Raw genomic sequence first — 230686 nt, forward strand, 5'->3', positions numbered from 1 at the left:
TTCTAAAGCAGTGATTTTTGATGACAATAAAACTTTTGTGGTGATCTACAACTCCCCGGCAGATGTAAAGGTGAGAGAAATAAAGGTCTTAAAGCAAGTGGGAGATACCACCTACATTGAAGATGGTTTGTCTGAAGGCGAGCAAGTGATTACCAATAACCAATTATTGATCTATCGTTCTTTGAATAGTTAAAATTTTATTTAAACCATAAAGATTTTGATTAAGAAGTTAAACATTCAAATCTTATAACATTCGTTTACGAATTCCTTTAATTCTTAACTCTTTAAATATCCTTAATGGTTCAAAAATGAGAATTCTTTGTTAAGTGAAACGCCTTTGTGAACTTAAAAGCATAAAGTTTGTTAAAAAAAATCTTTGTGCCCTTTGCGTTAAAAAACAATAGAAAAAACAAATTCAACGGCTTTTTTAGGTCATCAAAAAATCTATCATGAATAAATTCATTAAAAATATAATTGCTTTCTCGTTAAAAAACAAAGCATTTACCTTTATTTGGGTGGCGATTTTGGCGGTTGTAGGATTTATTAGCTTCAAAAATATGCCTATTGAAGCTTTTCCCGACGTTACCAATACCCAGATTGTCATCATTACCCAATGGAACGGGCGAAGCGCTGAAGAAGTAGAGCGTTTCGTGACCACGCCCATTGAGTTAGCTATGAGTCCGGTTCAGAAGAAAACCAGTGTGCGAAGTACCACGATGTTTGGGCTTTCCATTGTTAAAATTCTTTTTGATGATGGGGTGGACGACACTTTTGCCAGAAATCAGGTCAATAACCAATTACGAACTGTCAGCCTTCCTGATGAAGTAGATCCCGAAGTGCAGCCACCCTACGGACCCACCGGAGAGATCTTCCGATATACTTTGCAGAGTAAAACAAAAGATTCCAGAGAATTATTAACCCTGCAGAACTGGGTGGTCGATCGTGCGTTGAGAGGCGTTCCTGGAGTTGCCGATATCAACGTTTTCGGAGGTCAGGATAAAGTTTTTGAATTAAGTATCGATCCGAGAGCGTTGGATAAATACAATTTAACGCCGCTTCAGGTGTACGATGCAGTCGGAAAAAGTAACTTAAATGTTGGTGGGGATGTTATCGAGAAAAACGGACAGGCGTACGTGGTTCGTGGTATTGGCTTGGTAAAATCCATCAGCGATATTGAAAATATTACGATTCATAACGATAACGGAAACCCAATCTTAGTAAAAAATGTGGCTCAGGTACACGAAGGTGAAAGACCAAGAGTAGGGCAGGCGGGATTAAACAATCAGGATGATACCGTTGAAGGTATTGTCGTGATGAGAAAAGGCGAAAACCCTCGTGAAGTTTTGGTAAATGTTAAGGCTAAAATTAAAGAGCTTAACGAAAAGATTCTTCCGAAAGATGTAAAAATGGTTACTTTCTATGATCGTGATAATTTAATGGATTTCACGACGGAGACCGTAATGCATAATTTATTAGAAGGAATTATCTTAGTTACGGTAATCGTTTTGATCTTCATGGCAGACTGGCGAACAACGCTGATTGTTTCCATCATCATTCCGCTATCCTTATTATTTGCATTTTTATGTTTGAAAATGGCAGGGATGAGTGCCAATTTATTGTCTCTGGGAGCGGTAGACTTTGGTATCATCATCGATGGCGCCGTCGTAATGGTGGAAGGGCTCTTTGTAATGCTCGACCACAAAGCGATTAAGTACGGACAGGAAAAGTTCAACAAAATGGCAAAAGGAGGCTGGATCAAGCAAACGGGAACTGGTCTTGGTAAAGCGATTTTCTTTTCAAAATTAATTATCATTACTTCGTTAATTCCGATTTTCTCGTTCCAAAAAGTAGAAGGGAAAATGTTCTCACCATTGGCATTTACCTTAGGATTTGCATTAATGGGCGCGTTGATCTTTACTTTAACTTTGGTTCCGGTGCTTTCGCACATCCTATTAAATAAGAATGTTAAAGAAAAAAATAATCCTTTCGTTAATTTCTGGGACAGAATTGTGTTGAAAGGTTTCAATTTTACATTCAAACATAAAAGATTAAGCTTAATAGTTTCTTTGGCTTTCCTTGGAGTGACTTTATTTTCAGGAAAATTCTTAGGAACGGAATTTTTACCACAATTAAATGAAGGTTCACTTTGGATTACCGCAGAAATGCCGATGAGTTCTTCATTAAAAGAATCTTTGAAAACGGCAAATCTTCTTAAAAAAGATATTATGAGCTTTTCAGAAGTTACCGATGTGTTAGCTCAAACCGGTCGAAGTAATGACGGAACCGACCCGAACGGATTTGGATTTGTTCAGTTTGCGGTAAATCTTCAGCCTAAAGATCAATGGAAACGAAAGATTACTTATGAAGAATTGATTGAAGAAATTGATAAAAAACTGAGAACCTATCAGGGAATCACATTCAATTATTCTCAGCCGATTTCCGATAATGTAGCGGAAGCAGTAGCAGGTTTCAAGGCAGAAAACGGAATTAAAATTTATGGAGATAATCTCCAGACTTTAGATATTCTTGCTGAAAAAGTTTTGAAAGAAGTAAAAGATGTTAAAGGTGTAAAAGATGCAGGAATCATTAAAAATATCGGTCAGCCGGAGGTAAATGTAGTTTGGGATAGAGATAAAATGGCGGCTTATGGGGTGATGCCGGAAGATGCACAAACGGTTCTTGAAATGGCTTTCGGAGGAAAAACTGCTTCTGAAATGTATGATGGAGAAAGAAAATTCCCGATTAGACTTCGTTATTCTCAGGAGTATAGAAAAGATGAGAACGATATTGCTTCATTGATGGTTCCTACGCAAGATGGCACGCAAATTCCTTTGAGAGAGATCGGAAGCATTGTAAAAGATAACGGAGCGGCGTTTATTTATCGTGATGATATTAAAAGGTATATCGGAATTAAATTCTCAATTCGTGACCGAGATTTAGGAAGTACGATTGCGGATGCTCAAAAAGCAGTTTCAAAATTAGATCTTCCGGATGGGTACTCTATCGGATGGACGGGTCAGTTTGAAAATCAGCAGAGAGCTTCAAAACGTTTGGCACAAGTTGTTCCCATCAGTATTTTAGGAATTTTCTTCCTTTTATTTATCCTTTTCGGAAACATGAAAGACTCTCTTTTGGTTTTGGCGAATGTGCCGTTTGCTTTAATTGGAGGAATCATCGCTTTACACGTTACCGGAATTAACTTCGGAATTTCTGCCGGAGTGGGAATGATCGCCCTTCTCGGAATTTGTATTCAGAACGGGGTAATTCTTATTACGGAGTTCCATCAAAACGTCAAGAACGGACAAAGTTTAGATGAAGCGATATTGCATGGAGTGAAATCAAGAACGCGTCCTGTTATTATGACTGCATTAATGGCTTCCATTGGTCTGATGCCGGCGGCGTTGTCTACAGGTATCGGTTCTGAATCTCAAAAGCCATTGGCTATTGTGATTATCGGAGGATTAATTACTGCAACGGTACTTACATTATTAATTTTTCCGATTATCTTCTGGATCTTCAACAGAACCAAGAAATCGCAGCAAATTTAATTATTCTTTCATTTTATATATTAAAGAATCGCGGAAAACTCTGTTTTCCGCGATTCTCCATTATTGAATAAAATACTATGAGTTTAAAATCCTAATCCCACGGCAAAAGCTTTTACATTATTGGGGTAGTCAGAAACCGAAGTTGCAGTTCCTGTTGTTGTATTAATGGTATAAAGTTTTGTGGCTGAGCCTACAGAAGCTATCAAATAGGCTTTCTGGCTCATACTTCCGATATCAAAACCATTCGCAGAAGTAATATTGATACCTAAAGAGCCTGTCTCTACCAAAGTTCCATTGTTAGGAGGGTTTTGTTGATACAATTTATCGGAATTATGATCAATCACAAATAATGTTGTGCTTGTTGTTCCTGCAAAATTATTGGTGTAAGCTGCTGCACTTAGCATAGCTCCCACAGGATTTATTGCTGAGTCTACTGCTGTAATTCCTCCTGTAATAGGATCTAAACGAAGATTTTGTCCGCTATTGCTTACAATGCGTATCTTATCAACCGAGGGATTAAAATCAAACCCAAAATCTGTTCCGGAAAGCAATGTCGAGAAAGGAGAGGATCCCACGGCAGTCGCGACTCCCGTTCCTAAATTGATGGTGTATAGTCTGCTGGAACTTCCCAAAGCATATAACTGTCCGTTCACAGGACGGAAATCTATTCCTAATATATTCTCACCGCTCTGTAATCCTGCTACTGTTTTAGAAATGGGCATTGGATTATTTGGATTAAATATTTGAAGATTATTAGAATTATCAATAGCGTATGCCACAGGTTCTGTAGGAATCGCCAGATCGATAATTGCTTGTTGAAGAGATCCGATGTGGGTTGTTTTTCCATTATTTAAATCTAATAAATGCAGTTTATCATTTAATGCTAATAAAGCTACACTGTTGTCGTGTTTAATATCAAAAGCAGCTTGCCCGCTAAAATTAGCTCCAAGGTTTCCCACTTCTACCAAAATTCCGTTGTTTGGAGGATCTTGTTTAAATAATTTTCCTAATGCAGGATCTATATCATACAATATTGTTGTGGAAGCCCCTGCTTTGCTATTGGTATAAGCAACTCCGGTAATGGATGGACTTCCTGTTCCGTTTATATTGGTATCAGTTCCTGCAATTGCTCCTGTTTCGGGGTGCAAACGAAGATTTTGCCCGGTATTACTTACCATACGTATTCTATCAACCGTAGGGTTGAAGTCGATAGATGCTATCGTTCCCGAAATCGAAGGTGAAAATGCTGTGGAACTTACTGCTCTTGCCGAAGCATTAGAGGTATTAATTATATAAAGCTTACTCGCATTTGATAGTGCATATAGCTCTCCGGTAGCAGGCCTGAAATCAATACTTAATAATTTTTCTCCAGAAGAGACTCCCGTAACTGCTGTTTTAGTAGCAAACATTTTTGGATTGTTCGAGTTGAAATACACCAGCTCATTCATTGAAGTTAGTCCGTAAACCATGAGATCTGGCCCCTGAATCATATTATCTGGCATATTATAATCATCAGAATCATTGCACGAAAGAAATGCGGTAAAGACAAATAATCCCATACAGATGTGTAATAGTTTTCTCATAATATTTATTTTATTGGTTGTTCATATATGTACGAGATCAGAATTGTTTTGGATTTCTAACAGTTAATAATTATTCAGAAATCTTTTAACTGGCTATTGTATTAACAGCTAATGACATAGTTTGTATTTTTCATAAAAGGTTTTACAAAGATTTTCTTAATCAAGAAATTTGTGTAAATTTGCAGTCTCAATACTTGAAATATGCGGTTTGTACTTCATGGAATATAAATATTGAAACTTTTTTTTAATAAAAAGGTTTTGGTATGTAAAAATTCATTATATTTGCACACCGAAAATTTGAAAAACAATAAATAAATAATTTATAAATCATGGCAAAGGAAACGTTTAATCGTAACAAACCACACTTGAACATTGGTACTATTGGTCACGTTGACCATGGTAAAACTACTCTTACAGCTGCTATTTCTGCTGTATTAGCTAGCAAAGGTCTTGCTGAGAAAAAAGACTTCTCTGCAATTGACTCTGCTCCAGAAGAAAAAGAAAGAGGTATCACTATCAATACTGCTCACATCGAATACGAAACTGAAAAGAGACATTATGCTCACGTTGACTGTCCAGGTCACGCCGACTATGTTAAGAACATGGTAACTGGTGCTGCTCAGATGGATGGAGCTATCGTAGTATGTGCTGCAACTGATGGACCAATGCCTCAAACAAGAGAACACATTCTACTTTGCCGTCAGGTAAACGTACCTAGAATCGTTGTTTTCATGAATAAAGTTGACATGGTAGATGATGCTGAGTTATTAGAGCTTGTTGAAATGGAGCTTAGAGACTTATTATCTACTTACGAATTTGACGGAGATAACTCTCCAGTAATCCAAGGTTCAGCTCTTGGTGCACTTACTGCTGCTACAGAAGGTAATTCTGATGACAAGTGGTTCAAAACTGTTGAAGAATTGATGGATGCTGTTGATACTTGGATCGAAGAGCCAGTAAGAGATACAGATAAGCCATTCTTGATGCCAATCGAAGACGTATTCTCTATTACAGGTAGAGGTACTGTAGCAACTGGTAGAATCGAAGCTGGTGTTATCAACACTGGAGATCCAGTAGATATCGTTGGTATGGGTGAAGAAAAATTAACTTCTACTATTACAGGGGTTGAAATGTTCAGAAAAATCCTAGACAGAGGTGAAGCTGGTGATAACGTAGGTCTATTGTTGAGAGGTATTGAAAAAACTGACATCAAGAGAGGTATGGTAATCGCTAAGAAAGATTCTGTGAAGCCACACAAAAAATTCAAAGCATCTGTTTATATCCTTTCTAAAGAAGAAGGTGGACGTCACACTCCATTCCACAACAAGTACCGTCCTCAGTTCTACGTAAGAACTACTGACGTTACAGGTGAGATCTTCTTACCAGAAGGTGTAGAAATGGTAATGCCTGGTGATAACTTAGAGATCACTGTAGAATTGTTACAACCAATCGCTCTTAACGAGGGTCTTAGATTCGCGATCAGAGAAGGAGGTAGAACAGTTGGTTCAGGTCAGGTAACTGAAATCTTAGACTAATCATCTTAAAATAAATAAGCTTCCGAAAGGAAACTCTCGGAAGCTTTTAACTACGGGCATCGTCCAATGGTAGGATACCGGTCTCCAAAACCGTTGATCAGGGTTCGAATCCTTGTGCCCGTGCAAATAACAATTATGAGTTCATTTATCGATTTTTTAAAAGGTTCTTATAACGAATTCAGACATAAAGTTGAATGGCCGAAGTGGGCTGATTTGCAATCTTCTACAATTGTAGTAACAGTTGCAACAGTTATTTTGGCACTATTTACCTTTGGAGTTGACGAATTGTTTTCAAAAGCAATAAGCAACATAATAGGAATACTAATCAACTTGTTCAATTAATAATAAAAGTATTTTCCCATAATGAGCGAATTGAAATGGTATGTGCTGAAAGCAATCAGCGGACAGGAAAATAAAGTGAAAAACTATATTGAGACAGAAATCAAACGTTTAGGGTTTGAGCAGTACGTTACTCAGGTGGTTATTCCTATGGAAAAGGTAATTCAAATTAGAAACGGAAAAAAAGTTCCTAAAGAAAGACCTTACTATCCTGGATACTTAATGATTGAAGCTGATCTTATGGGGGAGATTCCACACGTTGTTAAGAACATTCCTGGAGTTATATCTTTCTTAAGTTTAACGAAAGGAGGTGATCCTGTTCCAATGAGAAAGTCTGAAGTAAACAGAATGCTTGGAAGAATGGATGAGTTATCAGAATTTGCTAGTGATGTTGAAATCCCTTACGTAGTTGGTGAAAACGTTAAAGTAATTGACGGACCATTCAACGGGTTCAACGGAACTGTCGAGAAAATTCTTGAAGATAAAAAGAAAATTGAAGTATCAGTTCTTATCTTCGGTAGAAAAACTCCTATGGAACTTAGCTATATGCAGGTTGAAAAAGTTTAATAAGTTTAAAACTTAAATATATTAAAGATCGCTTTTTAAGCGGTCTTTTTTTATTTCTATAAGCTAGAACTTTATACTTTCATGCAAAAGCATATAATTGTATCAAATTTTTTTGCTTCGAATGCGCTTAATGATCTTTAATTGTAGTATTTTTTTAGTTAAAATTTATTTTCAGTATAATTATTTATGTTAATGAAAATTTATCTTTAGTTAATTTACTATTAAATAATTTTTTCTTTTTTCTAAGTAATATTTTAATATATCAATTATTTGTGATAATTAACACGATCATAATATCTCTTAAAAGAGATTTAAGTTATTATTTTACATCGTAATACTGGAGCGGCTTAGATTGCTATCAACAAATTGTGAAATAAATATTTGAATATTATTTACCATTCTCTGTAAATTTGTAAAAAATACATGGAATATGGAAAAAAAATTATTGGTAGCCGTTTCAATGGCTTTTTCAAGTTTATTTTGCGCACAAGTTGGGATTTTCACACCAAGCCCACAGGGAGTATTTCACATTGATGGTGGAAAGGATAATCCAACAAAGGATGCTCCTTCGGCAAGTCAACAAGCAAACGATTTTATTTTAACCGCACAGAAAGGGATAGGTACAGGTACAATTAGTATGGGATTAGGAACCACAGCTCCTACACAGAGAATTGATGTGGTAAATGGAACTATCAGATTAAGAACAGTAGCAAGTAGTGTTGGTAATTCTAGCGATAGATTGTTGGTAGCAGATTCAAATGGGGTAATAAAAGTAGCGGGAGGTGATGCGTATTCTGTAGAAAATTCTGGTAACAGAGTATTAGATGCTCAAGGTGGTGCATCAATTAATGCATCTTCAGATTGGAGCGATAATGATTTTACTACATTAACATTAAATGAAGCATATGATCCTACAAACGCTTACAATCCTTCAACCGGAGTTTTTACAGTACAAACAGACGGTCTTTACACAATGTACGGAGTAACAGGTTTTAATACACCAAAAGACGGGTCGGGTGTATTTGACGGAACTTCGGGAACTGCATTTACAGCTTTGTTTGTAGATGGTGCCCGAGTTGCAACCAATCATAACGTTATTTACAGAGGAGCAAAAAATCCTAGTTCAGATCCTACAAGAGCAAATCTTTTCTTCTTAGTAAGTAATGCTACGATCTGGTTGAAGGCAGGGCAGAAGGTGACGCTTCAATTTATGACGTATGGTACTTCTAATATGGTAGGTAATTTAAGTGATCTTCAGATTAGTAAAGACTACTCTCACTTAATTATCAATAAGATATTATAATTTTTTTTCAAAGGTGTGAAATTGTGGCTTCCTTATATCTTCGGATATAAGGAAGTTTTTTTATAATCTTTCTAAAAATCAATTATTTCCGTTTGGTATTTGAAAAATATTTCATACTTTTGCAAACCAAAAAGTAGGTTTATTGTTATGTGAGTGCATAACCTACTGAATAATAAATGCTTCCAAACTCATTAATTATTCAAATTTAAAAAACAAACAATGGCTAAAAAAGTCTTTAAAATGGTAAAGCTTCAGGTGAAAGGTGGCGCAGCTAACCCTTCTCCACCAGTAGGTCCAGCATTGGGTTCTGCGGGTGTGAACATCATGGAGTTTTGTAAGCAATTTAACGGAAGAACTCAAGATAAGCCAGGACAAGTTTTACCTGTAGTAATTACAGTATACGAAGACAAATCTTTTGAATTCGTTATTAAAACTCCTCCTGCAGCAATCCAGTTGATGGATGCGGCTAAGATCAAGGGTGGTTCTGGAGAACCTAATAGAAACAAAGTAGGTGCTGTATCTTGGGCTCAGGTTCAAAAGATCGCTGAAGACAAGATGACTGACCTTAACTGCTTTACATTAGATTCTGCTGTTTCTATGGTAGCAGGTACTGCAAGATCTATGGGATTAAGAGTAACAGGAACTAAACCAACTTTTAACGCTTAATACTTAAAGAAGAAATGGCAAAATTAACTAAAAAGCAAAAGGAAGCTTTAAGCAAAGTAGAAAAAGGAAGAATCTATAACCTTGAAGAAGGTTCAGCTCTTGTAAAAGAAGTAAACACTGCAAAGTTTGATGCTTCTGTAGACATCGCTGTAAGATTAGGGGTAGATCCTAGAAAAGCAAACCAAATGGTAAGAGGTGTTGTATCTCTTCCTCACGGAACTGGTAAAGATGTTAAAGTTTTGGCTTTAGTAACTCCAGATAAAGAAGCAGAAGCTAAAGAAGCTGGTGCTGACTATGTAGGTCTTGACGAATATTTACAAAAAATCAAAGACGGTTGGACGGATGTTGACGTTATCGTTACCATGCCAGCTGTTATGGGTAAATTAGGACCATTAGGTAGAGTATTAGGACCAAGAGGTCTTATGCCAAACCCTAAATCAGGTACTGTAACTATGGAAATTGGTAAAGCAGTAACTGAAGTAAAAGCTGGTAAAATTGACTTTAAAGTAGACAAATACGGTATTATCCACGCTGGTATTGGTAAAGTATCTTTCGATGCTGCTAAAATCAAGGAGAATGCTCAGGAATTGATCTCTACTTTGATCAAAATGAAGCCAACTGCTGCTAAAGGTACTTATGTGAAGTCTATCTATTTATCTTCTACAATGAGTCCTGGTATTGCAATCGATACTAAATCTGTTAACTAATATTAAATCCTTAAGACAATGACAAAAGACCAAAAAGTTGTAGCGATACAAGAGATCAAAGACTTGCTTCAGGATGCTAAAGTAGTATATGTTGCAGATCTAGAAGGATTGAATGCTGGTAAAGCTTCAGACTTCAGAAGACAAGCTTTCAAGCAAAATATCAAAGTAAAAGTTGTAAAAAATACACTTTTACAAAAAGCAATGGAGCAAATCGAAGGAGTAGATTACTCTGAGATGTTCCAGTCTTTCAAAGGAAATTCAGCGATTATGATTTCTGAGACTGCAAACGCTCCTGCTAAATTAATCAAAGATTTCAGAAAGAAAGATGAGAAGCCGGCATTGAAGTCTGCTTTCGTTCAGGAAACTTTCTATATTGGTGACAATAACCTAGAGGCGTTGGCAAACATCAAGTCTAGAGAAGAAATGATCGGTGAAATCATCGGATTACTTCAGTCTCCAATCCAGAGAGTTGTTTCTGCTCTTCAAAACAAGCCTGAGACAGTAGAAGCTAAAGCTGAAGAAGCTGCACCTGCAGTAGAAGAAGCTTCTGCTACTGAAACTCCGGAAACTCCAGCTGCTGAAGGAGAAGCTCCAGCTGCTGAATAATTTACACTCAAAAAATAATCAATAATCAACAAAAACATTACAACAATGTCAGATTTAAAAAATTTAGCTGAAACGCTAGTAAACTTAACAGTAAAAGACGTAAACGAATTAGCAACTATCCTTAAGGATGAGTACGGAATTGAGCCAGCTGCTGCTGCTGTAGTTGTTGCTGCAGGTGGTGGTGAAGCTGCTGAAGAAAAGACTGAATTCGACGTAATTCTTAAGTCTGCAGGTGCTTCTAAATTAGCTATCGTTAAATTAGTAAAAGATTTAACTGGTGCTGGTCTTAAAGAAGCTAAAGATATCGTAGACGGAGCTCCTTCTGCAATTAAAGAAGGTGTTTCTAAAGACGAAGCTGAAGCTCTTAAGAAGCAATTAGAAGAAGCTGGTGCTGAAGTAGAATTGAAATAATTCTAGGTTTACCTAAAATATAAGACCTGAGTATTTTTACTCAGGTTTTTTTGTGCCTTAAAGATGAAAATAGGGACTGTTTTTAATTTTGTAGAACAGAAATAGTTCTTATAGTAATCAAACTTAAACCTCACAGGTTTTTAAAACCTGTGAGGTTTTGATCAGTTTTAAAACTAGAGAAGAGAATTGATAAAATCTCTGTGGTCTTTGATAAGTGGGACGGCTTTGTGCTTTGTGTTAAATTTAAATATGTTACACTTCTTTAAGTATTCTCATTTGTTGAAGGAGAATTTTTTAAAGAGCAAAAATAGTTAATATTCAAAAAAAATATTAAATAGTATTTCTCCGATCAATAAAGACTTTCTTATGATTAGGAAACTGCAAGTCAATATTTTATTACTGCAACTATTGTAAATATGAATAAATTTTTGTAATTTTGCTCCTCTTTTGGCGCGAAAAATTGTATATAAACCTGTAAAATATTAGAAATCAACTCTTTCATCAGAATGAAAGGGCTTTCTTGTATACGGACGTTATTACGATCCTTGCCTCAAAAGTAATAAAAATATTTTGCATTACGCTGTGAAAAGATATACCAGTGTTGCAATATAGGAATAAGATTCTGTGAATCAAGTAGAAAAATTAAAGGCTATTCTTAATAGCGCCAAACATTATAAGGTCTTTAGTTGTTTCTCCGTCGCAGTTTTATTATTTCTGATATTTTTTTAATCAAAATATTTTTTAACCCTTTCTTAAAAGTTTTATGAGTAAAACACCAGCAACAACCAGGGTAAACCAGAGAGTTAACTTCTCTTCGGCGAAAGGAAAAATTATCACTCCAGACTTTTTGGATATCCAAATTGAGTCTTTCAGTGAGTTTTTTCAGCTAGATACCCTTCCGGAAGACAGAACAGACGAAGGTTTGTATAAGACTTTCCAGGAAAATTTCCCGATTACCGATTCTAGAAACCAATTCGTATTGGAATTCTTAGATTATTTGGTAGATTCTCCACGTTATTCAATCGATGAGTGTGTGGAAAGAGGATTGACGTATTCAGTGCCTCTAAAAGCTAGACTTAAATTGTATTGTACAGATCCTGAGCACGAGGATTTCCAAACGGTAGTTCAGGATGTATATTTAGGACCTGTTCCTTACATGACTCCGTCTGGTTCATTTATCATTAATGGAGCAGAGCGTGTTATTGTAACTCAGTTACACAGATCTCCGGGTGTATTCTTCGGACAGACTTACCACGCAAACGGAACTAAACTTTATTATTCAAGAATTATCCCTTTCAAAGGATCTTGGATGGAATTTACGACAGATATCAACAGCGTAATGTACGCGTATATCGATCGTAAGAAAAAATTACCATTAACGACTTTATTAAGAGCGATCGGGTATGAATCTGATAAGGATATCCTTCAGATCTTCGACCTTGCTGAAGAAGTGAAAGTTTCTAAAGCTGCCCTTAAAAAAGTGGAAGGAAGAACATTGGCTGCGAGAGTATTGAACACTTGGTTCGAGGATTTCGTAGACGAAGATACCGGTGAAGTTGTTTCTATCGAAAGAAACGAAATCATCTTGGATAGAGAAACAATTCTTGAAAAAGAACATTTAGATCTAATCTTAGATGCTGGTGTGAAATCTATCTTGATTCACAAAGAAAACAGCAATGAATTCTCTATCATCCAGAATACATTACAGAAAGACCCTACGAACTCTGAGAAAGAAGCAGTAGAGTACATCTATCGTCAGTTAAGAAATGCAGATCCGCCAGATGAGGAAACTGCAAGAGGAATTATCGAAAAATTATTCTTCTCTGAGCAAAGATATTCATTAGGTGAAGTTGGACGTTACAGACTAAACAAAAAGTTAGGTCTTAACATCCCGACTACAACTGAGGTTCTTACAAAAGAAGATATCATTGCAATCGTAAGACACTTGATCGAATTAGTAAACTCTAAAGCAGAGGTTGATGATATCGATCACTTATCAAACAGAAGAATTAAAACTGTTGGTGAGCAATTGGCAGGACAATTCGGTGTAGGTCTTTCAAGAATTGCAAGAACTATTAAGGAGAGAATGAACGTTAGAGATAACGAAATCTTTACTCCGCTTGACCTTGTTAATGCTAAAACTTTAACATCAGTAATCAACTCGTTCTTTGGTACCAACCAGCTTTCTCAGTTCATGGATCAAACCAACCCACTATCAGAGATCACGCACAAGCGTAGACTTTCTGCACTAGGGCCTGGTGGTTTATCGAGAGAAAGAGCAGGTTTCGAGGTTCGTGACGTTCACCATACGCACTACGGAAGAATTTGCCCGATTGAAACTCCGGAAGGACCAAACATCGGTTTGATTTCATCTTTGGGTATTTATGCTAAAATCAACAGACTAGGTTTCATCGAAACTCCGTACAGAAAAGTAGAAGAAGGTAAGATTGATCTTGCTGCAGATCCTATCTACTTAAATGCTGAGGACGAAGAAGATAAAGTAATTGCTCAGGCAAACGTTGAATTGAGCGATAACGGTGATTTCTTAACAGACAGAATTATTGCAAGATTGGATGGTGACTACCCGGTAGTTGAGCCATCTCAGGTTAACCTAATCGACGTTGCACCAAACCAGATTTCTGGTATTTCAGCTTCATTGATTCCTTTCTTGGAGCATGATGATGCGAACCGTGCATTGATGGGATCGAACATGATGCGTCAGGCGGTTCCTCTATTGAAGCCACAAGCTCCAATCGTAGGTACAGGTCTGGAACAGCAGGTTGCAAGAGATTCAAGAATTTTGATCAATGCTGAAGGTACAGGTACTGTAGAGTACGTAGATGCTGACAGAATTGTGATTAAATATGAAAGAAGCGAAGACGAAGATTTAGTACAATTCGAGTCTGCTACTAAAACATATAAATTAACTAAGTTCAGAAAAACTAACCAGAGTACAACAATTACCCTAAGACCAAACGTAAGAGTAGGTGATATAGTGGAAAAAGGACAGGTGCTTTGCGACGGTTATGCTACTGAAAAAGGAGAATTAGCTCTTGGTAGAAACTTAGTGGTTGCGTTCATGCCTTGGAAGGGTTACAACTTCGAGGATGCGATCGTAATCAACGAAAAAGTTGTACGTGAAGACTGGTTTACTTCAATTCACGTAGATGAATATTCTCTTGAAGTTCGTGATACTAAATTAGGTATGGAAGAGCTTACAGCAGATATTCCAAACGTTTCTGAAGAGGCTACTAAAGATCTTGACGAGAACGGTATGATCAGAATCGGTGCTGAAGTGAAGCCTGGAGATATCATGATTGGTAAAATTACTCCAAAAGGTGAATCTGACCCGACTCCTGAAGAAAAACTTCTTAGAGCAATCTTCGGTGACAAAGCTGGTGATGTAAAGGATGCTTCATTGAAAGCAGACTCTTCATTAAGAGGTGTTGTTATCAACAAAAAATTGTTCTCAAGAAATATTAAAGATAAAAAGAAGAGAACTGAAGAAAAACTTAAACTTGAAGAGATTGAAAACACTTACAAGGCTAAGTTTGATGATTTAAGAAATACTTTAATTGAAAAATTAAATATTCTTGTTAGCGGTAAAACTTCTCAGGGAGTTACCAATGACTTAGATGAAGAAATCATCAGCAAAGGTGTGAAATTCACTCACAAATTATTGACTTCAGTTGAAGATTATGTTAACGTAAGCGGCTCTGACTGGACCGTTGACAATGACAAGAATGAATTAATCAAACAATTAATTCACAACTACAAAATCAAATTCAACGATATTCAAGGGGTTAAAAACCGTGAGAAGTTTGCACTTTCAATCGGAGACGAATTACCAGCAGGTATCATGAAGTTGGCTAAAGTTTACATCGCTAAGAAACGTAAACTGAACGTAGGAGATAAAATGGCGGGTCGTCACGGTAACAAAGGTATCGTTTCAAGAATCGTTCGTGAAGAAGATATGCCATTCCTTGAAGACGGAACACCGGTAGATATCGTATTGAATCCACTAGGGGTACCTTCTCGTATGAACATCGGTCAGATCTATGAAACAGTGCTTGGATGGGCTGGTCAGAAATTAGGATTGAAGTTCGCTACACCTATCTTCGACGGAGCTAGCTTAGATCAGATTACTGAATATACTGAAAAAGCAGGAGTTCCTAAATTCGGTCACACTCACCTTTATGATGGTGGTACCGGAGAAAGATTTACTCAGGCTGCAACAGTAGGGGTAATCTATATGTTGAAACTAGGTCACATGGTTGATGACAAAATGCACGCACGTTCTATTGGTCCTTACTCATTGATTACTCAACAGCCGTTAGGAGGTAAAGCTCAGTTCGGAGGTCAGAGATTCGGAGAGATGGAGGTTTGGGCACTTGAAGCATTCGGTGCATCGAATATCCTAAGAGAAATCTTGACTGTGAAGTCGGATGACGTGATTGGTAGAGCGAAAACTTATGAAGCAATTGCTAAAGGTGAATCTATGCCTGAACCAGGTATCCCGGAATCATTCAATGTATTACTTCACGAGTTACAAGGTCTTGGATTAGACGTAAGATTGGAGGAGTAAATTAAGATTTAATTATAAAAATTAAAGTATTAATTAACTCCGAGATATAAGAGCGAAAGTAATTTTAAATCTTTCAATCTTTAATCTTTTAATCAAAAATAAAATTATGTCAAATAAAAATAAATCAAGTAGATTTAATAAAATAACCATCGGTTTAGCTTCACCGGAGTCTATTTTACAAGACTCAAGAGGGGAGGTTCTTAAGCCGGAAACTATTAACTACAGAACGCATAAGCCTGAAAGAGACGGTTTGTTCTGTGAAAAGATCTTCGGTCCTGTAAAGGATTACGAATGTGCTTGTGGTAAATACAAGAGAATTCGTTACAAAGGGATCGTTTGTGACCGTTGTGGTGTAGAAGTTACGGAGAAAAAAGTAAGAAGAGAGAGAATTGGGCACATCAACCTTGTTGTTCCTATCGCTCACATCTGGTATTTCCGTTCTTTACCGAACAAAATCGGTTACCTTTTAGGAATTCCTTCTAAGAAATTAGATATGATCATCTACTACGAAAGATATGTAGTGATTCAACAGGGTATTGCTAAGAAATTAGACGGTTCTGATTTCGAAAACATGGAGTTCTTAACTGAAGAAGAGTACCTAGATATCATGGAAACTCTTCCTATCGAGAACCAATATCTTGACGATTCTGATCCAAACAAATTCATCGCTAAAATGGGTGCTGAAGCTGTTGAGGAATTATTAAAAAGAATCGACCTTGATGCATTGTCTTTCGATTTAAGACACAAAGCTCACAACGAAGGTTCAAAACAAAGAAGAACTGAAGCTCTAAAAAGATTGAACGTTGTAGAAGCATTGAGAGGTGCTAATACAAGAATGATCAACAGACCGGAGTGGATGATCATGCGTGTACTTCCAGTTATCCCACCAGAACTAAGACCATTGGTTCCGTTGGATGGTGGACGTTTCGCTACTTCCGATTTGAATGACCTTTATAGAAGAGTAATTATAAGAAACAACCGTTTGAAGAGATTATTGGAGATCAAAGCTCCTGAAGTAATCTTGAGAAACGAGAAGCGTATGCTTCAGGAATCAGTAGATTCATTATTCGATAATACAAGAAAATCTTCTGCAGTAAAATCTGAATCAAACAGACCATTGAAATCACTTTCTGATTCATTGAAAGGTAAGCAAGGTCGTTTCCGTCAGAACTTATTAGGTAAAAGGGTAGATTACTCTGCGCGTTCGGTAATTGTTGTAGGTCCAAACTTACAGCTTCACGAGTGTGGTATTCCTAAAGATATGGCTGCGGAACTTTACAAACCATTCATCATTAGAAAACTAATCGAGAGAGGTATTGTAAAAACAGTAAAATCTGCAAAGAGAATTATTGATAGAAAAGAACCTGTAGTATATGATATCCTAGAAAACGTGATGAAAGGTCACCCTGTTCTATTGAACAGAGCACCTACGCTTCACAGACTGGGTATCCAGGCTTTCCAACCTAAGATGATCGAAGGTAAGGCAATCCAGCTACACCCATTAGTAACAACGGCATTCAACGCCGATTTCGACGGTGACCAGATGGCGGTACACTTACCGTTAGGTCCTGAAGCGATCCTTGAAGCTCAGTTATTGATGCTTGGTTCTCAAAACATCTTGAACCCTGCAAACGGTTCTCCAATTACGGTACCTTCTCAGGACATGGTTCTTGGTCTTTATTTCATGACTAAAGAATTGAGCTCTACAGAAGATATGAAAGTAAAAGGTGAAGGTCTTGCATTCTATTCTCCTGAAGAAGCGGAAATCGCTTATGCTGAAGGTAGAGTATCTTTAAATGCTAAAGTAAGATGTAGACTTCCTGTAAAAGAAAACGGAGAAATCGTTACAAGATTGATCGAAACTTCTGTAGGTAGAATTTTGTTCAACCAAATTGTACCTAAACAAGTAGGATATATTAATGAACTTCTTACTAAGAAATCATTAAGAAACGTTATCGGTAAAATCCTTGATGATACAGATTTCCCTACAACTGTGAAGTTCTTGGATGCAATGAAGGATTTAGGTTATTCAAACGCATTCAAAGGAGGTCTTTCTTTCTCATTAGGAGACATCGTGGTTCCTGTTGAGAAAAAGCAAATGATTGCTTCATCTATTGAAACAGTAGACGAAATTAGAGCTAACTATAACATGGGTCTAATTACCGATACTGAACGTTATAACCAGGTAATCGACGTTTGGACGAATACCAACGCTGGATTAACTGAAATGATCATGAGCAGAATGAAAGTTGACCAAGGCGGATTTAACTCTGTATACATGATGCTTGACTCTGGGGCGAGGGGTTCTAAGGAACAGATCCGTCAGTTATCAGGGATGAGAGGTTTGATGGCGAAACCGCAGAAAGCTGGTTCTACCGGTGCGGAGATCATCGAAAACCCGATCCTTGCAAACTTTAAGGAAGGTCTTTCCATCTTAGAATACTTTATCTCTACCCACGGTGCTCGTAAAGGTCTTGCGGATACCGCTCTTAAGACTGCCGATGCTGGTTACTTAACGAGAAGATTGGTAGACGTTGCACAGGACGTTATCGTTACAGAAGATGACTGTGGAACTCTAAGAGGTACTGAAGTTACTGCACTTAAGAAAAATGACGAGATCGTTGAAAAAATCTCTGAAAGAATCTTAGGTAGAGTTTCTCTTCATAATATTTATGATCCGGAAAGTGATGAATTAATCGCTGAGGCTGACCAAGTAATTACTGAGCAATTAGCTAAGAAAATTGAAGCAGCAGGATTAGAAGCTGTGGAAGTACGTTCACCATTGACTTGTGAGGCTAAAAAAGGTATCTGTGCGAAATGTTACGGTAGAAACTTAGCAACAGGTAAGATGATCCACATGGGTGAAGCAGTAGGTGTTATCGGTGCACAGTCAATTGGGGAACCGGGAACTCAGCTTACGTTGAGAACCTTCCACCAAGGGGGTACTGCAGGTAACGTTTCTGAAAACCCATCAATTGTTGCAAGAAGAGATGGTATCGTAGAAATGGACGAAGTAAGAACAATTACTTCTGAAGATGAAAACGGTAATACAGCTGAGGTTGTAGTATCTCGTTCAACAGAATTCAGATTAGTTGCTGATAATGAGTCTAGAACTCCATTAATGGTAGCTAACGTACCTTACGGATCTATATTATCTGTAAAACCAGGTGATAAAGTAAGTAAAGGTGATACAATCTGTAGATGGGATCCGTATAACGCGGTTATCATTGCAGAAACTTCAGGTAAGGTAGAATACGAGGATATTATCCAAGGTATTTCATTCCAACTTGAAATTGACGAACAAACAGGATTCGAAGAGAAAGTAATCTCTGAATCTAGAAATAAGAAAGCCGTACCTACCTTGAAGGTGGTAGATTCTAAAGGTGTTGAGCAGAAAGCATACAACTTACCGGTAGGAGCCCACTTAATGGTAAACGATGGTGAAAAAATTAAAGCTGGTAAAGTTTTAATCAAGATCCCAAGAAAATCTGCAAAAGCAGGGGATATCACCGGAGGTCTTCCGAGAGTTACCGAATTATTCGAAGCAAGAAACCCTTCAAACCCAGCGGTTGTTACTGAAATTGACGGGGTAGTTTCTTACGGAAAAATTAAGAGAGGTAACCGTGAATTGATCGTTGAGGCTAAAACTGGTGAAAGAAAAATTTATTTAGTTAAATTATCAAACCAGATCTTGGTACAGGAGAATGACTTCGTAAGAGCTGGTTCGCCACTTTCTGACGGTTCAATCACTCCAGACGATATCTTAAGAATTAAAGGTCCAACGGCGGTTCAGGAATACTTGGTAAACGAGATTCAGGAAGTTTACCGTCTACAAGGGGTAAAAATCGACGACAAGCACTTCGAAATCATCGTAAGACAGATGATGACAAAAGTATCTATCGTGGATGGAGGTGATACTCAATTCCTTGAAGGAGCTCTTGAGCACAAGTATGACTTCTTAGAAGAAAACAACAGAGTATTTGGTCTTAAAGTAGTTGTAGAAGCTGGTGATTCTAAAATCTTCCAGCCAGGTCAGATGATCACTGCAAGAGAATTAAGAGACGAAAACTCTAAACTGAAGCGTGAAGATCAAACATTAGTTCAAGTAAGAGAAGCTTTACCGGCTACAGCAACACCTGTACTTCAAGGTATTACAAGAGCGGCTCTTCAAACTAAATCATTCATGTCTGCGGCATCGTTCCAGGAAACGACTAAGGTTCTAAACGAAGCGGCTGTTGCAGGTAAGATTGATGATCTGAACGGTCTTAAAGAAAATGTAATTGTAGGACACAGAATCCCTGCAGGTACAGGTCTTAAAGAATATCAGAACGTAATCGTAGGTTCTAAGAAAGAATTCGAAGATCTTAACTAAAATTAATGATTCGGAAATTTGAGGTTTGAATTTATTTTTATATTTTCACAACCTCAAAATTTCGAATAAAAAAAATATTTTATAACAATGGACAACAATCAAAATCCACAAGACGGGAACATCAACATCGAATTGAACGAAATGGTAGCTGCTGGAGTTTATGCTAACCTTGCTTTAGTAAACCACTCTCCATCTGAATTCGTTGTAGACTTCATCCAATTAATGCCGGGTGTACAACAAGCGAAAGTAAGATCAAGAATCATTCTTGCTCCTCTTCACGCTAAGAGAGTACTTACTGCTCTTCAACAAAACATCACTAACTACGAGCAACAATTTGGTGAAATCAAAGAAGTTGAGCCTTTCGTATTAGGAGGAAACAACGTACAAGCTTAAGATTTTCTTAATCATACATAAGAATGCCTCAATTTTATTGGGGCATTTTTTTATTGCCAAATTTCTTATTACCTTTAAATTTCGTCCACAAACTCCCCACATTACCCTAAAAACTCTCAAACTCTACAACCCTCAAACTCTCTATATTCCTCTCACTCAACAATCCTCAAAATCCATATTTATTGTTAAATATCTTTAATAGATTAAAAAAATATACGACGGATTCTTCAATTGTATATATTTGCTTTTGGATATGAATAACGATATGATAAACAACCAATTTATTCTTAATAAATTTGGGTTTTTGGGTAGTGACTTTTCTAGCGAACTCCAAAAGCATGCGATTATAACGAGTATAAAAGCAAAAACTGAAATCATCAGAGAAGGGCAGAAGAACAAATATGTTCCTTTTTTGATCAAAGGTTCCATAAAAGTCTATTCTTTGAATGACGGTCGAGAACTAATCTACTATTACATCAGACCCAATGACAGCTGTCTGATGACTTTTTCTTCCATTTTTACAGATTATACCAGTAGAGTGTACGCCATTGCAGAAGACGAATCTGAAGTGATGTTAATTCCCGTTTCTGTCGTTCATGAATGGTTGATAAAATATCCGGAGATCAATCGTGTTTTCTACAGCGAATACGACAAGCGTTTTTCAGATGTCATGAATATGGTAAATGATGCCGTTTTCCACAGACTGGATAAAAGAGTGTTGAATTATATCAAACAGCAAATTAACATCACCGGAAACAATCCCATTAAGCTTACTCACAAAGAAATTGCCAACAATTTGGGAACTTCAAGGGAAGTTGTGAGCCGAGTTTTAAAAAAAATTGAAAATGAAGGCGAAATTTTACAAAGCAAAGAAGGCATCAGGATCCCTGAAAATGAAAATGTTAGACGCGTATAATTTATATTGTTTTAATTAATTTAATATTATGATTGATAAAAACAATTTCATTGGTGACTTTTATCACACACTTTTGAATTCATAACGCAATAAGTTTGTCATACGAATAATTAAACAAAGATTTGTATGACAAAAACTTTCTTCTTTTTGTCGATGTTCGCTTCAATTCTTGCCTATTCTCAGGAAGATTTGTTGAAGGATATCGATACTATCAAAACACCCGAAATTCAACAGCCTGCCTTTAAGGCGCTGCAGATTGTCACGGGACAATCCACAAAATTAGCTGCCAAAAACGAATGGTACATCGTCGTTGCACACCGTTTTGGAGATGTAAGCAAAGGGTTCAAAGATTTCTTTGGATTAGATGATGCTTCCACAAAACTGGGCGTAATCTATGGCGTTACCGACGGCCTTTCGTTAAGCCTTTCAAGAGAAACTAATATGAAAACTTTTGAGGGTGGCGCAAAGTACAAATTGGTAAAACAAAGCGATAATTTCCCGGTTGACATCGTAGGCTACAACGTAATAGCTGTAAATACAGATCTGGATAAAGACAATTATCCTCATCTGAAGTTTGGTGACAGGCTTTCTTACCTTACACAGGCTTTGATCTCGAGAAGATTTAGCGAGAATTTTTCTTTGCAATTAACGCCGTCTTATGTTCACAAAAATCTTTACGAACCAACTGTTGAAGACAAAAATCAGTTTCTTACGGGGTTGGGAGGCCGTTACAAAATCTCTAAAAGAGTTTCTATCAATGCAGAATATTTCGTGAATTTCGATAACCACAGTTTCTATCAAAATCCTTTGTCTTTGGGCTTGGATATTGAAACGGGAGGTCATGTTTTCCAGCTTTTATTCTCCAATTCCCAGCTGAATTCGGATATAGGATATCTTACGAATGCTACCGGAAAATGGGGAAAAGGACAGATTTTCTTTGGGTTTAACCTTTATAGAGTTTTTTAAAATGAAAAAATTATTCTACATATTATCAGGTTTTGTTTTCCTTATTTCGTGTGAAAGCAGAACCTACGAAGAAATTTCAGATAATACACCAATCACGGAAGTGGTAAAATATAATACCGCAGTAAAGACCATTATTGATAACAATTGTATCGGTTGCCACGGGGCAGGAAGTTTTAAACCATTAACAACCTACAATGATGTAAAAACCAATATCGATGCGATTATCAACAGAATTCAGAGACAGAACGGTGATCCGCTGAAAATGCCTCAGGGCGGCTCTTTATCGGGAAGTCAGATCAATGTTATTGTTCAATGGAAAGCAGATGGGCTTTTGGAAAATTAAATGTAATGAATATGAAAAAATCAGCACTAATTATTGTATCGTTAGTATTGTCAAACCTTGCTTTGGCTCAGAAATACAGCTCGAAAACCGGAAAAGTAACCTTTGAAGCATCGGTTCCTTTGTTTGAAGATATTTTTGCTCAGGATGATAACAATGTTGTCGTTATAAATGCAGATACAGGCGATATCGCTTCAGTTTCGGCGGTGAAAAATTTCCATTTTAAAACGAAATTAATGGAAGAGCATTTCAACGAAAATTATGCAGAAACGGCAAAATATCCGAAATCGACGTTCACTGGAAAGATTGCTAATTTTGATAAATCTAAATTAACGTCAAGTCCGCAGAAATATACCATTCAGGGAAAATTGAATTTTCACGGAGTAGAAAATCCTGTGACATCCAATGCAACGATTTATTCAAAAGACGGGAAAATTTACGTTCAGGGAAGTTTCATGGCGAAAGCAGCAGATTATAAAGTAACCATTCCTAAAATGGTGATGAAAAAAGTAGCTGAAACTGTAAAAGTAGAATACAATTATGTAATGGCAAAACCATGAAAAAATTAATTCTATTATTAAATTTTTTACTGAGTTTTACCTTTATTTCTGCTCAGGAAAAGGCAAGATCAATTTTCGATATTGCCCGAAGCGGAACAGTGGATGAGGTAAAAGAACAGATGAAGCAGAACCCGGATATCATCAATCAAACCAATGAAAATAGCTTTTCGCCGCTTATTCTGGCGTGCTACAGAGGCAATGTGGAAGTGGCTAAATTTTTGATGGATCATGTGAAAGATATCAATTATAAAAGTCAGGAAGGAACGGCATTGGCTGGGCTTTCTGTAAAGTATAATAAGGATTTGGTAACGTATATTTTATCTAAAAATGCGAACCCAAATATCGCGGATGCTACAGGATTTACCCCTTTATTCTGGGCTGTAAAATTCGGAAACAAAGAACTTACGGAATTACTGCTTCAACACAAGGCCGATAAATCGATCAAAGATGCGCAGGGAATGACTCCTTTTGAATATGCGCTGCAAACAAACAATAAAGAAATCATCAACCTCTTAAAAAATTAAAATATGAAAAAAGTTCTACTAACATTAAGTTTGGCTCTTGCTAATTTTGCATGGGCACAGTTTAGCTCAGGAACGGTAAGTTTACCGGCTGCCGGAATGACGGTCAAGTTGGATACCAACGCCACTACAGTAACGATCACATTAATCGGTGACAGTAATTCCATGATGGGAATTGGTTTTGGAAATGTGGGAATGGCATCGGGTTCGGACGGTTTTATTTATAATTCTTCGGCAAATAGAGATTATACATTTAGCGGAATGACCACGCCAACGGCAGATGCTTCCCAAGATTGGACACAGACTTCTAACACGGTTTCAGGAAGTACAAGAACGGTTGTTGCCACGAGATCTCTTAATGGCGGAAGTGGTGATTTTCCTATTTTGAATGCGGCAGGTTCCATCAATATTTTCTATGCAAGAACCGCAGGAAGCCAAAATTTAGGCTACCACAGTGGAAACAGAGGATATGCAACTTTGACGATGGGAGCCACATTGGGAACCAGTGAAACGACTTTGGCTAATAAAAAAGTGATGCTTTATCCAAATCCGGCAAAAGAAACGGTGAGTTTTAAAAATGCCGATAAAATTAAGTCTGTTGATATTTATGAAGCTACAGGAAGAAAAGTGAAAACAGTAATTGTAGACGGAGAAAATATCAGTATTAATGATTTAAAATCCGGAAATTATTATTTTGAAATCACTTTGAAAGACGGAACAACTTCTTATCAACAATTGATTAAAGAATAAACTGAATCTAAATCTTGAATAATCATAATCCTGGAAGTCTAAGCTTTCAGGATTTTTTATGATCTAAATTAAAAGTATTTCAATACATTTATCTGCAATTTATATTTATGAGATTATTTTAAAAAGAAAAATCAACATTACAGAATTATGATAATCGACCATAAAAAATATGACTTATTTGGGAAACCTTTATTGCATAAATTGGTTTTAAAATCACCTTTTACCTTTGATTTTCCCATCACGGATAATGCCTGTTTTTTATATATGCTGGAAGGCGAAATGCAATATAAACTGGATGATGAGAAGAAAAATCTGACGGCAAAACATTCGTTATTCCAGAATTGTATTAAATCTGACAAGCAGATTAGCAGCGAAAACCTAGATAATAAGAATGAAATTCTCATTATCAATTTTCACCCCGAAATACTCAAAAAAATTTATGATAAAGAGTTGCCTCAATTGCTTAAATCTCAGAAAGAGGTAATTTCAAATAAATCAATTGAAGAGATAAACAATGATTTTTTAATTCAGAAATATATTGAAGGATTATTATTTTATTTTGAAAATCCTTCTTTGGTAAATGAAGAACTTCTTATTCTTAAACTGAAAGAAATCATACTTTTACTTTCACAGACCAGGAATATTGAGGCGGTTCAGATAATATTATCGCAGCTTTTTTCGCCAGCGACTTATAATTTTAAACAAATCATAGAAGCTCACCTGTTTTCTGATATTACGATTGAAGAGTTAGCAAAGCATCATAACCTCAGCGTTTCCTCTTTCAAACGCGAATTTGCAAAACATTATAATGATACTCCAGCCAATTATATTAAAACGAAGAAGCTGGAGAAGGCGGCCGAATTACTTTTAGTTTCTGATGAACGTATTTCTGAAATTGCCTTCGATTGCGGGTTCAATGATCTTGCCAATTTTACCAGAAGCTTTACCGAAAAATATAATGTTCCGCCAACAAAATATCGGCTGAACCAAAATGATAAATAATTGAGCCAATTCGCAAAGTACTTTTTTTGAATCTGATGCAATTTTGTAATGTTAATTAAGACATACAATTTTAAAAGAAAACAAATTCAAAAAAATACTAAAATGGGACTATCAAATTTAGGAATTTTCCACACGATTATTGGCGTTGTAGCCATTGTTTCTGCTTTAATATCATTTATCAGATTCGGTAAAATTAATTTGAAAAATATGTCGGGTAAGATTTATTTTTATTTTACGATCATCACTTCGCTTACCGCATTAGGAATTTCCAAGCACGGAGGTTTTAATGCAGGACATATACTATCTTTACTTATTTTGATTCTTGTAACCGCTGCATTTTATCTCCACAGCAAAAAAGAAGGTAATAATAAAGCGCGCTACTTTGAGAATTTTCTCATGTCGTTCAGTTTTCTGTTGTCGATGCTTCCCACTGTCAATGAAACTCTTACAAGAGTTCCGGTTGGGCATCCTTTGGCTAAAGATATCAATGATCCGTTAATCGGTAAGACTTTGCTTGTGATTTTTATACTTTTTATTATGGGATCGGTTTATCAGATTATCAAACAAATGAAAATTAATAAATTACAAAAGAATTCATTTAATATTTAAGCAAAGATGAGTGTTCATTAATCGAATTGATGAACATTTTTTAGTTTTAATCATATTTAAATTTATTTTAATCCATATAATTTTTCATTCAGAAAAACAGGAGGTAACTTTGCTGAAAATTTTTATAATGAAGCGAGGATTACAATTTTTACTGTTGATTTTTTCATTGGCAGTTTTTGCTCAGAAAGAAACGGTGGATACCGCACAGGTCGTTATTCCTAACAGACATAACAGCGTTGATGCACAGACAAAACCTTACGTAATCATGATCTCTACCGATGGTTTCCGTTATGATTATGCTAAAAAATACAATGCCGAAAATTTGTTGAAATTTTCTAGCGAAGGCGTTCAGGCAAAAGCGATGATTCCGAGCTATCCGAGCATCACTTTTCCGAATCACTGGTCTTTAATTACAGGATTATATCCTTCTCATCACGGTTTGATCGATAATTTTTTTTACGATTATAAGAGAAAAGAAACGTATGCAATGAGCAATAAGAAAAATGCGGAAGACGGAAGCTGGTACGGCGGAATTCCGCTTTGGGCATTGGCAGAAAAACAGGTGATGGTTTCAGCTTCTTTAATGTGGGTGGGTTCTGCGAGTGAGGCAGGAGGAAAAAGACCAACGTATTATTATCCTTATCACGAAAAATTCACACCCTCTGAAAAAGTGGATAAAGTAGTGAATTGGCTGAAGTTACCGATGGATCAAAGACCGCATTTTATTTCATTATATTTCCCTGAAGTTGACGGAAGTGGGCATCATTTCGGTCCGGACACAAAAGAAACTGAAACGGCAGTTCATTTAGTCGATCATGCGATTGGTGAATTGGTGCAGAAAGTAAATGCTTTAGGATTGAAGAACGTCAATTTTGTTTTTGTTTCAGACCACGGAATGATAAAAGTTGATGGCGGGGCTCCGTTGGAGATTCCGGCAATGCTTTTTAATAAAGAAAAATTTGATTTTTATAATTCTCAGACTTTATTGAGAGTATATGTAAAAAATCCGGCGGATGTAAAAAGTGCTTATAAAGAATTGAAAGCAAACAAAACGTATGATTATGAAGTATATTTGGATAAAAAATTACCAAAATATCTTCACTTTGGAACAAAAGATGATCAATATAATCGAATCGGGCAAATTTTATTAATTCCAAAAGCTCCAAAGATCTTCCTGGAAAAAGGTAAAAAAACGTCTGTTGGAAAACACGGATACAATCCAAAAGAAGTTCCTGAAATGAAAGCAACATTTTTTGCCTGGGGACCTGAATTTAAAAATAATCTGATAATCGATGAATTTGCTAATATTAATGTTTATCCTTTAGTTGCAGATATTTTAGGATTAAAAATTGATCAACCTATTGATGGTAAATTCAAGGTACTAAAAGAAATTTTGAAAGAGAAAAAATAGAGAGTCACGAAGGGACGACTTATAATAGGATAGGGTTTTAACCCTATCAATTTATCAAAAAATAATTTCGGCGAGCCAAAGGCTCGCCGAAATTATTTTTTAATGACGTTTTCAATGAGTTTTTGTTTCAAGACAAAAGAAATTAAGCATTAAACTTATCCGCAAATTCCTTTGCAAAATTTTCTAATTTAACGTCTCCATTCACAACAGAACCATGTTCAATAAAATCCTTTTGCACCACACCTGTTCTGATTCCTCTTCCCATTTCAGTGTACAATTCAGCCATTTCCTGAGGTAATCCTGCCTGCAGCATTCCGTTTAGAGAATCTTCATCTTTAAACTCAATCCATGGTAGTTCTGGTTTTCCAATAGCATTTCCAAAAACGGTTGCAAAATCAGATGCTGGGCGAACATCACTCACAATATATTTCACATTCTTACCTTCAAAATTGTTAACTAATTCCTTCGCTGCAGCCTTTGCAATATCAGTTGGATGAACCAATGGAACTGTTGCCGTTGAAGGGAAATTAGCCCCAATAATTCCTGCATTTTTAACTAAAGGAATATCATTGAAGAAGTTGATATAAAAATATCCGGCTCTTAAGAAAGTAACAGAAGTATTTTCCAGTTCATTGTAAAATTTTTCGATAAAATGAAGCCCTTTAATCGGTCCGTTTTCAACAGGAGATTCTACACCGATACTGCTAAGCATGACAATTCTTTTAACCCCGGTTTGCTTGATAGCTTCAGCATAATTTTTCCCGGCATTAATGGTGTTTTCAACGATATTCGTTCCACCCATATTCGGAGGAGTCATTAAAAATGCAGCATCAGCATCTTGAAAAGTATTCACTAAGAAGTTTAAATCCGTGATCGAACCAATTGCTGCTTTTGCACCTAAATTTTCAATCTCAACTTTTTTAGCATCATCGCTGCTAATGATAGTGATGTCATGATCTTCTGCAATTAATTGTTGAGCAAGAGGTTTTGCTACATTCCCTAATGAACCTGTGATTACAATTTTCATAATAATTTTATTTTTTGTTGATAATTACTTTTTTATTTCCTGATACAAAGGTATATTTGTACTTACTTTTATGCAAGTACTTACCCTAAAGTATGTTTAATTATGACAGCTATTAAAGAAAGTTCAACCATTCAGCAAAATAAAAAATATGCACTCGATTTATGCCCTGTAACCTATGTGATGGAAAAAATCGGGGGATTTTGGAAACCTATTATTTTATATCATCTTTCGAACGGTGATAAACGATACAGTGAATTGAAGCGCGCCATTCCTGCCGTTACAGAGAAAATGTTGATTCAGCATTTAAAACAGCTCGAAGCCGACGGCTTGGTCATCCGAACGGCAAAGCCTGTGGTTCCTCCCCACGTAACCTACGAATTAAGCGAAGCTGGAAAAGGGTTAATTCCTGTGATTAACTCTATGGCAGAGTGGGCTTTTAAAGATATGGATGGAAAGTATAGTAATTAATGTAGCAAAGTATATTTAAACGCATTTTAAATTTAACAGCAAAAGAGGCAAAAGCCTTTATTGGGTTTATTTAAAGTCTTTCAAAAGTCTGCAAAAAGAAAAAAACTTTGATTTTTTTTTACTTATATGCTCTTTTTTGAATTTAATTATTCAATTTAAAATAGCTAATGTGTAAAAAAATGTAACTTCTATCAACTATCAACTATCAACTATCAACTAAAAAGAAAAAAGACTCTCCAAAAATGAAGAGCCTTTCAGTTAAAATATACGAAGATTTATAGAGATTGCATATCAATCACGAAACGGTATTTCACGTCGCTTTTAAGCATTCTTTCATACGCCTCGTTAATATCCTGCATCTTGATCAATTCAATATCAGAAACAATATTATGCTTTCCGCAGAAATCAAGTAATTCCTGAGTTTCAGCAATTCCTCCGATTAATGATCCTGCTACAGAACGACGTTGGAAAATCATTGGTCTTGTGCTTGGAGATTCATTTTCAAATTCACCTACAAAACCTACTAATACTAAAGTTCCGTTCAGGGCAACTGTGTGCATATAAGGGTTAATATCATGCTCGTAAGGAACCGTATCGATAATGACATCGAATTTTCCTTTTACAGCATCCATCTGATCTTGCTCCGTAGAAATCACCACGTGATCTGCTCCTAATTTTTTAGCATCTTCCGTTTTTCCCGGCGTTCTTGAAAATAAAGTTACTTCAGCGCCCAAACCTTTTGCCAGTTTAATTGCCATGTGTCCCAAGCCTCCTAAACCTACAACCGCAACTTTAGAATTCGGACCAACGTTCCAATGTCTCAAAGGCGACCAAGTTGTGATTCCTGCGCAAAGAAGTGGTGCAACGGCAGCCAGATCTAAGTTTTCAGGTACGCTTAATACAAAACCTTCATCAACAACTACTTTTTGAGAATAACCTCCAAAAGTTTGTCCGCCCAAATGTTTGTCGTGTCCGTTATAAGTTCCTGTGAAACCGTTTTGGCAATATTGCTCAAGATCTTGTTTACAGCTTTCGCATTCTCCACAAGAATCTACCATACAACCTACGGCAGCCAGATCTCCAACTTTAAATTTAGAAACTCCGCTTCCTACGTTGGTAATTCTTCCTACAATTTCGTGTCCCGGAACCGCAGGATACATAGATCCGCCCCAGTCGTTTCTTGCAGTATGAAGATCCGAGTGGCAAACTCCGCAATATAGAATTTCAATTTCTACATCTTGTGGCGTTACCTCTCTTCTTGTAATATTTAATTCCTTTAAATCGGCAGTGCTCGATTCTGCTCCGTAAGCTTTTACTGTGAATGTACTCATTTGTCTTTTCGTTTAGTTTAAATTTTAAAAATTCCTGACTTTTTCCAATACAAAAGTCGAAACTTTTAGATAAATCTTGCTTATACAAATTACAGAAAGATTTACCAATTTTACTGAAACGGTGAAATGTCCGTCGGAAAGTGGTAATTTTGAATAAGAATAAAAGTGTATTTCATGGAAGATCAAAAGGTTGAGGTTTATAACAGCGTTTCGGAATATAATAAGATGGCGAACCATGAAACCATGCATCCGCTGGTGAGTATTATTGATTTTTCGAAGTCGGATCCTATTTGCCAGTTCCGAAGAACATTTGGTTTTTATACGGTTTTTCTGAAAGATATTATGTGTGGAGATATGAATTATGGAAAGCACAGCTACGATTATCAGGAAGGAACGTTGGTTTTTATCGCTCCTGGGCAGATCTATGGAATTAATAATGACGGAAACTACGTTCAGCCGGGAGGTTATGCTTTGATATTTCATCCGGACCTGATTAAAGGAACCAATCTCGGAAAAAATATAAAAGACTATAATTTCTTTTCTTACGAAGTTCACGAGGCATTACATCTTTCTGAAAAGGAACGTGAAATCGTCCTGGAATGTTTTAAAAATATTAAGCTTGAATTAGAACAATCCATCGATAAGCACAGCAAGTCATTAATTGTGAATAATATTGAATTATTTTTGAATTACTGTATGCGCTTTTATGACCGCCAGTTTTTAACCAGAGATCATGTAAATCAGGGTGTTATTGGTAAGTTTGAAAATTCGTTAGATGAATATTTAAAATCTGATAAACCTAAAAGTCTCGGTTTCCCGATGGTTAATTATTTTGCTGAACAGCTTAATCTTTCTGCTAATTATTTCGGAGATCTGATCAAAAAAGAACTGGGAATTTCCGCACAGGAATATATTCATAATAAATTGATAGAAGTTGCCAAAGAACAGATTTTCTTTCCTTCAAAATCGATCAGTGAAATTTCTTACGATCTTGGGTTTAAATATCCACAGCATTTTACACGACTGTTCAAAAGCAAGGTTGGGGTTTCTCCAAGCGAATTTAAAGCATTGAATTAATTTTTTACGCAGGCTGGAAGCCGGAAGCGGGAGGCTAGAAGTTAATGGCTTTTTCAGATAGAATCTTAAACCAGCAACTATCAACCAAAAACCATCAACCCTCAACAAAAAATCGTAAATTGTGATTGAAATAAGCTTATAGCCAAATGTTTACTGTTAAAAGCCTAGATCCTATGACATCACAACAAAAACTCGGAACTCATACTTTTCAGACTCCTTTTGGGAAAATTTTAGCCTTAAAGGAAAATGGAATTATTAAAGCTAAAAGCATTCGCTATGCTCGATCGGAGCGTTATCAAAAGCCTGTTCCGATAGAGAATTCTCCTTCAGAAATTATTTTCCCTGAAAAAACACCGGTTTGTCCACAAACGATCAGTCCGTTGGTTGAAAGAATGATCGGCCCGACGCATATTGAAAGTTTTGAAGTTGATGAATCTCCCCAATATCTTTCTGTTTTTCGTCCGGAGTTTATTAATGAAAATGAAAAATTACCTGTTGTAGTTTGGATTCATGGCGGATCACACGAAATAGGCTGTGGAGATCTTCCGACTTCCAATCCTTCAGTTTGGGTTAAAGAGCAAAAAATAATTGTGGTTACCGTAACTTTCAGATTGGGATTATTTGGATTTCTGGGAGGCAACGGGGATAGAATTCCCAACTTGGGATTATTTGATATTATTGAAGCTTTAAGATGGATTCATCATAATATTCATGGTTTTGGCGGCGATCCAGGAAATGTAACCCTTTTGGGACAGTCTTCCGGTGGCGATGCCATTGCTCATTTAATGATTTCGGATGGTGTAGAAGGGCTTTTTCAGCGGGTAATTATCCAAAGTGCTCCGTTGGGATTACGACATAAACGTCAGAAAATGTCTGAAGAATTTCTCAGAAAAACAGAGCATTTGAAAGATGAAAATGATATTTTAAAAATGATGGATGAATATCGGAATTTTGTTCCGTCAGTAATGAAATACGGCTTGAAAGCAGCCATGCCTTTCGGTGTTCAGTATGGTTTTCCTCCTTTATGTTCAGAAAGAGAATCAGTAGAAAAGTGGAGGCAGAACGCCAAAAAGTATGATGTGCTTATAGGATTTAACAATGATGAAACTTCCTTTTATTTAAAAACTTCGGAAAAGCTTAATAAATATTTTGGAAAAGGGATTGGTTTAAATATTTTAAATAAACTAATCAGGCTAACCACCGACATAATTTATGGAAAACCTGCGAAGATATTTGCTGAAAATTATGTAACATCCGGAGGAAATATTTATTTGTTTAGCATTCATTCTAAACTGAAAACTAATTATTTAGGTGCACCTCATTGTATTGATTTGCCTCTTATTTTTGCAGACAAAGAAGTTTGGAAAACGGCAGATTTACTGAAAGATATTCCTTGGGAAACGGTGGATGAACACGGGAAAAAACTTCGTTTTGCATGGGCAGAATTTGCGCGAACAGGCAAGATTTCCAATACAGATTTACCGGAAATTTTACATCTTCAAAAACTAAGTTTTTCGACAAAATAAAATTGTATTAAATATACTGATATTTAATATTTATAAAATTATATTCATCATTTTGTGATATTTTGTGTATATTTAAAAGAACTAAACATAAAATATATCAATCATGAAAAACAAACAAAATCTAAGAAAGATCGATCGTGAACAACTTAAAACAATAAAAGGCGGAATTGCCATTCGCGACCGATACTGTTGTAATTATAATGAAGATGGCTATTGCTGCGAATGGGCAATGGATATGTGGAGCTGTCAACATATTTTTTGCTAATCATTAATAAAATAAAGCATACACAACCAAATGTGTATGCTTTTTATTTTTAATTTATTCAGATTTAGGTATCCAAACACTTACATTTCCAGCCGGAACAGGGAAATTTCCCCAACCGTTTTCATCAATGGTCACTGTTTCTTCAAATCTTCCCAGGAAATCATAAAATTCTTGTCCGATATATTTTTCGCCCATTTCCATTGGTTTCTCATAGGCTTCTTTATTGCTTAAAACAACCGCACATCCTGAATGTTCTTCATCGCCTTCACGAACCCAACCCAAACAATTGGCATCTTCAAAATAATCTTTTTCTTCGCCATATGCATAATATTTTCTGGCTTTTAGCAGTTCTTCAATCCCGTCAACTTTATCCAAAAATATTTCTTGATCATTGCCTTCTCTGTCTTTATCCACATAATGCGCACCGTATAAATCGGGATAAAATACACATGGATAACCATCTTTTCGCAATAAAATAAGTGCATAAGCCAAAGGTTTAAACCACTTTTCAACAGGAGCTTCCAAATCCTGCAAAGGCTGAGTATCATGGTTATCCACCAGACTCACCGAGTGAAGCGGATCTGCCTGCGTAAGCGTTTCATCAAAAATCCGTCGCAGATCATAAGAACCTCCTTCATGAGAAGCCGTATGAAAATTATTGTGAAGCGAGCTGTCGAAAAGACTCATACATCCTTCGGTTGCTTCAATGTATTTTTGTAGTAAATTTAATTGCCCGGGCGCCCAGTATTCACCAACAGCAAATATATTTTTTCCGGAATTGGATCGTAGCAGTGTCAACCATTCTTTGTAAAAATCAAAAGAAATATGTTTTAACGCATCTAGTCGCACACCGTCGAAATCGGTTTCATCAAAATACCATTTCGCCCAGCTATTCAGCTCTTCCCGAACAAAAGGATTACGATGTTCAATATCATTATACATCAGGTAATCATAGTTTCCTTTTTCATCGTCAATCATTTCCTCCCATTCTGTTCCGTACTCATTTTTTATCTTGAAAATATGAGAATCCATTCCTTCTGCATAGTCTACGCCGCTGAAACAAGTAAAATTCCATTCAAAATCTGAATATTTTTTTTCTCTTCCGGGAAATGTAAATTTGGTATACGACTGAATTTCGATCTCGTCTGAAATTATTTTCTCACGATTTTCTTCGTCTACTTTTACAGCTTTAAAGGTTTCCAGTTCATCACCGCCGCCTTTATGTCCCAAAACAATATCAACAATCACCTGAATGTTTTTTTCTTTTAAGGCTTTAATCGCTTTAATATAATCGTCTTTGGTTCCGTATTTTGTGGGAATTGTTCCTTTCTGATCAAATTCACCAAGATCAAAAAGATCATAAGCATCGTAGCCAATAGAATGACCGCCGTTTGCGCCTTTGTAAGCCGGAGGAAACCACACCGAAGTGATTCCTAATTCAGATAAATAATCTGCGTTTCGTGCTGCTTCTTTCCAAAGCTTTCCATCCCCGTCTGAATACCAGTGGAAGAACTGAATCATCGTTTCATTCATAAATTGTAAAATTTGGTACTAACAATTTAGCGAAAAAAATCGAGATTATCAATCCTCAAATTCTGTAAACGGAATTTTTAGTTGAACGGAAACCTGTTTTTTTTCTTCCGTATTAAGATGAGATAATGAGAAACCCAGCAAACGAACAGGTTTATCGAACGGTCTGAGTTCCCAAAGTTTTTTTCCGGTTTTGAAATACTGTTCAGAAGACGAAAAATATTCTTCTTTGGTAATGCTTCGCGTAAAAAGAGAGAAATCTTTATATTTAATTTTAAGCGTTAATGTTCTTCCGAGAATATTATTTTTTTGTAATCTGTTGTGAAGTTCTTCACTTAAACTTTCCAGTTTTTCATTTACCTGTTGCTGGTCAAATAAATCTTCAAAAAAAGTTCTTTCCACCGCGACACTTTTCTGTATTCGATGAGGTTTTACTTCAGAGTTATGAATTCCGCGAACGACATTATAATAATAGCCACCAGATTTTCCGAACATTCTCGTCAAATCTTCTATTGATCTTTTCTTTAAATCTTTTCCTTTATAGATTCCTAGGCTAAACATTTTATTAGCCGTAACCTTTCCAACACCGTAAAATTTTTCAACGGGTAATTCTTCAAGAAATTCTTCAAGCTTGTCGGGATGAATGGTTTTTTGTCCGTTTGGTTTATTGATGTCTGAAGCAACTTTAGCTAAAAATTTATTAACGGAAATTCCGGCCGAAGCAGTTAATCCTGTGGCTTCAAAAATTTTCTGACGAATTTCTTTAGCAATCTGATTGGCAGATTCTATTCCTTTTTTGTTTTCTGTAACATCCAAATAGGCTTCATCTAAAGAAAGTGGTTCTACCAAATCGGTATATTCGTAAAAAATTTCCCTGATTTTTTTTGAAATTTCTTTATACCGTGCAAAACGCGGCGGAACAAAAATTAAATGCGGACATTTCTCTTTTGCTGTTTTACTGGGCATCGCAGAACGAACTCCGAATTTTCGGGCTTCATAACTAGCTGCAGAAACGACACCTCTGTGCCCGCCACCCACGGCAATAGGTTTTCCTTTTAGTGTAGGATCATCATGCTGCTCTACGGAAGCATAAAATGCGTCCATATCAACGTGAATTATTTTGCGAACGGGAAAAGAAAAATCCATACCGCAAAGATATGGATTAGTATTTTTTAAATTAATTTCTTTTGTCTTGAAACAAAAGAAACAAAAATTCAAGACTTGGAAATTTCAACTAAAAATAAACTCTGTTCTCTAAAAATTCTAAAACTCGCGCGAATTAAAATTTTGTTTTTCACTTCTAAATTCCTCTCGCGCTCAAACAGTAGAATTTTTTTACGCTCACAGATTTTATTTTCTTAACGTCTCAATTTCCTATGTCGATTTATTTGAGTAGTTTATCAATTGTTGATTGGATTTCAGGATCTTCCGGAGAAATAGCATAATATTTTGCAATCGCCGATTTCTGATCGATCACCATATATCTTGGGATCCAGTTTAGGTCAATATAATTATTGAAATCATTTTTCCAGCCTGTTGAAAACCAATAATTTTCTTTGTCTTTCATTTCGAATCGTTCAAGACTTTTTTCAAAACCTTCTCTGGAACGGTCTAGTGAAAGGAATACAAAATCAATATTCTTATTACTTTCTTCCAGTTCTTTAGCTTTCGGAAGCGCTTTTAAACAATCTCTGCACCATCCGGCCCAGAAATCGATCACTAAAACTTTTCCTTTATGCTGATCAAGAATTTGTTGTATTGTTACGGTTTTCCCTTCTTTGTTTTCCAATTTCTGAGCTAAAGCTTCTTTAGAAAAACTGGTTTTTAAAACTTTCGGAACCTCTTGCGCATAGCTTAATCCGAAAATGCTTAGTATTAAAATTAATAGTAACTTTCTCATTTTTTCAATTTCATTTTATGCAAATCTAAACAATGAAACGCAATTGTAAACTGCTTTCGTATTATTTAGTAAAAATTTAAGAGATTGAATTTTTCTATAAATGGCTATAATTTTCGCAGATTAAGTAAAAAAATTAATTAAACATTAAGTGATTAAGATTTTTAAAACTTTATGCTTAAATGGCTTAAACCAAATTAATTTATTGACTTCTTAATTTTAAAACATTGTAAATTACTTAAATCCTTAATGTTTAAAAGAGAAAATAAACAAAGTTTATTTAAATTAAGAAAATTAAGATGTCAAGTTTAAATTTATTTTATTGGTAAGTTCTCACTAAACCTTTCACTACCGCAATTACATTCGGCATTGCTTTATTAGCAGCGTTCAGAACTTCTTCATGAGAAACGGCAAAGGCAATATCAGGACCGCCCAGATCGGTAATCACGGAAATACAGAAACAGTCCATTTCCATATGCTTAGCTACAATGACTTCAGGAACGGTGCTCATCCCAACCATGTCGCCGCCAATCGCTTTTATCATGCCGTATTCTGCAGGAGTCTCGAAAGTGGGACCCTGTAACGCCACATAAACTCCCTGATGAATGTTGATATTATTTTCCTGAGCTGCTTTTTCAGCCACAGAAATCATTTTTTTGTTATATGGTTCGCTCATGTCTACGAAACGAGGTCCCAATTCATCAATGTTTTTGCCACGAAGCGGATGTTCGGGCATCATATTGATATGATCTTTTAAAATCACAATATCAGCGACATTGTAATCAGGATTTACCCCGCCACAAGCATTGGAAAGGATAAGATTCTGGATGCCCAGCAATTTAAAAACACGTATTGGGAAAGTTACGGTTTCCATAGAATGACCTTCATAATAATGAAAACGGCCACTCATCATCAATACTTTTTTACCTTCTAAAATTCCGTAGATTAATTTTCCGCCATGTCCTACGACGGTAGTCTGTGGAAAATTAGGAATGTCTTTGTATTCCAATACATGAAGGGCTTGTACTTCATCCTGAAGTTTCCCTAATCCGGAACCTAAAATAATGGCAAAATCAGGTGTATCCTGAATAATACTTTTAATGAAATCTGCAGTCTCCTTAATTTTTTCTAACATAATCTAAGATGATTTGATCGAATTCTTCTCTTTTATCAATAATGACATTGATAGGCCAGTAGTAAAGAATGTCTCTAAGATAGTCAAAAGATTTTAGACGAACGTAATCTTTCTCGGTGGTTAAGATCAATTTGTATTCACCTAATTTTTTATATTCTGCAACGATTTTTTTAATATCATCTTCAGAAAAATTATGGTGATCTCTGAATTTCAAGTGCTTTACCCTTTGCGAAAATTTAGACAAATGCTGAATAAGCGGTGCCGGGTTGGCAATTCCTGTGATGAGAAGGATATCGTAATAATTCAGATTGTTGTCGGGAAGCATTTTTTCTCTTCCGTACACATTTTCGTCATACCCGATGGATGAAAAGAATACTTTTTGGGTGCGATCGGGTCTTATTCTCGAAATATAATATTGCTTGGTTTCCTCCGTCAGTTCATCAGGGCATTTACTTACCATAATGATATCCGCTCTTTTTACACCTGCTCTGGATTCTCGCAAATCTCCGGCAGGAAGAAGATAATCTTTAAAATAAGGATCATTGAAATCGGTCATCATAATATTGAATCCCGGCTTGATGGCTCTGTGTTGCATGGCATCATCCAATACCAGCACATCAAGATCCATATCGCTGATTACTTTTTTGGCACCCGGAACTCTCTCTTCAGAAACGGCAATGACAAAACGGTTTTTAAAACGTTCAAATAACTGCATCGCTTCATCACCTACGATCTTGTAATTACTCTCGTAATTGGTGACTTCGTAGCCTTTCGTCAGTCTTCCGTAGCCGCGCGAAAGCACTCCCGTTCTGTAATGTTTAGAGAGATACTGAGCAAGGTACATCACCATTGGCGATTTCCCGCTACCGCCCACAGAAAGGTTGCCGACGCAGATTATCGGAGTTTTGAATTTCGTAGATTTAAATATTCCCAGATCATACATTGTGTTTCGGATACCCGTGACCAAATGATAACCGAGGGAAAAAGGATAAAGGTACCATCTTTTCATACGATTGCAAAAATAAGAATTTTCACAGGGAATTACTTCAATATGGTAGCTTCTTTTCAATATTTATTTTAAAGAAGTTATTCCTGATTATTACTAAATTAAAGTATTTTTGTAGAGTTATATTAATTACATTGAGGTATTTTATTGAGTTTTCCTACAACGGTAAAAATTATTTCGGCTATCAGATACAGCCGGATGCTATTTCTGTGCAGGAAGAATTGGAAAAAGCACTTTCCACGATTTTAAGAGAAGAAATAAAAACGACAGGAGCGGGGAGAACAGATACAGGGGTTCATGCCAAGAAAATTTTTGCTCACTTTGACACCGAAAAAGTGTTGGATGAAGGTCTTACGCGAAGGCTGAACAGTTTTCTTCCACCGGATATTTCCATTAAAAGGATCTTTCCGGTAAAAGATGATTTTCATGCACGTTTTGATGCCACGTACAGAACCTATGAGTATTATATTTCTTTGGATAAAAATCCGTTTACACAAGAATCTGCTTGGCAACACTGGCGAAAAGGGTTGGATATTGATAAAATGAACGAAGCCTGTAAGATTTTATTTGAATATGAGGATTTTACAAGTTTCGCTAAACTGAAAACAGACAACAAAACCAATATCTGCAAAATGTACAAAGCAGAGTGGGAACAAAACGGAAGCGAACTGAAATTCACCGTTTCTGCCAACCGATTTTTAAGAAATATGGTAAGAGCGATTGTAGGAACGATGGTGGAAATTGGTTCAGGGAAAATAAAACCTGAAGATCTTCGAAAAGTAATTGAAGACAAACACCGAAATTCTGCGGGAACGTCTGCGCCTGCTCACGGGCTGTATTTGGTGGATGTTGGGTATGATTTTGATTAGGTTATTTCATTCTTCATAATGCAACGGCATCCTTTTTTTTGAGATGGCTTGAAAAAAGCGTTGGCGAAAAAGATATAGTGGAAAGCGGGAAATTACTCCTGAGAAAAAGAGTGATGACTAAAAGCCATCTATACCATAAATAACACCTATCTGTAATTTTCATGAGTATTTCACAAACTTGTAAGCTTGTAAAATTAGAAAGCCTTATTTTTGCAGAGAATTTTTAAATTAATTCTTTCTTCAATTCGAACAATGAAAAAACAAGATACTTGGGATATTATTAAGAGGCTGTTCTTTATTGGGATGAAGTTTCGTTCCTGGTTCATCATCACCCTGATAATCTCCATCATACTTTCAATAGTTTCTACTTACAGACCTTATCTTACGATGCAAGTGGTAGATAATGACATCACAAAGCTGCAGGATAAAGCTTTGATGATGAAACATATTTATCTGCTGGTAGGATTGGTTTTTGCAGAGACCGTGCTGAACTTTTTTTTAGTGTATTTCTCCAATTATATTTCTCAAAATGTAATTCGTGATATCAGACAGAGATTATATGAAAAGCTGATTTACTTTAAAACCTCTTTTTTTGATAAAACACCTATTGGGCAGCTGGTAACAAGAGCAGTTGGTGATGTTGAAACCATTGCAACGGTTTATACAGACGGCTTTTTAATGGTTTTCGGAGATATTCTAAGAATTGTTTTTGTGCTGATTATGATGTTCAGTACCGATGTTCATTTAAGTTATATAACACTGGGGATTTTACCATTAATGGTGGTTATCACAAGATTTTTCCAAAAAAGACTTAAAAAGGCGTTTGGAGATGAAAGAAACTGGACAGCCAATCAAAACTCTTTTGTTCAGGAAAGACTTGCGGGAATGTCGATTATTCAGGTATTTAACAGACAGGATTCTGAGTTTAAAAAGTTTGATGATATTAATATTACCCTGAAAGGAGCTTTGTTGAGAACAGTTTTCATCTTCTCATTATTCTTTCCTGTGGTGGAATTAATTTCTTCACTTTTCATCGGGTTTATCCTTTTTTATGGAGGTTATATCACGATTAGTGCAGGGGTTGTGATTGCATTTATTCAATATATTTCTATGTTGATTCGTCCTTTGAGACAAATCGCTGACCGATTCAACAATATCCAAAGAGGAATTGTAGGAGCAGAAAGAGTGTTGGGATTAATGGACGAAGATTTTGCGATGCCAAATGAGGGAACGGTAAAGAAAGATCATTTCAATGGTAAGATTGAATTTCAGGATGTACGTTTTGCATACGATGAAAAGCAGGAAGTTTTAAAAGGAATTGATTTTAAAGTAAATCCGGGAGAAACTGTTGCAATCGTTGGAGCAACTGGTGCGGGAAAATCTACGATTATCAGCTTGATTACAAGATTATATGATATTAATTCAGGAAATATTTTAATTGATGATGTTAATCTGAAGGATTACGAACTGTACAACCTGAGAAGCCATATCGGAGTGGTTCTACAGGATGTTTTCCTTTTCCACGGAAGTATTTTTGAAAACCTTTCGTTTGGTGATGAAACCATTACTTTAGATAAAATAAAAGCCGGTGCCAAAGAAATTGAAGTAGATCAGTTTATCGAGCAACTTCCGGGCGGTTACGATTATGTGGTGAGCGAAAGGGGTTCGTCGATTTCTCTTGGTCAGAGACAGTTGTTGTCTTTCCTGAGAGCGTATTTATCAGATCCAAAGATTTTAATTTTAGATGAAGCCACTTCTTCCATCGACCACGAAAGTGAAAAATTAATCCAAAGAGCAACGGAAAAAATTACGAAAAACAGAACGTCTATCATTATTGCACACCGACTTTCAACCATTGAAAAAGCCGATAAAATTATCGTAATGGAACACGGTAAAATCGTGGAAGAAGGGAAGCATTTGGAACTTCTGGATAAAAACGGATATTATGCCACTTTATACAAAGCCCAATTGAGACACGAAATAGAACTGGAAGAGGAAAGCAAATTATAACCCGTAAGGAATAATTTCCAGCTCTTTTCTCCAGCTATCACCATATTTTTCAGTCAAGAACTTTGCAATCGCAAGGTTGTTTTCTTTTGCCATTTTGGAAGCTAGCGGACTGATCACACAGTTTTCATATTTTATATCAATTTTATACTTACTTCTGAATGCTTGATGATTTTTAGACATCATTCCAAATTGAATAAAATGCAGAAGGTTTTCCTGTTTCTCTACTGTTTTGGCAACTTTTCCTTTTTCTTTGACAGTGATTGTGACATCGTTCTTTTGAGCGTAACTCATTCCTGAAAATAATAAGATCGGTAAAAGAAATAATTTTGAGTTTTTCATGTTATTGTTTCTCTTTATGATGCTAAATTAAGGCTGAGGTTAAAGTAAGAATTATCAAAAATTACTTTAACAAAATAACTCTTCTTTCATTGATTCATTTTGAATCAATGAAAGAAAGATATACAACTGTTTTTAAAATACTTAAAGAACTTTTTTGTTAAAAATCATAAATTTTAAGCAAAGCCAATATTTTTTAAGTATAGATTATTGCAAAGCCTTTATTCATCGCGGTTGTGATATATTCAGAATAATTTTATTTGCGCGATATTTTTAATAAAACTTTAAATATGTTGCTAAATTGTTTTTAATTTTTGAAAAAGTTTAAATAATTATCAATTTAATATTGTTTTTGTGTTAATAAATTATTAACTTTAGTCAAAATTTCACCCTCACCCCTAAAAATTGGTAGGGTGTTTGATATAAAACACTAATTTTTAACTAAAATCCAAAATCGACAAATGAATAATATCCAAGACGAATTCCAAGTTTTCAAAAGTGAGTTGAAAAAGTTGAATATTGATGTGCAGAAAATCGTGAAGGTAGGAAACGGAAGCATGGATTTCCATGAAGTATACTATAAATCTCCACGATATGATGACGTGAAGACCATCTATGTTCAGCGTCATACGCTAGACACGATGGTTGAAAAGTTCAAACAGGCTTATCACTAAAAAATAAACGCGCGCCTCAGACGAAGTCTGAGGCGCGCTGCTTTTATATACAAAAAAAAGTTTAGTCTTTATCTAAGGTAGACGTTTTCTTGGTGTCCTTCATTCTTGCGTAAACTACAAGCGAAAAGAAGATACACGCAGTAATGTACCAGTAAAAATAGTACTCCATATTAGCCTGTTTAAACCAAAGGGCGATGTATTCCGCGGTTCCCCCAAAAATGGCAACGGTTAACGCGTAAGGTAATCCTACGCCCAACGCTCTTACTTCAGAAGGAAAAAGTTCAGCTTTTACTACGGCATTGATTGAGGTGTAACCGCTTACAATAATTAAAGCAGCCATTATTAAGAAGAAAGCACCCCACATAGAAGAGGTTTCACTTAAAGCCGTTAAAAGCGGATATGTACAAAGCGTTCCCAAGATTCCAAATGATAATAATAAAGGTCTTCTTCCTATTTTGTCAGATAAGGCTCCGAAAACGGGTTGTAAACATGCAAAAATAAACAGAGAAACAAAGGAAACTAAAGTTGATTCTTCTTTGGTTAAGTGAACGGTATTCACCAAAAACTTCTGCATATAAGTGGTGTAGGTATAAAATGCCAACGTTCCACCTAAGGTTAAACCAACAACGGTAATCAGTGCTTTTGGATGTTTTAAAAGTTCGCTGATGCTTCCCTTTTTCTTATCGCTGACTTCTTTTTTATTTTCAAAGGCTTCTGTTTCATGAAGGTTTGATCTAAGATACAATGCGATCACAGAAAGCAGGGCTCCGATTACAAAAGGAATTCTCCATCCCCAATCTTCCAGCTGAGCTTCTGTTAATAATAATTTCTGTAAAATCAACTGTATTCCCAGGGCGATCAATTGGCCACCAATCAAGGTTACATATTGAAAACTTGAATAAAATCCTCTCCGGTTTTCGGTTGCCATTTCGCTGAGGTAGGTTGCCGAAACTCCATATTCGCCGCCCACGCTTAATCCTTGTAAAAGTCTGGCTAATAAAAGTAGGGTAGGAGCCAAAACTCCGATTGTTTTGTAAGTTGGTGTTAAAGCGATTAATAATGAACCAAATGACATTAATAAAACAGAGAAAGTCATTGCTTTTTTTCTTCCGATTTTATCGGCAATACTTCCGAAAACCCAACCTCCGACAGGTCGCATCAGGAAACCGACCGCGAAAATTCCCGCGGTGTTTAGTAATTGAGCTGTAAGATCAGAATCCGGAAAAAATGAATGTGAAAAGTAGATGGCAAATGCGGCATACGCGTACCAGTCGTACCATTCTACCAAATTTCCGATAGAACCGCCTACAATCGCTTTGATTCTTTGTGCGGTGGTGATTTGTGGTGAATTCATGAAGGAAAGATATAAATTTTTTCAACATAGATAAAAATTGAGAAAATATTTAATTAAAAGTCAATTTAAAGGTTCTTAGAATATTTATGAAAAAGAAAACCGCTCAAAATATGAACGGTTTTACAAATATTTATAATAAATTTTAAAATCTATATCCCAAAGAAAGACCGCTTCGTATACCCAGCCAAGGTCCATCAACGTTTACTTTGGCTCCGTTCGCATTGGTTTCCACCGTATAATTCACAAAAGGAATGTCTAGATTTTCAATCTCTTTTTTCAACTGAGCCTGCATATCGGGTGTTAAAATAACATCGCTGGTCATGGTGAAATCTCCTTTTCCGGCGCCATAATGGGCTCCGGCAATCCAAAAATCTAATACTAAATTTTGACTTCGGGTTAAGAAAAATTGTACGCCAACCATCAATCCGCCACTGTTTCCATGCGCGCTTCCGTTTCCTTTTAAAGGAATTTGATAAGTGGTTCCGCTGAAATTATAGTCATAATAAAAATCAAAAGTATTAGACGTAACTTTTGAATAACGATAGTAAGGCGCAATATAAAATCCTTTTCCGTAGCCCGCTCCGAGGTAAAATCTAGGTTCGATGGTGAAATTAAAAGCTTTTACCTCAAGATTTTGAAATCTTTTTTCGTCTTCATCACTTAAAAAAGAATTGATAAAAGGAACTTTCCCTTCAGGCATCACGCCGAATCCCATATTTAATGAAAACCATTCGGTGAAGGCTCTTTCATAAGAGAGGTTAATGTTTCGAAAGGCATACGCTGTAACGTTCGTTTTAATGATATTCAACTTTTCCGAAGGTTCAGCAGTCGTTATTTCCTGTGCAGATATTCCTGAAAAAATAAAGCACGGAAGTATAATGAAATATTTTTTCATGACTTTATATTTTGAAATTTGGTGTTATAAAACTGAAAGCAAAAAACGGGCTGAAATAAAATAAAAATACATTTTGTTTGTAAAATTGAGATTAAATTCCCGTGTAATGTATAATTTCGCGAAAAATATTATTAAGGCAAAATGTAATGGATATCGAATCTAGCTTGTCTTTTATTATAATATGATTCAACTTTTAACCTATGAAAAAAACGATATGTTCTGTGCTTTTTCTTTGCGGAATTTTTGTATTCTCTCAGGAAAATGTAAAGAACGATACGATTGATACAACTAAAACAGCAGAGATTCAGGAAGTTATTTTGAAAGCTCAGCGCAAAAAGCAATTTGCAGACAAGGCGGTTTATACTTTTGATAAAGAAGCATTGGAAAAGGCTCGCTATGCAAAAGATCTCATCCAGACTTTACCCGAATTGCAACTTGATCCTATAGAAAATACGTTAAAAAGCACAAAAGGTGGAAAAACTTTATTTTTAATCAATGGGATTGAAGCCACAGATATGCAGATTCGAAGTGTTGCGCCTTCTGAAGTGGTAAAAGTTGAGTACTATGATATTCCTCCCGCTAGATGGGCTACTAGAGCGGATGTGGTAGTAAATTTAATTACAAGATCTACAGAAACAGGGTATGTTTTCGGGGCAGATGCAAGGTCTGCTTTGAATACGGGCTTCGTGAATGGTTCTGCTTATGCTAACTTTACCAAAGGGAAAAATAATTTCGGACTCGAATATTCGATTAATTTAAGAGATTATGATAACCGAAAAGTTCACAGTATTTACGATTATCAGCTGGATGGAAGCCATTATCGTACCGATGAGAATAAGGTGGATCATTTTGGATATACCTATCAGAATGTGGCGTTGAGATATACAAGAGCAGTGCCTGATGATTATACTTTTCAGGCTAAAATGAATCTGGATATTTACACTACTTTCGTGAAAGGGAATGGAGGTAGCATTTTTACGAAAGACGGTCTTACAGAGGAGCATGGGATGCTGAAAAATAGCTCATCTAATTATACCACGCCTACTCTGGATCTTTATTTTTCTAAAAATTTAAGCAAAAAAGACGAATTGAGTGTGAATGTAGTCGGTTCAAGTTTTACAACGAGTACCACGGAATTTGCCAAAGAATGGATCGTCCCCTCCGGAATTTCAGTTTTTGATAATGATATGAATTTGCAGACCAAGCAAACCGGAATTGTAGGAGAATTAGCTCACGTTCATACTTTTGAAGCCGGAAAATTATCCTCAGGATATAGAATTTCAAATACCAATATTTCGAATGATCTTCAGAATTTAGCGGGTTTTTCAGAATATAGCGTTAATTATCTGGAACAGTATTTTTACACCGAATTTTCCGGAAAAGTGAAGAAATTCAATTACCGAATCGGCGCGGGGCTTACCAATATTCATAATAAAAGTGCAGAAAATACTTTCGACCAGTGGTCGTTCACACCAAAAGTGATTTTAGGATATCAGCTAAAAGATAATCAGAGTCTTCGTTTTGCGAGTAGTTATCGTCCAATAAGTCCGTGGAGTGCGGCGCTGAGTAGCAATATTGTACAAATGGCTCCGAATATTGTGCAGAGAGGAAATCCGTTTTTGAAGTCTCAACAGATGTTTGCGAATAATTTTATTTATTCATTAAATAATAAATATTTCGATTTTAACGCCAATCTTTTCTATCGATATACAGACAAAATCATCAATCAATATTATGTGTTAGATGAAGATTTCGGATATGCGTTAACCTATGAAAATGCCAAAAATTCTCAACAGTTTGGCGTACAGGTGTCGGGTTCTTATAAACCTTTTGGGAATAATTTATTAGTTGCCAAGTTGAATGTAACACCCGCTTCAGAAACTATCAGAACGAGCAATGGAGCTTTAATTAAAAATAATTATCTGGCGAATAATTTCGTTTTATCATCTGAGTATAAATCTTTCAGTTTGCAATATCAGCTGAATATTCCGGTTTATACATTGAGCGGTGCTTTTTTAACGACCAACGAGAATCAGAATCATATTTTCGGAAGCTATAAGCAAAAAGAATGGACTTTTATTGCGGGAATGTACTGGATCGGAATGCCTTCGGAATATAAAACGAAAAGTTTACCTGAAAGTTTAGTCAATTACAGCCGTGTGAATCGAATTATGAATAATAAATCTATGTTTATATTAGGAATCAGCTATGATTTTTCAAAAGGTAAAAAGACCAATTTGGAAAAGAAACTGAATAATTCTACGGCTCCGGCTGCGACTTTCTAAAGTTAGTTCATACGTAAATAAAAAATCCGCCTAGAATAATTTTCTGGACGGATTTTTTATGGTATTTGAAGGTGATTTTAAGGAAAAAAAGTTGATAAAATAATCAATTAAATTTTTAATACGACATGTTCTGTCGCCACGCGTGGATATATTTGTATTAGAAATAAGAAGCAGAATCCCGGGAAGTTATGATCTTATTAAACTAATTTTTAACCTTGAAATTATTATTTTAAATTATGTATAAAAAACAACTAGTAACCATTTTTCTTTTTCTATTTTTCATTTCTTATGCGCAGAATGAATTTATTACGGTTTGGAAACCTAATATTACAGGAACTATTAATAATTCCATATCCTTTGGAGGTACCGGAACGAGCTATACCATTGCCTGGGAAGAAGTAGGATATCCTCAGCATAATGGGGTTCTTACTTCTGTAACATCGAGTAGCGGCAGTCCTGAGGTGATTTCTTTTGGTACTTCTTTAAATGCGAACCCGATTCAGGCAACTTACAGAGTAAAAGCATCCAATGGGAGTGGATTATTTTATGGATTTAGAGGCAGTGCCAATATGCTGGCCGCCGGAAATCCTAAACTCTTCGAAGTGAGCCAATGGGGAGATATTCTTTGGCTTCAGCAATTCGATCAAGGATTTTCGAGCTGTCCAAATCTTGATGTAACTGCTACAGATGTTCCTAACCTGACGCAAATTAATAATTTATCTGAAATGTTCATTCATTGCACCTCTTTAGTTGGCAATAATTCATTTTCTAATTGGGATACGAGTAATGTTACAAACATGAAGGGTATGTTTAGCAGAGCAAAATTGTTTAATCAGCCTATTGGAAATTGGAATACAGCAAAAGTAACAGATTTTCGGGATATGTTTTCTTATGCATCTGCTTTTAATCAAAATATTTCAGCCTGGAATACCTCGTCCGGAACCAATTTCATTTCAATGTTTCAGGATGCGCTAGCGTTCAACCAGCCATTAAATTCATGGAATACGAGCAATGCAACCAATTTCCGTAATATGTTCTCTAATGCTAAATCTTTTAATCAACCTCTTAATAATTGGAATACCAGTAAAGTAATAAGTTTTGGTCAAATGTTCACCAATGCATCATCATTTAATCAGCCTATTGGAAACTGGGATGTTAGTAAAGTTTGGGGTGCTGATAGTTTTAGTATGTTTAATGGTGCGTCGGCGTTTGATCAGGATCTTTCTACCTGGAATATCAGCTTTCAAAATGTTCCTTCAGCCTATGTGTATTTCGGATTTAATAATTCTGGTTTATCATGTATTAACTATAATAAATTCTTAATTGCTCTCAGCAATAATCCTACATTATCAAACTTAGGATCTGCAACTGGAGTGATAGAAGCAGCAGGATTAACTTATTCTACACCACAAGCCATTATGGCAAGAGCTCAATTGGTTAACAACGGTTTTAATATTGTCGGAGATACTTATAATGCAAGTTGTGGCGCGAGTTTATCAACTTCAGAAAATTTAGTAAAATCAAAAACTTTGGCTTATCCTAATCCAACAACAGGAGTGATTAACGTTGAATCTACAGCCAGCGAAACGGCTTATTTATATGATAGCACAGGTAGAATGATTAAAAATGTAACTTTAAATAAAGGAAATAATAAAATTGATCTTACCGAGTATCCATCAGGAACTTACCTGCTAAAGGGGAATTCAACTTCTTCTAAAATAATGAAGAAATAACCAATTTTTAAATTTTAAATAAAACAATCCGTTCAGAATTTCTGGGCGGATTTATTTTTTGATAATATTTGGAATTATTTTAAAGAGAAGTTGAAAAAATTAAGTTATAATTTTAGAATTACTCAAAATCTTAAACTTAGGTAATTAAAATTATTCATTTTAAATTAACAGTTCTTTCTCATTTTTGTGAAAATAACCATTATTTTTGTGAAATTTTTTAAATCATGTATAAAAAACAACTAGTAACCATTTTTCTTTTATTATTTTTCAGTTCTTATGCACAGTCTGAATTTATCACATTGTGGAAACCCAACATCACGGGTACCGTTGATAATGCCATATCTTTTGGAGGTACCGGAACCAGCTACACCATTAGCTGGGAAGAAGTAGGCTTTCCTCAACATAGCGGAGTTCTTAGCTCTGTTACATCCGATAGCAGTACCCCGACGATTATTTCTTTTGGTACTTCTTTAAATTCCAATCCTATTCAGGCAACTTACAGAGTAAAGGTTTCCAATGGAAGCGGATTATTTTATGGATTTAAGGCTACGATAAATAATAGCATTGTAAATGAGGAGCTTTTTGAAATTAGTCAATGGGGAGAAATCAATTGGCTTCAACAATTTGATCGTGGTTTTGCGAACTGTACAAACCTTAACGTAACTGCTACAGATGCGCCTAATCTTACACAAATAAACAGTTTATTTCAAATGTTTTTCAATTGTTCATCTTTGATTGGGCAAAATTCATTTTCTAATTGGAATATAAGTACTATTACAAATTTGGCGGGAATGTTTGGTGGTGCAAAATTGTTTAATCAAAATATTAGCGGGTGGAATACGTCGAATGTAACAGCATTTTACGGTATGTTTGCCTCTGCATCAGCTTTTAATCAAAATATTTCTACATGGAATACTGGATCTGGAATTAATTTCTCTTCAATGTTTGCTCAGGCAAGCGCTTTCAACCAGCCATTAAATTCTTGGAATATGTCAAAAGCGACTAATTTACGTTACATGTTTTCAGGAGCTTCTTCTTTTAATCAGCCACTTAATAATTGGAATACAAGTGAAGTAGAAACTTTTGAAGGAATATTTGAAAATGCGGTATCCTTCAATCAGCCAATTGCGAGTTGGGATATGAGCAAGGTTAATGAATCTGCAAGTTTTATTATGTTTAACGGGGCTTTACTTTTTGATCAGGATATTTCTACATGGAATATCAAGCTTCAAAATTTTGGTGCTCATTATGTGGATTTCGGATTTAAAAATTCTGGTTTATCATGTACCAATTATAATAAATTTCTGATAGCGCTTAGTAATAACCCTACATGGGCGTATCCAGGAGCAGTATTGGGTGGAACCATAAGTGCAACAGGATTAATTTATTCTACACCACAAGCTATTATGGCAAGAGCTCAATTGGTTAACAAAGGTCTTAATATTGTTGGAGATACTTATAACGCAAGTTGTGGCGCGAGTTTATCAACTTCAGAAAATTTAGTAAAATCAAAAACTTTGGCTTATCCTAATCCAACAACGGGAATAATAAACGTTGAATCTACAGCCAGCGAAACTGCTTATTTATATGATAGCACAGGTCGAATGATTAAAAATGTAACTTTAAATAAAGGAAATAATAAAATTGATCTTACCCAATATCCATCAGGAACTTACCTGTTAATAGGGAATTCAACTTCTTCTAAAATAATGAAGAAATAAACAATTTTTAAGTTTTAAATAAAACAATCCGTTCAGAATTTCTGGGCGGATTTATTTTTTACGATATGTTCTTTTGACAATTAAAAAATTCGCTCAGAAAAAATATTCCAAGCGAATCAATTATTAATAATTAAACTTTTATTTTTTGATGAATTTCGTTGTTTCTGCTTTAGCATCTTTTCCTGAAACTTCAATGAAATAAGTTGTTGAAGGTAATTCTGAAACCTGAACTTTCCCTGATTTTACATCAGATGTTTTAATCAGTTTTCCATCTACACTGTAAATTTTCGCCGTTGAATAATCTCCTGTTTCTCCTCTAAATTCTATAAAATCGGTTGCCGGATTAGGATATACTTTTAATTTATCTTTTTTAACAAAACTGTCATTCACACCCAAAACATTTTCAAACAAAGCTTGAGCTGCTGTAGTGGTTTGATTCATATTAAGAGCCGGGACATTGATATTAGCCGTCGTATGGGACAGTAATGGGAATTTGTGAGTACTGTCATAATAAAAATAGGCCGTATTTGTAATGGTTCCCAAAGGAAATCCTGAAAAGGTTAAATTAAAATTCTGAACCGACTTTATTTTTAAAACATTAGGATATGTTTGTGATCCAAGGAGTAAAGTTCCTGTTCCATCAACTGTAATATTAATGGTTCCGGAAAAGTTTCCGGTAACATTTCCATTCGCAGGAGACGAAGTAAATGTTCCTGAAGCAGTATCTGAATCTTGCGTGGAAGCTGAATTTGTAGGATAAGAAATATAAGTTCCGTTATTGGCAGAAAAATTCAAGGTAGCATCAGGGGTTACCAATCCTGTAATTTCCAGTTTTGAAGCCGATTGTTTAAAATAGATGGTGTTTCCGCTTCCCACCATTTTTAAAGTAGAGCCGGGAAAAGTTGAAATTTCGCTTGCACTTGGTACAGAATAGTTCGTAGAAGAGATTGCTCCTTGCGTTACCGAAGAATTATTGAAAGTTGCACTAGTCCCTGTTTGTGAATTATCTACCGTTCCGTTTACCGTAAAATAATTGGGAGAATCTCCCGGATTAGGATCGTTAAATGCTTTGGTAATCGTAGTTTGCGCAGAGCATAAACCAAAGGCTGTCAGTATACAAAATAAAGTTGTTTTCATGTTTTTAATTTTTGTTTAAAGTTAATAAAATAAATAATTGCTAGCTTCTGTAGATGTTAATTATCTTGTTGAATTTGAATAAAATATGTTTTTATTTTCTATGTCATTTTGAATTAACTCTGAATATAGAAATTGTGCGAATTTGTTTGTGCGAAAATATGTGTTTTCAATGAAAAAGTAGTACGTATTTCTACGGGTTCTACAGTTAAAAATCAATTTCTGAAAATAAAAAACCGCTCAAAAATTTGAACGGTTAATCTGTGTATTAAATATCTTTTGCTGTATTTTTAATTCTGACTGATCATCATTTTTCGGTAAGAATAAATATCTTCAATGGTTACCACCGTCATTTCTCTTTGCTCGGCAAAATGTACGATTTCGGGAAGCCTTGCCATGGTTCCGTCTTCGTTGGTAAGTTCACAAAGTACGGCATCATCACCCAAATTGGCGAGTTTAACTAAATCTACACTACCTTCCGTGTGTCCACGTCTTTCAAAAACGCCGTCTTTTCTCGCAATTAAAGGGAAAACGTGTCCCGGACTTGCAATATGTTCCGCCAAAGCATTTTCAGCAACAGCTGTTCTGATGGTAGTTAGACGATCTTTCGCTGAAACTCCCGATTCTACGCCTTCTTTAGCTTCAATAGAAATGGTAAACGCAGTTTGATTTTTAGAATTGTTGGCTTCCACCATAGGGCGAAGATTCAGATGTTTACTTTTCTCCTCAGAAATACATAAGCAGACAATACCGCTGCATTCGCGGATCAAAAGTGCCATGTCTTTTTCTGTGATTGTAGAGGCAGGAAAGATGATATCGCCTTCGTTTTCGCGGTTTTCATCATCTACCAGAAGAATTCCTTTGCCTTGTTGTAGTTTTAAAAGTGCATTTTCTACACGTTCTTTCGGATTGGCTCCGAATTTTTCAATTAATTTTTCCATGTTATTTTTACTTTAAAAGTTAAAATACACTTCGGTACATGGAAATGAAATACGACACAGCGAGTCTATAGCAATAGCCTCACCGATCATTCCATTTTCTTCTCCCATCCAGACTGTAACTGTCGGTTTTGGAATTTCACCAAATCAGTCCTTTCAAAAAGAAAGGAGTCGCGGACTGTAACCGCCGGTAGGGAATTGCACCCCGCCCCGAAGAAAACTTATGCTAAGTTTTACTGTATGTTTTGTTTAAATTTTTTTAATTCATTAATTTTTTTATTTAACGCACAGGCTGCTAATTTCGGGAAGTTTTTCGAGTTGAGAAAAGAGTTTTAATAGGAATTTTAAATAATTGGTCAGAATATTATTTAATTAATAGATGGTTAAAAGCTGAAAGAAATTTTTTTGAAAGACTTCCCGCCTTAAGACTTCCATCTTCCCGCTCTTAACTATCGGTAAAAACGATTGGTTATATCGAAAAAAAGCGTTTTACCAATTATTAAACCTGCTGTAACTTTGTATAAAAATTTAGCAAATGCAGTCTTTAGTTGCGTTAAAATCTCCGAATTTCAGATTATTTTTCATCGGCCAATCCATCTCGGTACTTGGTTCCTGGATACAGAAAACTGCCGTGGCTTGGGTAGTGTATCAATTAACAGGATCCCCTTTTATATTAGGACTTATCGGTTTTGTAAGTTTGGTTCCTACGTTACTTTTGTCTCCGTATGTCGGAAGTTTTGTAGAGCACAGCCACAAATATAAAGTGATGAAAAATACACAATATCTGGCGGCTTTGCAGGCATTTTTACTGGCGTTTCTGTTTTATTTTAAAATGTATAATATCAGCATCATTGTATTGCTGAGTTTGATGCAGGGAATTATCAATGCATTTGATGTAACCTGCCGACAGGCGATGATGATTGAACTGGTTGATACTAAAGAATCTTTACCGAATGCAATTGCACTGAATTCTGCCATGAGTAATCTGGCGAGAGTTGTAGGGCCTGCTTTGGCAGGAATTTTATTGTCGGTTTTTGGCGATGATTTCTGTTTTATCAGTAATTTTTTAAGTTTTATTCCGGTAATTTTCTGTTTGTATCTAATGAATCTGCCTTTTTATGAGAAAAAAGCGCAGCTTTCTAACGTTTGGCAGGAATTGAAAGAGGGATTTGCCTATGTGAAAGGAGAGAAAACTATTTTTTCACAACTTTTGCTGCTTTCTTTTTTCAGTTTAATGCTGATTCCTTTTACCACTTTACTTCCGGTAATTGCTAAAGAAGTATTTTCCGGAACTTCAAAAACGTTTACTCTATTTGAAAGTGCGGTGGGAATAGGTTCTCTGGTGAGTGCTGTTTACATGACTCGACTGAAACAAATCGGGAAATTGTATAAGATTATTTTGGTGTCAAGCATGATCATGAGCGGTGGACTTTTTATTGTTTCATTAAGCGGAAGTATCAATTTTGCAGTTTTAGGCTTAGCTTTAAGCGGTTTAGGAATGATTTCACAATCAGCAGCCATTAATACTTATATTCAGCTTAATGCGCTTCCTCAGATGAGAGCGCGTGTCATCAGTTATTATATTATGGCTTTTATCGGAATGACACCCATCGGCAGTTTATTAATTGGTTTTTTAGCAGAATACATCACTACCCGAAATGTTCTTTTAATTGAAGGTACAATGGGGGTAATTGCGACCATCATTTTTATGATGTATAGTAAAAGAAACGGAAAGCCAATTATTTCGCAGAATTAAAATGCTTTATAATCCAGTTAAGACATTCCTCAGAATCCATAATGCTCCATGAATGCGGATGCCTGAAGCCTTCCGGGCGAATGCCTCTGCCGTTGGTAATGATAAGGTCTGCGTTTTTGTGACCTTTCAATTTTAATAAATTCATCATTGCTGTAATATCTACACAGTTGAGGTCGTAAAGATCTCTTCCTCTGTTTTCCACTTCCCAAATAATGCCGGGTTCTGTATAAATAAGGATTGGAATATTCATTAAATATTTTGCATTGCCACCGTCTTTATCACGATAGGTAAACATAGATTGTTTTAAATATTTATCTCTGTTTTTATCGGGCGTTCCAATGGCAGCTACCAATTCTTTATTGAACATTTTGGCTTCGTTCACGGCAACTTCAGAAAAATTTCTTGTAATGTCCCTTTCCAGTCGGTAATACATATTTTCGTAATCGAGAGGAGGATCGAGGGCAAAAATAGAACTCGGAACAAAATACGTGTTTTTGTCTCTCACCGAACGTTCGGCATAGGTAATGGCAAACATTCCGCCGCCTGAAAGTCCGCCAATTGAGATTTTATTTTTAGGGATATTAAATTTTTTCACATTCTCTTTGGCAATTCGGTCTAACAGTTTCTGATCTGCTTGATAAAAGAAATCGCCGTTTTCTTCCCAATTGGTGAAAATTACCAAAATATTCTTATCGTAGGCAAGCTCATCAAGATAAATCTGATTCATTACCCTTTCTGTAGTTTCGCCACCGCCTGGCAAAACAATAAGCATTCCTTCCGGTTTTCCTTCCGGAACGATTCTGTAATAAAAATTGTTGCTGTCTTTTAAACTCACTTTCTCTGCTTCTTGAGAAAATGCGCTGGTGAAGAATAAAATGAATAATACAGTAAGAGAATGATATTTCATGGTTGAGCTTTTCTTTAATCATGGTAAAGACAAGCCATCTCTATTAATGTATTACATTCGGTTTAATATTTTTACAGATATTGTTATCCTTTTAAGTGAAGTTAAAAAATGATAGTAAGGCATATTTTATATTTATTTGAAGTATTCTTAACTAGTTTAGATATTCCAAATTATCTTAATTTTATTAACATTTTTTTAAGTTATTTTAAGTTTTCATTAAGAGTTGTTTTTTTTCGTATATTTGCAAAAACTAATAATACAAAAATGTATGAAAAACCTCTGTAAGACTTCTTCTTAACAAATCTAATTACTTTTAATTTTATCACTATTTACAACATAATTTAATAAGTTATTATGGTAAAACATTTATGTCGTAAGACAGCAATTTTTATGGCTATGTTATATTCGGCCAGTGCTTTTTCTCAACTGATTGGTTCCGAAGTTCAAGTTTGGGAAAAAGCAAGTGGAAATGCTAGAGAATCAAACTTTTCGAAAGAGATAGCTCTTCTTAATTTCAATTATGGAATAAAAAATAAGTTTCTAAAAAAATATATAAAATACAGTAGAAATAAAAATCATACATTAAGTCTTGTACATCTTTCTAGAGAAGATGAGAATATATGGAAGAATGATAGTAATGGTATTTCTCTTAGTAATAATGCATACAAAAGCGAAAAACAAGGGAAGAGTATTAAGATTAGAAAAAGACCTAGTATTTTTACTTTTACTGGCATAGCTGAAAAAGGTACTTTCAAATCTGATAGTATTAAATTGAAATTTGAAGATAATAATCTGTACGAAATAATATTTTTGCCACGTAAAATGAAAATCATGGATATAAATAAGATACATTCTTATTTATCTATTAAATATGGGATCTCACTTGAGGCAGGAAAATATTATAGAAGCGATGGACAAATTATTTGGGATCCTGAAAAGCATGTAGAGTATAGGTTTAGACCAACTGGATTAGGTAGGGATGATGGAAATGAGCTGTATCAAAAGCAATCGTCAAATCAAGAGGATCAATTTTTAATTATTGGAAAAAATGATATTAAGAATACGAATAATGAAAATTCGGCGGTATTTGATCAAAATAGTTTTGTCATTTGGTCTGACGATAATCAGGAGATGAAGATGAAAACTAACGGAATTTCTGATATTCTTTCTAGAAATTGGGAGATTAATTTTATAGGAAGTAATGTTCCTAAGGAAAATTATAAGGTAAGAGTTAATAAGAATATTCTAAACCCAGAATCATTACCTATAATCTACTGGATGATTTTAAAGGATTCCCAAGGTGAAACTATAAAAATTCAAGGTGTGGAAAATAATGAGTTTGTGGATTTTGATAAAGTTGACTTTCAAAAAGAAAAGGCAGGTAATATTTTTTCAAGATTTACTTTTGCCGTTAGCCCTCTAAAAAATACTGAAAAAAATCAATCTATTGTGTCAGGGTCAAATATTAATCAAGAATTATTATCATTAGATTTAGATAGAACAGTACTTTATCCTAACCCTGTGGGAAAAGGACAAACATTTACTGTAAGATTTCCTGAGATAAAAGATCTCACTATTACAATTTATGATGCTGGAGGAAGATTAATAACAATGGAAAAAATTGATAGTAAAGCTAAATCATATACACATACTCTTTCAATTCAGAGCTCTTACTTAATAAGTCTTACGCAAAGTGGAAAAGTAATTAAAACATTTAAATTAATTGTCGACTAATAATCAAATAATGAAAATAAAAAAAATGAGATTTTCTTTTACAAAGAAATCAATTCTACTAATCTTGTTCTTTTCTTGCATGTTTGTATTTGCAAGTTTCACAAAAGAAGATCGACAAAAGGTTCGAAAGTGGAAAAAAGATCTAGTAGCTAATACAAATAAAGAAGATATAGTTTCTACTACTAATGATTTAGACAAAATTATTTCTACGAAAAGAAATACTGTTGGTGAAAAGGATGGGTTATTAAGTAGTTATCCCCAAAAAAATGAATTCAAAGAACCAGATTTAGAGCATAATTCATTAGAATTGCAGAATTCTTGGACTAATTCAAACTCTTTCTCAGCAAAAGAAAAAGAGGGAACAATTGGTGTGCTTTCAGATAGAGAAGAAGATCAAACCTCTGATAATTTTTTTACAATAGACCTCCCTGGCGTAAATAGTGAAAATACGAGTGCTTACATGGAATATGATTTGTTTGGATTAGCAAATCATCAGTCAGTTTCAAGATCTATTAATCATAATTTAGCTATCGGAGGGGAAATTATTGTTCCACGAGGTGAATGGAGCCATCAAAGAGAAGAACTGAATTCAGGTCTTCTAAAAAATGGTATAAATACAGTTTTATTTACATCTCCATCTCAAGGTATAAAATATAAGGTTAAAAATCTTAAAATAGTTTTTGAAAAAAAGAAAAAAGAACTAGGTAGACTATTTGTGAATTCTATTATTTCGGAAAATCAATTATATGTAAAAGGATTTAGCAGATCAAAGGACCTAAATGTTAACAATATACATATAGATACTAATAATGGAGAGTTTGAAAAATTGATTCAGCTATCAGAAAAAGAAAAATTAAATGGAAATTTTTCTATTGAAGAAGATGGAAAAAGTTTTTTTTATAAAATTCCTGAGAATGCAAAGTCTTATAAAGTAATTAAGAGTGGCTATTTTAATTCTAAAAATATATTAATATCTAATGATAGAGATTTTGATATTAAATATGAAGATATTGCTATAAAAATAGAAAAAGAAACATCGGAATCTGCAAATATTAATATCTTAAAACTAAGAGAGAAAGATATTCCATCGGTTTCGAATGGTCTTAAAAATGTTACACTAAATAATTCTGCATATAGAATCTCTTTGTTGTCGGGTAAGCTTAATAAAAAGATAAAAATATCTATACCTTATGATGAAAAAAGATTAGGACAGATTTCACCAAAAGAAATAAAAGTATTCTCCTTCGATTATAATAAAAAACAATGGAAAGTAGAAACATCAGCTGTTGTAAACGAAGAAAATAAGAGTATAACTTTCGAAGGTGATGGTGACGGAGATTATATTAATGGAATTATATCTACCCCGGAAGCTCCGCAATTAAATGCTTCAAATCCTACAGGAATAAGTGGATTAAAAGCAGTTAATCCCTCTGTTATCCGTAATTTTATAGAACCTCCAACGGCTAACCAAAAAGGTTCAGCAAATATATCGTATCCTATAGTGATTCCCGCTGGACGTAACGGAATGCAACCTAATATATCTATAGGATATGACAGTAACAAAGCAAACGGATGGATGGGAGAAGGATGGGACGTAAATGGATTATCATCTATTAGTTTAGATACTCGTTGGGGGGCACCTCGTTTTGATCCAAATGATGAAACTGAGCTGTATGCTTTAGATGGAACTATGCTAGTTTATGATAATAGCTATCTTCCACACAGGCATAATGATATTAATGAGCATAGTACTGTTTTTACAACAGATAAACAAAAAAGAAGTGATTTTTTATTAGATAATAAAAAGACTTTCTTCTTAAGAAAAAATCATAATTTCAGTAAAATAGAAAGATACGGTTCTTCCCCACTAGATTATAGATGGATTGTAACTACAACTTCTGGAAGAAAAATTTATTATGGAGGTAATGAAAGTTATGTTAATGAGCAGTCTGTAATAAAAGATGAAGCGGGCAATATTATACATTGGGCTGTTTGGCAAGAAATGGATGCCAATAATAATATTATAGAATATCAATATGAAAATTTAACGATCACTGGCCAAAGTGGAGTTAACGAAAACCTTAATGGTGGTAAGTATTTTCATATAAATAAAATAACTTATACAATTGGGAAGAGATTTAGTCCTAATACGGTGTATACTGTGGAGTTTGAAAAAGAGTCTTCTATAATTAGACAAGATATTAGTATAAATGCTAAAAGAGGAGTAAAGGAAATTGAACCTTACAGGCTAAACAAAATATATGTTAAATATGGATATGAATTAATTAGAACCTATTCATTTTCTTATAAAGAAGGTGAATTTTATAAAACTTTATTAACTGGTTTTAAACATACAGATAATTCGCCTGATCAATCTTACAATAATACCACAACAGATGAGTATAGGTTTGATTATTATAATGATATAAAAGATAATCAAACAAATAGTTATACAAATTTTGCTGCAGATACTAATGTTAATGCAAGTATTGCTAATGCCTTTCCTATTTTACCAGACTTTTTAACTCCATCCAAAATTAATGCTAATTCTACCATAGAATGGGGGGTGAATGGAAGAGTAGGTGTTGGATTAAACTTTCTTTTAGCAACACAGGATCCATATGGACATGCTATGATTTCAGGTATGTTAGGATACTCTCAGGCAGAGGCTAAAAATGCACAACAGTTAATTGATTTTAATGGCGATGGAATACAGGATATTATATACAGAAGACCAAATGTTGGGCTATTTGTAAGTACAGGATCTATTTCACAAAATGGTACCCTTACGTTTGCTGATCCAAAACCTATATTAAATCTTAATAGCAACTTTTCTTATACCAAAACCAAAACAGATAATAAAGGATATGATTTCGGCTTAAAAGTTTTTGGTTTGGGATACAACAGATCTTTTGTCTGGTCTACTACCCGTAGTACAACATCAACTTTTCTTACAGATGCAAACTCTGATGGTCTTATAGATGTTGTTAAAGATGGAGAAGTATGGTTCAATAGAGTGAATCAAGATGGAAAGAATGAGATGACTAATTTCAGTGATACTACTGAAAATATGGTACTTGTTGCGGATGATGCACTTCAGAACAATGATAATGAATCTGGTTTGGATGTCGTGAAATTTTGGATCGCTCCAAAAGACGGACAGATAAGATTTAAAGATAATATAAGTATTGAAAATGTTCCTAATGCTAAGGCTGTATACTCTGTAGAGATGTTAAATCCTGGATCTACTACACCCATTAATAGTAGAATATATTTAAAAGTTCTTACTCCTTCAGTGCCTGCTCAAAACATAAATATCACAAGATATAATAGTTATTATAATGATATAAAAGATATTGCTCCCATTGAAGCAAATAATCATTTAGCTACTAATAACCGAGCATATCTGAATGTGAAATCAGGAGATAAGGTTTTTATTAGACTTCACAAAAATAATAACAAAGATTTTAAAGTATATTCAAATCCTCAAATTGATTATGTCACTAGCGTATTTGGAAGTGTGGTAATAAAACCTGTTATAAATACTGAGGCTTACAGCCAGGATGGTTTTTATGAAAATAACGGAAGCTATTCAGATAATTATTTTCTTAATAACGGGCTGAATGATCTAAGTTTTGATAATCCGGGAACTGTTACTATTAACATTCCATCAGTTACTTTTCCTCAATCCAATGATGCAATTTCATTTAAGGTAATAAAGCAGGATGTAAATTCTGGTAGTGAAACTGTAATTTATCCAACTCCCTCAACACCCGCTTTTCCTCAAAATAATGGTTCTTTTGTAACCCCGGCTCATACAATTACTGAAAGCATTATATCGGGACAGCCTGTAAAAATCAAGTTTAAAGTAGAGTCAAACACACACAGATCATTCAAACAGGCTAATTGGAATAACATTTCGGTTAATTATCAAACGAATATTTCGGGAAATAGTAATCCTATTAATGTAAAAGGAATTCCTGAATATCCGTCTTATTTTATAACAGATTTTACAGAAAAACTTTCTTTATCAAATTATTATACAGAAACTTCATCTTCAAACCAGTATTATATTAACTTCAGTAAAAACCTGCCTGTGAGTGGGCTTAAAGGGCGATTTGTTTATATTATAAAAAAAGGTAATACTGTCTTGGCAAAAAGAAGAGTTGAAGTAGATTTCCTATCAAGCCCTTATGTTGTAGAATATGATTTATTATCTAACCAAACACTTCCTAATTTTGCTCCGGTATTAATATATAATGGTACTTTACAACAAGCGATTACAGTAGACGAATTAGTAAGTATTCAAGTATATTGTGATACAGTTTCGGATGAAGGGTTTTATAAAACATATAGAAGCCATTTTCAAAATAAGCCATTTTATATTACACTTAACGATTCTACAGCTAAATCAAATTCATTTGCTGCTACATCGTTAAATTCGTCATCAATGAATCCGTATAGTTTTATTTATAATAATTACGGACAGTTTTTGTATGATCAGTCAAGTGATATGATATTTGATAAGATTGCTAATGAGTATGTGTCAAATCCAAATACACCGGCAGATTATTTTGGAAGAGTTATCAACCCCACACTTGTGCAAGGTATGAATACTCCACCTATTGGTAATTTAGCTAGTTGTGTTAATTTACCTACTCAAGCAGAGGTGGAGCAATGTATTCAACAAAATAGCGGACCTTATAATTCTCCAAATGTGGGAGCTCCACCAATTATATTTCCTTTATATCCTTTTAAAAATAGTAATAATATAGAAAAATGGATGGGTAAAGGGCTTCCTGAGCAATATGCTATGGCAGATTCATTTAAGGATGATGATTCCGTTTCTTCTTTATTTAGTACAGCTGGTATTGATCCGGAAATTATAGATATGCCAGTACAGGGAGATGTAGATACGAAAATGTATGCAATCAACAAAAGATATTATAGCAAATCAAAAACAAAAACGGTTAGCGGATCATTAGTTGTAGTTAATTTATCTAATTCCGAATCCCATTTAGAAGGTGATAAGAGTATTATGACCCAAGACTTTATTGATATGAACGGGGATGGATATCCAGATATTGTATATAAAGATAGCGCTCAACTTACCAATGCTACAGGAGGTTTAGGAAAAGGAGCAGGGGTAAATCCTAATAACCATAGTCCTTACATTAATAATTATCTTTCAAAGTCGGATAATTATCAAAATTCAAATGCTAAAGGATTCTCTATTAGCGGATTTAAAACGGCTGGGCGAATTTTATTTGGGGGTCAGTCTACTACTACAACTCAAGCAGATACATCTACACCTTGGGCAGATCCGGGAGCCAGTATTACAATTTTCAAAGATCCTTCAAAAGATGAAGGTATGGAATATTGGATGGATATCAATGGAGATGGTCTTGTGGATAGATTTAACGGAGCTGGATTTTATTCATTAAATATGGGATATAAGCTAAATGCGGGAGAATCTTATTCGGGACTAGCTTCATATTCTTCAAAACCTGTTGGAGCAGCAGGGATTGATATTAATATGAGCTTAATTTCCGGAGGAATGGATTATAATTCAGGGATGTCAATGGGGTTTGGAGTTTCAGCTAATGTTGGCGTTTCTGCATCAATGGGTACAGCTGAAAGAGTATATGAAGATATTAATTCAGACGGTCTTATTGATATACTTTACGTTGAAGGAAACTCAACTAAGGTAAGTTATAATTTAGGAAACAGATTTGCTCCTGCTGTTGCTTTATTCAAAAATTCATCAGGAAATATTGATTTTAATAATGAAGCAAAAACATATAATGGAGGTTTCTCTTTAAATGGACATTTTTATATCAATATCCCTATTTGCTGTATTTTTGTACCGCTTCTTTATTTAAAAATTGGAGCTCAAGCATCCGGAAATGTAGGGATCTCTATATCAGAGGTTGATAAGGCATTCAAAGATATGAATGGTGATGGCTTCCCAGATTTGGTTGTTTCTCATGATGGAGGATTTACTGTAAATTACTCTAAAATTGGAAAGACAAATAAACTTAAAACAGTGACTAATTACTTCTCAAAAAGTCCAGTAAATATTTTTGAGATAAATTATAGTTTTACAAAACCAACTTATGATGATCCTAATGGGAGGCTCGTAATGACGGAAACTAAAGTGTTGAATCCTGATATTTATTCAAATAATTATATGGCTTCTACACCAGGTAAAGATATTGTAAATACTTTCTCTTATGAAAAATCGAAATATGACAGAAGAGAACGTGATTTCTTTGGTTTTGAAACGGTTACTTCCAATGAAATGGAGGGAAGTAATATTTATAGATCTATAAAAAATACATACTATAATAAAGGATATTTCTTAAATGGAATACTTAAGAAAACAGAATCATTTATAGGGAATTCTCAATTAACTTCTAGTACAGAAAATTTCTATAAGCTATATAAATTTAAAGACAATAATACTAAAATTAATTTGGCTACGGTGTTGCCAGAATCATTTGATACCGGAGGACGAGAGGGGAGGAAAATGGCAACCGTTTTATTAGATCAGACAAAGACAAGAGTATTTGATAATGGTGGAAGCATTGAAACTTTGGTAAATTCCACTTATAATGAAAAAGGACAGCTTATAAAATATCAATACCAAAGCCCTTCATCAGCATATAATTCTGTAATAGAATATCATGACCCCACTGCAAATAATGTTTTAAATATTCCGAAAACTATAAAAGTTTTTCAGGGTACTTCATCTTCAAACCCTATCAGACAAAGGAAGACAGAGATAAGTACCACAGGATTAATCACAAAAGTATCAGTTCAGCTTAATGATACAGAATTTGCAGTAACGGATATGGTTTATGATCTTTATGGCAATCTTAGTAAAATTACTTATCCAAGTAATAAGAATGGTGAGAGATACTCTATAAAATATACATATGATAGTTCGCTTTCTAAATATGTAGTACAAAGTGAGGATTCGTTTGGATATCAATCTATGGCTCAGTATGATAAAAGATTTGATGTTATAACACAGGCTACGGATATTTCTGGAAATGTTACTGATTATGAGTATGATGCTAAAGGAAGGCTTACTAAAATTCTTGCTCCTAAAGAAAAAGAACAAGGCGCTCCTTATACAATAAAATACTCCTATTATATCTATGAAGGTCATCAGAATTATTATAATGTACCTAATAATAAGTTTTTTGGGGTAACACAACACTATAACTATTATGATTCTACAAATCCTATAGAAACTATTGCTATAGCAGATGGCTGGGGGCAGGTTGTGCAAACGAAAAAAGATATTGCATTAAACAACGAAGAAAAAATGTCTATTTCTGGGCCTGCTATTAAGGATATACATGGAAGGGTAATTAAGCAATATCATCCTACATTTGAAGATAAAGTAGCTTCTACAAGTCCTAATAGTAATTTAAAAATAACATTAGATCCATTTTCAAATTATTTCACTACAGCAACATATGATGCTCGAGATAGAGTAGTTTCTACTACAGACGAACTATTACATACAACAAATAATACCTATGAAATAGAGAATAATCTCATTAAGAGTACGGTGACCTTAATGCAGAATAATGCTAATGAAATAAAATCTGAAACATTTGTAAATGCTGAAGGAAAAACTGTAAAAAGTACAAATCATATACCGGGGCAGGCATTAGATACAAGATTTATATATAATAATATTGGTGAACTTCAATCTGTTATTGACCCAGAGGGAATCACAACTACCTATGGATATGATATGGCGGGTAGAAAAATTAGCCAAATACATCCGGACAGAGGTGGCTCTTATTTTACATATGATGAAGCCAGCAATCTTACCAGATCAACAAATGGTAATTTACTTGCAGGTCCTATGCAACAATATATACAGTATAACTATGAATATAATAGATTATCGGAGATCAAGCTTCCCGACACACCTGGGGGGAATCCTAATCCTGCAAATGTACTATATCAGTATGGAGCGGCAGGATCAGGAAATGATGCAGGAAAACTAATTAGTAAAACTGATAATTCAGGAGTTACTGAATATGAATATGGTAATATGGGGGAAGTTATTACAGAAAATAAACAAATATCTGGTTATAATATTCCTGGAATGACATTTACTACAAAATATCTTTATGATAGTTGGAATCGTATTCTCAATATCATTTATCCAGATAATGAAAGTGTAGAGTATGAATATGATTTTGGAGGAAATTTGATGAAAATTTACGCAAAAGAATATGAATATATTAAAGATATTCAGTATGATCATTATGAGCAGCGTACATCTCTTACCAATGGTAATGATATGAAATCTGAGTTTATATATTCTCCTGCAGACAGAAAACTACAGTCACATATACTAAGTGATGGTAATGGAGTGGAGCTACTTAAAAATACCTATGCATATGATTTTGTAGGAAATATTACAGGGTTAGAAAATATAGCATCTGCATATTATGGGATGGGAGGAAAGTATCAGTTTAAATATGGATATGATAGATTAAATAGGCTTACGTCATCCGAAGGTTTATTTAATGGCGATGTTGGAGTATTTTCTATAGATAAAGCAAAGTTTACATTAGGAGTTAATTATAATGAAACTGGAGGGATCATCTATAAAAATCAGGATCATACTCAGAATGGAACGCAGAATGCTCTTAATTCTTATTCAAATGAGTACAATTATATCAATGGAACCCATAAAGTAGGCAGCATCATTAATCCATTTACAAACGAGCAAGAATATTTTGAATATGATCTCAACGGGAACCTTATTGCTGATGATAAGAATGGAGAAGTAGATCATATGCTTTGGGATGATGTAAACAGGTTGAAAACAGTTTATAAAAAATCGGCGGGTGTTTTTCAATATTATGTTTACGATGATCAGGGAGAAAGAATTATAAAGTACAATTTGCAGGAAGTTCCTCAATTATATCAAAACGGTGTCTTGATAGAGGGAGGTAGTATGGCTATTGACAGCTACAAAATATATCCCAATGCATACGTGACCTATGATGCTAACAATATATTAACAAAGCACTATTATGCGGGGTCACAAAGAGTGGCAAGTAGAATTGCTGATGCAGGCTTTACAGCTACTAAACAGCAACAGTCTGATACCTCAAAATCAGCTGATAAAAAAGAGCAAGCAGAACCTGAGAAAGATTTTAAAATATATCTGGAAAAAGCAGGGATCGATTTTGAAAATCTAACAATGGAACTGGCAAAAAATGTAGCTTCTGAGCCCAATGTATATTACCTGCATGGTGATCACTTGGGAACTGCTAATTTTGTAACAGAACAACATGGAAAAGCTACTCAATTTTTCTTAAATTTACCATTCGGTGAAACGATGGCAGAGCAGATGATTGGAATTTATGATAATCCTTATAAATTCAATGCCAAAGAATTAGATAGCGAAACAGGATTGTATTATTATGGGGCTAGATATTATAATCCGAGATTAAGTGTTTGGTATGGGGTGGATCCATTAGCGGAGAAGATGCCGAGCTGGTCGCCGTACGTATATTGCAAAAATGCTCCTGTTACTCATATTGATCCAGATGGTAGAGAGGCATTAAGATGGCCACCACAAAGTTATTGGCAAGCTATGCATTATGGTGATCTTCAACACTTATCTCCATCGAATCCTGAAAGTGGATTTGAGAGAATGTTTGCAAGATATTATAAAGCAAATAGTTTACAGCCGTATGGTTCTTCTTCTCAATTAACCACTAGATTTGGAGATGTATTTAAGCCAGATGGTAAGTCAAAATATCCTCACGGATATGTATTGTTAGGTGGAGATGGGTTATCTGTTAAGTATAAAGACAATGTTAGCCTTTTTGAAGTAACAACTGCTAAAAAGAATGTAGGGTCTCTTTCCTTAGGCGATAAAAATGGACAATTAAAGGCATATATTGATTATTTATATGAAACTCCTGAAAACAGAAGTGTTTCTGGCTATAGAACATTTTTTGATAAACAAGGAAGATTTAACCTAGTTACTTTACCTGAAATTACTGATATATCTCAAATAGAAGCTTATGGAGCAGAGAATAAAGTAGATGTTAGACAATATGTACCTTATTATAGATTGAATGATAACGGAAATGTAGATATTGAATTTAGACAAAGGAAAACAAATATTCTGGGAGAGCAAAAAGATGAACAGTTACCTTGGAAGCCTATTGAAAATACAATTCCTTCAAACCAAATAAAAAAGGATAAGCTATGATAAATAAGATAATAATAGTATTTATTCTTTTATTTTCTCAAGTTATAACAGCTCAACAGACTAAAATGGAGAATTATTTAAATTTACCTCTAAGTAATAAATATTACCAGTATTCTTATTGTATAAATGATGGAGAAATTATTGAAAGAAATAATATAACGGGAGAAATAATTGCCAAATTGGCAAATTATAATTCATTCAGAGACTATTATCAAAGCTTAAACAAGCGTATAATCTTGCCAGATACATTGGATGAGTTATATAGTTCTAAAAAGTTTTTACTTTCAAAAAATTATATTCAGGATAAATCAAGAATAATAAATATAAATGAAAATATTAATTATTATTTAAAAATAATTGATTCTGATATAGAGATAGGAAGACTTAAAGATATAAATTATGTTATTCAATTATTTAATGGTTTAAATGATGAAATTTCATATCAGGGATCTGATAAATTTGAAATTCCTATAATCATTTTAATAGGTGAATATTTTAAGGCATTAAATATTAATGCGAAATGGATTTTCAAGGAAGAGAAAAATATACTCGGAGAAAAATTTTTCTATCCGGAATTATTAGATAATAATGAAGTATACAATTTATATGATGAAGTAAGAAAAGTACTCTACAATGAGAAAGATGATAAAATTTTTAATTTTAGATATTTATTGTCTCGATGATTAGGTCTCACCGAATATAAAAACTCCCGCCTTTTGGCGGGAGTTTCTTTATAAAATACTTTGAATTTTTCTTTTGGCAATAAAAGCGTCGATTACGGAAAAGATGTGGTTACGGTCTTCCGCTTCAAATTTGTAGACTTCCAAAATACGACTGCTTGTATTTCTATCAATCTGAACATCTTCTTTACCGGGAAGGTAGTCCAAAGACACATCTAAAATATCTGCAATTTTACGAGCGATATCAATTGAGGGAAAAACTTCGTTTCTCTCGTATCTTCCCAATACATTTTTATGAATCTCCACTAGCGCGAGTGTCCCGCTCGTGCCAAGATAAAAATGTTAACTTTCGGATTAACATTTTTTGTCATAGCAAGAGGCTGTCCAAACTTTTAGGGCAGCCTCTTTATGTGTTAAAAACAGTTATTCCCTAAGCCGATTTTAAGCTTTATCTGCAAAAAGCAGAGGTCGACTTTAGAAAATCTTACAATGGAACTGGCAAAGAATGCAGCTTCTGAGCCCAATGTATATTACCTGCATGGTGATCACTTGGGAACTGCTAATTTTGTAACAGAACAACATGGAAAAGCTACTCAATTTTTCTTAAATTTACCATTCGGTGAAACGATGGCAGAGCAGATGATCGGAATTTATGATAATCCTTATAAATTCAATGCCAAAGAATTAGATAGCGAAACAGGACTGTATTATTATGGGGCTAGATATTATAATCCGAGATTAAGTATTTGGTATGGGGTGGATCCATTGGCAGTTTATAATCCGGTAATGGAAACACAGTTTTACGGAGATGGACAACATAACGGAGGAGTCTACTTTTGGGGTAACCTTAATCCTTATATTTATACCTACCAAAATCCTGTAAAATATATTGATCCTAATGGAAAGCAAGTAGATGCAGTCAAAAAATATTTAGGAAATCTTTGGAGTGATTGGAGTCCTTGGAGTCGAGCTGTGGAGAGAAAATCTGGAGAAAGTGAAAGTTCACAAAAGAGGCGATTAGGAGAATCAACGATCAGAAACATTAATGGGATAGCAAGAAGTTCTGCTACCTCAGAAGTTGGACATGCTGTTTTAGATGTTGGAGGATTATTACCAGTTATTGGAGAACCATTAGATGGGGCAAATGCTATATGGTATGCTGCCGAAGGTGATTATTTGAATTCTGGTTTATCTGCTGTTGCTATGGTACCTATAGCTGGATATGCTGCCACTGGTACAAAAATAACTATAAAGTCTCTGGTTAAAACAGATAGTAAGATATTAAAATTTGCAAAAGAAACATTTCAAGGAAATGAATTATTATCTAAAGAGGCTACTGGTCTTATTGAACAAGCTATGGGAGGTAATTTAAAAGCAGGAAGGGGAGCTAAAGATATAGGGAATGGAATATTTGAACTCAGAGGACATAATCAAGGTGCAAGGATTTATTATAGAATGAATGAAGGTATAATGGAAATATTGGGTTATTCTAATAAAGGTAATCAACAAAAAGTAATTGATGTTATTAAAAAGAAATATGGAAGCAAGTAATTTAGATTCAAATTATGATTTTTATGTTTTGTTTCCTGGAAAATATAATAACAGGGTAAAAGATATAGAAAAAGATATTATTGATATTTTTGTGATAAAAAAAACTAATTTATCTCTAGTATATACGGCTTCTTTATATACTATTAAAATTCTTAATGAAATGTTTAATAATGGATATATATATATATCAGAAAAAGGAATGGTAGTAATTAGAGATTTGGAGAGGAAAACTATTTATCAATGTATTGATGAAATGATTAATGAGGAGAATTTTCAAAATGTATTTTATGAAATTGGGAGTTATAATACAGTTTTTGGGGTAGACAATTTTAGATATGATTTACTTTGATCCAATAATAGGTATTAACAAACAACTTATAATAGTAAAGCCACTCGCTGAGTAGCACCCGATGTCTCGGATTTGTTATTCGTGAGGAGATAAAAAACAAACCCATCGCTAAACGATGGGTTTATTTTTTTAAGTGACAATATTTTTAGCTTGATTGTTTTTTATAAAAAATAGTTAACTACAACATAATGCAGACTTATGGTCTGTTTATAAAACTCTTTTATTTCCATATTCACTCTACTATTTTTAATAAAACTTGTTTAAAAGAAAATAAAAAAGGCAGTTTATAATTTATTTTTCATTCATGATTTTATCTTTTTCCTTCTGAAATTCGTCTTCAGATAAAACTCCAGAATCTTTCAACTCTTTTATTTTTTTCAGCTTATCATATTTTGTTTCAGAATTTGGTTGTGGAGATTTTTCGGTAGGTAAAAATTCATCGGGAACGATAATTTCACCGAACTTTATCGCGTTTTCCAAATCCACTTCATAGTTCATGATTCCGTTGCCTATTTTAGCATAATAAACAAAACCATTTCGTTTATTGCCTCGGGTCATCATTTTTCTTACTTTAAAAGTCAGTCCTGAATTACTTCTTCTGAAAGAATTTGCCTGATTGGCTAGTCCCTGATAACCTGTTGTAGAATAATAGTTGAACATCGAGGAAGCATTGGTTCTGATAAATTTGAAGTCTCCATCGTTCATGGAACCTGTCCCGATTTTTAAATCTAAACCTTCATATACCTTAAAACCTGTGGAGGTCGTAAGTGTATCATTTTCAAATTTTGGACTGTCTTGAGAATAATACATTCCAAAAATAAGAAAGGTGAAAATTAACAGTACTTTTTTCATTGTTTTATTTTTAATAATCAAAAAATTGAATATCAAAAGTAGAACAAGAGGAGCAGATTACCTTACGGGAATCCTTATCTGTAAAGGATTTTTTTTAAATATTGTTTTCTTTTTTAGTGGCATTTGCATAACGTCTTTTTTACCTTTTCTATTTGGAAAATGCAGATAATTTCCGTCGAGAATTAGAAAGCTATCTTTAATAGTATCATCATAAAGAATATCTTCAATTTGAAATTCAAAAAAATTAGAATCTGTATTTTGCTTTTTGAAGGCAATTTTTTCCTTCAGATTATAAGTTATGAATTGCAGTTTTGAAAAATCTCTTTTAGAAACAGTAATTATATTTTCTTTGTTCAGGATATGTTGTTTTCTAACAATTGGAGCCCAACCACAATTTCTTGTATATGGACTTTTCAGGATATTTACATAATCTCTTTTCTTATCAAAATAAACAGTTGCCATCCTGAATTGTAAACTGTCTGAACTTTTAGCCGGAATATAATTGATCTTAATAGCAATAGAATCAGAATTTATTTTAGATTCTTTCATTGTTACTTTTGCAAACTCTTGTTTAATTTTGGGATTCAACAGAACTTTATCTTCGGAAAGCTCCCAATTTCCGGTGTATTTCTTTCCTAACATATTATAAACAAATGTAGAATCTGCTTTGAGTTCCACATAGGTACCATACGGATTAAATTTTCCGATAAGACCTTCACCATAAATTCCTGTAATATCTTTTTTCTGAGAATACGATAAGGAGATGATAAAACTAAAAATAATCAGAAGGATTTTTTTCATGGCTAAAATTTTCTCCATTCCAGCAAAAACTCCGCCAATAATAGTATTGCGGAGTTTTTAATATCTTAATCTAAAATTTAGATTAATAATTATTTTATTTCCTTCAATTTTTCATCAAACAAACCAATCAACAGGCTATTTCCGTTTTCGTCAATTTTTATTCCGCCGTATTTTGCCTTTTCATATTTTTCGGCTTCACCTTCCTGAAAGAAAAAAGATTCTGCCCCGATATTCACGTTCCAGGAATTGGATGAGGTATATTCAATTAAATATTCGCCCTTTTTTAAAGGAAGCTTTTCTTTTTGAAAACGAACTTTGTTGGCAACTCCATTCTTGTCTAAATGAACCACGCAAAAACCTCTTTTAGGAATATTCTGTGCGCCGATATTTTCTGAAATGCTGTAACGTAAACTCATATAATCACCCTGCATCAGCGAACGTGGATCTACAGGAGCCAACGGAAGCAAAACAAGCTTTCCGTTTTTTAATAGTTCTTCCTTTTTTGATACCGAAAAATTAAAGTAAATCAGTAAAATAATCAGATTGAAGAGAATGATAAGCCATTTATATTTTTTCATCAGATTTCAGTTTTTTGTGGGTTAATAAATAAAGTCCCAAAAACAAAATACCCGAAGAAAATAGTAATATAGATTTGGTAAGTAGGGTAAAATGAAGATCATAATAGTATTGGGAAATAAAATAAATAAAGGCAATAATTCCGATGACCAGACTGGTTTTGTAATTCACCAAAAAACTGAGCAGAATAATTAAGATCGCTCCTGAAATAGCGGGTGATAAAATAGTTGACAAAAGTAAAACTACTGTTAAAATGTAAATTCCTGTTTTATGTTGCCGTTTATGAATTTTTAAAATTTCAAAAAGATGAGAAAGCAAATAAATGATGGAAATAATACAAAATGCAGACGTGATCCAAATATCTTCAAATGATGTTTCAATAAGATCAGCTTTACTCACAATAATCAATCCAGATAAAAATGAAAATACCAACGCAATACGAATAGGATCATATAGCTTTGAAAAGATACTGTTATAAGTAATGAATTTCGCTTCTTTTACATAAAAAACAGCCAACAATATTGCCAAACAAGAAGTATAAAGCTGAACAAATCCAAAAAATTCATTAGAAACAAGCAGTGTAATAATAGCACCGTTAATCATTAAAACCGAGATGAAGGTGAGAATATAAGTTCTCACAATGCACAGCGAAATTAAAGAAATCAATATAAAAATACAGCAAATGATATTTTCATGAACTTCCATTTTTTCGAGTCCGAATCCTAACAATATAAAACCAATGATGTAAGCAGAAATGCTCAATGTATCAATAATAATTTTGTCATGAACTTTGCTGATTCCGATTCCGAAACCAAGTGAAATAACCCCAAAGAATATCAATCCAAAATCTGAATCATACAATCCCGCCAACATCAAAAAGCCGATGAATGCTAAACTTGCTAAAATTCCGCCAAAAATAGAGAGTATTTTTATCGCTAAAGACTGATGATTGTCATTTTTCTGATAATCTGCCAGAATAGCATCTTCGTTAAAAAGAATTTCGCGGTTTTCCTTTGTCTGAAGATAATCTGTGAATGCTTTTATTTCTTCTTTAGTTTTCATTTTTCCACTTTTTTTGAAGGTTAATCAAATTCATAATTACCAAAGTCACGCTGATAATAATAAAAATGCTGACTAATAAAAACATTCCGATATCTTCCGACATCTTGAAAAGCAATGCGGAAATAATAATGATAAAACTTAACGGAATTACCGCGAGATAAAAGCCGTCTTTCGATTTTAAACCAAACCAGATTCCCAATACAAAAACTGCAATCACGATCGTCATTAAAACCGGAAATAATGGTTGATATGTATCTAAAATGCCGATAATAACTGCGAAGGTTCCGAAAACAGCAATTGCCAATCCCAAAACATACGTAAACCAACTCGGAACATTCTCAATTTTTTTATATTTTGATAACAGAATAGAGGCAATCAAAACCAAACTGTTGAATACGAAGAGAACAGCGGTTACAAATATTTCCGGCCATTCTTTCGCCACTTGCAGCGAATACAAGATGAATGTGGTATTGATTAATACTAAATACAGCAGCCACAGCGGCGCAAAGTTGGAAACCAGAACCCATAAAGTAATAAACAGCGTCCATGCCAAAAAGAAGTCGTAAGCATTCGCACCAGTCTGATAAATTTGTCCGAAAACGGCAAATAAAACGCCCACTAAAAATGCAGATCCTGTAAGAATAATATTTCGTGTGCTGCGTTTGAGTTTGGGAAGTAAAGCGATGATGGTGGTTAAAATAATAAGCGCTTCTGTTAATCCTAATTTAGCAAACTTGTGAAGATCTGCCCAATTGTAGGCAAAAAAGAAAATGATGCCCGCGGTGGTAAAACCTATTCCCAACGTCATCAAAAGTAGACGGAGAAATCTTTTCCAGTTTTCCAAATCGTTGTAAATTTTTTCCTTTAAAGCCCTATCAATCGCTTGCTCCGAAATAGTATGATGGCGATTGATGAGATGAATATCTTCCCGTTTAATATCTTTCATGTGTTTGGTGTTTTTCTTTATTTTAATTAAAACTAGACTGTTCTGCAGTTTGCTTATTTTCAATAGTTTTCATCATTGATAACAGCTCTTTTTTCATTACAAAATATTTTTTATGTAGAAAATACGGCAGAAAATTAACAGCACTCATCAGATATTGCAAATGCGTATCCAGATATTGATCATTATTAAAATAAATCAGGTCTTTTTCAATATAATATCTTAAATCTTTGATGGTTTGTTCCTCCAGATCTTCTGTTAATAAAGCATTATTGAGAAAAGGAAGAATTTCAGCTTTCAATTTTTCTTCTAATGGTTTTAATTTTTTAAAGTTGATTGAAATTTGTTCAAAAGGTGTTCTTTCACTGATAAATGCTGTGGCTGCAGCGACTTCTGTATATATTTTAAAACGATCTTCATATTCTTTATCGTAAGCGGCAAAACTATTATAAGCAGTTTCAAATTCTTGCTTTTTGCCAGATTTTTCAGCAGATTTTAAGAAATACGTATAAATATTAGAATCATTTTCAAGGATCTGAAGTTTTAATTCTGAAATTTGATGATCGATCTGTGGAATTAATTTTGTGGCTTCGTTGGCTTTGTATTTTTTTCCGTCGTAATCAAATGTTTTCAAAGGAATTTCTTTACTGATGACAGCTTCAATCGTTTTCTTATCACTTTCGAGTGCCAATAAAGTGTACACCAGTTCTACTTTTTCTTTGCTGAACAATTCTTCAAACGAAATATCACTTGCTGCTAGATTTTCTTTAGCATTAAAATCCGGGTTTTTATTGTCGTAATACCCGTTGAAAATTGTATCAAATGAATCTTTTTTGAATTGCTTTTCAAATTCTGAAGTAAATGTTTCGAAATCAAGATCAATTTTATCTTTTTGATATTTTACGTTGGAGAATAATTTTGTGGTAAGTTTTTCTTCAGTTGTAGCAAAATCTTTAAAAATATTTCGGGCGGGCTCATTTTCTGCTTCTTTTACAATGTTGAGGTTTCGAAGTCTTGCAATACGTTCTTCATGAGAAGGATGCGATGCCCATTGGTTTTCGATGACTAATTTTGATTTGTTGAAAAGGCTGGATTCAGAAAGTTTTACGTTCGGAAGATTGTTTTTGGTTTCCACTTCTCTTTGTTTCGCAAGGAAATTCATTACAAAAAACTGTTCTTTATAAATATTCTTACTTCCCTGATTTTTTGAAATTCTGTTTTCGTAAAAGTTGATTACTTTCTGATAAGATTCTGCGGCAAGCTCGATTCTCAACAAAGATTCTTCCAACGAAATTGATCCTGCAATATTGGCAGCAACTTCATCGGCATGAAACTCCATTTCTCGGGAAAGTGCCATGTGACGGATGTTCACAAATGAATACATCTTTACCAAAACCCACTGGATTTTACTTGTGATAAAAACCGCCAACATAGCAAAAAGTGAAAAATATCCGCTCATATTAGCCCATTGCTGAATAGAATTTCGATAAGACTCATCATCATTTACAAGGTTGAAAATAATTTTATTCACATTATACACATAACTTCCCACTTTCATCGAACGTTGCGAAAAGTGACCAAATTCGTGAGAAAGAACGGCTTTCAGTTCCTGTTTTGTTGAGGTATTGATTAGCCCAACGCCTATGGTAAGATTTTTTTTAATCGGAAAAAACATGCTCCAAAAACTGGAATCGTAGAAAACACTTGCATTAACATCGTATGATAAATATACTTTTTTGGGAAAATCGGTTCCGGCTTCTTTTACGATTTCATCAATCATTTTAAAAAGTTCCGGCTCGTCAGATTTGGTGATTTCTGTGAGATAGCTTCGATCATTAATATGTTTTTTAAACAAAAATTTAATGATGAAATAAAATACGAAAAGTCCGGTTCCCGCAAGTCCTAAGCCGAGCATTATCGTTACAAACATAGGTTTAATAGCAATCAGCCATATTCCTACACCAATACATGCCATCGCCAGCAAAATGGTGAAAAGAAACATGAGAATATAAACGATAATGAAGATGCTGATCGCGAAAATGGCAGATTTGCTTTTCTTCCTGAAATCTTCGGAAACTTGAATGTACATGGAAATAATTTTTTACAATAATAAGAAAAAATGATAAACTGCTTGATTTAGAATTGAAAAAGGTAAGCCCAGAGGTTTGATTTGTTGCTTAAATAACAAAACCTCCGACATTTTTAGCGGAGGTTTGGGATTTTATCATTTGTGTGTATTGGAGGGTTTTGATTCTTTCTCATCATTTGTGTTTAATGAAGAATCAAAAGGTTAATTTTTTAATAGTTGTCTTATTTGTTGTTACAAAGATAGTTTCTGAAATACCTATGAACATAATAAAAGATGTAGATATATTTCGTTTTGGTTGTAGATATTTATCGACAAAATGATATTTAGTTAATAATTTTTACTTCCGGATTGTTTTCTGCTTTTCAATTGAAAAACATTTCCTTCAGGATCTAAGCCATCGCACAACCAAAAATCATAATTTTCAAAAGTTTTTATTTCGCGCATTCTTACGTTCTTTGAAAGTAATTCGTTTCGAGCCGAAAGGATGTCAATATCAATCTCGAATATCAGTTTTGTATTATTATCAAGCTGATGATCTTTTGAAATTTTTTGTAAATATTTTTCGCCAATTTTATGAAATGCAATATGAGACGAACCTGCATTCAACAATGCCCAAGAAGAATCTTCTTCAAGAATTGTGAAATTAAAATGTTCAACATAAAAATTTTTGATTAATTCTACATTTTTTACGTAGAATAAAGTGGTGTCGAGTTTTGCGTTCATTGTGGATAATTTGAGAAAATATTGAGCAAGAATTTATTAAAGTTAAAGAGAATTTTTATTTTGTTCTGTTTAATTCAAGAGCTGTTTGAAATCCTCCAATTGCTTCAAAAACTTCATCTTGATTTCTTTTATCTGTCCAGCCTTTTTTAGCTAATTCGTGTCTAATTTCAGACTCAGATTTCTCTTGTAATGCATGATAATAAGCAAAATCTGTGACTTCAAAAGGCACTCTTTCAATAAAATATTTAGTTAAAACGGAAACCATTCTCAGATAAAGGATAACTCCTGTTAATCCTAATTGTAAAATCCAACTAAGCACCCAACCAAACCATCCCAGATTGATTTTATTTATTGTAAAACCTTGTGTAAATCTTATTTGTAGGAAGTTGCCAAATCCAATTCTTTCTAAATTATTTTCACGCAAAATTATTTCATATTGAAAGTATTGATTTGATAAATATATGAGAATAATCATAGCTGCAAGTAAATACTGAAGCTTATTGAAATCTGTATAATTAGAAAGTTTAATTAAATATTTCATGATAAAAGCTATGGTTATGGCTACTAAGAATTCGAACAAGCCAATAAAATATAAGCCTTTATTTGAAATGAAGGCAATAGCAAAACCAAGAATTAAGGAAAGAATTAATCCGCCAACAACAGGAAGTGTAATGTTAGGCTCTTTTGCCTTGATGGGCTGGGGTAACGTTTCAGGAATGATATAATGTTCCCAGTTTCTTTCCTTTTGTACTTCTTTTTCAAGCTCTTTCAGTGATTGCCTGTCAAAACTTTTTAATGTTTCCTGATAAGCGAAAATAAATAGTTTTACTCTTTTAGAATTTTTTCCAAAATCCCAAAATTCGCTGCCTAATGATTGACTTTTTACAAAAATATTACCATGTTTAAAAGTTGCAATAATAGCCTCTGTGTAGCGTTCATTCATCAAAGTTTGTTCCTTTCGTTGGGCTTCAATACAATTATCATCTTTATAAACAACTTCCCAGCCTAATCTTTCAAATGCTTTCTCTGCGATAGCAATAAATACTATTGCATTTACATCTGTTCTGAATTGTTCTTCATATTTTGGCGTAAAAGCTATACTGTGCTTTCTAGGAATGTTTTTTTCGTAATTTTTAAGAATGTCCTCCATTCGTAGCTTTGAATTATGGTTATTAAATTTATGCTTTTTGAGAGTAAATATAGCTTAAATGTTTCTTTATTAATCAAAACGATAAGGATAGCCAATTTCCTGAAGATCATTTTCCAGTTGTTCCCAATCTTCCAGCTCGTCAACGAGGTTTAAAACCATTTCTTTGGTTACTATTTCTCCGTTATAGATTTTTGTGACCGTTTCTAAAGGAATTCCGGATTCATTATAACTATCTTCAAAATATTCTGTTGCCCAGTCGATGTAAGTTTGTGGATTTCCATCAAATATATTCAACATTTCTTCAGAAGAATCTTCATTATTTTCAATTTCTCCTGTTTGCCAATGGTTTTCATGAGTTGTCCACAAACAAAATGTTGTTCCAATTGAATTGACTGGTTCTCCAAAAATAAATTCATGAAAAACTTGAGGTAAGTTAGCTGTTAATTTATGTTTGTCAGGTTGTTGATATTCGTGGGCAAAACCATTAATCACACAACCATTTTGTGGAAATAAAATAAGCATTTGATCTCCCGAACCGTCCCGCATTTCGAAAAACTCTTCATGATCCGACCATTGGTTGTTGTAAGAATAATAACGATATTCCCATTCCTGCGATAAAATAGCATCTAAAACAGAGATAGCTTTGCAGATGGTTTTTAATTGTTGTGGAGAGGGTAAAAGTGAAGGGTTTTTGGTTGAGATCATGGTTTAAAATAAAAAAACTAATTTAAGTATTAAATCTCAATCTCCACCCAATTCATCCAAACCTGTTCTCTGTCATGATTATTCTCAAAGTTTTTCAACATAAATTCACGATTATACTTTATTTTGTTTTTAAAATATAATTTTCCGTTGACATAAATTTTAATTCTCTTTTTGAGATTAACCATTTCAGGTGAAATATTGATTGATAAAGAAGAAATATTGGACGTTTCTAATTGGAAAGTATTATCATGAAATTCCGCTTTTATTTTTGCCGATTTTCTCGGAAAATCAAAAGCATTTTTGTTCACAATTTTCGTTTGTAAACTGTCTTTTGTATCGTATTCCAGCCATTTGGTGATTTTAAAGTTTAATTCTTTATTTTTTTGATAAGAGTTTACAGTATCTAATTTTATATTTGAAATCCAGTCGATCGCATCATATTTTTCATCATCAAATTCCCATGAAATTTTTTTAGGAAGAGGATTTCTCTTTCGTTGAATTACATCATCAAAAAGAATTTTATAAGCAGGTTCTGATTCATCAAATTGTGGAAACCAATGTGGAAATCCATTATATCGATATTCTTTATAATCTGCGGAAATACTTTTCATCAGTTGCGTAAAATCATCATTCGCATTGGGAGGATAATAATAATCTTCATCCGTAGAAAAGTTGATAAACGAACGGTTTTTAGCATTTTCCACAAAAGTTCCTCCAGTAAAAACTTTGGGATAGGTGTTAAATCCATAAAAGCCAGCAAACGGAGTAGGCTTTTTCATCAGATACGAAAAAGAACCTGTAGCTCCATTGGAATGCCCTGAAATAAAAACTTTATTATCATCAATATTAATGGCTTTTTTTATTTGTTTCAACATTTCGGGAACCATAAAAAATCCATTGTCGGGAGCCATCCAGTTGTATTGCTTACTGCCTTTAGGGAAAACGAGAATCACATTATTTTGGTCTGCATATTGGGTGTAATATCGGTTCCAACCGTCTAAATTTCCGTTGGCGAACTGATAATCTGTCAGCGCATTATTTTTTACGGCACCATGCAGGAAAAAAAGCAACGCATATTTTTTTTCAGGCTGATAATTTTTAGGTAAATGAATGAAATACGATGTGGTGGCTGAATTATTTATTTTAAATGAAATAGAATAGTCCCGATCTTTTTTAACCTGATATGGATTGAAATTCCTAATGGCTTTATAAAGTGCTTCCGGATTTTGAATACCTTTCAAATCATTTGGATTGATGCTATAAAACTCGTTTTCCTTTTCTTTTAAATCATGATAAAAATTTTCTTTATCCTGGAGTGCCTTTTGTTTCAAATCTTTCCATCTCGGGTCTGCCAATAGATTTTTATATTCTCCATCCGAATATTTTCCGGCTAAATAAATCCAGCCCGGATAACCGTCTTCTGTGGTTTTCATCGCGGCCAAAGGTGTTAAATATTGAAAGGCTTTATCATTATTTTTTAATTCAGAAGCCAATACCGAAGCTTTATAGAGACCAGTTCCGTCTATATGATCGGGATATGTTGCAAAGGCATTTTCGTACATGTCTAACGCCTTTTGATAATCCTGTTCCGTTTTGGCTTTCCACATTCTTTCCAATGCTTTTCTCGTTAAGGATGAATAATTTTCCTGTGCTTTTGTAAAAAAACAAGACAAAACCAAAAATACGGTGACGTAAAATCTCATGACTATTAATTAATGAGACAAAACTAAAAATATAAACTCACAAAAACTTGTAAAAATGGAACATGAGAGCTAAGGTTCCAAATGCCAGAATGTATCTTCTTTTCCTAAGATTGTTCCTTTGTTGAAAAATACTGTAGGGGATTTTTGCGTCAGGTTTTTATAAATTTTATTGAAATGTGACTGATCATTAAAATTAAATTCGTGTGCTAGCGTCGTGAAATTTTCATCAGGATTTTCAAACAATTTTTTGTGGATGGTATTTCTGAAAAGTACAATTTCATAGAATTTTTTAACGGAAACGCCTAAATGTAATTGAAAAACACGATTAAGGTGTTGCCTGCTGATTCCTACTTTTTCTGAAACTTGTGCCACCGAAAAATTTTCCTCTGCATTAAAAATAAACTGAAGAGTTTGCTCTATAACTGTATTTTTAAATAAAATAAATTTTTTGGTTAAAATAGAATCTAATGAATTGACCAGAATTTCTGTATCTGTCGTAGAGAAAATTTCATGCAATTCAGCTTCATTAAAAAATTCACCATCAAGAATATAATCAGCGAAATTGAGGTTTCTATAGAACTGCTGAATACCCAACGGATGAAAAACAAGAACGATTCTATACACTTTCCCCGACTGTTTCACATGCAGTACCTTTTCCCGAATCGGGGTGAAAATCTGAAAGGGTTTAGCTTTTTCGTTAAAAATAATTTCTCCGTTTTCTGCCCGAATATGAGATTGATACAGCGAAATTGTGTTGTTGAAATGAGGAAAGCAATCATATTCAGTCACCTTATTATTTGGTTTAATATCCAAATAATAATAATCTACATATTTTTTTATGGTAGAATGTCTTGGCTTGAATGTTTTAAATATTTCCTGCATTTTACACTAGCAAAAATAAATTAATAAATTTTTTTGTACTCAATTCTTTGCTAAAAATTCGAGTATAAAAAGACTCGTTTTCGAGGGAAAATAACTTCTAACCTCAAGCTTCCTTCTTCCGGTCTATTAATCTTATCTCATAACTCTAATCTTCTGTAATTCTCCTTTCTCATTTTTATAGGTAAAAATGTAAGTTCCGCGACGTACTTTTGTTAAATCTATATTTTTGTTGTAATACGCAACGTCTTTCCAGATTTCTTTCCCATCCATTGTATAGACAGTAAATTCAAACTGGTTGCTGTTGTTTTTATTGCTGATCACGAAACCGTCTCTTTGGGCATTGGTATACACTTTTGATTTAAATACATCTTCATCTGTATTTTTAGTAGAAAGTGCTTATTCGCTAATATCGGCAACCTGAATGCTTTTAAGAGCAGATTTGGTTGAAGACGTCGTACTTCCGCCAACGATGTATAATTTATTGTTATAAATTTCTGCAGCAGCATGTCTTCTGGGAATCATATTGGATGATAACTGATGCAATTTATTGGTTTCTGTATCAAAATAGGCCAGAAAAGTTTGATTATTATACCCTCCAGCAATAAAAATCTTATTACCGGATACCGCCAATGAATGACCGGAAATCGGAGCAGGCATCGTATACTGTTCAGTCCATTGATTTTTGTTGAGATCGAAAACATTGACCAAACGGGACGACGTACCGTTAAAACCACCGATGACATACAACTTATCATTCACAATTTTGCCTTTTGTTTCTCTGGCTGTGGGCATATCGGGTAATGGATTCCATGTATCTGAAGCAATGTCATAGTATTGGAATCTATTGGAAAATACAGTGGTTGCAGCATTGTTTAGTCCGCTGCCGCCGAACGTATATATTTTGCCGTTGTGGATGGCGGAACCTGCATTTCCTGTGTAGGCTCGATTAACAGCTCCTTTCGTTATTTTATTGGTTTCAAGGTCTAGAATTTCAAGATGGCTATTTCCCCAACCGTTAAAAATATAAATTTTATTATCGTAAGTCTCCGAATTGGCGAATCTTTTGGGAAACAGCGTAGAGTTGATGATACTCCAGCGGTTGTCTTTAATATTGTATTTCTCGATAAAATTAGCATTACCATCAGTACTTTTATAACCATTGCTCACATATATATTATCATCTACAATGACACTGCTTATCGCTCCTCTGCCGATAGACATATCTGAGAGATGTTTGAAATTTAGGGTTTGTGCATTTGCGAAGAATAAGCCGAAAATTGAAAGGAGGAATGATTTTGTTTTCAATGGTGTTGGGATTTGGTTTTAAAGATAGGGAAAAGTGACGGATTGTGAATTTTCAATATCGAGTTTGTTTTGAAATGGAAAACCATTCTTACAATTGAGCGGCTTTATATTGATTGATATGAGCACCAGCTGGAGATAATATAAAACTACATCGTAGAATAGTAAAATGACATCGCAACAAAGTGAAGTTACATTGCAAGAATGTAAACCTACATCGTAAAAAAGCGAAATGACATCGCAACAAAGTGAAGTTACATTGCAAGAATGTAAAGTTACATCGTAGAAAAGTAAAATGACATCGCAACAAAGTGAAGTTACATTGCAAGAATGTAAACCTACATCGTAAAAAAGCGAAATGACATTACAAAAAAGTGAACTTACATCGCAAGAATGTAAAACTACATCGTAAAAAAGCGAAATGACATCGCAACAAAGTGAAGTTACATTGCAAGAATGTAAAATTACATCGTAAAAAAGTGGAATGACATTGCAACAAAGTGAACTTACATCGCAAGAATGTAAAACTACATTGTAAAAAAGAGGAATGACATTGCAAGAATGTTGTTTTATAACGGAAGAATATTAATCTACACTGCTATAATATAAAATGAGATTTTAAAAAGATAAAGTTTAACTGAAAGAATATTGAATTTCTCTTTTCTTTTATTGCTACTCTTGGATGTTAGATCCTGCGGATTTATAATCTGTTCTTAATATTATCGAGGTTGTTTTAAAATGAAAAACCTCTCTTGGAATTGAGCGGTTTTTAAATTTATTGATACGAGCGAGACGCTGGCAACAGAAGGGGGTATACTTTAGAATTGAAAATAGCTTCTTTATAATTAAATTTTATTCATTATTTATTCTTTCTAAAATCTTAGGAATTTCCTCATAATCTTCATACCATATAATATTAACTTTTAATTCATTCATTATCTCTTCATTTAATTTATGATGCCGTTTTAGAAAAATTTCTGCACTTTTCCTATTTTTAATTTTTTCGATTTTTATTTTCGATTTTTTTCCATTTTCATCAATTTCATCAATTTCCTGATATATAAATTTATCTAAAGATAGACGTCCCATAAATGCATAATGTCGATTTTGTTCAACATTTTTTGCGGAAATGTCAAGAAGTCTTCTTAGGTTTGGGTCTGTCATGGACAAGCCAATCATTAAACAATTATTTTCTTTTAAATTATATAATTGAATGAGATTGGACCAATGGTATGGGTCTGAGTATATATGATGATACCCTTCTTCTGAAAATACTAAAGTAGTTTTATCTAATGCTTGATACGTATTTCTATTTTGAGGTAAAAATCCGTGAACATGGTATATTGGTAATTCATCTGGATTTGGATTTTCATTGTCTGTATAGATGCTATGATATTTTATTGATTTCAGATTTAAGTTTTTTTCTAATAAATCATCAAAATTATATGTAACAACTGATTTTACACGTGCACCATTTTGTCTTGGCATACAAATATTAGTAATATTAGAGAAAAGTTCAGAATTTTCTTCTTTTGTCTTGTCTCTAAGCTCATAAAGACCTTTTGTTATAGTTTTAATAAATGTTTCATCTGTTGTTGATTGTTTTGAGAGTCCTTTTCTTAAATATCTTGCAGACATTAACGCTGATTGCTCATCTATTTCATTTAATCTATCAACAATTTCGTTTATATCATTATCAGATATATTATCAGTACTATTGAATTCCTTAGTGAGATATGATACAAATAAAGAATTTAGTAGTTTACCCCAATTGGGCATTCCTGCGCTACTTGATACACCTGCTCCTAAAAATAAAGAAAACTGTCTATTTTTATACGTATCAATCAGCGCCAAAATAATTTTCTCTCGATCATCTTTCCAATCAATATTTTCATTCTCTATTACTTGCTCAATTCTTAAAGAAAAAATATTATCAACAATTTTTTTAACTTCTGTTCTATGCTTATAAGCAATTTTGTTTAGTTCTTCTGGCCCCCAAATGATAAATTCCAAATTGCTATTAAGTAACTTTAATTCTTCAAGATATTTTTGTTTAATATTTTCACTAATAGGTCTTGCATGGATTATCAAATAATATTTAGGTTCTAAGTTTAACAATTCATCTAAGAATGTGAAATTTTTTCCAAAAAAATACCTTACGGGAAGTTTTCCAAAATTTAATTTTATATCAATAATCGTTGCGCCATTGAATTTATCAAATCCTTCAGTAGCTATTGCATCTATAGGGGTTCTATTATTTTCAATGTACCTTATTTTTTTATTTTCATCATTTAAATGAATTTTTAATAGATTTAATACAAAAGTTTTAAATTCATAAAAATTGTTTTGCCCAGTACCAATTTTAAGAAGAATATCATCAATGAACATATTTTAGTTTAAATGTTAATAGTTTGTCTATCAAAAGTAAACAATTTATACATACTCTACTCATTTCTAACAGTTTTTTGTCTTCAAAAAACTTCACTCTCCAATCTTTACACTTTAAATTATTTTTAAAAGAATAATTCTTTATTGAATCAATGTTGGAAGGGTATGTGTGGTAAAGAGATGTTTTTTTTAGTAATGTTCAGGATTTTTAATATCAAATTCTTATGAATACTTTCAAAATCAATATTCATCACCGCAATAATATAGATTAATATCATTTGTTAATAGAAGTTTAAAAAGTCTCCATGAATTAATAGCTTCTTTTAATATTTCTTTTTCCAATTTTTTATACGTATACATTCATATGTCCTAACTGATTCTTACGAGAAACTATAATCTAAAAAAACCGCCCTACAACGTAGAACGGTTAGTATATTAAATTGTCTTAGCGACACGCTACTACATCATTCCTGGCATTCCACCACCCATTGGCATAGCTGGTTCTGCGCTCTTCACTTCAGTGATTACACATTCAGTTGTAAGAAGCATTCCAGAAACAGAAGCTGCGTTTTCAAGGGCAACTCTTGTTACTTTCGTAGGGTCGATGATTCCTGCTTCAAGCATGTTTACATACTCGTCAGTTTTAGCGTTGTATCCGAAGTCTCCGCTTCCTTCTGCAACTTTAGCAACGATTACAGAACCTTCTCCACCTGCGTTGGCAACGATTTGTCTCAATGGCTCCTCGATTGCTCTTTTTACGATTTTGATCCCTGTATTTTCATCAGCATTAGCACCAGAAAGAGCCTCTAAAGAAGCGATAGCTCTTACTAAAGCAACACCACCACCTGCTACGATACCTTCTTCAACTGCTGCTCTTGTAGCGTGAAGTGCATCATCAACTCTGTCTTTTTTCTCTTTCATTTCAACTTCAGAAGCTGCACCTACGTAAAGAACTGCAACACCACCCGCTAATTTAGCCAGTCTCTCCTGTAGTTTTTCTTTATCGTAATCAGAAGTAGATGTTTCCATCTGAGCTTTGATCTGAGTAACTCTACCTTTGATTTTGCTTTCTTCACCACCACCGTTTACGATCGTTGTGTTGTCTTTATCGATAGATACTTTCTCAGCAGTTCCCAACATATCGATAGTGATATTTTCCATTGTGAAACCTTGCTCTTCAGAAATTACAGTACCACCTGTAAGGATTGCGATATCTTCCAACATTGCTTTTCTTCTGTCTCCAAATCCCGGAGCTTTTACAGCAGCAATTTTAAGAGAACCTCTTAATTTGTTTACCACTAAAGTTGCCAAAGCTTCACCTTCAACTTCTTCAGAGATAATTAATAAAGATTTACCACCTTGAGCGATTGGTTCAAGAACTGGAAGTAATTCTTTCATTGAAGAGATTTTTTTCTCAACTAAAAGGATATATGGATTTTCTAGTTCAGCTAACATTTTCTCAGGGTTAGTCACGAAATATGGTGATTGGTACCCTCTGTCAAACTGCATACCTTCTACAACGTCAACCGTTGTATCGATACCTTTAGCTTCTTCTACCGTGATCACACCTTCTTTACCAACTTTTCCGAAAGCTTCAGCGATCAAAGCACCGATTGTTTCGTCGTTGTTAGCAGAAACTGAAGCAACTTGCTTTACTTTATCTGTAGAATCTCCAACAGCTTGAGACTGAGTTTTTAAGTTTTCAACAACAGCCGTTACTGCTTTGTCGATTCCTCTTTTCAGATCCATTGGGTTTGCACCTGCAGCTACGTTCTTAAGACCTTCTCTTACGATAGCCTGTGCCAAAACAGTAGCGGTAGTAGTACCGTCTCCTGCGATATCATTAGTTTTGGAAGCCACTTCTTTTACCATTTGCGCTCCCATGTTTTCTACTCTGTCTTCAAGTTCGATTTCTTTTGCAACAGAAACACCGTCTTTAGTTACGTGAGGTGCACCGAAAGATTTTTCGATTACCACGTTTCTACCTTTTGGTCCTAAAGTTACTTTTACTGCATTAGCCAATGCATCAACACCTCTTTTTAAAGCGTCTCTTGATTCAATATCGAATTTTATTTCTTTTGCCATTGTTTTAAGCTTTAAGCTTTAGGCGGTAAGCAGTAAGCTTTTCACCTTTAAGCTGTTAATTATTATTTAATAATTTTTTTCTAAGTTGTATAATTTTTTGTCTGATTAAATTCAGTTTAGGATTAAGGCTTGATAATTTATCTTCGGATGTGAAACCCAAATCGCAAGAAAGAAGAAGCAAATATTCAGTTTCGTTTGTTGAACCTAAGCTTATTTCTAAAAATCTTGCAAATTCTTTATCGGTTGATCTTCCACAACCTTCAGCAATATTTGTTGGAATAGAGACAGATGCTCTTCTTATTTGAGAGGTTAAACCAAAAAGCTCAGATTTAGGAAAATTTTCAGAAACAATATAAATTTCTTTTACCAACTCATGGGCGATTTTCCAAGTATCGTATCTTTTGTAGTCTCTCATGCCTATTGCTTATAGCCTAAAGCCTACTGCTTAACCAATAATTCCTAAAAGATCTCCTTCTTTTACAATTAAATAATCCTTTCCTTCTAATTTCAATTCAGAACCTGAATATTTTCCATAAAGAACTTTGTCACCTACTTTTACAGTTGTAGGCTCATCTTTTTTACCTGGACCAACTGCCACTACAGTACCTTCTTGAGGTTTTTCCTTTGCTGTGTCTGGAATAATAATACCTGAAGCTGTTTTAGTTTCTGCAGCGATTGGTTCTACCAAAACTCTGTCTGCCAATGGTTTAAAGTTTACTGACATAATATATTTAATTTTTTAATTATTTCTGTGTTGTAATTCCCTAAATGCGTGCCATCGATTGTTCGTGACGGAAATGGCAGACTTTATTTTCCGGGAGTGGAAATTTTGGCAGAAAAAAAGTCACCTGTTTTTGAGGTGACTTGTATTTTATTTATGACAAGAATCTTTGTAATCGTCGATTAATTTTTTATAAATATCAGTGTATGTTTCTGATTTGTATTTCATATTAATTCTTGATGCTTCGGCTCCTTTTTTTCCTTTCAAGGCTGCTTTTCTTTCATCATCGGTTGCTCTTTTCTTTTCCTTAAAAGTTTTATTCGAGAAATAATCTTTTTGTCTTGCTTCATCCACTTTTTTTAGAAATTCAGGGCAGTCGGCTCCAATCATTTCGTAGGCTGTGTAAAACTTTTTGTATAATGTTTTAAGATTGAATAAATCTAAAGCGCTCAACGAAGGATAATCGACAGGCGCGATAGCAACCGTATCATCGGGCTTACTCAAATAAATCATTACATACATCAACTGACAATTGTCTTCGTTTCCGTTAAAACCTGCCGCGAAATTATTTCCAAAATCTGCCTTACACATCATGCTTCGGTAACCGTAAAGGTTGATGGCTCCTTTTTCCATCAAAGGAAGCATCAAGACTTTTCCTTCAGATTCCAGCTCCTGATCTTTGTTGATTTCTTTTACAAGACGTTTATCCAGTTGAAATTGTTCCTGCGTTTCTTCATTAGTATAAAGCAGACTTTTAATATCCGAAACAGGGATTAATTGTACCTGAGCATCACTTTTAGAAGATTTAAATTTTACTTCTTTTCTGTCCAGATTCGCATATTTTTGACCTTTTCCCATGATGCTGAAAGTTGCTACATCGGGAAGCATAAAATCTTGTGCAAATCCTTTTTTCGTACTTCCGTCTTCCATTAAAATTTCAATAGGAATAAAATCTCTTTTTCCTGTGTAAAATTGTAAAGATTGGGCGAAAAAGTTCTGTGCAGAAAGAATAAACAGCAATAAAAGGCTAAGTTTTTTCATGGATATTTTAAAGTTTTTTATCGGAAGCAAATCTAAAAAAAAAGTATCCAGAATCTGAATACTTTTATTATTGAAATCAATTATTTTTAATTTTTCTTTCCGGCTGCCTGCATCGGGTTTACTCGTCCGTTGGACGCTCCTCTTGCATTTCCGCCTTCTTTTTGTTTAAATAAATCGAATTTAGAAACCTGTGCATTTCCGCCATCTGCACTCCAAAAGTTATTCGAAGTATCAATATCAGCCGTTTCTCTCATGGGATCGAGCTGAATAGATTTTAATTTTTTATCAAAATAGAACGTTTTTGAAACTTTCTGCTCATTTTGTCTCCAGATTTGAGCCGAAGTTTTGTCTTTCAATTTTGTTCCGTCTTCAAAAGTGAATTCAAGAATAATCGGCATTACCAATCCGCCCTTGTTCGTAAAATCAATTTGATAAGCAGTGATATTTTTGAATTGATCTTTATCTTTTGAGCTTAAAGGTTCAGAAGCTTCTGTTTTAACGATATATTCTTTCGCAGCATCTACTTTTTCCTGACCTCTGTCGTATCTGTAATAAAAATCCTGAAGTTCTTTATCTTTATCTACCGCAAAGTTGATGGTTTTATCTTCTTTATTTCTGATTTTAGAAAGGTCTTCAAAACTATTTACAGCAGGTTTATCTACATTGTATCTTACCTCTCCAACGGATTTCGGAGTTGTGGCTAAATCTGGTGTGGCAATCGTTACTTTATCAATCGAAATGTCTACAGGATCTGTTCCGTAAAACCATCCTCTCCAGAACCAATCTAAATCTTCACCACTTGCATCCTCCATCGTTCTGAAAAAATCTGCAGGTTCAGGATGTTTGAAAGCCCATCTTTTAGCATACGTTTTAAATGCTTTATCGAAAAGCTCTCTTCCCATAATGGTTTCACGAAGAATATTCAGTCCTGTTGCAGGTTTTGAATAGGCATTCGGCCCAAATTGAATAATGTTTTCAGAATTACTCATAATCGGTTCCAACTGATCTTTTGGAAGCTTCATATAATCCACAATCGTCCAAGCCGGACCTCTTTTGGAAGGAAATTTATTGTCCCATTTTTCTTCTGTTAAGTATTCTGTAAAGGTGTTCAAGCCTTCATCCATCCAGCTCCATTGTCTTTCGTCGGAATTCACGATCATTGGGAAAAAGTTGTGTCCCACTTCGTGAATAACCACGCCGATCATTCCGTTTTTAGTTCCTTCAGAATAGGTTCCGTCTTTTTCCGTTCTTCCGAAGTTGAAACAGATCATCGGATATTCCATTCCGTTGGCAGCTTCTACAGACTGCGCTACGGGATACGGATAAGGAATTGTAAACTCTGAATACGTTTTGATCGTATGAGCAACCGCTTTTGTTGAATATTTTCTGTATAAATTATAAGCTTCTTTTGGATAGAAACTCATTGCCATTACCTTATTGTTATTTTCAGGAATCGTAACACGCATTCCGTCCCAAACAAATTTTCTTGAGGAAGTCCATGCAAAATCTCTCACGTCATTTGCTTCAAAATTCCATGTTTTTCTTTGTCTTGAATGATTTTTCTCTGCTTTTTTAGCTTCATCCAATGTTACAATTTCAATCGGTTCGTTCGCGTTTTCAGCTTTTCTGTATCTTGCCAATTGGTCTGAACTTAAAACCTGATCATAGTTTTTACATTCGCCTGTTCCTCCCACAACGTGATCTGCAGGAACGTTCATCGAAACTTTAAAATTTCCGAAAACTAAAGCAAATTCGCCTCTTCCTGTAAACTGATGATTCTGCCATCCGTGGAAATCGCTGTAAACACACATTCTAGGATACCATTGCGTCATCGTATAAAGATCGTTTCCGTCTTCGGGGAAGTTTTCGTAACCGCCACGACCGCCTTTTTCCATTCTGTTGGGAATGTTGTAATTCCAATCAACTTTAAAAGTTAGCTGTTCGCCTTTTTTTAAAGTTTTAGGCAAATCAATACGCATCATGGTTTTGTTCACCGTATATTTCAAAGGGTTTCCTGAGGCATCGGTTACTTTTTCCAGATTTACACCGTATCCGTTATCTTTTGCAGGAAGTTCTGTTACCTTTAAATGTTGTGTTGTCGTATTTTTCGGCAGGGTAGAAGAAGATTGGTAATCTGCATTCTTTACATTAGACTGCTGATTTTCATCCAACTGAAGCCAGATATAATCCAGATCATCCGGAGAATTGTTATAATAGGTAATTGTTTCTGAACCTTTCAGATTTCTTTTATCTTCATCCAGATAAGCTGTGATGTTGTAATCTGCCCTGTTTTGCCAATAGCCGTGTCCGGGCGCTCCGGAAGCTGTTCTGTAGATATTGGGCGTGGGAAGAATAGTACCCAGCTGCTCGAATTTATTTCCGTGATTACTTCCCGGATTATTCTGAATATTCTGAGCAGAGGCGCCTGTATATAACAAAACTGAAAGCGCAGTTACTTTTAATTTCATAGCCGATATTTTTTAATTGTTTTTAGGGAAGGCGAGCCACCAGTCTTCCATTGATTTTATGATAGGCAATAGAGCAATGCCCTTTTCTGTTAATTTATATTCTACCCGTGGAGGGATTTCGTTGTAAGCAATTCTCAGAATGATGCCGTCGTTTTCCAGTTCTTTCAAAATGGTACTCAATGTTCCTTGAGATAAATTGTCTAATTCCCTTTTCAGCGTTCCGAATCGTTTCGGACAGTCATTAGCGATTATTTTGATGAGAGAAACCTTCCATTTTCCGTTGATCATCTTCAAAACGTGCTCTGCATGACAATTATTTGCCAGAAAAAGAAAATTTTCTGTGCAGCTAACGGTTTCATTATCAGAATTAGTATTAAAACTCATACCAAGTACGTTTTTTTTACCTACTTGACAGCAGGGTTTTATGTTGATACTTTTGAAGCTGTAAAGTTAAAATTTTATCAATAAATATGAGAAAGTTTCCGGAGTTTAACAAATGGTTGAGTTTAATTGTCATTTCAATGTCAATTTTTTTATGTGTGTTGGATCTTTTTATCGTGAATATTGCCATTCCTTCTATTAAAAATTCTCTTCATGCAACCACAGCAGAAACCCAGTTTATCATTGTTTTTTATATCATCGGATATGGCGCTTTTCTGATTACGGGAAGTAAAATAGGGAATAAATACGGTCCCAAAAAGACCTTTATCACGTCCATGTTCTGCTTTATGCTGTTTTCTTTTTTCTGCGGAAGTTCTGATTCTGCTTTGGGATTGAATCTGAGCAGACTTTTTCAAGGAATTTCTGCGGCGTTTATGGTTCCGCAAGGGGTAGTTTTAATATCAGATATATTTAAAATAGAGGAAGAAAGAGTAAAAGCGTTGGGGATTTATGGTGCTATTGCCGGAATTGCTTCAGTGATCGGACAGGTTTTAGGCGGAATTATTCCTGATTTGAAATTTAGTTTTCCTGCATGGAGACTAGTTTTCTTTATCAATATTCCAATTGCTGTTTTGGTGATTATGTTAGCCTGGAAATATGTGAAAGAAGTTGAAATCAAAACAAAAGAATCTATTCAGGTTTTTCCTCAAGTGATATTAATTGTTTTATTGATTACACTGATCTATGAAATTGTAATTGGCGGCGAAGAAGGATGGACTTTGGTCGGCATCCTCTTGTTAATTTCTTCCTTGACGGGATTGATCATTTTTATTTTAAATCAGAAAAATAAATTTAAAAACGGAAAAGAGGTTTTAATTAATATGCAGCCTTTTATGTATTCCAGTTTCAAAATAGCACTTTTAGCGGCGGTTACTTATTATCTGGTTCAGGATTCATATTTCTTTATCAATGCTAATTTTTTTGAAGATCATCATCATTTTAGTTCTACGAAAACTGGGTTATTGTTTGCCTGTCAGGGAATAGGGTATGTTTTGGCTTCTCTTTTATCAGTTAAATTTTTAAATAAATATCACGAAAAATTTATTGTTTTTGGCTTAATAGTGATGATTTTGGGATTGATGGGGCATATCTATACCGTCAATACGTTAACGGTTAATTTACCACTTGTTATGATTATTCTATTCTTTTACGGCATTGGTTGCGGAATTGTTTTGCCTTCGATGTTTACGAATGCCATGAGAAAACTGCCTGTCTCAATTACTTCAATTGCCACAGGCGTTTATCTTACCATTCAGCAAATTTCTATAGGCTTTGGCGTAAGTATTGTGGGGCGACTGTATTTTTCCTTCGATAACGGATATTTCATCGCGACCGTTATCATGATCGTTTTATTATTAATTACGATCGGTATATTTTCATTTTCGGGATATAAACTAAAAAGGTAGTCTTTCCAGAGTCATTTTCAGTGATAATGCGAAAACGCTTGAGGAGACAAAAAGTATCCAGTCTTTTTTATTGATTTTGAAGATATTTAAAAGAATGAAAAGCAGAATTAATATCGTAAAAACAATCGCAATCTGTCCCAATTCCAGTCCGATATTGAAACCTAAAAGAGGAACGGCAATGCTTTGGCTTTTGGCAATCATCACTCTGGCGGTGTTGGCAAATCCCATTCCGTGGATCAATCCGAAGAATAAAGCTAAATAATACGCCAATTTATTCTGGGATTGCTTTTTGTTTCTCATTACAATATTTGCGAAAGCCGTTATAACAATGGTTAAAGGAATTAAAAACTCAACCCAATCTGATGGAACTCTTACAATATCTAAAATACTCAACGCCAACGTAACGGAATGTCCGATGGTAAAAGCCGTTACAAGTATCAATATTTTTTTCAGATCGCTGAATGAATACACTGCAATTAATGCTAACACAAAAAGTTGATGATCTAATGCGTCTAAAGAGATGATGTGTTCCCAGCCGAGGTTGAGGTAGAAGAGAAAATCTTGCATGATAAAGATAATAGAGATTTAATTTTTTATCTTAAAATTGAATAATTTTTAATGTTATTTATGTTTTTGGACGATTTATTTAATTAACACATTGATTTGTAATAGTATCAAATAAAAATACTATAATTGCTATCATAATAAATGCAAAAATGAAATTAAAAAAACTACTATTTACAAAAGTAAACATTCCATTTGGAGAAACGAAACTTTTACGAAATGCTACAGCGGCTTTTCTTGGGTTATATTCTTATACAGTTTCCGCGCAGGTTCAAAAATTGGATTCACGATTTGAATTTTTACTCAATAATAAAGAAAAAATACAAAGAGGAGGTGTCATTAAGGAGTTGGAACGTTCGGATATGAAACTTGAGAAGCATTTGGTGGTAACTTCCAAAGGTGCTCAAACCATGTACTCATGTATTATATATACGAAAACACCTGAGAAATTGAAGGAAGACGGAATTTTGGTTCAGAGCAAGCTACCCACTTTTGCTACGGCTTTAGCGAGTATTGATGATATTGAGAAATTAAGAAATCTTCCTTATGTAATTTCTGTAATGGCTCCAGCTTATGAAGAACTTCATAATGATGTTGCCAGAGCACAATCTGGAGCAAATTTGTTACAAGATGGAGTTTTTAATAATACTGCTTATAACGGAACAGGAGTGCTTGTAGGGATTTTTGATTCAGGAATCGATTGGAAACATCCGGATTTCAGAAAAGCAGATGATCAAACGAAAAGTAGGATTGTTTCTATTTGGGATCAGACCTTAACGGCACAGGGCGCTGAAGTTCCCCCCACAGGATTTGCGACGGGAGTAGAATATACCAGAGCTCAGATTGAAGATGAGTTAGATGGTACTCCGGCTAATTTTGTCCGTGAAAATGATTCCAATGGTCATGGCTCTCACGTCTCAGGAACAGCTGCCGGAAATGGAATGGCAATAGCTGATAAAAGACATAAAGGGTTTGCTACGAATGCAGATATTGTTTTTGTAAAAGGAGGTAATGGTTCTTTTTCTACAACAAATATCATTAATTCTTTAACTTATTTTCAGAATGTTGCAACAGCTTTGAACAAACCTATTGTGGTAAATATGAGTATCGGAGGCCAGGCGAATGCACATGACGGCACAGGTCCACATGAAGTTGCTGTGAATAATTTTACAAATTCCGGTTCTGGAAGGGTAGTTGTGATTTCGGCAGGAAACGAGTATGGTAAAAATATTCACAGAAAAGTAGATATTGAACCTTCTGCTTCTCAATCTTATGTATTCACCGTATCAAGCAATACAACAGCAGATAGTATCTTCAGTTTTATTATGTTTGCGAATAACGACAGCCCTGTTACTGCTAAACTTACAACTCCTGACGGGCAACAATATATTCAAAATATAAGTACTAACACTTCTCATAATATTCTATCTGGAGGATTGGTGGCTACGATGTATAATTACTGGCATACGGATAATAATAAAAGATATGTTCAACTGGTTGTAACGAGACCTGCGGGATCTACTACGAATGCTCAAGGAACTTATACCTTGGAAATTACAAACAATTCTGCCCAAACTATTAATACAGATGGCTGGCTTTCATCGCAGGGGGTGGCTACCACCTTACAGAATGGAAATAACGAATATATCGTCGGTGCCCCAGGCAATGCATCCAATGCTATAACGGTAGCTGCCTATGCAGGAAGAACAACATATTTAAATAGTTCTACAGGATATTACTATTGGACTAATGATACCGCGGAGGGTATTGCTAGTTTCAGTTCACAAGGACCCCGGGTTGATGGTGTTTTAAAGCCGGAAATTGCTGCTTCAGGAGAGTATGTGATTTCTGCATTATCGTCAAGCAGCAGCCCAGCAACTAATCCTGCCGATACAGGACATGTAGACGGAACTTACTATTATAAAAATCAGGGAACAAGTATGTCTTCTCCGGCTGTAGCGGGAGCAGTAGCCTTATTGCTTCAGGCAAATCCTTCTCTTACAGCATCAGCAGTTAAGAACAGATTAACATCTACAGCAAGAAAGGATGCAATGACGGGAGCAACAGCAAATGCAAGATGGGGGAATGGTAAGCTGGATATTTATAAAGCAGTTACGAGTGAGTTGGGATGTGTGCCGTCCGAATATGAGACAATAAACTATGACACTCAATTTTATCAACAATCTTCTACAGGAAATTATTATTTCGATAATAATATTTTTGCAGTTAGATATACTCCAACTAAGATTGGAAAATTGGGTGGAGTAAGTTTTATGGTAGGAACCTCGGCCACGATGTCGGATGTACCATTTAATATAGAAATAAGAAAGGTAGATGCTAATGGGAATCCCGGAACATTGCTTGCTTCAAAAAGCTTTAGTTCTATTAAAAATACTTTCTATCGTAATGGTTGGAATTATATTGATCTTTCGAGCCTAAATGTTCAAACAACGACCAACCAGGATTTCTATGTTGTTTTGGATACAAGAAACGGAAGAATGAGCTTGTGGAGAGATAATACGGTTGCAGACGGAAGAAGCAAATCTTCTAGTAATGGAACCAGCTGGACGACTTCCTCGGCGGGGAATTTCAGAATCAGAGCTACCGTTTACGAAAATATTGCTGAGGTTAAAAATCTGGCAACATCTAATCAAACGAAAGCTTCTGCAGTGGCTAGCGGATACAACTACTTTACGAATGCATGTCAGCTAATCTCTAGGGTTGAAAAAGAAACAGCAAGTACAGTGTCAGGAAATGTGACTTCAAAAGTTTGGGTAGATAATGCTCAGCCAAATTATGTTTCAAGAAGATTTGAAATTAATCCTGAAACAGCAGCGACTACAGCAACCGGAAAAGTTACATTGTATTTCAAACAAGCAGAATTTGATGCTTATAATTTGACGAATACGGTAAAACTTCCTACTTCAAGTACAGATAATGCCAATAAAGCTAATCTTGTTATTGAAAAATATACAGGTACAAGTGCAAGTAGTACAGGAACAGTCGCTTCTTATGGAAGTGCTGCAACGACTATCACTCCAAATGTGGCAGATATTGTATGGAATAACACTTATCAGTATTGGGAGGTTAGCTTCCAGACGACAGGTTTCGGTGGATATTTTGTGAAAACAAATGCAGCTTCTTTAGGGTTGAATGATCTAAGAAATGAGGCGGGTGTAAATGTTTATCCGAATCCGGCTAAATCTGTTGTAAATGTAGAATTAGGAAAAGCTTCAAAAGCAACCGTAACTATTTTTGATGCTTCAGGAAAGCTGGTGAAAACAGCAAATATAACTTCTAAAGATAATAAAATAGATGTTTCTGGCTTGGTGAAAGGCAATTATGTATTCAATATCATTTTAGATAATGAAACAAAAGTTGTGAAGAAAGTAATTAAAGATTAATCTCTTTATTACATATAATATATGAAGGTGGCGGTTATTAACTGCCACTTTTTTTATATTTGTTTTGAAAAATTTTTTACATGGTTTCTCTTTTTAAAAAATCTGTTATATTTTCTTTACTCTTTCTGTTTTTGGGAGTTCAAAGTTCTTTTACGAAAGTAGATTTTCACCCTTACCACGTAGGTTCCGTAGAAATTAATTACAGTTCCAAATCCAAAACATTTGAAATTACAGGACGTTTTTTTCTTGACGATCTGGAAAACGGATTGGCGAAAAAATATGGAAAACCTTTTCATTTTAATGATCCGAAATATAAAAATCAATTAAATGAAGCGGTAAAAAGTTACGCTGCAGAATATTTTAAGTTAAAATCGAATAACAAATTTCTTAAAATTAACTATATCGGTTATGAAGAAGATAGTGAATCTGTAAATGTATATTTAGAAAGCGAAACCACCGAAAATCCTAAGAAAATAGAGGCTGCAGTTAGCTTTTTATATAACCTTTTTGATGATCATATTAATATCGTTCATATTATTGTGAATGATGTTAGAAAAAGTGAAAAATTATCATATCCTAATCGTTATCTGTTTCAGAGTTTCTAAGCTCATTGTATTTTGTTGAAATTTATATTTTACTTTATTGATGCAGTTTGTTGAGAATTAATTATATTAAGTGTAAAATTTTATTTAGATTTTTAATTATTTTGGCATAAGAATTGTGAAACTTATTAAAAACAACATAGTTATGAAAAAAAATAAAAAACAATTCAAACCGTTGACGGTTGTTCTCAACCGATTATTATAGTCAATATTCCTAAATTTTATCGGATTAAAATGATAGTACTTTTTAACTAAATGGCTACAAAATTCTACAGTTTTATTTAGCTATTCTCTGTAAAAAAATTTCCTAAGCGTCTTTCGAACAAAATTCAAAATTTATTAAACTTCATCATTATTTTACGGACATGTAATTTTGTTTTTAAGCGAAATAAAAACCATTTGTCCTCATATAAAGGTAAGAACAGAATTCTTTAAATAATACAACCGATTTCTTAAGAAAATATCGAAAGTTTATTACCATTTGTTTTAACTATTCAATAACAATATTTAAGCTTGGATCTTAATTTATTTTAAAATTCAATCATTTTTTGTGTGGCGGCAGAATTTTTTGTTCTGCCGTTTTTTTATTGTTTTTGAAAATTTTAGTTAAAAACAGAAGTGTATTTTATTCAGGTTTTAGGTGGAAATTTTAAGTTTTTAAATTTGATGAGCTTAAAACATACTTTTGCGAAATTTTGAATTAATGGAATATTTAATAATTAATTAGAATTACATTGGAATGAATTAAAAATTGATAAATTATAGGTAATAATTAATTTTTGTTAATAATATTTGGTTATTGTTGGTGAATGGATTATATTTGTTTTTAAGACTGAACTACATTTTATATAAGATTTAATAATACTATATAAGTGATAAGATGACGAATGTATCGTAATGATTGTAAAAATCATGAAATATTTTAAAATTCAGTTTGAAAAATGATAACCTAAAAAAACTTAGAATGAAAATAGTAAATCACCCTCTGAAAAAAGTATTAAAATTTCCCATTTAGACTAACTTTTTTTCTTTCCTGATGTTATTTATTATCAGTGAAATACAGACGTTTTTTTTCAATGTAAATTTCTATGTCTGCGTTATTTTTGTTCAAAATATACAATCACAATTAAAAAATAGTAATATGAAACTAAGAAACATTTGTTCTTTGGCTTTATTTTTAAGTTTTAGTTCAATCAGTTTTGCTCAGGTTGGGATTAATACACCTAATCCACAAGGAGCTTACACTATTGATGCTGCTAAGGATAATCCTCCTACGGGAGCTCCTTCTGCGGCGCAGGCTGCTAACGACATTACAGTGACTTCCACTGGAAATATGGGGATCGGACTTACGGTTCCTACTAATAAGCTCCATATAAGTGGTACAAATCCTGTGAGGTTGCAAGGTTTAACAGCCGCAGCCAGTGGCGATAATATCTTGGCAACAGATGGTACCGGCGTTCTAAAATCACTTGGTAGTCTGGAAAGTTTGGCTATTCCTGCTCCGGCTGTATTGGTTTTAAGGACAGCACAAACCAACTTTTTACAATCAGCAGGTGGCGGAGGAACGCAAAGATTACCTTTGGAGGTAGGGCGAAATAATATTCCGGGATTACTTTATGATGAGGCTACAAGTACGGTAACATTTCCCAATGGCGTTTATCAGATTACTTTTGTTTATGAAGCTACGCATAATGCTACAAGCTGTACATTGAGTTCATATTTTATGGATTTTCCGGGGATACATGCAAGGCGTATTCATAGCACGGCGGCTCATAATCAAGGGGGATCTTCCAACCATGGAGGATCAATCACTTTTTCTGCTTTATTTGACGGTACTTCCAGCAATACCTGGGTAATCAATATGGGACGTGGAGTCTCCGGTAACTGTACAGGTGCCGGTATGACTCTTACAGATTATGCCACACAGGTTTTAATCTTTAAGCTGGGAAATTAATTCCATAATAAGTTTTAAAATCTCTCTCTTACTTATTTATAAGACTAGGATTAAAAATCACTTTCTATCAAATTAAACAACACAAATACAATATACATCCAAAGCATTTACCAAGGTAGGTGCTTTTTTTATTGAAAATTAAAATTAACTTTTAAAAATAATACACATTTTGGAGAATAATAAAAGAATGATTTAATGATAAATTACTAAATAGTGAAATAATTTTCAAACAATTATGATTTAATTTTTATTGAATTTAAGGCAGATATTAAAATTTATTAATATTATTTGGTAGGTATTATGGTATTTTATATATTTGGAAAATATTTTAAAAGGATATTAAGGATAAAAAAAGGAATTTCTGTTCAAGTTAATTTTTTTTATAAATTAATTTGAATAGAAAATTAGACTTATTATAAATTTTAAAACAATAAAAACACACAAAAAATGAAAAAAACACAAACACATATTTCAATTTCCGGAATTTTCCAACCGTACCTTTGCTACACTTATAACTAAGCCGATTGTTTAACAATCGTTAGCACACACCTTATCCTTTTAATTAAGGAAATCTTGAAAAATAATTTAACATAAATACACATTGAAATGAATTTTAAACACTTTTACCCATTACTCGCTGTTTTTGCTTTCAGCGGCGCATACGCCCAAGTAGGGATAAACACCCCTCAACCGCAATCTACATTTGATATTGTAGGAAATGCAGCTTCTACCTCTGCAAAAGATGGGGTTACTGCACCAAGAATTACGAGACAGCAGTTGGCAGCTAAAGTTGCCGGAACCTATGCTGCAGCACAAACTGGAGCTTTGGTATATGTTACTGATGCAACGACTCCTACAGGAACTACACCCAGTTTAGCACAGACAACTAATATTTCAAGAGCAGGATATCATTATTTTGATGGTACATCTTGGAAGCAGCTTAATGACCCAGACAACACCTCATTGTCTACAAATATTTACAATTCTGATGGAACATTAACGGCTAATCGTATTGTATCACAGTCAGATAAATCTTTAACGTTTAATGGAACTATTGCTAATGCTTTTTCCATCAATAGAAGCACTTCGGCTAATCCTATTTTATCTGTAGATGCAGCTAATGACAGGGTGGGTATAGGAACTACAGTTCCACGATCAAGATTTGATATTGTAGCAGATAATTTAGGAGGAGGTACACCTAATGACTTTAGCTTCACAGGATATGGTACATCTAAGAATCCAGCATTATTTTTAGCATCAGCTGGTGGTACTGTGGCCGCTCCGGCGAATTTACTTTTAAATGATATTATTGGGAGCGTTCATTTTACCCCTCGTGTTAACGGTGTTTTTCAAACAGGCTCTGCTATTTTCTCAAATTATAGAGGGGATGGAACAAATAATTCTACAGATCTAGGTTTATATACATCTGGAGTAGAGAGAATAAGAATAGACCCTGCAGGTAATCTTGGTATTGGGAATACTACTCCTACTGTTAAGTTAGATATTAATTCAGGCGGAACTTCTACCACACCAGTTACTGCTGTGAAAATTGTAGATGGAAATCAGGCAGTTGGAAAAGTTTTAACCTCGGATGCAAATGGTTTGGCTACTTGGCAAACTCCCTCTGCACAATCTAGTGTAAATATTTATAATACAGATGGAACACTTACAGGTAACAGAGTAGTGACCCAAGGGGCTAATAACCTTACATTTAATGGAACCACGGGTAATTTAATTGTTCAGTCAAATAATAATGGAGCTCAACGTTCTTATTTTTCAAATACCAATACGGGAGCTAATAGCCGCATGGATGTTGCAGTTGCAGCAGGAACTGGAGGTGTATATTTGGGGGTAGATAATGGTTCTGGTATTTTTGGTGCAGGCTCTAAAGGTTACCTGGATAACCGATCTGGAGGAAGATTCGCTTTTGGATCAACAGGAGTTGAGCAGATGACTATAGCTGCTAATGGGAATGTAGGAATCGGAAATTCTTCTCCAAGTGTAAAACTTGATATTAATTCAGGAGGTACTTCTACTACGCCTGTAGCAGCATTTAAAATTGTAGATGGTAATCAAAGTGCAGGGAGAATTTTAACATCCGATGCGAATGGTGTAGCTACATGGCAAGATCCTGCATCTACCAGCAGCGTAAATATTTATAATTCTAATGGTACTTTAACAGGAAATAGAGTGGTAACTCAAGCTGCAAATACGTTAGCATTTACTTCTACTGCAACCAATGGTTTCTCTGTTGATGGAGCTACATTATCAGTAGATGCAGCAAATGACAGAGTGGGGTTTGGAACTACAGCACCGTTAGCAAAAACTGATGCCGTGGGAACTACATTTGGTATGAGAATGGCGGGGGGCAATTGGGATAACCTTTGGTTTAATTTAACAGCAAATGGACCTTCTATTAACGCATCAGGTGCTGAAACTGGGATGAACTTTAATGTAGGAACTAATGCGACAGGAACCTATGGAGACGGGCAAACTTTAACAACAGTTGCTACCATGAGAGCCAACGGAAACATGGGAATCGGCACTACCAATCCTTTACAGAGATTGCATATTACATCTGGCGGAACTTCTACAGCACCAGTAGCGGCAATGAGAATAGAAGATGGTAACCAGGCAGCAGGGAAAATATTAACATCCGATGCGAATGGTGTAGCTACATGGCAAGATCCTGCAGCAACCAGCAGCGTAAATATTTATAATTCTAATGGTACTTTAACAGGAAATAGAATAGTAACTCAAGCTGCTAATACACTAGCATTTAACTCTAGTGTGGCTAGTGGGTTTTCTTTAACCAATACATCAGGAACAGCAGCAGTAATTACTTCACCCGCTAATACCAATGTTATTCCAAGTTTGCGTATCGGGGGGGCATCTTCTACTCCAGCAGTAGGACAAGGTGCTTGGATAGGCTTAAACCCGAACTTTAGTCAAGGTTCTTATCCTATTGCAGTTGGAGCGGTATATTCTACAGCTTCAGCAGGAGAAGGAAGTGCAGATTTTGCGGTGGCAACATCTTCAGGTGGTAATGCTTCTGTAAGAATGACTGTGAAAAATAGTGGAAATGTTGGTATCGGAACTATATCACCAGCATCCACATTGCATGTTGCAACTAATGATGAAGGCTTGATTAATGAAAGATTTGCTTCAGGAGGTGGAAACTGGCCAACTTTGGTATTAAGACGTAGTGGGTCTGCAACACTGGGAACTAATGCGGCGGTGGCATCTGGCAACGGTTTAGGAGCAATCGTTTTTGCAGGAAATACGGGATCAGGCTATAATACAGATTATACAGGAACAAGTAGCAGTATCAGATCTAACAGTACACAGGCTTTTTCTGGAACTACGATGGGATCTAATATGACATTCTTTACGGTAGCAAACGGAACCAATACCGCGGCTCAAAGAATGATTCTTACGCATGACGGAAATGTGGGAATCGGAACATCTACACCTACCTCTTTGCTTTCTGTAAATGGTTCGGCAGATAAACCGGGTGGAGGTTCTTGGGGAACTTTCTCGGATAGAAGAGTGAAAAAAGATATCAATGAGTTTAAAGATGGTTTAAATGTAATCAATCAATTGAAACCTGTGGTGTATAAGTATACAGAAAAATCAGGATATACAGATCTTAATAAAGAATATGTTGGATTTATTGCACAGGAGGTAGAAAAAGCAGCACCTTATATGGTAAATGTGATGGATGATTCTGCTAAAAGCGGCTTGAAAGATAAAAGAGAGCTTGATGAAAGCGCGTTGACTAAAATTTTGGTAAATGCGGTGAAAGAACAACAGAAAGAAATTGAATTATTGAAAACTCAAGTAAAAGAATTGCTAGAGCTTAATAAAAAGAAGTAATAATTTCAATTTTTAAGTTAAAAGTTCCCGCTTTATCTTTATTAGGCAAAAAATTCTAATAACACAAATACAAAACACCTGTTTCGACAGGTGTTTTTTTTGTATAAATATTGAATTTTAAAAAGATATTTTTTTAATAATTTTAAGTTTAATGATTAATTATTTTTAACATTAGTTGGCAGATGTTATTATAATTTATATATTTGAGGGTCTTTGGGTGAATATCAATAATTAAAATATGTCTGTTGCAGGATTTATTTTAATTATACAATTACGGCTTTGCTGGTGTTTTTGAATATTTTAAACGTAGAAAAAAACTTGCCATGAAAATAATATATTCTTCTTAACTGGAACCAAGCAGTTTAGATATTCATATCATTTCAATTTTCACAATTCCTTTTTTCTTCTTTAATTATCATAAAACAGATTTAAGTTTAAATTAAATAACGATTATAATATGAAAAAAATTAAACATTTTTACCCTTTAATTGCAGTCTTTGCTTTTTCAGGTTTATACGCCCAAGTAGGGATAAATACTGCTAATCCCCAATCTACACTTGATGTTGTTGGAAATGTAGCTTCTACATCTTCTAAGGATGGCGTTACTGCGCCTAGGCTTACAAGACAACAGTTAGCAGCAAAAGCAGCCGGTACGTATGCGGCGGCACAGTTGGGTACCTTGGTGTATGTTACTGATGCTACTACGCCAACCGGAACTACACCCAGTTTAGCACAAACTGCTAACATTGCCAAAGCAGGATACCATTATTTTGACGGAACAACCTGGAAGCAGCTTACAGATGTTGATACTGTAACTTCTTCAGTAAATATTTATAATTCAGACGGTACACTTACGAGCAATAGAGTAGTGACGCAAGGAGCCAACACCTTAGCATTTACTTCTACGGCAGTAAATGGGTTTTCTGTAGATGGTTCCACTTTATCTGTAGATGCAGCTAATGACAGAGTAGGATTGGGAACTACCATTCCACGATCAAGATTCGAGATCGTATCGGATAATGTGGGAGGGGGGGCCGCAAATGATTTTAATTTTACAGGCTACGGAACCTCTAAAAATCCGGCTTTATTCTTCGCTTCGGCAAGTGGTACAGCAGCAGCTCCAACCAATTTATTGGTAAACGATATTATTGGAGCATTGTACTTTACACCTCGTGTAAGTGGTGCATTTCCTACGGGATCCAGTATTGTTGCCAATTACAGAGGCGATGGAACAACTAATCTTACTGACTTGGCGTTTGCTACTTCCAATGCAGAACGTGTAAGAATTGATACTAGTGGAAATGTTGGAATAGGAAATACCGCACCCACGGTAAAATTAGATGTCAATTCCGGAGGAACTTCTACTACACCAATTGCAGCGGTAAAAATCGTAGACGGAAATCAGGCGGCAGGTAAAATTTTGACTTCCGATGGTACTGGTGTAGCGACTTGGCAAACCCCTGCCGTACAATCGAGTGTAAATATTTATAATACAGATGGAACACTTACAGGAAACAGAGTTGTAACGCAAGGTGCTAGTAACCTAACTTTTAATGGAACCACGGGTAATTTAATTGTTCAGTCAAATAATAATGGAGCTCAACGTTCATATTTTTCAAATACCAATACTGGAGCTAATAGCCGCATGGATGTTGCGGTTGCAGCAGGAACTGGAGGTGTATATTGGGGGGTAGATAATGGTTCTGGTATTTTTGGTTCTGGCTCTAAAGGCTACCTGGATAACCGCTCTGGAGGAAGATTCGCTTTTGGATCAACAGGAGTTGAGCAGATGACTATAGCGACTAATGGAAATGTGGGGATTGGAACTGCTGCTCCTAATAGTATTCTTGATCTGGGAACGTCCAACGGAGCAGCAAGTGTAACAGCGGCAGCGGGTAAAAAATTAGCAATCTTCAACAATGCAGCAGGTACAGATTTTTATGGCTTGGGGATTAATACCAATTATCTTCAGTTCCATGCAGGATCTGTAGCAACAGCGGCACCGGGAATGGTGTTGGGAACTTCAGGAAATGTAGGAATTGGCTCTACGGCTCCAGCCAGAAAATTGCAGGTAGAAGGAGCGGGATTATTTAATGCTGCAGTCACTACGGCAACTACCAAAGATGCTATTGATATTAATATCGGGCAGGATGGTTTTACCTATGGAAATAGAACAGATAATTTTGGGATCAATATAAGATCAGCTTCTACGGTAGGCACAGGCTCTGTTGCCAGATTCAATTTTGGAGATACCAATACAACTACGGCAGGTACAGGAAAGTATTTATCATTTAGCGTAGGTAATGGACTTAACGAACTGATGTACCTTACAGATACTAACAGTGGCAGAGTGGGAATAGGTACCACTACTCCAAGTGCTAAAGTCTCCATTTCTTCGTCTATTGCAGGCGCAGTATTATCTTTACAAAATACAAGTATTACAGGAAATCCTACCTTAAACATTTATCCCGGCTATACTTCTAATGGGGCAACTATTTCTCCTGGAAACCAATATGCCGTAGTATTTGATCAGGATCCGGGGGTAACTACAGGAACCAATAGAGCACTGTACGACTTCCATGGTGAAGTAAGAGCGGTAAGTACTTCTACACTTTCAGATATCCGATTAAAAAAAGATATTATTAATCTTAACGAATACGGACTAAAAGAAATCATGAAAATACAGCCTAGAAGATATCATTTTAAAGAATACGATACCCCAGATATCGGAGTAATTGCTCAAGAGCTAAAAGCTGTTGTTCCAGAATTAGTTAACGGTAACGAAAATGAAGGATTACTTTCTGTAGATTATTCAAAACTATCTTTGATTCTTATTAACGGGATGAAAGAACAGCAGGCAGAAATTAAAGAACAAAAGAAAGAAATAGATCTTTTGAAACAGCAGGTGAAAGAATTGATAGAACTTAATAAAAAATAAATTTTCAATTTTTTTAGATAAAGGTTCCCATTTATCGCTATTTAGGCAAAAAATTCTAATAACACAAATACAAAAACATCTGCTTGGGCAGGTGTTTTTTCATTATTATATGAATTTGTCTTTTTTAAAATAATTTAAAAGTAAGTGATGAAACAGTAATCTTGAGAGAAGTTGTAATTGGTATTCGTTAATTATTAGTAAAAAGTAGTGAAGATGAATAGTTAAAACTTACCATTTGTTGTTAAAATCTCATCATTTTATTATGTAAGATATGATTTGATAATTTTTTATAGTGTGTTAAAGAAAAAATAAAAATGTAACAACTTTAACAGGTTTTTGTCATGAAAAAGGGATAAATATTTAAGTAGATGCAAAAATAGAATAAAAGGTCAATGATGTTTTTTTTTCTTTATTTAGATAAAATAAATGTTGTAAATAAAACACAATTTGGAGAATAAAAATACAATTTATTTATTTTTAATCAGAATGAAGTGAAATATATTTTAAAATTTATTTCTTTAATTATTCAATATATTGCAGAAATTATTAATTATTTTTAACATTGTTTGGCGTATATTAAGAAAATTTATATATTTGGTACTGTATTGAACGGAAAATTATAGGTAAATCAATGAGCTTTTAAAAGTTTATAATTTACTTAATACATCAGTTAGAGATTTGTATATATTAATTAACATTTTTTACACCAACTAAAAACACTTGCCATGGAAGAAAGAAGACTTTATTTGCCAAAAGAAATTATAAACAGATTTCCTTCTTTAGATATCCTTTTGTGATATATCTTACTGCTTCATTCATTTTTTATAGTCGGAAATCCGAATTTTCTATCACTTTTAATTTTAAATATTAACCTAAATAAACATTGACATGAAATTTAAACACTTTTACCCTTTGCTCGCCGTTTTTGCATTTAGCGGCGCATACGCCCAAGTAGGGATAAATACAGCCAATCCGCAGTCTACACTAGATGTGGTGGGGAATGTTGCCTCTACCTCTACAAAAGATGGTGTTACAGCACCAAGAATTACCAGACAGCAATTGGCGGCTAAAGTTGCCGGAACCTATGCTGCTGCACAATCCGGAACCTTAGTATATGTTACGGATTTTACTACGCCTACGGGAACTACGCCCAGTTTGGCACAAACTACTAATATTACCAAAGTAGGATACTACTATTTTGATGGCACCGTATGGAAACAGATTTCTGATACAGATTCTCCTTCTGTGAATATTTATAATTCTAATGGAAGTTTAACAGGTAACAGAACAGTAACGCAGGCTGCTAATACATTGGCATTTACTTCTACGGCGGTTAATGGCTTTTCGGTTGATGGTACTACTTTTTCGGTAGACGCAGCTAACAATAGAATAGGATTGGGAACAATAGCACCTGCCAGTAAGTTTGATGTTGTTTCAGATAATGAAGGCTCTGCAGCTGGTAATGATTTCAACTTTAGAGGGTTTGGAACTTCTAAAAATCCTGCTCTCTTCTTATCTTCAGCAGGTGGTACACTTGCCGCGCCAACAAATTTGGTAACGGGAGATCTCACAGGAACTTTATTTTTTACCGGAAGAGCCAATAATACTTCCGTAAACTCTAGTATTTCATCAGCCTATCGCGGAGATGGGACAACAGCATTAACAGATTTAATGTTTACTACTTCCAACGCTGAACGAATGAGAATAGATCCTACAGGAAATGTAGGTATAGGAAATACAGCTCCTACCGTAAAATTAGACATTAATTCAGGAGGTACTTCTACAGCACCCGTTACGGCAATAAAAATTGTAGACGGTAATCAGGCAGCAGGAAAAATATTAACTTCTGATGCTAATGGAGAGGGAACCTGGCAAATCCCAGCCGTGCAATCTAGTGTAAATATTTATAATACAGACGGAACTTTAACAGATAATCGTATAGTTTCTCAATCCAACCGTTCATTAGCTTTTAACGGAACTATCGCCAATGCTTTTTCTGTGAATAGAAGTTCATCTGCCAATCCTATCTTGACAGTAGATGCGGCTAATGACAGAGTAGGAATTGGTACCAATATACCAAGATCAAGATTCGAAATCGTATCAGATAATGTTGGAGGTGGTGCTGCAAATGATTTTAATTTTACAGGATATGGCACTTCCAAAAACCCGGGATTATTTTTTGCCGCAGCAAGTGGTACTGCCGCAGCTCCTACGAATCTGCTTGTAAATGATCTTATTGGGGGGATATATTTTACTCCTCGTGCTAATGGTGGTTTTCCAACGGGTTCAAGTGTAGTTTCAGGTTATCGAGGTGATGGAACAACAAATCTTACTGATTTGATGTTCACAACTTCCGGTACAGAAAGAGTAAGAATAGATCCTACAGGAAATGTAGGAATAGGAAATACAGCTCCCACTGTAAAATTAGACATTAATTCAGGAGGAACTTCGGGTACGCCTATTGCAGCAGTGAAAATTGTAGATGGAAATCAGGCAGCAGGAAAAATATTAACTTCTGATGCCAATGGAGAGGGAACTTGGCAAACACCAGCAGTACAATCGAGTGTAAATATTTATAATACGAATGGCTCTCTTACAGGTAATAGAGTAGTAACACAAGGTGCTAATACATTGGCATTTACTTCTACGGCTACTAACGGATTTTCAGTGGATGGATCTACATTGTCTGTAGATGCGGCAAATGACAGAGTGGGTATTGGTACTACTACTCCTGTAGCAAAAATAGATGCAGTTGGCTCTACTTTTGGGATGAGAATGGCAGCCGGTAGCTGGGATAATCTTTGGTTTGACTTAACGGCAAATGGACCTTCTATAAATGCTTCTGGAGCTGAAACGGGGATCAATTTCAATGTAGGTACTAATGCCACAGGAACGTATGGAGATGGGCAAACCTTAACCACGGTTGCCACGATGAGACCTAGCGGAAATATGGGGATTGGAACGACAAATCCAGAAGTAAGATTGCATGTAGTGTCTCCTACTGCGGCTTCAGGTAGATTTAATTTGATTGATGCGCCACAAGGCACAGGAGAAAATCCTATTTTGGCGTTAAGAAATACATCAACTCTAGCAACTAGTAACAAAGCTTATTTAGGTTTCTCTAATGCGGGACCTACAGCAGGAGGAGCAGACTGGCAAATAGGAAGTATTCGTACCTCGGCAACTGCTGGAGGAGTTAATCAGGATTTTTACATAGGAAATGCCACTACAGGAACGTTGAATGAGCGTGTAAGAGTAGCTTCTAATGGTAATGTGGGAATAGGAGTATCTGTACCTACAGAAAAACTTCACGTTGCCGGAAATATCTTAGCTTCTGGAACGGTAACTCCTTCAGATATAAGAATTAAAAAAGATATCGTAAACAACGTGTATGGTTTACATGAAGTGTTAAAATTGAGAACTATTAATTATCGTTATAAAGATGAAAATTTAAGTAAAGATAAAAAAATAGGTTTCGTTGCTCAGGAGATAAAAGCAGCAATGCCAGAATTGGTAGTAACTGCTAATGATGAAATGAAAACCTTAGGAGTTAATTATGCTGAAATGACAGTAGTGCTTACAAAAGCAGTTCAGGAGCAGCAGCAGATTATTAAAAATCAACAGACGCAAATTGACGATTTAAAAGCTAAAGTTGAAAGTCTGCTTCTTAAAAAGTAATATAATCAGCTTTAATAAAAGTTCCCAACATTTTAACAGGTAAAAATTCTAATAACACAAATATCATATACATTCAAAACACTTACTTTGGTAAGTGTTTTTTTTATGAAAATAGGCCTCATTTTTCTACCTAATGACCAGTTCAAAGAATTTTTAAAATGTACATCTTAATAGAAAATTATTTTTATTATCAAAAGGTGTTTTTTAATTTAAATAATACCTATTTTTTTATTAAATAACATATTATATTTTTTATTTATGTTTGAATATAAAATATTTTAAATATATTTTTGGTGTGATTTGATTAGCATAATTTTAAATATAATGAATTATTGATATTTTTTTTGGTTTATGTTGGTTGGTTTTATATCTTTGAATAAATATTTTGATAGTTATACTGAGATAATAATATTTTAAAGCCAATTAAATATATTTTTAGCAGGCAACTGGGGATTCAATCTTAGTTATAATTAAAAAAATAAACACACAAAATGAGAAATCCACATACTTCTCATTTCGATTAACATCAATACTTCCACAAGTTAGAATTTCATATGTACAGTGATATTTGCAATGTCAATGTATATAATGTATGACCTTTTCCTAAAGGGTGCCTTTTTGAGTATTAATGAATTTTAAAAAATTATAATCGAGATGAAATCTAAACACTTTTACCCTCTAATCGCAGCTTTTGCTTTTAATGGTTTGTATGGTCAAGTAGGGATAAACACGACTAATCCACAGTCTACATTAGATATTGTGGGTAACGGAGTTTCTACCTCTACAAAGGATGGCGTTACCGCGCCAAGAATTACGAGACAGCAATTGGCGGCTAAGGTTTCCGGAACCTATGCTGCAGCACAATCCGGAACATTGGTCTATGTTACCGATGCGGGAACGCCAACAGGAACTACGCCTAGTTTAGCGCAAACAGCTAACATTACAAAAGTAGGATATTACTATTTTGATGGCACAGTTTGGAAACAGATTTCCGATACCGATTCTCCTTCTGTGAATATTTATAATGCTGATGGCACACTTACCGGAAACAGAATTGTAACACAGGGAGCGAACACGTTGGCTTTTAACGGCTCTGTTGTTAATGCATTTTCTGTAGATGGTTCTACGCTTTCGGTAAATGCGGCCAATGACAGATTGGGGATAGGAACTTCCGCGCCGGAAACAAAATTACATGTAGTATCTACTACCCCTACTTCTGGAAGATATAATGTAATAGATGCGCCACAATCTACATCAGAAACTCCTATTTTAGTTTTAAGAAATACGTCTGCACTTGCGACAGATAATAAAACCTATTTAGGATTTTCTAATGCGGGACCTACTGCAGGAGGAGCAGATTGGCAGCTGGGAAGCATCAGAACCTCAGCGGCTGCTGGAGGTGTAAATCAGGATTTTTACATAGGAAATGCTACTACAGGAACCTTAAATGAACGTTTTAGAATTGCTTCTAATGGTAATGTAGGTTTAGGAGTTGCTGATCCTGTTGCAAAAATGGATATCGTAGGCTCTGCTTTCGGAATGCGAATGGGTGCTGTAACTGGAAGCTGGGATAATCTTTGGTTTAACCTTACAGCGAGTATTCCTTCTATTAATGCTTCAGGAGCAGAAAATGGATTACAATTTAACGTAGGTACAAATTCTACGGGAACTTATGGTGATGGCCAAACATTAGCTACGGTTGCTACCATGAGAGCCAATGGTAATATGGGAGTGGGAACAACCAATCCTTTGCAAAGACTACATATTGTATCAGATGGAACTTCTACAACGCCTGTTGCTGCAATCAGAATTGAAGACGGTAATCAGGCAGCAGGAAAAATATTAACTTCTGATGCTAATGGTGTAGGAACTTGGCAATCCCCGGCAGCTCAATCCAGTGTAAATATTTATAATACAGACGGAACGCTTACAGGAAATAGAATTGTAACTCAAGGAGCCAATACTTTGGCATTTACTTCCACGGCTACCAATGGATTTTCAGTAGCAGGCACTACATTGTCGGTGGATGGAGCTAATAATAGAGTAGGTGTAGGAACTATTGCTCCACGATCAAGATTTGAAATTGTAGCTGATAATGTAGGAGGCGGTGCGGCTAATGATTTTAATTTAACAGGATATGGTAGCTCTAAAAATCCTGCCTTATTTTTATCATCCTCTAACGGAACAGCAGCAGCACCAACTAACTTAGCAATTAACGATATTGTTGGTGGAATCTACTTCACACCTAGATATAACGGAGGGTTTTCCAATGGTTCTACCATTTTGTCAAACTATAGAGGTGATGGTACAACCAATCTTACAGATTTGATTTTTAGTACTTCTAATGCTGAAAGACTAAGAATAGATCCTACGGGAAATGTGGGGATAGGAAATACAGCGCCCACTGTAAAATTAGATATTAACTCAGGAGGAACTTCCACCACACCTGTTGCAGCAGTTAAAATTGTGGACGGTAATCAGGGAGTTGGAAGAATATTAACTTCTGATGCTAATGGTGTCGGAACTTGGCAATCCCCGGCAGCTCAATCCAGTGTAAATATTTATAATACAGACGGAACGCTTACCGGAAATAGAATTGTAACTCAAGGAGCGAATACTTTGGCGTTTACTTCCACAGCTACCAATGGTTTTTCAGTAGATGGGTCTACATTTTCTGTGGATGCAGCGAATGGCAGAGTAGGTATTGGGACTATTGCTCCCCGATCAAGATTTGAAATAGTGGCAGATAATTTGGGAGGTGGTGCGGCTAATGATTTTAATTTAACAGGATATGGAAATTCTAAAAATCCTGCCTTATTTTTATCATCGTCTAACGGAACAGCAGCAGCACCAACTAATCTGGCAATTAACGATATTGTTGGCGGAATCTATTTCACACCTAGATATAACGGAGGTTTTTCTAATGGTTCTACCATTTTGTCAAACTATAGAGGTGACGGTACAACCAATCTTACAGATTTGATTTTTAGTACTTCTAATGCTGAAAGACTAAGGATAGATCCTACGGGAAATGTGGGGATAGGAAATACAGCGCCCACTGTAAAACTAGATATTAACTCAGGAGGAACTTCCACCACACCTGTAGCTGCGGTGAAAATTGTGGACGGTAATCAGGGAGTAGGAAGAATATTAACTTCTGATGCTAATGGGGTCGGAACTTGGCAAGATGCAAGCGCGGCTTCAGTGAATTTGTATAATTCAAATGGATCTCTTACCGGAAACAGAGTGGTAACACAAGCAGCCAATACCTTAGCATTTACTTCTACGGCTACCAATGGTTTTTCTGTGGATGGATCTACATTTTCTGTAGATGCAGCGAATGATAGATTGGGAGTAGGAACTACAGCACCAAGTAATACACTGGATGTGAATGGTACATTGAGAGTGAGATCTATCAATGGGCCTGCAGGATCCGAAGCACTTACACCATTGTACGCTGATGGTACAGGGATTGTTGTGAGAACATCCAGTTCTACACAATTTGGTATTTTAAGAAATGGAGTAACTTTAGCAGCGGGAGCCACAGGTGCCGTAGTTACGGGTCTTGTAAATGGAGGAGTTTATAAATTATTAATTACCTCGGGAGACGCATGTGGAAATACTATAATATCAGAATTTTATGTAAGTTCAATTTCAACCAATGGTTACTTTACCATTAAAGGCTTGGATGGTTTAATACCATCGGGAACTGATGATGCAACTAAAAAGCCTACTTTCACAGAAAGTGCAAGAGGTACAACTGCTGTTACATGGTCAGGGAAGCCTCTTTGTGCACCTGGTGGCGGTACTTCAGGAGCAAATTTTACTGTGACGGTTAGTAATCCCATTGGTAGTATAAATATTACAAATAATGGGGATGCAAGCAGATCATATGTAGGAACCTTAACCAGACTAAATTAATACGATTCTAAAAACACTTTTCTATACAAAAGACCGCAATTTTGTGGTCTTTTTTCTATTCAGAAAATAACTTAATTTTCCATTTGTAACAAAGCATTCACTCCTTTCGCATGATCCAGAAGATCCGGAAAAAAATCATCATAACATTGCTGTAGAGCATCTTTATGTTGTAAAAAAGCTTCAAAAACAGGAATATCTTTTTCCAGATATTTAGCCTTATTCAAGACATTTTGCATGCTGAATTTTATACCGCGGTCACCACGATAATTATACAGCCAGTCGTCACTTTCCATTTTTCTAAGCATCATTTTAAAGTTTTCGGGAAGATATTGTTGGTGCTCATTCAAAACACGATACACTTTCAGAGAATGTGCCTTCCATTCTGCTAATGAATTTAGGCTTAAATCATTCGCCACAAAATAATCCATCGAAACATCTACAAAAGCGCCCGCATACAATCTTACCAACGGTGAAAAAACTTTCTTGGCTTCATGAATCGCGGGATGAGAATCTGTAAAAGTATCAATCGCACGATGTAGCGTAATACCATCCTGAATATCTTTCGGAAAAGAAAAACGATCTCTGTTTTTAATGAAATCTTCCAGAAACTGACCAACAATTTGTCCGTCGGTGAAAGTCAGAAAAGAATGTGCTAAATAATTCATGTTTTAAAGTTATGAGTTTTGAGTTATACATTATGAGTTGGATCATGGTAATTAATATAAACTATAATAAATCTAACTATTAGCTCACAATTTATAAGTCATATTTTTTTAAAACAATCTTTCATGGAAATCTTCAATTTTACTCACTTCCTCAATTTTTATTCCGAATTTTTTCTTCGGAAGTTTATTTAAATTGGAAATGAAAATTTTCTCATAACCTAATTTTTCAGCTTCTGTAATTCTCTGTTCGGCCTGTGCAATGGGACGAATCTCTCCACTCAATCCAATTTCTCCTGCAAAACAGTAATGCTCGGAAATAGCAATATCTTCATTCGATGAAAGAATAGATGCAACAACCGCAAGATCCAATGCGGGATCATCCGTTTTAATTCCTCCTGTGATATTTAAGAAAACGTCTTTTGCACCCAACTGAAAACCTGCTCTTTTTTCCAGAACGGCAAGAAGCATATTCAGTCTTTTGGCATCAAAACCTGTCGAACTTCTTTGCGGAGTTCCGTACACTGCCGTGCTCACTAATGCCTGAATTTCCAATAACATCGGTCGGTTTCCTTCTAAAGTTACTGCTACAGAGTTTCCGGAAAGTTCTTCAAATTTTTTAGTAATTAAAATTTCAGAAGGATTTCTGATTTCTTTTAAACCTTGTGAGATCATTTCATAAATTCCAATCTCAGAAGTTGATCCGAAACGGTTTTTATTGGCTCTCAATAATCTGAAAAGGTGATTTCTGTCGCCATCAAAATTCAAAACAACGTCTACCATGTGTTCCAATACTTTTGGTCCGGCGATTTGTCCGTCTTTCGTGATGTGACCTACCAAAAATACAGGAACGCTGTTTTCTTTGGCGTATTTAATGATCTCGTTGGAGCATTCTCTGATCTGGGAAACGGTTCCCGGAGAACTTTCAATCAACTGAGATTGCAAGGTCTGAATAGAATCGATAATGACGAAATCGGGTTCCAGCTTTTTTGCTTCGTGAAGAATTTTTTCCAGATTGGTTTCTGTAAAAAGAAAACAGTTTGGATTTTGAATATCCGTCAGTCGATCGGCTCTCATTTTGATTTGCGACGCACTTTCTTCCCCTGAAACATAGAAGATTTTTTTCTTCATTTTCAAGGCTAATTGAAGAAGAAGTGTAGATTTACCGATTCCGGGCTCACCACCGATTAATGTTACAGAACCTAAGACAATTCCGCCGCCTAATACTCGGTTCAGTTCCTCGGAAGGGGTTTTTATTCTTGGTTCTTCATTGGTTTCAACTTCAATAATGTTGATGACATTTTGTTTCGATTTTGAGAAAGGTGGAGTTTTAGACGACGTTTTTTCTACGACTTCTTCCACCAAAGTATTCCATTCGCCACAGTTTTTACATTGCCCCATCCATTGTGGATACTGGGTTCCGCAGTTTTGACAGAAATATGCTGTTTTTAGTTTTGCCATATCGCGAAGTTCAAAATTTTTTTTGAATTTTTCTTACTTTTCAGGCATGAAAAATATTTTTTTGAGTTTGCTCATTTTTGTAGTGATGTCACTTTTGCATGCACAGTTTACAGACTGGGAAGTGAAGCTTCTTTCTCTACCAGGAGGAGATTATGGTATGTTCTCTATATTTATGCTGATTTTTTGTTCTACAATTACAGCAATAGGCTTAGTGACGGTGATTATTTTTAGAAAAAGTTATCATTCAATACTAAGAATTGCTATTTTATTTGAAGTTATTTATTTCTTGTTTTTAATTATTTCAGGGAATAACCCTTTATTATATTTTTTCGATTCAACTAATGAAAATCTTTTAATGATTATGATGTATGTGAATTCATTAATCATTTTATTAATTATGTATTTCGTTCATTTACTTTATTCAAAAATAATTGTAACAAAATCAAAAAAATAACATAGATCAAGATGAAATCCCACGGCTTGTTTTACCTTTGAACCATTCAAACAATAACAATTTAAACAATGAAAAAGATATTTTTAACTTTCGTTTTTGCTTTATTGAGCGTAGTAGGTTTTGCACAGACGGGTTGGGTAGTAGACCCAATGCACTCTTCGGTAAACTTCAATATCAAGCACATGGGAATCAGCTTTGTACAAGGTAGATTCGATACTTTTACAGGAAAAGTAATTACCAAAGGAAACACGCTGGATAATGCCACTTTTGATTTCACGGCAGATGTAAATTCAATCAATACTGGCGTAGAAATGAGAGATAAGCACCTTAAAAGTGCAGACTTTTTCGATGCCGGAACGTATTCTGAGATAAAATTCCAAAGTACTTCTATCGCAAAAGATAAAGGCACAAATGCTTACTTATTGAAAGGGAAATTAACAATTAAAGATGTAACAAAGGATATCACGGTTCCGGTTACTTTTGGTGGAACTACGAAAAACCAACAGGGGAAAGAGGTTTTGGGTTTCCAGACGACATTTAAGGTAAACCGTTTAGATTATAACATCAAATATGATCCAACAGGAGCAGGTGTAGCAAAAGACGTTGACGTTAACTTATATTTTGAGTTAATTAAGCAATAATTTTCATATTAATTTGGTTTAGGAAAGAGGTTTTCATTTTTTGAAAACCTTTTTTGTTTTTTATAGAGACGCTTCGAGAGACTTAGCGTGACAATTCTAATACTAACTGTAATTTTTCAACAGTTAATTTGTAGCGGTGTCACGCTGAGGCTCTCGAAGCGTTTAATTATAAGTTAAAAATACACTCTGCCCGACGAAACTGTAAAAATTCCAAAATCATCGATTAACATGTTTTCTTTTTGAACATTATTAAAAGCAAATAGCCTGTCGAGCTCTTTCTGAGAACGCCTTCTCATAATCCAGTCTTTCTTCTGATGATTATTCAAAACATAAGCAATCATTTTCAATTGCGGATGCCAAGGCTGTCCCGTGTAAACCACAAATGAATTTTTATCCGAAATTGCAGCAATTCCCTGAACGGCTTTACTCGCCATTTCATTGTCGCCAAAAAGTTCAAAAATCCCTGAAACGATGGTAATGTTCGGTTCAAAATTAAGTTTTTGATACGTTGAAGGATCAAAACAATCAAAATTGGTAAAACGGATGTGTTGATAACTTTTTTCTTTAATTACTTTTTCACCGATTTCGATATTTGATTGCACAAATTCGTTGATAACGATCTCAACTTCGGGATATTTTTCTTTGATGTCGAATAAATAATTTCCCGTTCCTCCGGCAATATCAAGAATTTTAATTGCTCTTCCTTCTTTTTTTAATTGTTGAATTTTTTCTTCTAATAGTTGAATTAAATGTTGTTTTCTGATACGAATTCCTCGCCAACCGATCGCTTCAAGATAATTTTTATCCATCATTTTTCCGAAACCAAATTTTCCACTTGGTTGATTATGATACACATAGTCCAAAGAAGCTCCGGAATCAAAACCATATTTTAAACCAATCGCCATTCCGGTACTGATCTTTCCAATATTGTTTAATGAAAACTTTTGAAATTTGAAATTCAGGTTGTTCCCCACATTGTTCTGTAAATCCTGATATTCTTTTATCGAAAATTTGTCAGGCGAAAGTGAAGGCATTTTTTGAATTTTATAGAAACATTTTTCTGCAAAATCTACAATTTTATCGTAAACCATTTCTTTTCCGGTATCAAATAAAATTCCGTGAAAAAAATTTGGAAGAACTTCATAATGTTTTAAATCTGTATCTAATTTATCATGAAAAATTTTCTGATCTTTATTAAATACTACATGGTCTTTTTCTGCCGCTAAAATCAAAGTCGACGTATCAATCGCTTCGGCATCTTCAACCAATCTTTTTCCTGCTTTGGCAAGGTCAATCAGTAATTCTGCATCAATCGATCTTGATATCAACGGATCCGTATCGTACGCTTTTTGCTGTTCAGGATCGTGTGTCAGCATTTTTGATTTCACGTAACTTTTTATGATCAATCCTTTTTTTAGCTTAATTCCCAAAGTAATCATTTCGTTAGCCAAAGGAACAATCAAATTAATTCTAAAAGCCGGTGCCAATAAAGCCATTCCGGCGATTTGAGGTGCAAAATCGTGAGCCCAAGCCGAAGCGACAACACCTCCAATACTGTTGGCAACGACAAAAATATCTGAAATTTTGATTTCGTATTTCGACTGTAAAAACTTAGCAAAAGCATCCAGATCACGAACATAATCCATAAAAATGGAAGACGTTTTTGTCTTGGTGTGACCGTGACCACGAAGGTCAAACGCAAAAATATTAAATTTAGAAAATTGTGGTGATTGAGCTATATCATTCAATCTTTCAGAATGTTCATGACCGCGGTGGATCATGATGATATTTTTCTGTTGAGGCTGAAAATTCCATTCACGGTAAAAAATTTCATTGCCGTCAAAACTTTTAAAAATTCCGCTGTTCATAAAGTTAAATTTTTTTCAAAAAATCCAATACATAAGAATGGATAATCGCATTTTTATTCTTGGTTTTCATGTTGGTTACTGCTTCTTCTAACGATAAAGATAGAATATTTTTCATTACCAAAATCCCAATCACAGAACTTCTCGTAAAGCCCATTGTGCAGTGAATCAGGATTTTTCCGTCTTTCGGAAGATTATGATAATTATTGGTGATTTCAGTTAATAATTTTCTTGTTTCGTCAATGTCAAAACTTCCGATATCTAAAAATGGAGCGGATCGATAGTTTGTTTCTTCTTTTAATTGTTGAGTTTCTTCAATTTCGGCTGATAAATCGTAGACGAAAGTATTTTTATTAACATTAAAATCAATTAAATCTTGCTTATTTGGCTTTGATGAAATATAAATATTAGAAATAATCTCAATAGGCTTTTTATTCTTTCTTAAAAATCTCCAAAAGATCCAGTAAATCAATAAATAAGGAGCATAAAATATCTTTTTTAAAATTGAAATATTTCCGTTTTTATCTTTTAGAAAATGAATATTATTCTTTTGATATTGATAACCGATCAAAGCTATTGAAAAAGTTATCCACAATTTTATCCACAGAGTTATCCACAAAAATGTAGAATCAAATTTTGCTACAAATTGATTGAATAATAAAGTTATGGTTAAGAAAATCCAGCTGAATAAAAAATAATAATTTGCTACCTGAAAATTTCGATATTGAAAGTCATTTTTACGATAAGGAAAAATAATAAAGCTTATGTGTGTAAGAATTCCTCCTGCCAAAACATCGATCAAATGGTGTTGATAAGTGGTGAGTGTAGAAATTCCTAAAAGAATTAACCAAATCATTAAAAATATTCTTTCTCTTTTTAAATTTCTGAAAACCGACCAAAAGATAAAAGCATACGCAATATGCAGTGACGGAGCTTGATTAAAAGGTGAATCAAATATTTTTAAAAACTGAAATGGAATTCCTAAAACAGAACTGTTGATTTCAGGTTTATTTAAAGAAAATTTTAAAGGAAATAAAAGAAAACAAATTCCCGCAATGACCGTTACAAAAAGCATTCTTTTAGTCAGAATAGCTATTTCTTCTTTGGTTTTACAAAAGAAAAATACCAAACAAAAAAATAATCCGCTGGTCATATAAGGAATGATTGTCCATGGAATAAACGGAATATATTTTTCCAAATTAAAAACAAAAGAAGGAACATTTTCCAGCTTCGAAATATGCCACGCTGAATAATTGTAAACCATCATGAATACGAAAGAACACAAGATTAAAGAATTGATTTTCTGCGATATTTTCAGTCGTTTTTCATCCATTTTGCTTTTCTGAACATGATGATATTTAATAATGAAGAAGGTAATAGGGCAAGTGATTTCATCATCCATTTCATCTTTGACGGGAAAATGATGAATTTTTTTCGTTCTTCAATCGCTTGAGAAATCATTTCTGTTGCGGACTTTACATCCATTAAAAACGGTTTTTTGCTTAAATCGTTATGGTTGAGATCTCTCAATTTCTGAGTATCAATATACCCCGGAGCAATCGTTGTTACAGAGATTCCAAACGGCTTCAAAGCTCTTCGGTAAGCATCTGCAATTTGAATCACAGAACGTTTTGTTTTCGTATATAAACTTGAATTTTCGTAATCCAAAATTCCTGAAACCGAAGCAATCACAGCAATTTTTCCTGACTTTTGCTCTTTCATGAAATTTCGGGCTACCTCAAAACAGTTGACGGTTCCTAAAATATTTGTTCTCAACATTTCTTCAGCTTCTTCGTAAGAAATATTTCTGGCAACATCTTCGGCATAACTCCCAGCGCAATTAATAAATAAATCTAAATTTTCCTTGTTTGGAAGAAAATTTTTCACTGCCGAAACTAACGCATCCATATCACAAACGTCTGCTTTGAAAGTTTTTAAATTTTCGAAATGATTTTTTGAAATTTTTGTTAAGTCACGTCCGCAAATTCCCACTTGAAAACCTTTTTCAAGATAATGTTGGGCAAGAGAATAGCCAATTCCTGAGGTTCCGCCTGCAATAAAAACGTTCATGAGGTTTTTGTGATTTTTAATTTTAGGTAAAAATAGATTTTATTTGAAATTTAGCGACAATTTTTTGACGCAAAGTTTTATTTGGAGGAATTCATGATTTGAGTGGACAAAGAGGAATCAACAAGTTGATTTGGTGAAGCGTAATTTTTAAGCTTCGCGAAGCAAATTTTATTTGCCTTTACTTCCTAAAAATATAAAGTGTGAAATAAAAATCTTTGCGTTTAAAATTATCAATATTTAATATCAATAAGACTTCAATTTATTTCCTCAAACTTTTCATCGTTTGATCAAAACCGTATTGCCATTGCTTTTCCATGTCTTTTTTAAATTGTGGATAACTTTTTGGCAATGAAAAATCAATTTTAAATTTTAGCCAATTAATGCTTTTCTTTAAATAATGTCCTTCCAAATCTTGTTTAATATTAATGGTGTCAATCTGAAAATCAGGAGTAAGTTTTTCAATTTCATTTAATCTTTCATTTCCGCTGTATCCTAAAACAGCGCGAACAAATGCTTCTTCGGTTTCATTATAAGATTGTTTTTTTTCAATAATAACTTCGTTTGCCAAATGTTTTGCCAATTCAATCGGAGCAAGATCGATGGCTCCACCTGCAAAATATTTTCCCTGAATAAAAACGGGTTCAACGTAAAACATATCTGAAATTGAAATTCTTGTACTTTCCAACATTGAAAATTGAGTTTCTATTTTTGGAAGATTTTCAACGGCACTGTTTTTATAATTTTCAGAATTAATAATTATCTGATTGGGAGTGATTTTCTTCGCAGTTTCAGGATCGGTGAAAATTGTTTTTTGATATAATTTTCTATTGTTTCGTTTTTGATTGACTTTTTTTGGATCAAAAAGAATTTCTGAACCAATGATTAAAGTCGGAATTTCCTCAGAAAATGTTGTGTTTTTTAATGATGGAAAATCTTCGGATAAATCCTGATTCATTTCAACCAAATATCTGTTGAAAACGTCTTCTATGAAATGCGCATTATTTTTATTGAGTATTTTTTTTAAAGTGAAAAGTCCAATTTTATTGAGCTTTCGATGTTTTGTTAATGTCGTTTTTGAAACAAACTGATAATATTCTTCTGACTGCAAATATTGTTTTCTTGAAAGATTATCCGAAAAAGCATTGATGACTGTTGCAGCAAAAGCTCCACCGCAGGAAGCGATCAGAACATCAGGTTTCATTCCGAGTTCTTCGAGAGCAGAAAACATTCCGAGGTAGATCATTAATCTTGTTCCGCCTCCTGAAAATAATATTGCTTTTTCGAATTTTTGATTCATTTTTTAAATTTTTAAAAGGTAAGGAAGTAGCCAGAAAAATAAAGGGGCATTAAAAATTAAGCTGTCCATTCTGTCTAATAATCCACCGTGTCCGGGAAGAAATTTTCCCGTGTCTTTGATGTTGGCTTTCCGTTTTAAATAAGACATAAAAACGTCTCCGAAAAATCCTGAAATTCCTAATGTTAATCCCAAAATTGAATTAACTAAAATATTAGTTTTCAATAAAAAAAATCCTAAAATATTGCTTAAAATGATTGTCAGAAAAACTCCGCCGAGAAATCCTTCTAATGTTTTATTGGGGCTGATTTGTGGAGTAATTTTATGTTTTCCGAAGAATTTACCCATTAAATATTGAAAAACGTCATTCAATTCTGTGACGACAACAATAAAAATAATGGAATTGATTCCTGAAAAATTTTCTCTGATAAAATATAAATGCGGAAAAGCAAAAAGGCAGACAATCAAGGCAATTCCTATTTTTGAAATCTGTTGCAAAGGAGTTTTTAATAATGAAAAATAAATCAGAACAATTAAACTTAAAACTAAACTGCAAAGAAAATAATTTTCAAGACGGAAAAAAATTAACAATACAAATTGTGAAATTCCGATGAAAATGGACGGAATAATTCGGTTTGAATTGATTTTAAATAATCTCAAAAATTCAAAAAAACTTTGAAAAGCAATCCACGAAACGAAGATTTTCATGGCAAAAGGATGCGAAATTCCGATGGCAAAAACGAGGATGATGTATATCCATGTTTTTACGCGTAAGGGAACGTCGGCAAATTTGTTTTCTTCTTTATTCATGCAGAGATTCCTTTAATCTTGTGAATGTACTGATGATGAGAAGAGCGATAATAATGCCGAAAATATAATTGGAAATTCCTGAAATATTTACCCCGAAAAAAATCAATAATCCATATAATCCTAAGATCAACGCGCGGTCGCTTTTTCCCATCGGTCCGTCATAACGTCGATTTTTGCCAACCACTTTTCCAAGTAATCCTGAGAATTCATTAATAATGCTTAAAATAATGAAAATAATGATGAGATATAAACTTTCGGGTTGAAATTTTAACAAAGGAAAAAAAATAATCACGTCTGAAACAATGTCACCGACTTCATTCAAAACCTCACCTAATTTGCTTGTTTGGTTGAATTTTCTTGCCATCATTCCGTCCAAAGCATTCAGTGCCATCCTTATTAATAAGCCGATAGGTAAGCTTAGGAAAAACCATTTTGAATGATCTGCGTTCCAAAATAATATTCCGATGATGACAGAAAGCAAGATTGAACTTATCGTAATCTGATTCGCTGTAATTTTATTTCGATGAAGAAATAATAGGATAGGAGTGAGGAGTTGCTGGAATTTTGGTTTGAGTTTGTATACGGAAATCATTTATGTCTATTAGTTTTTTGAGTTTTGATGAAAGTCAAATTTAGATAAAAAAATCTATCAAATCTAAAGTTCTTTGTGATTATTCATCTATAAATGAAAAAGACATTTGGATTTAAACTTAAAACAAAATTGCTTTGTATTTCTTTTTCCCCTAACTTTGCACAAACCTAATCTAATGAGTAAAAAGAATACAAAGTACATCTTTGTGACAGGAGGTGTAACTTCATCTTTGGGAAAGGGAATCGTTTCAGCTTCTCTTGGACTTCTACTAAAATCACGTGGCTTCAACGTAACTATTCAAAAGCTTGATCCTTATATTAATATTGATCCGGGAACTTTGAATCCTTACGAGCACGGAGAGTGTTATGTAACCGAAGATGGCGCGGAGACGGATCTGGATTTAGGACACTATGAGCGTTATCTTGATGCTCCGACTTCCCAAAACAACAACGTTACGACAGGAAAAATTTACCAAACTGTAATCGAAAAAGAAAGAAAAGGAGATTTCCTTGGAAAAACAGTGCAGGTAATTCCTCATATTACAAACGAAATTAAACGTAGAATTAAAATTTTATCTAAGCAGAACTACGATATCATTATTACAGAGATCGGTGGAACTGTAGGGGATATTGAATCTTTACCTTACATCGAAACTGTTCGCCAGTTGAAATGGGAATTGGGTGAGAAAAATTCTATGGTGATTCACTTGACATTGTTGCCTTATCTGGCTTCAAGTGGAGAATTAAAAACAAAACCTTCTCAGCATTCTGTTCGTCAGTTGATGGAAAGCGGAATTATGGCGGATGTTTTAGTTTGTAGAACAGAACATAAAATTCCGAAAGATCAGAGAGCGAAATTGGCTCAGTTTTGTAACGTTCCTTTAGATAATGTGATTGAGTGTAAGGATTTGGAAACAATCTATGAAGTTCCAATGTATCTTCAAAAACAAAATTTTGATGATGTAGTTCTTAAAGAATTAGATCTGAAAAGTGATAAAGAAGCAGATCTTAAAGACTGGAAATCTTTCTTAAAGAAATTCCAGAATCCTAAAAAATCGATTGAAATTGCATTAGTTGGGAAATATGTTTCTCTTCAGGATTCGTATATTTCCATTGCTGAGGCTTTCAAACATGCAGGTGCAGATTTGGAAACTGAAGTGAAAATCAGATGGGTTTACAGTGGAGATTTGACGAGTGAAAATATTAAAGAAACTCTAGCTGGTGTTAGCGGAATCCTTGTCGCTCCAGGTTTTGGCGACAGAGGAATTGAAGGTAAAGTTTTGACTGCTCAATATGCAAGAGAAAATAAAGTTCCGATGTTGGGAATTTGTTTGGGAATGCAGATAATGACCGTTGAATTTGCAAGAAATGTTCTTGGTTATACTAAGGCAAACTCAATGGAATTCGATACTTCTACGGAACATCCTGTGATTTCTTTGATGGAAGAACAGAAAAATGTAGTAGATAAAGGTGGAACAATGCGTCTTGGTGCATGGAAATGTACATTGAAAAACGGTTCTAAATTAAACGAAATCTACGGTGCAAAAAATATCACCGAAAGACACCGTCACAGATATGAATTCAACAGTGAATATATTGGAGAATTCGAGAAAAACGGTTTCTTAGCAACAGGTACAAACCCTGAAACAGGATTGGTGGAAGCATTAGAAATGCCGGATCATCCATTCTACGTTGGGGTACAATATCACCCGGAATACAAGAGTACGGTAGCAACACCGCATCCTTTATTCAGAGCTTTTATTAAGGCTTGTACGCAGAAATAAAGTAATTTACAGATTACAAACGTCATATATAAACTCAGACTGATTATTCTCAGCCTGAGTTTATTATATAGTAACGTATTATAGTATAGAGTTTTGATAAAAAAACAGTATTTTTGTCGACTCGAAATACGTACATATGTACGTACAGAAAAAGTTTAAAAATTTAATTAAGATAAAATGCAACAGAACAACGGACTCGATAAAAGTCAAATGATTAGTTTTGCGGTTTTATGCGTGGTTCTTTTTGGTTTCATGTTTTATTTCCAAAACAAGCAATCGAAAGAAGAAGAGGTAAAAGCTCAGCAACAAAAGACCGAACAGGTAAAAAATGCCGTAAAACAGTCTCAGGCAAGCAATATCAATCCAAATGTAACTCCGAACGCTATTCAGACTGCGAATCTTTCTAACAAAGAATTGAAAGTGGAATTTGCAAGTTTGGGCGGACAGGTTTCTAAAGTAGAACTTGCAGAATACAAAGCATATGATCATAAAACGGATAATGCAGATCTTCCGTTGTATCTGATCACGAAAAATAATTCAAACTACGGTTTCCAATTCAAAGATAAGACAGGGAAGGTAATTAATACAAAAGATCTTGTTTTTGCACCAACTGTTAACGGAAATGCGGTAACGATGACGGCTAATTATAACGGGGCTGTTATTCAATTCATTTACACTTTACTCCCAAAATATACCTTAGATTTTAAAGTAAGAACTCAAGGGCTTGCGAAAATTACGGCTGATAATAAAGCAGATTTTATCTGGGATTATAACGTAAGAAACCTTGAAAAAGGTAGAGCTCAGGAGCAGTCTCACTCAGAATTCTCGTATGCTTTCAATAATTATAAAGATTATGATTATGATGGAAGAACAACGATGGAAGAAGAAAAAGAAACCCTGAACTGGATTGGTGTAAAACAGCAGTTCTTTGCTTCTGTAATTGAAGCTAAAAACGGATTTACTCAAAGTAAAGGAAATCAGGAGAACGTAGAAGAAGGTGAATATTTGAAAAAGCTAAACTATGAAGGTTTTGTTCAAATGACTGGAAGTGAATTGAATCAGGATTTTACTTGGTACTTCATGCCTTTGGATTTACCATTGTTAAAATCTTACGATAAAAATTTCGACGAAATTTTACCATTAGGTTGGTCTTTCATCGGATGGATGAACAGAGGATTCTTTATTCCTATTTACAATTTCATTGCATCTTGGGGATTAACTGCTGGTTGGGCAATTTTCTTATTAACAATTTTAGTTAAATTAATCTTATCGCCAATTATGTACAAGCAACATAAGCTAAGTGCGATGATGAGAGTAATTCGTCCGGAAATTGATGAAGCAAATGCTAAATTCAAGGATGCAGATCCAATGAAAAAACAACAGGCGACGATGGAAATCTATCGAAAGGCTGGAGTTAATCAAATGGCGGGATGTTTGCCGGCGTTGGTTCAGATTCCTATTTTCTACGCATTATTCCGTTTCTTCCCGAACTTTATTGATTTGAGAGGTAAAGGATTCTGGTTTGCAAAAGATTTAACAGCGTATGATGATATTATTAAGTTGCCATTCAAAGTACCTTTCTTAGGAGATCACTTGAGTATTTTTGCAATTGCATGTACTGTTGTAATCTTAATTTATACGGTGATGACTTCAGGAAATATGCAGCAGCCACAACAAGAAGGAATGCCAAATATGAAGGTATTAATGTATATCTTCCCGATTACATTCTTATTCTTCTTGAATACTTCTGCATCTGGTCTTTCTTGGTATTACTTCGTTTCAAACGCGATTAACATCTTAATTATCCTTGTGATTAAGTATGTGATTCTCGATGAAAAGAAAATTCATGCACAGATTCAGGCGAATAAAGAAAAGCCAAAAGCTGAAGGTAAGTTCCAAAAACGTATGAGAGAAATGATGGAAAAGGCTCAGGAACAGCAAAAAGTGCAAGAGCAGCAAAGAAAAAAGAAATAGATAAATAATCTTATATAACAGAAAAGAGAAGCGAATATTGCTTCTCTTTTTTTTATTTAGATAGAATTTAAATTTACGTTAGCCCATTATGAAAGTCATAATTTATCGTCTATACTATTTAATCATATTTTAATCTGAAAGATTGACGGTGATATTTCGTCGGACCATGCTTTATCAGGGCTTCCTGATGTTTTTTTGTGGCATACCCGAAGTTGGTATCCCAGCCATAGTCCGGAAACTCTTCATGTAACTCGATCATCAGTTTATCTCTATAATTCTTTGCTAAAATAGATGCCGCAGCAATAGATAAAACTTTTGAATCTCCCTTAATAATACACTGGTGTGGAATGAAATTATAGGGATGAAATTTGTTGCCGTCTACTAAAATAAACTCAGGTCTTGTTGTTAATTTATCGAGTGCCTGATGCATAGCATGTATGCTGGCATTTAGGATATTATGCTCATCAATAAATGCAGGAGGTAATTCTGCAATAGCATAATTTTTTACATTATCCTTTATATATTCATCGAGACTCATTCTCGTCTTAAAATTTAACTTTTTGGAATCATTAACCAAATTTTGCTTAAAATCATCATCCAAAATTACCGCTGCTGCAACCACTGGTCCGCTTAAACATCCTCTTCCGACTTCATCGCACCCTGCTTCGATGTAAAGATTTGTCCAATTTTTTATTAATTCCATAAAAATTAACATTTTTAATCTTGCAAAAATAGCAATAATTTAAAAACTATGATAAAAATAACAATTTTTTAAGTTTTTGTTTTGTTTTATTAGGAAAGTTTTACAAATTTGTACGGTACAAAAATAATTTGATTATGAAGAAACTAACAGCTGGTGTTCTTGCATTGGTGTTATCTTCATCTTTAGCTGTTGCGAATGCTCAGCAAAAGAAGAGTGACACAGTAAGAACTCAGGAAATCGAAGGTGTAGTAGTCACTGCCCTTGGAATTAAAAGAGAGAAAAAAGCTCTTGGATATGCTTCTCAGGAAATTAAAGGAGATATTCTTTCTGACGCAGGACAAAATAATGCAGTAAGTGCATTGTCAGGAAATGTTGCAGGGGTACAGGTTACAGCACCTAGTACAATGGGAGGATCTACCAGAATTACTATGAGAGGGATTAGTTCTATTACTGGAGAAAACAGACCATTGATTATTGTAGATGGAGTTCCTTTAGATAACTCGAATGTAAATGATACTAATACACAAAGAGGTGCAGGTGGTCGAGATTATGGAGACGCCTCTTTCGATATTAACCCAGATGATATTGAAAGTGTAACTGTTCTAAAAGGAGGACCAGCAGCAGCTTTATATGGCTCAAGAGCAGGGAATGGTGCTATTTTGTATACAACAAAATCTGCAAAAAAAGGTAGAACTGATGTTCAATTAAATACAGGAGTTGCTTTCGAAAGTATTTATATTAGACCAAAACTACAAAATATTTATGGAGGAGGTTCTCAATTTACACTTCCAACACAGAGCATAAACGGAACTACATATAATATCCAAGAATATCAAACGGATGCTTCGTGGGGCCCTAGATATGATTCAAATCTAATGTATCTTCCTTGGTATGCCTTTGATCCAGAATATTCAAACGATTATCTAAAGGCGGTTCCATTTGTAGCTCCTAAAAATGATGTAGATTCTTTCTTCAATACTGGTGTTACTTATACAAATAATGTAGCTGTAGCTAAATCATTTGGTGATACAAACGTAAGGTTGTCTTATACAAACACAAATATTAGTGGTATAATTCCTACATCAAAAATTAAAAAAGATAACTTCAGTGTAAATCTAAATTCTAAATTGACAGACAATTTAAAGGCAGAGGCTATTATTAATTATGTTCACACAGAAGGTTTTAACAGACCAGAAGTTGGATATGGTGATAACTCTGTTGCCCAAAAATTTTATCAGTTTGGACAAAGAAATTTAGATTTTGCTAAGCTAAAAGATTATAAATTAGCCGATGGAAGTCAAAGAACATGGAACAGAACATCATGGAGCGATGGAACTCCTAAATATTCTGATAATCCATATTGGACTATTTATGAAAATACATCAAACGATAGCAGACACAGATTTTTTGGAAATGCTGGTTTAACATATAACTTTGATAAGCATTTTTATATCGTTGGCAAAGTATATGGAGATACATATACACAAAACATAAGTACTAGAGTAGCAGTTGGTTCGCAGGCTGTTTCAAATTATACTCTTGAAAAAAGAACGGTTTCAGAATTTAACTACGAAGGTAGAGCTCACTATAACAATACATTTGGAGATCTAAGTGTAAATGCTGTTGGAGGTTTTAACATACGAGATAATAAAATGAGTTGGTTAAGGGGTACAACCGTGGGAGGATTAATTATTCCTAACTTATATAATTTAAATAATGGAATTGAAAACTCATTAGCAACAAATAATAGTTCTCATTCGTCAATCAAGAGTTTGTTTGCCTCAGTTTCTTTGGGATATAAAGATTTATTATTTTTAGAAGCAACAGGAAGAAATGACTGGTTCTCCATGTTAAATGATTCTCAATTTTATCCATCGGTAACAGGAAGTTTTGTATTCTCAAAGGTCCTTAAGGCTGATTGGTTATCATTTGGTAAAGTGAGAGCTGGTTGGGCTAGTATTGCTTTAGGTACAGCTCCTTATAGTAGATTGACATATACTGAAATTGGCTTGCCTTTCAACGGAGCACCTCAGTATTCTAATCCTAATACAAAAAATGATCCAAACATTAAGCCTGAGTTAAAAATTACTCAAGAAATTGGTTTGGAAGCGAGTCTATTTAAAAATAGAGTAAGTCTTGATTTTACATATTATCAGACAAAATCAAAAGACTTAATTATTGCTTTACCGGTAGACCCAGCAACAGGATATTTGTATAAAAATATCAATGCAGGAGAAATGACTAACAAAGGTATCGAAGCTATGGTTACAGTAACTCCTATTAGAAATGAGAACTTCTCATGGGATTTAACTTGGAACTTTGCAAGAAATAGAAATAAACTAGTAAATCTATACCAAGATCTACAAAATTATGTATTGACAAATGCTCCATTTAGAGCACAATTAGTTGCTCAAGTTGGTCAGGCATATGGAACAATTTTAGGTACAGATTATGTTTATGATGCTAACGGTAATAAAGTTATAGATGAGAATGGTTTTTATAAGGCTTCTGAAATTAAATCATTAGGATCTATCCTTCCTGATTATAACATGGGATTCAGAAATACAATTAAATATAAGTCTTTAAGCTTATCATTCTTAATTGATATTCAACAAGGAGGAAAATATTTCTCAACTACAAATATGTGGGGAATGTATTCTGGTATGTCTGAGGAGTCAGCGCTTGGAGGAAATAGAGAAGCTGGTATAATTTTACCAGGGGTTAAAGAAGATGGTACAGCAAATGATATTCTATTAGATGCTCAAACATGGGGTAGTACATATTATAATACTGTTGATGCTCAAAATGTTTTTGATGCAAGCTATATTAAATTAAGAGACATTACTCTTGGTTATGATTTACCAAAATCACTTATTGGCAATGTTTTCCAAGGTGTTAGAATTTCTGCTTTTGCAAGAAACCTATTTGCTTGGAACTTAGCAAATAAAGGAATTGATCCGGAAAATACTTCGTATGGTTCTGGTAATATTCAAGGTATGGAAGGTGGCTCTTTGCCTTCTACAAGAACTTATGGAGTTAATGTTAACTTTAAATTTTAAACTAAAATGAAAAAAATATTTTTAATATTATCTGTCCTATCATTGACGTTAGTGTCAAATAGTTGCTCAGATAAATTCGATGAAATTGATGAGAATCCTAATTCTACTGATAAACCTTTACCTACTGGTATTTTCAATAGCGCTAATAAGGAGCTTATGGATAACACAAGAGATGAATGGCAGTCAGGAAGAATTACGCTACCATGGGTTCAGTATTCAGCTCAAACTGGATATACAGAAGAAGATAGATATCAATATAGATTGTCAACTGGAGTTTCTTTATGGAGCTTTTCTTATAGAGTTGCACAGGATTATAAACAAATTATTGATTTGAATACAGATCCTGCCACAAAATCTCAAATGAGTGTATATGGTCCAAATGAAAATCAAATTGCAGCTGCAAGAGTTATGTTATCGTACGTATTCCTTACATTAGCAGATTCTTTTGGAGATATACCATATTATTCTTATGGTAATAAAGATGCTGATTTTCAGGCATTAAATATTGATGCTACATTACAGCCTAAGTTTGCAAGCCAGCAAAAAGTATATGCCGATATTTTAAAAGAACTTAAAGAAGCATCTGAAATGGTTGAGGTAAATCAGCCTGTATTTACTTCTGGGGATAATTTATTTTCTTACATGGAAAATAATGTAAGAACAAGTAAAGGAATAAAGCTTAAAAAGTTTGCTAATTCTTTAAGATTGCGTGTTGCAACTAGGGTAAAAGGAGTTGTTCCTGGAGCTGAAGCTCACATCACAGATGCTATCGCTTCTGGAGTTATGACATCAAATGATGACAATGTTGGCCTTACTTATGAAAATAATTTGGTAAATCCATCACCGATGTTTGATAATTTCCGTACAAGAACAGATTTTGCAATTTCGAAAACATTCGTTCAATTGTTAAAAGGGCAAACGGGTAGCTATGGATTAGACCCTCGTTTATTCAAATATGCAAGTCCTGTAGGAACTTCACAAAAAGAGATTTTAGATGGAACATCAGCAGAATCCACAGATCCAGCTGATTTTAACGGTATGCCTTATGGAATTCCAAGTTCTTTAACTGCTAGTCAGGCTGCTACCGCTAATTTCTTTAGTAAAAATGTTTTGAAGCCAGGTTATACAGAGGTTTTAATGGAGTATGCTGAAGTACAGTTTTTATTAAGTGAAGCAAATGGATGGTCTCAATCAAACTATACTAATGGAGTTAAAGCTTCAATGGAGAGATGGGGGGTTAATGCTTCAACTATTACAACATTTATTAATGCTTTACCTGCCGCTTCTAAAGAAAATGTTCTTAATCAGAAATATGTTGCTTTATTTATGCAGCCATATGAAGCTTGGGCAGAATATAGAAGAACGGGATATCCGAATACTTTGTTGAAACCAGGGCAAACAGCTAACCTGAATGTTGCAACAACAAGTGGACAAACAACATATACATTTACATCTTTAATAGCAGGATTGTCTGATTTACCTAATAGATTATATTATCCAACATCAGTACAAACATTAAATCCTACTAACTATCAAGCTGCTGCTAGTGCTATTGGTGGGGACCAAATGAATACAAAATTAATTTGGGACACAAATTAATAAGAAAACAAATTTTAATATTTTAACATTCACATGAAAACCGCCTTCGGGCGGTTTTTATTTTGAAAATAGTTAGTATTGAATGCATATTTTTTACTAAATTAGGTTACTAAAATATTTAATATGAAAAATCTAAAAAAATTAAGTGCTGTTGACCTTAAAAAAATTCAAGGAGGTGCTGCTCCACCTTGCTGTATTAATTGGGATCCTATAAAGAGATATTGCTCAGAGTGGGATCTTAATTGCCTTCCTTAGTATAAAGACTTCAGAAATGAAGTCTTTTTTTATTAAATTTGTACGAGCGTAATTATAGAAGATGAATATTAAAGATATAATAGACCAAAAATTATCAGAAGTAATTTTAAACGTCTTTCAGTTAAAAGATATTAACCTTGAAATTCAGGAAAATAAAACTGAGTTTGAAGGTGATTTTACCATTGTTACTTTTCCTTTGGTGAAGCAATTAAAGAAAAATCCAGAAAGTATTGGAGTAGAATTGGGCGAAGCTTTAACAACGCAAACCGAATTATTGGAAAGCTTCAATGTGGTAAAAGGATTTTTGAATGTTAAAGTTAAAAATCAGTTTTTTGTAGATCAATTTCAATCTGTAAATAGTGATTTTGAAAATATAGAAAAGAAAAATTCTACGGTAATGGTAGAATATTCTTCCCCGAATACCAACAAACCTCTTCACTTAGGGCATATCAGAAATAACCTTTTGGGTTTTTCAGTTTCTCAAATTTTGAAAGAGGCTGGATATGATGTGATTAAATCTCAAATCATTAATGATAGAGGAATTCATATCTGTAAATCGATGTTGGCGTGGGAAAAATATGGAAAAGGAGAAACTCCCGATGCTGAAAATATTAAAGGAGATAAATTCGTTGGAAATTATTACGTAAAATTCGATCAGGAATACAAAAAAGAAATTGCTGAACTGATTGAACAAGGCGTTTCTGAAGATCAGGCTAAAAAAGAGGCTCCTTTAATGAAGGAAGCTCAAAAAATGTTGTTGGACTGGGAAAATGGCGATGAAAAAGTAAGAAATCTTTGGAACGAAATGAACTCTTGGGTGTATAAAGGTTTCAATGAAACATATAGCCGATTAGGTGTAAGTTTCGATCAGATTCAATACGAAAGCAATACTTATATTTTAGGAAAAGACCTTATTCAGGAAGGTTTAGATAAAGGAGTTCTGTATCAAAAAGAAGATGGTTCTGTGTGGTGTGATCTTACAGATGAAGGCCTTGATCAAAAATTATTATTACGTTCAGACGGTACTTCGGTGTATATGACTCAGGATTTGGGAACTGCCGTAGAACGTTTTAAACAAAATAATATCCAGAAGTTAATTTATACTGTTGGAAACGAACAGGATTATCATTTCCAGGTTTTGTTTAAGATTTTAGGGAAATTAGGTTATTCTTGGGCAGATCAATTGTATCATTTATCTTACGGAATGGTAGAGCTTCCCAACGGGAAAATGAAATCTCGTGAAGGAACGGTGGTTGATGCAGACGATTTGATGCAGGAAATGCACGATATTGCTAAATCTAAATCGGAAGAGCTAGGCAAATTAGAAAATTTTACCGAAGAAGAAAAGAATGATAACTACGAAAGCGTAGGTATGGGAGCGTTAAAATATTTCATGTTAAAGGTTGATCCTAAGAAAAAAATGCTGTTCAACCCTGAAGAAAGTATTGATTTTAACGGAAATACAGGGCCTTTCATTCAATATACTTATGCACGTATTCAGTCTTTATTAACGAAAGCTTCTTTTGAATTTAAAGAAATTTATTCCATTGATTTAAGCCAATCTGAGAAAGAGTTGATTATGCAATTGGCGAATTATAAAGTAGTAGTTGCGAGAGCGGCAGAAGCTTTAAGTCCGGCTTTGGTAGCAAATTATGTTTATGATTTGGTGAAATCTTACAATTCGTTCTATCAAAGCAGTCCGATTTTGAATCAGGAAGATAAAAATATTACACAATTCCGTTTAAATTTATCTGATCTTACGGCAAAAACAATCAAAAAGTCATTAAGCTTATTAGGAATCGGAACGGTAAACAGAATGTAAATTTTTTTGAATTTTAAAGAATATATAAGCAGCTATGGAAACGTAGCTGTTTTTTTGTTGTGATATTTTTTACAACAAATGATATGTTTTATACAATTTTTAGAGTGAAAAAGGAGGTAAGTTTGTGAATAATAAAAAACAATTATGAACAAATTAAAGAAAATTTATTATTTCGTTGTAGCGTTTGCTTTGGCAACTCCAATGATGTCATGTTCTAATGATAACGATACAGTGGCAGAAGAGCAATTAACTCCTTCTCAAAGGCTGTCTTCCACACCTTGGGAAACTACGGGTGCTAAAGACAATCAGGGAAATGCTGTTGCACTAACTGATGCAAGGGTTTCGGGATTTGTAGGATTTGCTTACTTTAAAACGGATGGCAAATTTGCCATTTATGGTTTGAATGATGCAATAAGATCAATGGGAACCTGGTCTATAGACGCTTCGGGAAAGACCAGAACGATTGTGTCTAAAAGACCTGACGGAACTACAATTTTTACGCGTGATGTCGAAATTCTTGAACTGACGAAGAATGTTTTCACCTATAGAATTCATACAGATTCTTCTAATCCTGCAGTATATTTTGATATTATTCATACCAAGACAACGCATGCAGAACCTGCAAACGGACAGCTGACTTTAGCTTCTACACCTTGGGAAACTACGGGTGCAAAGGATAATCAGGGGAATAATGTTGCTTTGGATAATGCCAATGTATCCAGCTATGTAGGCTATGCTTATTTCAGAGCGAATGGAACGTATGCCATTTATGGTTTAAATAATGTGTTAAGAAATAAAGGCGACTGGTCTATTTCTCCAGACGGAAAAACAAGAACTATTGTGGCTAAAAATGATGATGGATCTGTAATTTTTACAAGAGACGTTCAGATTTTAGAATTGAACAACGGTAAATTCACGTACAGAATTATCCCAAATTCATCTAATCCGAATGTATATTACGATATCATTCATACTCTGGTAACTCACAACGAACCTTTATAGGTTGTTTTTTTGGTAATATGGGAAATCCTACTCAATTTGAGTAGGATTTTATTTTTTTATACGTCAATTAAATTTTGAAAAATTGTATTGAGAAATGTTTGAATTAAAAAAAATTAAGATTGGTTTTCTGCTTTTGCTTCAGCTTCAATTTTTTCTTCATATAATTTAGCTTTACTCCATTTGGCGTGTTTAGAAGGAATAATTTTAAAGCCTCTTTTATAGGCATAAACCTTTGTAAATTCAGCTCCGAAAAATACGAGCATACAGGAATAATTAATCCACATCATAATAAGAATTACGGTTCCTGCTGTTCCAAACGCTGAGGTTGGATTGGCTTTGCTGAAATAAAGACTTAATAAAAATTTACCTAAAGTAAATAAAACGGCTGTAAGAAAAGCGCCTCTCCAAACGGGTTTCCAGCTAATTTGTACATCGGGAAGTACTTTGAACATCATGGCAAAAAGTAGCATGATAAACCCGAATCCAACTCCGAAGTTCACTAATTCCACCAACATATAGGTTTCAAAGCCAAAATATTTAGTGATAATATTATTGAAAACGCTGATTAATGATGATAAAACCATGGTAATCATTAATAAAAATCCTAAAATTAGAATCATACCTAATGAATTGGCTCTGTCTAAAAGAAATTTTACCAACGCTTTTTTAGGAGCAGATTCTACATCCCAAAGGCTGTTTAGGGATTGCTGAAGTTGAAAGAATAGGGTAGTGGAACCAAAAACTAATGATCCTACACCTACTGCTTTCATGATAAAATTTTTCTTATCAATTAAAGCTCCGGCGATCATATTTTCTACACTTTTGGAGGCTTCAGTTCCCATGAATTCGCTGATTTGTGAGCTAATTTGTCCACGAATCGCTTCTTCTCCGAAAAAATATCCTGCCACCCAAATGATAATAATTAACAATCCCGGAATGGAAAAAATAGCGTAATACGCCAAACTTGCAGAGTCTTTAGACGCAGATGAGCTGTTCCATTCAGAAAAAGTTTCTTTTAAAGCTTCCCAGAAAAATTTTATGTTTTGTACCATATTAGAAAGGATATCCGATTGCTATATTCAAAATAAGATTATCTTTTCTCCAGCTAGAATCTCCAAAATTGATTCTGTCGAAAGTCCATCTGTCCCCTTTTTCATAATAAGGAACTCGTAAAGGCATTGCTAGATCTAATCTTAAAATTAATATAGAGAAATCAAGTCTTAGACCAAATCCGGCTCCGACAGCTACTTCGTTTAAAAAATCTTTTGAAAATTTAGCTCCCGGTCTAAAAGGATCATCGTGTAATAACCATATATTTCCTGCATCTACAAAGGCAGCAACGTTTAAGAATTTATATAAATTGGCACGATATTCTGCATTCAATTCCAGCTTAATATCTCCTGACTGATCTAATAATGTCCCCACAGGAATGGTTCTTGGATCAAAGCTTCCGGGACCTAGTGTTCTCGCGCGGAAAGCACGGATACTGTTACTACCCCCTGAAAAGAATTGTTTGGAAAAAGGTATAAATTCTGAATTTCCATATGGATAAGCAATCCCACCTATAAATCTTGTTGCAAAAGAACTTTTTTCCGCCAACTTATGATAGAATCTAAAGTCGTTTTCAATTTTAGCATATTGACTAAATGGAATACCAAAAATTTCCTTTTGTTTATCTTTTTTTGCATTAGCACCTGTTACCAGCCCTGTGATATTTCCTGCCAAATCTACTGTTCCCTTATAATAAATGGTATTGGTTTTTGGAAGCATGGTATTTGTATAAGTATAGGTATACGTAGGCCCAAAAATCAACTGTTTTTCTACAATTCTTTTTAACGCAGGAGTTGTTGCAATAGAATCGTATAATTTGGTCACATTTGCAGGAGAAACCAATGTGATATCTATCACTTTTAGCTCATGTTCTTTTCTTGCATTCTCCTTCCAGTTATATCCAAAAGAACCGGTGAAGTTATTAAGCGTATAATATTCTCTTCGGTTCTGAAATTCATATCCAAGGCTAATATTGGTTCTCGGAACAAAAGCACTGGATGAATTGAAACGGAAAGGCGCCACAATTCTAGGAATCGAAAGTTGAACATTAGTTCCGGCACGGAAGAGATTTTTAGAATTGTCACCACCTCCCATCTGAACATCAAAAGCACCATATACTGAAGCTTTAAATTGTTCTGCTCCTTTAAAGAAGTTTCTGTGTGTCCAGTTTAAGTTGAGCTCACTCCCTGCATAATTTGCGGAGTTTGTTCTTCCTAAAGCTTCCAATCTGAGTGATTGAATTTGCCTTGGTGTTAATAAATAATAGGCATCAAATTTATGATTAAGAGAATCTGAAACTACAAACTCATTTTTAACAAATTTGAAAACGCCTAAACTGATTAAACGGTTTAATGAAAGGTTATGATTGGAACGGTTATATAAATCTCCTTTTTTAAAGTATAACGCTCGGTCGAAAATCTTCGGTTTAAATTTATGCTGAGGATCTATGACATAAATATTATCATAAGCGTATTTCGGAAGAGAATCTGTGGGCATGGGAACCTGATATTTTCCGTCTTTTACATCCTGAATATTATAACTTGGAAAAACCACAACTTTATCAATACTAAATTGCTCTGTCGCCAATTTCGGAGTATCATCTTTTAGTTTAACATTCAGCTCGACTTTATGATTTTTACTCACCGTACTGTCTGCCTGAACAATAATATTGTCTCCACTGAAATAATAAAAACCTCTTTCTTTTAATCCGTTATCAATACGTTCTCTCTCGCTTTTTATAACATCTAAATCAAAAGGGTTTCCTTGTTTTAATAATGTTTTATCGGTTGTCGCCTGAATTTCTTTATTAACAAGCGTTGAATCTTGTTGAAATTTAACATTCCTAATTAAATATCTTGCACCAGGTTTTAATGTATAAATTACCTGAGCTTTTTTATTTTTAGAAACGGTGTCGTACGTTGCTTTTGCATTGAAATATCCTTTGTTTTCAGAATAATTTTCAATAATATCTTTATTGAATTCACGATCTACATCTCCTAATAAAACAGGTTTTTCCCCCATTTTATATTTTAACCAATAATTAAAGCCCTTGTCTTTTTTAGGCTCTTTCGCAATATTATAAAAATAGAGTTTAGGTCTTAATCCTAAAATGGTTGAGTTGGGTTTTGGAACTAAATTAGCTTCTAATGCAGCCTGAAGTTCATTCTTTTCTTTCTTCGAAATGGTATCATTTTCGATTTTCACTTCTCCGCCTGTGTAAAGCATTTGACCTTCCTTCAGGTATTTTACATTGCTACACGAAAGACTGACTGCGGCAAATCCCGAAGCGAACAAATATTTATAATAGATATTAAGTTTACTTTTCATTATTTAAATTCTACCACTTGTTTTTTTTTATTTTGTTTTTTGGTTCTGTCTTTTTTTGTTTTTTGGAAAATCTCACGGAATTTATCGTAATCCAACGTGATGATAAAACCAAGACCCGTTTCTATGATTTGCCCCTGAAGAGCCACCTGATATTCATCTTTACGATAAGCACGAAGCATATATCTTCCATCTTTGGAAAGGCTGTAATCTACTTTTACGTCTCCTGCGATATTGGTTGTGTTTTCATTCTGACGGGCGTCTCCTTCCAAAGCAAAATTACTTCCTACAGAAACTTTCAAACGGTCATTTAATAATTTTTTACTCAAACCTACATTTAAGTCCGTTCTTGTATTTTTTTCTCCAGTGGAATAATCTTCAGACGAGTCAAGACCTAAATCGATATCAACTCCTTTTATTAATCCTGAAGCTAGATTATTTAATTGCTGAGAAAGAAGTTTACTCACACTTTGTCTTGCCATAGCTTCTGCCGACATTCCTGCGCTGGATTCAAATGGATTTTCTCCTATAAATCTACCCAATAACAATAACGCAAAAACCTGTTTATTCATTTCCGATTCTTGAGTTCTCAATTGAGCCAGTTTTGCGTCAACTGTATTTACAACATCGGCAGATACCGCATTATTTTTATCATCAGTGGTAATATCAAAACTAATTTCAGGCTTTAACAATTCGCCTTTCATCTTCAGTAAAGTATTGAAAGCTATTCTTTGTTTATACTGATTCAGTGTCGTCGCTGCTTCACCGCTAAGTTGTTGCTCCACTAAGTCTATCGGTGCAGCCTCGGTTTTGTAAACGGCAGTGATATCCATTGTAGCAGCAGTCGGTTCACCAGTCCAGGTAATTGTACTTCCTTTCTGAATGTCAAACTTACGTTTCAGCAAACTTACCGACATTTCATAAGAACCTTTTTCTACTTCATAAACACCAACTAAAGTGGTTTTTCCTGATGGATCAACACCGCCTGTTAATTCTGCTTCTCCTTGAAGTTTTACAAAATCTCCGTTGGCTTTATCAATAATAATCGACATTTTAGCTTCTTTGCTGACTTCGATATTCACACTCACATCCATTCCTTTAATGCGGCTTTGAGCTTTTAACGAATCTGCTTTTACCGTTTTATTTAAAACAACCTGATCCTGATCGATAAATTCTACAATCCCGTCTCTTTCCTGTAAAGATGGGCTCGATTGTGGCAATACAAAACTGAAATCTGTATTATCTGCAACGGCTAATCTTCCGTCTACTTTTGGTAAGTCAAGATCTCCACGAATATGCAAAGCGGCATCAATCGCTAAAATTCCGTACATCATCGCATCGTTAGATTTTTCAGAATTTACCACTTTGAAATCTTTCGCATTTAAATCAAGATTGAATGCAAAATCTCTATAAGTCTGCGTTAAAACCTGACCGTTAATTTTCAGAGAATTTCCGTCTTTATCGTTAATTTTGAAGTTATCAAACTCAATTCCACGGTTGGTAAAGTCGATTTCATCATTCAGTTTTCTGAAATCACTTCCTGTTTTGGCAATTTCCAATCCAACATCATTGAATTTTACTTTACCTAAAATATTCGGTTTGTCAGCATTTCCTGTAATTTTCAGATTACCAGAAATATAACCTTCCGTGTTGGTAATGGCGTTCATAGAGAAACCTTGTACACTCTTCATCTGAAGCTTGTTGATCGCCATATCCAAATCAAACGTGCTGGAAGATGTGTTGTAATCTCCCAAAAGTTTCACGTCATTATTATTTCCAGAAAGTACCACATCTGCATTGATGATATTGGCCGAAGTGTTGTTTACTTTGGCAACCACATTTCCTACAGGATTTCCATAGACAATTAAATCAGAGATATTTAAATCTGAAGTAAATGTCATGTTTTTGGTTAAATCTCTCAGCTGAGCCGTTCCATTGATGGTTCCTCTTGCTAAAACCGTATCTTTTTTAATTAATTCTGTAATCGTTTCAATTTTAAAATCTTTCAACGAAACATTTAAAGGAGAATTCGGGGTTTGCGTTTCAGATTGCAAAGCAATTTCACTTCCGCCATTCGAAAGTCTGAAATTATCTGCCAAAATTCCTTTGCTGCTGATCTGTATTTTATTGCCTTCACCTACCGTCCAGTCAGTATAATTTAATTTTAAACCATTCGGATTCAATGAAATTTCTGTAATATCGTTCATCGATTTAGCATTACCTGCGATCAGGAACTGCGTTACATCTTTTTCATCTTTTGTCGTTACGTTATAGTTGATGGTATTATCTGCGACATCTCCATTAATGCTGACTTTATTTAAAGCCAGACTTGAACTTTTCAGTGCGGCAACATTCAGTGTATACTGTAAAGCCTGATTTTCGTTGGTGATTTTTAATGAAGCATTTTCAATTGTATTTTCACCATATAGCAATTGCGGAATTTGTCCGTCAACTTCAATTTTTTGTGAATCGGCATCGTAATTTCCGGTGATATTTATGGTTTCAAAACTTTTCAGATCCGGAACAAATTTTCTGATAATATCATCATTTTTAATTTTAGCATTGAAGGTAAAAAACTGTCCTGCTGTAATTTTCTCTGTTTTTCCAGGCTTTTGAAACTGATAATATTGATTGATCGTATTAGATAATGCTCCAAATATCTGAGTTAATTTATATTTTCCTTCCAGTTCTACATCTGCAACCTGAGAATTGAAAACAATTTTCGTGGAATCATTAGTAGAAGAAGCTTTTAAATTCAGTTCCTGAACCGGATATACTTCTTTGGTATCAGAAAAAGCAAAATCTTTTAAGTTTAAATAACCGTTTAAATTATCAGGATCAATGCTTGTAAAATCACCATCAATTTTACCTGCAATAATCATTGGTTTTTCATAGAAACCTAATTTGTTTACATCAAGTTTTATAACTTCCCCATTTACTTTAATCGTAGGATTTTTTTCGTCATAAACGCCCGAAGCTGTTAATTTTAAATTAGCATTCGGATCTTCAGAATCTAGCAAAATGTTATAAGCACCACGATTTATTTTTCCGGTAAGATTCATGTTTTGATAGCGGTAACCTTTGTAAACAGCCGATGCCACGTGACCTTTAAGATCTGCTTTAGCATTTTTGAAATCAAAACTTTCACCTTTCGCATAAATTTGAGCCGAGATAGGTCCGATATCCTTATTCTGAATAATTTTCCCAACCTGTATGGCCTGAAGATTTGCTTTTACATCATACAATTCGTGATTTTTTCTGCGCATATCAACTTTTGCAATCAGCGAAGCATTTCCAAGAGTAGAGTAGAGGTTCAAATTGGTATCGACAACTTTCGTAGTCCCTTTTGCCGTTCCTTTAATACTGAAATTCGACGGTAAAGAAATATTTGACGGAATTGTATTTTTCGGAACTAAATTGAAGATCGTTTTTGCCGATGATGAAAATTCTGCAATTCTCAAATCGTAATACAAATTATCAGGATTCATTGCATTTTTGATGCGTCCAGAAGCGGCAACTCGTAATTGATCCAATCCTGAAACTTTCAGATTATTGATCAAAAGATCATTCACGCTTCCTTTTACATTAGCGTTTACACTAAGGATAGCATTCGGATATTTATTAAATGGAACGGTACTTTTCAAAGTAGGAACCAAATTCAAAATGTCAGCGAAACCTATTTTGGAATCTTTAATATTAGCTGAAATTTTTACAGCACCTAAATTAGACGTTAATTGATCGATAGATTCATAATTTAAAATCACCTCATCACGAATCAACGTTTTTGGCGTTTGCAGGTAAAGATCTTTCAAATAAGCCTCTTTTTCTGCATACACAAAATCTGTGTTGAATTTTTGAATATCAAGACCTCGAGCTTCCTGAATTTCTGCGGAATTTACCGTTCCAGCGAACGTATTGTTGTCCATTTTGAAACTACGAACCTCAACATTCATTTTAGAAAAATTCATGTGATTAAAATCCATACCTTGTTTTGTAGGAGCAATGGCGGTATTGTTGTAGGCTACTTTTACATCATTCAGAACCAGTTTTCCTAAAAGAAGCTGCATGGCTTTTTCTTTATCGGAAGCTTTTGAAACTTCAGGCTCTTTTTTGTCTTTAGGATTGGCATCCTGAGCCGGAAGATAAAGATTCGCATTAACATCTGCCCCGGAAAGTACTACATTACCAATATTGTAAGCATTGTTTTCCAGATCAAGTTTATTGACTTTCGTGCTTAGTTCTTTAAATAAAACTTTAGCAAAAGTTTTGGTATTATCATCACCGTAATCGATATCGAAATTGGTCAGTTTTATTCCTCTTAAACCAATCTGCATAGGCTTTTGATTATTAAGAGAATCTACTTTTTTCTCAACTTTCTTAGAAACTTCTTTTACAAGATCCTTTTTCAGTTTTAGCTTTAATCCGTCAAGATTAATATCATTTACAGCGTATTTGTTATTGGTAAGATCGAATGTTTTTACCCTCGTATCGAAAGATTTAAAGTAAAGTTTAATATCATTTTTAGACTGTTGATCGTTGAAAGTAACGCCAATATCTTTTAAATTTATTTTATCTAAAGAAATAATGAATGGTTTCGACGGACTTTCCTCTTTATCACTCGTAGCAAAAGCATTGATGATATAATCGAAATTGAATTTTCCGTCTGGTTTTCTTACTACATTGGCTCTCGTTCCCTCAAGATCTACCGAAGTAATATCTGCTGTGGAATTGAGAAGTTTAAGCATATTCAAGCCAACATCCAGTTTTTTTACCGCCAAAAGGGTATCAACATCCTGCCCCTTTAAATACAAATTTTCCATAACAAGACTGTTTGGAAACCCAATGTAAACCCTTTCTAAGCTTACTTTTGTTTTTATTTTCTTTTCGAGATAGACGACCAGTTTGTCTTTTATGAAGTTCTGAACTACCGGAAGTCGCAAACTGAAGATAAGCAGGGTAAGAAAAACCAATATAGAAATAATGGTAATTAGTGTTCGCTTAAGGAATTTTTTAGTATTAAATTTTCGTTTCAAATGTGGATGGGTTTAAAACAAAGATAATAAATCATTTGAGAAAAATATGTTAATTATAATTGTTGTGGTACCCTTTTGTTATGCAAAAATCCTGCCTCGGCTGCCTATTATGGAATTTAGTTTAGTTAGTCGTCAAGTGAATTAGTTGATATAAACAACCAAGGCGCGGATTTGTAGTTTTAAAAAAAAGCCCCCTTTTGTGTTGATTTTCTGTTGTATGAAAAGGTTTAGCAAAAATGAAAATTCAAAATGTTAGTGTTAAAAGGGGGCTTGGCATGGTTTATATGTTAGGTAATAAATTTTTTTATTTTTTAATTATTTCCGTTTTCCCACGTTACTTTTTCGCCTTGTGGAGCAGCGCCGCCCTGAGCTTGGGTAATCGGAGCAGTTTCCTGGTTGATATGATAAACATAAGCGGCAATTTTTTCGGCATCTCTTCCTGTAATAGTTCCTTCTTTAATGAATGGTCGCATGGTTGGATTATTCGGCGAACCGTTTTCCAGCATCCAGAATACATTTTTGAAAAGGCTTTTTTCTTTGATATTAATCCAATGTGTATCTGTAAGGTTTGGCCCGATTCCTCCTTTGCCACCGTCTCCGTGGCAGGTTACGCAATTGGTTTTAAATAATTCCTGACCTTCCGCAATGTTGTCTGCGCTGTATTTTGCGGATTCAAGATTGATCTGAGGTGCTGTTTTTTCATAATCTTCAATCGAAGCCAGCATTTTCTTTGTTTCTACCGTTAATTCTGCTTCGGGATGGGCGTAATCTGTGAAGGCAAACGCCGTAAGATAGACTACGCAGAAAATACATCCGAAGTAAAATAAACCAATCCACCATTTTGGAAGGGAGTTGTCAAGCTCTGTAATTCCATCAAATCCATGATCGATCAGAATATCTTTTTCCTCTGTCGCCGACTGTTTTTTGAAAGCAGAATTCCAAAGTTTCAGATAATAAGGCGTATTTTTTTCTTCTAAAAATTTCGCTTTTTCTTCATCTGATAATTTTTTGAAACTTTCGTTTTCAACCAGATCTCCAATGGAGTTCATGATGAATAAAAGAATAATCGTTATCAGAATCAATCCCCAGAAAAAGGGTGATGAAAAGTAGGCGGTATCCTGTGCAAACATTTCGAAGGCAAGAATGGTTAAACCTATCGTTACAGCGATGTAGACTGATATTGGGGTTCTCGTTTTCATTGTATTCAATTTTAATTAACAGCGCTTGCAGTCTGAATCTGAGTGGTTTTAATATCTGTTCCCAGCCTTTGCAGATAGGCGATCATGGCTATAATTTCTCTTTGCTCCAACGGAACGTAAGATGCTCCTTTTGCTGCTCTGTCTTTTTCTACCTGATCTTTTACATCTGAAGCTTCGGAATAAATTCTTTTCACAATGGCTTTCGACTGATTATCTGCCCATGCATTAGCGGAATCAATTTCTGCTTTGGAATACGGAACATCAAAATAGTTTTTCATCAATTTCATTTTGTTGACCATCTGTGTTCTGTCTAGTTTATTGGTAATCAGCCAAGGGAAACGTGGCATAATAGATCCTGCAGAAGTAATTCTAGGGTTATACATGTGCTTGAAGTGCCATGAATCCGGGTTTCTTCCTCCTTCTCGGTGCAAATCGGGTCCGGTTCTTTTAGATCCCCATAAAAATGGTCTGTCGTAAATAAATTCTCCTGCTTTAGAATATTGCCCGTTTTTACCTTCAAATCTTACAATTTCATCACGAAACGGACGGATCATCTGGGAGTGACATGAGTTACAGCCTTCTCTGATGTATAAATCTCTTCCTTCCAATTCTAAAGGTGAATAGGGTTTTACTGCCGTAATGGTCGGAACACTTTGTTTTAAAGTTAATGTCGGAATAATCTCCACAATACCTCCGATAGCAATAGTAACGAACGCTAATATGGCTAATAATTTCGGTGTTCTTTCCAGCCAAAGGTGAACGCCTTCGCCTTCTTTTCTTGCTGTTCCGATGTTTGCCAATGCCGGAGCTTCTGCCGGAACATCTTTTTGGAATGAACCCTGTCTGATGGTTTTAAAGACATTCACCACCATTAAGATGGCTCCCAAAAGATAAAATATACCTCCTAAAAATCTCATTTTAAAGTATGGGATGATAGCAGTTACAGTATCCAGCCAGTTTTTCCATAATAAAGTTCCGTCTGGGTTGAATTGTTTCCACATTAATCCTTGAGTGAAACCTGAAATATACATAGGTACGGCATAAAACATAATTCCTAAAGTTCCCAGCCAGAAATGCCAGTTGGCTAATTTTTTAGACCAAAGTTCGGTTCTCCACATCACCGGAATCAAATAATACACCACTCCGAATGCCATGAAACCATTCCAGCCAAGGGCTCCCAAGTGTACGTGACCGATTACCCAGTCGGTATAGTGCCCGATTTTATTTAAAGATTTTGTCGCTAAAAGTGGTCCTTCGAAAGTTGCCATTCCGTAACAAGTCACAGCGACTACGAAGAATTTTAAGATAGGATTTTCTCTTACTTTATCCCAGGCACCTCTTAGTGTTAAAAGTCCGTTTAGCATTCCTCCCCAAGATGGTGCGATCAGCATGATAGAAAAACCTGTTCCCACAGCCTGAGCCCAAGCCGGAAGCGCCGTATATTGTAAGTGGTGCGGACCAGCCCAAAGGTAAACGAAGATCAATGACCAAAAGTGAATAATGGATAATTTATAGGAAAATACAGGTCTGTTGGCTGCTTTTGGTAAAAAATAATACATCAAACCAAGAACTGGAGTTGTTAATACAAACGCTACTGCATTGTGACCGTACCACCATTGTACCAAGGCGTCTTTCGCACCTGCATAAACCGAATAAGATTTCCAACTTGTAAATGATAATGGAACTTCAAGGTTGTTAAAAATATGAAGCATTGCTACAGCCAGCCACGTTCCGATGTAGAACCAAATGGCAACATAAAGATGTCTTACTCTTCTTTTAGCAATTGTTCCGAACATATTGATCCCGAAAATAACCCACGAAACGGTAATTAAAATATCAATCGGCCATTCATGTTCTGCATATTCTTTTGAGGTGTTGATTCCCATTAAGAACGTAATCACTACAGAAATAATCATAATTTGCCATGTCCAGAAATGAATCCACGAAAGGGTATCGCTGTACATTCTCGTTTTCAGCAATCGCTGCATGCTGTAATACGCGCCACAGAAAAAGGAATTACAGACAAACGCAAAAATCACCGCACTCGTATGCAACATTCTGATCCTTCCGAAACCTAAGGCTCCTTGTGTATTAATCAGTCCCTGAATGTTTCCGGATGCTAAACTCTTAATTGTCGTATCATCCGTTCCGAATAAAAATTCAGGAAGTTCAGGATAAAAAAGCATCAGTGCAGCGGTAAGACCGAGTAAAAAACCGATCAAACCAAATGCGATTGTAGCATAGAGGAATGCTCTGACAATAGTATTGTCATAATTAAATTGTTGCGTCTCCATAATTCCAATTGTATTGTACTGAAGAAATATTTTCCTTTAAAACAGAAGTTTTTGAATAATTTTTAAACTTAAATTTTAATTAAAAATAAATATCATGTAGCGTAATAATGTTTTGCCAAAGGTATTCACTAACTTTGTGTAAGTCTAATAGATATACTTCTAAAATATACCGAAAACTACTAAAATAAACACAATGAAAATATGCAGTCAAAATATTAGGAAAATCAGAAGAAATAAGGATTTTACCCAAGAATATATGGCTTTTGAGATGGGAATTTCGCAAAAAGCATATTCTGATATCGAAAACTCAAAAGTGAAAATCAACCTTGAAATTTTAACTAAAATTTCAAATATTCTGGAAATTAAACCTTCAGAAATTTGCAGCATCTCACACAAATGCGGTGTGAATGATTTTGAGGAAAAATATAATGATTTGCTGAACTATATGAAACAGAATAATATTTCGATTCCGGATCAGTTTGCTTAAAAATATATTGTTGTTTTCACTGTTGTTTGTTGTTTCCTTTTCATTATCCACTTTCAATTAGCTTGCAGAGGGAAAGTTTTTATATATTTAGGGGCAATATTTTAATCTATGAGCAACGAGAAGAAAGAGAACGAAAATGATTCTCTGGTTAGGGGTCTCACCAACCGACACATTCAGTTAATTGCCCTTGGTGGAGCTATCGGTACAGGGCTTTTCTTAGGAATTGGTCCTGCAGCAGTTTTGGCTGGTCCGTCTGTAATTTTAGGCTATGCGCTTGCCGGTATTATTGCCTTTTTTATCATGCGTCAGCTTGGTGAGATGGTAGTTCAGGAGCCGGTTTCGGGGAGTTTTAGTTATTTTGCCTATAAATATTGGGGCAATTTTCCGGGGTTTGCATCGGGTTGGAACTATTGGATTCTTTATATTCTCGTAAGTATGGCGGAGCTCACTGCCATTGGTCACTATATTCACTTTTGGTGGCCGGAAATTCCGCTCTGGGTTTCCAGTTTATTCTTTTTTATTGTAATTAATGCGCTTAATCTTGCTTCGGTGAAAGTATATGGCGAAACCGAATTTTGGTTTTCTATTATCAAGGTTGTGGCAATTATTGCAATGATCGTTTTCGGAATTTATTTATTGATAAGCGGAACGGGAGGTGAAAAAGCAAGTATTTCCAATTTATGGAATGATGGCGGATTTTTCCCAAAAGGTTTGTTCAATAAAGGAGAAGGCGGATATTCGGGATTATTTTCTGCAATGGCCATGATTATGTTCTCATTCGGTGGTTTAGAATTGATTGGAATTACCGCAGCAGAAGCCAAAAATCCTGAAAAAACGATTCCAAAAGCAACCAATCAGGTCATCTACAGAATTTTGATTTTCTATGTGGGAGCATTGGTAATTTTGTTTTCATTGAGCCCTTGGAGAGAAATTACAGAAGGAACAAGCCCGTTTGTAATGGTTTTCCAAAATCTGAACGGATTTCAGTTTACCATGTTTGGAAAAGTGATTCAGTTCAATGTTTTGATCGCGAACATTCTTAATTTAATAGTATTAACAGCGGCTTTATCGGTGTATAACAGCAGTGTTTACAGTAACAGCAGAATGCTTTTCGGATTGGCACAACAGGGAAATGCTCCGAAATTTTTAACGAAATTAAATAAAAGCAGCGTTCCTACGAATGCAATTATTATTTCATCTTGCTTTGCAGGAATTTGTATCATCATTAATAAATTAGTTCCCGAAAAAGCCTTCGAATATTTAATGGCTTTGGTGGTTTCTACGCTAATTATCAATTGGTTGATGATTTGTTATACACATTTGAAATTTAAAAAAGCTAATATTAAAGCAGGAACAGATCTGAAGTTTCCATCAATATTTTATCCTGTTTCTAATTATATCTGTATTGCCTTTTTGGTATTGATTTTAATATTAATGAGTATTACAGGCATGGAAATTCAGGTAATTTTAATTCCGGTATGGTTAGGGTTTTTATTTGTGATGTTTAAGCTTTATAAAAAGAATTAAATTTAACATACAATAGAATGAAAGGGTAGAGGTAATCTACTCTTTTTTATTTTCATAATATTCAAATAATATAACAATAAAAAGCATCCTTTTGCAGGATGCTTACACTAAAACACAATATGAAAACTGATAACTACATCAGTCTATTTTTTTCAGGCTTTTGATTTCTGTTTTTGTAATGATTACTTTCTTTAGATAATATTAGCAATTTTGTCGATATAAAAATGGAAAGATCGAACTTAGTTGATGTATTTGATATTTTATTCTAAACTTTATGATCTTTTGTGTTTAAATATTCTTTATCAGCTTTTAAATGCTGAATATTAGTAATGTGAACTACCTTTGTTTTTGAGGTAATTGTGGATAGATGAATAGAATTTTGCGCTAATTACTTTATTTGTTGAATTGAAAACACAAAAAAACCACCCTTAAAAAGGATGGTTTTTGTAGACTCACAGGGATTCGAACCCCAGATGACTGAACCAAAATCAGTAGTGTTACCGCTACACCATGAGTCTCTGTTTGTTTTAGTGGTGCAAATTTACAGCTTTTTTAATTATTTGCAAGAACTTTTTAAACTTTTTTTTACATTTACTACACTTTTTATTACGACGATCATGCAGATAGACTTCAATAATCTCAATACGAGTAAATTATACTTTGAAACCGACTTCGAAAAAAAAATAGATCAATTTCTTGAGGAATGGTTTTCTACTTCTGAAACTGTAAAAGTTCAGACTTCCGGTTCTACGGGAACACCAAAAATTTTTAATATTGAAAAAAATAAGATGGTAAATTCTGCAGAGATGACCTGTAATTTCCTAGGATTAAAAGAAGGTGACTCTGCGTTGATCTGTCTTCCGGTTGAGTATATTTCCGGAAAAATGATGGTGGTTCGTTCAATTCTGAGAAGATTAAAATTAATTGTTCTAGATCCCTCTTTAAGACCATTAGAGGATATTGAGGAGGAAATTGATTTTTGTGCAATGACGCCGTTACAGGTTGAAAATTCCTTGGAGAAATTATATTTAGTTAAAAATTTAATCATCGGAGGAGCGGCCATTTCAGAAAATTTAAAGAAAAAAATCTCTCAAACTCTCAAACTCTCAAACACTCAGACGCAAATCTTCGAAACCTACGGAATGTCGGAAACTCTTTCTCATATTGGGCTGAAACAAATTTTTCCACAAGCGGAAGATTATTTCACTGTTTTTGAAAATGTAGAAATTTCGAAAGACAAAAGAGGTTGCTTAAGAATTTTTGCACCGAATCTTAATGATGAGGTTTTGCAGACGAACGATTTAGTTGAAATTAATAATGATAAGGAATTTAAATTTTTAGGAAGAATTGATAATGTAATTAATTCCGGTGGGGCGAAAATTTTTCCTGAACAGTTAGAAGCTGTGGTGAAAAAAGAAATTCCGAATGAAGTTGTTTTTTTAGGAATTGATGATGAAAGTTTAGGTCAGAAATTAATTGCTGTTATTGAAGGAAATGAATCTGAATTCATAAACCAGAAATTATCAATAATCAGTTATCAGCAAAAATTCCATAGACCAAAAGAAATTATTTTTGTTGAAAAAATCCCCAGAACGCCCAACGGAAAAGTGAATAGAATAGAATTAAAGAAAATCATCGCGAAAAAATAAACGGCACGAAAAATTCCCTCTGGAGAGGTGGCGAAAATTTCAAAGAAATTTTTGACGGGGTGGTTTAAAAAAGAAAATGATAAAAAAATATGAATAACAAAAAATGAAAGATTTCTCAAAAGAGCTCAGCTTTAAAACTTTCCGCAGCAGTGGAGCAGGAGGGCAGAATGTAAACAAAGTGGAAACTTCGGTAACAGTTCTTTGGAATGTTAATGAATCTGAATTTTTTAATGAAGATCAAAAAGTTTTAATTCAAGATAAACTCAAAAACAGAATTAATGCAGAAGGATTTTTATTTTTAACAGTTTCTGAAAGCAGAACACAATTAATGAATAAAAACAAAGCGATTGAAAAAATTCTCGATATCGTAGATCGATCTTTATTTGTTCATAAAAAAGAATTGCTACAAAACCTTCCAAAGGTCAAAAACAAAAAAGATTAGACAATAAAAAGAAGCTTTCTGACAAAAAGGAAAATAGAAAATTTAAATATTAAATTTATAAAATTATAAACATACTTATTGCTCAATAGCTTTTAACATTAGATAAAAATGTATTTTTGGGCAAAATTTAATGTATGATCAAAAAACTAATAACACTGGGATTATTCTCAGTTTCTGTATTTTCATTCGCTCAGCAAACTGAAGCTAAAACTCAATCTAGATTTACCATTATTCCATCAGTTGGTTACGCCTGGAGAACAGCTGAAACGGCTTCGGGGCTTTCAAAAGAAGAAAAAGATTACGTAAAAGGTCTGAAAAGCGGAATGAATTTCGATATTTCAGCCTATTATCATGTAAATAAAATATTATCAGTCGGATTAAAATATTCTAATTACAGTGCTTCAAGCGATGGATATATTTTAGGATATGTAAATGGTATGCCTGTTTCTGTTCCGGTTACTACCAAAGATCAGATTAATTTTTACGGACCTGCTGTGATGATTTCGAATTTTACGGAAGCTACAAAGCATAAATTGTTTGTAGATATGGGCTTGGGAGTGATTTCGTATACAACCAAAACGGCAGATGTAAAAGGTACGGGATCTAACCTTGGTGCAGAAATTAATGTGGGATACCAATATGAGCTTACCAAAAATATTTTAATAGGTCCGAAACTGGGGCTTACAGCCGGAACATTGAACAAAATGAAGATGAACGGAGTAACCTACGAGTTTGGGGAAGACCAAAAAGAAGGTTTGGCAAGAGTTTCTTTAAGTGCAGCCGCTTCATTCCGTTTTTAAGTTTTATCTTTGCAAAAATTAAAAAAATGAGCAAACCGATAACTGAATTCATAGAAAAGTATTACCTGCACTTCAACGCAGCTGCATTGGTGGATGCTTCTAAAGGATATGTTGCGCATCTTAAGGATGGCGGAAAAATGATGATTACTTTGGCAGGAGCAATGTCTACTGCAGAGTTGGGGAAAATTCTTGCTGAGATGATCCGTCAGGGAAAAGTAGATTTTATCTCTTGTACAGGGGCAAATCTTGAAGAAGATCTAATGAACCTTGTAGCGCATTCTCACTACGAAAGAGTTCCTCATTACAGAGATTTGACGGCTCAGGATGAGTGGGATCTTTTGGAAAGAGGGCTGAACAGAGTTACAGATACTTGTATCCCTGAAGAAGAGGCTTTCAGAAGATTGCAGAAACACATTGTTGAGATCTGGAAAGATGCTGAAGCTAAAGGAGAAAGATATTTCCCTCACGAATTCATGTATAAAATGATCCTTTCTGGAGTATTGGAGCAGTATTACGAAATTCCAAGAGAAAATTCTTGGATGATCGCTGCTGCAGAAGCAAACTTGCCAATCGTGGTTCCGGGATGGGAAGATTCTACAATGGGTAACATCTTCGCTTCTTACTGTATTAAAGGTGAGTTGAAGGCTACTACAATGAAATCAGGGATCGAATATATGACGTATTTGGCAGATTGGTATACTAAAAACTCGGCAGGAAAAGGAGTTGGATTCTTCCAAATTGGTGGAGGTATTGCAGGAGATTTCCCAATCTGTGTTGTACCGATGTTGTATCAGGATATGGAAATGCATGATATTCCTTTCTGGTCTTATTTCTGTCAGATTTCAGATTCTACAACGTCTTACGGTTCTTATTCAGGAGCTGTTCCAAACGAGAAAATCACTTGGGGTAAACTGGATATTACTACACCGAAGTTTATCGTTGAAAGTGATGCAACCATCTGTGCACCATTAATGTTCTCTTACATCTTAGAAAACGCATAATAGGCTCGAAGACGGAGGTCTGAAGCTTTAAGATATACAAACGCTCCAAATTTTGGGGCGTTTTTTTGTTTTTGTTAAACACGAATAGCACTAATCTTTTCACAAATAAGCACAAACATCTGCTTCATCAGAAAAATCTGTGAGAGAAAAATGTGTTATTTATGTTTAAAACTAATCCATAGAATTAATCAACACAAAATATCGATATGCCAAAACTCCCTTTTGAAGTTTAGTCAGGCTATTCGGATCTTTATCACTCAATTTCGGTAATAATGCTTTATTGATTGTATTCAAAAAGCTAAAAAATGACTTTTTCATAATGTATATTTTAGTGATGCTAAATGAAGTTCAAAAATTGTGCGAAATCGAATCAGACGTCAGAAATTAGTTTGCTGATAAACTATTCCTATTTCTAAAAAAGAAAAATTGCCCATCCAAAGACAGACAATTTTTAACACTAACAAAGATTAAAAAATTTATTATTTTCTATTAAGGATTTCCGTACATATTAGATTCTCCACCGTCGATGGCGATTACCTGTCCGGAAACATATCCGTTTTCATCACTTAAAAGATAAGCCACCAAATGACCAACATCCATCGGATCTCCCAACCTTCTTGTCGGATTTCTCGATGCATATTCTTTTTCTGCAGCTTTTGGATCTGCGGGATTTACCTGATTGAAAGCTTCCGCAACCATCGGCGTCAAAATTGCTCCAGGTGCAATTGCATTCGTTAAAATATTATCTTTTCCGTATTCTAAGGCTGCATTTTTCGTCATTCCGGCTACGGCGTGTTTAGTTGCCACGTAGGCTGTTTGATTTAAAACTCCTCTTATTCCTCCAACAGAAGCAACATTCACAATTCTTCCGCCGCCATTTTTCTGTAATTCAGGGATTACGTATTTCATTCCGTAATACACACCCAACAAATTAATATCAATTACCTTTTTGAAAACATTAATGTCATAATCAATCATTGGAGCCTGCTTTCCTTCAATTCCGGCATTGTTGTATAATCCGTCCACTTTCCCGAATTCTTTTACGGTTTCATCCACATAATTTTTTACATTTTCTTCAACAGAAACATCAGCCGTTACCGTTAAAAATTTACTTTCAGGATATTTTGATTGTAGATCGGCCTTTGCCTTATCTAATGCTTCACCATTATAATCTACCAAGGTTAAATCGGCTCCTTTAGAAGCTAATACATCTGCTGCAGCCAAGCCAAGACCCATTGCTGCTCCTGTTACAATAATTACTTTCCCTTTTAAATTTGCCATAATTTTATTTGAATTTGATTTACCTAAAGTTACCGCTTAAAAATTTTTGTGGTATTGATGTATGATAAGAAAATAGGAATTCAATGGCTGGAAGAGGGAAGTTTGAGGATGGAAATTTACAATCTTATGTACATTTAATAAAGAAATATAATGAAGGATCGTGGCTTCCAATTTCTCTCTTCCAGCAATTTTTTTACATTCTAAAAATTATCTCTATCTTTATTCTATTGAGATCGTAGTATGGACGAAATTTTCAAAAAACAGGTCTGGGAAATTACCAAATTGGTTCCCAAAGGTAAAGTCACAAGTTATGGAGCGATTGCCAAAGCCGTTGGTTATCCTAATCATTCGCGTCACGTTGGAAAAGCGATGGGAGGGTGCCCGAAAGATGTTCCGGCGCATCGTGTGATTTCCAGTTCGGGAACTTTGTCGGTGCCCGAATTTCAGAAAAAACTGGAAGCTGAAGGAATTGTGGTGGAAAATTTTAGAATTAAAAATTTCAAAAAACTATTTTGGGATCCTCTTATTGAACTTTGATAGCCTTGCTTTTATCCTTTTTGAATTTGAATTTTCCTCAATTTTTATATCATTTTTTTCGAAAAGCATTTTAATATAGCCAATTAAAGCCGGAATCAAAATGGTGACAAACAAACTGCAGACTCCCAATACCCAAATTGGAGTGTCATCTCTTTTTCCGTCAAAATATTCCCAGATCACCCAAGACATCGCAACGATAAATCCAAGCATGGCTGCGGGAAATAAAATATACATCACAAAACCGATCACGATTTTCCAGATAAAGGAAATATCACGTCCAAAGGCGTAGAGCGTAATTCCGAGTATGGCAAATGAAAAAATGATGAAGAAAATTAAAACTATAAAAGTCGTTGTTTTATCTTCCCAAAAGCTGAGGTTTTTAACTTGCTGATCACCGTTTTTATATGAAACTTTTAAGATCGTTCCAATTGCGATCGGATCACTTGAACCGTAATTTAAAGGTAAAACAAGCGTTTTATTCTGATCATTTTTAAACTCTACCACCGCTTTTTTAGTATCATTAAGTGTTTGGTGAGAAATTACTTTAGCTTCATAATTTTTCTCGAATAAAGAAGCGTACACAGACGATCCTACTAATCCTGAAAGCCAGAAAAAGAATAATGAAATGATCCAAACAATCAATCCGAAAAACAAAAGGTTTTTAAAAGAAAAATTGGGATTTTCTTTTTTTCTGACGTAAAGAACAATCAGAATGAATAAAGTAAAAATTAGAGCATACATGGTTGATCGTTTTTAGATTTATTTTTTCATTTTTTGAGCTTCTTTCATGAAATTAACGACTTGTTTCTGATTGAATAAGGTGAAAATTGCAGTGAAAAATAAAATCACAAGATAGGTAAGTGCTATTTTTAATTTTTCAGTTTCCAGAAAAGCAGAGAAGAAGACAATGGGCATCAATACCAAAATGGATAAACCATAGGTCATGATAATATATTGAACGATTCCTTTTAAAAAAGGAACTTTGCGAACCATACTGTAAATAATGAAAAGCCCGATGGTAATCACAGGAAAGCCAATCGCCATGCTTCCCCAAAATTTTCTTGAGTTTACAAATTCTCCTAAAATACCTAAATCAATGGTCATATTTCATCTGTTTTTATAATTCAACGCCGCTATATTCTATTTCTTTTTCAGAAAACTTCAACATTTCCATTTTCTGATAACGCATCATTTTAGCAAAGATCATATCCGGAAAAACCTGAATTCCTGTATTGTATAAATTTACCGAGTCATTAAAATATTCTCTTCGGTCTGAGATCATATCTTCAAGATTACTTAGTCTTTTTTGCAATTTAAGAAACGATTGAGAGGCTTTAATTTGTGGATAACTTTCAACAGAAACAAAAAAAGATTTCATTTTTCCATCAATAGCTTCTGCTATTTTTACTTTGTCATTCGTTTTTTCAGATTGATTGTATTGGCTTCTCAATGCTGTCAATTCTTTGAGAACGGTATTTTCGTTTAAAGCTGTCGCTTTTACCACACGAACAAGATTCGGAACCTCATCGGCTCTCTGTTTTAAAATCACATCAATATTTGAAAAGGCTTTATCAACATTATTTCTCAGGATCACGATCTGGTTGTAAGATTTAACCAAAAACGTGACGACCGCAACAATAACAATGATAAAAATAAGGATCGGTATAAGCATTTTTACAATTAAATTTTATTTAAAAAGATCATTAATCATATCTAAAGGATTTTTAGAAAACCTTTCTTTTAGTTTGATGGATTCAAAAGTGAGTTTGCTTCCGTCAGCTTTCATCGGGGTGATAAAAATAAACGCTGAAATCAGGGCAATACAAAGCAAAGTGGTTACAGCGCGAAGTTTTAAAGGTCGCCATTTATTAGCAAAATTTACAATTTTCAGAGGTGCCATTCCGAAAAGTTTTTTCGTTTCGTCATATCTGAAAATAGTGTTTGCGCCTTCATAAAAAGCTTGCCCGATCATCAGTATTTCTGTTTTTTCATCTAAAATATATTCCCGGTAACGACGGCTTCCGGTTTCGGTTTCAAAACTGGGCGAAAAATTAATCCATTCCAGTTTTTCTGTCTGAATTTCAATACTTCCGGAATCATCCTGCAAAAGAAAATTTTTAGCATTAATTTCTCTTTTTATTTCTCTGTACGATTTGTCGGTTCTTCCGTCATCATCGGTTTTTTCGGTTATTTCATCGATGGTATAAATATAGGCAACACATTGGGTGGAAGTATGAGGCGAAACGGCCATTGTAATGGCTTTTGCTTTTCCGCAGATTTCTGCTAAACCCATGGCAACACTTTTAATTTTTGAGGTCGAAAGATTTCGTTGATAAAAATAAAAACGGTTTTTATTACTCGGCAGAATAGAAGTGATGATGGCTAAAAATATGATTATAAAAATAGAGTAAACTCCAAGAAAAATAAAGCATATAAAGATGAGAAATACTCCTAATCCTGACAAAGCGACTTTCCAAAGCGATTTCTTCTCCTTTTTGGCTTCTCTGAAACTATTAAGAATTCCCTGAATACCGTGCCTGATAAAGGCAATAATTCCCAAGACGAAAACCGAAACGAAAAGTCCAATAAAAATATATCCTGACTGCTTCGGAAATAGAAAAAATCCCAAAGCAATAATTAAAGGATCGATAATAAATAGAATCCACGAGGGTTTTAATTGTAAGTTAAAAAGCCCTGTAAGAATAAGCGTATGAAAAAGTGCGATTCCTAATCCGAAAAGCATTAGAAAAGGCAACATCTGAATATCTATTTCAAACATTTGCAACTGGTGTTTCTACAAATGTAATATTTAAAATGATATAATGAAAGGCTTAAAATTTTATAAAGGGAAAAGGTTTCGGCGCGGCTGAAAGCCGCGCCGAAACCTAAATACTTGAAAATTATTTTTATTTTAATAATGATTCCACTGCTTTTACCACATCCGCTGGTTTCTCTTTTACGGCTAGCAAATGATCTTCTGAAAATTCAAGAAACTGTTTAGGTTCTGAAGCATTGGCAAAGATAAGTTCTCCCTGAGAATAAGGAACGGTTTTGTCATTTTTACTGTAAATAAACAACTTGGGAAGCCCTTGAGTGAACTTTATATCCTCTTTTGCCGAGTACACATTACCTAAAACTTTGTCTATCATATCTTTAAATTGAGGTGTAAACGCTGAGGCAATGTCAGCAAAAGAAGACATTCCTCCGTCAATAATCAACCCTGAAATTTTATCTTTATTGGCTCTTGCCAGATGCGTGGCGATTTGCGAACCTAAAGACGCTCCGTAAAGCAGAATTTTAGTGTTTTTTACATCTTCTCTTTTGGTAATAATGTCAAAGAATTTTTGTCCGTCTTCTGCAACATTCAAGTGAGTTGGAACGCCTGTTGATTTTCCGTAACCTCTGAAATCTACCATCACGATCTGAAATCCGTCATCAACTAAAGGTTTAATCATAAAAGTATAAGAACTCACATTTCCTCCCGCACCATGAAAAAATAGAATGGTAGCTTTAGGTTTTTTAGCAGAAGGTCTTACGAAAATCGCTGTGATGGTATCTTTATCCATTGGAAGACTCATATTTTCGTATGTCAGATTTTCTATCGGCTTCAGTTCTTTTTTAGGCTGATAAAATTTATCATCCATCTGAGCATTAAAAAGTTGAAGAATCAATACAAATAATAGAGTGAATGTTGCTTTAGTTTTCATGGTTGTTATTGTTTTTAATTGTTGAAGCAAAGATATTTCAAGCCTCAATATTTTGAAAAAATAAAAGACCGAATGGTAGTTTTTACCTGCTAAATGGTAAAATTCATCGATTGAGAATTTTCCAAAAAAAATCGGAGCCGATTCCAACCCCGATTATCAATATAAAATTTAGTTAAATTACTTTTCCAATTGCTTGTAGCTTCTTTGGATAAAGTCTGTCAAGTCTTTTCCTTTCAATAAATTCTGAGAAAGTTTAGCCAAATCCAAAGCGTATTTTATCAAACCTTCTTTTTCCTCTGTATTTTCTGTTTTCAAGATCTGATTGGCAAATTCGCTGTTAGAGTTTACCACCAAATTGTACATTTCCGGGAAACCGCCCATTCCAAACATACCGCCACCGCCGGTTGCCTGCATATCCTTCATTCTTCTCATGAATTCCGGCTGGGTAATCGTAAACGGAGCATCTGTACTGTCTAAATCTTCAAGCTGAACCGTAAATTTAGTATCATTAATAGACTCTTCGATGTTTTTCTTTAGCGATTCTTTTTCAGTGTCATTTAATTTAGAAATAACAGGCTCGTCTTTTTTAATCAAATTATTGATGTGATCTGAATCTACTCTTACAAAAGAAATATTCTCTTTTGACGTTTCCAGTTTCTGAATAACGTGCGGAATAATCGGTGAATCTAAAAGTAAAACTTCATATCCCTTATCTTTTGCCGACTGAATATAGCTGTGCTGCTCATCTGCATTGGAAGCATAAAGAACAACTACTTTTCCGTCTTTATCGGTTTGATTGGGTTTAATTTTCTCTTCCAATTCATTCCACAAGAAATATTTTCCGTCTGTTGTTGGATATAATGTGAATTTATCCGCCTTTTCAGCAAATTTTTCTTCGGTTACAATTCCGTATTCGATCACAACTTTAATGTCGTTCCATTTTTGTTCGTAGTCTTCACGGTTTTCGTTGATTAAAGAAGACATTTTGTCGGCCACTTTTTTCGTAATGTAAGACGAAATTTTCTTCACTGCGCCATCCGCTTGTAAGTAAGAACGGGAAACATTCAACGGAATATCCGGAGAATCGATAACACCACGAAGAAGCATCAAGAAATCCGGAACGATACCTTTCACTTCATCTGTTACAAATACCTGATTTTGATAGAGTTGAATTTTATCTTTTTCAATATTTAAATTGTTACTCAATTTCGGGAAGAATAAAACTCCCGTTAAATTAAACGGATAATCTACATTCAAATGAATATGGAATAAAGGCTCCTCAAACTGCATCGGGTACAATTCGTGGTAGAATTTCATATAATCATCATTCGAAAGTTCGCTTGGTGCAATCGTCCATGCCGGAGTAGGGTTGTTGATGATATTGTCAACTTCTTCCGTTTCAGCAACTGCATCTTCTGGAGCACCTTCCGGTAATGGTAAAGTGTGCGTTTTAGTTCCGAATTTAATTGGAACTGGCATGAATTTGTTATATTTCAACAACAATTCACGGATTTTTGCTTCTTCTAAAAATTCTACAGAATCTTCTGCGATGTGAAGAATAATTTCCGTTCCTCTGTCGGTTTTATCCGTAGTTTCTTCTAAAGTAAATTCAGGACTTCCGTCACAAATCCAACGAACAGCTGGCTCGTCTTTGTAAGATTTAGTTAAAATTTCAACCTTTTCAGCCACCATAAACGCAGAATAGAATCCAAGACCGAAATGTCCGATAATTCCTGAATCTTTTGCCGTGTCTTTATATTTTTCCAAAAACTCTTCAGCCCCTGAAAAAGCCACCTGATTGATGTATTTTTCAACTTCCTCAGCTGTCATCCCGATTCCTTGGTCGATGATGGTCAGTTTTTTATTTTCTTTATCGATTTTTACTTCAAGCTGCGGATTTCCATATTCCACTTTTGCTTCGCCGATGCTTGTTAGGTGCTTTAATTTTAAAGTAGCATCCGTTGCGTTGGAGATTAATTCTCTCAAAAATATTTCGTGGTCACTGTAAAGAAATTTTTTGATAAGCGGGAAAATATTTTCCACAGATACATTAATATTTCCTTTAGTCATAATAATTTTTGTTTTTAATTTTCTATTTCTTTCTCAAAAAAAATACCGTTTGATTAAAAGTGACATTTTGACATTGTTTTGTGGAAGCGGGAAGTTGGAAGATGGGGGCTGGAGATTTTGTTTCGTCATCAGATTTAATTTAATTATAAATTCAGAAGTTGGTTTTAACTTTCACCCTCTGTTTTCCATCAAAGTAAGAATAATGTATCGCGAATTACTCAACGAAATACATTATTTTTAACCCTTAAATTATTTAATAATGAAGTTGAAATGTACAGTTTTTGTTCTGCTCATCATGACCTGTTTTGTGTATGGGCAGAAAAAGCCGTTGGATCACTCTGTTTATGACAGTTGGCAAAATATCGGTTCAAGAAAAATCTCCAATGACGGAAAATGGATCGCCTATTCTGTGGATGTTCAGGAAGGAAATCCCAACCTTTTTTTATATTCCGTTAAAAATAAAAACTCTCAGAAGTTTCCAAGAGCAACAAAAGTGGAATTAACGAATGATTCCAGATTTGCTGTTTTCCAGATTCGTCCTTTATATAAAGACATCAAAGCGGTAAAGGATAAAAAATTAAAGCAAAATAAATTAACAAAAGACAGTCTTGCGATTGTTGATTTTTCAACAGGAAAAACAGAAAAAATTCCTAATGTAAAAGGTTTTAAAATTCCTGAAAAAGGAAATTCTTATGTGGCATATCTTCTGGAAAATGTAAAAGATAAATCTTCAGACGATGCTTTGGATAAAGAAGATGGTGACGAAAAGAAAGATGAAGATAAAAATGCAAAGCCTTTGCAATTGGTGGTTCGAAATCTTTTGGATGGGAAAAGTACGATGTATGATAATGTATCTCGTTATGAATTCAGCAAAAACGGAAAACAACTCGTTTTTGTAACTAAAAAGCCTGAGGAAAAGCCAAGCAAGGATAAAAAAGAGAAGAAAGATTCTTTGGATGATAAATCTGTGGCTAAAAAAGATACAGATAAATCTAAACCGAAAAAATATGCGCTTCAAACAGTTCAGGTTGTGAATCTGCAAACCGGAGCTGTCGACAAAATTTCAGAAATGGAAGGCTATTTTTCACAATTATCTTTTGATGAAGAAGGAAATCAGCTGGCGTATGTAGGAACTTCTTCTGCACAGAATGATTTGGTGAAATTGTATCAGCTGTACTATTTTAATGTTAAAGGAAAGAAAAAGGAAATTATTGCCAACGACAATTCGCAAATGAAAAAGAATTGGGTGATTTCTGAAAACCGTTTGCCAAAATTCAGTAAAAACGGAAAACAGCTTTATTTTGGAGTTGCGCCAAAACCCATTGCAAAAGATACTGCGATGATTGCGAACGATCATGCAGTGGTTGATATCTGGAATTATAAAGATGATTATCTGCAAACCGTTCAGCTGAAAGAATTGAAAGATGATCTTAAAAAATCATACGCTGCGGTAATGCAGACCGATAAACCGAATTTTTTCACCACTATTGACGGGGAAGATCTCGATACTTTACGATTAATAAATGAAGGGAATGCTGAATTTACGCTGGGAATTACAAGTTTCAATAACAGAATTCCTTCTCAGTGGGAAGGTTCCACAAAAAAAACATATTTTCTTATCGATAATAAAACGGGAGAAAGAACAGAAATTATCAAAAATCTAAACGGAGCAGTTTCTGTTTCACCTCTTGGGAAGTTTGTTGTAATTTTTGATAGAGAAAAAGGAAAATGGTTCAGCTATAATGTTAAAACAAAACAAACGCTTCCATTAAATAATGAAATGGCGGTTTCTTTCGTTGATGAAGAATTTGATATGCCGGATTTTCCTGGTTCGTATGGTATCGCTTCATGGACGGATAATGATGAATCTGTAATCATCAAAGACCGTTATGATCTTTGGGAATTTTTCCTGAATGGTTCTAAAAAGCCAAGAAATATCACTAATGGATTTGGAAGAAAAAATAAAATCACTTTTGATACTTACGATTTAGATAAAGATATTAAAAGTGTAAACCGAAAATCTTCTATCTATTTGTCAGCTTTCGATAATACTTCCAAAGCTAATGGAATTTTTAAAACTTCGATTCATTCGAATGCAGATCCTGTAAAAATTCAAATGGAAAATGTTTGGGGATACAGAACACTTCAAAAGGCTAAAAATGCAGAAGAATATATTTTAGTTAAAGAGTCTTACACTGATTCTCCAAATATTTTTGCGACAACCGATTTTTTAAATCAACAAAAACTGAGCAATACCAATCCTCAACAAAATACTTATAATTGGGGAACAGACGAATTGGTTAACTGGACGACGCCAAAAGGAAATACTTCAACAGGAGTTTTGTTCAAACCTGAAAATTTCGATCCGAACAAAAAATATCCTATGATCGTGTATTTCTACGAAAAACTTTCGGATAATTTAAATCGTTATGTTGCGCCGGCTCCAACACCTTCAAGATTAAATATCTCATATTTTGTAAGCAACGGATATTTGGTTTTTACACCAGATATTTCCTATGTTGATGGCTATCCGGGAGAATCTGCAATGGAATACATTAATTCAGGTGTTGAAAAATTAAAGCAAAATTCTTGGGTAGATGCTTCAAAAATAGGAATTCAGGGACAAAGTTGGGGTGGTTATCAGGTTGCGTATCTTATCGCGCATACTGATATGTACGCTGCAGCTTGGACGGGTGCGCCTGTTGTGAACATGACTTCCGCTTATGGTGGAATTCGTTGGAGTTCAGGAATGAACCGACAGTTTCAGTATGAAAAAACACAAAGCCGATTAGGGAAAACTCTGTGGGAAGCTCCAGATCTTTATATTAAAAATTCACCGCTTTTTGCTATCGATCAAGTGAAAACTCCGGTTGTAATCATGAGTAACGATAAAGATGGTGCAGTGCCATGGTATCAGGGAATTGAAATGTTTTCGGCATTACGTCGTCTCGGAAAACCGTCTTGGCTTCTGAATTATAATGGTGATGATCATAATTTGATGAAACGCCAGAACAGAAAAGATATCCAAATTCGTGAGCAGCAGTTTTTTGATTATTATCTTAAAGGGGCTAAAGCTCCGTTATGGATGACTAAAGGTGTTCCTGCGACACAAAAAGGAAAAGATTGGGGATTTGAGTTAACTGATGATAAACCTTAATATTATAAATAAAATAAAACTCGGCGGCACCAAAGGTGCCGCCGAGTCTGTTTAATATGAATTAGAAATTATTGCTTTTTATTAGCAATCTCTTCTTTAATTTTATTTTCCAATTCTTCAGAAAGTTCAGGATTGTCTTTCAATACTTCTTTTACAGCATCACGACCTTGTCCCAATTTCGTTTCTTCATAGCTGAACCAAGAACCGCTTTTCTTCACAACTCCTAATTCTACCGCTTGGTCTAAGATTTCTCCGGTTTTAGAAACACCTTCACCGTACATAATGTCGAATTCAGCCATTTTGAAAGGTGGAGCAACTTTGTTTTTCACAATTTTCACTTTCACACGGCTACCAACAGCTTCATCACCATTTTTAATTGGTGCGCTTGCTTTTCTGATGTCAACTCTTACAGAAGCATAGAATTTCAATGCGTTACCACCCGTTGTAGTTTCAGGGTTTCCGAACATTACACCGATTTTCTCTCTCAACTGGTTGATGAAGATTACCGTACATTTTGTTCTGTTGATTGTCGCAGTTAATTTTCTCAATGCCTGAGACATCAATCTTGCGTGAAGACCCATTTTAGAATCTCCCATTTCACCTTCGATTTCCGCTTTTGGAGTCAAGGCAGCAACAGAGTCAATTACCACGATGTCAATTGCTCCAGAACGGATCAGGTTATCAGCAATTTCCAATGCCTGCTCACCGTTGTCTGGCTGAGAAATGATAAGGTTTTCCAAATCAATTCCTAATTTTGCAGCGTAAGTTCTGTCGAAAGCGTGCTCCGCATCGATGAAAGCTGCGATACCTCCCGCTTTTTGAGCTTCAGCAATGGCATGAAGCGTTAAAGTTGTTTTACCAGAAGATTCCGGACCGTAGATCTCGATAATTCTTCCTCTAGGATATCCACCCACTCCAAGAGCGATGTCTAGCCCTAAAGAACCTGAAGGAATCACCTCAATGGTATTGTCTACCGAGTTGTCTCCCAATGTCATTACCGTTCCTTTTCCGTACGTTTTATCTAGCTTGTCAAGCACCAAAGCCAGTGCTTTTTTCTTATCGTCAATATTACTCATCTTGTCTTTAATAATTTCTCAAAAATACATAATTTAAACATCAAAAGCTAATGTTTTTTCTTTGTAGAAAGTGTTTTTATAGTTAAAAAAATATAAAATTTTATTTCTTAAATAGTTAACAATTAAAAGGATGCATACCCATAAATTCATTTTTAAATTAATGAAAATTAGAGTTTTTTGTAATGGCTAAATAATCCTCCAAAACCTTCATCTGATCTTTATTTCCCTTTTGTATTCTTGCATTTCGGCTGACGATGGAATCATAAATTCTGTTGATGATCCACTTTGTTCGCGGGAAAGCTTTTTTGTTGGAAACATCCGGAATCTGAAGCCTTTTGCAAACTTCATCATCAAGCAAAAACCAAGTACAGCAAATGTGGAGATATCTTAAGTTTTTCCTTTGAAATTGATATTTTAAAATAGGGTTTTCCAATGATTCATTTAACAAAGAATGAGCCAATAGAACAGAATCTTTATCGGAAGGCGGCTGCACGGAAGTCCATAAATAAAAATATTCCGTAGCCTGTTTTTTATCGTTGGGTAAAAGATTTTCTGGAATTCCTAGCAGATAACCAACATATTTCCAAAGATGGAAAAGTCCTTTTTCTTCCTTTTCAGAAAATGTATTTCCTAATTTTTTTAAACTGTGAAGAAAAACCAGACTGAAACCGATGTAAGTCGCCATCATATCCCAGGAATTGATGGGCTCGCCCCAATTTTCTGTGTCCCAATCTTTATAATATTTTCTGATGGAAAGTCTTGCGTAAGAATGAATTAGTCTTGTTTTAATGGCAAATTCGTAACCTTTTTTGTGAATTTCCAACGCATCATATCTTGTGGCATTCACCCAAAAATCAAGCGTTTCCGAAAGACGTTTTACCGCTCCTTTTTTCAAGGCTTCGGTTGCGATTAAAGGTTTGTTGAGATAGGCATAATCATAACCGCCAATCAAGCAATAATCTCTAAGGGAAATCAATGAATCTAGATTGCTTCTCATGCAAAGCTCGGCCCCGCTTTTAATTAAATCATAATCCAGCCAATCGGGAATGGTTTGGGTTTGAGAGAAAAGGGTTTTTACACTTTCTGGAACTTCATCATTTTCGGAAACTCCATTTCGGATATAGCCTTCAATCTCTCTGGAAGCTTCTTGGAATTTTTTGGTTAAATAAACATCTCTTACCACCTGATCGCCAATTTCATCTACATGATAAAAATAAGGAGAAAATTTTTCAAAATCATTAAAGCTCAGTTCGGCACCGGAAAATTCAGTTAATTGCTTTCCGTTTCCTTTGTTCCAAAAATCTTTAAAATGCGGTGAATCTTTAAATCGAGGTTGTAAAATCATCCCTTTTATTTCACATAAAAATACAAGTTTTACGCCGAAATTCCTTGGTGAGATTTATCACTTAAACAAAATTATTTTTTCGTTAAATTTTAGATTTGAATTAAATTGCTCCTGATTCAAACGCTTTTTTCAATAATTCTTTACTATTTCTGGAATTGGTTTTCTTTAAGATATTTTTTCTGTGAGTACGAACGGTATGTTCGGATAATACCAAAATTTTAGCAATTTCTCCTCCGGAATATCCTTTGGCAATAAGTGCCAATACTTCAATTTCTCTTTTGGTAAGATTTTCTGAAAATTCGTTGGATTGCGAAAAATTTTCAAGCTTTATTTGATGAAAATCATTTCTTGGGCTAATCCCAGAAATTAAAACAGTATTAGGATTTTTTTTTGTGATGTGATTGATATTGGTATGAATATTAATAGATTGCACCAGCTGACCATCTTCATCTTCCATCGTATGAATCGACTGATGGTGGAAAAGTTCATACGTGTTTTTTGAAGTTTTCATTCTGCAGCAATAGCTCGCTTTTAAATAAAGCTGATGCTCCAAACCTATTTCTACCATTTTCTGAATTACAGTTTGCTCTGCCTGTATCACAAAAGGAATATCGTCGGGATGAGTAAGGTCGATCACATCTTTTAAATTTTCAGGATATTTTTCTAGTCCGTGAAGTTTTAAAATATTTTCATGATGATGAGACAGCGTACTGTTGGTAAGGTTGAGTACATAATAGTAAAACTCGCCGATGGCAAACATTTCCCCAATAATATGTTCGATAGGTGGTACGCTCAATATTCTCTCATCTGCCTGCTTAATACCTGGGTAGGTTTTCCAGACATCAATTAAAGGGTGTTTTTTATCGGGAGGATGCATTTTTGACTTTTGGACTAAAATAATTAATTTTTCATAAAAATACCACAAAAGGGTGATTTTTTTCGCGGGATAAAATTATAACCTTTGTGTGATGAATAACCGTGAAAGCTCATTTTCTAAACTTTATTGTTTAAAAGTGAGTTTTTTCTTATCTTTTCATGTATGCTAAGGTAAAAATCAAGAATGAAAAAAAATAAAAACGGTTTATACTTTTCTTTATTAGTTGTTTGGAAACGGTAAACTAACTACCTCTCAATATTTTGAGAGGTTTTTTTGTACTCTAAAAATTACACAAACGGGTAATTTCTTTGTATTTCTGGATTTTGAAAATTTGTATTAAAAATTAATAGCCATGAAAACAAAATTATTATTACTGTTTCTGCTTTTGGCAGGATTGGTATATGGACAAATTAATCGCTTAACAGATGAGGAGAATCAAATGCTTCAGAATTTAATCACAAAGCAAGAGGTAAAAGAACATATTTTAGGTTATGCTAAAATGAAGGATAGTATAACAATATATCAACCTATATCAAATAGGATAGTTTGCAAAGAAAAAATTGATACTATTAAAGTGGATATTAAGGATGGTATGATTGAAAAAGTACTCATAATTACAAAGAAAAATATTTATTATAATCATAAAGCTCCAATCCCATTGATCTATGATTTTGTTAAAAGATCTGATTATTTGTTTGACAGAGAAGAGAAAGAGTATATTCGTTTTTCTGAAGCCATCGATTTCCATTTTGATGAAAGATTTAGCACTTTACCGGATAATAAAGTTTTAATTCTATCAGGTGATTCTAAAAAAAATATTGGAGTTTTAACTCGAAATACAAACTTAAAATCATTTGTCAATTTTGTTGCTTATTCTGATTTTCTAGGTTTATTAGGAGATGAGCCTAATGCCTTAGTACATTTTGAAGCTAATGCTAAATTTTATTTACATCGTAATAATATTTTTAATAGATTTATGTATATTTTTCCTGTGTTTCAACCTAGTTTTAGTTATAATAAATTAGATAGTAAATTTGAAGTAGTTTCTATTATGTCTAATGAATTAAATCCCACTGAAATTTTTAGAAGACATAATTATTCCGTAGGTCTGGATATTACCCTTTTTAAATTTGACTTTCTTCCTAATAATTCCTTGGATGTAAATGCTAGTTACCAATATGTGTCAGGCAAAATACTTCTTCCCGATTTAACTACAAATACAGTTAATGCAGTTAGTCACCTTAAATCTTGTGAGGCTACACTGAAGTCAAAACTTGCAAAAAATTTCGGTATAGATTTGAGTGGGAAATATATATGGCAAACTCTTAATCCTACTGAATATTATGAGCGAAGTCAAAATAATCTTTTAGCATTTAGAGGAAGTATATATTATTATCCGCCAAGTGGAAATAATGGAGATAAAGTATTTATTCGATTCACGAATTATTTAGCATTAAATAATAGAGCTGATGATTTTTCTCAGTTTCAAATAGGGTTTTCAAAGTTGCTAAATTTTAATAGTAAATAATAATTTCATATAACCAAAAACAACCTCCCAATCGGAAGGTTGTTTTTTATTTCAAGCTAAAAACTTTATTAGTTAGATAAAGAAGCAGCGTGAATTAGCATATCAACTAACTTGTTAGAATAACCCATTTCGTTGTCATACCAAGAAACAAGTTTTACGAAGTTAGGAGAAAGCATGATACCAGCATCTTTATCGAAGATTGAAGTTCTCTTGTCTCCGATGAAGTCTTGAGAAACTACAGCATCTTCAGTGTATCCTAGGATACCTTTCAATTCACCTTCAGAAGCAGCTTTGATTACTGAACAGATTTCTTCATAAGAAGCAGCCTTTTCAATTCTCACAGTTAAATCTACTACAGAAACGTCAACCGTTGGTACTCTGAAAGACATACCAGTTAGTTTTCCGTTCAAAGAAGGGATTACTTTTCCTACCGCTTTAGCAGCACCTGTAGAAGAAGGGATGATATTGTTTAGAGCAGCTCTACCACCTCTCCAGTCTTTCATTGAAGGACCGTCAACAGTTTTCTGAGTTGCTGTTGTAGCGTGTACAGTTGTCATCAAACCTTCTACGATTCCGAAGTTATCGTGAATTACTTTAGCCAAAGGAGCTAAACAGTTTGTAGTACAAGATGCGTTTGACAAGATTTTTACATCGTCAGTAAGTTCTGTGTGGTTTACACCCATTACAAACATTGGCGTATCATCTTTAGAAGGAGCAGAAAGAATTACTTTCTTAGCACCAGCTGTAATATGTTTTGCAGCACTGTCTTTATCTAGGAATAAACCTGTAGATTCTACAACGTAATCTGCACCGATTTCGTTCCACTTTAAGTTGCTAGGGTCTCTTTCAGCTGTTACTCTGATTCTTTTTCCGTTTACAACAAGGTCATTACCTTCTACAGAAACTTCACCTGGAAAAATCCCGTGAACTGAATCATATTTAAGCATATAAGCCATGTATGTAGCATCGATAAGGTCATTGATTCCTACTACTTCGATGTTATCTCTTTCAGTCATTGCTCTGAAAACAAGACGTCCAATTCTACCAAACCCGTTGATACCTACTTTAATTGTTGACATAATAGTTTGTTTTAATTTATATTAAAAATATTAGATTGCTAAAATTTCTGAAATCAATAAAAGATCCTGATTGATTTCGTTGTGTTTTTTAATGGCTTCCTCAATCGGCGTATAAACCACGTCGTTAGAACGCATTCCTGCCATTACATTACTTTGTCCGTCCATTAATCCTGTTACGGCACCATAGCCCAATCGGCTTGCCAATACTCTGTCGGCACAGCTTGGAGAACCTCCTCTCTGCATATGTCCTAAGATTGCAACACGAATGTCATAATCTGGGAAAGCATGTTTTGTTTTTTCGGCTAATTCATAAACGTTGGCTAGTTTTTCACCTTCTGCCACTACTACAATACTTGATGCTTTTCCTGTCTTTTCAGCGTTTCTGAAGTTCGCGAAAAGTTCATCAATACTATCTTTTTTCTCAGGAATTAAAATGTCCAAAGCTCCGGTTGCCAATCCGCTGTTTAAAGCGATAAATCCAGCATCACGCCCCATTACTTCCACGAAGAACACTCTGTTGTGCGAAGTTGCCGTGTCACGAATTTTATCAATCGCATCCATTGCGGTATTCAATGCAGTGTCATAACCAATCGTGTTATCTGTTCCGAAAATATCGTTGTCGATAGTTCCCGGAATACCAATTACACGGATTCCGAATTCTTCATTGAAAATCTTAGCTCCGGTAAAAGTTCCATCTCCTCCGATACACACCAAACCGTCAATTCCAAGCTTTACGCAGTTGTCGTAAGCCTTCTGGCGACCTTCTTTGGTTCTAAATTCCATGGAACGGGCAGATTTCAGAATAGTTCCCCCCTGGTTGATTATATTTTTTACGGAACGAGGTCCCATTTTCAGGAAATCGTTATTGATTAAGCCATTGTAGCCTTCTCTTACTCCGTAGCATTCTATGTTATAATAATTGGCGGTTCTTACTACCGCTCTCAATGCAGCATTCATACCCGGAGAATCTCCTCCGGAAGTAAGAACTGCAATTTTTTTTACAGCACTCTCTTTCATCTAGTAAAAAATTACGAACACAAATCTACAAAAACAAGTTCAGATAATAGCATTAACTTTATAGGAGATTTGAATATAAATGATTAAAAACTTCTAAAATTTGAAGAATTGCAAATAGATCTTACACTATAAATCATAAAATACATCCTTCTAAAATTATTAATTTAAAATGCTCAGTCAAAATATAAGTCTGAATATGATCTTATTAAATGGATCTATTCAAGTTTTTTTAATTTGATATTTTCGGCAATTGAAAACAGTATACTAAATGATATGAATTGCTATTATTTCTGATATGATTTTTTTGTAATACTCTTATCTCAAGACAAAAGAAATTAAACAACCTCTTCAGGAATCAACAATTTGCCCCAATCATTCAACTGCCAAAGAATTTCTACCAGTTTTTCTCCAAGTTCTGTCAAACGATATTCAACTCTCGGGGGAAGTTCGTTGAAAGATTCTTTCATTAAAATTCCGTCGGCAACCATTTCGTTAAGCTGTTGATTTAAGACTCTTCGGTCTACTTTGGCAATTCCACGCAGAAACTCACTCGGACGTTTCTTACCTTCATTAATTTGCCAGACAATAGGAATTTTCCATTTTCCACTAATGGTATTCACGGCAACTTCCAACGGACAAATTTTATTTTCTTCAGCGCGTTTCTTTGTATTCATAAAATTGACTTTTTTATCCCTATGGGCGAAAAATATGCGGTATTGCTTCTTTTGTAAAGCTTTTAGATCTTTGTAAAGTTAGTAATTAATGGCATTATGACTGAAAAACGAAAAGGCGCACGTTCTATAAAAGATATTCCACAGGAAATTTTAGAACAGCTCAATCAAGGGAAAATGGAGACCGTAAATCTTACAGAATGGCTTGCTGTGGATCAAAAAATATTGCTTGAAAACTTACTAAAACAAAATGATAAGTTACACTATCTTCAACCTATTTTAGAAAACATAAATACGTTGAAAAAGCAAACGGTAAATACGATTAACGAAGCTATTGGAACGGAAATTTTTAATTTGACTGTAAAAAATAATGATAAAAATTTCTTAGATACTGTTGCAAAGCATTCATCCGATTTGGTTCGATGTTGGGCAACTTATACGATTGGAAAAAATCAAAATTTAAGCATAGCGGAAAAATTAGACAAAATCAAAATTTTCGTAGCCGATCATCATTTTGGTGTTCGTGAAATTTGTTGGATGGCGGTAAGGTCTGATATTTCTGAAAATCTTAATGAAAGTCTACAGATTTTATCAATGTGGACGAGCGATAAAGATGAAAACATAAGGCGTTTTGCAAGCGAATCTACACGACCGCGAGGCGTTTGGTGTGCGCATATTGAAGAATTAAAGCAAAATCCTGAATTAGGTTTACAAATTTTAGACCCAATGAAGTCTGACAAAGCAAAATATGTTCAAGATAGCGTGGGAAACTGGTTGAATGATGCTAGCAAATCAAAACCTGATTTTGTGATGAATGTATGTGAAAAGTGGCTGGAAGAGAGTCCGACAAAAGAGACAAAATATATCGTTAAAAAAGCTTTGCGAACCATTCAAAAATAAATTTTAAGGATTACCATTTTTCGGTTAAATATTTCCAATATCTTTTCGGAACATGCTGAATATGTAATTTTATATTTTTTCTTTCGACAATATTCGTCTTTGTAAAATACCGTTGCCAAAGGGTTTGGTAACTTTTTTCTTCATCATGAAACTTTTCATAATACCTATTTAAATCAATTTTTTCATCGGGATAAAAAAAATCGCATGTTTCCAGATCATACAGAATTCCGTAGTTTCTCTTTAAATCATAAATCATCCATTTTTGATCCTGATAACGGTCTTTAAAATGTTTTCGAATCAAAGGAAGTACATTGAAATCGGGGTCTATTTTCGCAAAGAAAACTTCATCCTGCATTTTTTCAAAACGAACGAAGGCAGTCATTCGATGTCTTTCGCGGCTTACAGATTTGCAGATTTTTGAGATTTTCAAAATATCGTTATCTGCATAATTTTGTAAAATATTTTCATCCGGATGTTTTATAGATTGTTTTACAGCAGATAAAATTAGTTGTTCCAACTCCGGATCTTCCGATAAATAAACTTTTAACAGCTCATGAATTCCGGATTTTCCGATGTTTTTTTCCAGTTTATTTAAAACCCTTTCAGACTTATCATTCTGAGTAATCACCTCATGAATTTCAGCGAAAATATTTTCCTGAAAAAACCTTTCACGGCTCGCAATTTCCACATCTTTATATCGATATTCAAAAACTTCAAATATCGCAGTGAAAAGTCCGTCGAAACTGCCGTCGTAGAGTAGGGTGGTCATTGAGTGGGAGAGGGTTTGAGAGTTTGAGAGTGAGTTATTTTTTTTTACATTTAGTTTGTCATGCTGTAAGCATCTAGACAAAGTATTGAGATTGACTTTGAAATTGTACTTAGATCCTTTCAAGATGACAAATGCGATTTGTGTTTAAAATTAAATTTTATAACAAGTTAGTTTTAATTCATTTTCATCACTTTCAAAGTAAAACTGACCGATTTTTTCTATAATTAATTTAATCTTTTCTAAATTTTGGATGTTATTAGAATCAATGAATTTAGGAAAAATCAAATATTCAATTTCTTTATAATCCAGACAACCTCCGAAAGAATTATTTCCTTCAAATCCCGTCTGCCAATAATCAAATTCAAAAATACTGTCTTCATTTAAATATATTTCACCGATTTTATCACCTTGAATTTTTTTAAATTGAATCATCTTAAACTCATGAGCATTGTCAACAATTGATTCAATTAACCTAATCCATTTAGAATTAGACATAAATTGTTGAGAAAACGTTGAAATAGCTTTTTCAACATCCCTTATTTTTTGATTGTCATATCGTAAGGCTTTGTTTGTTCTCATATTTTAATCTAACAATTTAAGAATGTGTTGTTTTGTCAGTTCGACGAAGGAGAAATCTATAATTCTAAATTTTAGATTCTTCACTCTGTTTTGAATGACATTGTAAAGAAAAATTCGTATTTATATTAAAACAACGTCAACTGCTGTGAAAACTGATTATGAAATTTCGAAGAACTTCCGCCAATCAATAATTTTTTAAGGTTTTGATCTGTTAAAAATTTTAGATAAGCATTTCCAGCATTGAAATCAATAAAATATTTCGCACGATTCACCGCGGCTCCTAATTTTTTCAAATGATCCATATTCAACACCTGAAAACGTCTTGCACTCACAATTTTTTGAGCAGTTTTCACACCAATTCCGGGAATTCTCAAAATCATCTGGTAATCGGCGGTTTGAAGATTTACTGGGAATTGATCAAGATGTCGTAAGGCCCAACTCAATTTCGGATCCACTTCCAAATCTAAAAAAGGCATGTTTGGATCCAGAATTTCTTCTGCTTTAAAACCATAAAAACGCATCAGCCAATCCGACTGATACAAACGGTTTTCTCGAAGCATCGGAACTTCAGTAGTTAAAGATGGTAATCTTTTATCTTCCAACACCGGAACATAACCGGAATAATATACTCTTTTAAGATTGAAATTTTTATAAAAATGATCCGCAACTTTAATGATCTGCAAATCGTTTTCATTGGTTGCGCCTACAATCATCTGTGTGGATTGACCAGCCGGAGCGAACTTTGGTGTTTTTCTGAAAATTTTCTTTTCGTCTTTATATTGCGCAATTCCGTTTTGAATATATTTCATCGGATTCAGCATATCCTGGCGATTTTTTTCAGGAGCTAATAATTTTAAACCACTTTCAGTCGGAATTTCAAGGTTGATGGATAATCGATCAGCATATAAAGCGGCTTCCTGCATCAGTTCATCACTTGCTCCCGGAATCGATTTTAAATGAATATATCCATTAAAATTCTCTTCTAAACGTAATTTTTTCGCCACACGAACCAAGCGTTCCATTGTGGTATCTGCATTTTTAAAAATTCCTGAACTTAAAAATAAGCCTTCAATATAATTTCTCCTGTAAAAATTGATGGTGACATCTACCACTTCTTCCACTGTAAATGCGGCTCTCTTGATGTCGTTCGAACTTCGCGAAACACAATAGGCACAATCGTAAATGCAATGGTTGGTCAAGAGAATTTTGAGAAGCGAAACACAGCGCCCGTCTTCGGTATAGGTATGACAAATTCCGCTTGCGGAACTGTCTCCCAAAGCGCCTTTTTTATTCTTTCTCGAACCTCCGCTGGATGAGCAGGAAACATCATATTTCGCAGCATCGGCAAGGATTTCGAGTTTTTCTTTCAGGCGGTCAAAATTCATATTTTTGAATTGAAAATTTTAATATTAAGTATCATTTTTTGTTCAAAAATAATTCCAAAATTGATAAAAATCAACCTCTTTTCATTGAAGTTATCCACAAAATACAGAGACAAAATTAGTATATTTACGGTCATTAATTTATGCGTTAAGTCTTAAAAAAATGCAATTGACGCAATAGAAATAATAAATCCTATGAATCATAAACCCGTTGAAGGTTTTTCCAAATTAACAAAACAGGGAAAAATCGATTGGCTTGTAAACGAATATCTTGAAGGAAACTCAGAATATCAACATATATTAAAACAATACTGGAACGAAAATGCTGATTTGCAGAAACTTCACGATGAGTTTTCTGAAAATACCATTTCCAATTTTTATATGCCTTACGGAATTGCACCAAACTTCTTAATTGACGGAAAATTATTCGCTCTTCCAATGGCTGTTGAAGAAAGTTCTGTGGTGGCTGCGGCTTCTAAAGCTGCAAAATTCTGGATTGATAAAGGTGGTTTTAAAACAACAATTATCAACAATGAAAAATTAGGACATACACACTTTATTTTTAACGTTGAATCTCATAAATTGCTTCATTTTTTTAATTTCAATTTAAAGAAGAAATTAATTGAAGCGACGAATGATATTACTGCTAACATGAGAAATCGTGGTGGTGGAATTTTAGATATAAAGCTTATTGATAAAACTTCCGAAATGCCGAATTATTATCAGTTGAAGGCAAGTTTTGATACGGTAGATTCGATGGGAGCGAATTTCATTAATTCTTGTCTGGAGCAGTTCGGAAAAACATTAAAGCAGGAGATAGCGATTAGTGAAGATTTTACTCAGGAAGAGAAAAATTCTTTGCAGGTGGTGATGAATATCCTTTCTAATTTTACGCCGGATTGTATCGTAAGAGCTGAGGTTTCTTGTAAAATTGAAGATTTAAAAGATGATAGCGGAATTTCCAATGAAGAATTTGCAAGAAAATTTAAGCAAGCCGTAACCATTGCTGAGATTGAACCTTTCCGTGCTACGACGCACAATAAAGGAATTATGAATGGGGTAGATGCGGTAGTAATTGCGACCGGAAACGATTTCAGAGCAACGGAAGCCTGTGCACACGCGTATGCTGCGAAAGACGGAAAATATTCTTCTTTGACGCATTGTACAATTGACAACGGAATTTTCAGATTTTGGATAGATCTTCCGATTTCTGTAGGAGTTGTAGGTGGTTTAACGAATCTTCACCCATTAGTAAAGTTCTCTTTGGCACTTCTTGGAAAGCCTTCTGCTCAGGAATTAATGAGTATTTTGGCGGTTTCAGGACTGGCTCAGAATTTTGGAGCATTACGTTCTTTAATTACCACAGGAATTCAGAAAGGTCATATGAAAATGCATTTACTGAATATTTTAAACCAAATGGGTGCAACAGAAGAAGAAAAACAACATTTTGTAACCTATTTTAAAGATAAAACAGTGACACATCACGAAGTTATCAATGAGTTTAACCGATTGAGAGGAAACTAATGTTACAGATTATTCTTCCCATTATATTTTTGATCTTCGGATTGTTTTTAAAGAAAACCAATAATCCGGGATTTAAAAGTTCTAAGAAATTTGCTACGATGTTTATTATTCTGGGGATTTCAACTTTAGTGGCGAAATTTATTTTAATGTATTTAGCATCAAAATAATGAAAAGTAAAATTTTATTATTTTTATTGATTTCAGGTTTAAGTTTTTCTCAACAGAAAAATGTAACGATAAAAAATCTGCCGCCAAAATCTGAAGACTCTGTTTTTCCGGTGATTTCTTATGCTGTAAATCCGAAAGTAGAAAATAAAATTAATACTTTTTTGCAGGTAGATCAGCTGGAGTACATTCCGGGATCGGAAGGAAATCCTTTCAAACTTGTTTCTACAGGGAAAACTTCCTATTCCAACTATGTTTATTTTTACAGTTGGGAAAAAATAGACACCCCACAAAGTATTTTGAGTATTGCGATTGATGGAGAAGCTTCTGGCGCTTATCCTGAAGGATTTTCTATTTGGAAAAACTTTGATCTCAGAACGGGAAATTTAATCAATGCTAAAGATTTATTTCAATCTAATTCAATAAAAACGATTGAAAATTTAATTCAAAAAAATGTCAAAAAAGAAATCAATGATTTTCTTGTTCAGCTGAAATCTGATAAAAATCCTTCAGAAGAAACAAAGGATCAGATTTCGATTTATGAAGAATGCTATACCGATTATAAACTGGAAAGCATAAGATATTATTTGGGAAAAGATAAAATCAGATTTATTGCCGGAAGATGTTCTAATCATGCTATGAGAGCATTGGATGAATTGGGAGATCATGTTGTGGATATTCCTTATAAAGATTTGGATAAATATTGGAGCTCATACGCGAAAAATTTACTGTCAGGTTCAGAAAAAGTTGATAAAACAAGTTTGGATCATAAGCTTTATAAAGGAAGTATTGACGGGAAATATCCTATAACGATGTTAATCGATCAGATATATGACGACGGTTCTCTTTCTGCAAAATATTGGTACAATAAGAATAAAAAACTGATTGAATGGCATGGAAAACTGAAAGGGAATCATCTATCACTTTTGGAAAGCGATTATTACAGCGAGGAAACTCGTATGTGGATCTTAAAAGCCGCAATAGAAGCAGACTTAGAAGGTAATAAGATTAGAGGAACCTGGCAGGATGATAAAACAAAAAAATATTTAAAACTAGAATTAGAAGAGTTATAAGATGAAAACAATTACTTTAGTTTTTGGAGCCGTATACGGAATGTTATCCGTGATTTTAGGGGCGTTCGGCGCGCACGCTTTAAAGAAAATTTTATCGGTTGAAAGGCTGGAAAGCTTTGAAACAGGAGTAAGATACCAAATGTATGCAGCATTCTTTTTATTGATCGTAGGATATATTTTGAAATTTGAAACTAAAACCGAAAATTGGATTTCGTGGTTAATGATTTTCGGAGCGATGCTGTTTTCTTTCAGTATTTATGGTTTGAGCATGCAGGATTATTTGGGTACAAATCTGAAATTTTTAGGACCCATTACTCCGCTTGGAGGTTTGTTGATGATTGTAAGCTGGGGAATGTTGATTCTTTATTTTGTTAAAAATAAAATTTAAAATAAATAATTAAAAATAGATGCTTCGACTTTGCTCAAAATGACAACGCTAAAATTTATGGATTAGTATTAGAAATGTCATGCTGAGCGAAGTCGAAGCATTTCAAAAGTTTTGCTAGTAAATTTTTTGCTTAAAAACATCCTAGTACACTAAAAATATTACAAACAAATGATGATCGTAATTTTAAATTAAATTAAAAATCAATCGAAGACGACGACTCATCAAAACATTTAATTTGTTGGATCAACCCATAAGATTCAATCCTTTTGTATTCAGTCGTACTTTTTTTATGTGGGCGATTACAGGTTTAGTTGGCGGAATTATCGCCGGGCTATATTGGATCGTTCTCGAACATTTTACAGAATTTTTAGCAGAATTTCAAGGGTGGATGGTAATTCCTACGATGGCAATTTCAGGATTGCTGGCGGGATTGGTGATTCATTTCATCGGTGATCCTGGTGAAATTCACCTAATTGTAAACAATATTAGATTTAATAAAGGAAAACTTGATGCTAAAAATAATCCTTCCATGATTTTATCGTCACTTTTTTGTGTGGCATCGGGAGGAAGTTTAGGCCCGGAAGCACTTTTGGTTCAGGTCACAGGTTCTACAGGAACATATCTGGGAAAATTATTCAGATTGAAAGGAGAAGAATTACGCTCTTAAAGTATTGCCGGGATGGCGTCTGGTTTTACGGCACTTTTCGGAGCTCCTCTTGGAGGAAGTTTATTTTCTCTGGAAATTCTGCACCACAAACACGCGGTAGAATATTATAAAGCGATTATTCCTGCGTTGGTGGCGAGCTGTTTCAGTTATCTGATGTTTGCTTTGATCATCCATTTGGGAATCGGGGCGACTTGGGATCTGAAGGCTTATCATTACACGGGAGTTTATGATTTTGCCTATGCCACGGCTTTTGGAATTGTAGGAACTTTATTCGGTTGGATCTTTATTTTTGTAGTAAAATTTTTCAAGAAAGTTTTTGAATACAGAAAATTTCCAATTTATATTAAAACCTGCGTTGGCGGAATTATTTTAGGAATTATCGCATTCTATTTTCCATTGACGAGATATTTTGGACATAACGAAATCAACCAGTTAATCAACGGAAATTATGCCTTAATTTTTTAATTATCATTTTGATTTTCAAAATTTTAGCCATTTCGATCACGGTAACTTCAGGATGGAGAGGCGGTTTTATCATTCCGTTGTTTTTTGTGGGAACGACTTTAGGTTTAATTATTCATCATTTATTTCCAACTATTGATACAACGTTGGCGATTGTAAATTGTATGGCTGCCATTAATGCGTGTGTCACAAGAACGCCGATGAGTACAACGATTATTTTGGGAACATTAACCGGATTTACCTATTTTGTTCCGATACTTTTCGCGAGCCTAACAGGATATTTTCTGGCTCCGAAAATTCCTTTCATAGGTTCGCAATCGGAGAAATCATCTGAAGAAGAGTAAATAGTAAGTCCAATTGTTAGATATAAAAAAGTTCAGATTTTGTCTGAACTTTTGTTTTTTTATCTCTCGAAAATTTAACAGATTATTCCGATTTAATAATCAGCGAAATTTGCTAAATCTGCGAGATTTTTCACCATTAAGAAGATTTAAGAAGTTAAGGATAATTAAGAAGAGCTTCACTTTAAGTAAAAATTCATTAAAATCGGTTTAATTTAAACTTAATTCATCTTAACTGCTTAAATCTTCTTAATGGTTCAAAAAAATTATAAAGTGAAATTCTCCTTCATCCATTTCAGTTTATTAAAGCTTTTCAGAAATTTAGTTTTAATGGAAATAAATTTCTCCTGTGCATCAATCACTTTATTTTCTCTTGAGTTGATCAGGAAAAGTGAACTTTCTCCATTGCTGTATTTTGTTTCTTCTGCATACAAAAGCCTTTGATAATTGACGAGATTACTTTCCGAAAGATCAATTTGGCTATGATAATTCATCAGCTCATTTTTATAGGTCTCGATCTTTGTATCAAGTTCTCGTATTTTTAGTTGAGTATCCAATTGGTTCTGATTGATTTTAATTTTGGCCATCTGATAATTCGCTCTTGCCTCCCTTTGAAATATCGGAATTTCAAGCTTTAAACCATATTGAAAATTATTATCAAAAAGAGGAAGATAGTCTGCACGGTAATTTTCTTTATTGAAGAAATTATAGGTAAAATCCAGTTTGGGAAGAAAACTTTGCCATTTCAGTTTTCTTTCGCTTTCCAAGATATTATTTTTCTGATTGTAATATAAAACTGATAAATGATTGTTGATTTCTTTTCCTTTAAATTCCTGCAAAATAAATTCAAAATCAGAGTAGGCTACATGGTCAGAAAGTTGGTTTGAAGGATAAAAAAGCTGTGAAATTTCAAATAATTCCTGTCCGTCTTTCCATAAGAATACCTGAAGCTGCTGCGTACTTTTTACAAAATTAAGATAAGCATCTCTTTGCTGAAGCTCAAAACTCTGCAATTGCGAAACGGCTTCAACCGTATCTATGGCTGGTCTTTCTCCGTATTCAAACGTTTTTTTGGTAAGCTTTAAACGTTCTTTGTTAATGTTGACAATTTTAGATTTCAGCTGATAGATTTCATAATGCTGTACCCATTCCCAATACATATTTTCAGCTTCCAGAAGGAGATCATTGGTCAAAACAGCCTGTTCGGCTTCCGTCATCTTTTGAGCAAATTTTGCCTGATCCAAAACTGCTCTTCGTTTGTCATACAATAGATTTTTTGCTAAAGGAACCGTAATTCCCATTTGATACAATCCGCCTTTGGTATCGCTGGAATTCAGTTTTTCGCCATCCAAATAATTGTAGCTTCCTGTTACTTCAATTCCGTACCAGGTCGGAATACCCAGTTCTACATTTTTCTGTTCGTAATATCTTGTTCCGTCAATGTTTTTTTCGCCCAGCTTGGCTCCTAAAACAGGGTCAAAACTTCCTCTTGCTTTTGTGATTTCAGCTTCTGCCATCTTATTTTGAAGCCGATATTTTAAAGCAAGCGGATGATAATTTTTAACCACAGAAATAAATTCCTGAGCTGAAATTTTAAGTGAATCCTGCGCAAAACTATTATGAAATAAAAATAAGAATAGAGTAAAAATAATTTTATTTAGCCTTTTCATCTTTGCCTGCTTTTTCATTTTTCACTTCATAATAATCGGGTGGGAAACCATTGATATTTCGCCATAGTTCGTACCAGATCGGCACGTCATTCAGAATGGCAATACCTTGTACTCCGGTTCCCATTTTGATCTTGGGTGGCCACTTTTTTTCATTTTTATCTTCAATCACTAAAGCTTTAAAAAGACCATTAACACTGATGTTGCTTTCCACGGCAATTACTTTTCCTGCAAATGTTCCGTAGCTGGAATTCGGCCATCCCGAAAATACGATCGCCGGAAATCCATCAAACGTACACATTACGCGCTGCCCTTCTTTTACCAACGGAAGATCAACAGGTTTGATATAAATTTCCACCGCATGATCTACAACTGTTGGAACAATAGTTCCGATATTTTCACCATCTTTCAAAATTTCCCCGATTCCGGCTTTGTTCAACTGAACAATTTGTCCGTCCTGAGAAGCAATAATGAAGTATAAACCTTGTCGCGCCTTATAATTGGCAACCTGATTTTCAAGTTTGGCAATATCACCATCGCTGCCTTCGATCTGTCCCATGCTTTGAAATCGTTCGCCTTCAATTTTACTCAGTTTTTCTGTATAATCCTGAATAACTGAATTTTGCTCAATGCCCACATTGATAATTTCCTGACGTGTTTGTGCCACTTTATTTTCTGAAGATGTTTTTTTCGCTACCGCATTTTGATAGGAAATACTTCTCTGCTGAAACTGTGTAAGAGAAACCAACCCTTCATCATACATTTTTTTCTGTCGGGCAAATTGGTCTTCGGAAAGTTTCAGCTCATTTTTAATAGCTTCCAGTTCTGCTTCTTCACCTACAAGTTTATTATTCAGCTGGCTGATCTTTATTTTTAACTGATTTAATTTTAAATCTCTTGCTGCATTTAAAGCTTCAAGCTGGCTTTTTGCTGTTCCTACTTTGGCTTCGTAATAGTCCCGCACTCCTTTTTTAGCATCTACCTGTTCCTGTGTTCTCTGCACCAAAAGCGGATCTAAATAGTCATCTTTTATCTCCGAAAGCTGAAGCAATGTATCTCCCTTCTTTACATAATCCCCATTTTTCACATTCCATTTGGTGATTTTTCCGGGAATCGGGGAGTTAAGCTGCTGAGGTCTCTGTTCCTGATATAAAGAACTTACATTACCTCTAACTTTTATATTTTGGGTCCAGGGAAGGAATAAAGTAATGATTCCACCAATCAGGATAAATAAAAACCATCGTTTTACCCTAGTTTTTTTATGAATATGATATATTTTGTCGAATGAATTTAGTTTCATTTTTCTGAAATTTTATAATAGAATATTTAAAGTACCGTCCTCCATGTGAATATGCTGATCCGCAATTTCCAACAGGTTTTTATCCTGCGAAACAATAATAATCGTGGTTTTCTCTTTTTTCATATGAAGATACTGCATCATTTTTTCCTGATGTTCTGGCTGCAATCCGGCAAACGGATTTTCTAAAATAATGAGTCTTTTTTCTCCTAAAAGAGCTCTAAGAAGCAGTATTTTTTTCTTTGAACTAAATGTAATTTCAGAATCTGTCTCACTAATTTCTGTGAAGAATCCGCTGCTGAAAAGGCTTGAAATATTTTCAATTCCAATATGTTCAGAAAGTTCAAGAATATCTTCAGTCGTACTTTCTGTATTTCCCAGCAGAATGTTTTCTTTCACATTGCCTTGAATAACTTTCATATTTTCCAGGTACAACCCGATAGAATTTCGCATTTTCTGTTTATCGATATTTTGTAACGGGATTTTATCAAAAAGAATGGTTCCTGAACTCGGTTCAAAAAAACCGGCGATCATATTCAGCAAAAGAGATTTTCCGGTTCCTAATTTTCCGGTTAAAATCGTGATGCTGTTTTCCTTTATTTTAAAATTAAGGTTTGAAAGAATAGGCGTACTGTCGTTGAAAGAAAAGTTTACATTTTTAAACTCAATTTCGTTTCCCTTTTCCTTTTGAGAAAGTACAATTTCGCCATCTTTTTCTTCTTTAAGATCGGTGATTTTCGAAAGTTTGGCGAAAGAAGCAATAAGATCATAATAACTTTCAAGGCTCACAATCAATTTTTCCACCGCAGCCATAATACTTAAAACAACAATTTCTGTAGCGATAAAAGCTCCGATATTTAATTTTTGATTAATCAATAAATACGTTCCAATCGCAAGCATCGCCAAGGTGATAATCACTTTAAAAGCAATAATCGTTTTGTACTGAAAAACCAACACTTTGAAATGAGAAGTTCTGTGATCCAGATATTCTACCACGCGGTCGTCTGTCCCTTTCAGATGAGCGCCGCTTTCAGAATGCATTTTGAATGTTTTTACCGATCCGGCAATATCTTCAATCCAAGCTGCAGTGTCGTATTTTTTGTTACTTTCTTCAATACTAGATTTAATACCGCTTTCCATTGTATATCGGAAAATGATAATCACACAAATCACAACCAAAGCTCCGAATGCTAAAAACCACGGATGATAAAAGGAAAGTAACAAGATTCCGAAGAAAATCTGGATCAATGCAGTCGGAATTTCCAATAAAATTTTAGAAACACCTTTCTGAAGATTTTGGATATCAAAAAAACGGTTGACCAATTCCGGAAGGTAATATTTTCTGGTGTAGGAAAGATTGATTTTAGGAATTTTTTCAGCAAAAGCCATTGAAAATTCAACATATATTTTCTGCTGTATTTTCTCGATGATCTCGATAACTTTTAATCTGAAATAGCCGACAAGCCAAGTTCCGATAACGACAAAAAATATTAGGATGTAAATTGAAGTTGCCATCGTAGCACCCATTACAAAACTCACGATAGACTGTATTCCCAAAGGAATGCTTAGCGAGACAAGCCCGTTTAGAATAGCATAAAAATAAATGTTGGTAACGTCTTTTTTCTCTTTTGTAATGTAGCGAATCAGCCTTTTTCCCTGTTCATTAGCAGTTATTTCCATTTTCTTATTTTGTAAGTTTAAATGTTTTCAATACTTCGTAGCTATTTTGTGAATGGTAGGTGTGAATGCCGATTTTTGTGATCTCTGAATTGTCTGAAATTCTGAAAAGATCCTTGATTTTTTCGGCGGTACAAAGATAAAATATGAGATTGGGGATTATTCTTATCTAGATTAGAATGCTATTAAAATGTGATTAGAATATGAGCTGTTATTCAAGGTTTTTTACCATCTTTACGGCGTTATTTCAATATTCGAAACGTTTAATCCGAATAAGTTTAACAGGAAACTGAATGAATGCGTTAAAAGTTCTATAATTTTCTTTTTAACCTTGTTCATTTTTAGTAAATTTGTCAACCTTTAACTATTAAAATAAAATAATAAAAATAATATGAATCTTCACGAGTATCAATCAAAAGAGATTTTATCAAAGTACGGAGTAGCTATCCAACGTGGTTACGTTGCTAATAACGTAGACGAAGCTGTAGCAGCTGCTGAAAAACTAACTGCTGAAACTGGCGCTCAAGGGTGGGTAGTAAAGGCTCAGATCCACGCAGGTGGTCGTGGTAAAGGTGGCGGTGTAAAGTTCTCTCCAAACATGGATAAGCTTAAAGAAAACGCTCAGAACATCATCGGAATGCAGTTGGTAACTCCACAAACTTCTGCTGAAGGTAAACTGGTAAATTCTGTATTGGTTGCAGAGGATGTATATTATCCTGGTGAAACAGAAACTAAAGAATTTTATGTTTCTATTCTTTTAGACAGAGCTGAAGGTAAAAATACAATCGTATATTCTACTGAAGGTGGTATGGATATTGAGCACGTTGCAGAAGTAACTCCTCACTTAATCCACAACGAATTAATTGATCCTGCTTTGGGTCTTCAAGGTTTCCAGGCTAGAAAAATTGCTTTCAACCTAGGTCTTGAAGGAAATGCATTTAAAGAATTTGTGAAATTTATTTCATCTCTTTACAATGCTTATGTAGGTATCGATGCTTCTCTTTTCGAAATCAACCCTGTGTTGAAGACTTCTGATAACAAAATTATCGCTGTAGATGCTAAAGTAACTTTGGATGGTAACTCATTATTCCGTCACAAAGATCTTGCTGAGCTTAGAGATACAAGAGAAGAAGATCCTTTGGATGTTGAAGCTGGTGAAGCTGGTCTTAACTTCGTAAAACTAGATGGTAACGTTGCATGTATGGTAAACGGAGCTGGTCTTGCAATGGCAACTATGGATATCATCAAATTATCTGGTGGTAACCCTGCAAACTTCCTAGACGTTGGAGGTACTGCTGATGCTGCAAGAGTAAAAACTGCTTTCGAAATCATCCTAAGAGATCAAAACGTAAAAGCAATCTTGATTAATATCTTCGGAGGTATCGTAAGATGTGACAGAGTTGCTCAAGGTGTTGTAGACGCTTACCACGCAATGGGAAGCCTTCCAGTTCCATTGATCGTAAGATTACAAGGAACTAACGCTGTAGAAGCTAAAAAATTAATTGATGAGGCTGGATTACCAATTCACTCTGCAATTACTTTAGAAGAAGCTGCCAACAAAGTAAAAGAAGTTTTAGCATAAGACTAAAATTTTAGATAAACAAAAAACCGCTTTAGTGATAAAGCGGTTTTTTATTTTTATTGGTTGGGAGCAGTTGTGGTTAAACTTCCGCTGTCACCGTTGGTAATGTTAATGCTTGTGGGTGTCACCAGCTGAATTCCGTCTGAATCTAAACGTTCTTTTATCTTTAAATAAGCCTCACTTTTAAAGTGAACCATATTAGATCCTACTTTCATCCAGAATTTTGCCTGAAGCGTGAAAATTCCCTGTTTCAAATCTGTGAAAATAACTTCTGTATTATCTAATCTATCGATATCTTTTAGGCTTTTAATCACCTCCATAATTCCTTTCTGTGCTGTTGTAATATCTTCATCAGCAGGAATTTCAAAATTTAAAATAATTCTTCGTTGAGGTGATGCGGTGATATTTGAAAATGGCGCATTAAAAATAACCTGATTCGGGATATACACTTTTCTTCCATCGTCTGTAATGATTTTCGTTGTTAAAAATCCAATCTCTGAAACCGTCCCTGAATTAGCTCCAATGCTGATATAATCTCCAATTTTAAAGGCTTTATCAATACCAATCAACATTCCGGAGAAGATACTTGAAACTAAATCTTTCAAAGCAACCCCGGCGATAACCCCGGCAACCCCTAAACTTCCGATAAATTTCCAAAGAAATCCGCTGAATCCCATAATTTCAAGGGAAATAAAAGTCCCCATAATCATAATAATGAATCTGAAAACTCCGATCAATGTTACAAGCGAACTTTCCTTTTTGCTCTTCGGAAATAATTTGTGAAAAACTTTTACCGAAATTTTACTGAGATACTTACTTGTGATTAAAAAGAAAGAGAAAACAAGAATTCCGACAACTAATTTGGGAGTGAGCTCCGCGAATTTCATATACCAACTTTCCAGAACCCTGTAAACAACATCTACATACCTTAAACTCTCTTTTTCCATGAATTGAAACTTTTTTTATTTAAATATATAAATTTTCAACAAAAATTTTGCCAGTTAGAAAAAGTCTACTAAATTTGTAGACTAATAAAGCAAAATATTATGTCAATCAAACTAGGAGATATTGCACCGAACTTTCAGGCAGAGTCATCTGTAGGTGATATTGATTTTTATACTTATTTAGGAGATTCTTGGGGAATTTTATTTTCTCATCCGGCAGATTATACACCGGTTTGCACTACGGAATTAGGTTTTACCTCAAAATTAAAATCTGAATTTGAGCAAAGAGGAACTAAAGTAATTGCCCTGAGTGTAGATGGAGTAGAAGATCATCAAAACTGGATAAAAGATATTAACGAAACCCAGAATACCGATGTACAGTTTCCTATTATTGCTGATAAAGACAGAAAAGTTTCCGAATTGTATGATTTTATTCATCCGAATGCATCTGCAACGGCAACCGTTCGTTCTTTATTGATTATTGATCCTGAAAGGAAAGTTCGTTTGATTATTACGTATCCTGCTTCAACAGGAAGAAATTTCAACGAAATTATCCGAGTTTTAGACTCTCTTCAGTTGGTTGATTCACATAAAATTGCAACCCCTGTTAACTGGAAAAATGGAGAAGATGTAATTGTTCCGCCCGCAATTTCTACGGAAGATGCGAGAAAAATTTTCCCGAAAGGTGTGACAGAAATAAAGCCGTATCTAAGATATACGCCCCAACCCAATACATGATTTATTTGATTTTTTATAGTTTAGTTTTAATTTGTAAGAAAATCGCCTCGAAAAATATTTTCGAGGCGATTTCATTTATATCGGTTAAAATAATTTTAATTACTTAACGTCGTTTACAACTTGCTTAGCTTTTGAAGTTGGCAAATAGATACTGAAACCTAGGTTGAATGTAATGTTAGACGTTAAACCTGTGTTTCCGAAACCTGTTACCCCAGCATATTTTACTAAACCTTCTAAACCGATGTTTGGAGTGATAAAGTAAGAATAACCAGGACCTACCCCAAAGTCAAGACCTGTAGTCGAGTTACCTCCTTTGCTGATAGAATAACCACCAACACCTAAGTTACCTTCGAAGAACCATCTTCCGTGGTTCAATAAGTTGTCAACACCTTGCTCACCTGGAGAAAGATAGTAACGACCTAAAGCACCAACACCATAGTCGAATCTTGTATTTGCTGTGTTTGAAGATTTACCAATACCTAAATTTACATAACCCCCAACTGCAACGTTATCTTCAACAAAATAGGCTCCTTTTGGTTGTAGGTTGATTTGGTAACCACCACCAGTGTTTAATCCGAAGTTACTTGTTACCAAGCTGCTTCCTACCATCCAGTTACCTTTTTGAATCTGAGCATTCATGGAAGTAGTTAATCCTGCTGCTGCTAATATACCTGCTAGAACTAGTTTTTTCATAATTTATAATTTTTAATAATTAATGTTTATTATTCTAAAACAAGTGAAATTCAATATGCATGCCAAAAGTGTTTATTTTCAGATAAATTTCTTAAAATACTGTTAAAATTAACAAAATTGATATACGTGAATTTTAACATTTAAATTAAAAAATTCATAAAATTAAATCATTAATAAAATAATAGAAACAATAATCCCAGCAACGGTGAAAATTATTCCGCGTTTGAAAATTTTTGTTTTGGGGTTGAACATCCAGAAGCTGGAGATGACAAAAAAGAATAATGCGACACCAAAGAACACATTTAAAGGTGACAATTTGTCTTTGGATTGCGCTTTGTGAAGCTTCACCATTTTATCTAAAACGAAAGGAAGTTCTTTTTTAGTATATTTCGCCTGCCCGGTTGATGAATCGTAAGTTCCTTGTTTAAACTTTAAAATATTTCCTTCTGTTTTCTCGATTTCAAAGTTTTTGATTTTCAGTTCTTTGCCGATTTCTTTTTCTGAAAGATTTTTTTCAATTACTTTATCATAATTTTTTTCTTTTTTCAGAAGATCGGTATCTCTGTAAACCAAAAGAACGCCACTTACCGCATACACAGCCATAATTCCTGCAAGGAAATAGCCTAAATAACGGTGCGTAATTCTCATAAAACTTCTCGTATCCTTAATTTTATCCATATCTAAAATCGTTTTGTTTTTAAAGTTCAAAAGTGGAAACTGCAAATTTGCAACTTCCACTTTATAAAAAGAAATTATAAATGTTATAAATTTCTAAAGTTTATATGTTAATGTGAAATAGTAATTTCTAGGCATAATCGGGTTTACAGAATAATTTTCGTGTACGTTGTAGTTTACCACATCGAATAGATTACCCACTTTTCCTTGGATGGAAAATTTATTCCAGTCGTAGCCAAGAGATAAATTTACGGTTGTGTAATCTTTCAGATCAAACATTCTGGTTACGCCACCTCGGCTTGTATTGGTAGATTTTGTATCGTTCCAGCCAGCAATTCTGTCTCCGATATAGTAGAATCCTGCGCCAATTTTAAGTCCTTTCACATAATTTGTAAATTTATAAAAAACTGAAGCATTCGCCGTTGTAGCAGGTGTTCTTACCAATCTTTGATTTTCGATATAACCTTTTTCAGGCGTGTCTACATACACAGAATTATTGTAAGAAAAACCTCCAATGATGGATAAATTTTCATTTGGATTTCCGGTAATATCTAGCTCAACCCCGCGGCTTCTCATTTTTCCTGCAAATTCTTTAAGATTGGTATCTGTAGCGTTTACAGGAGCTCCGTTTTGTGCCACAAACCAATACGTTTGGTAATAATTATTGTAATCGATTTGGTAAGCAGATACATTTACCGCTAAAGCATTATTCCAGAAATTCTTTTTAATTCCAACTTCATATTGATCAACGGTTGTTGGTTTAATTCCTAATCTCGATAAGCTTCCCAATTGATTCTGAACCTGCTGTGTCGGCTGATTGGTATTCACTGTATTGAACTGATCGGAAGTATATCCTGTATTCACAACAAATGAATTGGTGTACGTTGCAAATGCAGAGAAATTATCATTCGGCATATAAACAATTCCAACTTTTGGTGAGAATGCATTGTCTGATGTAGATGAATTTGCTACTTCAAATTTTTCATTAGATGCAAAACGAGTGGTTATTGTTGGCATATTTTCGATATATGACCATCGTAAGCCCGCGATTACTTTTAATTGTTTTGTTAAACTGATAAAATCTTGTGCATAAAATCCTATTCTTCTGGTATTAACTCTGGTTTTGGTATTGCTTGTAGAAGTTGGCATATCTACGCTGCCCCAAGTAGAAGGATCATCTAAAAATAAAGTATTTGATGTTGAGCTTAAATTGTAGCTGTAAGTATCGGCTTGATTATAATCTGCATCTGAACCTAATAAAACCTTATGGTTGATTTTTCCTGTATTAAATTCTCCGTTGATGTTTACTTGTGCAGAACCATAGTTTTGTTCGTTATAGGTTTTTCCAAAGGGTCTTGTCCATGAAAGGCGGTTGGTTTGAACTTTGTCATACATCCATTGTACTCTTTCAGAAGAAAAATAATCTTTCGTATAATTCTGGTAAGAAGCAGTAGCATTCAAAGACCATCTTTCATTAAACTGATGATTGAAAGTGACATTGGTAGAAGCTTGTTCCACATTTTGATATTGCCAGTTTGTTCCGAAGAAAGTATTTCTACCCACGGTATCATTCAGTCTGTAACTTCCGTCTTTGTTGGTAATAGAACCAATTCCGAAATCTGGCGTAAAATCTGTTTTTAAATAATCTGCTTCTACAATTAATTGCGATTTCGGACTTATATTAAATAAAAATGAAGGATTAAAATAGTATTTCTCAGATTGTACCACATCTCTGAAACTTTCAGCATATTCATAAGCTCCATTCACTCGGAAAGCCATATTTTTAGATAAAGGACCATAAATATCTACGGTTGGTTTGTAAGAATTCCAGCTACCGGCGTTCAATCCAAGGCTTCCTCCGAAATTAAATTTAGGCTTTTTCGTAATCATGTTGATGATTCCTCCGGCTGCAGCATTTCCGAAAAGCATAGCATTGGCACCTTTCAGAACTTCCACTCTTTCCAGTCCGCTTACTTCAGGGAAAACTCCGCTGTTGATTCTCGAACCGTTTTTAAAGATATTATCGTTTCCTAAAATAAAACCTCTTCCTCCAAAACTGTCTTGCGAATTTCCTCTTGAAGATGTAACATACATTCCGTTGACGTTTTGTATCACATCACTCAATTGTTTTGCCTGCTGTTGCTCAATAATTTCGTGAGTAACGATGGCAATTGGCTGAGGAGTTTCCATTACCGTTAAATTAGATTTCGTAGATAATGGCTTGGCTTTATTGGGGTTTCCTGTTTTGTGAAGATTCACATCTTCAATGGTTTGGATTTTAATAGTATCCACCTTTTCCACCTGTGCGGTTAGGGATATTGCTGTGAACAACAACCCTAGAGTAACTAGCTGTCTTTTCATTTTACTTTTATTTAGAGTGGTTTTAAATAAGGCGCAAATGTAAGATTGTTATTTAGAATAAATCAAAATAAAAATCTGATTTTTATCAGCTATTCAACAGGTGATGAATTATTCCTAAATTAGTGATAGTCTGTTTGGCGAAAAATAATTATAAATATCTTTGTTAAAAATAAAATTATGCAATTGGTAAAAGTTGGGCTTTGTGCCTTTGGAATGAGTGGAAAAGTTTTCCATGCTCCCTTTTTAAAGGAACATCCGGGATTTTTTATGTCGGCAGTGGTGGAAAGAAGTAAGGAAGAATCAAAAGAAAAATATCCCGATGCAAAAATTTTTCGATCTGTCGAAGAAATGTTGGAAAATGCAGATATTGAGCTGGTTGTAGTAAATACTCCCGTTCAGACTCATTTTGAATATGTTAAAATGGCTTTGGAAGCCGGTAAGAACGTTATTGTAGAAAAACCTTTTACGGTAAATGTTTCAGAAGCGGAGGAATTGGCAAAACTGGCAGAAGAAAAAGGGTTGTTTTTAAGTGTTTACCAAAACAGAAGATTTGATCGTGATTATCTTCAGGTTCAAAAAATAATCAGTGAGCAAAAATTAGGAACCATTAAAGAAGTTGAAATTCGTTTCGACAGATTCCGTACCGAACCAAGCGGGAAATCTCACAAAGAAAATCCAAACGAAACAGGTTCTGGTTCTCTTCACGATTTAGGCGCGCATTTGGTAGATCAGGCGGTTCAGTTGTTTGGTTTTCCTGAAAAATTATTTGCTGATGTTTTTTCAATGAAAGGAAGCGAATATGCAAATGATTATTTTGAAATCCTTTTATATTATTCAAATGAATTGAGAGTGAGATTAAAATCTTCCGTTTTCAGCAAAGAAGCTCATTATGCTTATGTATTGCATGGAAGTAACGGAAGCTTTTTACAAGAAAGAACAGATAATCAGGAAAATGAATTGGTTGCAGGATCTATTCCGGAATACGGAAAAGAATGGACTCAGCCTTTAAAAGAAGCAGACGGAATTCTGAATTTTTTAAATGAAAATAAAGAAACGGAAAGAATTCTTACTTCCAGCGAAGCCGGAAATTATATGAATTATTATCAGAATATTTACGAACACATCGTTTTTGGATATTATTTGCCATCACCAGCCGAAGAAGTGATTCTGAATATGAAGATCATTGATGCTGCAATGGAAAGCTCGAAGCAGGAAAAAGTGGTTACTTTTTCATAGGGTCTGAGAGTTGTAGAGTTTGAGAGTCTTAGAATTGTAGGGTTTGAGGGTTTTAGCGTCGTGGTAATATAAACTTTTTTACATATTCGGCTCTAAAACTCTCAAACCCTCTCACTCTCCAACACATTACCCTTCTCCCAACATTTCCTGAAGCTCCAGCCATCTCAATTCATGATTTTCAAGCTTTTCAGAAATGGTTTCAAGATCAGCAGAAAGTTTTGCTATTTTTTCGTAATCTGCTTCGTTGTTTAGCGAGTCAAGAATTTTTGCTCTTTGCTCTTCAAATTCCGGCATTTCTTTTTCAATCAGTTCAAGTTCTCGTTGTTCTTTGAAAGAAAGTTTTTTCTTCTTATTTGAATTTTGAGTAGGAGCTGAAACCGTCGCAGTTTCTTTTACAGGCTCAGCTTTTTGAACGGCTGATCTTTCCAACGCTTCTTCTCTGCTTTTTGCTTCACGATATTCAGAGAAATTTCCTACAAAATCTTTAATTTTTCCTTCCCCTTCAAATGCCAGAACGTGATCCACAATTCTGTCCATAAAATATCGGTCGTGAGAAACAATAATTAATGAACCTTGGAATTGTTGTAAAAAGTTTTCAAGAACCGTCAACGTTGGAAGATCCAAATCGTTGGTAGGTTCATCAAAAATCAAAAAGTTCGGATTTTGATATAAAATATACATCAAGTGTAATCTTCTTTTTTCGCCACCCGAAAGTTTTGAAATGGGAGAGTACTGGGTTTGATCATCAAATAAAAATAACCTCAAAAACTGAGATGCAGAAAGACTTTTTCCGTTGGCCAAAGGATAATGTTCGGCAACTTCTTTAATGAAATCAATAACTCTTTCATCCTCTTTATAGGTTAAGCCTTTTTGTGAAAAATAACCAAAAGAAATCGTTTCTCCTGTTTCAATTTCACCTTTATCAGCTTTTTCAAATCCTTGAATGATATTTAATAAGGTTGATTTTCCGGCTCCATTTTTCCCGATAATTCCTACTTTTTCACCACGCTGAAACTGATAACTGAAATCTTTCAATAAAACTTTAGTTCCGAAACTTTTATCGATATGGTGAAGCTCAAGAATTTTACTTCCCAGTCTTTTCATTTCAAAATCTAGTTCTAGAGCTTGTTTTCTGGTATCGGTTTTGGCTACTTTTTCTGTTTCGTAAAAAGAGTCAATTCTAGATTTAGATTTTGTAGTTCTCGCTTTGGGCTGTCTTCTCATCCACTCCAGTTCCTTTCTGTAAAGGTTATTGGCTTTATCGATGGTTGCGTTCATGTTGTCCTCTCGAATCATTTTATTCTCAAGATATGTCGCGTACGCACCATTGTGAACATACAGGTTTTTATCTTCCATTTCCCAGATAATGTCACAAACACTATCAAGGAAATATCTGTCGTGGGTTACAAGAAGTAACGTGATTTTTGCTTTGTTTAAATAATTTTCAAGCCATTCCACCATTTCCACATCAAGGTGGTTGGTGGGCTCATCCATAATTAATAGAGTGTGACGGTGCTCTGCTCTGGTTTCTGTTAAAAGTTTCGCTAAAGCAACACGTTTAATCTGTCCTCCCGAAAGCGTTCCCATTTTCGCATCAAGATCAGTGATCTTAAGCTGGGAAAGAATCTGTTTCATTTCGTTTTCAAGATCCCATGCTTTATGCGTTTCCATATCCAGTAATGCTTTTTCGATAAAATCATTATTGGTGGAATGCAAAGATTGATGATAATTTTTTAAAGCCATAATTGGCGCTGAATCTAAGGTCATCATAAATTCATCAATCGTAAGATTCGAATCAAAATCAATTTCCTGATCAAACAAAACCACCTGAATATCTTTATTGATGTTTACCACACCGCTGTCTGCGATTTCTTTGCCCATCAAAATTTTCAAAAGCGTAGATTTTCCGCTTCCGTTTTTGGCAACAATGGCAATTTTGTCACCTTCGTTGATGTGACAAGTGATGTTTTCGAACAAAACTTTGATGCCATAAGATTTGGTAAGATTTTCGACAGAAACGTAATTCATTGGAATGTAATGGTTTGATATTTAATTTCAATTGAGCCGCAAAAGTACGAAAATGTAACAAGAAAACTTTTAAATACACTAATACTAAAACTCATTTAATTATGATTAAAAAATTAAGATCTGTACCGAAAGCCAGATATTGGGAGTATTTTATTTTGGTTGCAAGATTTTTACTTGCTTTTATATTCATAAGCTACGGAAGCGGAAAGTTGTTGGAAGGTGGCCAGTTTGGAATATCATCTCAGGAAATGGCAACGCCAATCAAAGACCTGTCGCTGTTTCGTGTAATGTGGTATTTATTTGATCATGAACCATTTAAATCCGTTGTCGGAATTTTACAGATTATTACAGGTATTTTATTGCTCTTCCACCGAACTGTAATTTTGGGCGTTTTCTTTTTTATACCGATTGCAAGTACTATTTTATTGATGGATATTAGCTTCATGGAGAAAGGGATGGCAATTATTTTTGTGAAAAGATTTATTTTATATTTCATATTGTGTGGGTTTATCTTGTGGTACGAAAAAGAAAGAATGCAGATGATTTGGAAAGCAATAATTAAAGACTTCTCCTTTAAACTGAGGTTTCCTCTTTTTCTCTATTTAATTATCCCACTTTTGGCTTTATTACTTGAATTTTCTGTAGGTATTCTCCAGCTCATTGGCAATTTTGTTACTGAGCCTGATAAGTCTTTCCAGTTTATAAAACATATGATTCAATCTTTATTTTAAATTAAAATTTATAACTGATTTCTTAATATGTTGAATTATTATTCTGTTAATAGCATTTTGATTGTCATATTTTAGTTAAAATAAATAATGCTTTGAATTAATTGTATTTTGTATCGATTTTTGATGTAGCTTTATTATAAGTTATTTTAAAATTAAAACTATGATGCAAATTAACTATTGGGCTATTTTCGTAGCCGCACTTGTTCCATTAATTATGGGATTTATCTGGTATCACCCAAAACTTTTCGGTAAAATTTGGATGGAAGAAACCGGATTAACAGAAGAAAAAATGAAAGGTTCCATGATCGGAGTTTTTGTTTTTTCTGTGATTTTATCATTATTAATGGCTGTTTTCCTTCAGTTTGTCACTATTCATCAATTCGGAGCGTTGGGAATGGTGGGCGGCGATGAAAACAATGCCAACGATTCTTACCAAGCTTTCATGAAAGATTATAAAATGGCCTACCGTTCCTTTGGGCATGGCGCTTTGCATTCTTTTATGGCGGGATTTTTATTTGTTTTCCCAATGACGGCTATTAATGCAATGTTTGAAAGAAAATCATGGAGATATACGATGATTAATTCTGCATATTGGACGATCACAATTACCATCATGGGTGGAATTATCTGTGGTTGGTACGAGGTTGATGGTTTTCATTGGGTAACACAAAAATAATTTTAACAGATTAAAAGATAAGGCTACTTTTGCGTAGCCTTTTTTATGTCATATAATTTAAAAATTTACCGCAAAACTTCCGATTTACCTGAAAATTGGAATGCCATTATTGGAGATCATAATATCATGCTTTCCAAAGAATATTTTTGTGTTCTTGAGCATTCAAAACCAAAAAATATGGAATGTTTTTTCATTGGATTTTTTCATGATAATGAGTTGATTGGTGGAGCTTTATTTCAATATTTAAATTTTATTCAGCATAAAACGTTTCAGAAAAATGAAGTTTGGTGCAGTATCCGAAATTTTTTTGCCAGAAAGTTCAGTAAAGATGTGATGATTCTTGGAAATAATATGTTGACAGGGCAAAACGGATTTTATTTTGATGGTTCCAAAATAACTTTGGAGAAGGTAATTCCTCTTTTGGATGAAGCGGTTCGAAAGATGCAAAAAGAAATCCGCAAAACAGATTTGATTATTTATAAAGATTATCAGTCGAATTTTGTTAAATATTTTCAGGATAAAAATCACGAGGATTATTTCAGGTTTTCGGTTCAGCCGAATATGATGCTGAAATTGCGTGAAAACTGGAATAATTTTGATGATTACATACATGATTTTTCTAAAAAGTATCGTGAGAGAGTGAAATCAGCGAAGAAAAAACTGACGGGAATTGAAAAGCAGGAATTGCATTTGCCAGATATAAAAAAGCATCAGCATCAAATGAATATTTTATATCTAAATGTAGCTGAAAATGCGCCTTTCAATACTTTTTTTCTTGCCGAAAATCATTTTGAAAAAATGAAAGAATATCTGAATGAAAATTTTAAAGTATTCGGATATTTTTTAGACGGAAAACTCATCGGTTTTTATACTTTAATACTTAATTTAAAAGACATTGATACCTACTTTTTAGGCTACGATAAAGACATTCAAAAGTCGAAACAACTCTATCTGAATATGCTTTTGGATATTGTTGAATTTGGAATAACTCAAAAGTTTTCAAGAATAATTTTTGGAAGAACAGCATTGGAAATAAAATCAACAATTGGTGCGGAACCTTTTGAAATTTTTGGATTGATAAAGCATAATAATTTCGCAATCAATCCTTTTATAAAAAATATTTTTCCGTCAATTTCTCCCAAGACGGAATGGATTCAGAGAAAGCCTTTTAAGTAATTTCTGCAACTACGATCGCCGAAAAATGATGTTTTAAATTAATTTTAACTAAAACAGAATGAATTTTAGTATCGTCTTATGACTAATTGTTACAGGAAATTTTGATTTTTGTAGCAAACTTTTACACATGAAAAAATTCAATATTTTATTTCTGATATTTTCCACTTTTTATCTGAATGCTCAGGTAATTTCCGGAACTGTAATTTCCAACGACGAAAAAAAGCCGATTCCTTATGTAAAAATTGGAGTTGAGAAAGAATCTATCGGTGCGATTTCCGATGAAAAAGGAAATTTTACCATCGATCTCTCAAAAGCAAGCGTTTCTCATAAAGTGAAAATTGATGTGGCTGGCTATGAAAGTTTTTCACAGAATATAAATGATTTCATTAAACAAAATCCTAAAAAAATTGTGTTAAATGAAAAAGTGAAAGATATTCAGGAAGTAAAAATTACACCGAAAAAATTAGTTGATAAAAACTGGGGTGTGACCACGAAAACAAAAAGTGTGATGTACTCTTTGAACAAAGATTCTTCGCCTCAGGATTATTTGGAAACCGCTTTGGAATTCAGCACAAGTAAAAGAGCGAAAATTAAAAATATCAATTTAAATGTCGTAAAAATAGATTCTGAAAACCCTATTTTGATGCGTTATAGTATTTATTCAGAAAAAGATGGTTTTCCGGATAAAACTATTTTGAACGAAGAAATTAATGTTGAATTAATTGAAGCCAAGTTAAAAGATGGAACTTTTACTCTAGATGTTAATGATAAAAATATTTGGGTGCAGGGAAAATTTTTCATTGGAATCCAGTTTTTGAGAAAAATTGAAGGAGGAATTAAAATAAGTGCAGCATTATTCAGAACAGGCTATATAAGGGAATTTTATGGCGATTGGAAAAAAATGTCAATCGCGGCTCCAGCTATAAATATTGATGTGAAAGTGGATAAAAGCAGTAAAAATATCAAAGACGAAGTAAAAGATAATAGCGACAGAGCTTCGGTGCTTACTCCAGATATCAGCCAATATAATATGGAAGCTGAAGTTTCTGTGTACGGAAAAAATAATGTAGCAGGAAAAACGGTAAAACTGAATGATGCAGAATTATATTATGAAACCTACGGCGAAGGCGAACCGCTTATTTTACTTCATGGAAATGGCGGAAGTATTCAGGAATTTTACAAGCAGATTCCTGAGTTTTCAAAGCAATTTAAAGTCATAGCTATTGATACGAGATCTCAAGGAAAAAGTAAAGATATGACGAAAGGTGATTTAACCTATAAAATTTTTGCTGATGATCTTAAAAATATAATGGATCAACTGAATGTATCTAAAGCGAATATTCTGGGTTGGAGTGACGGCGGAAATACAGGCCTTGAGTTTGCTTTAAAATATCCGCAAAACGTAGAAAAATTAATTATTATTGGAGCAAATGCTTATCCACAAGGCGTTGACGGAGAATTGCTGAGGAATTTTAAAAGCAAAGTGAAATTCATGGAGCTTTCTCAACAGGCAGAATATGATAATGAAAAAAGATTGTTGAATCTAATGCTGAACGAACCAAATATCAATAAAAAATCTTTAAACACAATCAAGAATCACGTTCTTGTGATTGCCGGAGAAAATGATGTCATCAGAAAAGATCATACAGAAATGCTGGCGAAAGAAATCCCGAATGCAAAGCTGAAAATTTATCCTAAAGTTTCGCATTACCTTCCTTTTGAAATTGCAGATGAGTTGAATAAGGATGTGGTTGATTTTTTGAAGAATTAACTCGTTTAAAATAAATAAAATATAGCACTTTTGAATTTACTTCGAAAGTGTTTTTAGTTTAATCTAACGTCAGTCTTTTCAAAGACCAAGAACTACCGTTGTAAATATCAAGATCTACTTTGGTATTAATACCATGAACGATTCCGTTTTCTGTAAACTGCCAGAAATCCCAGTCACTGTCGGGCGATGGGGTAGGAACGTCGTTATAATTCGCTAACCAAAGCGGATAATCATCAAATTTACCTTTTAAAACGTCTTTGTAATAATGATAATAGGTGTAAATAATAGGCTTTTCACCGTAAGTTTCCTCGATAATTTTACACCAGATTTTCAAATCCTCCACTAGTTTTTTATTGGTTTTTCGTTTAGGTATTTTTTCAATATCAAGAATCGGAGGCAAATCTCCGCTTTCCAGTTTTACATTATCCAAAAAATTATTTGCCTGAATAATCGGATCTTCATCTGCGCGATAAAAATGATAAGCTCCGCGAATTAAATCATGCTTCTTGGCCTGTTCCCAAAACTCATCAAAATGTTTGTCAGCATTACGGTTTCCCATCGTGGCGCGCATCACGACAAATTCAAGCGGAATTGTTTTATTTCCGATGGTCAAACTGTCCCATTTTATGTCTTCCCGATTTTGATAATGAGAAATATCAAAACCATACGTTTTATCCAGATTATGGGAAATAATTTTCTGAATTCTTAAGGTTTCAGTTTCGTTGTTGTGAAGCTTTTTATGTGTGAATTTATTAAAGTAAAGCGCGTAATAGTAACTGATTGATTGTTTTAAATATAACCCCGTTCCGATTAATGCAATAATTAAAATTGCCAATACCACTTTTCGACGAAAAAAATAATTCTTTCGTCGGTTTTTATGCAGGCTTTTGGCGGTCTTTTTGCTGTACTTTTTCTGTGACATAAAGTTTTACAAAACTAACTTTTTTCACTTCTAAATGCTAAATAAAATCAGTAAATTTGTGTACTATGGAAACACGCGAAAAAATCATCATTATAGGGGGAGGTTTTGCGGGGCTGCAACTTGCAAAAACATTAAATAACAAGAACAAAAAGGTAATTGTTTTAGATCGGGTAAACCATCATATGTTTCAGCCTCTTTTCTATCAGGTGGCGTGTGGAAGGATAGAGCCTTCTAATATTTCTTTCCCCTTCAGAAAGATTTTTCAGCAATCCAGAAACACTCAGTTTCGTATGACGGAGGTTCGCGAAATCGATGCTGCGAACAATAAGGTAATCACCGATGAAGCTGAATTTACTTATGATAAATTAATCATCGCAACCGGTTGTAAAACTAATTTTTTCGGTAATAAAGATCTTGAAAATAAAGCTTTCGGGATGAAAAATACCCAAGAGGCAATCGGAATCCGAAACCATGTTTTAATGACTTTTGAAAAACTGATTATTGAAAAAGGAAGGAGTGACGACGGAAACTGGAATATCGTGATCGTAGGAAGTGGCCCGACTGGAGTTGAACTCGCAGGCGCTTTCGCGGAAATGAAAAAGGAAATTTTACCGAGAGATTATCCTTTTATGAATTTCGATCACCTTAATATTATTCTCGTAAGTTCTACAGAAAAACCTTTAGCGGTGATGAGTCCTGAAGCTCAGCAGAAGTCTGAAGAATACTTAAAGGAACTGGGCGTAACTTTTTTAAGTCAGGAATATGTAACCGACTATGATGGTGATAAAGTTCATATGAAAAGTGGAAAAACAATTCCTTCCAACAACGTAATCTGGGCTGCCGGAGTTACAGGAAATGTGGTTGATGGTTTTCCTGAAGATAAATTAATCAGAAACAGATATATAACCGACCGATTCAACAAGGTAAAAGGTTATGATAATGTATTTGCGATTGGAGACATTGCTTATATGGAAACTCCGAAATATCCTCAAGGGCATCCTCAGGTTGCCAATGTCGCAATTAATCAGGCGAAAAATTTAGGTAAAAATCTTTTAAAGAAAAGCCCTTCCGAATGGGTTGAATATGAGTATGATGATAAAGGCTCTTTGGCTACGATCGGGAAGCACAGAGCGGTGGTAGATTTACCATTTATAAAATTTCAGGGATTTTTAGCATGGTATTTCTGGATGTTCTTACATTTAATGTTAATTTTGAGCGTTCGAAATAAGCTTGCTGTATTCTTCAACTGGATGTGGAGCTATTTCAACAAAGATTCGTCTTTACGACTGATTATTTTACCTAATAAGAAAAACGAAACAGTACAATGAGAATTGATATAATAAGTGTACTTCCAGAATTAATGGAAAGCCCTTTTAAAACTTCTATTTTGAAAAGAGCGATGGATAAAGGGTTGGCAGAAGTACATTTTCATCAGCTGAGAGATTGGGGGCTTAACAAAAAGAAACAGGTGGATGATGAGCCATATGGTGGTGGTGCAGGAATGGTAATGATGGTAGAGCCGTTGGACAACTGTATTTCTGAGCTTAAATCTCAAAGAGACTATGATGAGGTTATTTATTTGACACCCGATGGCGTTACTTTAAATCAAAAAATAGCCAATACACTTTCTATTAAGCAAAATCTGATCTTTCTGTGCGGTCATTATAAAGGTATTGACCAACGTGTGAGGGATCTTCATATCACTAAGGAAATTTCTATCGGAGATTATGTTTTAACGGGAGGTGAGCTTGCTGCTTGCGTTCTGGCAGATTCTGTAATTCGTTTGCTTCCGGGGGTTTTGAATGATGAACAAAGTGCTTTAACAGATAGTTTTCAGGATGATTTATTGTCTCCGCCAATTTATACCCGTCCGGAAATTTACAAAGGGTTGGAAGTTCCCAAAGTTCTTTTAAGTGGTAATTTTGGCAAAATTGAAGAATGGCGTCATGATGAAGCGGTGAGAATTACCCAAGAAAAAAGACCAGATTTACTGTAAAATTTTTCCCTTAATTTTGGTAAACGATGAAGTAATTTTGCAATTTTTAAGAATTTATTTTTAAATTGGAATGAAAGTTGTAATAATTTGATTTGTAATTAAAATATTATTGTTTTTAAATATTTTAAATGATATATTATTCTATAAAATTTAGAATTTATATTTTATTTTAAGTTTAAAACTGATGATGTAATAAACGTTTAGTTAAAAATTTAAACCGTTGTAATGCGCTTTGGTTAAACGTTTTTACAGAATCGTTATGATTTGAATATAAAATAAATATGAAAATAATATAAATAAATTAATCATATTTAAAAAAAAATAATAAATTTACATCCAGAAAGTATAGTATAAATTTTAAGGAATAGAAATGCGTGTTGATGGAGCTGTTTTCTTTTTATAATGTAGAAAATTTATTTTTACCAGACCCGCCACCAAAACATAAGTTGGATCCTACAATCTCCGGATTGAGGAATTGGGACGAAAAAAGATACAAAAACAAGCTCTTTAAAATATCACATGTTTTTCAGTTGATGAAGGAGAAAAATGGTATATTGCCATTTATAATTGGTTTATCCGAAGTTTCCGGAAGGAAAGTCTTGGAAGACCTTGTGAAGTTGGAACCCTTTAATTCAAACTACGGAATTGTGCATTACAATTCTATGGACGAAAGAAAGGTAGATGTAGCAATGTTATATGATAAAAATAAAGTAGAGGTGATAGACTCAGAAACTATTACTTACTTCTTTGAAATTATAGACAAAAACACAGAAAATTACGACACAACTAGGGATGTACTTTATTCAAAAGTGAAATATAAAGGTGAGGTCATCAATGTTTTTATCGCGCATCTTCCCTCTAAGCGTGAGAAAGATATTAACAGACCAAAAAGAGCTTTTATACTCTCGGAAATTCGGGGCAGGATTTTGAGCCTTCTGAATAAAGATAAGGAACATGTGATTCTATGTGGTGATTTTAACGAAAACCCAGATGATGAAAATTTGATAAAAATTCTCTTCGACGATAGCCAAAATAAGGTGTTGGAAAACCCTTTTCTCGAGCTATTTTCTACCAGAAATTATTCTACTTTTCATTATAAATCTGGACTGTTGTTTGATCAGATTATATTATCCAAATCATTATTCAATAATGATCTTGCGATCTCTTACAAGAAAGCAGGGATTTTTAATTCTGAAAAAATAAGCAGCCGGACAGGAAATTTTAAAGGCAGACCCTTCCGAACCTATGCTGGTACACGATATTTGGGAGGCTATAGCGATCATTTTCCGGTTTTTGTAGAATTCACAAGTCTATAAAAAGTTTAAATAAAAAAACATGAATAATAAAAAAAAGTAGAAAATGAAAAATTCAAGCAACGCAAACTATCATTTAGATTCAATCGACAAAGAAATCATCTACATGTTGATGGATAACGCTAAAACTTCTTTAGCTCATATTTCGAAAAATGTTGGTATTTCAACAACAGCCGTTCACCAGAGAATAAAGAAGCTTGAACATGCCGGAGTTATCGAAAATTCAATTTCGTTTCTTAACCCTAAAAAAATTGGATACAAAGTAATTTCGTACATCGGTGTATTTTTGGATCAGCCAAGTCATTATCCGGAGGTGGTAAAATCTCTGAAAGATATTAATGAAGTGGTAGAGGCACATTACACAACTGGTAATTATACAACTTTCCTTAAAGTTCTTTGTAAGGATAATGATCACTTGATGCAAATTCTTAGTAAACTTCAAAAGCTAAAAGGTGTAACAAGAACAGAAACTTTCATATCTTTGGAGCAAGGAATTTATAGACAATTGAAAGTATAACAGATTATGAACATTGCTCAATATTTGGATTCAACCTATTTGAAAACACCTGAACAATCGGGGCTTTCAAATGAAGAAACTTTAAAAATCAACGAAAAACTTACTCAGGAAGCCATCGATAACGGAATTTTTGCCGTAATGATTCGCCCCGATTATGTTGCTGAAATTAAAAAGTATATTCAGAATAAAAATTCAAATGTTGTAATAGGTACTGTAATTGGTTTTCATGAAGGAACTTATTCCATCGAAGAAAAACTGGCAGAAGCCTCAAAAGCAATTTCAGACGGTGCAGACGAATTAGATTTTGTAATTAATTATAATGCTTATTTAAGTGGAAATCTTCAGCTTGTAAAAGATGAATTTGTAAAATGTACACAGCTATGTTTACAAAATCATAAAGTTGCGAAATGGATTATTGAAATTGCAGCTTTAACTGATATACAAATTGCAGATCTTACAAAGAATATTTCTAATTGGGCAGAAGAAAATTTCTCGGAAAAAGATTTATCTGAAATCTATGTAAAATCTTCTACAGGCTTTTATCAAACTACCGGTGGAAAGCCCAACGGAGCCACGTTTGAAGGCATAAAAATTATGCTGGATAATGCCGGAAAACTTCCTGTGAAAGCTGCAGGAGGAGTAAGAACTCCTGAAGATGCAGAAAAGATGATTAATCTTGGAGTAAAGAGAATTGGTACTTCTTCGGCTTTGGCTTTGATTAAAAATGAATCAAGCGCTGAAACGTATTAAAAAATCAAACAAATCAATAAAAAAATAAAACCATCAAATTCAATTTTGATGGTTTTTTATTTTAAGCTTGTTGAGCAAGATATTCAGTGTAAAACTGTTGTGTTTCTATAATCAACGCGTTCATTTCTTCTAACGTGAAAACTTCAAGGAATTTTTTTCTGAATTCTTTAAAGTGAGGTACCCCACGGAAATAATTGCTGTAATGTTGTCTCATTTCCACCAGTCCTAATTTTTCACCTTTCCATTCTACGCTCCATTCTGCATGTTGGCGAACAGCTAATAATCTGTCTTCAATGGTTGGAGCTGGTAAATGTTCTCCGGTTTTAAAGAAATGTTTAATTTCATTAAAAATCCAAGGATATCCAATGGCTGCACGACCGATCATGATGCCGTCGCACGCATATTTTTGTTTATATTCTAAAGCTTTTTCAGGAGAATCGATATCACCGTTTCCAAAAATAGGAATTTCGATATTTGGATTTTGTTTAATTCTAGAAATATGCTCCCAATCGGCTTCTCCTTTATACATCTGAGCACGCGTTCTTGCATGAATCGTCAATGCCTTGATTCCCGTTTCCTGAAGACGTTCTGCTACTTCATCAATATTAATAGAATGAGAATCCCATCCTAAACGAGTTTTTACGGTTACAGGAAGGCTTGTTGAACTTACCACGGCTTTTGTTAAACGAACCATAAGGTCAATATCTTTCAAAACTCCGGCTCCGGCTCCTTTGCAAACAACTTTTTTTACGGGGCATCCAAAATTAATATCTACTAAATCGGGATTTACCGTTTCCACAATTCTTGCAGACATTGCCATCGCTTCCTCATCGCCACCAAAAATCTGGATACCGACAGGTCGCTCGTAATCAAAAATATCTAGTTTTTTTCGGCTTTTCATTGCATCACGAATCAAGCCTTCAGAAGAAATAAATTCTGAATACATCAAGTCTGCACCGTGCATTTTGCATAGTCTTCTGAACGGAGGATCGCTCACGTCTTCCATCGGAGCCAATAAAAGCGGAAATTCCGGCAGTTCTATATTGCCTATTTTTATCATGCTGCAAAATTACAAAATTTTAAACTTTTGAGATGATGATAATATCTATCATTGTAAATTATAATGTGAAAGCCTAATTTTTTAAGCTTTAAAAACTCGCTTTTACCTGCATACTTCCAATATGGATGGTTCTTTCCCCGGAATTTCTTCCTTCATAATTTAAATTTAATTGTAAGAAAGAATTCAGTGCCTGTTGAATGAAAACACTCCAAACTTGGTTTTTCCCAGGTTTCAACCCGTCAAGCATTTGGTTTCCGACGATACTGAAATTGTTTCCGTTGAAATTATTATTGATGAATGAAAAATTCCCTCTGATGGAAGTCTTCTTACGTTCCCACTGAATAGTTCCGGTAATATCAAAAGCCTTTAATAATTCTTCACCATCCATTCTCTGTTTTTGTCTGAAAGCGGAAGAAAGTTCAGCCTGAATAGCATCTGTAAATTTGTAAGTGGCTTTTGGTTTTGTTTCAAAATTATTTAAATGATAATCTCTTGTTGCAAATAGTTGTGATGAATTTTGAATATCATGCACCGAATTTTCCCAGTCGATCCTGAATTCTTTATTAAACCAATATCCAACATTCACAAAATGAGAAGTTTGCTCACGTTCTTCATTACTAAAATTGGCATTGATGACGTTGTCATTGGCAATGAAACGGTAATTACCATTCCAACCCGATTTTTCTGTCGGACTGAACTGAACTGAGGCCAAAATATTCTGATTTTTCAGAATCTGATCATCACTTTTCTCAAATGGATTTAAAACTAATACTTTATCTTTTTTATAGAAAGAGTTTTGTGAATTTAAAGAAACATTGAAATTCCAACGCTTTAAAAAGGCATTTTCAGAATTAAAAACAACGGATGGATTCACAAATAAAGCCAACTGTAATTTATTTTTATTGGAAGGAATATATCGTACAGAATTGGTGTAAACCCTGATATATTGTGCCAAATCTGAATATTCTGCAATTTCAAATTCATCAAGCTGCTGAACGCCGTCGCCGTTGTAATCGGTCCATTTATAAACTCCTTGCCCGTCCGTAACTTTTATATATTGAAACTCTCTTTGTGCTTCCTGCCCGTTTCCTAACTCATAGAAAGCCTGCAAACGCATCCCGTTTCTGAACAATTGTTGGTTGTAAAGAATGTTTCCAACCACGAAATCATTATTTCTTGACGCATCAACATCCTGATTCTGATAGAAAAATTTTCTATAGTGAAGCAATACATTCAATGTAGTTTTTTCACTTTTTATCAACTGACTTTCCGCCATAATCCCCAAAATATTATTCATATTCTGAAGTCTGTTATCGCGCACCGAGTCGTTATCACGCATATAAACTTTAGCCAATAACTTCGTTCTGGTACTGTCTCCGATTTTTTTCTGAACGAAAAGTTCTTTCCAGCTGAAACTCGTAACATCCATCAATTGCGTATCGTTGTACGTTTTCTCGTTATGCTCCATACTTCCACCCAAAGCCCAGCTTCCTTTTTTACCGGTGTATTCCGTTGAAGCGCCCCCTCTGATGAACTTGGTATCCTGAAGAGTGGCGTTGGTTTCCAAATAGGATAGATTTCCTTTTGTGAAAAATTTACCCTTGATCCAGCCGAAATCCAAATCATTTTTAATCCCTTTGTAAGAATCTTTTTCATCAAGATAATTGATTCTATAGTTTAAGGTTGATTTATTATTCCATTTATTTAAAAAGCTGAAAATAAATCTGTTTTGTGTTCTTCCGCTGAATTCCTGAGCCAGGTTGAAATCTCTCGAGAATTCTACATCATTAATACGATCTAAAATATGGAATTGCTTATCTATATATTGATATTCGAAACTTGGAGTTCCTTTCCAATTGTTTTTCGTGAATGTTTTATTACCGAAAATACGTCCGGCATAACCTAAATTCTGATCTGAATCTTTAGATGAAAATAAATTGAGATCATAATTACTTAACGAGAAATCTGCCCCAATTTTACCTTCTTTCAAAGCAACTTCAGTATTTACTGAATATACTTGCGCTTTTTGTGGAGAAGGCAGTTTTCTCACCGCTCTGTAATCTCCCTGATTGGGACCAACATATTCGAAAACTCGTCCGTTGTTGGTCGTTTGTGAGGTTTTATAATCTCCTAAATTGGCTCCGAAATAAGTGTAAGAAACTTGATAAAGCGTTTCGTTGGCATCGGTAGAGAATTCGTAATAATTGCCATTTCCACCTTGTACTAAACGATACAAAATTTTGTTTACATCATAAGGAGTAGCCACCCCTGAAGGAGCGTACATAAGATCAGGATTATTTCCCGCATCGGCAAGAATTTGTTCGTCTTCTTTGGAAAGATTTAAAGCTAATGGAGCATTTTTATTATCATTTTCCATAAACCAGTTCAACCCAACTTTGAATTTCTCTCTTTTGTGCTCAACTTTTCCGGTAAATAAATATCTTGAATAATTTCTGTTGGTATAGTTATATGAAATTGTAATAAAGTTTTGTTGGAAAATAGGTCGGAAACTGGTAAAAGTTACCTCACCTGTATTATAATTGATGACGTAATCCTGGTTTTCGCCACGTTTCATTAAAATACCATCAATAAAAACCTGTTCCGAACCTGAAATTAAAGTAATGAACTGTTCGCCATTTTTTCCCGTCAAACGATAAGGCCCTTGATTTCCTTCAACCCCTTGAAAACGAACTCGGTGGAATTCACTTCGCGCAACACCCATCGATACATCTACAAAAGTTTTATTTTCTTTACCAAATTCTGTCTGAAACTCAAGCCCCATACTTCGTCTCTGAAACTTCGCGAAATAATTTTTAGCTTCCACCAAATCTAAATGTCCGGCTCTAAGGATCGATTTATCCTTAATATTAAGCTGCATATAAATTTTGTCGAATTCTTCAAGCGTTTGTGTATAACCGTCTGCCTGAATCGGAAGATTGTGATCTGAAATACTGGCTAAAATAGTTACATCTTTCGAAAGTCGACCAGAAATCTGTAAATCCATGGAGCTTTGTACCGATTGACCCTGATTATTACCAAAAGTAATCCCTCGAATAATAGAACCTTTAGAATTTAGTTCACCTAAGAAACGTTTTTTGTCATTTTTAGCTAAAACAGCTTCATCTACAATAATTCGGTTGCTGGTTTTAACAAAGTCTAGGGTATCTTTTGCAAAAATATCTTGTTCAAGCCTTGCTGCTAGAATACTATCTTTTTTTATTGAATCTTCCGGAATATTAGGATTTTTCCACGTAAATACCTGAGCATTAGTAAATGTAATGCTCATGAAAAATATCACGAATAATAGAATAAAATTCCGCAAGTCTTGGAAAATAATTGGTAAAAATAACTAAAAATTGTTTATAATTGAGGTTTTAGCATTATTAACAAAAATTTACATAATTTATTGCGTTGAAAATAAAAATACTTGTATTTTAGCGACCTAAATTATTAATAATTAAATTTTTAAATCATGAAAAAACTTTATTCGTTAGTTGCTACGGCAATGATTTCAATTAGTGCGTTTGCACAATCAACAATTTACTCTGAAAATTTAGGTGCAGGTAGTAGTTCAAATCCATTGGTGACAGCTTACACAGGTTGGCAAAACTCTTCTCCAATTAGTTATAGTGGCACAACAGATGTTAGAAATAATTCTGTGTCATCTGGATATGCAGGTGCGTCTGGTGGAGCAAATATTTTATTCAATTCTACATCGGATACATTTATTATTAGTGGAATTAATACATCTACTTATAGTAATATTCAATTATCGTTTGGGCACGTGAAAACCACTTTAGCTTCGTCTAATGAATTAACGGTTTCTGTTAGTTCCGATGGAACGACTTGGACTCCTCTGACATATACAAGAGAATCTGGATCAGGAACAGCCAATTCTTGGGCGCTAATCACTCCTTCAGGAACGATTCCAGCAGTAAATAATCTTTATGTGAAATTTGATGGTGTTCAGGTTCCAAGTAATACACAAATGAGAATTGATGATATCAAAATAGTTGGTACTTCTGCTTCTCTTGCAACAAATGAAATTAAATCAGGTAAAAGCTCGTTTATTAAAAATACAGTTGTAAACAATGATATTACTTTTGGTGCTAAATCTGAAGTGAAAGTTTATAACATGGCTGGTCAGGTTGTAAAAACTGCTTCCGTTTCAGAAAATCAATCTCTAAATGTTTCTGATTTGAAAGAAGGAACTTACATCGTAGCTGGAACTGTAAACGGACAGTTAGTTTCAGAGAAAATTATCAAGAAATAACTTTAAGTTATTGTTAAATATAAAGCATCACTTTAAATAAGTGGTGCTTTTTGCTTATTTTTACATCAATAATTTAAAACTTTACTTATGAAAAAGATTTTTACTGTTTTAGGATTAATTTCCGCAACAGCATTTATGAATGCACAGATTGTAATCAATGAAATCTATGGAGGAGGCGGGAACTCAGGTGCCCCATATACAAATGATTTTATAGAACTTAAAAATATTGGCAATACTTCTATAACCTTAACTAATGCAACTATTCAGTATGCATCTGCGACTGGTACGTTTAATTCTTACCAGACTCTTCCTACATTTACATTAGCACCTGGGCAAACCTATTTAATACAAGAGGCTGGAGGTGCAACAGGTTCGGCATTGCCTACACCAGATTTTGCTCCAACAAATAATACTTCTTTTAGTAACGGAACGGTTTATAATAATGCATTCAACTTACAAGCAAATAACGGGAAAGTTGCATTAGCAAATTCTGTTACACAGGTAGTATCCCCAACAGATAGTCATGTGTTAGATTTTGTAGGTTATGGTACGGGAAATCTTTCTGAAGGTGCTCCGGCTCCCCCTCCTTCCAATACAACATCTATTGCTAGAATTTCTGGTGATACAAATAATAATTCTGTTGATTTTGTAGAAGGTGCTCCAACCCCACAAAACTCTACCATGGGTGCATTAGCTGTATCTGATGTAAACTTATCAAGAGCTTCAAACTTCGTAAAAAACACTTTCGTTAAAACAAGCGAAATCACTTTCGGATCTGATGTAAAAGATGTTAAAATTTACAATATGTTCGGACAAATTGTAAAGTCTGCATCTGTAAAAGCAGGAGCTTCTGTAAATGTTGCTGATCTAGCAAAAGGAAACTATATTGTTACAGGTACTGTAAACAATCAACCAGTTTCTCAGAAAATCTTGAAAGACTAATTTTAATTAGAATTTTAAAATATTTAAACAGCTTTTCTTTTAGAGAAGCTGTTTTTTATTGTCAAAAGAAATTTTTTAGAACTAATTAATACCAACCCCTTCTCGCCGCATTAATGATAGAACCCAAATTCAATATCAGTGTATATCGAATACGTCTTCCGTAATCTTTAAATGCGGGTTCAAAACCTAACGAAGACTGAATTGGGAAGTATACTTCAAGAAAATCAGGGATTACACGTACTTTTATACCGCTGTCCCAAATGAATTTTGTTGGCTGATTTTTATTTTTATACATTCCGGCATCGGCATACACATGGAAAATTTTCCAAATGCTTGAATCTACATTAAACGAAGTGATCCAGTGATTAACACTTCCCGGAATAAAAGATTTAAACCCTCCATCTGCCAAAATATATTGTTGAGATAAAATTCCTCCAGTTGCACTTTGTCCAAGCAAATTATAAGAAAAAGAATAATCCGAAACTCTGGAAATTCCGTAATTGAAAGTGTTATTTCGGGTTTCATTTCTTGCAAAATATCCGGCAAATAATCTTAGACTCAGCTTTTGCTTTGGAGCAAATTCCCATCGATAAAATCCTTCAGCTGTAATTTTGTTGAAATCTTCCATTCCCTGAGTGCTTATGCTTAAGCTTTTTTCGTGGATCATCTGATTATCAGTATATCCATAACCTAAACTCCAAAGATTGTACTTATCATAATCTTTTCTTGCAATCATTAGTTGATTTAAATCTCTTTCCAAATAATTGTATGAAAAAGCAATTCCGCGGCTTACCGTACTTCTTGGATTTTTTCTAAAATTTAAAGCCGTAAAAAACGAAGCTTTTCGGTACGCAAGATCATAATCATAATGAAAATACGATCCCGAAACTCCAAAAGTCAAACTTCTGATAATGCTTTCAGCCGGTAAAATAGAGTAGGAGACAGCTCCCGAACCCGTCAGTTTCCCCGTTCCTGAACTGTACATTGGCGTGAATGAATACAAAAATTTCTGATCAAACAACGATTGATTTTTGAAATTCAACCCAAAAAGAAATTTGTCATACGCATTATTGAATCGCACTCTCGGACTGATATAAATTTCATTGAATTCAGGATTCGGAATATCTTTTATCAGCTTTAATTTGATCTTTTTATTATTTGAAAAAAAACCTTTTGCGTATAAAAAATTATCTCTGTAGTTCGATTCAGGGAAAATATAATCGTCGTTCAGCGTTATCTTGTAAATATCTAAAGCTGGAACGGTAAAAGTTTTTGTCTTTTCGTTTTCTCCTGTTTCTATCCAATAAGATTTTGTTTCACCAGTTCTTGTTTCAGTTTCCAGTTTTACAGGAATGGCGGTATCTGTATTTTTTGTGATTTTAATATTTAAAGAGTCATCTTCTTTTCGAATTCTTTTCAATTTAAAATTGACTCTGTTTTTTTGTTTGAAAAAAGCATCCAGATAATTCGTTGTTTTATCTTTTTCAGATAATTCTTTCAGAAAATCTTCAGGCTGGATTTGTTTGTCGGTATTTTTAGCAATAAAATCTTTAACAGTTGCATTAAAATTATCATAGCCCATTTTATCGGCAGAATAGCTGAAAAGACTTCCCGTTTCAAAGCTGCTGATGGCCATATCATTGAAATTACTCAGACCTGTAAAATTTTCATTAATTTTCTGATCCAGATTTTGAGACATGATATATTGATAGGCCAAACCATAGCGATCAATCAATTTTACATTGGAAGCATGAAATAATTTCAAAGGTCTTACCCCAAAAATCTTTGTTTCCGGAAGGGAACCAAGAATTTTATTTTCATTATAAAATTTCTTTAAATATTGCAATTCTAAATAAGATTTTAAACCATTTTTAAACCAATGATTGTCTTCTTTATCAGTAATGACGCTTTCGTCCAGAATTTTTTTAGCAATAATTCCGAAATAATCTAAATCTGTTTTTTCAGCATCCGTAAACATCTGAAATTTAAATTTCCAGAATGTAATATCATTATTTCCAAAAAAATCTTCTTTACCTCTGAATTTATCAGAAATAAAAATCCTTTTCGGAATAAAGCCAATGCGATCTTTAATGAATTTTAAATGTAAAGGAAGATAAAATTCAAGGTTTTGTTTTTCCTGAGGTTTTAAATTGTAACCGAATTTTATTTCAGTATTAATACCTTCCGAATTAATAATTATGGATGGAAACTGATTGTCGGAAATCAAAAATTCAGGATCAGAATCCAAATATCCTTTGAAGGAATTCATTTGAATCTGTTGAAGATTACTTTCAATAAAACTATTTACGGGTATATCAAAATTAACCGTCCAGTATGTGTTGAAGTTTACAGATTCTTCAATATCATAGTAATCTCTTTTGGAAATATTGTCCGGATCAAAATGATCCGGAACAATAAAGAAATATTTTAAGGCTGTATTTTTATCAGATGTGCCATAACCCGTAAATCTTTTATCAGGAAGCTGCATCTGATATTGCAGTTGTAGAATGACTTTTTCACCTGGCTTCAACGGCTGAGAAAGCGGAACAAACAAGTTTTCATCCGAAAAATTGTTAACAGAAATTTCCTGATTGTCTGAACTTTTTACATGAAACTGCAATAGTTTTCCCAGCTGTTCAGGTTTTGCAAAATGCAAATCGTTATTTCTGTCCTCAAGTTTTCTGTAAACTAAAGAAGTTCCTCTTTTATTGTATGCCGAAACCCAATTTAAAAGTTTTATGGTATTTAAATCTTTTTCTGAGTGGTTGTAATAGGTGATTTCCTGGTTTACATCCAGCATTTTTCTGTCGGCCGACAATTTGGCTTCAATATAAATACTGTCTTTTTGTGCAGAAACCTGAACAACTCCCCAGAACAAAATAAGGCAAATACTAAACTTTTTCAATTACATGTGATAAAGCGTCAAATATAATTTATTTTGACTAATATCCGTTGAATTTTAACTTAAGTTTTTGTCTTAAAACTACTTTTTCTCCAAAGAACTTAAATAGGCATTCCAACCTTCATTTTTATAAGTAATAGCAGCCTGTTCTGGATTTTCAGATTTGTAAATTCCTCTTCCTACAATGATGAAGTCGGTATGAAGTGTTTTGAAAACGTGCTCTGGCGTGTTATATTGCTGACCTTTTCCGTCTCCTGAATCTGCTAAATTTACACCCGGAGTGAACAATAAAATTTCATCCGGAAGCTGATTTTGAGAAACGCCACCAATTACGTTTGGATGAGATAAAGCTACTTTTAAAGCTTCTTCGCGATAGCTGGTTGTTGTTAAAGTTCCTTTAGAAGACATCCCGATAATGGCAACAACACCTACATTGCTAAAACAATCTAATGATTCGAAACCGCCAATCACCTGAGATGTTACGAAATCTGCCCAATCTGTAATTTTGAAAACGCCGCTCGTAAACTGAAGTTCCTGAGTATTTCCTATGTCGGCAAACTTTCTGTCTTCCATCAATAAAAACTGATGTTTTGAAGCCAACGCTTTTAATGGAGTAATTGTTTTTTCGTATTCAAAATCTGAAATAATATCGATATGCGTTTTTAAAGCAATAATGTGAGGACCTACTTTTTCTGCAAAATCCAACAATTCCTGAGTCGTTGTAACGTCTGCCGAAGCAATAAGGTTTGATTTTTTTTCTAACGCAATTTCTAATAATTTTTTAGAAACAGAGTGTTGAGCTGCATTTAATTTCTGCTCATAAGAACATCTTTGCTTTTCCTCAAACTGAATATGGTTTCCTTTTAAGAAATCCTGAATTCTTTTCACTTCTTCGTCTGTCAGTTGCCCGTCTTCCTGAAGAATAGCACAAACTTCTGAAATATTGAAAAGTGTATGAACTCTGTATCCTTTGCTTTCCAAAAGCTCTTTTCCGCCTTGTTCTCTATCTAGAACCACAACAATGTCAGCAACTTTTAAATCTTCCTGTTCAACTTCAGCAATGGTTTCTACTAAAGATTTTCCGGAAGTAATCACGTCTTCTACCAAAAGACAGTTTTGTCCTTTTTGGTAAATTCCTTCAATTAATTTTTTAGTTCCGTAACTTTTAGCTTCTTTTCTTTTAATAATTAATGGAATGTAGCTTTCTAAAGACATTGCCGTCGCCATTGGAAGAGCAGCGTAAGGCACTCCGCAAATCAAATCAAAATTATCCAAAGGAAGCATTTCCAATAAATAATTAGCAAGATTTTTTAAGATTTTAGGATCCGAAGCCAATGGTCTTAAATCTACATAAAACGGACTTTCGATCCCGCTTTTTAATGTAAATCTTCCGAATTTAATGATACCTAGTTTGTAGCACTCTAAAAAGAATTCTTTTTTACTTTCCATTATTTTTTATTAGATGTTGCAAATTTAAGGATTTGCGGTTAAAAGTCAATTGTGAATTTGTTGGGGATTGATGTAAATAAAACATATAAAAAAAACCACCCTGTTTAAAAGATGGTTTCTCATTTATTTTACAATTTCTGCGTCGATTACTTTAGTGATTCCCGAATCATACTTTCGTTCGGCTTCCCAAAGTAAGAATTTATCCACTTCTTTAATTAGTTTTGGAATTACCAGTGATAAAACTGCCAAATCATCCAAAACACCAACTACCGGAATCGCCACTTCAGGAATAAGATCGATGGGCGAAAGCACATATATAATACCTAAAAGCGGTAAAATAATGTCCATGGATTTTACAGGATACAAACCTTTTCTCCAAGATTTTATCATTCTGAAAATATCAGGAATCTTTCTCATAAAGCCCTTGTGGCTGATAGCTTCTTTAGCTACGTGTAATTTTGAATATTTCATTTTGTGTTTAGTTTTAAAATATTTTTTTTAACTGTATAAATTTCGCAAATTCTGTACCAAGTAATTATAAATTTAAGTTAAATAATTATTTAATTATATTGTCAATGAACTGATGCACAGTCTCTGTGTTCCAATCTTTGTAGGCATCTTCCTTAATCATGATTCTTCCTGTTTTATCCAAAAGGAAAGTCGTGGGGAACGCTTTTGGCAACAGTTTTTCAGAGATCGGACTTTGGGCGATGTATACAGGAACATTGTAATTATTATCTTTCAGGAATTTTCTTACCGCATCTTCCTGATCATTCATGGCGATCAAAACAAAATCTACATGATCTTTTCTTGTATCATACAATTTCTGGATCGTAGGCCATTCTTTTCTGCACGGAGGACACCACGTTCCCCAAAAATTAAGAAAAACAGGCTTGTTTTTAAATGTTTTCAGATTAGTGCTCGGAACGTTGATTCCTTTTAATTCTATATCATAATCGTCTTCGCCAATATGCACTGCATTTTCAATAGTGGCAACCGGGAAAAAAGTGTCTTTCAACATATTTCTTACTCCGGGAATAAATGCAATTCCTCCGATAATGACGATTAATACAAGATAAATTATATTTTTTTTCATTTTTACTTTTAATAAAAATTGTTTGTTTGAGATCCTTCGACTCCGCTCAGGATGGCACTGACTAATTATATCGCTTAAAAATAACAATTAGTATTAGCAATGTCATCCTGAGCGAAGTCGAAGGATTTTTATTTTAAATTAAAGCAATTCTAAAATTTCCTGAACAGCATCTTTCCCTCTATTTTTTGCATAATAAATTTGAAGATCATTGTAAAAAGTATCTTTCGGATAACCTTCAGGATCTGCTTTATGTTTCATCAACAATTCTTTTCCGTATTGAGGACGCGGGCCCCAAGAATTTTTTACGTTAAAATCTTTATCCAGAATAATAACTTTCGGAATAGATTCTGTTCCGTTGGTTTGGAACTGACTGATTAAACTTTTATCGCTATCTCTAAGAAAAATTTTAACCTCATTTTTACCTTCAAAAAATTTAACCAAAGCCGGAACAGTAGAGCTTGCATCACCACACCAAACTTCAGAAATAATTAAAATTTTTCCGTCGAAATTTTTAGCAGCAAGTTCCTGCAACTGCTCTTCATTTGGGATAAATTTCTTCAAAGTTCTATCGATTCTCTGAAGTCCCAGTTCGTAATATTGTTTATAATCAATTTCCTGTTGTGTAGCAGGATTTTCAAGTCTTTGTTTTCCGATTTCAATATATTCCTCGAAAGAAATTCCTTTATCCCAGTAATTTTTCATCTTTATATTTGATTAAAAATTATTAATATTTCTTGTCTTATTAATTAAAAATAAATCTGCCAGTACAAACGCTGCCAAACTTTCAACCACCGGCACCGCTCTCGGAACAACACAAGGATCGTGGCGGCCTTTTCCTTCCACAATCACAGGATTTCCATCTTTATCGATGCTTTCCTGAGGTCTGATAATCGTAGCCACAGGTTTGAAAGCCACACGGAAATAAATATCCATTCCGTTGGAAATTCCTCCCTGAATACCTCCTGAAAGATTAGATTTAGTCGTAAAATCTTCGTTGAAAAGATCATTATGTTCTTTTCCTGTCATTTTTGCACCACAGAATCCGCTTCCATATTCAAAACCTTTTGCAGCATTAATGTTAAGCATTGCTTTTGCCAATTCAGCCTGAAGTTTAGAGAAAACAGGTTCACCAATTCCCACAGGAACGTTTTTAATTACGCAGGTAACGGTTCCACCAATCGTGTTTCCTTCTTTTTTGATCTCTTTGATTCTTGCAATCATTTTCTCTGCAGTTTCTGCATCTGGACAACGAACTTCATTGCTTTCTGTTTGAGAAAAATCTAAAGCCTGATAGGGTTTTTCGCAGAAAATATCGCCTACAGAAGAGACATAAGCGTTGATTTCAATATTTGATAATAGCTGCTTTGCCAAAGCGCCTGCAACTACCCAATTAATAGTTTCTCTTGCCGAAGATTTTCCTCCGCCACGATAATCTCTGATCCCAAACTTTTGATCGTACGTAAAATCGGCATGACTTGGACGATAAGAATTCGCGATGTGATCATAATCTTTCGATTTCTGATTTTCGTTTTCGATGATAAAACCAATTGGGGTTCCCGTAGTTTTTCCGTCAAAAATTCCCGAAAGAAATTTCACCATGTCACTTTCTTTTCGTTGTGTCACGATAGCGGATTGTCCTGGTTTTCTGCGATCTAATTCATACTGAACTTTATCGAGATCAACCGCTAAACCTGCCGGAAAATTATTGATGATTCCACCATAAGCCACACCGTGACTTTCCCCAAATGTTGTAAGACTGAGAAGATTACCTAAAGTATTGAACATAATACAAAATTACCGTTTTTTCTTCAGATAATAAAGTTTCAGGATTTGTTCTATTTATAGTTGTTTTTGATATTATTGATAACTTTTTCCGCTTCTTTCTTCTCTTTTGGTGTTAAATTTTTCCAGATAAATCCTTTTTGAATATTATTTTCATCAATTAATTGCGGAAAAATATTTGCATTTACATCATCAAAAATAAAACTTGTGGATATTGCCGGAAGTTTTGTATCAAAATTATAAGGGTAATTCTTTGATACATTGAATTTTAAATTACCTACTTTAAACGTTTGATATTGATTGTATTCGTAAGTTGCCGGTTTGTAAAGTTGTTCTTTATTGAATTTTGCCATGTAATTTCCCAATCTGAAACTCGGAACCAATTTTTGAACAATATTTGGAAGTGATAAAAACAGAACGAAAAATATACTTAAACCTGAAAATAGTATAATTGATTTTTTCTGATTAATAAGGTGAAAAAACAGAACAAAAATAATCACGAAAAATACATCGATAAAAAATCTGTATTGGGCTGAAAATGCTAAGACTAAAATGCTTTTGATAATAATTGAAACGCAAACAAGTGTAATGATTTTATTCTTTTTGATATTGGTAAAAATGATAAAAATTAAAAGACTGAGAATAAATAAAATATTAATTTTTGATTTAATTCCGTGTAAGAAAAGCCAGTTTTTAATATAATCAAAATCTGAAAACTGCTGAATTTTCGAATAAGAATACTGCATATCATACGTTTTCAAAACAGCATACTGCGAAGATATTTTCAACACTTCAGGATTGGGTTTCCAGGATATTCCTAAATCTCCAATTGCAACGGGGAAAATGGGATAGCCAAAAGTCCATATATTTTTAAGGAAGAATAAAATTAAAATCAAACTTCCCGGAATTAGATTTTTAACATTCAATTTAATAATAAAAATAGAGTAGAGGAAGCTCAATATCGGAAGCCAAATCATGGTTGGTTTGATGGCAAAAACAAAAACTGAAAATGCAAAGAGGAAGTTTATATTTTTATTCTCTTTTAAAATTTCATTTAAAATAATTAGTGAAAAAACAATTACGGGTAAATCAGGACTTGGCGATTGTGAGAAAAGTAATAATATCGGAATAAAGCATAGTTGAATCCAGCTTTTCTTTTCTATTACATATATGGTATAAATGATTAATAAAATACCATTCATCCGTAAAAAAGGATCTGAAAAATGTGAAAATCCGGTCTGAAAAATATGCCAGATCGACATTTGTCCAAGTGTGAGATCTAAGTTTGAAATTCCTTTTATCATTCCAAATTCTCTCAACCATTTTATCGTGGGAACGTAATATCCGAAATGATCTAATATATAAGGATGAAATGAAGAACAGAATAAAATGATTAATGAAACTGTACTCAATAATAAAATTTCTTTCTTCGAGAATTGATAAAAGTCTTTATATAATTTATAGTAGAAAAAGAAAAATAATCCTATTGATAAAGTAATTATTTCAGTATAAAAATCAATAGCTCCGAAAAATGCTTTGAATGTTAATAATAAGCTTGTACCTAATATTCCGATTAAAATATTTCTTGAAATACTTTTCTCCTCAGAAAAAAATGTGAAAATTTTCCCCAATCCCATTAAGGTCGGAATGATGACAATGGTGGAAAGAAATAGTAACAGCATAAAAAAGATTGCCTAAAAATAAGCAATCTTTTATAGTTATTGTGAAAATAATAAATTATTTAGGTTGTACTCTTCCGTCTTTTCTGTCGCCGGCTCTACCGATCGTATAACCTGTAGCACCACCAACAACACCGCCGATCACAGCACCAAGACCTCTGTTTTTCTTAGCAATAATTGCACCTGCAGCAGCACCCCCTACTGTACCAATAATCGTACCTTTCGCGGCTTTACTCATCCCTTTTTTCTTGGTTGTGCCTTGGGAAGAGCTGCTTCCGTTATCGGCATAATTACCATTTGAACTTGAAGAATTTCTATCTCTGTATATCGTTTTCGTTTCTCTTATCACTTGTGGTTTAGCATTGCTCGCAGCCGCTTCCTTCGCCTTTTTAGCTTCAACAACGCTGTCTGCTTTTTTCTGAGCTTCATAAGCCATTTTTTCTTTTTCAATGGCTAGTTTCTGTTTCTCAATTTCAAGCTGTCTCATCTGGAACTCCATTTTCTGTTGCTCCAAAGATCTTTCAGCCACCTGATCATCTTTTTTACAGGCTGTCATTAAAAATATTGACAAAAATCCTGTTAACACTAAACGTTTCATAATTCAAATTTTTAGAAGTGAATTAAAAGTCTTGATGACCTTTAATTGTGTAAGTATTTTCAATTATAAAGCCAAAACAGAGTTAACTAATGTTAAAAAATTAAAAATTATCTTAAAATGTGTTTTTGATTTTATGTATTGAATATGATATATTATTTATATTGAATTATTTGAAACGATTATAGTTTATATTTTGTTGATTTTTAATTTACAGAGTTGTTTACCATAATAACTTAAAATTTGAATCAATTTTAAAAGAATTGAGAATGTAACATTGAGTTAATCCGGAATTTTCTTTCAATTCATATAAAATTTCTACTTTTGAATTAACCAAATTACATTATTATGAATATTTCAATCATTAAAAGCCTTGCAATAGTAGGGTTTGCAACAGTGTTGACTTCTTTTACGACGACAGATGTTGTGAAAAATGAAAATCTGATCTCGAAAGAAGCAAGCGCATCAAAAACCTATAAAATCAGATACGGTCTTTTGACAAAAAGTGGAACTAAGGTTCTTTCCGGAAATTATGATGTTGGAAGTTTTGTTGCTACCAATACCACAACTGGTGAGACTTTCGACACCTATTACGGTGGTGGTTTTCAATCGTTGCCTGCTTATTCAGAAGGTCTTCCTGAAGGAACGTATGAATTTTATGCCATGCAAGGACAAGGCGGTTGGCTAGGATATGGGTCGGTAACTTCTACGGTGTCAGATGCTCAGGTGGATACTGATGGATATGTAACAATTTATATCCCGATTGCTTGGGAAGAATAGTTTTTCTTTGTTTGATTTATAACTTCCTGTGTTTCCCTACTTAATGAGAAAATTTTTAATCTTCATAAATATTTAATAGTTTTTTATTCACATTTACAAGAAATAAATTGTAAATTTATTCTCCCATTTTATCTAATGCTATTTTTACTATGGAGATTGAAGACTATTCATTTATTATGAAATTTGCTTGTATGCTGATTTCAATCCTGCTGGTTCTTTTAGGCTATTATCAGCTTCTTAAAAGAAAAAATTTTAGGAATGGTTTTCGAACGTACGGTTTTGATATTCCCTATTGGAAAAGGTATAAAAGAGATCGCAGGTAGTATTTACACAAACACAAAATTTACTTTAAAAGACAATTATTAATTTAATTGTCTTTTTTTGTGAAAATATTTCATTAAGTTTTGATTTATGATTCCAATCATAAATTGATTATGGTTTTAAAATTATATTTGTGTGAGAATTAATTGATAGGTATTAATTTATCTAATTAATAATTTTTTTTCATCATTTGTGTTTTTAACCTCCTTCGGGAGGTTTTTTTGTTTTATGACCCGAATCATAAAAATAAAAATGGATATATGATTAAATTTGAATATACTTGAACACAAAGTCCTTATATATGTCACACCTTTACTTTTGAAATTCCCTGTTGAAGGGAATTTTTATTTATTAAACAATAAGGTATAATGACTTACATAATAATATCAAATAAAAAATAACTGGAAAAATCTGTTTATTAAGAAAAAATATCTATATTTGTCCCGAAAATTTTTTTTCATCATTTGTGTTTTTACCTCTCATATCATATGGGAGGTTTTGTTTTTTTCAAAAGTTTCAAACTTAACTATTCACTAAAATTATTACATAGCTTCATAATCGGATTTATTTTATTTTTCCTGAAGTTTCCAATCTATCTCACTATAAGTTTTGATAAAAAAGAAAGGCCCGGAAATTTTCCGAGCCTTTACTAATTATTTAGATATGATAATTATTCTTTGATGAACTTTTTCTGAGCCGTACCTTTCACATCTTCGATGTCTATTACGTACACTCCGTTTATCAATTTACTTACATCAATCTTGTTGTTCAAAATCACTCCTGTTGAGATCACCTGCCCGCCCGCATTGTAAAGTTTATAATTAGCTCTTGGGCTAATGTTTTTAACATTCAATATCGTGCTTACCGGGTTTGGATAAATTAAAATATCCGTTTGGTTTGTTGGGTTAGCAATCGGGTTTTTAGTAATTCTCACGGTGTAATCTTCAACTTCTCCATCCTGGAAATTTGTACAGTTTATAGGGATTCCGCCTTTCTGCATTGCTACTCTCATTACTACATATTTATAGTCTGTTAAGCTTACAAAAGCATCTGCCGGAACATTGAATGTACCTGTTACTTTTTCATTTTGATCTAAACCTGCCACGAAGATTCTTTCGTTAATATCGAAGGTTCCGCTTCTGTCGAAATCAATCCAAACTGCAATTCCTGCATCGTTGTTTGTTCCTGAAAGTTTTTTAGAAATTGAAATTTCGTTTCCTGTAGAACCTTGAATCAATTCAATGAATTTCTTTGGATCACCTGTATAATCTGAGTAAGTAGAACCTGTTGTCTCATTAATCATTTCCGGCTTGCCATTTGGCTTCACTGTTACATTTGAAATGTAATTCGCTGTTCCGTTTGCAGACTGCATTTGGCAGTAAACAACTGTTGGCGTAGTGAAGAAGTATGGAGGTGTATATGTACCCGGAGTTCCGCTACATACATTTACAACCTGCATTTCATATTTCGTTAATTCTATTAATCCTGTTAATACAACTGTGTTTGTATTTGAAGGAATATTCGTCCAGCTCGGAATACCTACTTTTCTATATCTCACGATATAACTTGCTCCCGGGAAAGGATCCCAAGTTACAGCTGCTGTAGTAGGAGTAATGTTTGTGATGGTAAGTCCCGGAGGAGGTAAGTCACAAATTCTTTCAGTTATAAATACTTTAGGATTAGACCAAGGATTTGGAGTAGTTTCTCCCACACACTGATTGGCAATCTGAACCTCATAAGATGTATAAGGAATTAAACTTGTAAGTGCGTAAGAGTTGGCAGGTGCATTTGGTAATGCAATATCTGCGCTCCATCCTGTAGCTCCACTTCCTACAATTCTGTATCTCATAATATACGTAGCATTAGGAACCACTGGTGCCCAAGTTACCGTAGCTGAATAAGCTGTGATATTAGAGATTGTAATGCTTGGTGGAGTAGGATCACATCTTGTAGAGAATGATGTTGTAGGAGAGAATGTTCCTACCGTAGCTCCACAAACTGTTGCGATTTCTACATCATAAATCGTTGCAGGATCTAAGTTTGTAATCGTTAAAGGAATGTTTGCTAATTGCGTTGAAGCATAAGCTGTTTCCCAAGCTCCAGCTGGTGGCCCTTGTTTTCTGTATCTTACCTGATAAGTTACGTTTGCTACTGCCGTCCAGTTTACTACTGCTGAATTGTGAGTAATTGTTGTAAATGTAGGCGCAGCCGGAACCACTGTAGAGCATGGTCTTAATCTTACTGCATAATCTTCAACCTCACCGTTTGCTACAGGAGTTTGGCACATTACCGGAGCACTTGTACGTCTTAATACAACTCTCATAGTAGTTGTTAAAGGTCCGTTGTATGCACTATTTGGTACGTCAAAATATGCTGCAACCGGAGTTGTAGTACTTGCTGCTGAGTTCAAAACAAGTTCTGAAGCTTCAAAAGTACCGTTTCTGTTAAAGTCAATCCAAACAGATACTGCATCACTTTGTGTAGTTCCTGTCCAGCCTTTACCAACAGAAACCTGGTTTCCTATTGATCCAATATCTAGGTTGATTAAAGTAGCCGGAGTAGTATAGCTTGTATAGTTATTCTGAACCGTAGTGTTGCTCATTGGTAAGAATCCTACGTTGGCAGAAGTTACCGTAACATTAGCAATATGATCATTCGTTCCATTACCTGTCATTGTACAGTAAGTTAATGGAGGTGTTGTAAATACTGTAGAAGTAGAATAAGCACCTGTAGAACCACTACATGTTGTAGAAATCTGAACTTGGTAAGTCGTCTGCTCTGTTAAACCTGGAATGGTAATACTGTTTCCTGGAGAAACTACAGTTCCTGCTGCTGTCCAGGCAGTTGTACCCTGAACTCTATATCTGATGTTGTAAGTAGCTCCTAATGCAGGTGTCCAAGTAACAGTAGCTGTAGAAGCTGTAACTGCACCCATCGCAATGTTGCTTGGCGGGTTTGTAGTACACGCTAATAAAGGTTCTCCTTTAAACTGAATTCTAGGAATGTCAGAATATCTGCTGCTTGCCGTTGGCGGGCTTGCAGGATCTGGATTGGTTCCATCTGCATAATAAAGAATACCTCTGTTTGCGCCAGCTGTGTAACCTCCCCAACTTGCTGCTGAACCAGAATATCCTGTTGAATTTTCGTCAACTGCAACAACAATATTGCTGTTCCCATCCCAAATAAATGGTGATGCTAAAGGAATTTCAACCCAAGTACCTGCAGTCATATTAGGTAATGTTCCTGAATAAACTTGCGTTAAACCTGAAAGCGGAACCCAGCTTGTAGTTGTTGCGAAGTTAGCTTGCGTTGTTTGTCCTAAATAAACCACCCATTCATTATAATTTGCTTGAGGTGTTTGAGGTGTAGCTACATAAAATCTGATCGCTGTAATAAAGTTGTTGTTTCCAACAGCATTTGTAAGTTCAGCTTTTGTATAGATTTGTTGAGAATAGTTATATCCGTAGTAAGAATATACAGGAAGATAAGTTGTAACCCCTGTTCCTGTACCAATTTGCCCTGTTGTAAAGGCAGGCCCAGGCATCCAAAGACTCTTATCAGACCCTGAACAAACAGAACGCACCCACCAATAGTAAGTAGTATAAGCTGTTAAACCACTAGGGTTTGCTGTAGTTCCTGCATTGGCAGTACCTACTGTTGCAGCTGTTGGTGCCGTGTTTGTTGTAGAAAGATAATATTCGTATCCGTTTCCTGGTGCCGGAGATGGGCCAGTCCAAGATAAAGATGCTCCGTTTGGAGTTTGAGAATTTACTGTAAGCGCTGTAGGCACATTACAAGTTGGAATATATAAATTCACATTATCCACCGCAATCGGAGGCTGTGTTCCGCCACTTCCATCATTTCTCCACTGGAATACCAAACGCATGGTAGTTCCTGCGAAGCTACTGATGTTAAGCGTTGGGTTCATATAATTTTGCCAAGAACCTTGTAAGTTGATATAATCTGCACCTACCTGAATTCTTCCACCTCCTGTTGTAATTAATGTACCTGCAGTTGGTGTATAAGTAGTTGGAACCAACCATACTTTTAAATAGTCATAAGTACTTTCTCCTTGTCCTTTCCAGTCGTAAGAGAAGATAGCTGTTGTTGCTCCTGCAGGAATTGTAATATCTCTGTAGGCATGTACTGTAGCTTCACTTGTTATCGTATAAGCATTAGCCGTTCCGTTATTATTTGAAATATAAAGAGAACCTCCGGTGTTACCCGTTGCCGTTCCGTAATTCCATTTGTTTGTATAAGTTCCGTTTGTAAATCCAAAATCATTACTTGTTGTAAAGTCTTGTGAATAAGGTAACGGAGCAGGAATCTGTGTTGTGCTGAAGTTTCCTCCCGAAAGCCAAACACTCTTGTCTGTTGCACTACAAACTGAACGTACCCACCAATAGTAAGTTGTACTTGGTGTTAACGAAGGTAAAACTGCTGATGTTACAGGAGCTGCTGTTCCTGTTGTAGCTGCTGTAGGCGCAGTATTCGTTGTAGATAAATAATACTCGTATCCGTTTCCTGGTGCTGTTGTTGGTGCTGTCCAACCAATCGTTGCAGTGTTAGGCCCAATTGCAGAAGTTGCTGGTGCAGAAGGCTGGAAACAAGTTGGAATTAATAATGAAATATTATCCACTGCTGCCGGCGGCTGCGTTCCAAATAAGTCGTCATTCGTCCATTCGTAAACAAGACGCATCGTATTTCCTGCAAAAGTACTTACGTTTAGAGCGTAATTTGTATACGATTGCCAAGTCGTCACCTGATTGAAGTATCCTCCAACCTGAATTCTTCCACCACCTGAAGTAATAGCAGTACCTGCAGTTGGAGTATAAGTGCTTGGAACCATCCAAACTCTTAAATAATCGTATGTACTTTCACCATTGGCTTTCCAATCAAACATAAAGGTAGCCAAAGTAGATCCCGCCGGAATTGTAAAATCTTTGTATGCATGAGATACAGATGTACTACCTGTAGAATATGCATTCGCAGTTCCGCCGTTGTTCGTAATGTAAATAGAACCACCAGGGTTACCGGCTACGGTACCATAGTACCAAACATTGGTTTGCGTTCCGTTTACAAAAGTAAAGTCGTTGGCTGTAGAAAAGTCCTGACTGTACGGTAATGATGTGGCCTGACCATAGGCATTGGGGACGAGTCCAATGTCAAGAAGGCACAGAAGAAGTACTAAAATAGTAGAGAGTTTCTTCATAAGTTGTTGTTGTTATTTATATTAATCTTACAAATTTAAATCGTTTTTTACTTATTTTTAGTATACGTGGCGAGGTTTTTTTTGTAAAATTTATAAATCTTTCTGGTTGAAAATTATTGAAATTGTTATCTAAAAGCGGGATTAACATTAATTTTTTAAGTCTAATATTTGTGAGAATTTAAACAAACGCTTAATCGGTAATTTATTTCTGTTGTTTAATGATTTTATATTCAGTGTTTTATATCTTGTTTGGACTAAACAGGTATCCATTTCTTATAAATGATTCCCGAAATTGGGATTGAAGAATTATGATAAAAACAGCTTGTATTTTACTATATTTTCAATTGAAATAATATTGATGTATTTTGTTTTCTTTCAAAAAAAATCATAAAATACGCTTAATCATTTCTAATCATTCAAATTTGTTTAGTATCGAAAAATTGCCATTGTGATAAATCAGGTTCACTTATTAAGATAAATTGTATCGTCGAAGAAATAGATAGAATTATGTACTGCCCAAGAATTTTTTAGTTTGAAAACTGATTTCAAAGGTTAATTTTTTATTAAAAATATTTAAAATTTATTAAAATATTCTTAAAGTGGGAATTTGAAATAAAATTGGCACAATTTTTCAATGTAGTTATGTAACTCATGTTTAATTTGAGTTTTCATGGTTATTAGTTTTTATCCTCAGAGAAGTCTGAGGATTTTTTTTGTTTTTAATAGTCGAAATCAAATAAGTAATTGTATCTGCTGTTTTCTACCTCTGAAATAAAGTTATAATAATCCGGGAAAATTTGCCCCCTTACATCTTTTACATAGAAAATTTTTCTTTCTGTATCAAAATTAAATTCAATCTTTTTAAAAGCATTTTTTCCGATGCTCATTAGGAAATGATAGATGTTTAAAATGTGTAAATTGTCTTTTTTTAGATAGCTGCCACTGTTTTTACAGATTTTAATACTTGTGGTTTCAATAGTTATAATCGTCATATTAATAATTTTGTGTGCGATAAAATTATTAATATGCTAAACTTTATATTATGATTTAAAGCATAGTATTCACTAATTAGGTTTTTTTTTCGTATATTTGCAATGTCTCTTACTAAGAGACGTTTTTTTTCATCATTTGTGTTTTTATGACCTCCTGTTCTCAGGAGGTTGTTTTGTTTGTGTACTTTTCTTATTTTGATTTAAAAAAATTATATAAAAAAATATTTGTAGATAAAAAATACCACAAAAATTCATTTTTACATGAATATAACCTTGACTGGCATAGTGGTTGAATATGATAGAACAACACTTTATTATAATATCTTTCAAATTTTAATCCTTGGCTTCGGTTGAGGATTTTGTGTAATAATCACTATAAAAAAACGTCATTAAATTGTGCTTTAAGAAAATATAGAAAAATTGTTATACTTTTGAAATGGCCTGATAAAATCCTTTATCTGTAACCACAATTCCTCCTTTTGCGCGCCATCCTTGAAGGATGTATTCGTTAACTTCTTGTTCTAAAGAATCTAAAAATAAGTTGTGTAATACTTTGTAATTCATAATATTGTTGTTAGATCTTCCTAATATACAAAAAGATCGAATTTAAAATTGACCCAATCTCAAAACTTAGGGAGAAAGTAGATCAACTTTTTATTGTCTTTTATAAGTGGAACGGCTTTGTAAAACTTAAAACATGTCATAATCATAAAACTTTGTGGGCTTTGTGTTAAAAGTTTAAAGTTCAAAGTTTAAGGCTTTGAATTTTTACAGTTAAGCAAATTGAATATTGCTATCATTTGCTGAGTAGGACGCCATTGCGACCTAAATATTTAAAATAGGATACAAAGCTTTAGCGATCGATAGCGTTAGAGAGAAAATAAAGAATTTTTCTAGTCTTGTTTTCGAATATTATACTGATATCTCTACGGGGATGACAAACTTTATGGATACAAACTTTTGCGTAGTATCCTAGTTTTGTAACTGATCCATTTTTTTCTTAGAATAAACTTTATAAAAAGACAACAACAGATGTAATTAAAAAATCATTTATCGGGAAAATATCGGGAAACATAGTAAGCAAATAGACACAAATGTTGACACACAATAAAAAAGCCTCTCTATAAATAACCGAAATTCGGTATATTATAGAAAGGCTAAGAGGTGCCTAGCGGATTCGAACCGCTGTAGATGGTGTTGCAGACCACTGCCTAGCCGCTCGGCCAAAGCACCGTTTTTACCATTTTTGAGGTGTGCAAATATAGTAAAATTCTTTATTCAACCAAATTTTTTCATGCAATTTCTTTAGTACCCAAGCTGTCGATTTCGCTTTTTATCTGAATTTCAGCTTCATAATTTTTAATATTAATCACGTTGGTGTCGCTCCAGTTGTCGTGCCAACCATTGCCACCTCCTAAAAATGAAATAGCATCAAACGGTACAACTCTAGATAAACACCTATAAAGTATTTGCTGTCTTGTTGGTTTTTCACCATCTATGCTAATTACTTTTGTATTAGTAACGAGCTTCCCAAGAGATCGACCGTCGGTTAAGCTTTCCCACAAATAATAATAAATTAATATGACAAAACTTCCGCTGAGGTATTCCCATAAAAATCCTCCGTTATTATAAAAGTAAAAGAAATTAATAGAAGTCATATTATAAAGTAGAATACTTGCAGTTGATAAAATGAGGTTGATAACAGATATTGCAATGATATCTATTAGATAATTGGCAAACCTGCTGCCTTTTGACGCTTGATTGTTGTGAACAATTTTTAAATATTTTCTCATGTTTAGTTATTAGTTTTAAGTTTTTACATTCCGTTTAATAATAATTTTAAAGAAGCATTAGTATCAATCACAGCAGTGATTCCTGTTGAGGTTAAAAGTATTTTAGAGGGCTTTAAATTGAAAACTCTGCCGTTCATTTTTAACCCTTTATAATATTCTTTGTTAAATGCATCTTCAATACTTTTTTTAGCATTTT

174 protein-coding genes, 3 tRNA genes, 1 pseudogene and 1 riboswitch (2 of these 179 only partly in view) are annotated in these 230686 nt (G+C 34.4%); of the genes and pseudogenes, 85 read left to right on the forward strand and 93 right to left on the reverse strand.

Translation table 11 applies throughout. The features are described 5' to 3' along the window. A protein-coding gene (locus tag ABEG63_RS00945) for an efflux RND transporter periplasmic adaptor subunit (RefSeq protein WP_267402187.1) crosses the window boundary here: on the forward strand, positions 1-193 show its 3' end. It extends 893 nt beyond the left edge of the window; the window shows 193 of its 1086 coding nt (coding positions 894-1086); its start codon lies off the left edge, out of view; the stop codon is at positions 191-193. A 256-nt stretch (positions 194-449) separates the two neighbouring features. Then, complete coding sequence (locus tag ABEG63_RS00950; RefSeq protein ID WP_346582244.1) at positions 450-3548, forward strand: CusA/CzcA family heavy metal efflux RND transporter; 3099 nt, start codon at positions 450-452, stop codon at positions 3546-3548. Between the two features lie 83 nt (positions 3549-3631). On the opposite strand, the gene ABEG63_RS00955 is transcribed toward ABEG63_RS00950, so the two are convergent. After that, complete coding sequence (locus tag ABEG63_RS00955; RefSeq protein WP_346582246.1) at positions 3632-5131, reverse strand: DUF4394 domain-containing protein; 1500 nt, start codon at positions 5129-5131, stop codon at positions 3632-3634. A gap of 329 nt (positions 5132-5460) precedes the next feature. On the opposite strand from ABEG63_RS00955, the gene tuf reads away from it, so the two are divergent. From tuf to ABEG63_RS01060, 21 genes are all read left to right on the forward strand, one after another. After that, on the forward strand, positions 5461-6666 hold the full coding sequence (tuf, locus tag ABEG63_RS00960; RefSeq protein WP_267402183.1) for an elongation factor Tu: 1206 nt from the start codon (positions 5461-5463) through the stop codon (positions 6664-6666). Positions 6667-6718: 52 nt separating this feature from the next. After that, positions 6719-6789, forward strand: a tRNA-Trp gene (locus ABEG63_RS00965). Positions 6790-6801: 12 nt separating this feature from the next. Further along, entirely contained in the window at positions 6802-7008 is a 207-nt protein-coding gene (secE, locus tag ABEG63_RS00970; protein ID WP_267402181.1) for a preprotein translocase subunit SecE, read from the forward strand. A 21-nt stretch (positions 7009-7029) separates the two neighbouring features. Then, a complete protein-coding gene (gene nusG, locus ABEG63_RS00975; RefSeq protein ID WP_267402179.1) occupies positions 7030-7572 on the forward strand; it encodes a transcription termination/antitermination protein NusG in 543 nt (180 codons plus the stop codon). A 430-nt stretch (positions 7573-8002) separates the two neighbouring features. After that, positions 8003-8875: a hypothetical protein gene (locus ABEG63_RS00980; RefSeq protein WP_267402177.1), complete on the forward strand. Its 873-nt coding sequence runs from the start codon at positions 8003-8005 to the stop codon at positions 8873-8875. Positions 8876-9094: 219 nt separating this feature from the next. Beyond that, positions 9095-9541 (forward strand): 50S ribosomal protein L11, encoded by a 447-nt coding sequence (gene rplK / locus ABEG63_RS00985; RefSeq protein ID WP_072955489.1) that lies wholly within the window; start codon positions 9095-9097, stop codon positions 9539-9541. A gap of 14 nt (positions 9542-9555) precedes the next feature. Then, positions 9556-10248, forward strand: a complete 693-nt coding sequence (gene rplA / locus ABEG63_RS00990; protein WP_027380917.1) for a 50S ribosomal protein L1 — start codon at positions 9556-9558, stop codon at positions 10246-10248. Positions 10249-10266: 18 nt separating this feature from the next. After that, positions 10267-10854, forward strand: a complete 588-nt coding sequence (rplJ, locus tag ABEG63_RS00995) for a 50S ribosomal protein L10 (RefSeq protein WP_346582249.1) — start codon at positions 10267-10269, stop codon at positions 10852-10854. 45 nt (positions 10855-10899) lie between these two features. Beyond that, positions 10900-11265 (forward strand): 50S ribosomal protein L7/L12, encoded by a 366-nt coding sequence (gene rplL, locus ABEG63_RS01000; protein ID WP_267402171.1) that lies wholly within the window; start codon positions 10900-10902, stop codon positions 11263-11265. A gap of 763 nt (positions 11266-12028) precedes the next feature. Continuing rightward, positions 12029-15850 carry a DNA-directed RNA polymerase subunit beta gene (gene rpoB, locus ABEG63_RS01005; protein WP_346582251.1) on the forward strand — a complete coding sequence of 1274 codons (3822 nt, stop codon included), beginning with the start codon at positions 12029-12031 and terminating at the stop codon, positions 15848-15850. A 106-nt stretch (positions 15851-15956) separates the two neighbouring features. Then, positions 15957-20222 carry a DNA-directed RNA polymerase subunit beta' gene (rpoC, locus tag ABEG63_RS01010; RefSeq protein ID WP_346582253.1) on the forward strand — a complete coding sequence of 1422 codons (4266 nt, stop codon included), beginning with the start codon at positions 15957-15959 and terminating at the stop codon, positions 20220-20222. 87 nt (positions 20223-20309) lie between these two features. Then, entirely contained in the window at positions 20310-20615 is a 306-nt protein-coding gene (locus ABEG63_RS01015) for a DUF3467 domain-containing protein (protein WP_267402166.1), read from the forward strand. A 265-nt stretch (positions 20616-20880) separates the two neighbouring features. Beyond that, positions 20881-21531, forward strand: a complete 651-nt coding sequence (locus tag ABEG63_RS01020) for a Crp/Fnr family transcriptional regulator (RefSeq protein WP_346582256.1) — start codon at positions 20881-20883, stop codon at positions 21529-21531. A gap of 126 nt (positions 21532-21657) precedes the next feature. Then, positions 21658-22497: a DUF5777 family beta-barrel protein gene (locus ABEG63_RS01025; RefSeq protein WP_346582258.1), complete on the forward strand. Its 840-nt coding sequence runs from the start codon at positions 21658-21660 to the stop codon at positions 22495-22497. A gap of 1 nt (position 22498) precedes the next feature. Then, positions 22499-22840 carry a cytochrome c gene (locus ABEG63_RS01030; RefSeq protein WP_346582260.1) on the forward strand — a complete coding sequence of 114 codons (342 nt, stop codon included), beginning with the start codon at positions 22499-22501 and terminating at the stop codon, positions 22838-22840. Between the two features lie 11 nt (positions 22841-22851). After that, complete coding sequence (locus ABEG63_RS01035) at positions 22852-23397, forward strand: YceI family protein (RefSeq protein WP_346582262.1); 546 nt, start codon at positions 22852-22854, stop codon at positions 23395-23397. Continuing rightward, positions 23394-23921, forward strand: coding sequence for an ankyrin repeat domain-containing protein (locus ABEG63_RS01040; RefSeq protein WP_346582264.1), 528 nt, complete (start codon positions 23394-23396; stop codon positions 23919-23921). Before ABEG63_RS01035 ends, ABEG63_RS01040 begins: the two co-directional genes overlap by 4 nt. 3 nt (positions 23922-23924) lie before the next feature. Then, positions 23925-24668 (forward strand): T9SS type A sorting domain-containing protein, encoded by a 744-nt coding sequence (locus ABEG63_RS01045; protein WP_346582266.1) that lies wholly within the window; start codon positions 23925-23927, stop codon positions 24666-24668. A gap of 147 nt (positions 24669-24815) precedes the next feature. Beyond that, a complete protein-coding gene (locus tag ABEG63_RS01050; protein ID WP_346582268.1) occupies positions 24816-25670 on the forward strand; it encodes an AraC family transcriptional regulator in 855 nt (284 codons plus the stop codon). A 102-nt stretch (positions 25671-25772) separates the two neighbouring features. After that, complete coding sequence (locus tag ABEG63_RS01055) at positions 25773-26279, forward strand: hypothetical protein (RefSeq protein WP_346582270.1); 507 nt, start codon at positions 25773-25775, stop codon at positions 26277-26279. A gap of 127 nt (positions 26280-26406) precedes the next feature. Next, a complete protein-coding gene (locus ABEG63_RS01060; RefSeq protein ID WP_346582272.1) occupies positions 26407-27690 on the forward strand; it encodes an ectonucleotide pyrophosphatase/phosphodiesterase in 1284 nt (427 codons plus the stop codon). A gap of 142 nt (positions 27691-27832) precedes the next feature. Here the strand turns inward: ABEG63_RS01060 and ABEG63_RS01065 are convergent, their stop codons facing one another. Next, on the reverse strand, positions 27833-28717 hold the full coding sequence (locus ABEG63_RS01065; RefSeq protein ID WP_346582274.1) for an NAD(P)H-binding protein: 885 nt from the start codon (positions 28715-28717) through the stop codon (positions 27833-27835). A 102-nt stretch (positions 28718-28819) separates the two neighbouring features. Here ABEG63_RS01065 and ABEG63_RS01070 point away from each other — a divergent pair, with 102 nt between their 5' ends. Continuing rightward, the gene (locus tag ABEG63_RS01070) at positions 28820-29185 is read left to right on the forward strand and encodes a helix-turn-helix domain-containing protein (RefSeq protein ID WP_346582276.1); all 366 of its coding nucleotides are present in this window, start codon (positions 28820-28822) and stop codon (positions 29183-29185) included. Between the two features lie 275 nt (positions 29186-29460). Here the strand turns inward: ABEG63_RS01070 and ABEG63_RS01075 are convergent, their stop codons facing one another. Next, entirely contained in the window at positions 29461-30516 is a 1056-nt protein-coding gene (locus ABEG63_RS01075) for an NAD(P)-dependent alcohol dehydrogenase (protein ID WP_346582278.1), read from the reverse strand. Between the two features lie 174 nt (positions 30517-30690). Between ABEG63_RS01075 and ABEG63_RS01080 the strand changes: the two genes are divergently transcribed. The 3 genes from ABEG63_RS01080 (at position 30691) to ABEG63_RS01090 (ending at position 33384) form a co-directional block, all read left to right on the forward strand. Beyond that, positions 30691-31593, forward strand: coding sequence for a helix-turn-helix transcriptional regulator (locus ABEG63_RS01080; protein ID WP_346582280.1), 903 nt, complete (start codon positions 30691-30693; stop codon positions 31591-31593). A 173-nt stretch (positions 31594-31766) separates the two neighbouring features. Further along, complete coding sequence (locus tag ABEG63_RS01085; protein WP_346582282.1) at positions 31767-33119, forward strand: carboxylesterase family protein; 1353 nt, start codon at positions 31767-31769, stop codon at positions 33117-33119. A 103-nt stretch (positions 33120-33222) separates the two neighbouring features. Further along, positions 33223-33384, forward strand: coding sequence for a hypothetical protein (locus ABEG63_RS01090; protein WP_267402148.1), 162 nt, complete (start codon positions 33223-33225; stop codon positions 33382-33384). A gap of 54 nt (positions 33385-33438) precedes the next feature. On the opposite strand, the gene ABEG63_RS01095 is transcribed toward ABEG63_RS01090, so the two are convergent. The 5 genes from ABEG63_RS01095 to lpxK form a co-directional block, all read right to left on the reverse strand. Continuing rightward, positions 33439-34917, reverse strand: coding sequence for an alpha-amylase (locus tag ABEG63_RS01095; RefSeq protein ID WP_346582284.1), 1479 nt, complete (start codon positions 34915-34917; stop codon positions 33439-33441). Between the two features lie 48 nt (positions 34918-34965). Further along, positions 34966-36060 carry a DNA polymerase IV gene (dinB, locus tag ABEG63_RS01100; RefSeq protein ID WP_346582286.1) on the reverse strand — a complete coding sequence of 365 codons (1095 nt, stop codon included), beginning with the start codon at positions 36058-36060 and terminating at the stop codon, positions 34966-34968. A 238-nt stretch (positions 36061-36298) separates the two neighbouring features. Continuing rightward, positions 36299-36814: a thioredoxin family protein gene (locus tag ABEG63_RS01105; protein ID WP_346582288.1), complete on the reverse strand. Its 516-nt coding sequence runs from the start codon at positions 36812-36814 to the stop codon at positions 36299-36301. 316 nt (positions 36815-37130) lie between these two features. Then, entirely contained in the window at positions 37131-37946 is an 816-nt protein-coding gene (locus tag ABEG63_RS01110; protein ID WP_346582290.1) for a purine-nucleoside phosphorylase, read from the reverse strand. Beyond that, positions 37930-38955 carry a tetraacyldisaccharide 4'-kinase gene (gene lpxK / locus ABEG63_RS01115; RefSeq protein WP_346582292.1) on the reverse strand — a complete coding sequence of 342 codons (1026 nt, stop codon included), beginning with the start codon at positions 38953-38955 and terminating at the stop codon, positions 37930-37932. Before lpxK ends, ABEG63_RS01110 begins: the two co-directional genes overlap by 17 nt. A 131-nt stretch (positions 38956-39086) precedes the next feature. Between lpxK and truA the strand changes: the two genes are divergently transcribed. Next, positions 39087-39821, forward strand: coding sequence for a tRNA pseudouridine(38-40) synthase TruA (gene truA / locus ABEG63_RS01120; protein ID WP_346582294.1), 735 nt, complete (start codon positions 39087-39089; stop codon positions 39819-39821). A 252-nt stretch (positions 39822-40073) separates the two neighbouring features. Continuing rightward, positions 40074-41831 carry an ABC transporter ATP-binding protein gene (locus ABEG63_RS01125; protein ID WP_267402140.1) on the forward strand — a complete coding sequence of 586 codons (1758 nt, stop codon included), beginning with the start codon at positions 40074-40076 and terminating at the stop codon, positions 41829-41831. Here the strand turns inward: ABEG63_RS01125 and ABEG63_RS01130 are convergent. Beyond that, positions 41826-42170, reverse strand: a complete 345-nt coding sequence (locus ABEG63_RS01130) for a hypothetical protein (protein WP_346582297.1) — start codon at positions 42168-42170, stop codon at positions 41826-41828. The two genes, ABEG63_RS01125 and ABEG63_RS01130, sit on opposite strands and share 6 nt — an antisense overlap. Before the next feature lie 458 nt (positions 42171-42628). On the opposite strand from ABEG63_RS01130, the gene ABEG63_RS01135 reads away from it, so the two are divergent. Further along, positions 42629-42841, forward strand: coding sequence for a hypothetical protein (locus ABEG63_RS01135; protein ID WP_346582299.1), 213 nt, complete (start codon positions 42629-42631; stop codon positions 42839-42841). Between the two features lie 61 nt (positions 42842-42902). Here the strand turns inward: ABEG63_RS01135 and ABEG63_RS01140 are convergent, their stop codons facing one another. Both ABEG63_RS01140 and ABEG63_RS01145 read right to left on the reverse strand, forming a co-directional pair. After that, positions 42903-44195 carry an MFS transporter gene (locus tag ABEG63_RS01140; RefSeq protein WP_346582301.1) on the reverse strand — a complete coding sequence of 431 codons (1293 nt, stop codon included), beginning with the start codon at positions 44193-44195 and terminating at the stop codon, positions 42903-42905. A gap of 142 nt (positions 44196-44337) precedes the next feature. Next, entirely contained in the window at positions 44338-45090 is a 753-nt protein-coding gene (locus tag ABEG63_RS01145; protein ID WP_267402135.1) for a DUF3575 domain-containing protein, read from the reverse strand. Positions 45091-45290: 200 nt separating this feature from the next. Here ABEG63_RS01145 and ABEG63_RS01150 point away from each other — a divergent pair, with 200 nt between their 5' ends. From ABEG63_RS01150 to ABEG63_RS01160, 3 genes are all read left to right on the forward strand, one after another. Beyond that, positions 45291-47375, forward strand: a complete 2085-nt coding sequence (locus tag ABEG63_RS01150; RefSeq protein WP_346582303.1) for a TonB-dependent receptor — start codon at positions 45291-45293, stop codon at positions 47373-47375. A 236-nt stretch (positions 47376-47611) separates the two neighbouring features. After that, entirely contained in the window at positions 47612-49108 is a 1497-nt protein-coding gene (locus tag ABEG63_RS01155; protein ID WP_346582305.1) for a BspA family leucine-rich repeat surface protein, read from the forward strand. A gap of 224 nt (positions 49109-49332) precedes the next feature. Next, on the forward strand, positions 49333-50829 hold the full coding sequence (locus ABEG63_RS01160) for a BspA family leucine-rich repeat surface protein (protein WP_346582306.1): 1497 nt from the start codon (positions 49333-49335) through the stop codon (positions 50827-50829). Positions 50830-50967: 138 nt separating this feature from the next. Here ABEG63_RS01160 and ABEG63_RS01165 read toward each other — a convergent pair whose 3' ends face one another. Beyond that, positions 50968-51966, reverse strand: a complete 999-nt coding sequence (locus ABEG63_RS01165; protein ID WP_346582308.1) for a T9SS type A sorting domain-containing protein — start codon at positions 51964-51966, stop codon at positions 50968-50970. Positions 51967-52253: 287 nt separating this feature from the next. Continuing rightward, the gene (gene ribB, locus ABEG63_RS01170) at positions 52254-52904 is read right to left on the reverse strand and encodes a 3,4-dihydroxy-2-butanone-4-phosphate synthase (RefSeq protein ID WP_267402130.1); all 651 of its coding nucleotides are present in this window, start codon (positions 52902-52904) and stop codon (positions 52254-52256) included. 92 nt (positions 52905-52996) lie between these two features. Next, a riboswitch (FMN riboswitch) is annotated at positions 52997-53123 on the reverse strand. 313 nt (positions 53124-53436) lie between these two features. Here ribB and ABEG63_RS01175 point away from each other — a divergent pair. Then, positions 53437-54657: an MFS transporter gene (locus ABEG63_RS01175; RefSeq protein ID WP_346582311.1), complete on the forward strand. Its 1221-nt coding sequence runs from the start codon at positions 53437-53439 to the stop codon at positions 54655-54657. Here the strand turns inward: ABEG63_RS01175 and ABEG63_RS01180 are convergent. After that, the gene (locus ABEG63_RS01180) at positions 54641-55564 is read right to left on the reverse strand and encodes a hypothetical protein (protein WP_346582313.1); all 924 of its coding nucleotides are present in this window, start codon (positions 55562-55564) and stop codon (positions 54641-54643) included. The two genes, ABEG63_RS01175 and ABEG63_RS01180, sit on opposite strands and share 17 nt — an antisense overlap. A gap of 354 nt (positions 55565-55918) precedes the next feature. On the opposite strand from ABEG63_RS01180, the gene ABEG63_RS01185 reads away from it, so the two are divergent. From ABEG63_RS01185 to ABEG63_RS01195, 3 genes are read left to right on the forward strand one after another with little or no spacing between them, the layout of a single operon-like run. Beyond that, positions 55919-57298, forward strand: a complete 1380-nt coding sequence (locus ABEG63_RS01185; protein ID WP_346582315.1) for a T9SS type A sorting domain-containing protein — start codon at positions 55919-55921, stop codon at positions 57296-57298. Positions 57299-57308: 10 nt separating this feature from the next. Beyond that, complete coding sequence (locus ABEG63_RS01190; RefSeq protein WP_346582317.1) at positions 57309-67562, forward strand: RHS repeat-associated core domain-containing protein; 10254 nt, start codon at positions 57309-57311, stop codon at positions 67560-67562. Next, positions 67559-68245, forward strand: a complete 687-nt coding sequence (locus ABEG63_RS01195) for a hypothetical protein (protein WP_346582320.1) — start codon at positions 67559-67561, stop codon at positions 68243-68245. The genes ABEG63_RS01190 and ABEG63_RS01195 overlap by 4 nt, the downstream gene beginning before the upstream one ends. A gap of 48 nt (positions 68246-68293) precedes the next feature. Here ABEG63_RS01195 and ABEG63_RS01200 read toward each other — a convergent pair whose 3' ends face one another. Next, positions 68294-68548, reverse strand: a complete 255-nt coding sequence (locus ABEG63_RS01200) for a helix-turn-helix transcriptional regulator (RefSeq protein WP_346582322.1) — start codon at positions 68546-68548, stop codon at positions 68294-68296. Between the two features lie 183 nt (positions 68549-68731). On the opposite strand from ABEG63_RS01200, the gene ABEG63_RS01205 reads away from it, so the two are divergent. Together ABEG63_RS01205 and ABEG63_RS01210 are read left to right on the forward strand one after the other, a co-directional pair. After that, positions 68732-69793: an RHS repeat-associated core domain-containing protein gene (locus tag ABEG63_RS01205; RefSeq protein ID WP_346582324.1), complete on the forward strand. Its 1062-nt coding sequence runs from the start codon at positions 68732-68734 to the stop codon at positions 69791-69793. Next, on the forward strand, positions 69780-70142 hold the full coding sequence (locus ABEG63_RS01210) for a hypothetical protein (protein ID WP_346582325.1): 363 nt from the start codon (positions 69780-69782) through the stop codon (positions 70140-70142). Before ABEG63_RS01205 ends, ABEG63_RS01210 begins: the two co-directional genes overlap by 14 nt. Before the next feature lie 291 nt (positions 70143-70433). Here the strand turns inward: ABEG63_RS01210 and ABEG63_RS01215 are convergent, their stop codons facing one another. The 20 genes from ABEG63_RS01215 to ABEG63_RS01310 form a co-directional block, all read right to left on the reverse strand. Further along, positions 70434-70994, reverse strand: coding sequence for an SHOCT domain-containing protein (locus ABEG63_RS01215; protein ID WP_346582327.1), 561 nt, complete (start codon positions 70992-70994; stop codon positions 70434-70436). A gap of 57 nt (positions 70995-71051) precedes the next feature. Then, positions 71052-71795, reverse strand: a complete 744-nt coding sequence (locus ABEG63_RS01220) for a hypothetical protein (protein ID WP_346582328.1) — start codon at positions 71793-71795, stop codon at positions 71052-71054. 89 nt (positions 71796-71884) lie between these two features. Beyond that, positions 71885-72373, reverse strand: coding sequence for a GDYXXLXY domain-containing protein (locus ABEG63_RS01225; protein ID WP_346582330.1), 489 nt, complete (start codon positions 72371-72373; stop codon positions 71885-71887). Further along, entirely contained in the window at positions 72360-73433 is a 1074-nt protein-coding gene (locus ABEG63_RS01230) for a DUF4401 domain-containing protein (protein WP_346582332.1), read from the reverse strand. The genes ABEG63_RS01225 and ABEG63_RS01230 overlap by 14 nt, the downstream gene beginning before the upstream one ends. Further along, the gene (locus ABEG63_RS01235; protein ID WP_346582334.1) at positions 73423-74379 is read right to left on the reverse strand and encodes a DUF2157 domain-containing protein; all 957 of its coding nucleotides are present in this window, start codon (positions 74377-74379) and stop codon (positions 73423-73425) included. The genes ABEG63_RS01230 and ABEG63_RS01235 overlap by 11 nt, the downstream gene beginning before the upstream one ends. A gap of 22 nt (positions 74380-74401) precedes the next feature. After that, positions 74402-76465, reverse strand: coding sequence for a M48 family metalloprotease (locus ABEG63_RS01240; RefSeq protein ID WP_346582336.1), 2064 nt, complete (start codon positions 76463-76465; stop codon positions 74402-74404). A gap of 327 nt (positions 76466-76792) precedes the next feature. Continuing rightward, on the reverse strand, positions 76793-77188 hold the full coding sequence (locus tag ABEG63_RS01245; protein WP_346582338.1) for a hypothetical protein: 396 nt from the start codon (positions 77186-77188) through the stop codon (positions 76793-76795). A gap of 55 nt (positions 77189-77243) precedes the next feature. Further along, positions 77244-78338, reverse strand: a complete 1095-nt coding sequence (locus ABEG63_RS01250; RefSeq protein ID WP_346582340.1) for a hypothetical protein — start codon at positions 78336-78338, stop codon at positions 77244-77246. A gap of 69 nt (positions 78339-78407) precedes the next feature. Continuing rightward, positions 78408-79043 (reverse strand): hypothetical protein, encoded by a 636-nt coding sequence (locus ABEG63_RS01255; protein WP_346582342.1) that lies wholly within the window; start codon positions 79041-79043, stop codon positions 78408-78410. A 29-nt stretch (positions 79044-79072) separates the two neighbouring features. Then, complete coding sequence (locus tag ABEG63_RS01260) at positions 79073-80746, reverse strand: hypothetical protein (RefSeq protein WP_346582344.1); 1674 nt, start codon at positions 80744-80746, stop codon at positions 79073-79075. Between the two features lie 69 nt (positions 80747-80815). After that, on the reverse strand, positions 80816-81628 hold the full coding sequence (locus ABEG63_RS01265; protein WP_346582346.1) for a helix-turn-helix domain-containing protein: 813 nt from the start codon (positions 81626-81628) through the stop codon (positions 80816-80818). A gap of 132 nt (positions 81629-81760) precedes the next feature. Beyond that, positions 81761-81979: a T9SS type A sorting domain-containing protein gene (locus ABEG63_RS01270; protein WP_346582347.1), complete on the reverse strand. Its 219-nt coding sequence runs from the start codon at positions 81977-81979 to the stop codon at positions 81761-81763. A gap of 45 nt (positions 81980-82024) precedes the next feature. After that, positions 82025-82849, reverse strand: coding sequence for a kelch repeat-containing protein (locus tag ABEG63_RS01275; protein WP_346582349.1), 825 nt, complete (start codon positions 82847-82849; stop codon positions 82025-82027). A gap of 933 nt (positions 82850-83782) precedes the next feature. After that, positions 83783-85318 carry an SIR2 family protein gene (locus ABEG63_RS01280; RefSeq protein ID WP_346582351.1) on the reverse strand — a complete coding sequence of 512 codons (1536 nt, stop codon included), beginning with the start codon at positions 85316-85318 and terminating at the stop codon, positions 83783-83785. Positions 85319-85777: 459 nt separating this feature from the next. Beyond that, positions 85778-87403: a chaperonin GroEL gene (gene groL / locus ABEG63_RS01285; RefSeq protein WP_346582353.1), complete on the reverse strand. Its 1626-nt coding sequence runs from the start codon at positions 87401-87403 to the stop codon at positions 85778-85780. A 55-nt stretch (positions 87404-87458) separates the two neighbouring features. After that, positions 87459-87818 (reverse strand): four helix bundle protein, encoded by a 360-nt coding sequence (locus tag ABEG63_RS01290; protein WP_346582355.1) that lies wholly within the window; start codon positions 87816-87818, stop codon positions 87459-87461. Positions 87819-87848: 30 nt separating this feature from the next. Beyond that, positions 87849-88127 (reverse strand): co-chaperone GroES, encoded by a 279-nt coding sequence (locus ABEG63_RS01295; RefSeq protein WP_039369684.1) that lies wholly within the window; start codon positions 88125-88127, stop codon positions 87849-87851. A gap of 147 nt (positions 88128-88274) precedes the next feature. Then, positions 88275-89165 (reverse strand): hypothetical protein, encoded by an 891-nt coding sequence (locus ABEG63_RS01300; protein WP_346582357.1) that lies wholly within the window; start codon positions 89163-89165, stop codon positions 88275-88277. Between the two features lie 86 nt (positions 89166-89251). After that, on the reverse strand, positions 89252-91633 hold the full coding sequence (locus ABEG63_RS01305) for a M1 family metallopeptidase (RefSeq protein ID WP_346582360.1): 2382 nt from the start codon (positions 91631-91633) through the stop codon (positions 89252-89254). A 12-nt stretch (positions 91634-91645) separates the two neighbouring features. Beyond that, positions 91646-92017: a helix-turn-helix domain-containing protein gene (locus ABEG63_RS01310; RefSeq protein WP_346582362.1), complete on the reverse strand. Its 372-nt coding sequence runs from the start codon at positions 92015-92017 to the stop codon at positions 91646-91648. 137 nt (positions 92018-92154) lie between these two features. Between ABEG63_RS01310 and ABEG63_RS01315 the strand changes: the two genes are divergently transcribed. Beyond that, a complete protein-coding gene (locus ABEG63_RS01315; RefSeq protein ID WP_346582364.1) occupies positions 92155-93480 on the forward strand; it encodes an MFS transporter in 1326 nt (441 codons plus the stop codon). Here ABEG63_RS01315 and ABEG63_RS01320 read toward each other — a convergent pair. Continuing rightward, positions 93469-94047, reverse strand: a complete 579-nt coding sequence (locus ABEG63_RS01320; RefSeq protein WP_346582366.1) for a HupE/UreJ family protein — start codon at positions 94045-94047, stop codon at positions 93469-93471. The genes ABEG63_RS01315 and ABEG63_RS01320 overlap by 12 nt on opposite strands. Positions 94048-94196: 149 nt before the next feature. On the opposite strand from ABEG63_RS01320, the gene ABEG63_RS01325 reads away from it, so the two are divergent. The 7 genes from ABEG63_RS01325 to ABEG63_RS01355 all read left to right on the forward strand — a co-directional run bounded on the left by ABEG63_RS01325 (position 94197) and on the right by ABEG63_RS01355 (position 114417). Next, positions 94197-97448 (forward strand): S8/S53 family peptidase, encoded by a 3252-nt coding sequence (locus ABEG63_RS01325; protein ID WP_346582368.1) that lies wholly within the window; start codon positions 94197-94199, stop codon positions 97446-97448. A gap of 80 nt (positions 97449-97528) precedes the next feature. Further along, positions 97529-98053 carry a DUF6702 family protein gene (locus ABEG63_RS01330; protein WP_346582370.1) on the forward strand — a complete coding sequence of 175 codons (525 nt, stop codon included), beginning with the start codon at positions 97529-97531 and terminating at the stop codon, positions 98051-98053. A gap of 1138 nt (positions 98054-99191) precedes the next feature. Continuing rightward, complete coding sequence (locus tag ABEG63_RS01335; protein ID WP_346582372.1) at positions 99192-100004, forward strand: hypothetical protein; 813 nt, start codon at positions 99192-99194, stop codon at positions 100002-100004. A 606-nt stretch (positions 100005-100610) separates the two neighbouring features. Further along, positions 100611-103880: a tail fiber domain-containing protein gene (locus ABEG63_RS01340; protein WP_346582374.1), complete on the forward strand. Its 3270-nt coding sequence runs from the start codon at positions 100611-100613 to the stop codon at positions 103878-103880. A gap of 457 nt (positions 103881-104337) precedes the next feature. Then, the gene (locus ABEG63_RS01345) at positions 104338-106818 is read left to right on the forward strand and encodes a tail fiber domain-containing protein (RefSeq protein ID WP_346582378.1); all 2481 of its coding nucleotides are present in this window, start codon (positions 104338-104340) and stop codon (positions 106816-106818) included. An 888-nt stretch (positions 106819-107706) separates the two neighbouring features. After that, positions 107707-110496, forward strand: a complete 2790-nt coding sequence (locus ABEG63_RS01350; protein WP_346582382.1) for a tail fiber domain-containing protein — start codon at positions 107707-107709, stop codon at positions 110494-110496. A 654-nt stretch (positions 110497-111150) separates the two neighbouring features. Continuing rightward, entirely contained in the window at positions 111151-114417 is a 3267-nt protein-coding gene (locus ABEG63_RS01355; RefSeq protein WP_346582385.1) for a hypothetical protein, read from the forward strand. Positions 114418-114488: 71 nt separating this feature from the next. On the opposite strand, the gene ABEG63_RS01360 is transcribed toward ABEG63_RS01355, so the two are convergent. Further along, positions 114489-115082: an ACP phosphodiesterase gene (locus ABEG63_RS01360; RefSeq protein ID WP_312394802.1), complete on the reverse strand. Its 594-nt coding sequence runs from the start codon at positions 115080-115082 to the stop codon at positions 114489-114491. A gap of 108 nt (positions 115083-115190) precedes the next feature. Continuing rightward, positions 115191-116540: a DNA repair protein RadA gene (radA, locus tag ABEG63_RS01365; protein ID WP_312397668.1), complete on the reverse strand. Its 1350-nt coding sequence runs from the start codon at positions 116538-116540 to the stop codon at positions 115191-115193. Positions 116541-116586: 46 nt separating this feature from the next. Between radA and ABEG63_RS01370 the strand changes: the two genes are divergently transcribed. Then, entirely contained in the window at positions 116587-116994 is a 408-nt protein-coding gene (locus ABEG63_RS01370; protein WP_267402085.1) for a hypothetical protein, read from the forward strand. A 68-nt stretch (positions 116995-117062) separates the two neighbouring features. After that, positions 117063-117635, forward strand: a complete 573-nt coding sequence (locus tag ABEG63_RS01375; protein WP_346582388.1) for a YceI family protein — start codon at positions 117063-117065, stop codon at positions 117633-117635. A 173-nt stretch (positions 117636-117808) separates the two neighbouring features. Here the strand turns inward: ABEG63_RS01375 and ABEG63_RS01380 are convergent, their stop codons facing one another. The 6 genes from ABEG63_RS01380 to ABEG63_RS01405 all read right to left on the reverse strand — a co-directional run bounded on the left by ABEG63_RS01380 (position 117809) and on the right by ABEG63_RS01405 (position 124266). Next, positions 117809-119503 (reverse strand): bifunctional alpha/beta hydrolase/class I SAM-dependent methyltransferase, encoded by a 1695-nt coding sequence (locus tag ABEG63_RS01380; protein ID WP_346582390.1) that lies wholly within the window; start codon positions 119501-119503, stop codon positions 117809-117811. A 4-nt stretch (positions 119504-119507) separates the two neighbouring features. Further along, on the reverse strand, positions 119508-120902 hold the full coding sequence (locus ABEG63_RS01385) for a phosphatase PAP2/dual specificity phosphatase family protein (RefSeq protein WP_346582392.1): 1395 nt from the start codon (positions 120900-120902) through the stop codon (positions 119508-119510). Beyond that, positions 120815-121570 carry an SDR family NAD(P)-dependent oxidoreductase gene (locus tag ABEG63_RS01390; RefSeq protein ID WP_346582394.1) on the reverse strand — a complete coding sequence of 252 codons (756 nt, stop codon included), beginning with the start codon at positions 121568-121570 and terminating at the stop codon, positions 120815-120817. The genes ABEG63_RS01385 and ABEG63_RS01390 overlap by 88 nt, the downstream gene beginning before the upstream one ends. 259 nt (positions 121571-121829) lie before the next feature. Then, the gene (locus ABEG63_RS01395) at positions 121830-122867 is read right to left on the reverse strand and encodes a patatin-like phospholipase family protein (protein WP_346582396.1); all 1038 of its coding nucleotides are present in this window, start codon (positions 122865-122867) and stop codon (positions 121830-121832) included. A gap of 3 nt (positions 122868-122870) precedes the next feature. Beyond that, on the reverse strand, positions 122871-123674 hold the full coding sequence (locus tag ABEG63_RS01400) for a phosphatidate cytidylyltransferase (RefSeq protein WP_346582398.1): 804 nt from the start codon (positions 123672-123674) through the stop codon (positions 122871-122873). Then, positions 123667-124266 carry a CDP-alcohol phosphatidyltransferase family protein gene (locus ABEG63_RS01405; RefSeq protein ID WP_346582400.1) on the reverse strand — a complete coding sequence of 200 codons (600 nt, stop codon included), beginning with the start codon at positions 124264-124266 and terminating at the stop codon, positions 123667-123669. Before ABEG63_RS01405 ends, ABEG63_RS01400 begins: the two co-directional genes overlap by 8 nt. A 175-nt stretch (positions 124267-124441) precedes the next feature. On the opposite strand from ABEG63_RS01405, the gene ABEG63_RS01410 reads away from it, so the two are divergent. Continuing rightward, entirely contained in the window at positions 124442-126049 is a 1608-nt protein-coding gene (locus ABEG63_RS01410) for a CTP synthase (protein WP_346582403.1), read from the forward strand. Positions 126050-126226: 177 nt separating this feature from the next. After that, entirely contained in the window at positions 126227-128023 is a 1797-nt protein-coding gene (gene yidC / locus ABEG63_RS01415; RefSeq protein WP_267402072.1) for a membrane protein insertase YidC, read from the forward strand. 118 nt (positions 128024-128141) lie between these two features. Here the strand turns inward: yidC and ABEG63_RS01420 are convergent, their stop codons facing one another. Next, positions 128142-128726, reverse strand: coding sequence for a ribonuclease HII (locus tag ABEG63_RS01420; protein WP_312397621.1), 585 nt, complete (start codon positions 128724-128726; stop codon positions 128142-128144). A gap of 134 nt (positions 128727-128860) precedes the next feature. Here ABEG63_RS01420 and ABEG63_RS01425 point away from each other — a divergent pair, with 134 nt between their 5' ends. The 4 genes from ABEG63_RS01425 (at position 128861) to ABEG63_RS01440 (ending at position 136463) form a co-directional block, all read left to right on the forward strand. Then, positions 128861-131785: a SusC/RagA family TonB-linked outer membrane protein gene (locus ABEG63_RS01425; RefSeq protein ID WP_346582409.1), complete on the forward strand. Its 2925-nt coding sequence runs from the start codon at positions 128861-128863 to the stop codon at positions 131783-131785. A 6-nt stretch (positions 131786-131791) separates the two neighbouring features. Further along, entirely contained in the window at positions 131792-133384 is a 1593-nt protein-coding gene (locus ABEG63_RS01430; RefSeq protein ID WP_346582411.1) for a SusD/RagB family nutrient-binding outer membrane lipoprotein, read from the forward strand. Between the two features lie 316 nt (positions 133385-133700). Next, a complete protein-coding gene (gene argS, locus ABEG63_RS01435) occupies positions 133701-135461 on the forward strand; it encodes an arginine--tRNA ligase (protein ID WP_346582413.1) in 1761 nt (586 codons plus the stop codon). 144 nt (positions 135462-135605) lie between these two features. Next, complete coding sequence (locus tag ABEG63_RS01440; protein WP_346582416.1) at positions 135606-136463, forward strand: DUF4822 domain-containing protein; 858 nt, start codon at positions 135606-135608, stop codon at positions 136461-136463. Positions 136464-136576: 113 nt separating this feature from the next. Here the strand turns inward: ABEG63_RS01440 and ABEG63_RS01445 are convergent, their stop codons facing one another. The 5 genes from ABEG63_RS01445 to ccoN form a co-directional block, all read right to left on the reverse strand. Continuing rightward, positions 136577-137515: a YihY/virulence factor BrkB family protein gene (locus tag ABEG63_RS01445; protein WP_312397605.1), complete on the reverse strand. Its 939-nt coding sequence runs from the start codon at positions 137513-137515 to the stop codon at positions 136577-136579. Position 137516: 1 nt separating this feature from the next. After that, the gene (locus ABEG63_RS01450; RefSeq protein ID WP_346582419.1) at positions 137517-139841 is read right to left on the reverse strand and encodes a BamA/TamA family outer membrane protein; all 2325 of its coding nucleotides are present in this window, start codon (positions 139839-139841) and stop codon (positions 137517-137519) included. Then, entirely contained in the window at positions 139841-144871 is a 5031-nt protein-coding gene (locus ABEG63_RS01455; RefSeq protein ID WP_346582421.1) for a translocation/assembly module TamB domain-containing protein, read from the reverse strand. Before ABEG63_RS01455 ends, ABEG63_RS01450 begins: the two co-directional genes overlap by 1 nt. A gap of 311 nt (positions 144872-145182) precedes the next feature. Then, a complete protein-coding gene (locus ABEG63_RS01460) occupies positions 145183-146070 on the reverse strand; it encodes a cbb3-type cytochrome c oxidase N-terminal domain-containing protein (RefSeq protein ID WP_346582423.1) in 888 nt (295 codons plus the stop codon). 11 nt (positions 146071-146081) lie between these two features. After that, positions 146082-148364, reverse strand: a complete 2283-nt coding sequence (gene ccoN, locus ABEG63_RS01465; RefSeq protein WP_346582425.1) for a cytochrome-c oxidase, cbb3-type subunit I — start codon at positions 148362-148364, stop codon at positions 146082-146084. 193 nt (positions 148365-148557) lie between these two features. Between ccoN and ABEG63_RS01470 the strand changes: the two genes are divergently transcribed. Together ABEG63_RS01470 and ABEG63_RS01475 are read left to right on the forward strand one after the other, a co-directional pair. Continuing rightward, positions 148558-148851, forward strand: a complete 294-nt coding sequence (locus tag ABEG63_RS01470; protein ID WP_267402060.1) for a helix-turn-helix transcriptional regulator — start codon at positions 148558-148560, stop codon at positions 148849-148851. A gap of 108 nt (positions 148852-148959) precedes the next feature. After that, complete coding sequence (locus tag ABEG63_RS01475) at positions 148960-150378, forward strand: amino acid permease (protein WP_346582427.1); 1419 nt, start codon at positions 148960-148962, stop codon at positions 150376-150378. Between the two features lie 447 nt (positions 150379-150825). Here ABEG63_RS01475 and ABEG63_RS01480 read toward each other — a convergent pair. Then, a tRNA-Gln gene (locus ABEG63_RS01480) sits at positions 150826-150896 on the reverse strand. Positions 150897-150995: 99 nt separating this feature from the next. On the opposite strand from ABEG63_RS01480, the gene ABEG63_RS01485 reads away from it, so the two are divergent. The 4 genes from ABEG63_RS01485 to ABEG63_RS01500 all read left to right on the forward strand — a co-directional run bounded on the left by ABEG63_RS01485 (position 150996) and on the right by ABEG63_RS01500 (position 154270). Next, complete coding sequence (locus tag ABEG63_RS01485) at positions 150996-152027, forward strand: AMP-binding protein (protein ID WP_346582429.1); 1032 nt, start codon at positions 150996-150998, stop codon at positions 152025-152027. 103 nt (positions 152028-152130) lie between these two features. Further along, on the forward strand, positions 152131-152469 hold the full coding sequence (locus tag ABEG63_RS01490; RefSeq protein ID WP_346582431.1) for a peptide chain release factor-like protein: 339 nt from the start codon (positions 152131-152133) through the stop codon (positions 152467-152469). Positions 152470-152603: 134 nt separating this feature from the next. After that, complete coding sequence (locus tag ABEG63_RS01495) at positions 152604-153269, forward strand: outer membrane beta-barrel protein (protein ID WP_346582433.1); 666 nt, start codon at positions 152604-152606, stop codon at positions 153267-153269. Between the two features lie 26 nt (positions 153270-153295). Next, on the forward strand, positions 153296-154270 hold the full coding sequence (locus tag ABEG63_RS01500; protein ID WP_045500886.1) for a deoxyhypusine synthase family protein: 975 nt from the start codon (positions 153296-153298) through the stop codon (positions 154268-154270). Between the two features lie 171 nt (positions 154271-154441). Here ABEG63_RS01500 and ABEG63_RS01505 read toward each other — a convergent pair whose 3' ends face one another. Together ABEG63_RS01505 and ABEG63_RS01510 are read right to left on the reverse strand one after the other, a co-directional pair. Beyond that, on the reverse strand, positions 154442-154588 hold the full coding sequence (locus ABEG63_RS01505; protein WP_346582436.1) for a hypothetical protein: 147 nt from the start codon (positions 154586-154588) through the stop codon (positions 154442-154444). A gap of 171 nt (positions 154589-154759) precedes the next feature. Beyond that, on the reverse strand, positions 154760-155551 hold the full coding sequence (locus tag ABEG63_RS01510; RefSeq protein WP_346582438.1) for a glucose 1-dehydrogenase: 792 nt from the start codon (positions 155549-155551) through the stop codon (positions 154760-154762). Positions 155552-155791: 240 nt separating this feature from the next. On the opposite strand from ABEG63_RS01510, the gene ABEG63_RS01515 reads away from it, so the two are divergent. Then, entirely contained in the window at positions 155792-156088 is a 297-nt protein-coding gene (locus ABEG63_RS01515; RefSeq protein WP_346582440.1) for an MGMT family protein, read from the forward strand. Here ABEG63_RS01515 and ABEG63_RS01520 read toward each other — a convergent pair. From ABEG63_RS01520 to htpG, 6 genes are all read right to left on the reverse strand, one after another. Beyond that, entirely contained in the window at positions 156059-156829 is a 771-nt protein-coding gene (locus ABEG63_RS01520; protein ID WP_346582441.1) for a hypothetical protein, read from the reverse strand. The two genes, ABEG63_RS01515 and ABEG63_RS01520, sit on opposite strands and share 30 nt — an antisense overlap. Positions 156830-156847: 18 nt before the next feature. After that, the gene (locus ABEG63_RS01525; RefSeq protein ID WP_346582442.1) at positions 156848-157192 is read right to left on the reverse strand and encodes a hypothetical protein; all 345 of its coding nucleotides are present in this window, start codon (positions 157190-157192) and stop codon (positions 156848-156850) included. 13 nt (positions 157193-157205) lie between these two features. Further along, positions 157206-157760 carry a LemA family protein gene (locus ABEG63_RS01530; protein ID WP_346582443.1) on the reverse strand — a complete coding sequence of 185 codons (555 nt, stop codon included), beginning with the start codon at positions 157758-157760 and terminating at the stop codon, positions 157206-157208. 15 nt (positions 157761-157775) lie between these two features. Further along, positions 157776-158867 (reverse strand): hypothetical protein, encoded by a 1092-nt coding sequence (locus ABEG63_RS01535; RefSeq protein WP_346582444.1) that lies wholly within the window; start codon positions 158865-158867, stop codon positions 157776-157778. A gap of 127 nt (positions 158868-158994) precedes the next feature. Continuing rightward, the gene (locus ABEG63_RS01540; RefSeq protein WP_346582445.1) at positions 158995-159795 is read right to left on the reverse strand and encodes an alpha/beta fold hydrolase; all 801 of its coding nucleotides are present in this window, start codon (positions 159793-159795) and stop codon (positions 158995-158997) included. 177 nt (positions 159796-159972) lie between these two features. Further along, positions 159973-161865 carry a molecular chaperone HtpG gene (gene htpG / locus ABEG63_RS01545; RefSeq protein WP_346582447.1) on the reverse strand — a complete coding sequence of 631 codons (1893 nt, stop codon included), beginning with the start codon at positions 161863-161865 and terminating at the stop codon, positions 159973-159975. A 259-nt stretch (positions 161866-162124) separates the two neighbouring features. On the opposite strand from htpG, the gene ABEG63_RS01550 reads away from it, so the two are divergent. Next, positions 162125-165022 carry a prolyl oligopeptidase family serine peptidase gene (locus tag ABEG63_RS01550; protein ID WP_346582451.1) on the forward strand — a complete coding sequence of 966 codons (2898 nt, stop codon included), beginning with the start codon at positions 162125-162127 and terminating at the stop codon, positions 165020-165022. Positions 165023-165090: 68 nt separating this feature from the next. Here ABEG63_RS01550 and recA read toward each other — a convergent pair whose 3' ends face one another. From recA to ABEG63_RS01565, 3 genes are all read right to left on the reverse strand, one after another. Then, entirely contained in the window at positions 165091-166098 is a 1008-nt protein-coding gene (gene recA / locus ABEG63_RS01555; RefSeq protein WP_312389032.1) for a recombinase RecA, read from the reverse strand. A 157-nt stretch (positions 166099-166255) separates the two neighbouring features. Then, positions 166256-167443: an oxygenase MpaB family protein gene (locus tag ABEG63_RS01560; protein WP_346582456.1), complete on the reverse strand. Its 1188-nt coding sequence runs from the start codon at positions 167441-167443 to the stop codon at positions 166256-166258. 100 nt (positions 167444-167543) lie between these two features. Further along, the gene (locus ABEG63_RS01565) at positions 167544-168320 is read right to left on the reverse strand and encodes a helix-turn-helix transcriptional regulator (protein WP_346582460.1); all 777 of its coding nucleotides are present in this window, start codon (positions 168318-168320) and stop codon (positions 167544-167546) included. Positions 168321-168672: 352 nt separating this feature from the next. On the opposite strand from ABEG63_RS01565, the gene ABEG63_RS01570 reads away from it, so the two are divergent. Then, complete coding sequence (locus ABEG63_RS01570; protein WP_346582463.1) at positions 168673-169848, forward strand: hypothetical protein; 1176 nt, start codon at positions 168673-168675, stop codon at positions 169846-169848. 68 nt (positions 169849-169916) lie between these two features. Here the strand turns inward: ABEG63_RS01570 and gap are convergent, their stop codons facing one another. From gap to ABEG63_RS01585, 3 genes are all read right to left on the reverse strand, one after another. Further along, positions 169917-170927, reverse strand: coding sequence for a type I glyceraldehyde-3-phosphate dehydrogenase (gene gap / locus ABEG63_RS01575; RefSeq protein ID WP_267402032.1), 1011 nt, complete (start codon positions 170925-170927; stop codon positions 169917-169919). A 30-nt stretch (positions 170928-170957) separates the two neighbouring features. Then, positions 170958-171944, reverse strand: coding sequence for a 6-phosphofructokinase (gene pfkA, locus ABEG63_RS01580; protein ID WP_267402031.1), 987 nt, complete (start codon positions 171942-171944; stop codon positions 170958-170960). A 335-nt stretch (positions 171945-172279) separates the two neighbouring features. Beyond that, positions 172280-172618, reverse strand: coding sequence for a helix-turn-helix domain-containing protein (locus tag ABEG63_RS01585; protein WP_312389024.1), 339 nt, complete (start codon positions 172616-172618; stop codon positions 172280-172282). A gap of 96 nt (positions 172619-172714) precedes the next feature. Here ABEG63_RS01585 and ABEG63_RS01590 point away from each other — a divergent pair, with 96 nt between their 5' ends. Then, entirely contained in the window at positions 172715-173515 is an 801-nt protein-coding gene (locus tag ABEG63_RS01590; RefSeq protein WP_346582466.1) for a DNA alkylation repair protein, read from the forward strand. Positions 173516-173525: 10 nt separating this feature from the next. Here ABEG63_RS01590 and ABEG63_RS01595 read toward each other — a convergent pair whose 3' ends face one another. The 3 genes from ABEG63_RS01595 to ABEG63_RS01605 all read right to left on the reverse strand — a co-directional run bounded on the left by ABEG63_RS01595 (position 173526) and on the right by ABEG63_RS01605 (position 176248). Continuing rightward, positions 173526-174284, reverse strand: coding sequence for a TIGR03915 family putative DNA repair protein (locus tag ABEG63_RS01595; RefSeq protein WP_346582467.1), 759 nt, complete (start codon positions 174282-174284; stop codon positions 173526-173528). Positions 174285-174434: 150 nt separating this feature from the next. Then, entirely contained in the window at positions 174435-174863 is a 429-nt protein-coding gene (locus ABEG63_RS01600) for a hypothetical protein (RefSeq protein ID WP_346582469.1), read from the reverse strand. Between the two features lie 125 nt (positions 174864-174988). Continuing rightward, positions 174989-176248 carry a putative DNA modification/repair radical SAM protein gene (locus tag ABEG63_RS01605; protein WP_346582471.1) on the reverse strand — a complete coding sequence of 420 codons (1260 nt, stop codon included), beginning with the start codon at positions 176246-176248 and terminating at the stop codon, positions 174989-174991. Positions 176249-176440: 192 nt separating this feature from the next. On the opposite strand from ABEG63_RS01605, the gene ABEG63_RS01610 reads away from it, so the two are divergent. The 5 genes and pseudogenes from ABEG63_RS01610 (at position 176441) to ABEG63_RS01630 (ending at position 180867) form a co-directional block, all read left to right on the forward strand. Then, a complete protein-coding gene (locus ABEG63_RS01610) occupies positions 176441-177769 on the forward strand; it encodes a hydroxymethylglutaryl-CoA reductase, degradative (protein ID WP_346582473.1) in 1329 nt (442 codons plus the stop codon). Beyond that, a complete protein-coding gene (locus tag ABEG63_RS01615) occupies positions 177769-177936 on the forward strand; it encodes a hypothetical protein (protein ID WP_346582475.1) in 168 nt (55 codons plus the stop codon). The genes ABEG63_RS01610 and ABEG63_RS01615 overlap by 1 nt, the downstream gene beginning before the upstream one ends. After that, the gene (locus ABEG63_RS01620; RefSeq protein WP_346582477.1) at positions 177936-179006 is read left to right on the forward strand and encodes a hypothetical protein; all 1071 of its coding nucleotides are present in this window, start codon (positions 177936-177938) and stop codon (positions 179004-179006) included. The genes ABEG63_RS01615 and ABEG63_RS01620 overlap by 1 nt, the downstream gene beginning before the upstream one ends. Position 179007: 1 nt before the next feature. Then, entirely contained in the window at positions 179008-179394 is a 387-nt protein-coding gene (locus ABEG63_RS01625; protein ID WP_346582479.1) for a DUF423 domain-containing protein, read from the forward strand. Between the two features lie 289 nt (positions 179395-179683). Continuing rightward, positions 179684-180867, forward strand: a pseudogene (locus ABEG63_RS01630) (chloride channel protein). A 263-nt stretch (positions 180868-181130) separates the two neighbouring features. On the opposite strand, the gene ABEG63_RS01635 reads toward ABEG63_RS01630, so the two are convergent. From ABEG63_RS01635 to ABEG63_RS01645, 3 genes are read right to left on the reverse strand one after another with little or no spacing between them, the layout of a single operon-like run. Then, a complete protein-coding gene (locus ABEG63_RS01635; RefSeq protein ID WP_346582481.1) occupies positions 181131-182552 on the reverse strand; it encodes a TolC family protein in 1422 nt (473 codons plus the stop codon). Further along, positions 182518-183831, reverse strand: a complete 1314-nt coding sequence (locus ABEG63_RS01640) for an HlyD family efflux transporter periplasmic adaptor subunit (RefSeq protein ID WP_346582482.1) — start codon at positions 183829-183831, stop codon at positions 182518-182520. The genes ABEG63_RS01635 and ABEG63_RS01640 overlap by 35 nt, the downstream gene beginning before the upstream one ends. 12 nt (positions 183832-183843) lie before the next feature. Next, positions 183844-185508, reverse strand: coding sequence for an ABC transporter ATP-binding protein (locus tag ABEG63_RS01645; RefSeq protein ID WP_346582484.1), 1665 nt, complete (start codon positions 185506-185508; stop codon positions 183844-183846). 388 nt (positions 185509-185896) lie between these two features. On the opposite strand from ABEG63_RS01645, the gene sucC reads away from it, so the two are divergent. Further along, the gene (sucC, locus tag ABEG63_RS01650; RefSeq protein WP_267402013.1) at positions 185897-187087 is read left to right on the forward strand and encodes an ADP-forming succinate--CoA ligase subunit beta; all 1191 of its coding nucleotides are present in this window, start codon (positions 185897-185899) and stop codon (positions 187085-187087) included. Between the two features lie 56 nt (positions 187088-187143). Here sucC and ABEG63_RS01655 read toward each other — a convergent pair whose 3' ends face one another. Then, complete coding sequence (locus ABEG63_RS01655; RefSeq protein ID WP_267402011.1) at positions 187144-188034, reverse strand: mechanosensitive ion channel domain-containing protein; 891 nt, start codon at positions 188032-188034, stop codon at positions 187144-187146. A gap of 99 nt (positions 188035-188133) precedes the next feature. Between ABEG63_RS01655 and ABEG63_RS01660 the strand changes: the two genes are divergently transcribed. Further along, a complete protein-coding gene (locus ABEG63_RS01660; protein WP_346582487.1) occupies positions 188134-188769 on the forward strand; it encodes a peroxiredoxin in 636 nt (211 codons plus the stop codon). A 99-nt stretch (positions 188770-188868) separates the two neighbouring features. Here ABEG63_RS01660 and ABEG63_RS01665 read toward each other — a convergent pair whose 3' ends face one another. The 3 genes from ABEG63_RS01665 to ABEG63_RS01675 form a co-directional block, all read right to left on the reverse strand. Further along, positions 188869-189462 (reverse strand): hypothetical protein, encoded by a 594-nt coding sequence (locus ABEG63_RS01665; protein ID WP_267402007.1) that lies wholly within the window; start codon positions 189460-189462, stop codon positions 188869-188871. A 162-nt stretch (positions 189463-189624) separates the two neighbouring features. Beyond that, complete coding sequence (locus tag ABEG63_RS01670) at positions 189625-190140, reverse strand: hypothetical protein (protein WP_267402005.1); 516 nt, start codon at positions 190138-190140, stop codon at positions 189625-189627. A gap of 93 nt (positions 190141-190233) precedes the next feature. After that, on the reverse strand, positions 190234-192498 hold the full coding sequence (locus ABEG63_RS01675) for a TonB-dependent receptor (RefSeq protein ID WP_346582491.1): 2265 nt from the start codon (positions 192496-192498) through the stop codon (positions 190234-190236). Positions 192499-192675: 177 nt separating this feature from the next. Between ABEG63_RS01675 and ABEG63_RS01680 the strand changes: the two genes are divergently transcribed. After that, complete coding sequence (locus ABEG63_RS01680; protein ID WP_267402003.1) at positions 192676-193734, forward strand: Gfo/Idh/MocA family oxidoreductase; 1059 nt, start codon at positions 192676-192678, stop codon at positions 193732-193734. A gap of 126 nt (positions 193735-193860) precedes the next feature. Here the strand turns inward: ABEG63_RS01680 and ABEG63_RS01685 are convergent, their stop codons facing one another. Next, positions 193861-195762: an ABC-F family ATP-binding cassette domain-containing protein gene (locus tag ABEG63_RS01685; RefSeq protein ID WP_346582493.1), complete on the reverse strand. Its 1902-nt coding sequence runs from the start codon at positions 195760-195762 to the stop codon at positions 193861-193863. Between the two features lie 101 nt (positions 195763-195863). Here ABEG63_RS01685 and ABEG63_RS01690 point away from each other — a divergent pair, with 101 nt between their 5' ends. The 4 genes from ABEG63_RS01690 (at position 195864) to ABEG63_RS01705 (ending at position 200116) form a co-directional block, all read left to right on the forward strand. Then, positions 195864-196493, forward strand: coding sequence for a hypothetical protein (locus ABEG63_RS01690; protein ID WP_346582495.1), 630 nt, complete (start codon positions 195864-195866; stop codon positions 196491-196493). A 160-nt stretch (positions 196494-196653) separates the two neighbouring features. After that, positions 196654-197169 (forward strand): DUF1761 domain-containing protein, encoded by a 516-nt coding sequence (locus ABEG63_RS01695; RefSeq protein ID WP_346582497.1) that lies wholly within the window; start codon positions 196654-196656, stop codon positions 197167-197169. Positions 197170-197214: 45 nt separating this feature from the next. Further along, on the forward strand, positions 197215-198345 hold the full coding sequence (locus tag ABEG63_RS01700; protein ID WP_346582499.1) for an 8-amino-7-oxononanoate synthase: 1131 nt from the start codon (positions 197215-197217) through the stop codon (positions 198343-198345). 127 nt (positions 198346-198472) lie between these two features. Further along, positions 198473-200116 (forward strand): alpha/beta fold hydrolase, encoded by a 1644-nt coding sequence (locus ABEG63_RS01705; RefSeq protein ID WP_346582500.1) that lies wholly within the window; start codon positions 198473-198475, stop codon positions 200114-200116. 58 nt (positions 200117-200174) lie between these two features. On the opposite strand, the gene ABEG63_RS01710 is transcribed toward ABEG63_RS01705, so the two are convergent. Continuing rightward, positions 200175-201038: a GH25 family lysozyme gene (locus ABEG63_RS01710; RefSeq protein WP_346582502.1), complete on the reverse strand. Its 864-nt coding sequence runs from the start codon at positions 201036-201038 to the stop codon at positions 200175-200177. Between the two features lie 65 nt (positions 201039-201103). Between ABEG63_RS01710 and ABEG63_RS01715 the strand changes: the two genes are divergently transcribed. From ABEG63_RS01715 to deoC, 5 genes are all read left to right on the forward strand, one after another. Then, on the forward strand, positions 201104-202366 hold the full coding sequence (locus ABEG63_RS01715) for an NAD(P)/FAD-dependent oxidoreductase (RefSeq protein WP_346582504.1): 1263 nt from the start codon (positions 201104-201106) through the stop codon (positions 202364-202366). Beyond that, the gene (gene trmD, locus ABEG63_RS01720; protein ID WP_346582506.1) at positions 202363-203034 is read left to right on the forward strand and encodes a tRNA (guanosine(37)-N1)-methyltransferase TrmD; all 672 of its coding nucleotides are present in this window, start codon (positions 202363-202365) and stop codon (positions 203032-203034) included. The genes ABEG63_RS01715 and trmD overlap by 4 nt, the downstream gene beginning before the upstream one ends. A gap of 380 nt (positions 203035-203414) precedes the next feature. Continuing rightward, entirely contained in the window at positions 203415-204350 is a 936-nt protein-coding gene (locus ABEG63_RS01725) for an endonuclease/exonuclease/phosphatase family protein (protein ID WP_312388980.1), read from the forward strand. A 43-nt stretch (positions 204351-204393) separates the two neighbouring features. Then, positions 204394-204864: an Lrp/AsnC ligand binding domain-containing protein gene (locus tag ABEG63_RS01730; protein WP_259109841.1), complete on the forward strand. Its 471-nt coding sequence runs from the start codon at positions 204394-204396 to the stop codon at positions 204862-204864. Positions 204865-204867: 3 nt separating this feature from the next. Continuing rightward, positions 204868-205614 carry a deoxyribose-phosphate aldolase gene (deoC, locus tag ABEG63_RS01735; RefSeq protein WP_346582831.1) on the forward strand — a complete coding sequence of 249 codons (747 nt, stop codon included), beginning with the start codon at positions 204868-204870 and terminating at the stop codon, positions 205612-205614. Between the two features lie 61 nt (positions 205615-205675). Here deoC and dusB read toward each other — a convergent pair whose 3' ends face one another. Continuing rightward, complete coding sequence (gene dusB / locus ABEG63_RS01740) at positions 205676-206674, reverse strand: tRNA dihydrouridine synthase DusB (RefSeq protein ID WP_346582509.1); 999 nt, start codon at positions 206672-206674, stop codon at positions 205676-205678. Positions 206675-206762: 88 nt separating this feature from the next. Then, positions 206763-209960, reverse strand: coding sequence for a hypothetical protein (locus ABEG63_RS01745; RefSeq protein WP_346582511.1), 3198 nt, complete (start codon positions 209958-209960; stop codon positions 206763-206765). Positions 209961-210146: 186 nt separating this feature from the next. Here ABEG63_RS01745 and ABEG63_RS01750 point away from each other — a divergent pair, with 186 nt between their 5' ends. Both ABEG63_RS01750 and ABEG63_RS01755 read left to right on the forward strand, forming a co-directional pair. After that, positions 210147-210947 (forward strand): T9SS type A sorting domain-containing protein, encoded by an 801-nt coding sequence (locus ABEG63_RS01750; RefSeq protein ID WP_346582513.1) that lies wholly within the window; start codon positions 210147-210149, stop codon positions 210945-210947. An 87-nt stretch (positions 210948-211034) separates the two neighbouring features. After that, on the forward strand, positions 211035-211889 hold the full coding sequence (locus ABEG63_RS01755; RefSeq protein WP_346582515.1) for a lamin tail domain-containing protein: 855 nt from the start codon (positions 211035-211037) through the stop codon (positions 211887-211889). An 85-nt stretch (positions 211890-211974) separates the two neighbouring features. On the opposite strand, the gene ABEG63_RS01760 is transcribed toward ABEG63_RS01755, so the two are convergent. The 8 genes from ABEG63_RS01760 to ABEG63_RS01795 all read right to left on the reverse strand — a co-directional run bounded on the left by ABEG63_RS01760 (position 211975) and on the right by ABEG63_RS01795 (position 221395). Beyond that, positions 211975-214794, reverse strand: a complete 2820-nt coding sequence (locus ABEG63_RS01760) for an aminopeptidase (RefSeq protein ID WP_346582517.1) — start codon at positions 214792-214794, stop codon at positions 211975-211977. A 78-nt stretch (positions 214795-214872) separates the two neighbouring features. Beyond that, complete coding sequence (gene pyrF / locus ABEG63_RS01765) at positions 214873-216240, reverse strand: orotidine-5'-phosphate decarboxylase (RefSeq protein WP_267401986.1); 1368 nt, start codon at positions 216238-216240, stop codon at positions 214873-214875. Between the two features lie 123 nt (positions 216241-216363). Continuing rightward, a complete protein-coding gene (locus ABEG63_RS01770) occupies positions 216364-216711 on the reverse strand; it encodes a DUF1232 domain-containing protein (RefSeq protein ID WP_312388964.1) in 348 nt (115 codons plus the stop codon). Between the two features lie 85 nt (positions 216712-216796). Further along, entirely contained in the window at positions 216797-217336 is a 540-nt protein-coding gene (locus ABEG63_RS01775) for a TlpA disulfide reductase family protein (protein ID WP_312388962.1), read from the reverse strand. Positions 217337-217474: 138 nt separating this feature from the next. After that, positions 217475-218038, reverse strand: coding sequence for a thioredoxin family protein (locus ABEG63_RS01780; RefSeq protein WP_346582520.1), 564 nt, complete (start codon positions 218036-218038; stop codon positions 217475-217477). Between the two features lie 12 nt (positions 218039-218050). Then, positions 218051-219121: a chorismate synthase gene (gene aroC, locus ABEG63_RS01785; RefSeq protein ID WP_346582522.1), complete on the reverse strand. Its 1071-nt coding sequence runs from the start codon at positions 219119-219121 to the stop codon at positions 218051-218053. Between the two features lie 50 nt (positions 219122-219171). Beyond that, complete coding sequence (locus ABEG63_RS01790; protein ID WP_346582524.1) at positions 219172-220800, reverse strand: hypothetical protein; 1629 nt, start codon at positions 220798-220800, stop codon at positions 219172-219174. A 55-nt stretch (positions 220801-220855) separates the two neighbouring features. Next, positions 220856-221395, reverse strand: a complete 540-nt coding sequence (locus tag ABEG63_RS01795; RefSeq protein WP_267401980.1) for a YMGG-like glycine zipper-containing protein — start codon at positions 221393-221395, stop codon at positions 220856-220858. A 345-nt stretch (positions 221396-221740) separates the two neighbouring features. On the opposite strand from ABEG63_RS01795, the gene ABEG63_RS01800 reads away from it, so the two are divergent. Continuing rightward, positions 221741-222172, forward strand: coding sequence for a hypothetical protein (locus ABEG63_RS01800; RefSeq protein ID WP_346582526.1), 432 nt, complete (start codon positions 221741-221743; stop codon positions 222170-222172). A 991-nt stretch (positions 222173-223163) separates the two neighbouring features. Here the strand turns inward: ABEG63_RS01800 and ABEG63_RS01805 are convergent. The 6 genes from ABEG63_RS01805 to ABEG63_RS01830 form a co-directional block, all read right to left on the reverse strand. Further along, positions 223164-227705 (reverse strand): fibronectin type III domain-containing protein, encoded by a 4542-nt coding sequence (locus tag ABEG63_RS01805; RefSeq protein ID WP_346582528.1) that lies wholly within the window; start codon positions 227703-227705, stop codon positions 223164-223166. A gap of 719 nt (positions 227706-228424) precedes the next feature. Next, positions 228425-228697, reverse strand: a complete 273-nt coding sequence (locus ABEG63_RS01810) for a hypothetical protein (protein WP_346582530.1) — start codon at positions 228695-228697, stop codon at positions 228425-228427. A gap of 423 nt (positions 228698-229120) precedes the next feature. Further along, positions 229121-229261 carry a hypothetical protein gene (locus tag ABEG63_RS01815; RefSeq protein WP_312388949.1) on the reverse strand — a complete coding sequence of 47 codons (141 nt, stop codon included), beginning with the start codon at positions 229259-229261 and terminating at the stop codon, positions 229121-229123. A gap of 598 nt (positions 229262-229859) precedes the next feature. After that, positions 229860-229930 (reverse strand) — tRNA-Cys (locus ABEG63_RS01820). A gap of 59 nt (positions 229931-229989) precedes the next feature. Beyond that, positions 229990-230490 carry an RDD family protein gene (locus tag ABEG63_RS01825; RefSeq protein ID WP_267401975.1) on the reverse strand — a complete coding sequence of 167 codons (501 nt, stop codon included), beginning with the start codon at positions 230488-230490 and terminating at the stop codon, positions 229990-229992. Positions 230491-230513: 23 nt separating this feature from the next. After that, positions 230514-230686: the 3' portion of a DUF4403 family protein gene (locus ABEG63_RS01830; protein WP_346582533.1), read on the reverse strand. 1192 nt of this gene lie beyond the right edge of the window; 173 of the gene's 1365 nt are visible here — the last part of the coding sequence; its start codon lies off the right edge, out of view — the gene reads right to left on this strand; the stop codon is at positions 230514-230516.

Origin of the sequence: Chryseobacterium sp. C39-AII1 (assembly GCF_039672645.1) — a bacterium.
In the GTDB taxonomy this organism is placed as follows: Bacteria; Bacteroidota; Bacteroidia; order Flavobacteriales; family Weeksellaceae; genus Chryseobacterium.

What these genes read in the sequence shown, in the direction of transcription:
- ABEG63_RS00950 (WP_346582244.1), top strand. Translation starts at nt 450, where the DNA reads ATGAATAAATTCATTAAAAATATAATTGCTTTCTCGTTAAAAAACAAA.
- ABEG63_RS00955 (WP_346582246.1), bottom strand. Translation starts at nt 5,131, where the DNA reads ATGAGAAAACTATTACACATCTGTATGGGATTATTTGTCTTTACCGCA.
- tuf (WP_267402183.1), top strand. Translation starts at nt 5,461, where the DNA reads ATGGCAAAGGAAACGTTTAATCGTAACAAACCACACTTGAACATTGGT.
- secE (WP_267402181.1), top strand. Translation starts at nt 6,802, where the DNA reads ATGAGTTCATTTATCGATTTTTTAAAAGGTTCTTATAACGAATTCAGA.
- nusG (WP_267402179.1), top strand. Translation starts at nt 7,030, where the DNA reads ATGAGCGAATTGAAATGGTATGTGCTGAAAGCAATCAGCGGACAGGAA.
- ABEG63_RS00980 (WP_267402177.1), top strand. Translation starts at nt 8,003, where the DNA reads ATGGAAAAAAAATTATTGGTAGCCGTTTCAATGGCTTTTTCAAGTTTA.
- rplK (WP_072955489.1), top strand. Translation starts at nt 9,095, where the DNA reads ATGGCTAAAAAAGTCTTTAAAATGGTAAAGCTTCAGGTGAAAGGTGGC.
- rplA (WP_027380917.1), top strand. Translation starts at nt 9,556, where the DNA reads ATGGCAAAATTAACTAAAAAGCAAAAGGAAGCTTTAAGCAAAGTAGAA.
- rplJ (WP_346582249.1), top strand. Translation starts at nt 10,267, where the DNA reads ATGACAAAAGACCAAAAAGTTGTAGCGATACAAGAGATCAAAGACTTG.
- rplL (WP_267402171.1), top strand. Translation starts at nt 10,900, where the DNA reads ATGTCAGATTTAAAAAATTTAGCTGAAACGCTAGTAAACTTAACAGTA.
- rpoB (WP_346582251.1), top strand. Translation starts at nt 12,029, where the DNA reads ATGAGTAAAACACCAGCAACAACCAGGGTAAACCAGAGAGTTAACTTC.
- rpoC (WP_346582253.1), top strand. Translation starts at nt 15,957, where the DNA reads ATGTCAAATAAAAATAAATCAAGTAGATTTAATAAAATAACCATCGGT.
- ABEG63_RS01015 (WP_267402166.1), top strand. Translation starts at nt 20,310, where the DNA reads ATGGACAACAATCAAAATCCACAAGACGGGAACATCAACATCGAATTG.
- ABEG63_RS01020 (WP_346582256.1), top strand. Translation starts at nt 20,881, where the DNA reads ATGATAAACAACCAATTTATTCTTAATAAATTTGGGTTTTTGGGTAGT.
- ABEG63_RS01025 (WP_346582258.1), top strand. Translation starts at nt 21,658, where the DNA reads ATGACAAAAACTTTCTTCTTTTTGTCGATGTTCGCTTCAATTCTTGCC.
- ABEG63_RS01030 (WP_346582260.1), top strand. Translation starts at nt 22,499, where the DNA reads ATGAAAAAATTATTCTACATATTATCAGGTTTTGTTTTCCTTATTTCG.
- ABEG63_RS01035 (WP_346582262.1), top strand. Translation starts at nt 22,852, where the DNA reads ATGAAAAAATCAGCACTAATTATTGTATCGTTAGTATTGTCAAACCTT.
- ABEG63_RS01040 (WP_346582264.1), top strand. Translation starts at nt 23,394, where the DNA reads ATGAAAAAATTAATTCTATTATTAAATTTTTTACTGAGTTTTACCTTT.
- ABEG63_RS01045 (WP_346582266.1), top strand. Translation starts at nt 23,925, where the DNA reads ATGAAAAAAGTTCTACTAACATTAAGTTTGGCTCTTGCTAATTTTGCA.
- ABEG63_RS01050 (WP_346582268.1), top strand. Translation starts at nt 24,816, where the DNA reads ATGATAATCGACCATAAAAAATATGACTTATTTGGGAAACCTTTATTG.
- ABEG63_RS01055 (WP_346582270.1), top strand. Translation starts at nt 25,773, where the DNA reads ATGGGACTATCAAATTTAGGAATTTTCCACACGATTATTGGCGTTGTA.
- ABEG63_RS01060 (WP_346582272.1), top strand. Translation starts at nt 26,407, where the DNA reads ATGAAGCGAGGATTACAATTTTTACTGTTGATTTTTTCATTGGCAGTT.
- ABEG63_RS01065 (WP_346582274.1), bottom strand. Translation starts at nt 28,717, where the DNA reads ATGAAAATTGTAATCACAGGTTCATTAGGGAATGTAGCAAAACCTCTT.
- ABEG63_RS01070 (WP_346582276.1), top strand. Translation starts at nt 28,820, where the DNA reads ATGACAGCTATTAAAGAAAGTTCAACCATTCAGCAAAATAAAAAATAT.
- ABEG63_RS01075 (WP_346582278.1), bottom strand. Translation starts at nt 30,516, where the DNA reads ATGAGTACATTCACAGTAAAAGCTTACGGAGCAGAATCGAGCACTGCC.
- ABEG63_RS01080 (WP_346582280.1), top strand. Translation starts at nt 30,691, where the DNA reads ATGGAAGATCAAAAGGTTGAGGTTTATAACAGCGTTTCGGAATATAAT.
- ABEG63_RS01085 (WP_346582282.1), top strand. Translation starts at nt 31,767, where the DNA reads ATGACATCACAACAAAAACTCGGAACTCATACTTTTCAGACTCCTTTT.
- ABEG63_RS01090 (WP_267402148.1), top strand. Translation starts at nt 33,223, where the DNA reads ATGAAAAACAAACAAAATCTAAGAAAGATCGATCGTGAACAACTTAAA.
- ABEG63_RS01095 (WP_346582284.1), bottom strand. Translation starts at nt 34,917, where the DNA reads ATGAATGAAACGATGATTCAGTTCTTCCACTGGTATTCAGACGGGGAT.
- dinB (WP_346582286.1), bottom strand. Translation starts at nt 36,060, where the DNA reads ATGGATTTTTCTTTTCCCGTTCGCAAAATAATTCACGTTGATATGGAC.
- ABEG63_RS01105 (WP_346582288.1), bottom strand. Translation starts at nt 36,814, where the DNA reads ATGAGAAAGTTACTATTAATTTTAATACTAAGCATTTTCGGATTAAGC.
- ABEG63_RS01110 (WP_346582290.1), bottom strand. Translation starts at nt 37,946, where the DNA reads ATGTTAGAAAAAATTAAGGAGACTGCAGATTTCATTAAAAGTATTATT.
- lpxK (WP_346582292.1), bottom strand. Translation starts at nt 38,955, where the DNA reads ATGAAAAGATGGTACCTTTATCCTTTTTCCCTCGGTTATCATTTGGTC.
- ABEG63_RS01125 (WP_267402140.1), top strand. Translation starts at nt 40,074, where the DNA reads ATGAAAAAACAAGATACTTGGGATATTATTAAGAGGCTGTTCTTTATT.
- ABEG63_RS01130 (WP_346582297.1), bottom strand. Translation starts at nt 42,170, where the DNA reads ATGAAAAACTCAAAATTATTTCTTTTACCGATCTTATTATTTTCAGGA.
- ABEG63_RS01135 (WP_346582299.1), top strand. Translation starts at nt 42,629, where the DNA reads ATGAATAATATCCAAGACGAATTCCAAGTTTTCAAAAGTGAGTTGAAA.
- ABEG63_RS01140 (WP_346582301.1), bottom strand. Translation starts at nt 44,195, where the DNA reads ATGAATTCACCACAAATCACCACCGCACAAAGAATCAAAGCGATTGTA.
- ABEG63_RS01145 (WP_267402135.1), bottom strand. Translation starts at nt 45,090, where the DNA reads ATGAAAAAATATTTCATTATACTTCCGTGCTTTATTTTTTCAGGAATA.
- ABEG63_RS01150 (WP_346582303.1), top strand. Translation starts at nt 45,291, where the DNA reads ATGAAAAAAACGATATGTTCTGTGCTTTTTCTTTGCGGAATTTTTGTA.
- ABEG63_RS01155 (WP_346582305.1), top strand. Translation starts at nt 47,612, where the DNA reads ATGTATAAAAAACAACTAGTAACCATTTTTCTTTTTCTATTTTTCATT.
- ABEG63_RS01160 (WP_346582306.1), top strand. Translation starts at nt 49,333, where the DNA reads ATGTATAAAAAACAACTAGTAACCATTTTTCTTTTATTATTTTTCAGT.
- ABEG63_RS01165 (WP_346582308.1), bottom strand. Translation starts at nt 51,966, where the DNA reads ATGAAAACAACTTTATTTTGTATACTGACAGCCTTTGGTTTATGCTCT.
- ribB (WP_267402130.1), bottom strand. Translation starts at nt 52,904, where the DNA reads ATGGAAAAATTAATTGAAAAATTCGGAGCCAATCCGAAAGAACGTGTA.
- ABEG63_RS01175 (WP_346582311.1), top strand. Translation starts at nt 53,437, where the DNA reads ATGCAGTCTTTAGTTGCGTTAAAATCTCCGAATTTCAGATTATTTTTC.
- ABEG63_RS01180 (WP_346582313.1), bottom strand. Translation starts at nt 55,564, where the DNA reads ATGAAATATCATTCTCTTACTGTATTATTCATTTTATTCTTCACCAGC.
- ABEG63_RS01185 (WP_346582315.1), top strand. Translation starts at nt 55,919, where the DNA reads ATGGTAAAACATTTATGTCGTAAGACAGCAATTTTTATGGCTATGTTA.
- ABEG63_RS01190 (WP_346582317.1), top strand. Translation starts at nt 57,309, where the DNA reads ATGAAAATAAAAAAAATGAGATTTTCTTTTACAAAGAAATCAATTCTA.
- ABEG63_RS01195 (WP_346582320.1), top strand. Translation starts at nt 67,559, where the DNA reads ATGATAAATAAGATAATAATAGTATTTATTCTTTTATTTTCTCAAGTT.
- ABEG63_RS01205 (WP_346582324.1), top strand. Translation starts at nt 68,732, where the DNA reads ATGGAACTGGCAAAGAATGCAGCTTCTGAGCCCAATGTATATTACCTG.
- ABEG63_RS01210 (WP_346582325.1), top strand. Translation starts at nt 69,780, where the DNA reads ATGGAAGCAAGTAATTTAGATTCAAATTATGATTTTTATGTTTTGTTT.
- ABEG63_RS01215 (WP_346582327.1), bottom strand. Translation starts at nt 70,994, where the DNA reads ATGAAAAAAGTACTGTTAATTTTCACCTTTCTTATTTTTGGAATGTAT.
- ABEG63_RS01220 (WP_346582328.1), bottom strand. Translation starts at nt 71,795, where the DNA reads ATGAAAAAAATCCTTCTGATTATTTTTAGTTTTATCATCTCCTTATCG.
- ABEG63_RS01225 (WP_346582330.1), bottom strand. Translation starts at nt 72,373, where the DNA reads ATGAAAAAATATAAATGGCTTATCATTCTCTTCAATCTGATTATTTTA.
- ABEG63_RS01230 (WP_346582332.1), bottom strand. Translation starts at nt 73,433, where the DNA reads ATGAAAACTAAAGAAGAAATAAAAGCATTCACAGATTATCTTCAGACA.
- ABEG63_RS01235 (WP_346582334.1), bottom strand. Translation starts at nt 74,379, where the DNA reads ATGAAAGATATTAAACGGGAAGATATTCATCTCATCAATCGCCATCAT.
- ABEG63_RS01240 (WP_346582336.1), bottom strand. Translation starts at nt 76,465, where the DNA reads ATGTACATTCAAGTTTCCGAAGATTTCAGGAAGAAAAGCAAATCTGCC.
- ABEG63_RS01245 (WP_346582338.1), bottom strand. Translation starts at nt 77,188, where the DNA reads ATGAACGCAAAACTCGACACCACTTTATTCTACGTAAAAAATGTAGAA.
- ABEG63_RS01250 (WP_346582340.1), bottom strand. Translation starts at nt 78,338, where the DNA reads ATGGAGGACATTCTTAAAAATTACGAAAAAAACATTCCTAGAAAGCAC.
- ABEG63_RS01255 (WP_346582342.1), bottom strand. Translation starts at nt 79,043, where the DNA reads ATGATCTCAACCAAAAACCCTTCACTTTTACCCTCTCCACAACAATTA.
- ABEG63_RS01260 (WP_346582344.1), bottom strand. Translation starts at nt 80,746, where the DNA reads ATGAGATTTTACGTCACCGTATTTTTGGTTTTGTCTTGTTTTTTTACA.
- ABEG63_RS01265 (WP_346582346.1), bottom strand. Translation starts at nt 81,628, where the DNA reads ATGCAGGAAATATTTAAAACATTCAAGCCAAGACATTCTACCATAAAA.
- ABEG63_RS01275 (WP_346582349.1), bottom strand. Translation starts at nt 82,849, where the DNA reads ATGTCTATCGGCAGAGGAGCGATAAGCAGTGTCATTGTAGATGATAAT.
- ABEG63_RS01280 (WP_346582351.1), bottom strand. Translation starts at nt 85,318, where the DNA reads ATGTTCATTGATGATATTCTTCTTAAAATTGGTACTGGGCAAAACAAT.
- groL (WP_346582353.1), bottom strand. Translation starts at nt 87,403, where the DNA reads ATGGCAAAAGAAATAAAATTCGATATTGAATCAAGAGACGCTTTAAAA.
- ABEG63_RS01290 (WP_346582355.1), bottom strand. Translation starts at nt 87,818, where the DNA reads ATGAGAGACTACAAAAGATACGATACTTGGAAAATCGCCCATGAGTTG.
- ABEG63_RS01295 (WP_039369684.1), bottom strand. Translation starts at nt 88,127, where the DNA reads ATGTCAGTAAACTTTAAACCATTGGCAGACAGAGTTTTGGTAGAACCA.
- ABEG63_RS01300 (WP_346582357.1), bottom strand. Translation starts at nt 89,165, where the DNA reads ATGAAAAAACTTAGCCTTTTATTGCTGTTTATTCTTTCTGCACAGAAC.
- ABEG63_RS01305 (WP_346582360.1), bottom strand. Translation starts at nt 91,633, where the DNA reads ATGAAATTAAAAGTAACTGCGCTTTCAGTTTTGTTATATACAGGCGCC.
- ABEG63_RS01310 (WP_346582362.1), bottom strand. Translation starts at nt 92,017, where the DNA reads ATGAGTTTTAATACTAATTCTGATAATGAAACCGTTAGCTGCACAGAA.
- ABEG63_RS01315 (WP_346582364.1), top strand. Translation starts at nt 92,155, where the DNA reads ATGTCAATTTTTTTATGTGTGTTGGATCTTTTTATCGTGAATATTGCC.
- ABEG63_RS01320 (WP_346582366.1), bottom strand. Translation starts at nt 94,047, where the DNA reads ATGCAAGATTTTCTCTTCTACCTCAACCTCGGCTGGGAACACATCATC.
- ABEG63_RS01325 (WP_346582368.1), top strand. Translation starts at nt 94,197, where the DNA reads ATGAAATTAAAAAAACTACTATTTACAAAAGTAAACATTCCATTTGGA.
- ABEG63_RS01330 (WP_346582370.1), top strand. Translation starts at nt 97,529, where the DNA reads ATGGTTTCTCTTTTTAAAAAATCTGTTATATTTTCTTTACTCTTTCTG.
- ABEG63_RS01335 (WP_346582372.1), top strand. Translation starts at nt 99,192, where the DNA reads ATGAAACTAAGAAACATTTGTTCTTTGGCTTTATTTTTAAGTTTTAGT.
- ABEG63_RS01340 (WP_346582374.1), top strand. Translation starts at nt 100,611, where the DNA reads ATGAATTTTAAACACTTTTACCCATTACTCGCTGTTTTTGCTTTCAGC.
- ABEG63_RS01345 (WP_346582378.1), top strand. Translation starts at nt 104,338, where the DNA reads ATGAAAAAAATTAAACATTTTTACCCTTTAATTGCAGTCTTTGCTTTT.
- ABEG63_RS01350 (WP_346582382.1), top strand. Translation starts at nt 107,707, where the DNA reads ATGAAATTTAAACACTTTTACCCTTTGCTCGCCGTTTTTGCATTTAGC.
- ABEG63_RS01355 (WP_346582385.1), top strand. Translation starts at nt 111,151, where the DNA reads ATGAAATCTAAACACTTTTACCCTCTAATCGCAGCTTTTGCTTTTAAT.
- ABEG63_RS01360 (WP_312394802.1), bottom strand. Translation starts at nt 115,082, where the DNA reads ATGAATTATTTAGCACATTCTTTTCTGACTTTCACCGACGGACAAATT.
- radA (WP_312397668.1), bottom strand. Translation starts at nt 116,540, where the DNA reads ATGGCAAAACTAAAAACAGCATATTTCTGTCAAAACTGCGGAACCCAG.
- ABEG63_RS01370 (WP_267402085.1), top strand. Translation starts at nt 116,587, where the DNA reads ATGAAAAATATTTTTTTGAGTTTGCTCATTTTTGTAGTGATGTCACTT.
- ABEG63_RS01375 (WP_346582388.1), top strand. Translation starts at nt 117,063, where the DNA reads ATGAAAAAGATATTTTTAACTTTCGTTTTTGCTTTATTGAGCGTAGTA.
- ABEG63_RS01380 (WP_346582390.1), bottom strand. Translation starts at nt 119,503, where the DNA reads ATGAACAGCGGAATTTTTAAAAGTTTTGACGGCAATGAAATTTTTTAC.
- ABEG63_RS01385 (WP_346582392.1), bottom strand. Translation starts at nt 120,902, where the DNA reads ATGGATGATGAAATCACTTGCCCTATTACCTTCTTCATTATTAAATAT.
- ABEG63_RS01390 (WP_346582394.1), bottom strand. Translation starts at nt 121,570, where the DNA reads ATGAACGTTTTTATTGCAGGCGGAACCTCAGGAATTGGCTATTCTCTT.
- ABEG63_RS01395 (WP_346582396.1), bottom strand. Translation starts at nt 122,867, where the DNA reads ATGAATCAAAAATTCGAAAAAGCAATATTATTTTCAGGAGGCGGAACA.
- ABEG63_RS01400 (WP_346582398.1), bottom strand. Translation starts at nt 123,674, where the DNA reads ATGAATAAAGAAGAAAACAAATTTGCCGACGTTCCCTTACGCGTAAAA.
- ABEG63_RS01405 (WP_346582400.1), bottom strand. Translation starts at nt 124,266, where the DNA reads ATGATTTCCGTATACAAACTCAAACCAAAATTCCAGCAACTCCTCACT.
- ABEG63_RS01410 (WP_346582403.1), top strand. Translation starts at nt 124,442, where the DNA reads ATGAGTAAAAAGAATACAAAGTACATCTTTGTGACAGGAGGTGTAACT.
- yidC (WP_267402072.1), top strand. Translation starts at nt 126,227, where the DNA reads ATGCAACAGAACAACGGACTCGATAAAAGTCAAATGATTAGTTTTGCG.
- ABEG63_RS01420 (WP_312397621.1), bottom strand. Translation starts at nt 128,726, where the DNA reads ATGGAATTAATAAAAAATTGGACAAATCTTTACATCGAAGCAGGGTGC.
- ABEG63_RS01425 (WP_346582409.1), top strand. Translation starts at nt 128,861, where the DNA reads ATGAAGAAACTAACAGCTGGTGTTCTTGCATTGGTGTTATCTTCATCT.
- ABEG63_RS01430 (WP_346582411.1), top strand. Translation starts at nt 131,792, where the DNA reads ATGAAAAAAATATTTTTAATATTATCTGTCCTATCATTGACGTTAGTG.
- argS (WP_346582413.1), top strand. Translation starts at nt 133,701, where the DNA reads ATGAATATTAAAGATATAATAGACCAAAAATTATCAGAAGTAATTTTA.
- ABEG63_RS01440 (WP_346582416.1), top strand. Translation starts at nt 135,606, where the DNA reads ATGAACAAATTAAAGAAAATTTATTATTTCGTTGTAGCGTTTGCTTTG.
- ABEG63_RS01445 (WP_312397605.1), bottom strand. Translation starts at nt 137,515, where the DNA reads ATGGTACAAAACATAAAATTTTTCTGGGAAGCTTTAAAAGAAACTTTT.
- ABEG63_RS01450 (WP_346582419.1), bottom strand. Translation starts at nt 139,841, where the DNA reads ATGAAAAGTAAACTTAATATCTATTATAAATATTTGTTCGCTTCGGGA.
- ABEG63_RS01460 (WP_346582423.1), bottom strand. Translation starts at nt 146,070, where the DNA reads ATGAAAACGAGAACCCCAATATCAGTCTACATCGCTGTAACGATAGGT.
- ccoN (WP_346582425.1), bottom strand. Translation starts at nt 148,364, where the DNA reads ATGGAGACGCAACAATTTAATTATGACAATACTATTGTCAGAGCATTC.
- ABEG63_RS01470 (WP_267402060.1), top strand. Translation starts at nt 148,558, where the DNA reads ATGAAAATATGCAGTCAAAATATTAGGAAAATCAGAAGAAATAAGGAT.
- ABEG63_RS01475 (WP_346582427.1), top strand. Translation starts at nt 148,960, where the DNA reads ATGAGCAACGAGAAGAAAGAGAACGAAAATGATTCTCTGGTTAGGGGT.
- ABEG63_RS01485 (WP_346582429.1), top strand. Translation starts at nt 150,996, where the DNA reads ATGCAGATAGACTTCAATAATCTCAATACGAGTAAATTATACTTTGAA.
- ABEG63_RS01490 (WP_346582431.1), top strand. Translation starts at nt 152,131, where the DNA reads ATGAAAGATTTCTCAAAAGAGCTCAGCTTTAAAACTTTCCGCAGCAGT.
- ABEG63_RS01495 (WP_346582433.1), top strand. Translation starts at nt 152,604, where the DNA reads ATGATCAAAAAACTAATAACACTGGGATTATTCTCAGTTTCTGTATTT.
- ABEG63_RS01500 (WP_045500886.1), top strand. Translation starts at nt 153,296, where the DNA reads ATGAGCAAACCGATAACTGAATTCATAGAAAAGTATTACCTGCACTTC.
- ABEG63_RS01505 (WP_346582436.1), bottom strand. Translation starts at nt 154,588, where the DNA reads ATGAAAAAGTCATTTTTTAGCTTTTTGAATACAATCAATAAAGCATTA.
- ABEG63_RS01510 (WP_346582438.1), bottom strand. Translation starts at nt 155,551, where the DNA reads ATGGCAAATTTAAAAGGGAAAGTAATTATTGTAACAGGAGCAGCAATG.
- ABEG63_RS01515 (WP_346582440.1), top strand. Translation starts at nt 155,792, where the DNA reads ATGGACGAAATTTTCAAAAAACAGGTCTGGGAAATTACCAAATTGGTT.
- ABEG63_RS01520 (WP_346582441.1), bottom strand. Translation starts at nt 156,829, where the DNA reads ATGTATGCTCTAATTTTTACTTTATTCATTCTGATTGTTCTTTACGTC.
- ABEG63_RS01525 (WP_346582442.1), bottom strand. Translation starts at nt 157,192, where the DNA reads ATGACCATTGATTTAGGTATTTTAGGAGAATTTGTAAACTCAAGAAAA.
- ABEG63_RS01530 (WP_346582443.1), bottom strand. Translation starts at nt 157,760, where the DNA reads ATGCTTATACCGATCCTTATTTTTATCATTGTTATTGTTGCGGTCGTC.
- ABEG63_RS01535 (WP_346582444.1), bottom strand. Translation starts at nt 158,867, where the DNA reads ATGTTTGAAATAGATATTCAGATGTTGCCTTTTCTAATGCTTTTCGGA.
- ABEG63_RS01540 (WP_346582445.1), bottom strand. Translation starts at nt 159,795, where the DNA reads ATGAAAACTAAAGCAACATTCACTCTATTATTTGTATTGATTCTTCAA.
- htpG (WP_346582447.1), bottom strand. Translation starts at nt 161,865, where the DNA reads ATGACTAAAGGAAATATTAATGTATCTGTGGAAAATATTTTCCCGCTT.
- ABEG63_RS01550 (WP_346582451.1), top strand. Translation starts at nt 162,125, where the DNA reads ATGAAGTTGAAATGTACAGTTTTTGTTCTGCTCATCATGACCTGTTTT.
- recA (WP_312389032.1), bottom strand. Translation starts at nt 166,098, where the DNA reads ATGAGTAATATTGACGATAAGAAAAAAGCACTGGCTTTGGTGCTTGAC.
- ABEG63_RS01560 (WP_346582456.1), bottom strand. Translation starts at nt 167,443, where the DNA reads ATGATTTTACAACCTCGATTTAAAGATTCACCGCATTTTAAAGATTTT.
- ABEG63_RS01565 (WP_346582460.1), bottom strand. Translation starts at nt 168,320, where the DNA reads ATGCATCCTCCCGATAAAAAACACCCTTTAATTGATGTCTGGAAAACC.
- ABEG63_RS01570 (WP_346582463.1), top strand. Translation starts at nt 168,673, where the DNA reads ATGAAAACAAAATTATTATTACTGTTTCTGCTTTTGGCAGGATTGGTA.
- gap (WP_267402032.1), bottom strand. Translation starts at nt 170,927, where the DNA reads ATGTCAACAATTAAAGTAGGTATCAACGGGTTTGGTAGAATTGGACGT.
- pfkA (WP_267402031.1), bottom strand. Translation starts at nt 171,944, where the DNA reads ATGAAAGAGAGTGCTGTAAAAAAAATTGCAGTTCTTACTTCCGGAGGA.
- ABEG63_RS01585 (WP_312389024.1), bottom strand. Translation starts at nt 172,618, where the DNA reads ATGAATACAAAGAAACGCGCTGAAGAAAATAAAATTTGTCCGTTGGAA.
- ABEG63_RS01590 (WP_346582466.1), top strand. Translation starts at nt 172,715, where the DNA reads ATGACTGAAAAACGAAAAGGCGCACGTTCTATAAAAGATATTCCACAG.
- ABEG63_RS01595 (WP_346582467.1), bottom strand. Translation starts at nt 174,284, where the DNA reads ATGACCACCCTACTCTACGACGGCAGTTTCGACGGACTTTTCACTGCG.
- ABEG63_RS01600 (WP_346582469.1), bottom strand. Translation starts at nt 174,863, where the DNA reads ATGAGAACAAACAAAGCCTTACGATATGACAATCAAAAAATAAGGGAT.
- ABEG63_RS01605 (WP_346582471.1), bottom strand. Translation starts at nt 176,248, where the DNA reads ATGAATTTTGACCGCCTGAAAGAAAAACTCGAAATCCTTGCCGATGCT.
- ABEG63_RS01610 (WP_346582473.1), top strand. Translation starts at nt 176,441, where the DNA reads ATGAATCATAAACCCGTTGAAGGTTTTTCCAAATTAACAAAACAGGGA.
- ABEG63_RS01615 (WP_346582475.1), top strand. Translation starts at nt 177,769, where the DNA reads ATGTTACAGATTATTCTTCCCATTATATTTTTGATCTTCGGATTGTTT.
- ABEG63_RS01620 (WP_346582477.1), top strand. Translation starts at nt 177,936, where the DNA reads ATGAAAAGTAAAATTTTATTATTTTTATTGATTTCAGGTTTAAGTTTT.
- ABEG63_RS01625 (WP_346582479.1), top strand. Translation starts at nt 179,008, where the DNA reads ATGAAAACAATTACTTTAGTTTTTGGAGCCGTATACGGAATGTTATCC.
- ABEG63_RS01635 (WP_346582481.1), bottom strand. Translation starts at nt 182,552, where the DNA reads ATGAAAAAGCAGGCAAAGATGAAAAGGCTAAATAAAATTATTTTTACT.
- ABEG63_RS01640 (WP_346582482.1), bottom strand. Translation starts at nt 183,831, where the DNA reads ATGAAACTAAATTCATTCGACAAAATATATCATATTCATAAAAAAACT.
- ABEG63_RS01645 (WP_346582484.1), bottom strand. Translation starts at nt 185,508, where the DNA reads ATGGAAATAACTGCTAATGAACAGGGAAAAAGGCTGATTCGCTACATT.
- sucC (WP_267402013.1), top strand. Translation starts at nt 185,897, where the DNA reads ATGAATCTTCACGAGTATCAATCAAAAGAGATTTTATCAAAGTACGGA.
- ABEG63_RS01655 (WP_267402011.1), bottom strand. Translation starts at nt 188,034, where the DNA reads ATGGAAAAAGAGAGTTTAAGGTATGTAGATGTTGTTTACAGGGTTCTG.
- ABEG63_RS01660 (WP_346582487.1), top strand. Translation starts at nt 188,134, where the DNA reads ATGTCAATCAAACTAGGAGATATTGCACCGAACTTTCAGGCAGAGTCA.
- ABEG63_RS01665 (WP_267402007.1), bottom strand. Translation starts at nt 189,462, where the DNA reads ATGAAAAAACTAGTTCTAGCAGGTATATTAGCAGCAGCAGGATTAACT.
- ABEG63_RS01670 (WP_267402005.1), bottom strand. Translation starts at nt 190,140, where the DNA reads ATGGATAAAATTAAGGATACGAGAAGTTTTATGAGAATTACGCACCGT.
- ABEG63_RS01675 (WP_346582491.1), bottom strand. Translation starts at nt 192,498, where the DNA reads ATGAAAAGACAGCTAGTTACTCTAGGGTTGTTGTTCACAGCAATATCC.
- ABEG63_RS01680 (WP_267402003.1), top strand. Translation starts at nt 192,676, where the DNA reads ATGCAATTGGTAAAAGTTGGGCTTTGTGCCTTTGGAATGAGTGGAAAA.
- ABEG63_RS01685 (WP_346582493.1), bottom strand. Translation starts at nt 195,762, where the DNA reads ATGAATTACGTTTCTGTCGAAAATCTTACCAAATCTTATGGCATCAAA.
- ABEG63_RS01690 (WP_346582495.1), top strand. Translation starts at nt 195,864, where the DNA reads ATGATTAAAAAATTAAGATCTGTACCGAAAGCCAGATATTGGGAGTAT.
- ABEG63_RS01695 (WP_346582497.1), top strand. Translation starts at nt 196,654, where the DNA reads ATGATGCAAATTAACTATTGGGCTATTTTCGTAGCCGCACTTGTTCCA.
- ABEG63_RS01700 (WP_346582499.1), top strand. Translation starts at nt 197,215, where the DNA reads ATGTCATATAATTTAAAAATTTACCGCAAAACTTCCGATTTACCTGAA.
- ABEG63_RS01705 (WP_346582500.1), top strand. Translation starts at nt 198,473, where the DNA reads ATGAAAAAATTCAATATTTTATTTCTGATATTTTCCACTTTTTATCTG.
- ABEG63_RS01710 (WP_346582502.1), bottom strand. Translation starts at nt 201,038, where the DNA reads ATGTCACAGAAAAAGTACAGCAAAAAGACCGCCAAAAGCCTGCATAAA.
- ABEG63_RS01715 (WP_346582504.1), top strand. Translation starts at nt 201,104, where the DNA reads ATGGAAACACGCGAAAAAATCATCATTATAGGGGGAGGTTTTGCGGGG.
- trmD (WP_346582506.1), top strand. Translation starts at nt 202,363, where the DNA reads ATGAGAATTGATATAATAAGTGTACTTCCAGAATTAATGGAAAGCCCT.
- ABEG63_RS01725 (WP_312388980.1), top strand. Translation starts at nt 203,415, where the DNA reads ATGGAGCTGTTTTCTTTTTATAATGTAGAAAATTTATTTTTACCAGAC.
- ABEG63_RS01730 (WP_259109841.1), top strand. Translation starts at nt 204,394, where the DNA reads ATGAAAAATTCAAGCAACGCAAACTATCATTTAGATTCAATCGACAAA.
- dusB (WP_346582509.1), bottom strand. Translation starts at nt 206,674, where the DNA reads ATGATAAAAATAGGCAATATAGAACTGCCGGAATTTCCGCTTTTATTG.
- ABEG63_RS01745 (WP_346582511.1), bottom strand. Translation starts at nt 209,960, where the DNA reads ATGAGCATTACATTTACTAATGCTCAGGTATTTACGTGGAAAAATCCT.
- ABEG63_RS01750 (WP_346582513.1), top strand. Translation starts at nt 210,147, where the DNA reads ATGAAAAAACTTTATTCGTTAGTTGCTACGGCAATGATTTCAATTAGT.
- ABEG63_RS01755 (WP_346582515.1), top strand. Translation starts at nt 211,035, where the DNA reads ATGAAAAAGATTTTTACTGTTTTAGGATTAATTTCCGCAACAGCATTT.
- pyrF (WP_267401986.1), bottom strand. Translation starts at nt 216,240, where the DNA reads ATGGAAAGTAAAAAAGAATTCTTTTTAGAGTGCTACAAACTAGGTATC.
- ABEG63_RS01770 (WP_312388964.1), bottom strand. Translation starts at nt 216,711, where the DNA reads ATGAAATATTCAAAATTACACGTAGCTAAAGAAGCTATCAGCCACAAG.
- ABEG63_RS01775 (WP_312388962.1), bottom strand. Translation starts at nt 217,336, where the DNA reads ATGAAAAAAAATATAATTTATCTTGTATTAATCGTCATTATCGGAGGA.
- ABEG63_RS01780 (WP_346582520.1), bottom strand. Translation starts at nt 218,038, where the DNA reads ATGAAAAATTACTGGGATAAAGGAATTTCTTTCGAGGAATATATTGAA.
- aroC (WP_346582522.1), bottom strand. Translation starts at nt 219,121, where the DNA reads ATGTTCAATACTTTAGGTAATCTTCTCAGTCTTACAACATTTGGGGAA.
- ABEG63_RS01790 (WP_346582524.1), bottom strand. Translation starts at nt 220,800, where the DNA reads ATGCTGTTACTATTTCTTTCCACCATTGTCATCATTCCGACCTTAATG.
- ABEG63_RS01795 (WP_267401980.1), bottom strand. Translation starts at nt 221,395, where the DNA reads ATGAAACGTTTAGTGTTAACAGGATTTTTGTCAATATTTTTAATGACA.
- ABEG63_RS01800 (WP_346582526.1), top strand. Translation starts at nt 221,741, where the DNA reads ATGAATATTTCAATCATTAAAAGCCTTGCAATAGTAGGGTTTGCAACA.
- ABEG63_RS01805 (WP_346582528.1), bottom strand. Translation starts at nt 227,705, where the DNA reads ATGAAGAAACTCTCTACTATTTTAGTACTTCTTCTGTGCCTTCTTGAC.
- ABEG63_RS01810 (WP_346582530.1), bottom strand. Translation starts at nt 228,697, where the DNA reads ATGACGATTATAACTATTGAAACCACAAGTATTAAAATCTGTAAAAAC.
- ABEG63_RS01815 (WP_312388949.1), bottom strand. Translation starts at nt 229,261, where the DNA reads ATGAATTACAAAGTATTACACAACTTATTTTTAGATTCTTTAGAACAA.
- ABEG63_RS01825 (WP_267401975.1), bottom strand. Translation starts at nt 230,490, where the DNA reads ATGAGAAAATATTTAAAAATTGTTCACAACAATCAAGCGTCAAAAGGC.